This window comes from Enterobacter sp. DC1 (assembly GCF_000568075.1).
In the GTDB taxonomy this organism is placed as follows: Bacteria; Pseudomonadota; Gammaproteobacteria; order Enterobacterales; family Enterobacteriaceae; genus Enterobacter; species Enterobacter asburiae.
The window spans coordinates 57,672-288,357 of record NZ_AZUA01000004.1; the positions used below are offsets into that span (position 1 = coordinate 57,672).

Below are 230,686 nucleotides of genomic sequence, written 5' to 3' on the forward strand. Positions count from 1 at the left end.
GCATCATCGCTGTCCAGCATCGCCCCCATGCCGTTTGCCAGCTGGTAGCGACCGTCCAGCCCTCGCCGACGCGCGATCCTGTCCGGGAAGGCCTGTGCCAGCAGGAAGGCAATCTTATCGCTGTCAGGCGATCCCCCCCGGCTATTCAGGCGTTTGCACAGCTGCTGCGCCCGCTGCTGCCAGTTCCCCTGATTGCGCGAAAACGCCTGCCCCAGATCGCTGCTGCCACCGCGAGGCGGCTCCTCAAGAATAGCCGCCAGTTTTGCCGCCGTGGCAATTTCATCATCCCCTTGCGCGGCCACCAGCATCGCGGCCAGACGCGGATCGTTGCCCAGCGCCGCCATTTTCTGGCCGCGCGCCGTCAGACGCTCGCCTTCCAGCGCGCCGAGCTGCGTCAGCAACGTGCGCGCAGCGGTGAGGTTCACGACAGGGGGAGGATTAAGCCAGGTGAGCTGCTCAGGGTTCGGGCAGCCCCACTGGAGCAGCTCCATCACCAGACCAGACAAATCGCTTTGTAAAATTTCCGGCGTGCTTTGCTGTGCAGCGCGTTCAGCCTGCTCCGCGCTGGTCAAATGCAGGCAGATGCCCGGCTCAAGACGCCCCGCACGGCCCGCGCGCTGCACCATCGATGCCTGGCTAATGCGCTGCGTCAGGAGTTTAGTCAGCCCGGTACGCGGGTCAAAGCTTGCCACCCGCTCCTGCGCGCTATCCACCACCAGGCGAATCCCTTCAATGGTCAAACTGGTCTCAGCAATGTTGGTTGCCAGCACCACCTTGCGCTGCCCCACCGGGGCCGGAAGGATGGCTTTACGCTGATCCTGCAGCGACAACGCGCCGTAGAGCGGGCAAAGCAGCACGTTGCCGCCTACGCGGGTAGAAAGCTGCTCCTGCACGCGCTGAATTTCACCGACGCCCGGCAAAAACAGCAGCAGGGAACCGGCTTCCTGACGCAGCAGCTCAGCGGTGGCAATGGCGACGGCCTCGTCAAAACGCTGATGGGAGGGAAGCGGCTGATAGCGGCGTTCAACCGGAAACGCCCGCCCCTCAGAGCTGATGACCGGCGCATCGGGTAATGCCTGTCGTAGCCGCTCGTTGTCCAGCGTAGCCGACATAATAAGCAGCCGGAGATCGTCGCGTAGCCCCTGCTGCACGTCCAGCAACAGCGCGAGGGCCAGATCCGCCTGCAGGCTGCGCTCGTGGAACTCATCGAGGATCACCAGCCCGACGCCGGTCAGCTCCGGATCGTTTTGCAGCATGCGGGTGAGAATACCCTCGGTGACCACTTCAAGACGCGTGGCCGGGCCAACGCAGGTCTCGGCACGCATCCTGTAACCTACCGTTTCGCCCGGTTTTTCATTCAGCAGTTCCGCCAGACGCTGCGCCACGTTGCGCGCGGCCAGCCTGCGCGGCTCCAGCAGGATAATTTTCCCGCTGATGTTTCCGTCTTTCAGAATCTGCAGCGGCAGCCAGGTTGACTTACCCGCGCCCGTAGGGGCATTCAGCAAAACCTGCGGGGCATGGCGTAAGGCAGCGAGAAGCTCAGGAAGAATGACGGCGACCGGCAATGAGGACACTAACAGCTCCAGAGGGTTAACATTAGTCGGCGTACATTGTAGCATCGGCGCATATCATTACCGAGTCCTCCGTATGCCTGAGTCGAAACGGCTGTTTTTTGCCATTGAATTGCCCACCACAATACAGCGTCAAATTGTTCGCTGGCGCGCCGATTGCTTTCCGCCGGAAGCGGGCCGCCCTGTCGCGGCGGCCAACCTGCACCTGACGCTGGCCTTTTTGGGCGACGTCAGCGCCGAAAAACAGCGGGCGTTAGCCGCAATGGCCGGGCGTATTGCTCAGCCGGAATTTACGCTGCACCTCGACGACGCGGGCCAGTGGCCGCGTTCGCGCGTGGTGTGGCTGGGCACGCGCCAGCCGCCGCGCGGATTGTTACAGCTGGCGAATATGCTGCGCGCCCAGGCGGCGCGCAGCGGCTGTTATCAGAGCCCACAGCCGTTTCATCCACATATCACGCTGCTGCGCGATGCCGGTCAGGCCGTTGCCATCCCGCCGCCGGGTTTTCACTGGGCCTTTCCGGTCAACGCATTCGCGCTTTACGAATCCGTTTTTGCACAGGGACGCACCCGCTATACGCCGCTACAGCGCTGGACGCTGGGCAACACCGAAAGGAATTCTGATGAAGTTTAGTCCTCCCCTGCAGCACGCTACGCTTATCCAACGCTACAAACGCTTCCTCGCCGACGTGATCACCCCCGAAGGGGTTGAGCTCACCCTGCACTGCCCCAATACCGGCGCCATGACGGGGTGTGCGACGCCGGGTGACAGAGTCTGGTATTCCACATCAGAAAATAGTAAACGCAAATATGCCCATACCTGGGAAATGACCGAAACCCAAAATGGGGCATTTATTTGCGTTAACACCCTGCGCGCAAATCAGCTGGTTAAGGAAGCGCTGACCCTTGGCGCCATTCCCGAACTGGTGGGATATGGCACGCATAAAAGTGAAGTGAAATATGGCGATGAAGGCAGCAGAATTGACTTCATGTTACAGGCGGAAGACAGGCCCGAGTGCTATATTGAAGTAAAATCAGTGACGTTAGCGGAACAGGAAAATGGCTACTTCCCGGATGCGGTAACGCTACGTGGCCAGAAGCATCTGCGAGAGCTAATGAGTGTTGCGGCGGCGGGCAAACGCGCCGTATTGCTGTTTGCGGTGTTGCATTCAGCCATTGAACGTTTCTCCCCTGCCCGCCATATTGATCCTAAATACGCGCAATTGTTGAATGAGGCACAAAAGCAGGGGGTAGAGGTTTTCGCTTATAAAGCGGAACTTTCTGCCGATAATATGACTCTGAGATCGTCTCTTCCCATTGTCTTATAAGGGATTAGACGATTGACGAATAAGTGTTCTGGCCGCGTGCGCAAATACGCTTTTCCTCACAGGCTTGTCAAGTGTTACGTTTAGATAATTGCCATACGGAAAAGCATCTGCTATTTATAGCGACCTGATTTTTCCCCCAACACGGGGATCGATAGTGCGTGTTAAGGAGAAGCAACATGCAAGAAGGGCAAAACCGTAAAACATCGTCCCTGAGTATTCTCGCCATCGCTGGGGTGGAGCCGTATCAAGAGAAGCCGGGCGAAGAGTATATGAACGAAGCCCAGCTGTCGCACTTCAAGCGTATTCTTGAAGCATGGCGTAATCAACTCAGGGATGAAGTCGATCGCACCGTTACTCATATGCAGGATGAAGCTGCTAACTTCCCGGATCCGGTAGACCGTGCCGCTCAGGAAGAAGAGTTCAGCCTCGAACTGCGTAACCGTGACCGCGAACGCAAACTGATCAAAAAGATCGAGAAAACGCTGAAAAAAGTCGAAGACGAAGATTTTGGCTACTGCGAATCCTGCGGTGTTGAAATTGGCATTCGTCGCCTGGAAGCGCGCCCAACCGCCGATCTGTGCATCGACTGTAAAACGCTGGCCGAAATCCGCGAAAAACAGATGGCCGGTTAATACCAGCGCTGTTTACACACTCCAAAGGCGGGAGTCTCTCCCGCCTTGTTACTGTTGATATGTCTGAATCACACTATATTGGGCGCTTCGCGCCATCTCCTTCCGGTGAATTACACTTCGGCTCATTAATTGCCGCGCTCGGCAGCTACCTGCAGGCTCGCGCCCGCCGGGGAAAATGGCTTGTCCGCATTGAAGATATTGATCCCCCGCGTGAAGTTCCCGGTGCTGCAGACACTATTCTGCGTCAGCTGGAACATTACGGTCTTCACTGGGATGACGAGGTGCTCTGGCAGTCAAAACGTCACGAGGCCTATCGGGAACGTCTGGCCTGGCTTCGCGATCGGGGGCTTTCCTATAACTGCACCTGCACCCGCGCGCGTATCCAGAGCGTGGGTGGCGTCTATGACGGCCACTGCCGCACGCTTAATCTTCCCCCGGAAAATGCCGCCGTACGTATAAAGCAACGCTCCCCGGTGACGCACTTTACCGATTTACTCTCCGGTGAAATTCATGCCGATGAGCGCCTGGCACGTGAAGATTTTATTATTCACCGCCGTGACGGCCTTTTCGCCTACAACCTGGCGGTGGTTGTCGACGATCGTTTCCAGGGCGTGACGGAAATTGTGCGCGGGGCGGATCTGGTCGAACCGACCGTGCGACAAATATCGCTCTATCACCAGTTTGGCTGGACGGCACCGGACTACATTCATCTGCCGCTGGCGGTCAATGCGCAGGGCTTTAAATTGTCAAAGCAGAACCACGCCCCGGCCCTGCCAGACGGCGATCCGCGTCCTGTTTTGATCGACGCGCTGCGATTTCTCAACCAGAATGTAACCAACGAATGGCAGGATCTGCGTATTGACGAACTGCTGAAAATGGCCGTTGCCAACTGGACGCTCGCGGCAGTGCCAAAAATCCAGCATTCTCAAATGCGTTGCGCTGAGCTATGATTAGCCGCTTTTTTCATAACAAAACACACTACGAGGTGTACCATTTTTACCCGAGTCGCTAATTTTTGCCGTAAAGTGCTAAGCCGCGAAGAGAGCATGGCGAACGATGCTATTGCACAGCCACACATGTCGGTTATTCCGCGTGAGCAGCACACTATTTCCCGCAAAGATATCAGTGAAAATGCCCTCAAGGTGCTCTATCGTCTGAATAAAGCGGGCTACGAGGCCTATCTCGTGGGCGGTGGAGTACGTGATTTACTGCTGGGCAAAAAACCAAAAGATTTCGACGTGACGACCAGCGCCACGCCTGAACAGGTGCGCAAATTATTCCGCAACTGCCGTCTCGTTGGCCGCCGTTTCCGTCTGGCTCACGTGATGTTTGGGCCGGAAATCATCGAAGTGGCGACGTTCCGCGGCCACCACGAAGCGGGCGTATCGGATCGCACGACGTCACAGCAGGGCCAGAACGGCATGCTGCTGCGCGATAACATCTTCGGCTCTATCGAAGAAGATGCTCAGCGCCGCGATTTCACCATCAATAGCCTTTACTACAGCGTGGCGGATTTCACCGTGCGCGATTACGTCGGCGGCATGCAGGACCTGAAAGAAGGTCTGATCCGTCTGATCGGCACGCCGGAAACGCGCTATCGCGAAGATCCCGTGCGTATGCTGCGCGCCGTGCGTTTCGCCGCCAAGCTTAATATGCGCATCAGCCCGGAAACGGCAGAGCCTATTCCGCGTCTGGCGACGTTGATTAACGACGTGCCGCCTGCCCGCCTGTTTGAAGAGGCGCTGAAGCTGCTGCAGGCTGGCCACGGCTTTGAAACCTACAATCTGCTGCGCGAATACAACCTGTTCCAGCCCCTGTTCCCGACCATTACCCGCTACTTTACCGAAAGCGGTGACAGCCCAATGGAGCGGATGATTGCGCAGGTGCTGAAAAATACCGATACCCGTATTCGCAACGACATGCGCGTCAATCCGGCGTTCCTGTTTGCGGCGATGTTCTGGTATCCGCTGCTGGAAACGGCACAGCGAATTACCCAGGAGAGCGGGCTTGCCTACTATGATGCCTTCGCGCTGGCCGCAAACGACGTGCTGGACGAAGGGTGCCGTACGCTCGCTATTCCAAAACGTATTACCACGCTGGTACGCGATATCTGGCAGCTTCAGCTGCGCATGTCCCGTCGTCAGGGCAAACGCGCCTGGAAGCTGATGGAGCATCCAAAATTCCGCGCCGCCTTCGATCTGCTGTCGCTGCGTGCTGAAATTGAACGCAACCAGGAGCTGCAGCGCCTGGCGCAGTGGTGGGCTGAATTCCAGGTTTCCGCCCCGCCGGAGCAAAAAGACATGCTCACCGGGCTGGATGAAGAGCCGGAACCGCGTCGCCGCCATCGTCGTCCGCGTAAGCGCGCGCCGCGTCGTGAAGGGACAGCATGACCCTCGCGTATATCGCCATCGGCAGCAATTTAGCCTCTCCGCTGGAGCAGGTGAACGCTGCCGTACAGGCGCTGGGGGAGATCCCGCAAAGCGAGATCGTGGCGGTCTCCTCTTTCTACCGCACGCCGCCGCTGGGTCCGCAGGATCAGCCTGATTATCTCAATGCCGCCGTGGTGCTGGAAACTGCCCTTGATGCCGACACGCTGCTGGATAACACCCAGCGCATCGAACTGCAGCAGGGCCGCGTACGCAAAGCCGAGCGCTGGGGACCGCGCACGCTGGACCTCGACATTATGCTGTTTGGCCACGAGACCATTAACACTGAACGTCTCACCGTTCCGCATTACGACATGAAAAACCGCGGGTTTATGCTCTGGCCGCTGTTTGAAGTCGCCCCCGATCTCATCTTCCCGGACGGCATCTCGCTCAAGTCCACTCTGGACGGCCTCAACGCGGAAAAACCCGCCCGCTGGTGATCCGGTTCCTCTGCCGATTAACCTCAAAATAATTGTGGCTAATCGGTTACCTAAAATCATTGTTCCCCCGAATGTTACTGTTAGAATGCGCAAAGATTCGCTTTTGGGCTATCAGGAAACAGTATGAAACCAACCACCATCTCCTTACTGCAGAAATGCAAACAGGAAAAAAAACGCTTCGCCACCATCACCGCGTATGACTACAGCTTCGCCAAACTCTTTGCCGAAGAGGGTATCAACGTCATGCTGGTCGGAGATTCGTTAGGGATGACGGTACAAGGACATGATTCCACCCTGCCGGTCACGGTTGAGGATATCGCTTACCACACGCGTGCGGTGCGCCGCGGGGCTCCAGCCTGCCTGCTGCTTTCCGATCTGCCGTTTATGGCCTATGCCACGCCGGAGCAGGCATTCGAAAACGCGGCAGCGGTCATGCGTGCTGGCGCTAACATGGTCAAAATTGAAGGCGGCGCCTGGCTGGTGGATACGGTGAAGATGCTCACCGAGCGCGCCGTGCCGGTATGCGGCCATTTGGGCTTGACGCCGCAGTCCGTCAACATCTTTGGTGGCTATAAGGTGCAGGGCCGCGGTGACGCCGCCCAGACGCTGTTTGATGATGCCCTGGCGCTGGAAGCCGCAGGCGCCCAGCTGCTGGTGCTGGAGTGCGTGCCGGTTGAGCTGGCGAAGCGTATTACTGAAGCCCTGTCGATTCCGGTAATTGGTATTGGCGCAGGCAACGTGACCGACGGTCAGATCCTGGTGATGCACGACGCCTTTGGCATCACCGGCGGGCATATTCCAAAGTTTGCCAAAAATTTCCTCACCGAAGCGGGCGACATGCGCGCTGCGGTCAGGCAGTATATTGCCGACGTTGAATCCGGTGTTTACCCGGGTGAAGAACACAGTTTCCATTAAGGAGTCTCGTTGTGCTAATCATTGAAACCCTGCCGCTGCTGCGCCAGCATATCCGTCGCGCGCGTCAGGAAGGTAAACGTATCGCACTGGTCCCAACCATGGGCAACCTGCATGACGGCCATATGAAGCTGGTTGACGAGGCAAGAGCCCGTGCAGATATCGTGGTGGTCAGTATCTTCGTTAACCCAATGCAGTTTGACCGCGCCGACGATCTGGCACGCTATCCGCGCACCCTGCAGGAAGATTGCGAGAAGCTCAAAAAACGCCATGCGGATATTGTCTTCTCTCCGGCACCGGCGGATGTCTATCCTCAGGGTACCGATGAGGCCACTTACGTTGACGTACCGGGCATTTCCACCATGCTGGAAGGCGCAAGCCGCCCGGGTCATTTCCGCGGCGTCTCGACCATCGTCAGCAAGCTGTTCAACCTGGTGCAGCCGGACGTTGCCTGCTTCGGTGAGAAAGATTTCCAGCAGCTGGCGCTGATCCGCAAGATGGTTGCGGATATGGGCTACGATATCGAGATTGTCGGCGTGCCGATTGTACGCGCCAAAGACGGTCTGGCGCTCAGCTCGCGAAATGGCTACCTGACCGCCGACCAGCGTAAAATCGCGCCGGGCTTAAGCAAGGTCATGAACACCATGGCAGAACAGCTGCTGGCGAAAGAGTTAACTGCCGAAGAGATTATTGCTCTGGCTGAACAGGCGCTGAACGATAAAGGCTTCCGCGCTGATGATATTCAAATTCGCGATGCCGACACGCTTCTGGAGCTTACACAGACCAGCAAACGTGCGGTCATTCTGGTGGCGGCATGGCTAGGTCAGGCCCGCCTAATCGACAACAAAGTGGTTGAACTGGCGTAGGTTTCTCTACCCGGAAGATGAAAGGTAAACGTAATGATTCGCAAAATGCTGCAAGGTAAGCTTCACCGTGTGAAAGTCACCCAGGCCGACCTGCACTATGAAGGCTCCTGCGCCATCGACCAGGATTTCCTTGATGCTGCGGGCATCCTTGAAAACGAAGCGATTGATATCTGGAACGTTAACAACGGCAAACGTTTCTCAACCTACGCCATCGCCGCCGAGCGCGGGTCTAAAATCATCTCCGTTAACGGCGCGGCAGCGCACTGCGCGGACGTGGGCGATATTGTGATTATCGCCAGCTTCGTGATGATGTCTGATGAAGAAGCGCGCCGCTGGCAGCCGAAAGTTGCCTACTTTGAAGGCGACAACGACATGAAACGTACCGCGAAGGCGATTCCGGTTCAGGTTGCTTAAGCACTATCCCTGCGGCTGATTGCTGATCAGCCGCGACATGGTCTCCAGCGAATCCGTTCTTAAGATGTACAGGCGTTTCAGTAAGAACGGATTATCCCCCGGCTTCACCTTCCCTTTCACCGTCGTCACCGCCAGATGGAAACCGGCATCATTCGCCGCCTTTATCGCTTTATTGTCGTAGCCGCCAAACGGATAGGAAAGATAGAGCACGCGTGGATTAAACTGCGCCAGCGCGCGACGCGAGCGTTCAAAATCAAACAAAATCACGTGATAGCTGCGGCTCAGTAAAATCGGGTGTTTATACCCATCCACGCGGTGCAGGAAGTGGGTGTGAGACTGAATATCGAACACATCCTGAATCCCCTTAATCTCCTGTACGCTCATAAACTGCAGCGATTTTGGATCCCACTTCTGCGGATGGCCTTTTATGCGGGAAGAGATAATAAACGCGGTAGCCTTGAAGCCGTACTCTTTCAGCACAGGATAGGCATAGCGGCTTACGGATTTCAGGCCGTCGTCAAAGGTAATCACCACCGATTTTGCAGGCAGGTTCATTTTGTTACGCACGTATCCTTCAAGCTGGTACATCGTCAGGGTGGTATAGCCCTGATCGCGTAGCCAGGCCATCTGGTTGTTGAACGCACGTACGCTGGTGGTCGTGGACGTATGTCGAAAACGGGTGTTCTCTTCATCACGCAGAATATGATGGTAGGTCAGAATCGGAAGCCCATTATCTTCCTGCGCGTCCAGGCTGCTGATCCACGCCAGACGATTGCCGATGCGGATCTGGAACCAGGTCTGATTCAGACGGTCTTTCAGTTTATTCAGTATCGGATAGCGCAGATTGGCGCTTAATGTGCCGAACGGCGCGCTGCCGCTCGACGGCGCGTTATACACCGGCGTGTCTTTCCAGGTAATGAGGTTCTGATTGCTCAGGGGCTTATTGAGATCCCCGAGGCTGTCCTCGACGCGCTGTTTCCCCTGAACCGGCTCCAGGTGCCCCTTGTCGATAAACCCCGAGCCAAAACCGAAGCGAAATTCGTAGTAGTCCGCCGCCGCGGGCACGACGGCCAGGATCTGCCCGGCGCGCACGTTACCGACGTTGATCACGCTGTTCCCCACCTGCGCCCAGATCGCCGCGTCTTCGGTGGTTTGCATGTACTGGGCAGGCAGCGTTTGCTGGCTGAGTAAACTGGCTGAGCTGACGCCGGAAATGAGCATCAATAGCAAGAAAAGAATGCGCGGTAGCATGGTGTCTTAATCGGTGCGGGAAACTGCCGCTATTGTAACAAATGAGACATCAATACCAACGTTTAATTCTTATACAAATCGTGGAGCAGGACGAAAGGAGGATTTTTTTGCTGCTGATGCCACAAGCTGCTGACGCCCGGAACGCCCTGCGCCACGATGGCCTGGCGAAACTCAGCGCTGCTTAAGGATCCACGCTGCGGATACATTAAGGCCAGCAGGGAGAGGTTAATACCCGAGATCACTTCACAGCACGCGTGCTTATGGCTCAGCAACGCGGCTGCGCGGTAAGGCGCCGCGCCCGATTTATCGGTAAGAAAAATCACGCCATCACCGGTGTCCGTTTCATGCAGGGCATCGCACATCATGCGGCTCAGCATGTTGGTGCTCAACCCGCGCCAGTAGTTTACCGCCCGGCATTGCACCAGCGGGCCAAATCTGGCTTCAAGCTTATCCAGCATTTCCTGCGCCTGTTCATCGTGGCAGGTGATAACCCATCCCAGCATAACTCCCTCCTTAGCAGGCAAGTAGTTTAGCGGAGTGAAGGTTAGCTTACGGTGATAACTGTCAAAGAAAGTGCCCGGCAAACAGAACGTCGCCGGGCAAAAGATTAGCTGCGCAGCCCGCGTCCGCGCTGGATCAGCGACCAGCAGAGCAGGTAGAAGGCGATGATAAACACCACCAGCACCGCCACCGTGGTAAACAGCGGCACGTCAGTGATACCGAGGAAGCCAAAGCGGAAGCCGCTGATCATGTAGACAATCGGGTTCAGGTGCGACAGCGCCTGCCAGAACGGTGGCAGCAGCGTCAGGGAGTAGAACACCCCGCCGAGATAGGTCAGCGGCGTCAGCACGAAGGTCGGGATCAGGCTGATGTCGTCAAACGTTTTGGCGAACACGGCGTTCAGCAGACCGGCCAGCGAGAACAGGATCGCCGTCAGAAGCAGCGTCAGCGCGACAAACAGCCACGAGTGGACCTGGAACGGCACGAAGAACAGCGAAATCGCCGTGACCAGGATCCCCACGCACAGCCCGCGCGCCACGCCGCCGCCAACATAGCCCGCGATAATGACGTGCGTCGGCACCGGCGCGACCAGAAGCTCTTCAATATTGCGCTGGAACTTGGCGCTGAAGAACGACGACGCCACGTTGGCATAGGCGTTGGTGATCACCGCCATCATGATCAGGCCCGGCACGATAAACTGCATATAGGTAAAGCCGTGCATCTCACCAATCCGGGAACCAATCAGATTACCGAAGATGATGAAATAGAGCGTCATCGTGATGACCGGCGGCACCAGGGTTTGCACCCAGATACGCATAAAGCGGTTGATCTCTTTCGCCCAGATACTTTTCAGCGCGACCCAGTAAAGATGCGTCATGCCTTGTCTCCTTGTTTGTCATGTACCAGAGAGACAAACAGCTCTTCCAGTCGGTTCGCTTTATTACGCATACTTAAAACCTGAATCCCCTGCGCGCTCAGCTGTGAGAACACGCTGTTAATCCCCTGCTCGCGCAGCACTTCCACTTCCAGCGTCGAGGTATCTACCAGACGATAGTTGTAACCTTCAAGTTTTGGCAGCGCGCTTTTCGCCGCCAGATCGAGAATGAAGGTTTCGGATTTCAGCTTGGAGAGCAGATTCTTCATCGAGGTGTTTTCCACCAGCTCGCCGTTCTGAATGATGCCGATATTGCGGCACAGCATTTCAGCCTCTTCCAGGTAGTGGGTGGTCAGAATAATGGTGGTGCCTTTGTCGTTGAGATCTTTCAGGAAGCCCCACATGGAACGACGAAGTTCGATATCGACACCCGCTGTCGGTTCATCGAGGATCAGCAGCTTTGGCTCGTGCATCAGCGCACGGGCGATCATCAGGCGGCGCTTCATCCCGCCGGACAACATGCGCGCGCGTTCGTTACGCTTTTCCCACAGGTCGAGCTGCTTGAGGTATTTTTCGCTACGCTCCAGGGCCTCTTTGCGCTCAACGCCGTAATAGCCCGCCTGGTTAACGACAATCTGCTGCACCGTCTCGAACGGGTTGAAGTTGAACTCCTGCGGAACCAGCCCCAGCTGGCGCTTGGCGTTCACCACATCTTTTTGCAGGTCGTACCCAAAGACGCTCACCCGGCCGGACGTTTTATTGACCAGCGAGCTGATAATCCCAATGGTGGTCGATTTCCCCGCCCCGTTCGGCCCCAGAAGCGCGTAAAAATCGCCGGCCTCTACTTTAAGATCTATTCCGCGTAGCGCCTGAACGCCACCCGGATAGGTTTTTTTAAGCTGCTCAAGCTCCAGTGCAATTGCCATGAAATTAACTTACCTTCAGTTCTTACACACGTTGTGTGGTTTCATTAAAAGTCGGGTTACCCTATAGTAGCGCAACGCAATAACTCGGTTACAGGTCGCTAACCTCCATGAACAACATAGATACACTCATCAGCAACAATGCACTATGGTCAAAAATGCTGGTGGAGGAAGACCCCGGATTTTTTGGAAAACTCGCGCAGGCTCAGAACCCACGCTTTCTCTGGATTGGATGTTCCGACAGCCGCGTACCGGCGGAGCGCCTGACCGGCCTTGAACCCGGCGAACTGTTTGTCCACCGTAATGTCGCCAATCTCGTGATTCACACCGATCTCAACTGTCTTTCTGTTGTTCAGTATGCCGTGGACGTTCTGCAAGTCGAGCACATCATCATTTGCGGCCATTATGGCTGCGGCGGCGTGCAGGCGGCGGTTGAAAACACGGAGCTGGGGCTCATTGATAACTGGCTACTGCACATCCGCGATATCTGGTTCAAACATAGCTCACTGCTGGGCGAAATGCCGCAGGAGCGTCGCATGGATACCCTTTGCGAACTCAACGTGATGGAGCAGGTGTATAACCTGGGCCACTCAACGATCATGCAATCAGCGTGGAAACGCGGTCAGAAGGTCTCTATCCACGGCTGGGCGTACGGTATTCACGATGGCCTGCTGCGCAATCTTGAAGTGACCGCCACCAACCGCGAAACGCTGGAGCAGCGTTACCGTTCGGGGATTGCCAACCTTCAGCTTAAGCATGTGAACCATAAATAAAGCCGGGGATTTTCTCCCTCTCCCTATGGGAGAGGGCCGGGGTGAGGGCATCAGCCCTCGACTACTCGTCCAGCAATACCACTTTACCCACATACGGCAGATGACGATAACGCTGCGCGTAGTCAATGCCGTAACCGACGACGAATTCGTCCGGAATCGAGAAGCCCACGAACTCTACCGGCACCTGCACTTCACGACGGTCGGGTTTATCCAGCAGCGTACAAATCGCCAGAGATTTTGGCTCGCGCAGGCTCAGGATCTCGCGCACTTTTGACAGCGTGTTGCCGGAGTCGATGATGTCCTCAACGATCAACACATCTTTGCCACGAATATCTTCATCCAGATCTTTCAGGATTTTCACATCACGGGTAGTGGACATGCCGCTGCCGTAGCTGGAGGCGGTCATAAAATCGACCTCATGGGGCACATGCACTTCACGGCACAGGTCTGCCATGAACATGAAAGAGCCGCGCAACAGACCGACCAGCACCATTTCGCTGCCGCTGTCCTTGTATTGTTCGGTGATTTGACGACCCAGTTCGGCGATACGCGCTTTGATCTCGGCTTCCGGGATCATCACTTCAACAGTATGTTTCATATTACTAACCAAATGATTTTAGTGAAAATCTCTCAATACGGATGAGTTAATATCCAGCACTGATACGCAAGCCAGCCATTATATCAGCAAATGGATAACCCTGGCGTATGAGTTATAAAAAGCAAATATTGTGATTCCGATCACACTTGTTAATACCTATAATTAGTTGCTAGCAAATTATTAACAAAAACTGACGAGTACACTTTCTATGGCTGAAACAAACTCTAAACAGCCGCGTCTACTGGTAACATTAACAGCCGCATTCGCAGCCTTCTGCGCGCTGTATCTGTTAATCGGTGGCGTCTGGCTGGTCGCTTTAGGCGGCTCCTGGTACTACCCGATTGCGGGTCTGGTTATGGTTGCCGTAACCGTCCTGCTGTTGCGTAGAAAACAATCTGCACTGTGGCTGTATGCCGCCCTCCTTCTTGCCACCATGATCTGGGGCGTCTGGGAAGTCGGGTTCGACTTCTGGGCACTGACGCCGCGCAGCGATATCCTGGTCTTCTTCGGTATCTGGCTGATCCTGCCGTTCGTGTGGCGTCGCCTGATTGTGCCTTCCAGCGGTGCGGTGGCGGGCCTGGTTGTTGCCCTGCTGATTACCGGCGGCATTCTGACCTGGGCCGGTTTTAACGACCCGCAGGAGATCAACGGTACGCTGAACGCGGAATCCACGCCTGCTGCGGCTATCTCCCAGGTCGCTGACGGCGACTGGCCTGCGTATGGTCGTAATCAGGAAGGTCAACGCTACTCTCCGCTGAAGCAGATCAACGCGGACAACGTTAAAAACCTGAAGGAAGCCTGGGTATTCCGTACCGGCGATGTGAAGATGCCGAACGATCCGGGCGAGCTGACCAACGAAGTCACGCCGATTAAAGTTGGCAACATGCTTTATCTGTGTACGGCGCACCAGCGTCTGTTCGCGCTCGACGCGGCCACCGGTAAAGAGAAATGGCACTTCGATCCGCAGCTGAACTCCAACCCGTCCTTCCAGCACGTCACCTGCCGCGGCGTCTCTTACCACGAAGCGCGCGCCGATAATGCGAGCCCGGAAGTGGTTGCCGACTGTCCTCGCCGCATCATGCTGCCGGTGAACGATGGCCGTCTGTTCGCCATCAACGCCGAAACGGGCAAGCTGTGCGAAACCTTTGCCAACAAAGGTATCCTGAACCTGCAGACCAACATGCCGGACACCACGCCGGGTCTGTATGAGCCAACCTCACCGCCAATCATTACCGATAAAACTATCGTGATTGCCGGTTCGGTAACGGACAACTTCTCCACGCGTGAAACCTCCGGCGTTATCCGTGGTTTCGACGTGAACACCGGTAAACTGCTGTGGGCGTTCGACCCGGGCGCGAAAGATCCAAACGCGATCCCGTCGGACGAGCACACCTTTACCTTTAACTCGCCAAACTCCTGGGCACCGGCGGCGTATGACGCGAAGCTGGACCTGGTCTACCTGCCAATGGGCGTGACCACGCCAGATATCTGGGGCGGTAACCGCACGCCGGAGCAGGAGCGTTACGCGAGCGCTATCGTGGCGCTGAACGCGACCACCGGCAAGCTGGCGTGGAGCTACCAGACCGTTCACCACGATCTGTGGGATATGGATATGCCGTCCCAGCCGACGCTGGCGGACATTACCGTTGACGGCAAAACCGTGCCGGTGATTTACGCTCCGGCCAAGACGGGCAACATCTTCGTGCTGGATCGCAGCAACGGTAAGCTGGTTGTCCCTGCACCGGAAAAACCGGTTCCGCAGGGCGCGGCGAAAGGCGATTACGTCAGCAAAACGCAGCCGTTCTCTGACCTGAGCTTCCGTCCGAAGAAAGACCTCAGCGGTGCAGACATGTGGGGGGCCACCATGTTTGACCAGCTGGTGTGCCGCGTGATGTTCCACCAGCTGCGCTATGAAGGCATCTTCACGCCGCCGTCTGAGCAGGGCACGCTGGTCTTCCCGGGTAACCTGGGGATGTTCGAGTGGGGCGGGATCTCCGTTGACCCTAACCGTCAGGTGGCGATTGCCAACCCGATGGCGCTGCCGTTCGTTTCCCGCCTGATCCCACGCGGTCCGGGCAACCCAATGGAGCAGCCGAAAGACGCGAAAGGCAGCGGTACCGAAGCCGGCATTCAGCCGCAGTACGGCGTGCCGTTTGGCGTAACGCTGAACCCGTTCCTGTCTCCGTTTGGTCTGCCGTGTAAACAGCCGGCCTGGGGTTATATCTCCGGTCTGGATCTGAAAACTAACCAGATCGTATGGAAAAAACGTATTGGTACGCCACAGGACAGCATGCCGTTCCCGATGCCGGTTCCGGTGCCGTTCAATATGGGTATGCCAATGCTGGGTGGCCCAATTTCCACCGCCGGTAACGTGCTGTTCATCGCGGCAACCGCAGATAACTACCTGCGCGCGTACAACATGACCAACGGTGAAAAACTGTGGCAGGGCCGACTGCCGGCTGGTGGACAGGCTACGCCGATGACCTATGAAGTGAATGGCAAGCAGTACGTTGTCATCTCAGCGGGCGGTCACGGTTCGTTTGGCACGAAGATGGGCGACTATATCGTCGCGTATGCGTTGCCTGACGAAAACAAGTAACTGAAAAAGCCGGGTGGCGGCTACGCCTTACCCGGCCTACGGAAAGATGCAAAACGGCAACCTCGGTTGCCGTTTTTGTGTTTGTTCCCTCTCCCCGTGGGAGAGGGCATCAGGCCGCACTGTTTTAAACAGTGAACCCGAGCATCATCCCCGTATCTTCATGCTCCAGCAGGTGGCAGTGCGCCATATAGGCAAACTCCTTCGGCGCGTCGTGGTCAAACTTCACCAGCACCTCGCTGACGCCGCCTTCTACCTTCACCGTATCTTTCCAGCCCGCGCGATGCGCATCCGGCGCTTTACCGTTCTCTGTGAGAATGCGGAACTGGGTGCCGTGGATATGGAACGGATGCAGCATCATGTCCCCTTCGCCTGAAATCACCCAGCGCTCAAGCTGACCTTTTGTCGCTGCAAACATCGGCGTGTTCATATCAAACGCTTTGCCGTTGATCATGTTGGCGTTGTGGAAATCAAAACCATGGTCGCCGTGATTCATATTCCCCATGTCGCCCATTTTGCCGTGGTCCATATTCATGTGGCCCATCATCTGGCCGTGCTGCATCCCCGCCATCGCCTTATCGCCATATTTCGCCATCAGCGCCTGCATGCCCATCATATCGAGCATCGGGTTCATGGAGAGCTGCAGCTTGCGCTGCGTAAACCCCTCCAGCGACGGGAGGGCTGGCAATGTGGTTAACGTATCAGGCAGCGTGCCGGATGCAGCCACCAGCAGCGGCTGAATACGCAGCACCGGATGCGGCTTATCAAACGGTGCGACCGCCATCCCCATCTGGCTCACCGGGAGCGTCACGAGGTCAAACGGCTTGCCGTCGCTGATATCCACCAGCACCTCGAAGCGTTCGCCCATGAGCATCGGCAGCTCGCTCACCTTCACCGGCTCCGGCAGCAGGCCGCCGTCACTGGCTACCACATACAGCGGACGTTTATCGCTGGCGGCGAAATTCAGCGAGCGCGCGTTACAGCCGTTGAGCAGGCGCAGGCGCAGCCAGCCTTTCGGCGCGGCGTGCTGAGGGTAAATGGCGCCGTTGGTCAGCAGCGTGTCGCCAAACCAGCCTACCGCCGCGCTCATCACGTCCAGCTGATAGTCAATTTGCCCGTCAGCGTTGAATTTCTTGTCCTGCACAATCACCGGTACGTCGTCGATGCCCCACTGTTTCGGCAGGCGCAGCAGGCGGCTTTCGTCGTCTTCAATCAGCACCAGCCCCGCCAGCCCCATCGCTACCTGACGGCCCGTCTTGCCGTGCTGATGCGGGTGGAACCAGCAGGTCGCCGCGCACTGATCGGGCGTAAAGGTCACGCTGCGCGTACCGCCCGCTTTGATGATGCCCTGCGGCCCGCCGTCCACCTCGCCCGGCACTTCCAGCCCGTGCCAGTGCAGCGTCGTCTCTTCGGCGAGCGTGTTGTGGATATCCACCGTCACCGCTTTCCCTTTACGTAGCTGAAGCGCCGGACCGAGCAAATTGCCGTTATAACCCCACGTCGTGGCGCTGTGCTCGCCGAACGTCGTTTTACCGGCCTGAACCACAAGCTGGATACGGCTGCGGGCGTCAGCGGTCAGTAAGTCAGGGATGGGTAAGGCAGGCCTGTCGGCCGCTAAAACCGCGCGGCTCCAGAGTGGTAATGCGCTGGCAGCCCCCAGCACAGCGGAATATTTTAAAAAATCACGACGTTGCATGTTCATTTCCTTATTTCCAGCAGGCGATCTTTTGAGCATAAACCCTCCCCTTACCGGAAGGTCAAGTCAAGCGGCAATAATAAAGATCGTCGCACCGGCATCAAGTATGCTAACGTTAATTTTCCGTGAAGAAGTGGTAGAAGCAATGAAGACGTTTTTCAGGACAATTTTGTTCGGAAGCCTGATGGCAATGTGTGCGAACAGCTATGCGCTAAGTGAAAATGAAGCGGAAGATATGGCCGATTTAACGGCGGTTTTTGTATTCCTGAAAAATGATTGTGGCTACCAGAATTTACCCAACGGGCAGATTCGCCGCGCGCTGGTCTTTTTTGCCCAGCAAAACCAGTGGGATCTCAGCAACTACGACAGCTTCGACATGAAGGCGCTCGGCGAAGACAGCTACCGTGACTTGAGCGGTATTGGTATTCCCACTGCCAAAAAATGCAAAGCGCTGGCTCGCGACTCACTCAGCCTGCTCGCCTACGTCAAATAACCTTCCCGACGCCCCCTGTTGAACCTATAGCCGTGCAACCACGGTTATAGTTAGCTATCATGTTTCGCTCATTTTTTGTGAGCGTAACGGATGTTAACAAAGGAGGAGTCCGCGTATGGCCGACCACACGTTGTGGCATGAAACACTGCATGACCAGTTTGGTCAGTACTTTGCCGTTGATAACGTGCTCTATCATGAGAAAACCGATCACCAGGATCTCATCATCTTCGAAAACGCCGCCTTTGGCCGCGTGATGGCGCTGGATGGCGTGGTGCAAACCACCGAGCGCGACGAGTTTATCTATCACGAAATGATGACCCACGTTCCGCTGCTGGCGCACGGACACGCGAAGCATGTCCTGATTATCGGCGGCGGCGACGGCGCAATGCTGCGTGAAGTGTCCCGCCATCGTTCCATTGAAACCATCACCATGGTGGAAATTGATGCGGGCGTCGTCTCTTTCTGCCGCCAGTACCTGCCCAACCACAATGCCGGCAGCTATGACGATCCGCGCTTTAGCCTGGTGATTGACGACGGCGTTAACTTTGTTAACCAGACCTCGCAGACCTTTGACGTTATTATCTCCGACTGCACCGACCCTATCGGCCCCGGCGCGTCGCTGTTTACCTCCTCCTTCTACGAAGGCTGCAAGCGCTGCCTGAACCCAGGCGGGATCTTCGTCGCACAAAATGGCGTCTGCTTCCTGCAGCAGGATGAGGCGCTCGACAGCCATCGTAAGCTCAGCACCTATTTCGATGACGTCAGCTTCTACCAGGCCGCTATTCCGACGTACTACGGCGGGATCATGACCTTTGCCTGGGCGACGGATAACGACGTATTACGCCATCTCTCCACCGAAATTATTCAGGCCCGCTTCCATCAGGCCGGTCTTCAGTGCCGATACTACAATCCGGCAATTCACACCGCAGCGTTTGCCCTGCCGCAGTACCTGCAGGACGCATTATCCACTAAGGGGGTGAGCTAATTGAAAAAGCTTAAACTGCATGGCTTTAACAACCTGACGAAAAGCCTGAGTTTTTGTATTTACGATATCTGCTATGCCAAAACAGCGGAAGAACGCGATGGTTACATCGCCTATATCGACGAACTCTACAACGCCAACCGTCTGACCGAGATCCTGTCAGAAACCTGTTCCATTATCGGCGCAAACATCCTGAACATCGCCCGACAGGATTATGAACCTCAGGGCGCCAGCGTGACCATTCTGGTCAGCGAAGAGCCGGTCGACCCGAAGCTTATCGACAAAACTGAACATCCGGGCCCGCTGCCGGAGGTGGTCGTGGCCCACCTGGATAAAAGCCATATCTGCGTTCACACCTACCCGGAGAGTCACCCGGAAGGCGGGCTATGCACGTTCCGCGCCGATATTGAAGTGTCGACCTGCGGCGTGATTTCCCCGCTGAACGCGCTGAACTATTTAATCCACCAGCTGGAATCGGACATAGTCACCATTGATTATCGCGTGCGTGGTTTTACTCGCGATATCAACGGCATGAAGCATTTCATCGACCACGAGATCAACTCCATCCAGAACTTTATGTCCGAGGACATGAAATCGCTGTACGACATGATGGACGTGAACGTGTACCAGGAAAACATCTTCCATACCAAGATGTTACTTAAGGAATTTGACCTTAAGCACTACATGTTCCACACGAAGCCGGAAGATTTGAGCGAAGAAGAGCGTAAGGCGATTACCGACCTGCTCTGGAAAGAGATGCGCGAGATTTACTACGGCCGCAATATTCCGGCCGTGTAAGAGCAAGCCGGAGCAGGGATGCTCCGGTCTGTTATTTCTGTTTCATAAAGTCACGGTAGGCGTTCACGACCTGAAGGAAGTCTTCCACTCCGCACATCGACAGGCTCTCTTCGTCATAGTAGCTCATCCCCTCTTCCATCTCGTCACCTGAAAACTCGAGCTGGTTGGCACGCACCATGACCTCTTCACCGTCCATCCACAGCGTGTATTCATGCCCGGCGCGCTGCCAGGATCGTTCACTGCCTTTCACCGTATTTGCCGCCTGTTCAACCTCATCAAGAAGTGCGAGATTTTCTTTCACCTCTTCGTTAAACCAGTGTCCAACGGCTTCGTGGCCCATCGACATACGCACTTTCACCACTCCGGTGATGTCGCGCAGAAATTCGTAATCCATAGTGTTTTCCTCTGCAAAGCCATTAAGATAATTATCGCAGCAGCGAGGAAGAAAAAAAGCGTGAGAGGTGGGAGGAATGAAAATAAAAAACCCACCGGCGTTGCGATGGGTTTTGTAGGCCCGGTAAGCGTAGCGCCACCGGGCAATGGGTCAGGTGCGGTCTGGTGCCCTCACCCCCAGCCCCTCTCCTACGGGAGAGGGTAGCATTTATACTGCCGTCTGGAAGATAACCCCGTCGGCCTTCTCGGTGTACTGAGAAAGCTGATCGAAGTTCAGATAGCGATAGGTATCCACCGCAGTCTTATCCACCTGAGCCACAAAGGTCTGGTACTCTTCCGGCGTTGGCAGTTTGCCAATCAGCGCCGCAACCGCCGCCAGCTCCGCAGAAGCCAGGAAGACGTTCGCACCGGTACCTAAACGGTTCGGGAAGTTACGGGTAGAGGTGGAAACCACCGTCGCACCGTCCGCTACGCGCGCCTGGTTGCCCATACACAGGGAACAGCCAGGGATTTCGATACGCGCCCCGCTCTTACCAAACACGCTGTAGTAGCCCTCTTCGGTCAGCTGTGCCGCGTCCATACGGGTTGGCGGCGCCACCCACAGACGGGTTGGCAGCTGGCCTTTGTGGGTATCCAGCAGCTTACCGGCAGCACGGAAGTGACCGATGTTGGTCATACAGGATCCGATGAACACTTCGTCGATCTTCTCGCCCTGAACCTCAGACAGCGGACGCGCGTCGTCAGGATCGTTAGGTGCACACAGGATTGGCTCTTTGATATCCGCCAGATCGATGTCGATCACCGCCGCGTACTCTGCGTCAGCATCGGCTTCCAGCAGCTGCGGATCGGCCAGCCATTTTTCCATGCCCTGGATACGACGCTCCAGCGTACGACGGTCGCCGTAGCCTTCTGCAATCATCCACTTCAGCAGCACGATGTTGGAGGTCAGATACTCAATAATCGGCTCTTTGTTCAGCTTGATCGTACAGCCCGCCGCAGAGCGCTCGGCGGAAGCATCGGTCAGCTCGAACGCCTGCTCTACTTTCAGATCCGGCAGACCTTCGATTTCCAGAATGCGGCCAGAGAAGATGTTTTTCTTCCCTTTCTTCTCAACGGTCAGCAGGCCCTGTTTAATCGCATACAGCGGGATCGCGTGAACCAGGTCGCGCAGGGTGATACCCGGCTGCATTTTACCTTTGAAGCGCACCAGCACCGATTCCGGCATATCCAGCGGCATCACGCCGGTCGCCGCAGCAAACGCCACCAGACCGGAGCCCGCCGGGAAGGAGATACCGATTGGGAAACGGGTATGAGAATCACCGCCGGTACCCACGGTATCCGGCAGCAGCATGCGGTTCAGCCAGGAGTGGATCACGCCGTCACCCGGACGCAGGGAAACGCCGCCGCGGTTCATGATGAAGTCTGGCAGAGTATGGTGCGTGGTCACGTCAACCGGCTTCGGATAGGCCGCCGTGTGGCAGAATGACTGCATCACCAGATCGGAAGAGAAGCCCAGGCACGCCAGGTCTTTCAGTTCGTCACGGGTCATTGGGCCAGTGGTGTCCTGAGAGCCCACGGAGGTCATCTTCGGCTCGCAGTACGCGCCAGGACGAATACCGGCTACGCCGCACGCGCGGCCAACCATTTTCTGCGCCAGCGAGTAGCCGCGGTCGCTTTCCGCCACGTCTTTCGCCTGACGGAAAACGTCAGAGTGCGGCAGACCCAGCGCTTCACGCGCTTTGGTGGTCAGGCCACGACCAATAATCAGCGGGATACGGCCACCGGCGCGCACTTCGTCGATCAGCACGTCGGTTTTCAGCTCGAAGCTTGCCAGCAGCTCGTTGGTCTCGTGGTTGCGCACTTCGCCTTTGTACGGGTAAACGTCAATCACGTCGCCCATGTTCAGGTTAGAAACATCCACTTCGATCGGCAGTGCGCCCGCATCTTCCATGGTGTTGAAGAAGATTGGCGCAATTTTGCCGCCGAGGCACAGGCCGCCGCCGCGCTTGTTTGGCACGTGCGGAATGTCGTCGCCCATGAACCACAGCACGGAGTTGGTTGCGGACTTACGGGAAGAACCGGTACCCACAACATCACCCACATAGGCCAGCGGGAACCCTTTTTTCTGCAGGGCTTCGATCTGTTTGATCGGGCCGACGCTGCCCGGCTGATCCGGCTCAATACCTTCACGGGCGTTTTTCAGCATCGCCAGAGCGTGCAGAGGGATATCCGGGCGAGACCACGCGTCCGGCGCCGGAGAGAGGTCATCGGTGTTGGTTTCACCGGTCACTTTAAAGACGGTAACGGTGATTTTTTCAGCCAGCGCAGGGCGGTTCAGGAACCATTCAGCATCAGCCCAGGACTGCATCACCTGCTTCGCATAGACGTTGCCTGCTTTGGCTTTTTCTTCCACATCGTAGAAGTTATCGAACATCAGCAGCGTGGAAGAGAGCGCTTTAGCGGCAATCGGTGCCAGCTTGTCGTTATCCAGCGCGTCAATCAGCGGATGAATGTTGTAACCACCCTGCATGGTGCCGAGCAGTTCAATGGCTTTTTCAGGAGTAACCAGTGGGGAGGTGGCTTCGCCTTTGGCGATAGCGGCAAGGAATCCGGCTTTTACGTAGGCAGCTTCATCTACGCCAGGCGGTACGCGGTTGATCAGCAGATCTAACAGGAATTCTTCTTCGCCCTTAGGCGGGTTCTTCAGCAGCTCGACGAGCGCGGCCATTTGGGTTGCATCTAAAGGTTTGGGTACAATTCCCTCGGCGGCACGTTCTGCTACGTGCTTACGGTATTCTTCTAGCACGACGGTTCTCCTCGCTCTCATTGTCATATGCGGCGGGCGTTCTCTTCACGCTCCTGTGAGACAGCAGTTTGTAGGGTAAATGCCCGATACCGCGTCGGGCAGCATAGCAGGATTTCTGCACAGTGTTAATCCGTTTACAAAAAAGCAACATTAAAAAATTTGCTGAATCGTTAAGCATGGTGTAGCGGGGATTCAGCGCATCTTTTTGCGTTATCTTCTGCACCGTGACGCTTCAGTTTTTTCTTCATCAGATATAATTGTGTAATAAATACTCACACTCTTTATCCGGACGTATCGGACGCTTCCCAATAAAAGTCAAAACTGTAAAAGACGGGTGAATAATACTCACGCCAACCGTAACGCCTCACGGCACAGCGCTTGTCTCGTTGGAGTCATCTTATGAAGTTGCCCTTTAAGCCACATCTGCTCGTCCTTCTGTGCAGTGCCGGGCTGTTTGCCGCCTCAGGCGTCATGTTTGTCAAAGGCCGCGCCACGGATCCCGCTGCGCCGGCTCCCGTCGCACAACAACCGGCTGCACCTGCGCCTGCCGCAGCCCAGCCCGCCCCTGTTGTCGCGCCAGCCTATACTGCCGCGCAAATCGATCAATGGGTTGCTCCCATCGCGCTCTACCCGGATGCCCTGCTGTCGCAAATTTTAATGGCGTCGACCTATCCGGCCAACGTGATCCAGGCGGCTCAGTGGTCCAAAGACAACCCTAAAATGGAAGGGGACGCCGCGATTCAGGCCGTTGCCAGCCAGCCCTGGGATCCCAGCGTAAAATCGCTGGTCGCGTTTCCTCAGCTTATGTCCCTGATGGGTGAAAACCCGCCGTGGGTGCAAAATCTGGGTGATGCGTTTCTCGCGCAGCCGAAGGACGTGATGGATTCCGTTCAGCGCCTGCGCGCGCTGGCGCAGAAGACCGGCGCTTTACAATCCACGCCCCAGCAGACCGTCACCACCGTGACCAAACCGGCGCCAGCGAAAACCAGCGCCACCGAGACAACGACAGCCACGACGTCCGCCCCCGCTCCAACGGTAATCAAAATTGAATCTGCCGATCCGCAGGTTGTTTACGTCCCTACCTATAACCCCAATACGGTTTACGGGACCTGGCCAAATACCGCCTATCCGCCTACCTATCTTCCGCCGACACCCGGGGAGCAGTTTGGCAACAGCTTCGTAAACGGTTTAGGCTTCAGCCTGGGCGTCGCCACAACCTATGCCATCTTCAGCAGCATCGACTGGGATGATGACGATGACTGGGATCATCACCATGGCGACTGGGATAATCACGGCGGCTATAACCGCAACGGTGATAACAACATCAATATCAACGTTGAGAACTTTAATAAAATCAGCGGACAGCGCCTGACGGACGCCAACCGCACCTGGCAGCACAACCCGGCCTATCGGGAAGGCGTGCCCTACCCGACTAACCAGCTCAACACTCGCTTCCACTCCACCAACGCGGCAACAGGGCTCAGCTCAGCGCAGCAAAAACCGGTTAACCGCGATAGCCAGCGCCAGGCAGCGCTGAGCCAGATGGAGAAATCTACGGGCAAAACCTTCCCCCAAACGGCGCGCACCGGAACGAAAGACGCGCAGCGTCAGGCCTCAGGCGAACAGCTGAAGCAGATTTCGCAGCGCAATAACTACCGCGGCTACGACACCAAACCGCAGACGGCGAAGCGTAGCACAGCGCAGCAGCGAGAAAACCGCCAGACCACCGCGCAGAGACAAGAGAAGCGGGCTTCGCAGCCCGCGCAGCAACGCTCTCTCCAGCAGCGAAGCAGCCAGCCGCGGGCCAATGCGCTGAGCGGTAACGACAGCCGCTCCGCGAACTGGCAGGCGCAGCAGCAGCGCGGCGCGCAAAGCAGACAGCTTGCTGCTCGCCAGCAGCAGCCGCGTCAGGCGTCTGGTGGACGTGCTGAACGCCGTGAAATTCGACATCGCTAAGGGAATCGACATGAAACGTAAACTACTCAGCGGAATGGTGTTATTCATGCTTTCGGCCTCGGTGATGGCGCAGCAGTCCTTTAGCACGCCCGCTCAGGCAACCGATGCGCTGGCCAAAGCCATCAGTGAGCAAAATGAGAGCGCGATGACCAACCTGCTCGGAGAGAACTGGCGCGATTTTCTGCCCCCTGAGGGCGTTGATCCGGATGCTGTCGATCGCTTCCTGCGCGACTGGAACGTCCGTCACAACACGGTTGTCGAAGGGGATACGGCGCATCTGGTTGTCGGAGACAGCGGCTGGCAGCTACCCATCCCGGTGATCAAAACCTCTGCCGGCTGGCAGTTCGACATCAAAGAAGGGGCTGAGGAGATCCTGACCCGCGAAATCGGGCGTAACGAGCTCGCCGCCATTGAAGCCTTACATGCCTATGTTGATGCGCAGCAAAGCTATTTTGCGATGAACCAGAAATACGCGCAGAAGATTGTCAGCTCGAAAGGGAAAAAAGACGGTTTGTACTGGCCAGCCTCGCCTGGCGAAGCGCCCAGCCCGCTCGGCCCGGCATTTAGTCCGAAAGAGCCGGGTACCGGCTATCACGGCTATCGTTTCCGCATTCTGCCGGACAATCACGGTTTCGCGATGGTTGCCTGGCCGGTCAGCTATGGCCAGACGGGCGTCATGAGCTTTGTGATAAATCAGGACGACAAGGTGTACCAGTCCGATCTCGGCAGCGATTCAGAGCAGAAAGCCCGGGCGCTAGCCGCCTATGGCCCTGATAAAACCTGGCAGCCGGTGGCGCCCTAAACGCCGCGCATAAAAAAAGCGGCCATTGGCCGCTTTTTTTTATCTGAAGAAACTTATTTCTTCTTCGCTTTCGCGTTTGGCAGGTCGGTGATGCTGCCTTCAAACACTTCTGCCGCCAGACCCACGGACTCGTGCAGAGTCGGGTGAGCGTGGATGGTCAGCGCGATGTCTTCAGCGTCACAGCCCATTTCGATAGCCAGACCGATTTCACCCAGCAGCTCGCCGCCGTTGGTACCGACAATCGCACCACCGATCACGCGGTGAGTCTCTTTGTCGAAGATCAGTTTGGTCATACCGTCAGCGCAGTCGGAAGCGATAGCACGGCCAGAAGCAGCCCACGGGAAGGTGGCGGTTTCGTAGCTGATGCCTTTCTCTTTCGCTTCTTTCTCGGTCAGACCCACCCATGCCACTTCTGGCTCGGTGTACGCGATAGATGGAATGACTTTCGGATCGAAGTAGTGCTTCATGCCGGCGATAACTTCAGCGGCAACGTGACCTTCGTGAACACCTTTGTGCGCCAGCATTGGCTGACCGACGATATCGCCGATAGCAAAGATGTGCGGCACGTTAGTGCGCAGCTGCTTGTCAACGCGGATAAAGCCACGGTCGTCCACTTCCACGCCAGCTTTGCCCGCGTCGAGGTTTTTACCGTTCGGCACACGGCCGATAGCCACCAGCACGGCGTCGTAACGCTGTGGTTCGGATGGGGCTTTTTTGCCTTCCATGGAAACGTAAATACCGTCTTCTTTCGCTTCAACGGCAGTCACTTTGGTTTCCAGCATCAGGTTGAATTTCTTGCTGATGCGTTTGGTGAAGACTTTAACGATGTCTTTGTCGGCAGCCGGGATAACCTGGTCGAACATTTCAACCACGTCGATCTCTGAACCCAGAGCATGGTACACGGTACCCATTTCCAGACCGATGATACCGCCGCCCATGACCAGCAGACGCTTAGGAACGGTTTTCAGCTCCAGAGCATCGGTGGAATCCCACACGCGTGGATCTTCATGCGGAATGAATGGCAGTTCGATTGGGCGAGAGCCTGCCGCGATGATCGCGTTGTCGAAGTTGATCACGGTTTTGCCGTTTTCGCCTTCCACTTCCAGGGTGTTCGCACCGGTGAATTTACCCAGACCGTTTACCACTTTCACTTTACGGCCTTTGGCCATACCCGCCAGACCGCCGGTCAGCTGAGTGATAACTTTCTCTTTCCAGGTACGAATTTTGTCGATATCGGTTTTCGGCTCGCCGAAGACGATACCGTGTTCAGCCAGCGCTTTGGCTTCTTCGATAACTTTCGCTACGTGCAGCAGCGCTTTAGAAGGGATACAGCCGACGTTCAGACAAACACCGCCGAGGGTGCTGTAACGTTCTACGATGACGGTTTCCAGACCTAAATCCGCTGCACGGAATGCTGCGGAGTAACCTGCCGGGCCTGCCCCAAGTACTACGACCTGAGTTTTGATTTCTGTGCTCATCATGACCTCTTAATTTATACCCGTCGTCCACCGGGTCGTTCTATCCGCCCGCAGTTTACAAAATTGTTAACAATTTTGAAACAACAAACGGCTCACGAATTTTCGCTTTCGCCAATAACCTCACAAACACCATGAGATTATCAGAAAAAAGCCGGCCGACTGGCCGGCTTTTCGATTACATCACCAGGCGGCGAATGTCGCTCAGGGTGTTGTTGATGATGGTGATGAAGCGCGCACCATCAGCACCGTCGATCACGCGGTGGTCGAAGGACAGAGAGATTGGCATCATCAGACGCGGCACGAACTCTTTGCCGTTCCACACCGGCTCCATCGCGGACTTGGACACACCGAGGATAGCCACTTCCGGCGCGTTAACAATCGGTGCGAAGTGGGTGGTACCCAGGCCGCCGATGCTGGAGATAGTGAAGCAGCCACCCTGCATTTCGCCGGCAGTCAGCTTACCATCACGCGCTTTCTTGGAGATCACGGTCAGTTCACGGGACAGCTCAGTGATGCTCTTCTTGTTCACGTCTTTGAAGACCGGAACAACCAGACCATTTGGCGTATCAACCGCAACACCGATGTTGATGTATTTCTTCAGCGTCAGCTTCTGGCCGTCTTCGGACAGGGAGCTGTTGAAGCGTGGCATCTGCTCAAGGGCAGCGGCAACGGCTTTCATGATGAAGACCACTGGGGTGAATTTCACGTCCAGTTTGCGCTTCTCAGCTTCAGCGTTCTGCTGTTTACGGAACGCTTCCAGATCGGTGATATCGGTTTTGTCGAAGTGCGTAACGTGCGGGATCATTACCCAGTTACGGCTCAGGTTCGCACCAGAGATTTTCTGGATGCGGCCCAGCTCCACTTCTTCGATTTCGCCGAACTTGCTGAAGTCCACTTTCGGCCATGGCAGCATGCCCGGGATACCGCCACCGGCGGCTGCAGCTGGTGCAGCTTCGGCGCGTTTCACCGCGTCTTTCACGTAGGTCTGAACGTCTTCACGCAGGATACGACCCTTACGGCCGGTCCCTTTCACTTTCGCCAGGTTCACACCGAATTCGCGCGCCAGGCGACGAATCAGCGGGGTAGCGTGGACGTAAGCGTCGTTTTCAGCGAACTCAGATTTTTCTGCTTTAGCAGCAGGGGCAGCGGCTGGTTTAGCAGCCTGAGCCGGTGCAGCAGCAGGTGCTGGAGCAGCCGCGGCAGCCGGAGCTGCGGCAGGAGCAGCGCCTTCCACTTCGAAGACCATGATCAGAGAGCCGGTAGACACTTTGTCGCCGGTGCTGATTTTGATCTCTTTAACGGTACCCGCGAACGGCGCAGGGACTTCCATAGAAGCCTTGTCGCCTTCAACGGTGATCAGTGACTGTTCAGCGGCAACTTTGTCGCCCACTTTCACCATCACTTCGGTGACTTCAACTTCGTCACCGCCGATGTCCGGTACGTTAACGTCTTTCGCGCCGCCAGCAGCTGCTGGTGCAGCAGCCGGAGCCGGAGCAGCGGCCTGCGCAGGCGCGGCAGCAGGTGCAGCACCCGCCACTTCGAAGATCATGATAAGCGACCCGGTAGACACTTTGTCGCCGGTGTTGATCTTGATCTCTTTAACGGTACCGGCAAAAGGAGCTGGCACTTCCATAGAGGCTTTGTCGCCTTCTACGGTGATCAGTGACTGCTCGGCCGCAACGGTGTCGCCCACTTTCACCAGGATTTCAGTGACTTCAACTTCGTCACCGCCGATGTCAGGCACGTTCACTTCTTTCGCGCTCGCGGCAGCTGCTGGAGCAGCGGCGGCCGGAGCGGCTTTCTTCTCTTCCTGCGCAGGTGCAGCAGCTGCTGCACCGTCGGCGGAATCGAAAATCATGATCAGTTTGCCGGTCTCGGTTTTATCGCCAACAGAGACTTTGATCTCTTTAACGATGCCAGCCTGAGGAGACGGGACTTCCATAGAGGCTTTGTCGCCTTCTACGGTGATCAGCGACTGTTCAGCTTCAACTTTGTCGCCTACTTTGACCAGGATCTCGGTGATTTCAACTTCATCAGCCCCGATGTCCGGTACATTGATTTCGATAGCCATTATTCTTTTACCTCTTACGCCAGACGCGGGTTAACTTTTTCTGCATCGATGTTGAATTTGGTGATTGCGTCCGCAACCACTTTCTTATCGATTTCGCCACGTTTAGCCAGTTCGCCCAGTGCTGCTACAACCACGTAAGAAGCATCCACTTCGAAGTGGTGACGCAGGTTTTCGCGGCTGTCAGAACGACCGAAGCCGTCAGTACCCAGAACGCGATAATCATCAGCTGGAACGTAAGTACGAACCTGCTCAGCGAACAGTTTCATATAGTCAGTAGACGCCACAGCTGGCGCGTCGTTCATCACCTGAGCGATGTACGGAACGCGTGGAGTTTCCAGTGGGTGCAGCATGTTCCAGCGCTCACAATCCTGGCCATCACGCGCCAGTTCGGTGAAGGAGGTCACAGAGTACACGTCGGAACCCACGCCGTAGTCTTTCGCCAGGATCTGCGCTGCTTCACGTACGTGACGCAGGATAGAGCCGGAGCCCAGCAGCTGAACTTTACCTTTGCTACCTTCGAGGGTTTCGAGTTTGTAGATACCTTTACGGATACCTTCCTCGGCACCTGCTGGCATTGCCGGCATGTGGTAGTTTTCGTTCAGGGTGGTGATGTAGTAGTAAATGTTCTCTTGCGCTTCACCGTACATGCGCTGCAGACCGTCATGCATGATGACTGCCACTTCGTACGCGTAAGACGGATCGTAAGAGATACAGTTAGGGATAGTCAGAGACTGAATGTGGCTGTGGCCATCTTCGTGCTGCAGACCTTCACCGTTCAGGGTCGTACGACCGGAGGTACCGCCTACCAGGAAGCCGCGAGCCTGCTGGTCGCCTGCCTGCCAGCACAGGTCACCGATACGCTGGAACCCGAACATGGAGTAGTAGATGTAGAACGGGATCATCGGCAGGTTGTTGGTGCTGTAAGAGGTCGCAGCAGCCAGCCAGGATGCGCCTGCGCCCAGCTCGTTGATACCTTCCTGCAGGATCTGACCTTTCTCGTCTTCTTTGTAGTATGCAACCTGCTCACGGTCCTGCGGGGTGTACTGCTGGCCGTTCGGGCTGTAGATACCGATCTGACGGAACAGACCTTCCATACCGAAAGTACGCGCTTCGTCGGCGATGATTGGAACCAGACGATCTTTGATCGACTTGTTCTTCAGCATCACGTTCAGGGCACGAACGAAAGCGATAGTGGTGGAGATCTCTTTGTTCTGCTCTTCCAGCAGCTGAGAGAAGTCTTCCAGCGCTGGCAGTTCCAGCTTCTCGGTGAAGTTTGGCTGACGAGCTGGCAGGTAGCCTTTCAGCGCCTGACGACGTTCGTGCAGGTACTTGTGCTCTTCAGAACCTTCCGGGAAGGTGATGTAAGACAGGTTTTCTACCTGCTCATCGGTCACTGGAACGTTGAAACGGTCGCGGATATAACGCACGCCGTCCATGTTCATTTTCTTAACCTGGTGAGCGATGTTTTTACCTTCTGCGGTATCACCCATGCCGTAACCTTTGATGGTATGGGCCAGGATTACAGTCGCTTTACCTTTGGTTTCACGCGCTTTTTTCAGTGCAGCGTAGACTTTCTTCGGATCGTGACCACCGCGGTTCAGAGCCCAGATCTGCTCATCAGTCCAGTCTGCAACCAGTGCTGCGGTTTCAGGATATTTGCCGAAGAAGTGCTCACGAACGTAGGCACCGTCTTTGGATTTGAAGGTCTGGTAGTCACCGTCAACGGTTTCGTTCATCAGCTGGATCAGTTTACCGCTGGTGTCTTTACGCAGCAGCTCATCCCAACGACCGCCCCACATGACTTTGATCACGTTCCAGCCAGCACCTGCGAAGATGCCTTCCAGTTCGTTGATGATCTTGCCGTTACCGGTTACCGGACCATCCAGACGCTGCAGGTTACAGTTGATGATGAAGCACAGGTTGTCCAGCTTCTCACGGGTTGCGATGGTGATCGCACCTTTGGATTCTGGCTCATCCATTTCGCCGTCGCCCAGGAAGGCGTAAACGGTCTGCTCAGAGGTGTCTTTCAGACCACGGTGTTCCAGGTATTTCAGGAATTTAGCCTGATAGATCGCACCGATTGGGCCCAGACCCATAGATACGGTCGGGAACTGCCAGAATTCAGGCATCAGTTTAGGGTGCGGGTAAGAAGACAGACCTTTACCGTGTACTTCCTGACGGAAGTTGTTCATCTGCTCTTCAGTCAGACGACCTTCCAGGAATGCACGTGCATAGATGCCCGGAGAGATGTGGCCCTGGAAGTACACCAGATCGCCGCCGTCTTTCTCGTTCGCTGCACGGAAGAAGTGGTTGAAGCACACTTCGTAAACGGTCGCAGAAGACTGGAAGGACGCCATGTGGCCACCCAGTTCCAGGTCTTTCTTGGATGCGCGCAGAACGGTCATGATGGCGTTCCAGCGGATTGCAGAACGGATACGACGTTCCAGATCCAGATTGCCCGGGTATTCCGGTTCGTCTTCGACGGCAATCGTGTTTACGTAGTTGCTAGCCCCTGCACCTGAAGCAACTTTCACACCGCCTTTGCGGGCTTCAGAAAGCAGCTGATCAATCAGATACTGAGCGCGCTCAACACCTTCTTCACGGATGACCGATTCGATCGCCTGTAGCCAGTCGCGAGTTTCGATCGGATCCACGTCATTTTGGAGACGTTCTGACATGGGGGTATTCCTTATCTATCTAATACGTTGATTTGTCTGGAACCTGTCCCATTGTATTTTCGCCAGAAAACACAATAAGACAGGTTCTGCGTTTAGTTGCCGCGCTCTAAAAGTACCTGGCGCTTAATCCTTTCGTTGCTGTATGCGGCGTAATGAACGTTCGCGACGCGATTGTTCACGGCTGCGGTCCAGCAAGATTTCCTCAATGAAAGCCAGATGTCGGTGCGACGCTTCGCGCGCCTGCTCCGGTTCCCCGGCCATTATCGCCTCGAATACTCGGGTGCGATGGTTGCTTACCAGTGGGAGCATGTCCCGACGGGCATACAACAATTCAAAATTCTGACGAACGTTCTGGGCCAGCATGGGCTCCATGCAGCGTAGCAGATGGAGGAGCACCACGTTGTGGGCCGCTTCGGTGACGGCAATTTGATACTGGACGACGGCGCTGGACTCGGCGTCTAAATCGCCGGACTGCTGTGCCCGTTCAATGGCCTGATGCAGTTCGCGTATACGCACGCGATCTTCATCAGTGCTGCGAAGGGCGGCGTAATAGGCCGCAATACCTTCAAGCGCGTGACGGGTCTCAAGCAGGTCAAACTGGGATTCTGGGTGGTCAGAGAGAAGTTCTACCAGCGGATCGCTGAAGCTCTGCCACAGGCTGTTTTGCACAAAGGTTCCGCCGCCCTGGCGACGAAGCAGCAAGCCCTTTGCTTCGAGACGTTGAATCGCCTCACGCAGAGAGGGACGTGAAACGTCGAACTGTTTTGCCAGCTCGCGTTCTGGCGGAAGTTTCTCACCCGGGCGCAGAGTCCCTTCGAGGATTAAAAACTCCAGCTGCTGCTCAATCACATCAGATAGTTTTGGTTGGCGAATTTTGCTGTAGGCCATATTCCCTGTCTTACGCCTTTTTGCCCGGAGTCAATTGGTCTTACCAATTTCTATTTCGTATCGCTAAAGTAACAAAGTATTCACCTTCTGTCCATATTGGTTTTGATTGAAATCAGTAAACCCTGCACATTTTAACAACCTTACAGAAATAACGTTTCAGAAATGTAACTTTGCACAAATGAGTTGATTACTCCCAAAGAGGGAGTTTTAACCATAATGAAACGAGGGTTTTTGCAATCTGAAGCGATTCAACAAGGCAAATAATGAAAATTCGCCCACTTATGGAGCATTTCTATTCTATAGGTTGGGTTAGGAAGAATGAGCGGGCCGATTTACAAATGCTTTCTTTTTATTCAAGTCGTCATCACCCCTTCATAAAGCAGGTGCATTCACAGGCGCTTACCACTATTCTTGCGCTTACGGAAGTCATCTCCGCTTTTTTCGGTCTCGTTAACCGTAAAGAAATAAATACAGATATGGATTTTCATAATTACACACGCACAGCGTGAACATAACAACCACACACGAGGTTTCAAATGGAAGCTCAACAGCACAGCGATCAGCTAAAGCGCGGGCTTAAAAACCGCCATATACAGCTCATCGCATTGGGCGGTGCGATTGGTACCGGCCTGTTTCTGGGCAGCGCGTCCGTTATCCAGTCAGCCGGTCCCGGCATTATTTTGGGTTACGCGATTGCAGGTTTCATTGCTTTTCTGATCATGCGCCAGTTAGGGGAAATGGTCGTTGAAGAGCCGGTCGCAGGCTCCTTTAGCCACTTTGCCTATAAATACTGGGGCAGCTTTGCCGGTTTCGCCTCGGGCTGGAACTACTGGGTGCTGTACGTTCTGGTTGCCATGGCTGAGCTTACCGCCGTCGGGAAATACATTCAGTTCTGGTACCCCGAGATCCCAACCTGGGCCTCCGCAGCGGCTTTCTTCGTCATTATTAACGCCATTAACCTGACCAACGTAAAAGTGTTCGGTGAGATGGAGTTCTGGTTCGCTATCATCAAGGTCATTGCCGTTGTGGCGATGATTATCTTTGGCGGCTGGCTGCTGTTCAGCGGCAACGGCGGCCCGCAGGCAACCGTGCGCAACCTCTGGGAACAGGGCGGATTTCTGCCTCACGGCATGACCGGTCTGGTGATGATGATGGCTATCATTATGTTCTCCTTCGGCGGCCTGGAGCTGGTGGGCATCACCGCTGCTGAAGCCGACAACCCGGAGCAGAGCATTCCAAAAGCCACTAACCAGGTTATCTACCGCATACTGATCTTCTATGTGGGCTCGCTGGCCGTGCTGCTCTCACTGCTGCCGTGGACGCGCGTGACCGCCGACACCAGCCCGTTTGTGCTGATCTTCCACGAGCTGGGCGATACCTTTGTAGCAAACGCACTCAACGTGGTTGTTCTGACCGCAGCGCTCTCCGTTTACAACAGCTGCGTATACTGCAACAGCCGCATGCTGTTCGGCCTGGCCCAGCAGGGCAACGCGCCAAAAGCGCTGCTCAACGTCGATAAGCGCGGCGTGCCGGTAAACACGATACTGGTTTCGGCGGTTGTGACCGCGCTGTGCGTGCTCATTAACTACATGGCTCCGGAATCGGCGTTTGGCCTGCTGATGGCGCTGGTGGTCTCTGCCCTGGTTATCAACTGGGCGATGATCAGCCTGGCGCACATGAAGTTCCGCCGCGCCAAGCAGCAGCAGGGTGTCACCACCCGCTTCCCTGCCCTGCTTTACCCGCTGGGCAACTGGGTGTGCCTGGTGTTCATGGCGGCCGTGCTGGTGATCATGCTGATCACCCCGGGTATGGCGATTTCCGTCTACCTGATCCCGGTCTGGATTGCGATCCTTGGCGTGGGCTATCTCTTCAGTCAGAAAAGCCGTAATGCCATGAAAGCACACTAAGCCTCTCTCCGCGGCGCCTGCTTTTGCGGGCGCCGCGCGTTGTTACCTCCCTCACACTTTCACGTCCACAGCGCATTTATCCATATCACCGCCCTGATACTGCAACGCATATATTCCTTTGCCAGCAAATAATTCTCTCCATACCGTAAACCGGAGAGCTGTCGATGGATAACAACACACTGTCAGTAAAAGAAAAGATCGGCTATGGGATGGGCGACGCGGGATGCAACATCATCTTCGGCGCCATCATGCTGTTTGTTAACTATTTTTATACGGATATTTTTGGCCTCGCCCCTGCGCTGGTCGGCGTGCTGCTGCTTTCCGTGCGCGTGATTGACGCCGTAACGGACCCGATCATGGGCGCGATTGCCGACCGTACCCGCAGTAAATATGGCCGGTTTCGTCCATGGCTGCTGTGGATCGCCTTCCCCTACGCGCTGTTCAGCATCCTGATGTTCACCACGCCGGAGTGGAGCTATAACAGCAAAGTTATCTATGCGTTTGTCACCTACTTCCTGCTCTCTTTGACCTATACGGCCATCAACATTCCCTACTGCTCGCTTGGCGGGGTGATCACCAACGATCCAAAAGAACGCGTGGCCTGCCAGTCGTATCGCTTCGTGCTGGTCGGTATCGCCACGCTGCTGCTCTCATTAACGCTGCTGCCGATGGCCGACTGGTTTGGTGGGGATAACAAAGCCAAAGGCTATCAGATGGCGATGACCGTGCTGGCGCTGATTGGAACCTGCATGTTCCTGTTCTGCTTCGCCACCGTGCGCGAGCGCGTGCGCCCGGCGGTACAGACCAACGACGAGCTGAAAAACGATCTGAAAGACGTGTGGAAGAACGACCAGTGGGTACGCATTCTGCTCCTGACCCTGTGCAACGTCTGCCCGGGCTTTATCCGCATGGCGGCCACCATGTATTACGTCACCTGGGTGATGGGCCAGAGCACCCACTTCGCCACGCTGTTTATCAGTCTGGGCGTGGTCGGCATGATGCTCGGCAGCGTGCTGGCAAAAGTGCTGACCGACCGCTGGTGCAAGCTCAAGGTCTTCTTCTGGACCAATATCGTGCTGGCGATTTTCTCAACCGCCTTTTATTTCTTCGACCCGAAAGCCACCATCACCATCGTGGTGCTCTACTTCCTGCTGAACATCCTGCACCAGATCCCGTCTCCGCTGCACTGGTCGCTGATGGCCGACGTGGACGACTACGGCGAGTGGAAGACCGGTAAGCGCATTACCGGGATCAGCTTCTCCGGCAACATCTTCTTCCTGAAGCTGGGGCTGGCGATTGCCGGGGCGATGGTCGGCTTCCTGCTCTCCTGGTACGGCTATGACGCGGGCGCAAAAGCGCAAAGCGCGGACGCCATTAACGGGATCGTGCTGCTGTTTACCGTCATTCCCGGCGTTGGATACTTAATTACCGCTGGCGTGGTGCGCCTGCTGAAAGTGGACCGCGAAACCATGAAGCAGATCCAGCTCGATCTGGAAAAACGCCGCAGCAACTATCGCGAGCTGAACGATTATCAGGAACTGAAAGCCGCAGAGACAAAATAAGGAAAGCCGAATGCAAACCTGGCCAAACCCGTTTATCGAACAACGCGCCGACCCGTACATTTTACGCCATGAGGGGCAGTACTATTTCATCGCCTCCGTGCCGGAGTACGACAGGCTGGCGATCCGCCGCGCAGAGTCGCTGGAAGGCTTACGTAATGCTGAAGAAGTGGTGGTCTGGCGCAAACCCGAGACCAGCCCGATGAGCCAGCTGATCTGGGCGCCGGAACTGCATCACATTGACGGGAAGTGGTACATCTATTTTGCCGCGACGCACACCCAGGCGCTCGACGCGCTCGGGATGTTCCAGCACCGTATGTTCGCCATTGAATGTGCCGACGGCGATCCGCTCACCGGCGCGTGGGTGGAAAAAGGGCAGATCAAAACGCCTTTCGATACCTTCGCCCTGGACGCCACCACCTTTGTTCATCAGGGGAAACGCTGGTATCTGTGGGCGCAAAAAGCGCCGGACATCACCGGCAACTCCAATCTTTATCTGTGTGAAATGGAGAACCCGTGGACGCTGAAAGGCGAGCCGGTGATGCTCAGCAAGCCGGAGTATGACTGGGAGCGTCGCGGGTTTTGGGTCAACGAAGGCCCGGCGGTGCTGGTTCACGGCGATAAGCTGTTTATCAGCTATTCCGCCAGCGCCACCGACGAGAACTACTGCATGGGGCTACTGTGGATAGACCTGAATGCCAATCCGCAAAACCCGGCAAACTGGCACAAATCCCCGCGTCCGGTGTTCGTTACCAGCTACGAAAATCGTCAGTACGGCCCGGGACACAACAGCTTTACGCAAACGCCCGAAGGGGAAGACGTGCTGGTGTATCACGCGCGGAACTACACCGAAATTGAGGGCGACCCGCTGTACGATCCGAACCGTCATACCCGCCTGAAGCTCGTCCGCTGGAATGAAAACGGGATGCCTGATTTCGGCATCCCGCCCGCGGATACGCTTTAGTTTTTGCGGCGCGCTGGCCTACACCAGCGTGCCGTAAATCGTCAGCAGCGCCACGATCACCACCACCACAAACGACGTTTTCTTCGCCATGGAGACAGCGGCCTTTGGCGTTTCAATCTTGTCGGTATGCGGCTCACGCGCCAGCGAAAACTGCGCCAGACGCGTTAGCACCTGGTACTGCGACGTATGACGATCGGCAAGAGACGCGAACCAAGCGGGCAGCGCTTTTTCACCGTGACCAATTAACGCGTACACCACGCCTACCAGACGCACCGGAAGCCAGTCGAGCACGTGCAGGATGGCGTCAATACCGGACTGCAGGCGTTCATGCGGCGTCAGATAACGGGCAAGCCAGGTCTGCCAGGCGCGCAGGAACGCATACCCCATAAGCAGTACCGGCCCCCACGGACCGCCCACCACGAACCAGAACAGCGGCGCAAGATAGTAACGGAAGTTAATCCACAGCAGCGCGTTTTGCAGCTCGCGCAGGAATTCGCGCTCGTCGCAGTCCGGCGGCACGCCGTGGATCATCGTCAGCTCGCTCGCCATGGCACCGCGCGCATGGGCATCGTCACGGGAGGCGGCTTTCAGGTATGCATGATAGTGTAAACGCACCTTGCCTGCGCCAATGCATAGCACCCCAAGCAGGATCCACACCACCAGCAGCGGCACGTTGAAAAAGAGTCCGTACAGCGAGCGCAGGAGCAGGAACGTAATGACCATCACCCCTGCCATCATCAGCAGCGTGCGCAGCATGGAAAAATGTTTGATACGGCGGAATAACATCTCCAGCCGGTGATCCAGATGCCAGTGCTCACCGAGCTTGAACAGGCGTTCAGCGATGATAACCAGCAGCATGGTAAACAACGTCATGGTATCTCCTTATTCTGACGACGCGGTGAGCACGGCGCGAAACCGGGGCCAGTCAAAGGCCGGGCCGGGATCGGTTTTTCTCTCCGGGGCAATATCACTGTGTCCCGTGATATTGTCGGCGATAGCCGGGTAGAGTCCGATAAGCGTGCGGGTCACTGCCGCTAGCTGTTGATACTGTGAATCGGTGTAGGGCGTCGTATCCGTGCCTTCCAGTTCGATTCCGATAGAAAAATCGTTGCACCGTTCGCGCCCGTGATACATCGACACGCCGGCATGCCAGGCGCGCTTATCAAAGGGAACATACTGAACCACTTCACCATCGCGACGAATCAGACAGTGAGCCGATACGCGCAGATGTGCAATTTCAGCAAAGAAGGGATGAGCATCGGGATCAATCGTTCCCGTGAATAACGCATCGATCCACGGGCCGCCAAATTCACCCGGCGGGAGACTAATATTATGAACCACCAGCAGTGTGGGCTTTTCATCCTCCGGGCGGCAATCGTGGTGCGGCGAGGGCACGTGCCGCGCATCCACCAGCCATCCGTTTTCTAACAACATGCTGGAACTCCTTCTGTATGGTGCAATGACTCGGTTCAGAGTAGCATGTTTCAATATTATGATTCGTTACCAATTTGGAGTTTTATCATGCCGCCTCGCCGCTACAACCCCGACCACCGACGTGAAGCGCTTCTGGAACGTATTAATATGGATATTCCGGCAAGCGTCTCCCATGCTTTGAAAGAAGATCTGGGCGGTGACGTTAACGCTGATAAGGATATTACCGCACAATTATTGCCAAAAGAGACGCGCTCCCACGCGGTCATTATCACCCGTGAAGACGGCGTCTTTTGCGGCAAGCGTTGGGTTGAAGAGGTGTTTACCCAGCTGGCGGGCGATGATGTGCAGGTGACCTGGCATGTTGAAGACGGCGACGCAGTCACGGCCAACCAGCCGCTGTTCGAACTGGACGGTCCTTCCCGCGTTTTGCTGACCGGCGAACGTACCGCGCTCAATTTTGTACAAACGCTCTCAGGCGTGGCCAGCGAAGTGCGTCGCTACGTTGACCTGCTGGCCGGTACCCGCACCCAGCTGCTGGATACCCGCAAAACGCTGCCGGGCCTGCGCACCGCGCTGAAGTATGCGGTGCTCTGCGGCGGCGGCGCAAACCATCGCCTGGGCTTATCCGACGCCTTCCTGATTAAAGAGAACCACATTATTGCCTCTGGCTCCGTGCGTCAGGCGGTTGAGAAAGCCTTCTGGCTGCACCCGGACGTGCCTGTCGAGGTAGAAGTCGAAAGTCTGGAAGAGCTGGAGCAGGCGATTAAGGCCGGGGCCGATATCATCATGCTCGATAACTTCGAAACAGAGCAGATGCGCGAGGCGGTAAAACTGACTAACGGCCGGGCCCAGCTTGAGGTGTCCGGGAACGTCACTTTCGAAACGATCCGTGAATTCGCCGAAACCGGCGTGGATTACATCTCCGTTGGCGCGCTGACCAAACACGTTCGCGCCCTCGACCTCTCAATGCGCTTCAAATAACGCATTCCCCCCCTCTCCACCCGGAGAGGGGAATTTCAGCCCCGCTCGCAGATCCGCTGTTCTGCCCTGCAACACTGAAAAAATTCTCTGAAGCCTCCTTCCCGTTCCCTTTTTTGCCTCTCGTTTCTGATCTTTCCCGCTGACAAAGTAGCGCCACTTTGCATAAGGAGCAGATATGAACAGACAACAAGGATTTACACTCATTGAGCTGATGGTGGTCATTGGCATCATTGCGATTCTGAGCGCCATCGGCGTTCCCGCCTATCAGAACTACCTGCGCAAGGCGGCGCTGACCGATATGCTGCAAACCTTCGTTCCCTACCGTACGGCCATTGAGCTTTGCGCGCTGGATCACGGTGGCGTGGAGAGCTGCGATGCCGGCAGTAACGGTATCCCTTCTCCCGCCACGACACGCTACGTTTCAGAAATGAGCGTGGCAAAAGGGACCGTGACCTTAACAGGACAGGAGAGTCTTAACGGGCTGACGGTAACCATGACGCCACGGTGGAGCGACGGCAACGGTATGACGGGCTGGACGCGTGTCTGCAATATCAGCGCGGACAGCGCCCTGAAACAGGCCTGCGAAGACGTTTTCCGCTTCGACAATAACTGAGGTGCGGATAATGAATACCGATCAACTCGTGGCGCTTTGTCAGCGCCATCACGCTCTGCTGCTCACCAGCGACAGTGACATGGTCAGCATCGCCGTCGTGGGCAGCCCCGCGGCTGAACTCATGGAGGCGCTGCGCTTCGCGACCCAGAAACGGATTGATATTGAGTGCTGGAGCGCTGAGCGCATGGAAAAACACCGGCAGCTAACGTCACAATCGCATCTGCCCGTCGTTTCGCAAACACACTCGACGGTGGATATCCTCAACCACACGCTGCAGCAGGCAATCAGCCAGCGCGCCTCCGACATTCATATCGAACCGATGGAACACGCATGCCAGATCCGTTTACGCATCGACGGGGTTCTTTGCCCCCAGCCTCCGCTTTCCGCCTCGCTGGCCAGCCTGTTCAGCGCACGTTTAAAGGTGCTGGGTAATCTGGATATTGCAGAACGTCGTTTACCTCAGGACGGTCAGTTTACGATTGAGCTGTCAAACGCGCCGGTCTCGTTTCGGATCGCGACGCTTCCCTGCAGCGGTGGCGAGAAAATTGTGCTGCGTCTGCTGCATCAGGTTCAGCAGGCTCTTGAGCCGAAAGCGCTTGGTATGAGCGCAGAACAACTGGCCTGTTTCAATGAGGTTCTCCACCAGCCGCAGGGGCTGATTCTGGTCACCGGCCCCACCGGCAGCGGCAAAACCGTGACGCTGTACAGCGCGCTGCAGGCGCGTAACACCCCTGACGTCAACATCTGTAGCGTAGAGGATCCCATTGAGATCCCCCTTGCGGGATTAAACCAGACGCAGATTAATCCCCGGGCGGGTTTAACATTCCAGAGCGTGCTGCGGGCACTGCTGCGTCAGGATCCAGACATCATTATGGTCGGCGAAATCCGTGACGGCGAAACGGCAGAAATTGCCATTAATGCCGCTCAGACCGGTCATCTGGTGCTGTCAACGCTGCACACCAACTCGACGACGGAAACCCTGGTTCGCCTGGAGCAGATGGGCGTCGCGCGCTGGATGATATCTTCCGCGCTGTCGATGGTAATTGCCCAAAGACTGGTCCGGCGTTTGTGTCCGCACTGTCGCCGGGAAGCCAGCCAGCATGCTGAACTACCGCGCGCCGTATGGTCCAGACCGCTTCCACGCTGGCAGCCCACCGGCTGCGATCGCTGTTATCACGGTTTTTATGGCCGCGTGGCCATTTTTGAAGTGCTGGCGATCGACAATGCCCTGCGTCAGGCCATAGCCAGCGGGGCGGGAATCGAAGGGATAGAGGCGAGTGCCCGGCAGGCGGGAATGATTACTCTTTTTGAGCACGGCTGCATGGCCGTCGAACAAGGGCTGACCACGATCGAAGAGCTGGTGCGCGTGCTGGGAATGCCGGATGGCTGCTAATCAGCTCTGGCGCTGGCGAGCGCTCACCCAGGAAGGAGAACCCCGAAGCGGGACGCTCTGGGCCACAGACCGCACTGCCGCCTTCACCAGGCTGATGCGTAGCGATCTCCATCCTCTGGCGCTGACCCGATGCGCTCAGCGACACCGCTGGCAGCCACATCACTGCTGCGAGATGTTTCGCCAGCTCGCAACGCTTCTGCAGGCGGGGCTGACGTTGTCCCACAGCCTGCAGATGCTGGCAGAACAGCATCCGTTAAAACCGTGGCAGGCGCTGCTGCAAAGCATTGCCGATGAGCTCAGTGAGGGATCCCCCTTTTCTGAGTCGCTAAAAAAGTGGCCAGCGGTGTTTAGCCCACTGCATGTCTCGATGGTGAAAACCGGTGAGCTCACAGGGAAACTGGAGGAGTGCTGCCGCCAGCTCGCGCAGCAGCAAAAAGCGCAGCAGCTGCTCAGAGAGAAGGTGAAAAAGGCCCTGCGCTACCCGGCGATCGTCCTGACGCTGGCCGTACTCGTGGTGCTGGCGATGGTCATTCTGGTCTTGCCCGAGTTTGCCGCGATCTACAAAACGTTTAACACGCCGCTCCCGTTGCTGACACAAATAGTCATGGGGATGGCCGCATTTATCCAGTCCTATGCCCTCGCGTTGTTCGCCGCGTTATTAACGCCCTTAGCCGCCGCATGGGCTCTGCGGCAGAACCCTCGCTGGCAGCGCATGCTGATGCACATGCCCGTGATGGGCGCGCTGGCAAAAGGCCAAAAACTGGGACACATCTTTACCGTGCTGTCACTCACGCAGCAGGCAGGTATCCCCTTTTTACAGGGCCTGGAGAGCGCAGAGGAAACCGTTGAAAGTTGTTACTGGCGGGGGATACTCCGCAGCGTTCGGGAGGACATTGAAAAAGGTCTCCCCGTCTGGTCATCCTTTCAGAAAGCGGCCATCTTTACCCCGCTGTGTATTCAGCTTTTACGAACCGGTGAAATGTCAGGCGCGCTGGACATCATGCTGGCAAACCTCGCCCGGCATCACACGGAACAGACCTTTCAACGGGCAGATAATCTGGCGGCACTTCTCGAGCCGGTGCTTCTGATTGTGACAGGGGTCATCATCGGCACGCTGGTAGTGGCAATGTATCTACCGATTTTCCATCTGGGGGATGCGATGAGCGCGGGTTAGTGAACAGTGCTGGCGCACGGACATGCGCCAGCAGAAGCCATTACAGGCTATTGAATACGCGGTTTTCCTGTTCCTGAACGCGAATAAACGTTGTACGTTTAGTCAGTTCTTTCAGGCGGGATGCCCCAACGTAGGTGCAGGCCGAGCGCAGGCCGCCGAGGATATCGCGCGCGGTGTATTCAACCGGGCCGCGCAGAGGCAGCTTAACGGTTTTGCCTTCTGCCGCACGGTATTTTGCCACGCCACCGACGTGACGGGTCATTGCGGATTCAGAGCTCATGCCGTAGAACAGCATAAATTTCTCGCCGTTCTCTTCAACAACGGTACCACCGCTCTCTTCGTGGCCTGCCAGCATACCGCCGAGCATCACGAAGTCGGCGCCGCCGCCGAAGGCTTTCGCAACGTCGCCCGGCATGGTACAGCCACCATCGCTGATGATCTGACCGCCCAGACCGTGCGCCGCATCGGCGCATTCAATGACGGCGGAAAGCTGCGGATAACCGACGCCGGTTTTGACGCGGGTCGTGCACACGGAGCCCGGGCCAATACCCACTTTCACGATATCTGCGCCGGAGAGGATCAGCTCTTCACACATTTCACCGGTCACCACGTTGCCCGCGATGATGGTTTTCGTCGGCCAGGCCTCGCGCGCCTTGCTGACGAACTGCACGAAGTGCTCGGAGTAACCGTTCGCCACGTCAATACAAACGAAGTTGAGCGCCGGGTTAGCGTTCAGGATCTGTTTGGTCTTCTCGAAATCCGCATCGGAGGTCCCGGTAGAAACCATCACATGCTTCACCACGTCAGCAGAAGCGGACGCAACAAACGCATTCCACTCTTCAGGGCTGTAATGTTTGTGAACGGCGGTAAGAATGTCGAACTGTGCCAGGGCGGTTGCCATCTCAAAGGTTCCCACAGTATCCATGTTGGCGGCGATGATCGGCACGCCAGACCAGGTCTGACCGGAATGCTTAAAGGTGAATTGACGTTCGAGTTCAACGTCTGAGCGACTTTTCAGTGTAGAGCGTTTAGGGCGGATAAGAACGTCTTTGAAACCTAACTTCAGATCTTCTTCGATACGCATGTGCGGATTCCTGGGGTTAGAGGCAAATATGTTAAAAGCACAACTCCAGTGACGTTATCATACGCACTAATACCTGCTCCGCAAGACTGCGAAATTCTCTTTTTTTACGCTACAATCCTATAAATTTACCTGGTAAAAAGCCGGTAAACAGGGCCAAACAGTTACTGGCGCACCTAAGAGTTTTAATCAACTGATTTTAATAATGAATAATTCCCAGGGTTTGAATTAATGGGGTATATCGTCGCATTAACCGGCGGCATCGGTAGTGGCAAAAGTACCGTTGCGGACGCGTTCTCTCGTTTGGGTATCACGATTATTGATGCCGATATCATTGCCCGCCAGGTGGTAGAGCCCAATACACCCGCGCTCAAGGTCATCGCAGAACATTTTGGTCAGACAGTCATCAATGCCGATGGCTCACTGAATCGCCGTCAGCTTCGCGAATGCATTTTTTCTGATTCTGCGGAAAAAGCCTGGCTTAATGCCCTGCTCCACCCCATCATCCACCAGGAAACTCAGCGTCAGATAGCCGCAGCCCGCTCGCCCTATGTCCTGTGGGTGGTTCCGCTACTGATTGAAAATCAGCTGCAGAAGAAAGCCGATCGTGTGCTGGTGATTGATGTCGCACCCGAAACGCAAATCCAGCGAACCATGGCGCGCGATCGCGTCTCGCGGGAGCATGCTGAACAAATTCTTGCCGCTCAGGCTACGCGCGCTCAGCGCCTTGCCGTGGCGGATGATGTTATTGATAATAACGGCGCACCAGATGCCATTGCATCGGATGTTGCCCGTCTGCACGCGCAGTATCTAACGTTCGCCGCGCAGGCCGTTGCACAGGAAAAACCATAATGTCGACACACATCCTTTTTGAGCATCCACTCAACGAAAAAATGCGCACCTGGCTGCGCATCGAATTCCTTATTCAACAGCTTTCACAACATCTGCCTGTTAACGATCATGCCACGGCGCTGCACTTCTTCCGCAACGTAGGCGATCTGCTGGATGTGATTGAGCGCGGCGATGTCCGCACAGAATTACTCAAAGAGCTGGAGCGCCAGCAGCGTAAATTGCAGGCATGGACAGAGGTCCCCGGCGTAGATCAGAGCCGTATCGACGCGCTCCGCCAGCAGTTGAAAAGCAGCAGCGCCGTCCTGATGGCCGCGCCGCGCGTCGGGCAGTTTTTGCGTGAAGACCGCCTGATTGGCCTGGTGCGCCAGCGCCTGAGCATCCCTGGAGGCTGCTGCAGCTTCGATTTGCCGACGCTGCATATGTGGCTACATATGCCACAGGCGCAGCGTGACGCGCAGGTGAACAGCTGGCTGGCAAGCCTGGAGCCAATGCACCAGACGCTGTCGCTGATCCTCGATCTGATCCGTAACTCTGCGCCGTTCCGCAAGCAAACCAGCCTGAATGGTTTCTTCCAGGATAACGGTGATGATGCCGATCTTCTGCGTCTCAATCTGTCTCTCGGCGAACAGCTTTACCCGCAGATTTCCGGGCATAAGAGCCGCTTTGCGATTCGCTTTATGCCGCTGGACAGCGAAAATGGCACCGTGCCGGAACGTCTCGATTTTGAACTGGCCTGTTGTTAAGGAGTGCCGATGTCTGATGTCACCACCGTAAGCTGCCCAACCTGTGGCAAAACCGTTGTCTGGGGCGAAGTGAGTCCGTTCCGCCCATTCTGCTGCAAGCGCTGTCAGCTTATTGACCTGGGCGAATGGGCGGCGGAAGAGAAACGCATTCCAAGCGAAGGCGATCTCTCAGACAGCGATGACTGGAGCGAAACCCAGCAGTAATCTGTAAAGCCTGCTGGCGCTTCGCCCGGCAGGCCTACGGTTGTGCGACTAACCGCAGGATCACGGGCTCATTAGCTGGCGGGAATTTTTCGGCATCGCTTGCCTGAAGTTCAACCCAGTTACCCGGCTGTCCTTCTTTTCCCCAGGGTTCACCTTCCCAGTTTTCCACCAGCCAGAACCACAGCGTGATGTGCCTGTCCGGAAACTGGTATTCAAGCTTATCAAACAGCGTTGCGCCAAGCGGGGTGATCCCCACCTCTTCCTGAAGCTCCCGAACCAGCGCCTCTTCCGGCGTTTCACCTGACTCGATTTTACCGCCCGGGAACTCCCACTTGTTCGCCATATGGGCGTCGGCAGCGCGCTGGGTGATGAAGATTTGGTTTTGCGGGTTGCGAATAATCCCGACGGCAATTTGCAGTATTTTCATATTGTCACTTCCATAAAAAAGGCGCAGAAATCTGCGCCTTTTTGTTTTTTTATGTACTTAGCTCAGACGGCCGTGGCACGCCTTGTACTTTTTACCGGAACCACACGGGCACGGATCGTTACGACCCACTTTACGATCGCCGGTCTGTGCGGCGATCGCCGCTGCGGCTTCGCTGTCGTCGGTCTGATGACTCAGCTGCTGCATCTGTGCCAGACGCTCGGCTTCTTCACGACGCTGCTGCTCCATCGCCTCCACTTCTTCCGGCATACGCACCTGAACCTTGCTCAGGGTGCTGATCACTTCGTACTTCAGTGACTCCAGCATAGAGGCAAACATGGAGAAGGATTCACGCTTGTATTCCTGCTTCGGATCTTTCTGCGCATAGCCACGCAGGTGAATACCCTGACGCAGATAGTCCATCGCCGCCAGGTGCTCTTTCCACAGGGAATCCAGGGTCTGCAGCATCACGCCTTTTTCGAAGTGACGCATCATCTCTTCGCCTACGACTTCTTCCTTACGCTTGTAGACGTCCAGCGCGGTTTCAAAGATACGTTCACGCAGGGTCTCTTCGTGCAGCTCAGGCTCTTTATCCAGCCACTCTTTGATTGGCAGATCGAGGTCAAAGTCATTTTTCAGACGTTCCTGCAGGCCTTCGATATCCCACATCTCTTCCAGAGACTGCGGTGGAATATGCGCGTCGATGGTGGCTTTAAACACATCTTCACGAATGCTGTTGATGGTTTCGCTCACGTCGGACACGTCCAGCAGTTCGTTACGCTGGGTGTAGATCGCACGACGCTGATCGTTAGCCACATCATCATATTCCAGCAGCTGCTTACGAATATCAAAGTTGCGGCTTTCCACTTTACGCTGTGCGTTAGCGATCGCTTTAGTCACCCACGGGTGCTCAATGGCTTCGCCTGGCTTCATCCCCAGCTTACGCATCATGCCGGACACGCGGTCGGAGGCGAAAATACGCATCAGCGCATCTTCCATAGACAGGTAGAAGCGGGATGAACCGGCATCACCCTGACGACCCGCACGGCCACGCAGCTGGTTATCGATACGACGGGATTCATGACGCTCTGTACCGATAATGTGCAGACCGCCGGAAGCCAGAACGGCGTCATGGCGAACCTGCCAGTCGGCTTTGATCTGCGCAATCTGTTCTGGCGTTGGGTTTTCCAGCTCCGCCACTTCAGCCTGCCAGCTACCGCCCAGCATAATATCGGTACCACGACCCGCCATGTTGGTGGCGATGGTCACGGCAGCCGGATAACCCGCCTGCGCAACAATGTCCGCTTCTTTGGCGTGGAATTTGGCGTTAAGAACGTTGTGTTTGATGCCTGCTTTGGTCAGCTCGTGCGAAACCACTTCGGATTTCTCGATGGAGATGGTCCCCACCAGAACCGGCTGGCCATTGGCAGTACGGTCGCGAATATCTTCGATGATCGCCTGAATTTTTTCCGCTTCGGTCATATATACCAGGTCCGGCATATCCTTACGGATCATCGGACGGTTGGTTGGAACGACCACGGTATCCAGCTTGTAGATGGAGCTGAATTCAAACGCTTCGGTATCAGCAGTACCGGTCATCCCCGCCAGCTTCTCGTACAGACGGAAGTAGTTCTGGAAGGTGATAGACGCCAGCGTCTGGTTTTCATTCTGAATATCCACACCTTCTTTGGCTTCCACAGCCTGGTGCAGACCGTCAGACCAGCGACGTCCCTGCATGGTACGGCCGGTGTGTTCATCGACGATGATCACTTCGCCGTCTTTAACGATGTAATCGACGTCGCGGGTGAACAGCGCGTGGGCGCGCAGTGCAGCGGTCACGTGGTGCATCAGCATGATGTTGCTTGGGGAGTACAGGGACTCGCCCTCTTCCATGATGCCTTCAGCGACCAGCAGCTCTTCAATTTTCACCAGACCGCGTTCGGTCAGGTTCACCTGGCGCGCTTTTTCATCAACGGAGAAGTGGCCTTCACCCTGGAAGGTATCCGAGTCCTCTTTCTCCTGGCGCAGCAGGTGTGGAATGATTTTGTCGACCTTACGGTACATCTCGGAGCTGTCTTCAGCCGGGCCGGAGATGATCAGCGGGGTACGCGCTTCATCGATCAGGATGGAGTCAACCTCATCCACCAGCGCATAGTGCAGTTTACGCTGTACGCGCTCTTCCGGGCTGAACGCCATGTTGTCACGCAGATAGTCGAAGCCGTATTCGTTGTTGGTGCCGTAGGTGATGTCCGCGTTATACGCTTCGCGCTTGGCTGGCGCAGGCAGGCCGGACATGTTGATGCCGACGGTCATACCGAGGAATTCGAACAGTGGACGGTTGTTTTCGGCGTCACGCTGCGCCAGATAGTCGTTGACGGTAACGACGTGAACGCCTTTACCGGTCAGCGCGTTCAGGTAAGCCGGCAGCGTTGCGGTCAGGGTTTTACCTTCACCGGTACGCATTTCCGCGATGCAGCGCTCGTTAAGCACCATACCACCCAGCAGCTGAACGTCGAAGTGACGCATGCCGAATACGCGCTTACTTGCTTCACGCACGACAGCAAACGCTTCCGGGATCAGGCTTTCTAAGGTTTCGCCTTTTTCCAGACGCGCGCGGAACTCCGCCGTTTTCGCTTTCAGCTCGTCATCAGAGAGCTTCTCCATCGCCGGTTCCATACCGTTGATGACGGCAACAGCTTTGCGCATACGGCGCAGGGTACGATCGTTACGACTACCAAAAACTTTAGTTAACAATTTGATTAGCATAATAAATTCTCAAACGCCCCAGTGTGGGCAGATAAATTAAGGTATTGAAAAAGTTAATTTAGCTGAGGCGTTGCGGCCCGGCGCGAATGCCGTGAGCCTGGCTAATCCAGGTTGAAACAGAGAATGAAACCGGTGAAACCAACGCACGCTGCGTTGTCTGACGAACCATAACCGGCGGCTGGCTGTCCTGCGTGAGCAGCGCGTTGAGCGTGTCCAGCAGGGCAAGATGCTGAGCCTGCACCGGCAGCGCCTCTTCCGCAACAGGCATGGCCTGCGGTGCCATCGCAAAGGACAGATGGCGGATAACGGTGCGGATAGCGTGCTGGTGCCAGTAATCGACGGTGAAGTTTGGACGGCGACTGGCTTCAAGCCACGCGAGGTTAGTGAAGTTAACCCGCGTGTTGAGATCGTGTTTGGTGGTGGAGGTTTTTGCAGGCGTCGCCGCTTCGGCACTGTTGCTGAGCGCAGGCAAGCCGAAACTCGCCGCGACCATCCCTAATAAGAGATGCGGCCAGAAGTAACGTCTGCCAAATTGTCGCCAGCGCGTCAGTATTCCGCTCACCTGCTCCACCCAATAAGCCAGCCTTGCAGAGGCTGAGTTCAGTTATTCTTTTTAGCGCCCAGATAGTACCACTAAAGCCAATATACATCAGCAGGAATGAGGTGCCGCCGCGGGTAAAAACGGTCAAGAATGCAGCTAACGCACACATTTTCTGCGTAAGACAAACGAGAAGTAACGCTGGGGCAAACGAAGAGGGGTAAAAATAAAAACGACTGGTCTTCCTGGTCGGAGAGAGTACCAGGTTAACCAGTCGATTTTTTTACGAAACGGCGTGAACCGTTACGCCAGAACCATGCTTGGTGCTTTGAAAGCCAGCGGCAGTTCAGCTTCGTCTTCGAAGGTCACATATTCCCAGGCTTCCTGTTTTGCCAGGACGGCCTGCAACAGTTTGTTGTTCAGCGCATGACCGGATTTGAACGCGGTAAATGCACCAATGATGTTGTGACCACACATGAACAGGTCGCCGATAGCATCCAGCATTTTGTGACGAACGAATTCATCTTCGAAACGCAGGCCGTCTTCGTTCAGTACGCGATAATCGTCAACAACGATGGCACAATCGAAGCTGCCGCCCAGGCACAGGCCGCGGGACTGCAGATATTCGATATCACGCATGAAGCCAAATGTACGGGCTCGGCTGATCTGGCGCATAAACGCATCGGCAGAGAAGTTCATCGCATAGCGTTGGGTGCTGGAGTCAATCGCCGGATGGTTAAAGTCGATGGTAAAGTCCAACGAGAAACCATTGTACGGTTTGAATTCAGCCCACTTATCGCCATCTTCGACGCGAACGGTCTCTTTGATGCGTACAAATTTCTTCGCGCAGTTCAGTTCTTCGATGCCGGCATCCAGCAACAGATAGACGAACGGTGCAGCACTGCCATCCATAATCGGGATTTCTGGCGCATCGACTTCAACAATAATGTTGTCGATACCCAGACCCGCCAGGGCGGCGTTCAGGTGCTCTACGGTAGAAATCCGCACGTCATGCTCGTTCACCAGACAAGTACAGAGCATAGTATCACGCACAGATTTGGCATCGGCCGGAAAATCTACCGGTGGATTCAAGTCGGTGCGACGATAGATGACCCCGGTATTGGCCGGCGCAGGGCGTAACGTCAGCGTGACTTTCTTGCCGGTATGCAAACCGACACCAGTCGCCTGAACGATACGTTTAAGTGTCCTTTGTTTGATCATCGTATAATCTCGCCAAATTAACTATCCAACCGAGAGTGTATATCACTAACGGTGGGCCAGTTTAGCACAAAGAGCGCAAATCCCCTAATTCCAGCCAATTCTTAGTCAGCTTGCTTACGCAGGAACGCCGGGATATCCAGATAATCTGGCTCTTTCGCCGTTTGCGGCGTTGGGTCGTTCACCACTTTTGCGGCCGGTTTCTGCTCCTGAGTCAGAGGAGACATACCGTGCTGCTGGTAACGATCCATTACCGGTTGCTGAGTCTGCTTGTTGGTCACTAAGGTGATCTCAGGACGTTTGTCCATACCGATACCGGTCGCAACAACGGTAACACGCAGCTCGTCGTTCATTTCAGGGTCAAGGGAAGTACCGATTACCACGGTAGCGTTGTCAGAGGCGAACGCACGGATAGTGTTACCCACGGTTTCAAACTCATCCAGACGCAGGTCAAAGCCAGCGGTAATGTTGACCAGCACGCCGCGCGCACCAGACAGATCGATATCTTCCAGCAGTGGAGAAGAGATAGCCATTTCAGCCGCTTCTTCTGCACGGTCTTCACCGCTCGCCACGCCAGAGCCCATCATCGCGTAGCCCATTTCGGACATCACGGTGCGAACGTCTGCAAAGTCAACGTTCATCAGGCCAGGACGGGTAATCAGTTCAGCGATACCCTGAACCGCGCCTTTCAGCACGTCGTTTGCTGCACCGAATGCGTCCAACAAGGAGATACCGCGACCCAGAACTTTCAACAGTTTGTCGTTCGGGATGGTGATCAGCGAGTCCACATGCTTGGACAGTTCGGTGATACCCTGCTCCGCGAACGCCATACGCTTCTTGCCTTCAAAGTTGAAAGGCTTGGTCACGACAGCAACGGTCAGGATACCTAAATCTTTTGCCACTTCAGCCACAACAGGTGCTGCGCCGGTACCAGTACCGCCACCCATACCTGCTGCGATGAAGACCATGTCCGCACCTTCCAGCGCAGCGCGCAGGGCTTCACGATCTTCTTCAGCCGCATTGCGACCCACTTCCGGGTTAGCCCCTGCTCCCAGCCCTTTGGTGATACCACCGCCGATCTGGATAGTCTGGCCTACAGCCGTCTTACGCAGTGCCTGCGCATCGGTGTTAACTGCGAAGAATTCAACACCTTCAATGCGTTCACGCACCATATGCTCTACGGCGTTACCGCCGCCGCCACCGACGCCGATGACTTTAATCACCGCGTCGTTGGTCAGTTCCATAGGTTCAAACATAATTTCTCTCTCCGTTGTGCCTGTCGCCCGAGACCGCTAATTCTCTCCGGTCTCTTAAAAAAATTAAAACTCTTTTCGCAACCAGTTGTTCAGTCGTTTGACCCACGACCCCACTGAGACGCGTTTTTCCACTTCCGCTTCACCACTGAGATGAGATTCCTTCCCGTAGTGGAGCAGGCCCACAGCCGTTGAATAATACGGCTCCTGAGCATAATCCGTTAAACCGGTGATATTCAGCGGCGCACCAATACGCACCTGCGTATGGAATACCCGCTGAGCACAGGCCGCAAGACCTTCAATTTGCGCCGCGCCGCCGGTTAATACAATCCCCGCCGCAAGATGATGTTTAACGCCCTGCTGACGAAGCTGTTCCTGTAGCTGTAAAATCTCTTCGTTGACCAGGTTGAGCAGCTCGGTATAGCGCGGCTCAATCACCTCTGCCAACGTCTGGCGCTGCAGGCTACGCGGTGGACGACCACCGACGCTCGGCACTTCAACGCTCTCATCTTTGCCAACGATAGACCCCAGCGCACAGCCGTGGCGCACTTTAATCGCTTCTGCATCGCTCGGCGGCGTACCAAAAGCGTAAGCAATATCGCTGGTCACAACGTTCCCGGCATAAGGGATCACTTTCGTGTGACGCAACGCACCGCCGGTATACACGGCGATATCCATTGTACCACCACCAATATCGACCACACAGACACCCAGTTCACGTTCATCTTCGGTCAGCACGGAATAACTTGCCGCCAGACCCGCGAAAATAAGTTGGTCAACTTTCAGGCCACAACGTTCAACGGCTTTTACAATGTTCTTCGCCATATCGTTGTGACATGTGATCAGGTGCACTTTTGCCTGCATACGTACGCCAGAAAGACCGACCGGGTTCTTGATCCCTTCCTGGTAGTCAATCGCATATTCCTGTGGAATGACATGCAGCACGCGATGCTCGTCGCGGACACGCACGGATTTCGCCGTGTGCACGACGTTTTCAACGTCTTCCTGCGTCACTTCTTCTTCGGAAATCGGCACCATACCGATTTCGTTCTGGCAGCTAATGTGCTTGCCAGAAAGGGCCAGATAGACAGAAGAAATCTGGCAATCTGCCATCAGTTCAGCCTGATCGATGGCGCGCTGAACGCATTTCACCACCGATTCAAGATCGTTTACCCCACCTTTATCCATACCACGGGACGGGCAACTGCCTACGCCAATGATATTGACCATACCGTCGGGCAGAACTTCCCCTACTAAAGCGGCAACCTTCGCGGTGCCAATCTCCAGTCCAACTACCAGTTTTCTGTCCGTCGCCTTGATCATTGTTGTTCTGCCTGTACCTGTGCCTGATTCTGTTGCTGATTAGGTTCCTCGACCGGAGCCGGTACCCAACCGACTGCTGCGCCTGAGTCATAGCGCAAATCAACGTAGCTTATCCGTTTGCCGTCAGTCTGTGCCTGCTGCTGTAAAACCGGGTAAAGTTCGACAAAACGCGCCAGACGCTTCATTGTGTCTCCGCGTCCCAGGTTGAGCTTAATGCCGTTCGTTAACGTCAGTTGCCAGGAACGGCGTGCCGTCATGGCTGCATCTTTTAACGTAAACCTGTCCTTCGCCAGCACCTGACCCATCTCGCGAAAACCCTGTAATACTTCGTTTTCGCTACCTTCGGGGCCATACAACATCGGTAAATTTTGCTTGTTGACACGATCGGCCGGGACGCTGAAGGAATTTCCGTCTGCGTCAACCATGTGCTGATCATTCCAACGCGCAATGGGCACATATTCAACCAGATGAATCTTCAATTCATCAGGCCATTGCTTTCTTACGCTCGCCTGTTTTATCCATGGCAGACGTTCTATCTGGCTCTGGATAATATTGACGTCCTGCGTCATAAAGGTGCCAGGCGAGCCCAGTGCCAGTATTGACTGGCGAATATCGTCGTTACGCGTGTAGTGACGCTCACCGGTGACCACCAGCTTAGAAAGCGGCAACCGCTGCGCATCTTCCATCCAGCCCAGGACCATCCAGCCGCTGATAAACACGGTGCACAGCACCCCCAGCAGGAAAATGATGCCTGCAAGACGCGTTCCATTACTGCGGCGTGAAGAGGCGTATTCGTCCTCGTCATCGCGGTTGCGCGTGTTCAATGCAGCCTGAGACATATCAGCCCGCCTGGTCCAGAATGCGTACGACTAACTGCGAGAAGCTCATCCCCGCCTGACGCGCGGCCATCGGCACAAGGCTGTGGCTGGTCATTCCCGGAGAGGTATTCGCTTCCAGCAGATAAAATTGTCCGTCACTGTCCTGCATCACGTCGATGCGTCCCCAACCCTGACAACCGAGAACATGCCAGGCTTTAAGCACCAGGGACTGTAATTCTGCTTCACGCTCAGCTTCAAGACCACAAGGGCAGAAATATTGCGTCTCATCAGAGAGATACTTCGCCTCATAATCATAGAAGGTTCCGGCCGGTTGGATACGGATTGACGGTAAAATTTCTTCGCCAAGCATCGCGACGGTAAATTCAGGCCCGCTGAGCCATTTTTCAATCAGAACTTCTTCATCATGTTGAAATGCCAGTGCTAAAGCGGACAAAAGATCTTCAGCTTTGTCGACTTTGGACATTCCCACGCTGGAGCCTTCCCGGCTGGGCTTTACAATAACCGGTAAGCCCAGTTCAGCAATGCGTGTATTAACGCTATCCGGCAGGCCCATTTCAAATTCGCGACGCGTCAGCGCAACCCATGGCGCAACGGGTAACCCCGCGCCCTGCCACAGAAGCTTGCTGCGCAGTTTATCCATAGAGATAGCGGAGGCCATCACGCCGCTGCCGGTGTATGGCATGCCGATCAGATCCAGAAGCCCCTGCAGGGTGCCGTCTTCACCGCCGCGACCATGCAAAGCGATAAAGACTTTATCGAAGCCCATGGCTTTTAATTGCGTCACGTCGACCTCTTTTGGGTCAACCAGATGCGCATTGACGCCACCTTCTCGCAGGCCCGCCAGCACGGCCGCGCCGGAATTCAGGGAAACCTCGCGCTCGGCGGAGGTGCCGCCAGACAGGACAGCAATCTTATCAGCCATGATGCTCATCCTCCTGGGATTGCGGCTTCAGTTTGATTTCAGCTAAGGTACGGGCGATTTTGCCGATATTTCCCGCGCCCTGAATCAGAATCAGATCGTTACCTGTCAGGACCGGAGCCAGAATTTCCGCCACCTGTGCAGGGTCAGAAACCAGAATAGGGTCAACTTTTCCGCGCCCACGAATGGTACGGCACAGAGAACGGCTGTCGGCCCCTGGAATCGGCGTCTCGCCTGCGGCGTACACGTCCAGCATTAACAGGGTGTCTACCTGTGACAGGACGCTGGCGAAATCGTCGTACAGATCGCGCGTACGCGTGAAGCGGTGAGGCTGGAAGATCATTACCAGATTCTTGTCAGGCCAGCCTGCACGCGCGGCTTTAATGGTGGCGTCCACTTCGGTCGGATGGTGGCCGTAGTCGTCTACCAGCATCGCTGAGCCGGCTTTACCGTTCACGGCGTCCAGAGGGAATTCACCGAGGAAGTCGAAGCGACGGCCAGTACCCTGGAAGCTTTCCAGCGCGCGCAGAATCGCATCATCATCAATGCCTTCTTCCGTCGCGACGGCCACTGCCGCTGCGGCATTGAGGGCATTATGACGCCCTGGCGCATTCAGCGTGACGTGCAGCAGCTCTTTGTCCTGACGCGCCAGAGTGAAATGCCCCTGCGCACCAATCTGTTTGTACTCTTCCACGCGGACGTCAGCGTCTTCGCTGAAGCCGTAAGTGGTGATTTGACGACCCACGCGCGGCAGCAGTTCGCGGATCACCGGATCGTCTACGCACATCACCGCGCGTCCATAGAACGGCAGGTTGTGCAGGAAGTTGATGAAGGTCTGCTTTAAATTCTCGAAGTCGCCCTGGTAGGTATCCATATGGTCAGCTTCGATATTGGTGACAATCGCCACCATCGGCTGCAGGTGCAGGAACGACGCGTCGCTCTCATCCGCTTCGGCAATCAGATAACGGCTGTGGCCCAGACGCGCATGTACGCCCGCTGCTTTGACCAGACCGCCGTTGACGAACGTCGGATCGAGACCCGCTTCCGCATAAATACTGGAGACCATCGCCGTGGTCGTGGTTTTACCGTGGGTCCCGGCAATGGCGATGCCGTGACGGAAACGCATCAGTTCCGCCAGCATTTCTGCACGGCGGATCACCGGAATGCGCGCTTCGTGCGCGGCAACGATTTCCGGGTTGTCAGAGGAGATGGCGCTTGAGACCACCACCACGCTCGCATCGCGCACGTTTTCCGGGCGATGGTTGAAATAGATAGTCGCCCCAAGCGACGCCAGCTGCTGCGTAACAGGGTTTGGCGCCAGGTCAGACCCGCTGATCTGATAGCCTTCGTTAGCTAACACTTCGGCAATACCGCCCATGCCAGCACCACCGATGCCAACAAAGTGAATGTGCCGGACGCGACGCATCTCGGGCACGATTGAACGCAGTTTTGCCAGTTGTTGTGTATTCATTCTCTAAACGCCATCGACTACTTAAAATTCGTGCAGCGCAACACGCGCTGCGAGGGTTAAGCCTGGGCTGCCAGGCTCACTTCTTTTGCCACCCGTTCCGTCGCATCAGGGATAGCGGCCGCGCGCGCGCGTTGCGCCATATCCAGCAGTGCGTCTCTGTTCCAGCCCGCCAGGGTGGTGGCGACCGCGTCGGCGGTAAATTGTGGCTGCTCAAATATCTTCGCGGCACCGGCTTTCTCAAGCGGCAGCGCATTCCAGTACTGCTGTCTGTCTTTGTGCTGGAACGGCACAAACAGGGCTGGCAGACCGGCGGCGGCGATCTCGCTCACCGTCAGCGCGCCTGAGCGACAGACCACGACATCGGCCCAGGCATACGCTGCCGCCATGTCGTCGATAAACTCTGTGACTTTATGCTGCGGCTGCCCTTCGTCTGCGTAAGCCTGCTCAACGGTCTGCTGAGCGCCTTTTCCGCTCTGGTGCCAGATCGTCACGGTATCCCCCAGCTTTGCGGCAACCTGCGGCATCGTCTGGTTTAAAATGCGTGCGCCCTGAGAGCCGCCGACGACCAGTACACGAACCGGCCCTTCACGGCCCGTCAGGCGAGCGTCCGGCAGCGGCAGAGCCAGCACGTCCACACGCACCGGGTTGCCCACCACGTCCGCTTTCGGGAACGCGCCGGGAAACGCCTGCATAACTTTGGTGGCGATTTTCGCCAGCCATTTGTTGGTCAGACCGGCAATACCGTTCTGTTCATGCAGCACGACGGGAATACCTAACGACCACGCCGCCAGCCCGCCAGGACCCGAGACATAGCCGCCCATGCCCAGCACCACATCGGGCTTAAAGCGCTTCATGATGGTGCGAGCCTGACGCCAGGCGTTAAAAATACGCACCGGTGCCAGCAGCATTGCCTTGAGGCCTTTGCCCCGAAGGCCGGAAATACGAATAAAGTCGATCTCGATACCGTGCTTCGGTACCAGATCGGCTTCCATGCGGTCTGCGGTTCCCAGCCAGCGTACCTGCCAGCCCTGATCCATTAAATGGTGCGCAACCGCCAGTCCCGGGAACACGTGTCCGCCGGTACCGCCTGCCATCACCATTAACCGCTTCGGTTGATTCATCGTGAACCTCGTGTAAACGCCTGGGCTTTTTCCAGACGCGTTTCATAATCTATGCGCAACAAAAACATGATGGCCGTCGACATAATCAACAGACTGGAACCACCATAACTGATCAACGGCAACGTCAGACCTTTGGTCGGCAGCATACCCGCTGCGGCCCCGACGTTAACCAATGCCTGGAAGCTAAACCAGATACCAATTGAGCAGGCTAAGAATCCTGAGAAGCGGTGATCGATCTCCAGCGCTTTCCGGCCGATGGACATGGCGCGGAAAGCGACGAAGAATACCATTAATAGCGCTAATACCACACCGATATAACCCAGTTCTTCCGCAATAATGGAGAAGATGAAGTCAGTGTGCGCTTCCGGTAAATACTCCAGTTTCTGTACCGAGTTACCCAGACCCTGTCCCCAGACTTCACCGCGACCAAAGGCCATCAGCGACTGCGTCAGCTGATAACCGCTGCCGAACGGATCTTCCCACGGGTTCCAGAACGAGGTCACACGGCGAATACGGTAAGGCTCGGCGAGGATCAGCAGCACAACCGCCGAAATCCCCATCCCGATGATAGCGATGAACTGCCACAGCTTCGCGCCCGCGAGGAACAGCATGGCCAGAGTGGTAACGAACAGCACGACAACGGTACCGAGGTCAGGCTGCGCCAGCAGTAATACCGCCAGCACCAGAATCACGCCCATCGGTTTTAAGAAGCCGCGCAGGTTGTTACGCACTTCGTCTACCTTACGCACCAGGTAGTTAGCCAGGTAGCAGAACAGGGAGAGCTTGGTAAATTCCGCAGGCTGAATACGCAGCGGGCCAAAGGCGATCCAGCGCGATGCCCCGTTAACAGAGCTCCCCACCACCAGTACGATCAGCAACATAATAATCGAGGCGATCAGCATCGCCGTACTGTGCCGCTGCCAGAACTCCATCGGCAGACGCAGGGTCACCAGCGCCAGGCAGAACGCCAGGATGATGTAAAGACCATCACGCTTGGCAAACAGGAAAGGATCGTTCGCCAGACGCTGCCCGACAGGCATTGAGGCTGACGTCACCATAATGAAGCCGACCGCCGCCAGCCCCATCGTGAGCCAGAACAGCGTGCGATCGTACATGACCAGGCTGTCGTTATCTTTTTGACGAGAGCCCATCACCCAGCCTTTGAGCGCCGCAAACACCCATGCCAGAATCCCAAATCCTGGCAGGCGCGGCATTTTCAGGCGAGGGAGAGATAAACGCATTAGCCTAACTCCTTCGCCAGGCGGGTAAAGACATCACCACGCTGTTCGAAATTCTTGAATTGATCGAGACTGGCACAGGCAGGAGAGAGCAGCACCATATCGCCTGGCTTCACGCGAGGAGCAATCAGCCGCATCGCCTGTTCCATGGTTTCGGTTTGCTCTGCAACCTCAGGGCGCAGTTCAGCCAGCTCGCTGCCGTCACGGCCAAAGCAGTACAGACGGACGTTATCACCGGAGAGATACGGCTTCAGTGAGGAGAAATCAGCTGATTTACCGTCGCCGCCCAGCAGTAAATGCAGGGTGCCGTCAACGTGAAGGCCGTTCAGCGCGGCCTCGGTGCTGCCCACGTTGGTGGCTTTGGAGTCGTTGATCCAGCGCACGCCGTTGTGCTCCAGCGCCAGCTGGAAACGGTGCGCGAGACCAGAAAACGTGGTTAACGCTTTCAGGCTGGAGGAGCGCGGCAGCCCTACTGCATCCGCCAGCGCCAGCGCCGCCAGAGCATTGGTATAGTTGTGCTGACCAGTGAGCTTCATCTCTTTCACGTTCAGCACTTTCTCACCCTTCACGCGCAGCCAGGTTTCGCCCAATTGGCGGTTCAGGTGGTAATCCCCCATCGTGATACCGAAGCTAATACAGCGATCGTCTGCACCGCGCACCGGCATGGTCAGCGCGTCATCGGCGTTTACAACGCAGACTTTGGCATTTTCATAAACGCGGAGCTTGGCGGCACGATACTGCTGCAGGCCAAATGGATACCTGTCCATATGATCTTCAGTCACGTTGAGGATCGTCGCAGCCGCAGCGTGCAGGCTGGAGGTCGTTTCCAGCTGGAAGCTGGAAAGCTCGAGAACATACAGCTCACAGCCTTTGTCCAGCAGCATCAGAGCAGGTAAACCAATATTACCGCCAACGCCGACGTTCATGCCCGCCGCTTTCGCCATTTCACCCACCAGGGTGGTGACGGTGCTTTTACCGTTAGAACCGGTAATGGCGATAACGGGTGCCTGCGCTTCGCGGCAGAACAGCTCGATATCACCGACAATCTCAACGCCCGCATCCGCGGCAGCGCTCAGCGAAGGGTGCGCCAGTGCCATACCCGGGCTTGCGACAATCAGATCGGCTGCCAGCAGCCAGTCATCATTCAGACCACCAAGGTGGCGTTCAACCTGTTCCGGCAGTTTGTCCAGACCCGGCGGAGAGACACGCGTATCCATCACGCGTGGCGTGACGCCGCGTGCGAGGAAAAAGTCCACGCAGGAGAGCCCCGTGAGGCCCAACCCGATGATAACGACTTTTTTGCCCTGGTAATCTGCCATGATTAACGTACCTTCAGCGTTGCCAGGCCAATCAGCACCAGCATCAGCGAAATAATCCAGAAGCGCACAATCACGCGCGGCTCCGGCCAGCCTTTCAGTTCATAGTGGTGGTGAATCGGCGCCATACGGAAGATGCGCTGACCGCGCAGCTTGAAGGAACCGACCTGCAAAATCACCGACAGGGTTTCAACCACAAACACGCCGCCCATGATCACCAGTAGGAACTCCTGACGCAGCAGTACGGCGATAATGCCGAGCGCACCGCCCAAAGCCAGAGAACCGACGTCACCCATAAAGACCTGCGCCGGATAGGTGTTGAACCACAGGAAGCCCAGCCCCGCGCCGACAATCGCCGTACAGACGATCACCAGCTCACCCGCGTGGCGCAGATAAGGGATGTGCAGGTAGTTCGCAAAGTTCATATTACCGGTCGCCCACGCCACCAGCGCAAAACCGGCGGCCACAAAGACGGTTGGCATAATGGCCAGGCCATCCAGACCGTCGGTCAGGTTAACGGCGTTGCCGGTACCGACAATCACAAAGTAGGCCAGCAGGATGTAGAACAGCCCCAGCTGCGGCATTACGTCCTTAAAGAACGGCACGACCAGCTCGGTGGCTGGCGTGTCTTTCCCGGCCAGATACAGCGCGAAGGCCACGCCCAGCGCGATCACCGACATCCAGAAATATTTCCAGCGCGCGATCAGGCCCTTAGTATCTTTGCGGACGACTTTGCGGTAATCATCAACAAAACCGATGATCCCGTAACCCACCAGTACCGTCAGAACGCACCAGACGTACGGGTTGGAAGGATAGGCCCACAGCAGCACGGAAACGACGATGGCGGTCAGGATCATGATCCCGCCCATGGTCGGCGTGCCGCGCTTGCTGAAGTGCGATTCCGGACCGTCGTTACGTACAACCTGGCCGAAAGAGAGTTTTTGCAGACGGGCAATCATGCGCGGGCCCATCCACAACGAGATGAACAGCGCAGTCAGCAGGCTGACGATGGCGCGAAAAGTCAGATACGAAAAGACGTTAAAGCCTGAATAATATTTGACCAAATGTTCGGCCAGCCAAACTAACATGTCCCGTTCTCCTGTAATGCGTGCACAACCTCTTCCATGGCGGCACTACGTGAACCTTTCACTAACACAGTCACAATTTGTTTTTCTGTAATCAACGCCTTAAGGCGCACTATCAACGCGGTTTTATCAGCAAAATGCTCGCCAACGCCGCTGGCATGGCTAATCGCCTGGCTCAGTTTTCCTGCGCTCAGCACGCAGTCCAGCCCCGCCGCTTTCGCCGCTTCACCGACCTGGGTATGGCAGGCTTCGCTTTCGTCGCCCAGCTCTGCCATATCACCCACCACCATGATGCGGTAGCCCGGCATTTCAGATAACACCTGCACCGCCGCCGTCATTGAGCCAACGTTCGCGTTGTAGGAGTCATCCAGCAGCAGCTTGTTTTCCGAAAGCTGAATCGGGAACAGACGCCCCGGCACGGCTTTCAGGTTCGCCAGCCCGGTTTTAATCGCTTCATGCGACGCGCCCACCGCCGTCGACAGCGCCGCCGCCGCAAGCGCATTGGCGATGTTATGGCGACCCGGCAGCGGCAGCAGCACATCTACGCCACCCGTTGGGGTGGTGAGGGTGAACTCCGTGCCGTGCGACGTCACGTGGATATTGGTCGCGGTAAAATCACTGTTGGCCGCATTCGGCGAGAAGCGCCAGGTTTTACGCGAACCGATGATGCTTTGCCAGTTCAGCCAGTCGTTGTTGTCGGCGTTCAGGATAGCGATACCGTCATCCGGCAGACCGGTGTAAATCTCACCTTTGGCTTTCGCCACGCCTTCCAGCGAGCCAAAGCCCTCCAGATGCGCCGCCGCGAGGTTATTTACCAGCGCGGCTTCCGGGCGAGTCAGGCTCACGGTCCAGGCGATTTCGCCCTGGTGGTTTGCCCCTAACTCGATCACCGCAAATTCATGTTCTTTGGTCAGGCGGAGTAATGTCATCGGCACGCCGATGTCATTATTGAGGTTGCCCGCGGTATAAAGCGTATTGCCGCACTGGCTGAGGATCGCCGCCGTCATCTCTTTCACCGACGTCTTGCCTGATGATCCTGTCAAGGCGACAACGCGCGTAGGGACCTGCTGACGAACCCAGGCGGCCAGCTCACCGAACGCGAGACGCGTATCTTTCACCACAATTTGTGGCAGATCGATATCGAGCCTGCGGCTGACCAGCAGCGCACCGGCACCGTTCTCTTTGGCCTGTTCTGCGAAATCATGCGCGTCAAAACGCTCGCCTTTCAGCGCCACAAACAGACAGCCTGCGGTGATTTTGCGGGTGTCCGTCGTTACGGCATCAATCGTCAGGTCTTGCCCGTGCAGGTCGCCCTGCAGAATAGCAGCGGCCTGGCTTAACGTGATGCTAATCATGCCACGACTCCCAGCAGGCGTGCTGCCGTTACGCGGTCCGAGTAGTCCAGACGGCGATTGCCAACGATCTGATAATCTTCATGGCCTTTACCCGCCAGCAGGACAACATCATTCTCCCGCGCCTGCATGATGGTGTTGGTCACGGCTTCCGCACGCCCTTCCACCACGCGAGCGCGGCCCGCGTCCAGCATGCCCGCCAGAATGTCATTGATGATGGCGCGCGGCTCTTCGGTACGCGGGTTGTCATCGGTCACAACCGGAATATCTGCGAACTGCTCGGCAATAGCCCCCATGAGCGGGCGTTTGCCTTTATCGCGATCGCCGCCGCAGCCAAACACGCACCAGAGCTTACCGGCGCAGTGCAGGCGCGCCGCTTCCAGCGCTTTTTCCAGCGCATCCGGCGTGTGGGCATAATCAACCACAACGGTCGGTTTGCCCGGCGCGCTGAACACTTCCATACGGCCGCAAACCGGCTGCAGACGCGCTGAGGTTTTCAGCAGTTCAGCCATCGGATAACCCAGCGCCAGCAGCGTTGCCAGCGCCAGCAGCAGGTTGCTGACGTTAAACGCGCCCATCAGGCGGCTTTCAATTTCACCTTCACCCCAGGAAGAGGCAAAGCGGATTGTCGCCCCGCTGTCGTGGTAATTCACCTCAACCGCCTTCAGCCAGCGGCCGTGGCAGTTCGGATTGATATGGTCTTCCATCGACACCGCAACCGCATCCGGCAGCTTCGCCAGCCAGCGGCGGCCCACTTCGTCGTCGGCGTTGATGATGGCTTGTCCGTAATGGTGAGTAGAGAACTGCAGCCATTTCGCGGCTTCGTAATGATCCATATCACCATGATAATCAAGATGATCGCGGCTCAGGTTGGTAAACACGGAAGCAGCAAATTTCAGCGCCGCGACGCGGTGCTGAACCAGACCGTGCGAAGAGACTTCCATCGCAGCAAAGGTTGCCCCCTGCCCTGCCAGACCGGCAAGCACATGCTGTACGTCTACCGCCGAGCCGGTAGTGTTTTCCGTCGGGCTCACTTTGCCCAGCAGGCCGTTACCCACGGTACCCATCACCGCACCGGTTTCACCCAGCAGCTGGGCCCACTGCGCCATCAGCTGCGTGGTAGTGGTTTTACCGTTCGTACCCGTGACGCCTACCAGGCGCAGCTGGTCGGAAGGTTCGTGATAAAAACGTCCCGCCAGCGCGGAAAGACGCTCGTTTAACTGACTGAGATAGATGACCGGCACCCCGTGCATTTCACGGATCTCACCGTCGGTTGCCTCATCTTTGGCCTCAGCAATAATGGCAGCCACACCTTGCGCAATCGCCTGCGGGATATAACGACGCCCGTCCGCCTGATGACCGACCACCGCCACAAAAAGATCGCCAGAAGCAGCCACGCGGCTGTCCAGTACCATCTCTCGCAGTGCTCGCTCCGGTGCATTTGGCACCCACGGAGCGAGAAGGTCGCGCAAATTACGATCTGCCACCTGTACCCTCGCCTTGATTAATTACAAATTCACTTTTTTCGCCCGTCGCCAGCGCATCCGGTTCAATGTTCATGGTGCGTAACACGCCGCCCATGATAGCCCCGAACACAGGCGCGGAGACGGCGCCGCCGTAGTATTTACCCGCCTGTGGATCGTTTATCACGACCACCAGCGCAAAACGCGGATTGCTTGCAGGCGCGACGCCTGCGGTATAGGCAATGTATTTGTTGATATAGCGGCCGTCCGGCCCTACTTTTTTCGCCGTACCGGTCTTGATGGCGATGCGATAACCTTTGATTGCCGCCTTCACGCCGCCGCCGCCGGGTAGCGCCACGCTTTCCATCATATGAACAACCGTACGGACGGTTGATTCCGGGAAGATACGCTCGCCGGGAACCGGTGGATCAACTTTGGTAATCGACAGCGGACGATAAACGCCATAGCTGCCGATCGTTGCGTAGACTCGCGCTAACTGTAACGGTGTCACCATTAGCCCGTAGCCGAAAGAGAAGGTGGCCCTCTCTATGTCAGACCACCGTTGTTTTTGAGGATATAAGCCACTGCGTTCTCCGACCAACCCCAAATTGGTCGCCTTTCCAAGCCCAAAACGTGAGTAAGTCTCTACTAACGCTGAGGACGGCATCGCTAACGCCAGCTTTGAAACACCGACATTACTCGACTTCTGTAACACCCCGGTCAGGGTCAATTCGCTGTAGCGCGCCACGTCTTTGATTTCGTGGCCGTTAATTCGGTATGGAATGGTATTCAGTACGGTGTTTTCATTGACGATACCGCGCTGAAGTGCAGTCATGACCACCATCGGCTTAACGGTCGAACCCGGTTCGAACACGTCGGTGATGGTACGGTTACGCATAATATCCTTCTGCGTACCGGTAAGATTGTTAGGGTTGTAGGACGGGCTATTGGCCATCGCCAGCACTTCACCCGTGTTGACATCAACTAACACGGCGCTGCCCGATTCCGCTTTGTTAAAGGCCACGGCGTTGTTCAACTCGCGGTAAACCAGCGCCTGTAAGCGCTCATCGATACTCAGCGCAAGGTTGTGTGCGGCCTGGCTGTCCGTTGAGGAAATATCCTCAATGACGCGACCATAGCGGTCTTTACGCACAATGCGCTCGCCGGGCTGGCCGGTCAGCCATTTATCGAAGCTTTTTTCAACGCCTTCAATCCCCTGGCTATCAACGTTAGTAAAGCCAATGAGGTGAGCGGTTACTTCGCCGGATGGATAGTAACGACGGGATTCTTCACGCAGGTGGATCCCCGGCAGCTTCAATTTTTTGATGTAGTCCGCCATGTCAGGGTTCACCTGACGCGCCAGATAGATAAAACGCCCTCTCGGGTTGCTATTCACGCGTGAAGCTAACTGGTCCAGCGGCATCTTCAGCGCGTCCGCAAGGGCCTTCCAGCGGTTATCAAGCGTGATACCGCCAGCGTCGTGCAGCTCTTTCGGATCGGCCCAGATTGCCTTCACCGGCACGCTCACCGCCAGCGGACGACCCGAGCGGTCGGTGATCATCCCGCGAGATGTCGACACTTCCTGGACGCGCAGAGAGCGCATATCGCCCTGGCGTACCAGCATGTCAGGGGCGATGATTTGCAGCCAGGCCACGCGTCCCAGCAGGAAACCCAGCGCCAGTAAAATGCAGCCGCAAAGCAACGCAAAACGCCAACTGACAAAGTTGGCCTGTTCTTCCTGACGTTTTGGTTTTAGCGTTTTTGCCGCTGCTTTCATGCGTCGCGTTTTCCCTTATTTTTGTACTACGATATTTTCCTGCGAAGGATCAACATGCTGCAGCTGCAGCTTTTCCGTTGCGATCCGTTCAACCCGGCTGTGATCGCCGAGCGCGTTTTCTTCAAGGATCAGATTTCGCCATTCAATATCCAGCGCATCGCGTTCCAGTACCATCTGCTCGCGTTGCGCAGTCAATAAACGTGTATGGTGGGCGGTGGTCACCACCGTAACTGCCGTAACAATGATGCAAATGAACAGACAGAGTGGCAGTTTCCCAAACCGCAAAAGATCGTCGCCGATCACGCCAGGCAAGGCATGGCGCTCGTTGCTTCCTAACGAATCCTTAACTTTGCTTAGGGTCTCTGTCACTCTGCCGATCATGCGTTCGTCCTCTCTGCAACACGCAGCACTGAACTACGGGCGCGTGGATTCTCTGCCACTTCTTCTTCGCCCGGCATCAACTTGCCTAATGCTCGCAACTGACGGCCCCCCAGCTTCCTGAGTTGTTCTTCCGTCATCGGCAGCCCCGCTGGGACCTGTGGACCGCGGCTTTGTTCACGCATAAAGCGTTTCACAATACGGTCTTCCAGCGAATGGAAGCTGATGATGGATAACCGCCCACCCGGGGCCAGCACGTCGAGCGAGCTTTTTAGCGCCAGCTCTATTTCCTCCAGTTCACTGTTTACCCAGATGCGAACCGCCTGGAAGGTACGGGTCGCGGGATGTTTGTGCTTATCCTTCACCGGCGTCGCCGCCGCGATCACTTCAGCCAACTCTTTGGTGCGGGTCATTGGCTCAATGCGATTGCGCTCAACGATGGCGCGCGCAATACGTTTGCCAAAGCGCTCTTCGCCGAACGTTTTGATGACCCATGCAATATCGGCTTCGTCAGCGGTCTGTAACCACTCAGCGGCAGACTGACCGCGCGTCGGGTCCATCCGCATGTCCAGCGGACCATCTCGCATAAAGGAGAAACCACGTTCAGCATCATCAAGTTGAGGTGAAGAGACGCCAAGATCGAGAAGAATCCCGTCGATCTTGCCCGTCAGGCCGCGCTCAGCGACATAATCCGCGAGCGCAGAGAAAGGTCCATGCACGATGGAAAAGCGTGGGTCATTGATGGTCTGTGCAACGGCAATAGCCTGCGGATCGCGATCGATTGCCAGCAGGCGTCCTTCCTCTCCAAGCTGGGAGAGAATCAAACGCGAGTGACCACCGCGACCAAACGTGCCATCAATGTAGATGCCATCCGGACGAATATTCAGGCCGTTAACGGCCTCGTCCAGTAACACCGTTTTATGTTTATAATTTTCCATCATATTTATAGAGACAAGTCCTGCAGCCGTTCCGATAATGTCGCGGAATCAGACTGCTCAGCGTCGATATCTTCCTTGACCTGTTGATACCAGGTCGTTTCATCCCACAGTTCAAACTTGTTGAACTGCCCGACCAGCATCACTTCTTTGGTCAGACCGGCATGTTGCCGCAACACAGGGGCAATCAGTAATCGCCCTGCGTTATCCATCTGACATTCACTGGCATGTCCCAATAACAGCCGCTGCACGCGGCGTTCCTGCGGGTTCATGCTCGACAGTCGCGACAGCTTTTGCTCAATAATTTCCCATTCAGGCAAGGGGTAAAGCAGCAGGCAGGGGGAGTTAATGTCAATGGTGCAAACCATTTGACCCGCAGCGTTCTCAATCAGCTGGTCGCGGTATCGGGTTGGTACCGATAAACGCCCTTTGCTGTCGAGATTGACTAACGTAGCTCCACGGAACATGCCAGTCTCACCCCTCCTCACCACTTTAACCCACAAATTCCCACCTAAAGGAGTTTACGGAGCGAGGGAAAAGCTTGTCAAGCCAGGACTCTCCCTATAAGGACCCGAAAGCCCTCTATTTACAGAGATAAACAGTCCTGGTTAATAACTGCACAACTGGCGAGGCAAAATTAACGTTATGAATATTTGTAAGAAAAAAACCGAATATGCACACTAGCGTTAAAGCTCACTCAATATCATCGCAGATAAATATAAAGTGTCAGTTTGCGACGCGGGCAGCATTTTATGACAGATTCTCAGGGGATAACAGCGCCAGATTCACTCGGGCACCCGGTAAGCGCGGCGGTTGCCACGTAAGCTGGCAAAGGAGGAGGAAAAACGTCTGAATATTCATCGGCCGAAGAGGGTTTGTAACAAATTAATACAAAGATAGCTGTTTAAAATCGCCCAGACGTTCTTTAAAGGACCAATTTAAAAGCCAGAATGAATTAAGAAAATAGGTAATTACGATCTCTCAAGAATTATCCTAATTTCTCTCCGGGAATTATGCGCACGAATTATCGCAACAAAATGGGGCAGATTTCGCCGCCCCGGTCATTTCATTTTTGGCGGCTTAAAATTCCGCGATGGTAGAGATTACGTTTGATCCGCGTCAGGCCCGGCTTCGGCTTGCGCGGCTCATCCAGGCTTGCCAGCACAATCTCCAGCACGCGTTCAGCCACATCGCGGTGACGCTGTGCTACCGCCAGCACCGGGCACTGGAGGAAGTCGAGCAGCTCGTTATCCCCGAACGTGGCAATCGCCAGGTCGGAAGGCAGTTTACCTTCACGGCGTAAGGTCACATCCATGACGCCCTGCAACAGCGCGAACGACGTGGTGAACAGCGCCTGAGGCATCGGGTGCGTTTCCAGCCATTTTTCGAACAGCTGTGCCGCGGCTTCGCGCTCGTAGCTATTGGCATAGAGGTAGTGAACCTCGCGCGGGTCGTCTTTCCAGGCGGTTCTGAATCCCTGCTCGCGCAGGAAGCTCACGGAAAGCTCGGGCAACGCGCCAAGATACAGCACTGTTTCAGCGGGGAATGTTCTCAGCTCTGCGGCCAGCATTTCTGCATCATCCTGATCCGCACCTACGACGCTGGTGAAATGCTCGCGATCGAGCGCGCGATCCAGCGCAACGATTGGGAACGGGTCGTTCGCCCAGCGCTGGTAGAACGGATGCTCTGGCGGCAAGGAGGTCGACACGATGATGGCATCCACCTGGCGCTGGAGCAGATGCTCGATGCAGCGCATCTCGTTGTCGGGCTGGTCTTCCGAGCAGGCAATCAGCAGTTGATAGCCGCGCTGGCGCGCCTGACGTTCAAGATAGTTGGCGATACGGGTATAGCTGGTGTTTTCCAGGTCTGGGATCACCAGACCAATAGAGCGGGTACGCCCGGCACGTAGACCGGCTGCGACAGCATTCGGATGGTAGTTATGCTCACGAACCACCGCCATAACTTTTTCAACGGTCTTGTCGCTGACACGGTACTGCTTTGCTTTACCGTTAATCACATAGCTGGCCGTTGTTCGTGACACGCCGGCTAGCCGGGCGATTTCATCCAGTTTCACAATTGCCCCTTAAAAAAAGAAAAGAGTCCATGGCCCTGTCAAGGTTATGGTTAAATCTTTTAACATCTAAACGCAGAAAAGCCTTCGCGGCAACCGCTTTTATCTGCGTTGTCGGCTGATTACGCAAAAAAAAGCCCGGCTTTGGTGACCGGGCAGAAAGAGGCGAACCTTTTTGACAACTAACGCATGATTTTCTCGCCGCGTGACAGACCTACTACACCCGATCTCGCCACCTCGACAATTTTTGCGACGTCCCGCACGGACGCCAGGAAAGCATCCAGCTTGTCGCTTGTCCCGACCAGCTGAACCGTATAAAGAGAAGGCGTGACGTCGATAATCTGTCCGCGGAAAATATCCGCATTACGTTTGACTTCCTCACGCCCGTAGCCGCTGGCCTGGATTTTCACCAGCATGACCTCACGTTCAACGTAGGCCCCCTGCCCCAGCTCGCTCACGCGCAGTACGTCGACCAGCTTATGCAGCTGTTTTTCAATTTGCTCAAGTACTTTGGCATCGCCGACGGTTTGGATCGTCATGCGCGACAGCGTCGGGTCTTCCGTAGGAGCAACGGTCAGGCTTTCAATGTTATAGCCGCGCTGCGCAAAAAGGCCAATGACGCGCGACAGTGCGCCAGACTCGTTTTCCAGTAAAACAGATAATATCCGGCGCATATCAGGTTCTCTCCGTTTTGCTTAACCACATTTCATCCATACCACCACCACGAATATGCATTGGATAAACGTGCTCGGTTCCATCAACAATCACATCCATAAAGACGAGGCGGTTGTTTTTAACGTGCTCAAGCGCTTCTGCGAGCTTCGTTTCCAGCTCGGCCGGATCGGTCACCCGCATGCCTACATGGCCGTAAGCTTCAGCAAGACGAACAAAATCCGGCAGCGATTTCATGTAGGACTGAGAGTGGCGGCCAGAGTAGATCATATCCTGCCACTGCTTCACCATACCGAGATACCCGTTATTCAGGTTCAGCACCAGTACCGGCAGTTCATATTGCAGCGCGGTAGACAGCTCCTGAATGTTCATCTGAATACTGCCATCTCCCGTCACGCAGACGACGGTTTCATTCGGCAGCGCCAGCTTCACGCCCAGCGCGGCAGGCAGACCAAAGCCCATGGTTCCTAAACCACCTGAGTTGATCCAGTGTCGCGGTTTATCAAACGGGTAATACAGAGCGGCAAACATCTGATGCTGCCCCACGTCTGAGGTTACGTACGCCTCACCTTTCGTCAGTCGCCACACCGCTTCAATGACCGCCTGCGGCTTAATGTTTTCACTTTGCGTGTCATATTTCAGGCACTGACGCGCGCGCCACTGTTCAATCTGCTGCCACCAGTCGCGGATCTCATCCAGCGGCTGGGTTGCACTCTCCTGGGCCAGCAGGTCCAGCATTTGCTCCAGAACCTGACGGGCATCGCCGACGATCGGCACATCAGCCGACACCGTTTTTGAAATTGACGTTGGGTCGATATCAATGTGCAGCACGGTGGCGTTCGGACAATACTTCGCCAGGTTGTTGGTGGTGCGATCGTCAAAGCGCACGCCTACGGCAAAGATCACATCGGAATGATGCATTGTCATGTTGGCTTCATAGGTACCGTGCATACCCAGCATCCCCAGCGCCTGACGATGGGTGGCAGGGAACGCCCCCAGCCCCATCAGCGACGACGCAACGGGAAGGTTAAGCTTTTCAATCAGTTCACGAAGCTGAACTTCGCAGGCAGAGTTGATCGCCCCGCCACCGACATAGACCACCGGTTTTTTGGCGGCCAGAAGCGTTTGCAACGCTCGCTTGATCTGACCTTTATGCCCCTGCGTTGTGGGGTTATAAGAGCGCATGCTGACCGATTCCGGCCAGACATAGGGCAGCTTGTTTGCCGGGTTGAGAATATCTTTAGGCAGATCGACCACCACCGGTCCCGGGCGTCCGCTCGCCGCCAGCCAGAAAGCTTTTTTAAGTATGCCGGGAATGTCTTCTGTCTGCTTGACCAGGAAGCTGTGCTTCACAACGGGACGCGAAATCCCGACCATGTCGCACTCCTGAAACGCATCGTAGCCAATCAGTGAGGTTGCCACCTGCCCGGAGAGGATCACCAGCGGGATAGAGTCCATATAGGCCGTCGCAATGCCGGTAATGGCGTTTGTCGCGCCGGGGCCGGACGTGACTAATACCACGCCCACTTCACCCGTCGCACGTGCCAGGCCGTCAGCCATGTGTACCGCCGCCTGCTCGTGACGTACCAGAACATGGTCAATGCCCCCAACCGTATGCAGCGCATCATAAATATCGAGGACCGCACCGCCAGGGTAGCCGAACACTTGCTTTACGCCCTGATCGATCAGCGACCGAACGACCATTTCCGCGCCAGACAACATCTCCATGCTTTGCCTCCAGGCATTTTGTTACAGACGGACTGCCGAATTCATTTCCGCACCGTCTTACGATTGGGATAAACCAATCTTATATTTTGCAGAGTGTTCTTTACCTTAACCGCTCGTTATAAGGCAGGCAATTAGCAAACCCGGTGAGATAAACGGTGCGTAAAGCAGAAAAAGCAGCCGTTATCAGAAGATATGGTTAATTCCTCTGGGAATAGAGGATGGGGTGATAAATCATCGCTGAAAACCGCGACAATGCAGGAAATCATCTATTTTTGCGCTCCGGAGAGCTGCCCGAAAAAAACCTTCACAGAACAAAATATCAATTATCTAAAAAAACTCAGGATAAATCACATAAACCGATGCGATTTATCCTGATGCGTTTACCGGCGGCAGATGCCAACCAGCAACTCTTCCATCCACTGATGTCCTTTATCCCGACCCGCCGCTTCATGCCAGGAAAGATAACAGGTACGGCTATTTAGCTTAAGCGGCAGAGGCAAAATTTGCAGATTTAAAGGATCAGAAAACTCTTCTGCCAGCCAGCGCGGCGCAATTGCCACCAGCTGAGTCTGGGAAACCACGTTTAATACGCTGACCATGGCCATGCCCTGATAAGCCACGCTCGCCTGTTTATCCGCAGTGTCATACCACGGCAGGCTAAAGGAAGCATATCTGTCGAGCGCAACAACGGCGTGCTGCTCGTTATAAACATCATTTTCTCGCAGCGGAGAATTCAGGCGCGGGTGTTTTTTACTGGCGACCAGAACCATTTCATCTTTAAACAGCGGCACGCAGGAAAATTCCGGACGACGGAACTCTTCATATCCCAGAACGAATTCGATCTCCTGATAGCGTAACTGATGCTCCGTGTTTTGATTCAGGGATGATTTAAAAACAAGATGGATATTTGGTGCTATCTCTTCAACTTTATTATAGATAATCGACGTTAAATAATTATCTAATGGGCTGCAGACACAAAGATGAAATACGCGCTCGCTGCTTAAAGGTTCAAAGCCCGATCCCGGCAGCTCATTTTGGACCAGTTGCAACGCCTGGCGGATGGAGCCGAATAGCTGGAATGCGCGTGCCGTAGGCTGGATCCCCCTCCCGTAGCGAACAAATAATTCGTCGTTAAACATAAGTTTAAGTCTGGCAACGGCATTACTCACCGCAGGTTGTGACATCCCCAACGCTTGAGCCGCGCGGGTGATATTCTGTTCCTGCATGACCGCATCAAACACCGTCAGAAGATTCAGATCCACCGTGCGTAACTGCGGTTTAATCCCATCAAGAGCTTGAGACTGTTTAATATTATTTTCTGGCACTTCTGACTCCACTGTCACGCTACACTCCTTTGCCAACGTACTGTAATAATCTCGAAAAATATGATTTATCATGCAAATACGATCAGCGAAAGAGAATTATTTAAAATTCGGAATATATAAAGACTCTATATTAACGAAAGTTAATGAGCGAAAATGATATGTTTGACTTTAGGATCTGAATGAAACCATAAACCAAACAAATATACAATTGCCATCAGATTAATGATGACTTAAGCATGATTAAACTGTTATTGCTATCCCCCTACAGTTAGTTAACAACCTGTTATCTCTGTTCGTTTTTCAGCACTCAGAAATAGATTCACTGCATTTATAACTTAATGATATCCAAACTCTTTAAGCACAAAGCATCCTCTTCAACACGTTTCACTCATTTTTAAACAATTATATTTAATTGTTTCTGCAACTCTTTTCTTAAGTCCAAAATTAGACAATTACTCGGGTCGGAAAAGCTAAAACCAGCACAATTAGCTAAAGTGAATATCCTGTTGATTCCGTCTGTCGGACCCGTTTTCATCCTCAGGGGTTGACATGAACAGCCGTATCCAGTACCACTAAAAGCATATTGAATTTAACGGAGCACGATTCATGACACGCACCATTCGTTTCACCGGTCTACTACTACTAAACGCATCCACTGTGCGCGGTAGACTGGCGGGCGAAATTCAGCGTTGAATCGTCACCAGTAAGACTAAAAACCCGCGCCACTGCGCGGGTTTTTTTATGCTCGTAGCAAGGCGCCCTAAGACTGACAAGGACCTAACCCATGAGCCAGCAAGTCATTATTTTCGATACTACTTTACGTGACGGTGAACAGGCATTACAGGCAAGCCTGAGTGTAAAAGAGAAACTGCAGATCGCGCTGGCTCTCGAACGTATGGGTGTCGACGTGATGGAGGTCGGTTTCCCTGTCTCTTCCCCGGGTGATTTCGAATCCGTACAGACCATTGCGCGCACCATTAAAAACAGCCGCGTCTGTGCCCTGGCGCGCTGCGTAGAGAAAGACATCGACGTCGCCGCCGAGTCGCTGAAGGTCGCCGAAGCGTTCCGTATCCACACCTTTATTGCCACCTCGCCCATGCACATCGCAACCAAATTGCGCAGCACGCTGGATGAGGTGATTGAGCGCGCGGTTTACATGGTTAAGCGCGCACGCAACTACACCGATGACGTTGAATTCTCCTGTGAAGATGCGGGCCGTACGCCAATCGAAGACCTGGCGCGCGTTGTGGAAGCCGCCATCAACGCGGGCGCGAAAACCATCAACATCCCGGACACCGTCGGCTACACCATGCCGTTTGAGTTCTCCAACATCATCACCGGCCTGTATGACCGCGTGCCAAATATTGATAAAGCAATTATCTCCGTCCACACCCACGATGATTTGGGTCTGGCCGTAGGCAATGCCATCGCCGCCGTCCACGCTGGCGCGCGTCAGGTAGAAGGCGCGATGAACGGTATCGGCGAACGCGCGGGCAACTGTTCGCTGGAAGAAGTGATCATGGCGATCAAAGTGCGCAAAGACATTATGGACGTGCACACCCGCATCAATCACAACGAAATCTGGCGCACCAGCCAGACCGTCAGCCAGATTTGCAACATGCCGATTCCGGCCAACAAAGCGATTGTCGGCACCGGCGCCTTCGCGCACTCCTCCGGTATTCACCAGGATGGCGTCCTGAAGAATCGTGAAAACTACGAAATCATGACCCCGGAATCCATCGGCCTGAATCAGGTACAGCTGAACCTGACCTCCCGTTCCGGCCGCGCGGCGGTTAAGCACCGTATGGAAGAGATGGGTTACAAGGACAGCGATTACAACATGGATCAGCTGTACGACGCCTTCCTGAAGCTGGCCGACAAAAAAGGTCAGGTGTTCGACTATGACCTGGAGGCGCTGGCCTTTATTAACAAGCAGCAGGAAGAGCCGGAGCACTTCCGTCTGGATTACTTCAACGTGCAGTCCGGCTCCAGCGACATCGCCACCGCCTCGGTCAAACTGGCGTGCGGGGATGAAATTAAAGCAGAGGCCGCTAACGGTAACGGCCCTGTCGATGCCATCTACCAGGCGATTAATCGCGTCACCGAGTACGACGTTGAGCTGGTGAAATATGACCTGACGGCCAAGGGCCACGGCAAAGATGCACTGGGTCAGGTCGACATAGTTGTTACCCACAATGGCCGCCGCTTCCATGGCGTGGGCCTGGCGACCGATATCGTTGAGTCCTCCGCGAAAGCGATGGTGCACGTGTTGAACAACATCTGGCGCGCCGCCGAAGTCGAAAAAGAGTTGCAACGCAAAGCTCAGAATAAAGAGAACAACAAGGAAACCGTGTAATGTCGAAGAATTACCATATTGCTGTGTTGCCGGGCGACGGTATTGGTCCGGAAGTGATGGCACAGGCGCTGAAAGTACTGGAAGCCGTTCGCGCGCGTTTTGCGATGAAAATCACCACCAGCCACTACGACGTGGGCGGTATTGCGATTGATAACCACGGTACGCCGCTGCCGAAAGCGACCGTGGAAGGCTGTGAAAATGCCGATGCCGTGCTGTTTGGTTCCGTCGGTGGTCCAAAATGGGAACACCTGCCGCCGGCAGAGCAGCCAGAGCGCGGCGCGCTGCTGCCGCTGCGTAAACATTTCAAGCTGTTCAGCAACCTGCGTCCGGCGAAGCTGTATCAGGGTCTGGAAGAGTTCTGCCCGCTGCGCGCGGATATCGCTGCCAACGGCTTCGACATTCTGTGCGTGCGTGAACTGACCGGCGGGATCTACTTCGGTCAGCCAAAAGGCCGCGAAGGCAGCGGACAACACGAGAAAGCGTTCGACACCGAGGTGTATCACCGTTTCGAAATAGAACGTATCGCCCACATCGCGTTCGAGTCGGCGCGCAAACGCCGCCACAAGGTGACCTCTATTGATAAAGCGAACGTGCTGCAGTCTTCCATTTTGTGGCGCGAGATCGTCAGCGAAGTGGCTAAGCAGTACCCGGACGTCGCGCTGTCGCACATGTACATCGACAACGCCACCATGCAGCTGATTAAGGATCCGTCCCAGTTTGACGTGCTGCTGTGCTCCAACCTGTTCGGCGATATCCTCTCTGACGAGTGCGCGATGATCACCGGCTCCATGGGCATGCTGCCCTCTGCCAGCCTGAATGAAGAAGGCTTTGGCCTGTACGAGCCTGCGGGCGGTTCCGCGCCGGATATCGCAGGCAAAAACATTGCCAACCCGATTGCGCAGATCCTCTCCCTGGCCCTGCTGCTGCGCTACAGCCTGGATGCAGGCGATGCGGCAACCGCAATTGAAAACGCCATTAACCGGGCGTTAGAAGAAGGCGTCCGTACCGGCGATTTAGCGCGCGGCACGGCGGCAGTCAGTACCGATGAAATGGGCGACATTATTGCCCGCTATGTCGCTGAAGGGGTGTAATCATGGCTAAGACTTTATATGAAAAGTTGTTTGATGCGCACGTTGTGTACGAGGCACCAAACGAAACCCCGCTGCTGTACATTGACCGTCATCTGGTACACGAAGTGACCTCTCCTCAGGCATTTGACGGCCTGCGGGCGCACAAGCGTCCGGTACGTCAGCCGGGTAAAACCTTCGCGACGATGGATCACAACGTTTCCACCCAGACCAAAGACATTAATGCCTCGGGTGAGATGGCCCGTATCCAGATGCAGGAGCTGATTAAGAACTGCAGCGAGTTTGGCGTTGAGCTGTACGACCTGAACCATCCGTATCAGGGCATCGTCCACGTGATGGGGCCTGAGCAAGGGATCACCCTGCCGGGCATGACCATCGTCTGCGGGGACTCCCATACCGCGACCCACGGCGCGTTTGGCGCCCTGGCGTTCGGGATTGGCACCTCTGAAGTTGAACACGTTCTGGCGACGCAGACCCTGAAGCAGGGCCGCGCCAAAACGATGAAGATTGAAGTGAAGGGTAAAGCCGCACCGGGTATTACCGCTAAAGACATCGTGCTGGCCATCATCGGTAAAACCGGCAGCGCGGGCGGCACCGGTCACGTCGTTGAGTTCTGCGGGGAAGCCATCCAGGCGCTGAGCATGGAGGGTCGCATGACCCTGTGCAATATGGCCATTGAGATGGGCGCCAAAGCCGGTCTGGTCGCGCCGGACGACACCACCTTCAACTACGTGAAGGGTCGTCTGCACGCGCCGAAAGGTCAGGATTTTGACGACGCGGTAGCGTACTGGAAAACCCTGAAAACCGACGACGGGGCAACGTTTGATACCGTCGTCACGCTGCAGGCAGAAGAGATTGCGCCTCAGGTGACCTGGGGCACCAACCCGGGCCAGGTGATTTCCGTCAATGACGCCATTCCCGATCCGGCCTCCTTCGCCGATCCGGTCGAGCGCGCCAGTGCGGAAAAAGCGCTGGCCTATATGGGGCTGAAGCCCGGCGTGCCGTTGACCGACGTAACCATTGATAAGGTCTTTATCGGTTCCTGCACCAACTCCCGTATCGAAGATTTGCGTGCCGCCGCCGAGATTGCCAAAGGCCGCAAAGTGGCACCGGGCGTGCAGGCGCTGGTGGTTCCTGGCTCCGGTCCGGTGAAAGCCCAGGCGGAAGCCGAAGGTCTGGATAAGATCTTTATCGAAGCGGGCTTCGAGTGGCGCCTGCCCGGCTGCTCCATGTGTCTGGCCATGAACAACGATCGCCTGAATCCGGGTGAGCGCTGCGCCTCTACCAGCAACCGTAACTTTGAAGGTCGTCAGGGCCGCGGTGGGCGCACCCATCTGGTCAGCCCGGCAATGGCCGCCGCTGCGGCAGTCACCGGCCATTTCGCCGATATTCGCAGCCTGAAATAAGGAGACAATCATGGCAGAGAAATTTACCCAACATACGGGCCGTGTTGTCCCGCTGGACGCCGCTAACGTCGATACTGACGCTATTATTCCTAAACAGTTTCTGCAGAAAGTAACGCGTACCGGTTTCGGCGCACATCTGTTTAACGACTGGCGTTTCCTGGACGATAAGGGCGAAGTGCCTAATCCGGAATTCGTTCTGAACTTCCCGGAATACAAAGGTGCCTCCATTTTGCTGGCACGCGAAAACTTTGGCTGCGGCTCATCCCGTGAACACGCGCCGTGGGCGCTCACCGACTACGGCTTTAAAGTGGTCATTGCCCCTAGCTTCGCGGATATCTTCTACGGCAACAGCTTCAACAATCAGCTTCTGCCGGTGACGCTGAGCGATGAACAGGTCGATGAGCTGTTCGCGCTGGTTAAGGCGAATCCGGGCATTTCGTTTGAAGTGGATCTGGAAGCCGAAGTGGTGAAAGCCGGTGATAAGACCTACAGCTTCAGCATTGATGCCTTCCGCCGTCACTGCATGCTGAACGGTCTGGACAGCATTGGTTTAACTCTCCAGCACGAAGCGGCGATTGCCACTTACGAAAACAAACAACCTGCATTTATGAAATAACCCTCCGGCCTGCAGTCCATTCTGCAGGCCGCGTTTTATCCCGATACCTACTTCTTTCTGTAAATACTCCCTAAACCCAGCCAATAATGACGTAATATTTAATGTCAATTTAATGTTCCCTGCGCAGAATAACCGTTCAATCAGCTGGCAGCGGAAATAATCATGGAAAAGAAAAATGGCAATGAGTCTCATATCCGTTCTCGTGAAATACATAAATGCACATTAGTAAGCGTGATAATAAATAGTTTACTCACCGCCTTTCAGATACTTGCAGGAATATTTTCCGGCTCGCAAGGTTTAATTGCTGATGGGATTCATTCTCTTTCCGATTTATCCTCCGACTTTGTCGTTCTGGTTGCGAATAAAAAGAGTCAGAAAGCTTCTGATATCGACCACCATTACGGTCATCTGCGTTTCGAAAACGGCGCAAAGCTTATTATTGGCGCTATTCTGCTGCTTGTGGGGGTCGGGATGCTCTGGTCCGCAGGCAATAAACTGCTTCATCCCGAGACGCATCAGCTGGTGAAAGGGGCCGCGTTGTGGGTGGCGTTACTGGCGCTGGTGGTGAAGGAAAGCCTGTTCCGATACATGTTTGCCACGGGAAAACGTATTCAGTCCTCGCTGCTGATAGCCAATGCATGGCATGCCCGTTCTGACGCAGCGTCGTCAGTGGTTGTCGCCATCGGCATTGCCGGGAATTTAGTGGGTTTTCACGCGATGGACCTGATTGCGGCCCTGATTGTCGGAGTATTCATCGCCCATATGGGCTACAAATTCTCTGCCGATGCCCTGCACGATCTGATGGACCGTTCGCTTGAACCCGAGCTGGAGCACGACATCAAAACCTGTCTTCTCTCAACCGAGGGTGTCACCGGACTCCATGATTTAAAAACCCGCAAGATGGGCGATTTAGCCCTTATCGATGTTCATCTGGAAGTAAACGGCGAATTAAGCGTAAAAGAAGGACATCAGATTGCCGTGAATGCCAGAAATAATGTGATGCAAAAATTCAACGTGCTAAACGTGATGACGCATATTGATCCAGTCCACTAATCGAAACGCATAAATACAGTGTGACGCAACCGATCGTTAAGGTTTCGTTAATTAATCTGCGTCACACTGCATCGTATCAGCACTCTCATTATTGAGGTAAAAAGCGATGAACCCAACATTACGCGATACGCTTCCCCATAAAGAAACGCCTTTTCTTCGAATACTACACATTCTCGTGGCCGTACTGGTCCTGGCCCAGATTATCAATTCTAATTTCACCGAAAGTGAAGCCCTCCACGAATCCGGACTGAACGGAATCGTCACCTGGATCCATGTTATCTCCGGATTTGGTTTAATTTTTTGTGGCATTGCCATGATGGCATGGATGTTAACCCAGCGCGGATTTAAGTATTACTTCGCCTGGCTGGCGCTGGATTTTCGCGGAATCGTTGACGATATTCGCACCCTCACGCAGCGTCAGCTTCCTGACGCGCATGCCGGCGGCATGGCGGCAACGGTGCAAGGCCTGGGCGTGCTGGCGCTGCTGGGCGTTGCACTCTGCGGCGCGGCCTGGTTCGTGCTGAACGCCACGCTCGGGCCGGTTTCGTCCGTCACGGAATCCGCCTTAGATTTGCATAAATTCCTGACGGTCTTTATTGAGACATATTTCTGGGCACACGGCTTCATGGGCCTCGTCCATATGTACCTGACGCTACGCGCGCAGCGTAAATATCAGTATTCAGAGTAAACGGTTCGCAGAGCCCGGCATTTCCGGGCTCCGTTTCATTGAACCAATCACACGTCTTTTACGCGGCAGGTCAGCAGAAGCGTCACGACGGATAGCGCCGCAATCATCCAGTAGACAGACGCATGCCCGTAGCTTTGCGCCAGCGCCCCCTGAATCACGCCCGCCAGAATCACCCCGGTTGAAATGCTGTTGGTAAAAAGCGTGGTCGCCGAGCCTGCACGACCGGGCATGAGATCCTGAAACCAGAGCATGCCGATCCCGGCAACAATCCCGATAAACACGGCGTTAAACAGCTGCAGCGCCAGCAACGCTTCCCGCGAATGGAAAAGGATCAGCCCCGCGTAGAACAGCACCCCGGCCGCCACGGCGACGATCATCATCCGACGCTTTCCAAAGCGCTTAACGTAGTAACCCGCCAGAATCATTGCCGGAATTTCCAGCCCGGCAGCGGTCCCCATTAAGATCCCCGCGAGTTTGTCCGGTAAACCCAGATCGCTGCTGATCCACAGCGGCATATCGATGATATACATGGTGTTGCAGGTCCACATCAGCGTGGAGGCAATAAACAGCATGCGGACGTTTTTGTCCTGCCAGCCGCTCACCTCGGTGACAGGTTTATCCGTCGCCTGTTCGACGCGCGCCACGGACGGCAGCGCGAAGGCAATCAATACCAGGCTGATGACAAAAATCCCGGCGGCGATGGAAAACATGGTGGTAAAGCCGTAGTTCAACGCCAGCATGAAGGCCAGCGGCGGGCCTATGACCCACGCCAGCGAAAGCTGGGCGCGCATCACCGAGCTGAACATCACCACTTCACGCGCCGAGTTATCCGCATATTCACGGGCCAGCGCGAACAGCTGCGGCATGGCGGTGTTCGCCAGCGACGCCAGCAGCACGCCGCAGGTAATGAGCGTCAGATAATGACGGTTAAAGGCAAAGAGCAGCGCGTTGCCAACGGCCATGGCGCAGCAAAAGAGGATCAGCCTGCGGCGATCGCCCTGACTGTCCGATCGCTTCGCCAGCGCGAGGCTGACCAGGATCCCGGCAATGGCGTTGACGGTATAAAACAGGCCGACCCAAAACGGCTGTGCCCCCACCTCGCGGCTGAGAAACAGGCTCAGCGTCGGCGCCTGCAGCGCCCCCGCCACGCCCATCATAAAGGCCACCAGCATAAAAGCGGCATACACGCCGTTCAGGCGTCGCCCCATCGTCATCAACCACAGCATGCGCAAGTCCTTGTGAAAGCGAATCGAAATTGGGTGAATAGTAAACGAAAAAAGCCAGCAAAAACATTTTGCTGGCGGGTGATAAGCACCAATACTCAGTCACACATGATCGAGGCGAGTTAGCGGGAAGAGGTCGGTGTTGTAACGTCCCACTGCATCAATTCTTCTAACGTTTTCAGCCGTTGCTCTGCACACCGGCGGGCCAGCCAGGACGATCCCTTTGTCGCTGAAAAGTACTGCTGATAAAACTGACGTGCGGTAGACCTCTTCATAATTTACCTCCTCGCTTCATCGAGGAGAATTATTGGCCTAATATAGGGATAAATAAATTGCTGGTTTTTTGTCAGGAGTTCCCCTTTTATGCCATCCGGTCGTCTGCAACAACAGTTTATCCGCCTCTGGCAGTGCTGCGAGGGGCAATCGCAGGAGACCACGCTCAACGAGCTGGCTGATCTGCTTAGCTGCTCCCGCCGCCATATGCGCACGCTGCTCAACACCATGCAGCAGCAGGGTTGGTTAAGCTGGGAAGCGGAGGCGGGACGCGGCAAACGCTCGCGGCTGACCTTTCTCTATACCGGGCTGGCGCTGCAGCAGCAGCGCGCGGAAGACCTGCTGGAGCAGGACCGCATCGATCAGCTGGTCCAGCTGGTGGGCGACAAAGCCGCCGTGCGCCAGATGCTGGTTTCCCATCTCGGACGCAGCTTTCGTCAGGGCCGACACATTCTGCGGGTGCTCTACTACCGTCCGATGAAAAATCTGTTGCCCGGCACGGCCTTACGCCGCTCAGAAACCCATATGGCCCGGCAAATCTTCAGCGGCCTGACGCGCATAAATGAGGAAAACGGGGAACTGGAAGCGGATATCGCGCACCACTGGCAGCAGCTTTCCCCGTTTCACTGGCGCTTCTTTTTACGCCCCGGCATCCACTTTCACCACGGCCGCGAGCTGGAAATGCACGACGTCATCGCCTCTCTGGAACGTGCCCGCAAGCTACCGCTCTATTCGCATATCTCCCGCGTCCACTCGCCCACGGCCTGGACGCTGGATATCGAGCTGTCGCAGCAGGATAAGTGGCTTCCCTGGCTGCTGGGCTACGTGCCGTCGATGATTTTGCCCGGCGAGTGGGAATCAATGAACAATTTTGCCAGCCTGCCGATTGGCACCGGGCCTTACTCCGTGTCCCGCAATAACAGCAACCAGCTGAAAATCCGCGCGTTTGATGACTACTTTGGCTATCGGGCGCTCATCGACGAGGTGAACGTCTGGGTATTACCGGATCTCAATGAAGACCTGAGCTGCGGGCTGACGCTTGAAGGGCCCACCACGGGAGAAAAGGCCGTGGAGAGTCGCCTCGAGGAGGGATGCTACTATCTCCTCTTTGACCGCCGCACCCACCGAGGGGCAAACCAGGCTGTCCGCAGGTGGATCAGCCACGTTTTGTCCCCTTCCAATCTGATTTACCATGCGGAAGAGCAGTACCAGACATACTGGTTCCCGGCGTACGGCCTGCTTCCGCGCTGGCACCACGCCCGCCCGGTGCACTGCGACAAACCCGCGGGGCTGGAGTCCATCACCCTGACCTACTACCGCGAGCACGTGGAGCATCGTTTTATCGCCAGAATCATGACCCGGCTGCTGGCAGCCGAGGGGGTCAAGTTAGAGGTCAGGGAAGTGGACTATGACGAATGGCATCAGGGGGAGATAGCCAGCGATATCTGGCTCAACAGCGCCAACTTTACCCTGCCGCTCGATTTTTCCCTTTTCTCGCATTTGTATGAAGTCCCGCTGATCCAGCACTGCATCGACCGTGACTGGCAGCAGGATGCCGCCCTGTGGCGCGCGGGCGAAATGAATCTTGCAGCGTGGTGCCAGCAGCTGCTGGCCGAGCAGGCGATCGTACCGTTGATCCACCACTGGCTAATGATCCAGGGCCAGCGCAGCATGCGCGGCCTGCGGATGAATACCCTGGGCTGGTTTGATTTTAAATCCGCCTGGTTTGCGCCGCCGGAGCCATAACGCTTTCGTAATATTCACCAAATCATTACAATAGCGCCGTTCTCAACGGGGTGCTGCATCACAGATGTGCGCTGAGATAATACCCGTCGAACCTGATCCGGATAACGCCGGCGAAGGGATTTGAGGCTGTTGCTCAAAATCCTTTGCCACTCAACTTTGAGGTGCAAAGTGTTAAAAAAAGTTCTCCCCCTGCTGGCGCTGTTTGCGCTGCCTGCTTTTGCCAAGCCCGTCCTGACGGTCTACACCTATGACTCCTTCTCTGCCGACTGGGGCCCTGGCCCGGTGGTTAAAAAAGCCTTTGAAGCGGACTGCAACTGCGAGCTGAAGTTCGTGGCGCTGGAAGATGGCGTTTCGCTGCTCAACCGTCTGCGCATGGAAGGGAAAAACAGCAAGGCTGACGTGGTGCTCGGGCTAGATAACAACCTGCTGGAAGCCGCCTCGCAAACCAAACTGTTTGCCAAAAGCGGCGTAGCGTCAGAGGCCGTTAACGTGCCGGGCGGCTGGAAAAACGACACCTTTGTGCCGTTCGACTATGGCTACTTTGCTTTTGTTTATGACAAAAATAAGCTGAAAAACCCGCCGAAGAGCCTGAAAGAGCTGGTGGAAAGTGACCAGAAATGGCGCGTGATTTATGGAGATCCGCGCACCAGCACGCCGGGCCTGGGCCTGCTGCTGTGGATGCAAAAAGTCTACGGGGATAAAGCGCCGGAAGCGTGGCAGAAACTGGCCGCCAAAACCGTCACCGTGACCAAGGGCTGGAGCGAAGCCTATGGCCTGTTCCTGAAAGGCGAAAGCGACCTGGTGCTGAGCTACACCACCTCTCCGGCCTATCACATTATCGCCGAGAAGAAAGATAACTATGCTGCCGCTGATTTTGCTGAAGGGCACTATCTGCAGGTGGAAGTCGCCGCGCGTACCGCCGCCAGCAAACAGCCGGAGCTGGCCGAGAAGTTCCTGAAGTTTATGGTTTCACCGGGGTTCCAGAATGCCATCCCGGCTGGTAACTGGATGTATCCGGTCACTAACGTTACCCTGCCCGCAGGTTTCGAGCAGTTGACCAAACCAAACACCTCGCTGGAGTTTACGCCGCAGCAGGTCGCCGCGCAGCGTGCAGCATGGGTAAGTGAATGGCAACGCGCCGTCAGCCGTTGATTCCCGGCTGGTTACTTCCCGGGCTGCTCGCCGCCACAGTGATGGTAGTGGTCAGCCTGGGGGCTTTTCTTGCACTGTGGTTCAACGCGCCAGAGAGCGACCTGCTCGCCCTCTGGCACGACAGCTACCTCTGGCACGTTATCCGGTTCTCCTTCTGGCAGGCGTCTCTTTCAGCCCTGCTGTCGGTGCTCCCGGCTATTTTCCTGGCGCGCGCCCTGTATCGGCGGCGTTTCCCCGGCAGGCTGGCACTGCTGCGCCTGTGCGCCATGACGCTGATCCTGCCCGTGCTGGTGGCGGTGTTTGGTATTCTGAGCGTTTATGGTCGTCAGGGCTGGCTGGCTTCGCTGTTCGGCCAGCTTGGTCTGGAATGGTCATTCTCTCCTTACGGCCTGCAGGGCATTCTGCTGGCGCACGTCTTTTTCAATATGCCGATGGCAACGCGCCTCTTCTTGCAGGCGCTGGAGAATATTCCCGGCGAACAGCGCCAGATTGCTGCCCAGCTCGGCATGCGCGGCGTGTCGTTCTTCCGCTTTGTCGAATGGCCGTGGCTGCGCCGCCAGATCCCGCCCGTCGCGGCGTTAATCTTCATGCTCTGCTTTGCCAGTTTTGCCACCGTGCTGTCGCTCGGCGGCGGGCCGCAGGCCACCACCATTGAGCTGGCGATTTACCAGGCGCTGAGCTACGACTACGATCCCGGTCGCGCCGCGCTGCTGGCGATGGTGCAGATGGCGTGCTGCCTTGTGCTGGTGCTGTTGAGCCAGCGGCTGAGTAAAGCCATTCCCCCTGGCAGTAATCAAATAACCGGCTGGCGCGACCCGCAGGACAGCCTGCACAGCCGCGTCACCGATTTTATCCTGATTGCGCTGGCGCTCCTGCTTCTGCTGCCGCCGCTGATGGCCGTTATCGTTGACGGACTGAACCTCAATCTCATGTCCGTTCTGCAACAGCCCGTCCTCTGGCAGGCAACCTGGACCTCGCTGCGTATTGCGCTGGCGGCAGGGTTACTGTGCGTCATGCTGACCATGATGCTGCTGTGGAGCAGCCGCGAACTCTATGCCCGGCAGGCCCAAAAGGCCGGACAGGCGCTGGAGCTGACGGGCATGCTGATTCTGGCGATGCCGGGCATCGTGCTGGCGACGGGCTTCTTTTTACTGTTCAATAGCACCGTCGGCCTGCCGGAAAGGGCCGATGGCATCGTGATTTTCACCAACGCCCTGATGGCTATCCCTTACGCGCTCAAAGTGCTGGAAAACCCGATGCGCGACGTCAACAGCCGCTACGGTTTGCTGTGCCAGTCGCTGGGCATGCAGGGCTGGCAGCGGCTGAAGGTGGTCGAACTCCGCGCGCTAAAACGCCCGCTGGCGCAGGCGCTGGCGTTTGCCTGCGTGCTGTCGATTGGGGATTTTGGGGTTGTCGCGCTTTTCGGCAATGACGATTTCCGCACGCTGCCATACTGGCTCTATCAGCAGATCGGCTCTTATCGCAGTCAGGACGGCGCGGTCACCGCGCTGTTGCTGCTGCTGCTGTGCTTTGCCTTATTTACCGTTATCGAAAAACTTCCGGGGCGTGATGTTAAAACTGAATGATGTAACCTGGCTTTACCAGCATCTGCCGATGCGCTTCACGCTCTCCGTGCGCCAGGGGGAGATGATCGCCGTGCTTGGTCCAAGCGGCGCGGGAAAAAGCACGCTGCTTAATCTGATTGCGGGTTTTCTGCAGCCGGCAAGCGGTGCGATCGTCATTAATAATCAAGATCATACCCACACGCCGCCCGCAAAACGTCCGGTCTCAATGCTGTTTCAGGAAAACAACCTGTTTACCCACCTGACGGTGCGGCAAAACATCGCGCTGGGAATGCATCCGGGACTCAGGCTGAACGATGCCCAGCGCCAGAAGCTGGAGATCATTGCCGCCCAGATGGGGCTCAACGAGTTCATCGACAGGCTGCCGGGCGAGCTTTCCGGCGGCCAGCGCCAGCGCGTGGCGCTGGCGCGATGCCTGGTGCGCGAGCAACCGATCCTGCTGCTGGATGAGCCGTTCTCGGCGCTCGATCCCGCGCTGCGCCAGGAGATGCTGGCGCTGGTGCAGGATGTCTGTCAGCGCCAGCAGCTGACGATGCTGATGGTTTCACACAGTATTGAGGATGCTGCCCGCATCGCCCCGCGATCGGTGGTGATTGCCGAAGGGCGTATTTTGTGGGATGGAAAAACAGAAGAACTGCTGAGCGGTAAGGCGGGGGCGTCTTCACTGTTGGGCATTCGTGCGGTCTGATGCCCTCACCCTGGCCCTCTCCCACAGGGAGAGGGAATAAACCTTAACGGCTCACCACCTTCAACAGGATCTCACCATACACCGGCATCAGCGGGTGACGAATCAGCGCGACCAGGGCTACCACAGCAACGCCCAGCGTCAGCGGGGCCAGCCAGAGCAGGCGAGTACGCGGAAGATAGCGCGTCAGGCGATCGATATTCGCTTTCCCGCTGCGCCACAGCCGCCAGCAGAGCCATGCCGCCAGCCACAGCAGCACAGCCGTACCCAGCAGCAGCCACTTAAACTCACCGCTTTGCATACCGTCAGGAATATCGATGGCAGCGCCCGCGAGGATCCCCGGCAGGAAGTAGAACGGCGGCCAGAAGACGCAGCCGATGATGTTCGGCACCACGAATTTCGCGACGGGCAGATCCAGCATTCCCGCCACCATCGGCACCAGCGGACGCGTTGGCCCGACAAAGCGGCCAACGAGGATGGTAAACATGCTGTGCTGATGCAGCGCATGCTCGGTTTTATCCAGCAGGGCTTTGTTCTTTTTCATAAACGACCAGCGGTGCAGGGGCTTCTTAAAGCGCCAGCCCAGCCAGAAGGAGATCCAGTCGCCGAGCAGGCAGCCGATAATCCCGGCCAGCCACGCCTGCCAGAAATTAACCTCGCCGCTGCCAATCAGCGCCCCAAGCCCTGCCATCATCACGGTGCCGGGCAGGATCAGCCCAACCAGCGCCAGCGATTCCAGAAACGCCACCAGCGCCACGGCGATGAGCGAGTACATAACGGACTGGGTAATAAAGTGTTCCAGCAATGCCTGCATAACTATTCCGGTCAGAAAACGAATCAGCGATTCTGCTTAGCGCCCCGCACCGCGTCAAGGCAACAATTGTCCGAATAGTTTACAGGTTGCTTTCTGCATTCACCTGTTTGTTTATCTTTTTTTACCGTTTATTCACATCCCGCGCGGAATTCGCTCGGGCTGGCACCGGTGCACTTCTTAAACACGCGAGAAAAATAGAGCTGATCCTCAAAGCCCACGTTGCGTCCGACGGTGGCAATCGGCATCCGGGTGGTGCTGAGCAGCAGCTTTGCCTGGCTGATGCGCTGATCCTCACGCCAGCTCAATACGCTGACGCCAAGCTGCTGGCGGAAAAGATGCGACAGCCGCGACGGCGACAGGCAGACGTGCTGAGCAACGCTCGCGATATCAAACTGGCTATCGGCCAGGTGGTCGCTGATGTACTGGCAGGCGTCGCGCACGCGGTTATCCAGCGGCGGGTTAAGCGACTCGTTAATCGCCTCCATCCGTCGCAGCAGCAGCTGTTCGAGCAGGTTAATCGCCAGCAGTTCAGCGTAACGCCCACCGGCCTGTCCCGCCTCGATAATCTGCGCAAAAAGCTCGCGAAACTGCGCCAGATGAACCTCATCCGGGCGATAAAAACCGGTGTGCGCAAAAATTGCGGGCCAGGAAAGCCACTCCTGCCAGTAGGCGCGCGGACGGAAGTAGACCCACTGGTGATACCACTCTTTGGCATCGGGATGACGGCCATAGTGGTGGATCTCCCCCGGCGGGAACAGCAGGATATCGCCGGGACGGCAGACAAACTGCTGGTCGCCGTTCTTGATGATCCCTTCCCCTCGCACGGTCAGGTTGAGGATATACCCTTTCATGCCGAGCGGTCGGTCGACGTAAAAGTCGAGATATCCCTCAGCCTCGATAGGGGTCAGTCCCGCCACAAGGTGCGCGTTAAACGAGTATCCCGGCAGCAGGGGATCGTTTTGCGTTTCGGCCATAGATTCAGTTCTCCCAAGGGTCCTGAAGGAAACCAATTGTCCATATCATTAAAAGCAGCTTAAAAATGGCCCGCGAAAAGATCCAAAAAGCATCACGCCGCTTTTACGTCCGCCATGTTTCAGCCTTTCCCCCTGATTTCTCCGCCAGAGCAGGCAGATAACCAGTAACAAAAGTGTCTATAAGTGCGGCAGAAATGTCCACATTGAATATTTGCACGGCGTCACACTTTCCGTTGTAACAGCAATTTAGTCCATAAGATTAGCGGATCCTGCCTGACGACTTTTGTCCCCAGTCTCTAATGTTCTTCCATACCTGTTTTTTCGATGGAGCAACACCATGGCAATTGCGATTGGCCTCGATTTTGGCAGCGATTCGGTTCGCGCGCTGGCAGTGGACTGTACGTCCGGCCAGGAGATAGCAACCAGCGTTGAGTGGTACCCGCGCTGGCAAGAGGGGCGCTACTGCGATGCGCCTAACAACCAGTTCCGTCACCACCCGCGTGACTATATCGAGTCGATGGAAGCGGCGATCAAAACCGTCCTGGCTGAACTGACCGACGCCCAGCGGGCTGAGATTGTCGGGATTGGCGTCGACAGCACCGGCTCCACGCCTGCCCCTGTGGATGCCGAAGGCCGCGTGCTGGCGCTGCGCCCGGAATTTGCCGACAACCCGAACGCCATGTTCGTGCTGTGGAAAGACCACACCGCCGTGGAAGAGGCCGAAGCCATCACCCTCCTGTGCCATCAGCCGGGCAAAACAGACTACTCTCGCTACATCGGCGGGATTTATTCCAGCGAATGGTTCTGGGCCAAGATCCTCCACGTCACCCGGGCCGACGCCTCCGTCGCACAGGCTGCGGCGTCATGGGTTGAGCTGTGCGACTGGGTGCCTGCCCTGCTCTCCGGCACCACCCGCCCGCAGGATATCCGCCGCGGCCGCTGCAGCGCCGGGCATAAATCCCTGTGGCACGAAAGCTGGGGCGGCCTGCCTCCGGCCGCGTTCTTCGATGAGCTCGATCCGATCCTCAACAAGAGCCTGACGTACCCGCTGTTTACCGACACCTTCACCGCCGATATTCCCGTCGGCACCCTCTGCGAAGAGTGGGCGACGCGCCTCGGCCTGCCGCAAAACGTGGCGATCTCCGGCGGCGCCTTTGACTGCCATATGGGCGCCGTGGGCGCGGGCGCACAGCCAAACACGCTGGTCAAAGTCATCGGGACCTCCACCTGCGACATCCTGACGGCGGATAAAGCCACCGTCGGCGACCGCGCGGTGAAAGGCATCTGCGGCCAGGTTGACGGCAGCGTGGTGCCGGACTTTATCGGTCTGGAAGCGGGTCAGTCCGCGTTTGGCGATATCTACGCCTGGTTTGGTCGCGTGCTCGGCTGGCCGCTGGACCAGCTGGCGGCGGCGCATCCTGAACTGAAAACCCAGATCGCCGAGAGCAAAAAGCAGCTTCTGCCGCAGCTCACCGAAGCCTGGGCAAAAAATCCTTCTCTCGAACATCTGCCGGTGGTGCTGGACTGGTTTAACGGCCGCCGCACGCCGTTTGCCAACCAGCGTCTGAAAGGGGCGATCGCGGATCTTAACCTGGCGACCGACGCCCCTGCGCTGTTCGGCGGTCTGATTGCCGCAACGGCCTTCGGTGCCCGCGCCATTATGGAGTGCTTCACCGGGCAGGGCATCGACGTGAACAACGTGATGGCGCTGGGCGGCATCGCCCGTAAAAACCCGGTGATCATGCAGGCCTGCTGCGACGTGCTGAACCGTCCGCTGCAGATTGTGGCCTCCGATCAGTGCTGCGCGCTGGGCGCGGCGATTTTCGCCGCCGTGGCCGCAGGCGTTCACGCCGACATTCCGACCGCGCAGCAGCATATGGCGAGCGCCGTCGAAAACACCCTTCAGCCGCGCGCCCTGCAGGCACAACGCTTTGAACAGCTTTATCAGCGCTACCAGCAATGGGCAAAAAGCGCCGAACTTCACTATCTCCCTGTCGCCGCCCCGGCCAAAAGCACCGCGGACACTACGGCAACCCTGACCCATTAAGGACACGATGATGACCATTTTTAATAACTATGAAGTGTGGTTTGTGATTGGCAGCCAGCATCTGTACGGACCGGAAGCGCTGCAGCAGGTGACGAAACACGCGGAGCACGTGGTTAACGCGCTGAACGCGGAAGCCAAACTGCCGTGCAAACTGGTGCTGAAACCGCTGGGCACGACGCCGGACGAAATTACCCACATCTGCCGCGACGCCAACTACGACGATAAATGCGCCGGTCTGGTGGTGTGGCTGCACACCTTCTCACCCGCCAAAATGTGGATCAACGGCCTGTCTATCCTCAACAAACCGCTGCTGCAGTTCCATACCCAGTTCAACGCTTCCCTGCCGTGGGACAGCATTGACATGGACTTTATGAACCTGAACCAGACCGCGCACGGCGGCCGCGAGTTCGGCTTCATCGGCGCGCGTATGCGCCAGCAGCACGCGGTGGTCACCGGCCACTGGCAGGATGGCAAGGCGCAACAGCGCATCGGCTCCTGGATGCGCCAGGCGGTCTCTAAGCAGGACACCCGCCACCTGAAAGTGGTGCGTTTTGGCGACAACATGCGTGAAGTGGCGGTCACCGACGGCGATAAAGTCGCTGCACAGATCAAGTTCGGCTTCTCCGTGAATACCTGGGCCGTGGGCGACCTGGTGCAGGTGGTGAATGAAATCAGCGACGGCGACGTGAGCGCGCTGGTGGACGAGTACGAAAGCAGCTACCGCCTGACGCCTGCGGCACAAATCAACGGCGACAAGCGCCAGAACGTGCTGGACGCGGCGCGCATCGAGCTGGGCATGAAGCGCTTCCTGGAACAGGGCGGCTTCCACGCCTTTACCACCACCTTTGAAGACCTCCACGGCCTGAAACAGCTGCCGGGCCTGGCGGTACAGCGTCTGATGCAGCAGGGCTACGGCTTTGCGGGCGAAGGCGACTGGAAAACTGCCGCTCTGCTTCGCATCATGAAGGTGATGTCGACCGGTCTGCAGGGCGGCACCTCCTTTATGGAGGACTACACCTACCACTTCGAAAACGGCAATGACCTGGTGCTCGGCTCCCACATGCTGGAAGTGTGCCCGACGATCGCCGTCGAAGAGAAACCGATCCTCGACGTGCAGTACCTCGGCATCGGCGGTAAAGCCGATCCGGCGCGTCTGATCTTCAACACCCGTACGGGCCCGGCCATCAACGCCAGCCTGATCGACCTGGGCGATCGTTTCCGCCTGCTGGTGAACTGCGTCGATGCGGTAGAAACGCCGCACTCCCTGCCGAAACTGCCGGTCGCCAACGCCCTGTGGAAAGCACAGCCTGACCTGCCAACCGCCTCAGAGGCCTGGATCCTGGCCGGCGGCGCGCACCACACGGTGTTCAGCCACGCGCTGGATCTGAACGACATGCGTCAGTTCGCCGAGCTGCACGACATCGAGCTGACCGTGATTGATAACGACACCCGCCTGCCCGCCTTTAAAGACGCGCTGCGCTGGAACGAAGTCTATTACGGTTCAAAACGCTAAGCCCTGAATGCCCGGTGACGCTGCGTTTACCGGGCCTACGGTTCCGTAGGCCGGATAAGCGAAGCGCCATCCGGCAGGAGACAACAATGTTAGACGATCTCAAACGTCAGGTGCTCGAAGCCAACCTGGCGCTGCCGAAACATAATCTGGTGACCCTGACCTGGGGCAACGTCAGCGCCGTTGACCGGGAAAAAGGCGTGTTCGTGATTAAGCCTTCCGGCGTGGATTACACGGTGATGACCGCAGACGATATGGTCGTTGTCAGCCTCGAGACCGGCGAAGTGGTCGAAGGTAAGAAAAAACCGTCCTCCGATACGCCGACTCACCGCCTGCTGTATCGGTCATTCCCGACCATCGGCGGCATCGTGCATACCCATTCGCGCCACGCCACCATCTGGGCGCAGGCGGGCCAGTCCATCCCGGCGACCGGCACCACCCACGCGGACTACTTTTACGGCACCATTCCCTGCACGCGTCTGATGACCGATGCGGAGATTGGCGGTGAGTACGAGTGGGAAACGGGGAACGTGATTGTCGAAACCTTCGAAAAACAGGGGATCGACGCGGCGCAAATGCCCGGCGTGCTGGTGCACTCCCACGGCCCGTTTGCCTGGGGTAAAAACGCAGAAGACGCGGTGCATAACGCCATCGTTCTGGAAGAGGTCGCCTATATGGGGATCTTCTGTCGCCAGCTGGCGCCGCAGCTGCCGGATATGCAGCAAACCCTGCTGGATAAGCATTACCTGCGCAAGCACGGCGCGAAGGCGTATTACGGGCAGTAGCCTGTAGGCCGGATAAGCGCAGCGCCATCCGGCAAAACAGACACTGTATAAAACCCCAGCAAACACCCCTTAACCAGGCTATAATCAGGCCTGGTTTTGTTTTATGGGATAACGGCGTGGCGCAGGCGCAAGAAGGCTTTTTACTGACCCGACACTGGCGGGATACCCCTCAGGGCACCGAGGTCGCGTTCTGGCTGGCAACCGATAACGGCCCGCTGCACGTTACGCTGCCCCCGCAGGAATCCGTGGCCTTTATTCCTGAAGCCCACGTCGAGAAGGTGAAGCAACTGCTGCGCGGCGAAAACGGCTGGCGCATCACGCCGCTTGAGCTGAAAGATTTCCACCGCCAGCCGGTTTACGGCCTCTACTGTCGCGCCCATCGACAGCTGATGCGCTATGAAAAACTGCTCCGCGAGGCGGGCGTGACGCTCTACGAAGCGGATATCCGCCCACCGGAACGCTTTCTGATGGAGCGGTTCATTACCGCCCCCGTCTGGGTTGATGGCATAGAACAAAACGGCGGCGTCGTTAACGCGCGCCTGAAGCCTAACCCACACTATCGCCCGCCGCTGAAGTGGGTCTCCCTGGATATCGAAACCACCCGCCACGGCGAGCTGTACTGCATCGGTCTGGAAGGCTGCGGCGATCGGGTTGTCTATATGCTCGGGCCGCCGAATAGCGATGCGTCCGCGCTGGATTTCCGGCTTGAGTACGTCAACAGCCGCCCGCAGCTGCTGGAGAAGCTTAACCAGTGGTTTGCCGACAACGATCCCGATGTTCTGATCGGCTGGAACGTGGTGCAGTTCGACCTGCGCGTGCTGCAAAAGCACGCCGAGCGCTACCGCATCCCGCTGATGCTGGGGCGCGGAAACAGCGAGCTGGAATGGCGCGAACACGGTTTTAAGAACGGTGTTTTCTTCGCGCAGGCTAACGGTCGCCTGATCATCGACGGCATCGAGGCGCTCAAGTCCGCCTTCTGGAACTTCTCCTCTTTCTCCCTGGAAGCGGTCGCGCAGGAGCTGCTTGGCGAGGGTAAATCCATCGATAACCCCTGGGACAGAATGGACGAGATCGACCGGCGCTTTAACGAAGATAAACCCGCGCTCGCCACCTATAACCTGAAAGACTGCGAGCTGGTCACGCAGATATTCCATAAAACCGAGATTATGCCGTTCCTGCTGGAGCGCGCGACGGTAAACGGCCTGGCGGCTGACAGACACGGCGGCTCGGTTGCCGCCTTTAGCCACCTCTATTTTCCGCGCATGCACCGGGCAGGATACGTCGCCCCCAACCTCGGAGACGTGCCGCCGCAGGCCAGCCCCGGCGGATACGTCATGGACTCCCGACCGGGATTGTATGACTCCGTTCTGGTGCTGGACTACAAAAGCCTCTACCCGTCGATTATCCGCACCTTCCTCATCGATCCCGTCGGGCTGGTTGAGGGCATGGCCCAGCCGGATGATGAGCACAGCACCGAAGGTTTCCTCGGCGCACGCTTCTCGCGGGAAAAACACTGCCTGCCTGAAATCGTGGGAAACATCTTGCACGGCCGCGATGAGGCCAAGCGCCACGGCAATAAGCCGCTATCACAGGCGCTGAAAATCATCATGAACGCTTTTTACGGCGTGCTGGGCACCAGCGCCTGCCGCTTCTTTGATCCGCGTCTGGCCTCCTCGATCACCATGCGCGGGCACGAGATCATGCGCCAGACCAAAGCGCTGATTGAGTCCCGGGGCTATGACGTCATCTACGGCGACACGGACTCCACCTTTGTGTGGCTGAAGGGCGCGCACTCTGAAGACGACGCCGCGCAAATCGGCAAAGCGCTGGTCGCCTTCGTGAACGACTGGTGGCAGGAACATTTGCAGAAAGAGCGGTTAACCAGCGCGCTGGAGCTGGAATTTGAAACCCATTTCGCCCGCTTTTTAATGCCCACCATTCGCGGTACCGATCAGGGCAGCAAGAAGCGCTACGCCGGGCTGATTCAGGAAGGCGACGCGCAGCGGATGGTTTTTAAAGGGCTGGAGACGGTACGTACCGACTGGACGCCGCTGGCGCAGCAGTTCCAGCAGACGCTCTATCTGCGGGTGTTTCGCAATGAGCCGTATCAGGACTACGTGCGCGAGACGATAGCCAGCCTGATGGCGGGCGAACTTGACGCGCAGCTGGTATACCGCAAGCGCCTGCGCCGCCCGCTGGCGGAGTACCAGCGCAACGTTCCTCCGCACGTACGCGCCGCGCGTCTGGCGGATGAAGAAAACGTACGCCGCGGCCGCGCGCCGCAGTATCAAAACCGGGGAACCATCAAATACGTCTGGACCACTAGCGGCCCGGAACCCGTGGATTATCAGCATTCTCCTCTGGATTACGAACACTATCTCACGCGTCAGCTTCAGCCGGTTGCCGACGGAATTTTGCCCTTCATCGACGATGATTTTGCTACACTAGTGACAGGGCAACTTGGCCTATTTTGACGCGTGACGAAATGGCTGCCATCCAGTACCATAGCGCCCTTTCCATTCCCGGACCCATTTTTCGATGACCGTCTTTTTTGACGGTAGTCGAACTATTGCCTGCAATTAAAGATTAGAGCCGAACAACTATGCCTTTTACACTTGGTCAACGCTGGATCAGCGATACAGAAAGCGAACTTGGATTAGGAACCGTCGTAGCAATCGATACGCGTATGGTTACCCTCCTCTTCCCTGCCACCGGTGAAAACCGTCTGTACGCTCGCAATGACTCCCCTGTAACCCGCGTGATGTTTAATCCGGGTGACACCGTGACCAGCCATGACGGCTGGCAGCTCAAGATTGAAGACGTAAAAGAAGAGAATGGACTGCTCGCCTACATCGGGACTCGTCTGGACACCGACGAGACCAATGTCGTCCTGCGCGAAGTGCTGCTCGACAGCAAACTGGTGTTCAGCAAGCCGCAGGACCGCCTGTTTGCCGGGCAAATCGACCGTATGGATCGCTTCTCCCTGCGCTATCGTGCGCGTAAGTTCCAGAGTGAACAGTACCGCATGCCGTGGAGCGGCCTGCGCGGCCAGCGCACCAGCCTGATCCCCCACCAGCTGAACATTGCCCACGACGTGGGCCGTCGCCACGCGCCGCGCGTGCTGCTGGCAGATGAAGTGGGCCTGGGTAAAACCATCGAAGCGGGCATGATCCTGCATCAACAGCTGCTTTCCGGCGCTGCAGAACGCGTGCTGATCGTGGTGCCAGAAACCCTGCAGCACCAGTGGCTGGTTGAGATGCTGCGCCGCTTTAACCTGCGTTTCTCTCTGTTCGATGACGAACGCTATGCCGAAGCGCAGCACGACGCCGACAACCCGTTTGAAACCGAACAGCTGGTCATTTGCTCCCTGGACTTCGTGCGCCGCAGCAAGCAGCGTCTTGAGCACCTGTGCGATGCCGAGTGGGACATTATGGTCGTTGACGAGGCGCACCATCTGGTCTGGAGCGAAGACGCGCCGAGCCGCGAATACATGGCTATTGAGCAGCTTGCCGAGCGCGTGCCTGGCGTCCTGCTGCTGACCGCTACGCCGGAGCAGCTGGGTCTGGAAAGCCACTTCGCCCGTCTGCGCCTGCTCGATCCAAACCGTTTCCACGACTTTGCGCAGTTCGTGGAAGAACAGAATAACTACCGTCCGGTCGCGGATGCCGTCGCTATGCTGCTGGCGGGCAAGCGTCTTTCCAATGACGAACTCAATACCCTGAGCGATCTGATTGGCGAGCAGGACATCGAGCCGCTTTTGCAGGCTGCGAACAGCGAGAGCGACAACGCGGAATCCGCGCGTAAAGAGCTGATCGACATGCTGATGGACCGCCACGGCACCAGCCGCGTGCTGTTCCGAAACACCCGTAACGGCGTTAAAGGCTTCCCGAAACGCGAGCTGCATACGATTAAGCTGCCGCTGCCGACGCAGTATCAAACGGCGATTAAAGTCTCCGGCATTATGGGTGCGCGCAAAACCCAGGAAGAGCGCGCCCGCGACATGCTTTATCCGGAACAGATCTACCAGGAGTTCGAAGGCGATACCGGCACCTGGTGGAACTTCGATCCGCGCGTGGAGTGGCTGATGGGCTACCTGACCGCGCACCGCTCCCAGAAAGTGCTGGTGATCTGCGCCAAAGCGGCCACCGCGCTGCAGCTGGAGCAGGTCCTGCGCGAGCGCGAAGGTATTCGTGCCGCCGTGTTCCACGAGGGCATGTCCATCGTCGAGCGCGACCGCGCCGCGGCGTGGTTCGGGGAAGAGGACAGCGGCGCGCAGGTTCTGCTATGCTCGGAAATCGGCTCTGAAGGCCGTAACTTCCAGTTCGCCAGCAACCTGGTGATGTTCGATCTGCCGTTTAACCCGGATCTGCTCGAACAGCGTATCGGCCGTCTGGATCGTATCGGCCAGGCGCATGATATTCAGATCCACGTGCCGTATCTGGAAAAAACTGCCCAGTCCGTGCTGGTACGCTGGTTCCACGAAGGTCTGGACGCGTTTGAACATACCTGCCCGACGGGCCGCACCATTTACGATCAGGTGCATGGCGATCTGATCGGCTACCTGGCCGCGCCGGAAAACACGGAAGGGTTTGATGAGCTGATCAAGTCCTGCCGTGAGAAGCACGACGCACTGAAAGCGCAGCTGGAGCAAGGGCGTGACCGCCTGCTGGAGATCCACTCCAACGGCGGTGAAAAAGCGCAGGCGCTTGCCGAGAGCATTGAAGAGCAAGATGATGACACCAGTCTCATCAGCTTCTCCATGAACCTGTTCGATATCGTCGGCATCAACCAGGACGATCGCGGCGAGAACCTGATTGTCCTGACTCCGTCCGATCACATGCTGGTTCCGGATTTCCCGGGCCTGCCGGAAGATGGCTGTACCATCACCTTTGAGCGTGACGTGGCGCTGTCCCGCGAAGACGCCCAGTTTATCACCTGGGAACACCCGCTCATCCGCAACGGTCTGGACCTGATCCTCTCCGGCGATACCGGCAGCAGCACCATCTCCCTGTTGAAAAACAAGGCGCTGCCGGTGGGCACCCTGCTGGTGGAGCTGATCTACGTTGTGGAAGCGCAGGCGCCGAAACAGCTGCAGCTCACCCGCTTCCTGCCGCCAACGCCCGTCCGCCTGCTGCTGGATAAAAACGGCACGAACCTGGCTGGACAGGTGGAATTCGAGAGTTTCAACCGACAGCTGAGCGCGGTAAACCGCCATACGGGCAGCAAGCTGGTGAACGCGGTACAGCAGGACGTGCACGCTATTCTGCAACTGGGCGAAACCCAGATTGAAAAAGCCGCCAGAGCGCTGATTGACGCCGCGCGCAGTGAAGCCGACGACAAACTGTCTGCGGAGCTGTCCCGTCTGGAAGCGTTAAAAGCCGTCAACCCGAACATCCGCGACGACGAGCTGGCGGCGATTGAAAGCAACCGTCAGCAGGTGCTGGAAAGCCTGAATCAGGCTGGCTGGCGTCTGGATGCCCTGCGTCTTATCGTTGTGACGCATCAGTAAACGGAGCGCAAGATGGTGATGGAGCCTTACAATCCGCCGCAGGATCCCTGGCTGGTCATTCTGTATCAGGATGAACACATTATGGTGGTCAACAAGCCCAGCGGCCTGTTGTCCGTGCCGGGGCGTCTGGACGAGCACAAAGACAGCGTGATGACGCGCATTCAGCGTGATTATCCGCAGGCGGAGTCCGTCCATCGCCTGGATATGGCCACCAGCGGCGTGATTGTGGTGGCGCTGAACAAAGCGGCGGAACGCGAGTTAAAGCGCCAGTTCCGCGAGCGCGAGCCGAAAAAGCAGTATGTCGCCCGCGTCTGGGGCCATCCCGCGCAGGCGGAAGGCCTGGTGGATTTACCGCTGATCTGTGACTGGCCGAACCGGCCTAAGCAGAAGGTGTGTTACGAAACCGGCAAGGCCGCGCAGACCGAGTACGAAGTGCTGGAGTACGCGCCGGATAATACCGCGCGCGTCCTGCTTAAGCCGATTACCGGACGTTCACACCAGCTGCGCGTGCATATGCTCGCCCTGGGTCATCCGATTCTGGGCGACCGCTTCTACGCGCCGCCTGAAGCGCTGGCCTTAGCGCCACGTCTGCAGCTGCACGCGCAGACGCTCACCATTACCCATCCGGCCTTCGGTAACGCGATGACGTTTAAAGCCCCGGTGGACTTCTAAAAAAAAAGCCCGACATCGTCGGGCTTTTTTTTATTTGAAACCTTTCTTCTCTTTAATCAGCTCGTACGCCTTCTGGATTTCCTGCGCTTTTTGCTTCGCCATCTCCATCATTTCTGGCGGCAGGCCTTTCGCGACCAGTTTGTCCGGATGGTGTTCGCTCATGAGCTTACGATAGGCACGTTTAATCGTGGTCTGATCGTCAGAGGGCTTAACGCCAAGCACGTTGCAGGCGTCTTCCAGCGTCGGACCACGCTGCGCCTGCTGCCAGGCACCGCCGGACGACTGCTGATGATAGCCACCGCCAAACTGCGCCCCGCCCTGCATCATGCGCAGGAACTGGTCGAACTGCATGCGGGAGATGCCCAGCTCTTCCGCAATGACGTACAGCACGTCACGTTCATTAGGATGAAGCGAACCGTCTGCGAAGGCCGCCTGGATTTGAATTTCCAGAAACATCCGAATTAAATCAAAACGTCCAAAGCAGATGCTGCGGAACTGACGCATTTTTTCGCGAAGCGGATAATTATCCGACTTACCGATGCGAAACGCATTTTGCGCTGCCAGACGGGAGTCGCCGTGCAGGTTCATGCGATCCATAAAAACGCTGGCAATCTGAATATCGGCTTCTGTGACGCGCCCTTTGGATTTGGTTAAATGCCCCATGACCTCAAAGGTGGTGGAGAAAAAGAGTGACTGACGCTCGCGCTGATTGGCAAACCAGGCCATTTTGCGGCTGCGCGCCTTATCAAACATATGGCCGATAATAAGCCCAAGCACAATCCCCCAGAACCCGGCCCCCATGATGATGGCGAACGCAACGCCGATTATTTTACCCCAATACTGCATATACTCCCCGGATAGTCATATTCCTGGCCGACGCAACGTCATCATCACTGTGTTCAAGTCACGGTCAATTGAAGGACATCGCCTATAATTTGCTTTATCATACTCGTCATTCGATAGCGAGCCTAACACTCTGGCACGCAAACGGGCAGGATTAACGCTGGTACTGCGCAGATGAGTAAGATAGTCTCTGAGCGTTTGTAAGCCGTAGCCACTGATGACGGAACAATAAAATACAACGTATGAAAAAACGTATCCCCACCCTCCTGGCCACAATGATTGGCTCCGCCCTGTATAGTCAACAGGGGCTGGCGGCCGATCTCGCCTCGCAGTGTATGCTTGGCGTCCCAAGTTATAATCGCCCACTGGTGAGTGGCGATGCAAATAGCTTGCCGGTAACCATTACTGCCGACAGTTCGAAAGGGACTTACCCTGACAATGCCACGTTTACGGGCAATGTTGATATTAACCAGGGTAATAGCCGCCTGCAGGCAGATGAAGTGCAGTTGCACCAGAAGCAGCCGGAAGGTGCGGCCGAGCCGGTACGAACGGTGGATGCGCTGGGTAATGTGCACTATGACGACAATCAGGTCATCCTGAAAGGTCCGAAAGCCTGGTCAAACCTGAATACTAAAGATACTAACGTCTGGGAAGGTGATTACCAGATGGTGGGTCGCCAGGGGCGCGGTGACGCGGACCTGATGAAACAGCGCGGTGAAAACCGCTATACGATCCTGGAAAACGGCACGTTCACGTCATGTCTGCCGGGTTCAAATACCTGGAGCGTGGTCGGGAGCGAGGTTATCCATGACCGCGAAGAACAGGTCGCAGAGATCTGGAACGCCCGCTTTAAGCTGGGCCCTGTTCCCATATTCTACAGCCCTTATCTGCAGCTTCCCGTGGGTGACAAACGTCGCTCCGGTTTCCTGATCCCGAATGCCAAATACAGCACGTCGAACTACTTTGAGTTCTATCTGCCGTATTACTGGAACATCGCGCCAAACATGGATGCGACGATCACGCCGCACTATATCCACAAGCGCGGCAACATCATGTGGGAGAACGAGTTCCGCTACCTGACCCACGCCGGTGCGGGTCTGATGGAGCTGGATTATCTGCCGTCGGATAAAGTCTTCCAGGACGAGCATCCGACCGAAGGCGACAAGCACCGCTGGTTATTCTACTGGCAGCATGCCGGGGTGATGGATCAGGTCTGGCGCTTCAACGTCAACTACACCAAGGTCAGTGACCCGTACTACTTCAATGATTTCTCATCCAAATACGGTTCGAGCACCGATGGTTATGCCACGCAGATCTTCAGCGTTGGCTACGCGGTTCAGAACTTCGATGCGACGGTAACCAACAAGCAGTTCCAGGTGTTCTCCAGCCAGACGGCGAGTACCTATGGCGCCGAGCCGCAGCTGGACGTTAACTGGTACCAGAATGACGTGGGTCCGTTCGACACCCGTATTTATGGTCAGGCCGTGCATTTTGTAAATACCAGTTCCAGTATGCCGGAAGCCACCCGAGTTCACCTGGAGCCCGTCATCAACTTGCCATGGTCGAATGACTGGGCAAGCCTGAACACGGAAGCCAAGCTGATGGCGACACACTATCAGCAAAAAAATATTGATGATTACAATACCAGCAACAACGCCCATCTTGAGGAATCCGTAAACCGTACGCTTCCGCAGTTCAAAATGGACGGTAAGCTGATCTTCGAACGCAATATGGGACTTCTGGCGGATGGCTATACCCAGACGCTGGAGCCACGTATGCAGTACCTGTACGTGCCTTATCGCGACCAGAGCAACATCAATAACTACGATTCCTCTTTACTGCAGTCTGACTACAGCGGCCTGTTCCGCGACCGTACTTACGGCGGTCTTGACCGCATCGCGTCTGCTAACCAGTTAACGACCGGCGTCACAACACGTGTTTATGATGATGCTGCCGTTGAACGTTTTAACGTTTCTGTTGGTCAAATCTACTATTTCACCGAGTCTCGCACGGGCGATGACAATATTAAGTGGGAGAAAGATAACAAGACAGGTTCCCTGATTTGGGCTGGTGACACCTACTGGCGTATGACCGATCGTTGGGGTCTTCGCGGTGGCGTGCAATATGACACCCGTCTAGACAATATCGCCAACAGTACGGCGGCCATTGAGTATCGCCGGGATGAAGATCGTATGGTGCAGTTGACCTATCGTTATGCCAGCCCGGAATATATTCAGGCGACGTTACCAAACTACGGTACTGCAGAGCAGTATAAAGACGGTATTTCGCAGGTGGGTGGCGCAGCGAGTTGGCCAATCGCCGACCGCTGGTCAATCGTAGGCGCGTACTACTTTGACACTAACGCCAATAAACCTGCTGACCAGATGGTGGGTCTGCAATATAACTCCTGCTGTTACGCGCTGCGTGTCGGCTACGAACGTAAGCTTAACGGCTGGAACAGTGAAAACAATCAGAGCAAATACGATAACGTGATTGGCTTTAACTTCGAGTTACGCGGCCTGAGTTCCAACTACGGTCTGGGTACGCAGAAAATGCTGCGCTCGAATATTCTGCCGTACAGTAGCGCCTTGTAATGTGCTTGATTTGCAACGTAATCCGCTTTGCGGTTAATTGAAATGGAAAAAGTATGAAGAACTGGAAAACGCTGCTGCTCGGTGTCGCTATGGTTGCGAATACCAGCTTCGCCGCCCCCCAGGTTGTTGATAAAGTCGCTGCTGTGGTTAACAACGGCGTCGTGCTTGAAAGTGACGTTGACGGTCTGATGAAATCGGTGAAGCTCAATTCGGGCGAAGCCGGTCAACAGCTTCCGGATGACGCCACGCTGCGCCACCAGATCCTGGAGCGTCTGATCATGGATCAGATCGTTCTGCAGATGGGGCAGAAAATGGGTGTGAAGGTCACTGACGAGCAGCTCGATCAGGCGATCGCTAACATCGCGAAGCAGAACAATATGTCTTTAGACCAGATGCGCAGCCGTCTGGCCTATGACGGCATCAGCTACGCCACCTACCGTAACCAGATCCGTAAAGAGATGCTGATTTCGGAAGTGCGTAACAACGAAGTGCGTCGCCGCGTTACCATCCTGCCTCAGGAAGTGGACGCGCTGGCAAAACAGGTGGGTAACCAGAACGATGCGAGCACAGAGCTGAACCTGAGCCACATTCTGATCCCACTGCCAGAGAACCCAACGTCCGATCAGGCTGCGGAAGCCGAAAGCCAGGCGCGTTCTATTGTTGAACAGGCGCGTAATGGCGGCGACTTTGGCAAGCTGGCAATCACCTACTCCGCTGATCAACAGGCGCTGAAAGGCGGCCAAATGGGCTGGGGACGTATTCAGGAGCTGCCATCGATCTTTGCCCAGGCGCTGAGCACGGCGAAGAAAGGGGATATCGTCGGTCCTATCCGTTCAGGCGTGGGCTTCCACATTCTGAAGGTGAACGATCTGCGCGGCCAGAGCCAAAATATCTCCGTCACCGAAGTTCACGCTCGCCACATTCTCCTGAAACCGTCACCGATCATGACTGACGATCAGGCGCGTGTGAAGCTGGAACAGATCGCAGCTGACATTAAGAGCGGTAAAACCTCATTTGCGAAAGCAGCAAAAGAGTTCTCTCAGGATCCAGGCTCTGCTAACCAGGGCGGCGATCTGGGTTGGGCGGCTGCGGATATCTACGATCCTGCCTTCCGCGATGCGTTGATGAAGCTGAACAAAGGCCAGATCAGCGCGCCGGTCCACTCTTCATTCGGCTGGCATCTGATCGAGCTGATGGACACCCGTAACGTTGATAAAACGGATGCGGCACAGAAAGACAGAGCCTACCGTATGCTGTTTAACCGTAAGTTCTCTGAAGAAGCAGCAACCTGGATGCAGGAACAACGCGCCAGCGCTTACGTGAAAGTTCTGAGCAACTAATGAAACAGCATCGTGTTGTTATCACGCCCGGCGAACCCGCCGGGATTGGGCCTGACCTCGTTGTCCAGCTCGCCCAGCGCAGCTGGCCGGTAGAACTGGTTGTCTGCGCCGATGCAACACTGTTACAAGACCGTGCAACGCTGCTCGGTCTGCCTTTAACGCTCATCCCTTACGTTGAAGGCCAACAGCCTGCACCCCAGCAAGCCGGTACGCTCACCCTTCTTTCAGTTCCCCTTCGTACGCCGGTCATCCCGGGCCAGCTCAGCACGGAAAACGGTCACTATGTCGTTGAAACCCTTGCGCGCGCCTGCGACGGTTGCCTGAAGGGCGAATTTGCCGCTCTGATCACAGGCCCCGTCCACAAAGGCGTCATCAACGAAGCGGGTATACCCTTTACCGGGCATACGGAGTTCTTCGAAGAGCGCTCGCGCAGCCCGAAAGTGGTTATGATGCTGGCGACGGAGGAGATGCGCGTTGCGCTGGTGACCACCCATCTGCCGATCAAAGCCATTCCTGACGCGATCACCCCTGAACTCCTGCGCGAGATCATCGGGATTTTGCATCACGATCTGCAGACAAAGTTTGGGATCCCGCAGCCGCACGTGCTGGTTTGTGGCCTCAATCCGCACGCCGGTGAAGGCGGGCACATGGGCACCGAAGAGATCGACACCATCATTCCGGTACTCAACGAAATGCGGGCGAAGGGGATGAACCTCAGCGGGCCGCTGCCTGCAGATACCCTTTTCCAGCCGAAATACCTGGATAATGCCGACGCCGTGCTCGCGATGTACCACGATCAGGGCCTGCCCGTGCTAAAATACCAGGGCTTTGGCCGCGGGGTGAATATCACCCTCGGTTTACCCTTTATTCGAACGTCCGTTGACCACGGTACTGCGCTGGATCTGGCAGGCCAGGGGAAAGCGGATGTCGGCAGTTTTATTACGGCGCTTAATCTCGCCATCAAAATGATTGTTAATACTCAATGACTAATCGAGTCCATCAGGGCCACTTAGCCCGTAAACGTTTCGGGCAAAACTTCCTTAACGATCAGTTCGTGATCGAAAGCATTGTCTCGGCTATTAATCCGCAAAAAGGTCAGGCGATGGTCGAAATCGGCCCGGGCCTTGCCGCGCTGACCGAGCCGGTAGGCGAACGCCTCGACGAGCTGACCGTCATCGAACTGGATCGCGATCTGGCCGCACGCCTGCAAACGCACCCTTTCCTCGGGCCGAAGCTGACCATCTATCAGCAGGACGCCATGACCATGAACTTTGGCGAGCTGTCGGAAAAAAAGGGCCAGCCGCTGCGCGTCTTCGGCAACCTGCCGTACAACATCTCCACGCCGCTCATGTTCCACCTCTTTAGCTATACTGATGCCATTGCCGACATGCACTTCATGTTGCAAAAAGAGGTTGTTAACCGTCTGGTTGCAGGCCCGAACAGTAAAGCGTATGGTCGTTTAAGCGTGATGGCACAGTATTACTGCAACGTGATCCCGGTACTCGAAGTACCGCCGTCAGCGTTCACACCACCACCGAAAGTGGATTCAGCGGTTGTGCGCCTCGTGCCGCACAAGACGAAACCGTATCCGGTTAAAGATCTGCGCGTACTGAGCCGCATTACCACAGAAGCCTTTAACCAGCGCCGTAAAACGATCCGTAACAGCCTGAGCAATTCGTTTACCGTTGAGGTGCTAGCCGAGCTGGGGATCGACCCGGCAATGCGTGCGGAGAACATTTCCGTAGAGCAGTACTGCAAGCTGGCTAATTACATCAGTGATAATGCGCCGCCGAAGGAGAGTTAAGCCATGATTGATTCGCCCCGCGTATGTGTCCATGTACAAAGCGTCTATGTTGAATCACAGTCCTCACCGGACGAAGAACGTTTTGTTTTCGCTTACACCGTGACCATTCGCAATCTGGGGCGGATGCCCGTGCAGCTGCGCGGGCGCTACTGGCTTATCACTAACGGCAATGGCCGCGAAATTGAAGTTCAGGGCGAAGGTGTGGTTGGTGAACAGCCCCACATCGCCCCTGGCGAAGAGTACCAGTACACCAGCGGCGCGGTGATTGAAACGCCGATGGGTACTATGCAAGGCCATTATGAAATGGTCGACGTCGATGGCAATGATTTCCGCGTTGCCATTCCTGTGTTCCGTCTCGCCGTAACCACACTCATTCATTAATCTAATGTCTACATATCTGATTGGCGACGTTCACGGTTGCTACGATGAACTGATCGCATTATTAAAACAGGTCGACTTTACGCCAGGACAGGACACGCTCTGGCTGACTGGCGATTTAGTTGCGCGTGGCCCCGGCTCCCTTGAAGTATTACGTTTCGTCAAATCGCTGGGCGACAGCGTCCGCATGGTGCTGGGCAATCACGATCTGCATCTGCTGGCGGTTTTCGCCGGGATCAGCCGCAACAAACCTAAAGATCGCCTCACCCCACTGCTGGATGCGCCGGACGCAGACGATCTGATTAACTGGCTGCGCCGTCAGCCCCTGCTGCAGATCGACGAAGAGAAAAAGCTGGTCATGGCGCATGCCGGGATCACGCCACAATGGGATCTTGAGACGGCGAAAACCTGCGCGCGTGACGTTGAGGCGGTGCTGGCGAGCGACTCGTATCCTTTCTTCCTCGATGCCATGTACGGCGATATGCCGAACCACTGGAGCGAGGATCTCAGCGGTCTGGCCCGTCTGCGCTTTATCACCAACGCGTTCACCCGCATGCGTTTCTGCTTCCCGAACGGACAGCTGGACATGTATTCCAAAGAGACGCCGGAAAGCGCACCTGCTCCGCTGAAACCGTGGTTTGCCATTCCGGGACCGGTGACCAGCGAGTACAGCGTGGTATTTGGCCACTGGGCTGCGCTGGAAGGAAAAGGAACACCGGAAGGGATTTACGGTCTGGATACCGGATGCTGCTGGGGCGGAGAGTTAACCTGCTTACGCTGGGAAGATAAAGCTTACTTTGTGCAGCCGTCCAACCGACAGCTGGACTTAGGGGAAAGTGAGGCCGTTGCCTCCTGATACGTTATTCCCTCTCCCGGCCGGGAGAGGGAAAATCACTTAACGACGTTCCAGAATCTCGAAGCAGTAGCTGTGGGAGTTCTGTGCATCCGCGTCGTGGAATTCGCTGAATACCGATTCCCACTCGTCCGGATCGTAGTCCGGGAAATGGGTATCCCCTTCCACTTCTGCATCAATGTGGGTCAGATACAGCTTCTGCGCTTTTGGCAGGAACTGCTCGTACACGCGCCCACCGCCAATCACCATGATCTCTTCGGCATTGCCGCATGCAGCAATCGCCTCGTCTACTGATTTTACCCATTCGACGCGATCGTCAGTGCCCGGCTGGCTGCTGATAACGATATTCTTACGGCCCGGCAATGGACGACCAATCGACTCCCAGGTCAGGCGGCCCATCACTACCGGCTTGTTTAACGTAGTACGTTTAAACCATGCGAGATCGGCAGGCAGGTTCCACGGCATGGCATTTTCCATACCGATAACGCGGTCCACCGCCAGCGCTGCAATCAGACTGATCATTGAAAATTTCCCGGATGCAAAAAATTGCCGCCACTATACGGAAAGCTTAATCTTTCGTCGACTGGCGGCAGGGTAAAGATAAAGAAATTTTTTAATATTGCTGGCAACTCCACTTCACGCGGAAGGTTTACTCTCGGGCTCGTCAGCCGGATCGCCGGTATGCTTGCCCTCTTCCGTGCCCTGCCAGCCATGGCGCTGGATCAGCGACAGGTGGTTACGGTCCTCGTTAATGATTTCCGTCAGCATCGCGCTGGTGCGTTTGAACACCGCCGCGCGCTCGGTGGCCGTACTGCCGGCCATCGCCGCCATCTCTTCAACCATCTCGGTATTAAAGCGGCGGAACAGGTCTGCACGCTCACGCGCTTCATACGCGCCGAGCCCCAGGTTTTCCAGCGCCACTCGACCAGACTTCAGCGCACCTTCGAAGGTTTCACGTTCAGGCGCCTCTACGCCCGCCTGCCGCAGCCGGATGTAGTGATCCACATCGCGCGCGCGGGAAATAATGGTCAGCGCCGGGAAATGCTCTTTTACCAGCTCCACCATCTGCATGCTGGTTTCCGGATCGTCAATCGCGTTAATCAACACCTCGGCTTTTGCCGCCCCGGCGGATTCCAGCAGATCGACGCGGGTTGCATCCCCGTAAAACACCTTCATATCAAATTTACGCAGGGTATCGACATGGTCGGGATCGTGATCGAGGATGACCATTTTCACTCCGCTCGACAGCAGTAAACGACCCACGATCTGCCCGTAGCGGCCAAATCCGGCGATGATGACGCGCGGCTGCTCCTCGTCGATCTCGTCGGCCTCGCGCTCCTGCCCGCTGCCCGACTTTTCCAGGCGCGTCAGCACCACCAGCAGCACCGGCGTCGCCGCCATCGACAGTGCCACCGCCAGCGTCAGCGCCTTCGCCCACTCGGGATCGAGCACGTTTGCCATCTGCGCGGCGCCAAAGACCACGAACGCAAATTCACTCCCCTGCCCCAGCAGCACGGCGAACCAGCGGCGCTGCCTGCCCGGCACGTTCAGTGGGCGAGCAATCAGCCACAGCATCACCATTTTAATGACCAGGAAGCCGACGAGCAGGATGACGATCCGCAGCGGGTGCGTCACCAGCGTGCCGAAGTCGACGGACATCCCGACGCCGATGAAAAACAGCCCCAGCAGCAGTCCTTTGAACGGCTCGATATCGCTTTCCAGCGCGTGACGGTATTCAGAGCTCGCCAGCAGAACGCCTGCGAGGAACGCCCCCATCGCCATCGACAGCCCGGCCTCCTCCAGCAGCAGACCGAAGCCAAACACCAGGAACAGCGCCACGGCGCTGAACACTTCGCGCAGGCCAGAGCGGGCGACAAACCGCAGCAGCGGGCGGGTCAGATAGCGGCCAAGCAGCACCACCAGCGCCAGCGCGCCCGCCACCTTCAGCGCCGACAGCGCGAAAGCGCCCAGCGTGGTAGAGGAACCGCTGGCCGCCAGCAGCGGGATCATCGCCACCAGCGGGATAGCGGCAATGTCCTGGAACAGCAGCACTGAGAACGCGCTGCGTCCCATCTGGGATACCGTCAGATTTCGCTCGTTCATCGCCTGCATGGCAATGGCCGTGGAGGAGAGCGCCAGCGTCATGCCGATGAGCTCTGCCACTTTCCAGTCCATACCCAACAGGATGCAGAACCCACCCAGCAGCAGGCCGCAGGCCACCATCTGCAGCGCGCCGCCGCCAAATACCGAGGCGCGAAGCTTCCACAGCCGCTGCGGGTCGAGCTCCAGGCCAATCACAAACAGCATCAGCACCACGCCAATTTCAGCGAAATGGAGAATCGCCTCGGCATCCGTGACCAGCCGAAAGCCCCACGGCCCAATGACGCAGCCCGCAATCAGGTAGCCGAGCACCGAGCCCAGCCCCAGGCGTACCGCCACGGGTACAATCAACGCCGCCGCGCCGAGGTAAATTAGCGCCTGTATCAGCGTATGGCTATCCATGGTGCGTCTCCTGCCACTCAAGTAAGCGTTGTTTATAATGGCGAGCCTGCGCCTGCAGCGTTTCATCGTCGCAAACAAACGTGCAGTGCATCGCAAACGGCGGGAGCCAGTTCAGACCGCAATAGAGCGCGGTCGCCTGCAGCGGCTGCGCCAGAACGTCAAAACCCGGGAAGGAACCGATATCAAAATGGCTTTCACCGCCGCCGGTGGTGACCGCCCACATCAGGCTTTTTCCTTTTAGCGCATTGCCGTTGTGGCCATACGCCCAGCCGTGGGAGAAGACTTTATCAATCCACAGCTTCAGAAGCGGGGGCGTGCTGTACCACTGCATCGGATGCTGCCAGATAATCAGATCGGCACGGGAAAGCGCCTCCTGTTCGGCGGCGATATCGATATTAAAATCGGGATAAAGTTGATAGAGGGAACGTATCTCTACGTTATCAAGCGTCCTTACCTGCTCAAGCATCCGCTTATTCGCATGCGAGTGCTGCGGATAAGGATGGGCATAAATTATCAGAATCATTGATTAGCCTGTTGTTACTGCTTTCTTTTAACAAAAGAGTGTAGTCAGTAATTCAACAGGCTAATAGTGAATATTATTGACGGGCTTACGTCAGAATTCTGAATTAGTTATCCAGCTCGCCCATGGATTTCACCTGGTCACGGTTGATCTGCTCGGTTTGACCGGTTTCGGCGTTTTTATACGACACCAGACCGGTATCGTCATCCACCTGCGGTTTGCCGTCGGTGACAATGGTTTTGCCATCGGTGGTTTTTACGGCCTGATTAGACGAACAGCCAGCAACGGTAAACATTGTCGTGGCAGCCAGAACGGAAGCGATCAGTAATTTATTTTGCATGGTGTTTTCCCCTGCTCTCAGTTGAATTTCGTTATCGACCTAACCATTTTAGGCTAACTGACTGAAAGCGGATGAAAAACCAGAAGGTTCTGAAGATGGGAGAATGCCCGGCAACCGAACGGCACCGGGCATTTTTACTTACTTGCTAATCTGCGCGTGCATTTCCTGAACCGAAATCACCTTCTCGGTGGCATCCGCGTTCAGCGCCATGGCCGTCGCGAAACCGCCGTTCAGGGTGGTGTCGTAGTGCACTTTGTACTGCAGCGCGCTGCGGCGAATCAGCTTGGAGTCTTCAATCGCCTGGCGGCCTGCGGTGGTGTTGATGATGTAGGTGTATTCGCCATTCTTGATACGGTCCTGAATGTGCGGACGACCTTCATGCACCTTGTTCACCAGACGCGGGTTGATGCCGGCTTCGCCCAGCACAATCGCGGTACCGTGGGTTGCGTCCAGCTCGAAGCCCTGTTTCAGCAGCTTGGCGGCCAGGTCAACCACGCGCTCTTTGTCGCCTTCGCGAACGGAGAGCAGCGCACGGCCTGATTTTCTCATGGTGGAGCTACTGCCCAGCTGCGCCTTCGCGAACGCTTCTGCGAAGGTGCGGCCCACGCCCATCACTTCCCCGGTAGAGCGCATTTCTGGCCCTAACAGCGGGTCAACGCCTGGGAATTTGTTGAACGGCAGCACCACTTCTTTCACCGAGTAGTACGGTGGAATGATCTCTTTAGTCACGCCCTGCTGCGCCAGCGTCTGGCCCGCCATCACGCGCGCCGCCACTTTCGCCAGCGGAACACCGGTGGCTTTGGAGACGAACGGTACGGTACGTGCCGCGCGAGGGTTAACTTCAATCAGGTAGACTTCGTTGTCTTTCACTGCGAACTGGACGTTCATCAGACCGCGAACCTGCAGTTCAAAGGCCAGCTTCTGCACCTGCTGGCGCATCACGTCCTGAATCTCCTGGCTCAGGGTGTACGCTGGCAGAGAACAGGCGGAGTCGCCGGAGTGTACGCCCGCCTGCTCGATGTGCTCCATGATGCCGCCAATCAGCACCATTTCGCCGTCGCAGATGGCGTCAACGTCCACTTCCACCGCGTCGTCGAGGAAACGGTCGAGCAGCACTGGCGCATCGTTCGACACGCTTACCGCGGTCTGGAAGTAGCGGCGCAGGTCGGCTTCGTCATACACGATTTCCATCGCGCGGCCACCCAGCACGTAGGAAGGACGCACCACCAGCGGGTAGCCAATCTCTTTCGCCTTCTCAACGGCCATTTCGATGGCGGTGACGGTGGCGTTCGCCGGCTGTTTCAGCTTCAGACGGTCAACCGCCTGCTGGAAACGCTCGCGGTCTTCCGCACGGTCAATCGCGTCCGGACTGGTGCCGATAACCGGCACGCCTGCTGCTTCCAGCGCGCGCGCCAGCTTCAGCGGGGTCTGGCCGCCGTACTGCACGATAACGCCTTTTGGCTTCTCGATGCGCACGATTTCCAGCACGTCTTCCAGCGTAACCGGCTCGAAGTAGAGGCGGTCAGAGGTGTCGTAGTCGGTCGATACGGTTTCCGGGTTACAGTTGACCATGATGGTCTCGTAACCGTCTTCACGCAGCGCCAGAGAGGCGTGCACGCAGCAGTAGTCGAACTCGATGCCCTGGCCGATACGGTTTGGACCGCCGCCCAGCACCATAATCTTGTCGCGATCGACGGACGGGTTCGCTTCGCACTCGTCTTCATAGGTGGAGTACATGTAGGCGGTGTCGGTCGAGAATTCAGCCGCACAGGTGTCCACGCGCTTGTAGACAGGGTGCAGGTCGTACTGGTCGCGCAGCTTGCGGATTTCCGCTTCACGCACGCCCGCCAGCTTAGCCAGACGCGCATCGGCGAAGCCTTTACGCTTCAGCACGCGCAGGAAGTCAGCGTCCAGGCCGGTGATGCCCAGCTCCGCCACCTGCTCTTCCAGACGCACCAGCTCTTCAATCTGCACCAGGAACCAGCGGTCGATGTTGGTCAGGTTGAACACGCCGTCGACGGACAGGCCCGCACGGAAGGCATCGGCGATATACCAGATACGCTCTGCGCCCGCGTCTTTCAGCTCGCGGCGGATTTTGGTCAGCGCTTCCGGGTCGTCCAAGCTCACTTTCGGGTCGAAGCCGGTCGCGCCCACTTCGAGGCCGCGCAGCGCTTTCTGCAGAGATTCCTGCTGCGTGCGGCCAATCGCCATCACTTCACCGACAGATTTCATCTGGGTGGTCAGACGGTCGTTCGCGCCTGCGAATTTCTCGAAGTTGAAGCGAGGAATTTTGGTGACAACGTAGTCGATGGACGGCTCGAAGGACGCAGGGGTGCGGCCACCGGTGATGTCGTTCATCAGCTCGTCGAGGGTATAACCCACCGCCAGCTTCGCCGCCACTTTCGCAATCGGGAAGCCGGTCGCTTTAGAGGCCAGCGCGGAGGAACGGGACACGCGCGGGTTCATTTCGATAACAATCAGACGGCCGGTTTTCGGGTTAACGGAGAACTGCACGTTAGAACCGCCGGTTTCCACGCCGATTTCACGCAGTACCGCCATCGAGGCGTTACGCATGATTTGATACTCTTTGTCGGTCAGGGTCTGGGCTGGCGCAACGGTGATGGAGTCGCCGGTGTGGATACCCATCGCATCGAAGTTTTCGATGGAGCAGACGATGATGCAGTTGTCGTTTTTATCACGCACCACTTCCATCTCGTACTCTTTCCAGCCAATCAGCGATTCATCAATCAGCAGCTCTTTGGTTGGAGAGAGATCCAGACCGCGTTCGCAAATCTCTTCGAACTCTTCGCGGTTGTAGGCGATGCCGCCGCCGGTGCCGCCCATGGTGAACGATGGACGGATGATGCACGGATAGCCCACGTCAGCCGCGACGGCCAGCGCTTCTTCCATGTTGTGTGCGATACCGGAACGCGCGGTGTCGAGGCCGATTTTCTTCATCGCCACGTCGAAGCGGCGACGGTCTTCTGCTTTATCAATCGCGTCGGCGGTCGCACCAATCATGGTGACGCCGAACTCTTCCAGCACGCCCTGACGCTCCAGCTCCAGCGCACAGTTCAGCGCCGTCTGGCCGCCCATGGTTGGCAGCACCGCGTCCGGACGCTCTTTCTCGATGATTTTACGCACCACTTCCCAGTGAATCGGCTCGATGTAGGTTGCATCAGCCATTTCCGGGTCGGTCATGATGGTTGCCGGGTTAGAGTTTACCAGGATTACGCGGTAACCCTCTTCACGCAGGGCTTTACACGCCTGCGCGCCGGAGTAGTCGAATTCGCAGGCCTGGCCGATCACGATCGGGCCAGCGCCAAGGATCAGGATGCTTTTTATGTCTGTACGTTTTGGCATTGTCTTCTCGGCTCCTGATTATTTAGCGGTCTTACGGTATTGCTCGATAAGTTCGATGAAGTGATCGAACAGCGGCGCGGCGTCGTGTGGGCCCGGGCTGGCTTCCGGGTGACCCTGGAAGCTGAATGCTGGCTTATCGGTGCGATGAATCCCCTGCAGGGTGCCATCGAACAGCGACTTATGGGTCACGCGCAGGTTAGCGGGCATCGAGGCTTCATCGACGGCAAAGCCGTGGTTCTGCGCGGTGATCATCACCGTGTTGTTGTCGATATCTTTCACCGGATGGTTACCACCGTGGTGGCCGAACTTCATCTTAACGGTGTTCGCACCGCTCGCCAGCGCCAGCAGCTGATGGCCGAGACAGATGCCGAATACCGGGATGTCGGTTTCCAGGAAGGACTTGATGGCGGCGATGGCGTAATCGCACGGCGCCGGGTCGCCAGGACCGTTGGACAGGAAAATACCGTCCGGATTCATCTTCAGCACGTCTTCGGCAGACGTTTGTGCCGGAACCACCGTCAGGCGGCAGCCGCGGTCAACCAGCATGCGCAGGATGTTGCGCTTGGCGCCGAAATCGTAGGCCACCACGTGGAACGGCAGCTCGCTCTCTTTTTTCGCTTCCGGCAGGTCGCCTTCCAGCGTCCAGCTACCCTGAGTCCAGCTGTAGGCTTCAGCGGTCGTTACTTCTTTCGCCAGGTCCATGCCGTTCAGGCCAGGGAAGGCTTTCGCTTTTTCCAGCGCCAGCGTCGCATCGAGGTTATCACCCGCGATGATGCAGCCGTTCTGTGCACCCTTCTCGCGCAGCAGACGCGTTAACTTACGGGTATCGATATCGGCAATCGCCACGATGTTATGGCGCTTCAGGTAAGAAGAGAGGTCTTCGGTATTGCGGAAGTTGCTGGCAATCAGCGGCAGGTCGCGGATGACCAGGCCTTGCGCATGTACCTGAGAAGATTCTTCGTCAGCCGCATTGGTGCCGACATTGCCGATATGAGGATAAGTAAGAGTAACGATTTGGCGAGAATAGGAAGGATCAGTGAGGATTTCTTGATAACCGGTCATTGAAGTATTGAAAACGACTTCCCCAACCGCCGAACCCGTTGCCCCTATGGCCCGACCGATAAACTGGGTTCCGTCTTCCAGAACCAATAGCGCTGACTTAATCAAAACACCCTCCAGAGAATATTCACTCACTTTATTTGCATATTAATTCATAGCATGTCATGGATCAATGCAAATGTGTTGCCAGCGGATTTTTGGCAAACGGCGGCATTCTGGGGATTTGGTGGGTAAAAGTCAACTTAAAACGGATATTTTGTTTACTCTTTTGCAGGCCTGGCGATTGGAATGCGGCTTAAGCGACAAAAAGATCAGGTAAATCACCGCGGAAAACGCTTGCGCGCCTGGTTTAATGAAAAGTGAGCTAGCGCAGCACCATAAAGTGGACCAAATGGTCAAAATTTACATTTCAGTAACGTCAAAACGCCACAAGAGATAGATATTTAGAGACTTAAACAAAAATACGGTATGAAATAGATAAAATAAAAGGGCAATAAAATATTGCCCTATGCAATCAAACAATTACGACTGCAATAACCACATCACGATGGGTAATAATGCTTACAAATTGTTGAGATCGAGCACATCTCGCATATCAAAAAGGCCATCTTTCTTGTTTTTAAGCCACAAAGCGGAACGGACCGCACCGTTGGCGAACGTCATTCGGCTGGAGGCTTTATGCGTAATTTCGACGCGCTCACCAATATCGGCGAACATCGCTGTGTGTTCGCCGACGATGTCACCCGCTCGCACGGTTGCGAAGCCAATGGTACCCGGCACGCGTTCGCCGGTGTAACCTTCGCGGGTATAGACCGCGCAGTCTTTTAAATCTTTATCAAGTGCATGAGCAATCGCTTCGCCCATCGCCAGCGCCGTACCTGATGGCGCATCAACTTTGTAACGGTGGTGAGCTTCTACGATCTCGATATCGGTATAGTTGCCCATCACCTTCGCGGCCTTCTCCAGCAGCTTCAGCATGACGTTAACGCCCACGCTGAAGTTTGCGGCGAAGACAATCGCAATGTCTTTTGATGCATCCTGGATAGCCTGCTTGCCCGCATCGTCAAAACCGGTGGTGCCAATCACCATCCCCTTGCCGTGCTGACGACAAAACGCCAGATGGGCGAGCGTCCCTTCCGGGCGGGTAAAATCGATGAAGACATCGAAGTCCTCTTTTACCGCCTCCAGGCTGCTTTGCACGGTAACGCCCGTGTGGCCTGCGCCCGCCAGCTCACCGGCATCGGTCCCCAGAAGCGAAGAACCTTCACGCTCCAGTGCCGCGCCAAGCGCGACGCCATCCATCTGAAGTGCCGCCTGAATAAGCTGACGGCCCATACGTCCACCCGCGCCCGCAATGGCGACACGGATCTGTGCATCATGCATAGTTATTCTCTTACGTTAAAATGATGTAAACCGTTTTCAGATTAACCAGCCTTGAGAAGCACTGCCAACTGAAAACACCGATAATTAGAATTTAACGTGAAACCGACTTAAATATCAGTAAAAGACATGATTTTGTCGTCACGATAAAGTAACGGGTAAAAAAAAAGGCCAGCACAGGAGGTGCTGGCCTTTCATCAGAAAAAGGTCTATTCGACTTCGCGGGCGTCGATGCGCAGTTCTTTCGGGACTTCGAAAACGATGTTCTCTTCACGTCCTTCCAGCGGCAATGCTTCGCCACCGCCCAGTTCCTGCAGACGGGAAATGACGTTCTGTACCAGAATATCTGGCGCAGACGCCCCGGCCGTCACGCCGACACAGCCCGCGTGTTTAACCCACGCTTCCTGAATATCCGACGCATCATCAATCAGGAAAGCCGCTTTCCCCATACGCTGCGCCAGTTCGGCCAGACGGTTGGAGTTAGACGAGTTTTTGGAGCCGACCACCAGTACCACATCCGCCTGTTCAGCCAGCGCGCGCACCGCTTCCTGACGGTTAGTGGTCGCGTAGCAGATATCATCCTTACGCGGACCGACGATTTTCGGGAAGCGCTGACGCAGCGCGTCAATCACGTCTGAGGTATCGTCTACGGAGAGCGTCGTCTGGGTCATAAACGACAGACGGGATTCATTTTTCACGTTCAGCGTAAAGACATCTTCAGGCGACTCAACCAGATACATCCCCCCTTCCGGGTTGCTGTACTGGCCCATGGTGCCTTCGACTTCCGGATGACCGGCATGGCCAATCAGAATCGACTCTTCACCACGGCGGCTGGCGCGCGCCACTTCCATATGCACTTTTGTCACCAGCGGACAGGTGGCATCGAATACGGTCAGATCGCGGCTTTTCGCCTCGTTGCGTACCGCCTGCGAGACGCCGTGCGCGGAGAAGATCAGGATCGCACCGTCCGGCACTTCGCTGATCTGCTCAATAAAGATGGCGCCGCGCTCGCGCAGGCTGTCGACCACGTAGCGGTTGTGCACCACTTCGTGACGCACATAAATCGGCGCGCCGTAAATCTCCAGCGCGTTTTCAACAATGCTGATAGCGCGGTCTACACCGGCGCAGAAGCCGCGCGGGTTAGCCAACAGGATCTGCATTTCAGGCCTCCAGTGCAGGATCAATTTCCAGCACTTCAACATCAAAATGAACGGTACGCCCGGCAAGCGGATGGTTGAAGTCAACGGTAATAGAGTCGCCGTTGATTTCGCGGATCACGCCAGGCATTTCGCTGCCGTCCATAGCGGTAAAGAGCATAATCGCTCCGATCTCCGGTTCACCCGCGTCCATAAACTCGCGGCGCGAGAAATACTGGATCAGGTCCGGACTCGGCACGCCAAACGCGGCATCCGGCTCCAGCGAAAAGGCTTTTTTCTCACCCTCTTTCAGGCCCAGAAGCTGCTGCTCAAGACCTTCAGACAGGGAGGTATCGCCAAGACGAAACAGGGCCGGTTTGCCGTTGTTGCGGGTGGATTCGGCCGTGGAGCCGTCATCCAGCTTCAGCGTGAAGTGAACGAGAACCGCGCTGTTGCTCTGTACGGATTTAGACATGCAAATTGCTCGCTTGTTTTGGGTCACCTGTTGCCCGGTGGCGCTGCGCTTACCGGGCCTACGGGAGGCCACAAATTCTGTAGGCCGGGATCGCTACGCGTCACCCGGCTGGTTTTGTTACGCCTGCTCTTTCGCTGCCGGTTTAGGCAAGAAGCCTTCCAGCACGATTAACGCCGCGCCGATGCAAATTGCGCTATCGGCGAGGTTAAAGGTCGCGAAGTGCCAGTCACCGACGTAGAAGTCGATCATATCGACCACAAAGCCGTGCCACAGGCGATCAAACAGGTTGCCCAGCGCGCCGCCAATGATCAGCGCGTAGGCAATGTTATTCAGCTTTTGCGTGGCCTTCGAGCGGTACATCAGCACCGCAAGGATCACGCAGATACCGAGAGCGATACCCGCAAAGAACCAGCGCTGCCAGCCACCGCTGTCGGCAAGGAAACTAAACGCTGCGCCGTAGTTACGCGCGTAGTGCAGGTTAAGCGACGGGAACAGCGGAACCGTCTCCCCCAGAGCAAAATTCTGGAGGATCAGGAACTTGCTGCCCAGATCGATAATCAGCACCACCACTACCAGCCACAGCCAGCGCAGTCCTGTTGAACAGAGAGTTTTACTCATCAGGCAAACTTACGTTTTTCGCCGTCACCGGCGACGTTGCTTACACAGCGTCCGCAGATGTCTGCGTGTTCCGCCACCTGGCCAACATCGGTGGTGTAATGCCAGCAACGCGGGCATTTCTCACCGTCGGCTTTGCTCAGCGCGACTTTCAGTCCTTTGAGCAGTTCGCTCTGCTGAGCATCAGCAGAAGCATCGGCATAATCCGCAACTTTCGCACCGGAGGTCAACAGGACAAATCGTAATTCATCGCCCAGCGCCGTCAGCTTCGCCGCCAGCTCCGGTTCGGCATACAGCGTAACTGCCGCTTCCAGAGAGCCGCCGACTTTCTTGTCCGCACGCGCCTGCTCGATAACCTTATTCACTTCGCCACGCACTTTCAGCAGCTCGTCCCAGAAGGCATCGTTCATTGCTTCGGTGCTGGAGAGATCGAACAGGCCTTCGTACCACTCGCCCGTGAACACATACTTCTCACGGTCGCCCGGCAGGTAGCCCCAGATTTCGTCCGCGGTGAAGGACATGATCGGCGCCATCCAGCGCACCAGCGCTTCTGCGATGTGGAACAGCGCGGTCTGGCAGCTACGACGCGCCACACTGTCCGCTTTCGCGGTGTACTGGCGGTCTTTGATGATGTCGAGGTAGAACGAGCCCATCTCGATGGAGCAGAAGCGCATCAGGCGCTGCACCACTTCGTGGAAGTCGTAAGACTCATAGGCTTTCAGGATATCTTCCTGCGCTGCTTTCGCGCAGCCTACCGCCCAGCGATCCAGCACCACCATCTCTTCCGGTTTCACCATGTCTTTTGCCGGATCGAACCCGTTCAGGTTCGCCAGCAGGAAGCGCGCGGTGTTACGGATACGACGATAGCTGTCGGCGGCACGCTTCAGGATCTCGTCAGACACCGCCATTTCGCCGGTGTAATCGGTAGAGGCTACCCACAGACGCAGAATGTCTGCGCCCAGCTTGTTCATCACATCCTGCGGAGAAACGGTGTTACCGATAGATTTGGACATCTTACGGCCCTGACCATCCACGGTGAAGCCGTGAGTCAGTACCTGACGGTAAGGCGCTTTACCCTTCATGGCGGTGGAGATCATCAGAGATGACATGAACCAGCCGCGGTGTTGGTCAGACCCTTCCAGATACATATCGGCAGCGTGACCGGCAAATTCCGGACGCACGTCAACCACGGAGGAGTGGGTAGACCCGGAGTCGAACCACACGTCCAGGGTATCCGGTACTTTCTCGTAGTTGTCTGCGTCAGCGCCCAGGATGTCGCGGGAGTCGAGATCCCACCACGCCTGAATGCCGTCAACTTCGACGCGCTTCGCCACTTCTTCCATCAGTTCCAGAGTGTTCGGGTGCAGCTCCTGCGTCTCTTTATGTACGAACAGAGACATCGGCACGCCCCAGGTACGCTGACGGGAGATACACCAGTCAGGACGGTTAGCCACCATGGATTCGATACGCGCCTGGCCCCAGTCAGGGATCCACTGCACGCCTTTGATCTCTTTCAGAGACTGCTCGCGCAGGCCTTTCTGATCCATGCTGACGAACCACTGCGGGGTCGCACGGAAGATGATCGGGGTCTTGTGACGCCAGCAGCACGGATAGCTGTGCTGCATTTTTTCAACGTGCAGCAGCGCGCCGCTGGTGCGCAGCATGTCGACGATGATGTCGTTCGCTTTGAAGACGTTGATACCGTCCAGCGCCGGGTAGGTGCCAGGCAGGTAAGATCCGTCCGGGCCAACCGGGTTAGCGATTTCCAGACCGTACTTCAGGCTGATGTTGTAGTCGTCAGGACCGTGGCCACCGGCGGTATGCACCGCACCGGTACCCGCTTCCAGCGTCACGTGGTCGCCCAGGATCGCCGGAACGTCGAAGTCCAGGAACGGGTGTTTGAAGCGCATCAGCTCCAGCGCGTCGCCTTTCACGGTGCCCAGCACGGTGTAGTCGCTGATATGCGCGCGCTTCAGCACGCTCTCAACCAGATCTTTCGCCAGGATAACCGCCTGACCGTCAATCTGCACCAGCGCGTATTCGAACTCACCGGACAGGGAGATCGCACGGTTTGCTGGCAGGGTCCACGGGGTGGTGGTCCAGATCACCAGAGAGATCGGGCCGTTTACCGAGGAGACGCCAAATTTAGCCTTCACCGCATCCTGATCGACGGCATGGAACGCCACGTCGATAGACGGAGAGGTTTTGTCGTAATACTCAACTTCCGCTTCTGCCAGCGCAGAGCGGCAGTCCACGCACCAGTGCACCGGCTTAGCGCCTTTGTGCAGGTGGCCGTTACCGATGATTTTACCCAGCGCACGGATGATGTTGGCTTCAGTTTTGAAGTCCATGGTCAGGTACGGGTGCGACCAGTCGCCCAGCACGCCCAGACGGATGAAGTCAGCGCGCTGACCGTCAACCTGCGTGGCTGCGTATTCGCGGCACTTCGCACGGAACTCGGCGGCGGTGAACTTCTCACCCGGTTTGCCAAACTCTTGCTCCACTTTCAGCTCGATTGGCAGACCGTGGCAGTCCCAGCCAGGAACGTAAGGCGAGTCATATCCCGTGAGGCCTTTGGACTTCACGATAATGTCTTTCAGAATCTTGTTAACCGAGTGACCAATATGAATGCTGCCATTCGCATATGGAGGGCCATCATGCAGAATGAAGGTTTTTTTGCCTTTTTTGGCTGCACGAATGATGCCGTACAGGTCATCATCGGTCCAACGCGCCAGCATTCCCGGTTCGCGCTTGGCGAGATCGCCGCGCATCGGGAACCCTGTTTCCGGCAAATTCAGGGTTGATTTATAGTCACTCATCAGATTCTCGGTTCCGTATTTATCACGTAGGCAGTTAAGCCGGGTTCAAAGCCCAAAAAACTCGCGGGCCGTCAATTCATCTCGCGCAATTTGCGCTTTTAGTTCATCCAGCGAACCAAATCGCTGCTCGTTGCGTATTTTTTTACGCAGTATCACATCTATATGGCGACCATAGAGGTCCATTACAACGTCCAGCAGGTGCACTTCTAACTGTTGACGCACACCGGCGACGGTCGGACGCGTGCCAATGTTGGCGACGCCGTAGAACGGCTTATCGCCCAGTCCTGCCACTTCCACCGCATACACCCCTTTAACCGGGGAAACCTGACGACGCAGCGGTATATTCGCCGTCGGGAAGCCTATCGTGCGCCCCAGCGCATCGCCATGGACCACGCGCCCAGAGATGGTGAACGGATGCCCCAGCAGGGTTTCTGCCGTGTCCAGGTCATCATTAGCCAGCGCCTGACGCACCGCCGTGCTGCTGACGCGCACGCCGCCTTCGCAGAAGGTCATCGCGCTGGTGACGTCAAATCCATACTCCAGACCAGCCTTCTGTAATAGCAAGAAATCGCCCTGACGACCAGCGCCAAAGCGGAAATCATCGCCCACGGCGAGAAACTGTACGCCAAGACGCTTAACCAGCAGGTCGCTGACGAAATTTTGTGCTGTCAGCGCGGCAAAGCGACGATCGAAACGTAAACACAATACGTAGTCCACGCCGGACTCCGCCAGATAGCGCAATTTCTCGCGCAGGCGAGTGAGTCGGGCGGGAGATTTATCGCCCGCGAACAGCTCCAGCGGCTGCGGCTCGAAAATCATCACTACAACGGGCAGGCCGCGGGCCTCCCCTTCTTTACGCAATCCCTGCAACAGCGCCTGATGACCACGATGCACGCCGTCGAAATTACCAATAGTCAGCACGCACCCGTGTGGCGCGCTGCTGAGATTATGTATGCCGCGTATCAGCTTCATGTCTGGCTCAAAACAGTGAAAATCGCCAAAGTATACCTTGTACAGCGGTTAAGGTTAACCGGCGATTGTTCGCGCAAAACAGAAAGCCGTAATGATTTCATCAGGCTGACCTTTCGCAGCGAAAAAATCTGCTCCTGAACTGCGATTTTTATGCCGAAAGGCTGTATTCAGGGAAGACAAGCTGGTAGAATCCTGCGCCATCACTACGTAACGTAGCGTCGCTAATTAACGGCGCTTATTTGCACAAATCCATTGACAAAAGAAGGCAAAGAGGGCATATTCCTCGGCCTTTGAATTGTCCACATAGAACATATTTGGGAGTTGGACTTGGCTAATATCAAATCAGCTAAGAAACGTGCCGTTCAGTCTGAAAAGGCTCGTAAGCACAACGCAAGCCGTCGCTCTATGATGCGTACTTTCATCAAGAAAGTATACGCAGCAATCGAAGCAGGCGACAAAGCTGCAGCGCAGAACGCATTTAACGAAATGCAACCAATCGTGGATCGTCAGGCTGCTAAAGGTCTGATCCACAAAAACAAAGCAGCGCGTCATAAAGCAAACCTGACCGCGCAGATCAACAAACTGGCTTAATCGCTACTTGTTGTTGCTTGTTTAAAGAACCCGCTTAACGCGGGTTTTTTTATGCCTTCAGATTGCCGGTGGCGTAAACAGCGCCGAGTAGTCACGATTGCAGATTCGCTGCACCGCCGGGTGCTGAATCATTCTTTCGGCAAATATGGCGTGATACTCCTCCATCACGTTATCCACTCTGCCTATCTCCGTAATCTTGTCGTCTGAATAGAGATCGTGCGCGTACAGCGTCGGCGCAACGAAGATCGCATTATGCGCTTCGCCAAAGGCTTTCATCAGCGCCGCATCGTCGAACTCACCGAGGATTTCTACCTTCAGCCCCTGCGAGTTAAACCAGTTCAGCAGCTTGCGTCCGAGCATGGAACGTCTTCCCGGCACCAGCAGACGGCGCTCTTCAAGGCACGCGGGGAACGGTTTCTCCGGCGGCGGGTTAATGCACCAGAAGCTCACGCCGCATTCGCCAATCTTCACCGAGAACAGCCCTTCCTGCTGGGTGGAGTCAATCGGGCAGTCCGAGATAATCATGTCCAGCTTGTGCTGGCTCAGCTGTTCCAGCAGCATCTCGTGGGTGGATTCAAAGCAGCGCAGGTGGATTTGCTCGTCTTCGACTACCGCCGCATCCAGCACGCCGCTCACCAGCCGCTTGGACAGCGCATCCGCCACGCCCACGTCAAAGAGCAGGTTCGACTCTTTGCGATAGTTGACGATATCCAGCATCTCCTGGCTCAGGGTAAACATTTTGTCCGCATAGCGGAACACCAGTTCACCCAGTTCGCTGGGTTCAATCCCACGCCCTTTACGCTTGAACAGCTTGCCCTGCAGGCGCTCTTCCAGGGCCTTGATTTGCCCGGTGATGGTTTGCGGCGTCAGGTAGAGCGCCTCTGCCGCCCCCACCACCGAGCCCTGTTTGTAAACGTGCCAGAAGTAGTACAGATGGTTGTAATTTAAATGAGACATCGCGTCTTCTCTCCCTGAGTGTGTATCGGGAGGAGGATCGCCTCCTCCCGGTGTTCCGTTATGCCTGGACGGCCTGTCCGGACAACTTCACCTTCAACAAGGTATAACCGATTACCGCGGCCAGTAATGACCCGATGAGAATGCCGAGTTTAGCCCAGACGATAAGCTCAGGCGCATGCGCACCAAACGCCAGCGTCGAGATAAAGATCGACATCGTAAACCCGATTCCACACAGCACGCCGACGGCCATAATTTGACCAAAGGTTGTACCGTGCGGCAATGACGCCAGCTTCAGCTTCGTCGCCAGCCAGCAGAAGAGGCTAATACCCAGCGGCTTACCGATAAATAGCCCGGCAATGATGCCCAGCGGCAGCACGGACGTCAGCCCGTCCAGCGTCACGCCGCCGAGGGAAACGCCCGCGTTGGCAAACGCAAACAGCGGCAGGATCATAAAGGCAACCCAAGGGTGCAGCACATGCTCCAGCTGTTTGGCAGGCGACTTGCCGTCCTGCGGTTTAAGCGGCACGAAGAAGCCCACAATCACGCCTGCCAGCGTGGCGTGCACGCCGGATTTCAGCACCGCCGTCCACAGCACCATCCCCACCAGGATATAGATACCGATGCGGCGAACATTGAAGATGTTCAGCAGCGCCAGCACCGCAATCGCCCCGGCGGCGACGCTCAGGGACAGGATCGACAGATCGCTGGTGTAGAACAGCGCGATAATCACAATGGCACCCAGGTCATCGATGATCGCCAGCGCCATCAGGAAGATTTTCAGGGCCACCGGCACGCGGCTACCGAGCAAGGCTAAGACACCGAGCGCAAAGGCGATATCCGTCGCGGCCGGGATCGCCCAGCCGTCACGCGCAACAGGATCCTGCCAGGTGAACGCCAGGAAGAGCAACGCCGGAACGACCATTCCGCCGATGGCTGCGATCACAGGAAACGCCGCACGCTGGCGGCTGGCAAGCGAGCCCAGAACCAGCTCACGCTTAACCTCAAGACCCACCAGCAGGAAGAATACCGCCATTAGCGCATCGTTGATCCACAGCAGCATGTTCTTGTTAATTTCCAGCGCCCCGACCTTCAGCTCAACGGGCGTTTCCAGAAATGCATGGTAGAGATCCTGCGTGATGCCAAGGTTAGCCAGCACCATCGCGGCCGCTGCGGCAATAATCAGTATCACGCCACCGGACGCCTCACTGCTAAAGAAACGGTGTAGTAATTTCATTTAAGTTCTCTCTTTTACAACAATACCTCGATAAAACCATAATACCAAGCCAAATAGCTCGGCAAAAACAGATTAATGTTGAGTATAGACTCAGTTTAACCGAGCTATACGCGCAAATAAAAAAGCCCGGAATCGCTTCCGGGCTTTTAGAAGATGAAAACCAGCTAACGAATTAGCGGGTCAAATCATCGAAGAATTTTTTGACGCCATCGAAGAAGCTTTTAGAACGCGGGCTGTTTTTCTCACCCGTCGGACCGCCAAAGCTCTCCTGCAGTTCTTTCAGCAGCTGTTTCTGCTTGTCGTTCAGGCCAACCGGCGTTTCCACGACGACGCGGCACAGCAGGTCGCCCTGGGCGCCACCGCGAACGGATTTAACGCCTTTCCCGCGCATGCGGAACAGCTTGCCGGTCTGGGTTTCGCCCGGTACTTTCAGGTTCACGCGACCGTCCAGCGTAGGCACTTCGATTTCACCACCGAGTGCCGCCATCGCGAAGTTGATCGGCACTTCGCAGTACAGGTTATTACCTTCACGCTCGAAAATAGCGTGCTGTTTCACCTGCACCTGAACGTACAGATCGCCCGCCGGTGCGCCGTGCTCCCCTGCTTCGCCCTCACCTGCCAGACGGATGCGGTCGCCCGTATCGACGCCAGCCGGGATCTTAACGGACAGTGTTTTGGTTTTCTCAACGCGACCGTGCCCGTGGCATTTGGTGCATGGATCTTTAATCAGCGTGCCGCGACCGTGACAGTGAGGACAGGCCTGCTGTACCGCGAAGAAGCCCTGGCGCATCTGTACCTGACCAGAGCCGTGACAGGTTGGACAGGTCTGAGGCTGTGTGCCCGCTTTCGCGCCGCTGCCGTGGCAAACGTCACACTCTTCCAGCGTCGGAATACGGATCTCTTTGGTGACACCGCGAACGGCCTCTTCCAGCGTCAGCTCCATGTTGTAGCGCAGGTCCGCGCCGCGCGCCGCGCGCTGACGACCACGGCCGCCGCCGAAGATGTCGCCGAATACATCGCCAAAGATATCGCTGAAGTCAGCTCCGCCGCCAAAGCCGCCTCCGCCGAATCCACCGCCGCCCATGCCGCCCTGTTCAAAGGCTGCGTGACCGTACTGGTCATAGGCCGCACGTTTTTGTGCATCGGTCAGGACTTCGTAGGCTTCTTTGATCTCTTTAAATTTGGCTTCAGCCTCTTTGTCACCCTGGTTACGGTCCGGGTGGAATTTCATGGCCAGGCGCTTGTACGCCTTTTTGATTTCACGCTCTTCCGCAGTTTTCGGAACGCCTAAAATCTCGTAATAGTCTTGCTTTGCCATTGGTTTTTTTAAGCCCCTTAACATGCGAGCACGGGCGTGGAGAGTTCTCCTACGCCCGTGCCGATTAATTACCCTGCATCAGGGCGATTATTTTTTATCTTTAACTTCTTCGAACTCAGCGTCGACAACGTCGTCGTCTTTCGCATTGTTCGCCGAAGCGTCAGCGCCCGCCTGCTGTTGAGCGTGCTGCTGCTGAGCGATTTCCATCAGCTTCTGAGAAGCCTGCGCCAGTTCCTGCATCTTCGCTTCGATGTCCGCTTTGTCTTCACCTTTCAGTGAGGATTCCAGCGCACTCAGTGCAGCTTCGATAGCAGTCTTGTCTTCCGCTGGCAGCTTATCGCCTGCTTCTTCAACCTGCTTACGGGTGCTGTGCAGCAGATGGTCACCCTGGTTGCGAGTCTGAACCAGCTCTTCGAACTTACGGTCGGATTCCGCGTTAGCTTCGGCATCGCGAACCATTTTTTCGATTTCCGCTTCGTTCAGGCCAGAAGATGCCTTGATGGTGATCTTCTGCTCTTTACCGCTGTTTTTGTCTTTCGCAGACACGTGCAGGATACCGTCAGCGTCGATGTCGAAGGTGACTTCGATCTGCGGCATGCCGCGCGGCGCCGGGTTAATACCGTCCAGGTTGAACTGACCCAGAGATTTGTTATCCGCCGCACGCTTACGCTCGCCCTGAATCACATGGATGGTTACCGCAGACTGGTTGTCTTCAGCGGTAGAGAACACCTGGCTGTGTTTCGTTGGGATGGTGGTGTTTTTGTTGATGAGCGCAGTCATCACACCGCCCATGGTTTCGATACCCAGAGACAGCGGGGTAACGTCCAGCAGCAGTACGTCTTTAACTTCACCGGTCAGTACGCCACCCTGAACCGCAGCACCGATTGCGACCGCTTCGTCCGGGTTAACGTCTTTACGTGGCTCTTTACCAAAGAACTCAGCCACTTTCTTCTGAACCATTGGCATACGGGTCTGACCACCCACCAGGATAACGTCCTGGATATCGGATACGGACAGGCCAGCGTCCTGCAGAGCAACTTTCAGCGGCTCGATAGAACGGTTTACCAGGTCTTCTACCAGGCTTTCCAGTTTCGCACGGGTCACTTTGATGTTCATGTGTTTAGGACCGGTCGCGTCTGCGGTGATGTACGGCAGGTTCACGTCGGTCTGCTGAGCGGAAGACAGCTCGATCTTCGCTTTCTCAGCGGCTTCTTTCAGGCGCTGCATCGCCAGCGGGTCATTACGCAGGTCAATGCCCTGATCTTTCTTAAACTCGTCAACGAGGTAGTTGATCAGACGGGTATCGAAGTCTTCACCACCCAGGTGGGTATCACCGTTGGTTGCCAGAACTTCGAAGGTTTTTTCGCCGTCAACTTCGTCGATTTCGATAATAGAGATATCGAAGGTCCCACCACCCAGGTCGTAAACCGCGATAGTACGGTTGCCAACTTCTTTATCCAGACCGTAAGCCAGTGCAGCAGCAGTTGGTTCGTTGATGATACGTTTTACTTCCAGACCTGCGATACGGCCAGCATCTTTGGTTGCCTGACGCTGAGCATCGTTGAAGTAGGCAGGTACGGTGATAACAGCTTCAGTTACCGGCTCACCCAGGTAATCTTCAGCGGTTTTCTTCATTTTCTTCAGCACTTCAGCAGAAATCTGCGGTGGTGCAGTTTTAGCGCCTTTCACATCAAGCCACGCATCGCCGTTATCTGCCGCGATGATTTTGTAAGGCATGATGGAAACGTCACGCTGAACTTCTTCGTCCTGGAAGCGGCGACCGATCAGGCGTTTAATCGCAAACAGGGTGTTTTGCGGGTTTGTCACTGCCTGACGTTTAGCCGGCTGACCAACCAGAGTTTCACCATCCTGGGTATAAGCAATGATAGAAGGCGTGGTGCGATCGCCCTCGGCGTTCTCCAGCACGCGTGCAGTAGTGCCATCCATAATCGCTACACAAGAGTTGGTAGTACCCAGGTCGATACCAATAATTTTACCCATCTAAACGTCTCCACTAAAAATTCAGTCAACATGTGGTTGTGTACCTGTAATAAGGGCAGAACGTGCTTTTTCAACTGCCCAGATTTGATTTTTTTCAGGTCCACACACTGCGGTTGACTACAAGATGGGGTCGCGACGGCATCCATCAAGGGGCAAGCATAAAAAAAATTTTAATTTCACCCTGATGAGATCATAGACGCCATCGATTGCGCCCATTATGATGCCGCGCCCAGTCAGGGAGAACTGACGCGGGTTTAACCATTTCACCATATTAATGATGATTTTTTTGAGGACTTATGGGCAACACTAAGTTGGCTAATCCGGCTCCGCTGGGCCTGATGGGTTTTGGCATGACCACTATCCTGCTGAACCTGCACAATATCGGGATGTTCCCGATGGATGGCATCATCCTGGCGATGGGCATTTTTTACGGCGGTATCGCGCAAATCTTCGCGGGCCTGCTGGAATATAAGAAAGGCAATACCTTCGGCTTAACCGCCTTTACCTCTTACGGTTCTTTCTGGCTGACCCTGGTTGCCATTCTGCTGCTGCCTAAAATGGGCATGGCGGACGCGGCAAACGCCCACTTCCTGGGCGTCTACCTGGGCCTGTGGGGCGTCTTCACCCTGTTCATGTTCTTCGGTACCCTGAAAGGTAACCGCATGCTGCAGTTCGTTTTCCTGAGCCTGACCGTACTGTTCGCCCTGCTGGCGATTGGTCACCTGGTGGATAACGAAGGCATCGTTCATGTTGCAGGCTGGATTGGTCTGGTTTGCGGCGCAAGCGCTATCTACCTCGCAATGGGTGAAGTGCTGAACGAGCAGTTTGACCGCACCATTCTACCGATTGGTGAAAAACACTGATCCCTCTGTCGTGCCCGCCTCGCGGGCACGACATCCCCCCGCCTGACGAAGCCAAAATCCTAATACCAGCCCCATCAGCGAGAGCGCGAGTACATACCAGGCTGGCGCCATCGGCGACACGCCCATCAGTACGGTAACCGCAATAGGCGTCAGCCCGCCGAAAATGGCATATGAGACGTTGTAAGAGAACGAGATCCCGGTGAAACGAACTTCCGGCGGGAAAGCGCGTACCATGACGTAAGGCACAGCACCCACTACGCCCACGCACAGCCCTACCACGCCGTACAGCAGGAACAGCTGTTCAGGATGGCTGCCCGCCAGATGGTAAAACGCCCAGCTTGACGCGGCCAGTAGCAGGCTGCCGACGATAAAGGTCACGCTGGCACCGAAACGATCTGCTGCCAGCCCGGCGGCCAGACAGCCAAAGCAGAGCATAATTGTCGCGATACTGTTCGCCTGAAGCGTCACGGCAGGGGCGAAGCCGTACTGCTTTTGCAGCCACACCGGGGACATCAATATCACCACCACAATGCCCGCCGAAAGCAGCCAGGTGAGCAGCATCGACACCACCACCGCTTTTTTATGGCGAACCACGACCGCCTTCACCGGCAGCTCCTGCGCCAGCGCTTTGCGCTGCTGCATCTCGAGGAAAATTGGCGTCTCCTGCAGCCAGCGGCGCAGGTACATCGCGACCAGACCAAACGCCCCACCCAGCAGGAACGGAATACGCCAGCCCCAGTCGTGCACGGCCTGTTGCGTCATGCTGGTATTCACAATCGTTGCGACCACCGAGCCGAGCAGGATTCCGACGGTCAGCCCCGCCGTTAAGGTTCCGCAGGCGATACCAATGCGGCGGGCCGGAACATGCTCTGCGACAAACACCCACGCGCCCGGCACTTCACCGCCAATCGCCGCGCCCTGAAGTACGCGCATCAGCAACAGCAGCAACGGAGCAAGGATGCCCATCGAGGTATAGGTGGGCAGCAGACCAATGGCCAGCGTCGGCACGGCCATCAGCAGGATGCTGAGGGTAAACATCTTCTTGCGCCCGACCAGATCGCCAAAGTGGGCCATGATAATGCCGCCCAGCGGACGCGCCAGATACCCGGCGGCAAAAATGCCGAAGGTTTGCACCTGACGCAGCCATTCCGGGATATCCGCCGGGAAGAAGAGTTCTCCCACCACGGCGGCGAAGAAGACGAAGATGATAAAGTCGTAAAACTCCAGCGCGCCGCCTAGGGCCGCGAGCGTGAGGGTTTTGTAGTCCTGTCGATTCAGAGGTCGGGTGTTATGTGACATAGCGAACCATTATGCGTGTGTTGTGGATTTATTTTTACAGCAATCGTAAAGAAAAAATTACTATACCGTAAAAGCGTTACCACGCTATCGCCGCTTCAGCTAATGTCACATATTAGTTAATTTCAGGAGATTGTTTCGCGACGTGCGTTTTTCGGACGAAAAGCTGCTACTACTTTCTCATCAGTTTCCACATACGGACCATCAAGCAGCTGTATACAATACGGTACACTTGCAAAGATGCCGTGAACGATGACGCTGCCATCTTCCGTCTTCAGCCCTTCCAGCGTCTCTTTGATCGACTTCGGCTGCCCCGGCAGGTTCAGAATCAACGCCTGCTTGCGGATCACTCCCACCTGGCGGGAGAGAATGGCCGTCGGGACAAAGTGTAGACTTATCTGGCGCATCTGCTCGCCGAAGCCCGGCATTTCACGATCGGCAATCGCCAGCGTTGCGTCCGGCGTCACGTCGCGGCGCGCGGGGCCGGTTCCGCCCGTTGTCAGAACAAGGTGACAGCTCATCTCATCCACCAGCTCACACAGGGTCTGCTCGATGATCGGCTGCTCGTCCGGGATCAGGCGGGTCTGGATCTCGAACGGGGTGATCAGCGCGCTGCCAAGCCACTCTTCCAGAGCGGGGATGCCTTTATCCTGGTAAACGCCGCTGGAGGCGCGGTCAGAAATCGACACTAAGCCGATGCGTAAGGTATTCATATCCATTCCATTCAAAGAGTACTGATTAAAGGGAATGATACACGCAGAGAGGAAATTCAGACAGAGGCAGGGGTAAGACGCGTGACCGGGAGCCCGGTCACGCAGAATGATTACAGCAGGTCGCCGATCATTTTTTCCAGTTTGCCCTGGTCAACAGCAAACTTACGGATACCGTCCGCCAGTTTGTCTACGGCCATTGGATCCTGGTTGTGCTGCCACAGGAACTCGGATTCAGTGATGCGCTCTGGGCGTGCTTTCACTTCACCGGTGTAGGACAGCTTACGCTCGATGGTACCTTCGCTTTCTGCCAGCTCTTTCAGCAGCGCAGGGGCGATGGTCAGGCGGTCACAGCCAGCCAGCTCGATGATTTCACCGACGTTACGGAAGCTTGCGCCCATAACCACGGTCTCATAGCCGTGCTGTTTGTAGTATTCGTAGATTTCAGTAACAGAAACCACGCCTGGATCTTCAGCCGGTGCGTACTCTTTCTTATCGGTGTTGGCTTTGTACCAGTCCAGAATACGGCCCACGAACGGAGAAATCAGGTATACGCCTGCTTCTGCACATGCGCGCGCCTGCGCGAAGGAGAACAGCAGGGTCAGGTTACAGTTGATACCGTCTTTTTCCAGCTGCTCTGCCGCGCGAATACCCTGCCAGGTGGAAGCCAGTTTGATCAGGATACGGTCGTTGCTGATGCCAGCGTCGTTGTACATTTTGATCAGACGTTTCGCTTTGGCGATAGACGCTTCGGTGTCGTAGGAGAGACGTGCATCCACTTCGGTAGAGATACGGCCAGGAACCAGCTTCAGGATTTCCAGACCGATGTTCACTGCCAGTTTGTCGGTGGCATCCACAACCTGCTGCGCGCGGTCGTTGCTCTGTGCTTTCGCCCAGGTCACTGCGTCGTCAATCAGTTTGCGATACTCAGGGATCTGTGCGGCGTTAAGGATCAGAGAAGGGTTAGTTGTGGCATCCTGCGGCTGGTACAGCTTCATTGCCGCGATATCTCCGGTGTCAGCTACGACAGTGGTGAACTGACGAAGGGAGGTCAATTTATCCGTCATGATAGTGTTTCTCTTTTAACGTGCCCTGGATAATTCACGCTACCGACAGCATGCCTGCAGCGGAAAAATGACAGGTTTACTTGTTAGGGGGATGTAACCGGTCTGCCCTGATGATAACACGACGGAGGGGTAGCGCAACCGCAGACAGTGCGCTTAGGCAGAGTATGGTAAACTCGGAAGATTAACAGGCTGCTAAGCAACAGCATGCCCAATCAGTGGTAGCGCTTACATATTCACGTTGGCATCAACAAGAGGGACGTTAATGCCTGATTTCTTTTTCTTTATTAACGAAGTCCTCTGGGGTTCGATAATGATTTACTTGCTTCTGGGAGCAGGTATTTGGTTCACGCTACGCAGTGGGTTTATCCAGTTTCGTTATATTCGCAAGTTTGGCAGAAGTCTTAAAAACAGCGTTACGCCCCAGCCGGGCGGATTAACGTCGTTCCAGGCACTCTGTACCAGCCTGGCGGCACGGCTCGGCAGCGGAAATCTGGCGGGCGTTGCGCTGGCCATCAGCGCGGGCGGGCCAGGCGCGGTCTTCTGGATGTGGGTGACGGCGCTACTCGGGATGGCCACCTCCTTTGCCGAAAGTTCGCTCGCCCAGCTGTATAAAGAGAAAGATAAAAACGGCCAGTTTCGCGGCGGTCCCGCGTGGTACATGGCGCGCGGCCTGGGGATGCGCTGGATGGGCGTCCTGTTCTCGCTTTTTTTACTGCTCGCGTACGGCCTTATTTTTAATACCGTCCAGGCAAATTCTGTCGCCAATGCCCTGAGCTACGCCTTCTCCTGCCCGGAGTGGGTCGCCGGTATTGCTTTAGCCCTCGTCGTTCTGCTCACCATTTCTGCCGGTCTTAAGGGCATCGCCCGCCTGATGCAGTGGCTGGTTCCCATTATGGCGCTGCTCTGGGTTGCCGCGAGCCTGTTCGTTGCCGCGCTGCATATCGACCTGGTGCCGGGCGTAATTGCAACCATCGTCAAAAGCGCCTTTGGCTGGCGCGAGGTGGCCTCAGGGGCGCTGGGCTACACCTTCAGCCAGGCGCTGATGGCGGGTTTTCAGCGGGGAATGTTCTCCAATGAAGCCGGAATGGGGTCAACCCCCAACGCGGCCGCTGCCGCCTCTTCCTGGCCGCCGCACCCTGCCGCACAGGGCATTGTGCAGATGATTGGCGTCTTTACCGATACCATTATCATCTGTTCCGCCAGCGCCATGATTTTGCTGCTGGCGGGCCCCGTACCGCATTCCTCAGGAACCGCCGGGATACAGCTTCTCCAGCAGGCGCTGGTGAACCTGACCGGCGGCTGGGGCGCAGGTTTTGTCTCGCTCATTCTGGTGCTGTTTGCCTTCAGCTCGATTGTGGTGAATTACCTCTACGCCGAAAATAACCTTATTTTCCTGAAACTCGACTCCCGCGCCGCAATCGGAACCCTGCGCCTGGGGGTCATACTGATGGTGATAGCAGGCTCCCTGCTCAGTATGCCGATGGTCTGGCAGCTGGCCGATATCATTATGGCGCTGATGGCGATCACGAACCTCACCGCTATCCTGCTGCTCTCACCCGTTGTGACCCTGATTGCCAGAGACTATCTGCGTCAGCGCAAACTCGGCGTTCCGCCGGTATTTGATCCCGCGCGCTATCCCGATATTAAGGCGCAGCTTGCCCCCGGCACGTGGGATGATTTGCCGCGGCAATAACAGCTATCGATCAATTCAGGGCGATTTTTTGCTAAAGTCGCTCTAAATTTCCTGCAAGGACTGGATATGCTGATTCTGATTTCACCTGCAAAAACGCTCGACTACCAGAGCCCGCTCGCCACCGAGCGCTATACCCAGCCTGAACTGCTGGACTACTCGCAGCAGCTGATCCGCGAAGCGCGTAAGCTCTCTGCGCCGCAAATCGCCTCGCTGATGAGCATCAGCGACAAGCTGGCCGATCTTAACGCGACCCGCTTTCACGAGTGGCACCCGGATTTCACCCCGGCGAACGCTCGCCAGGCGATTCTGGCGTTTAAAGGCGATGTCTATACCGGCCTGCAGGCGGAAGATTTTAGCGAAGCCGATTTCGATTTTGCCCAGCAGCATCTGCGCATGCTGTCGGGTCTGTACGGCGTGCTGCGCCCGCTGGATCTGATGCAGCCCTATCGTCTGGAGATGGGGATTCGCCTGGAAAATGCCAAAGGCAAAGACCTGTACCATTTCTGGGGCGATATCATTACCGACAAGCTGAACGCGGCGCTGCATGCCCAGGGCGATAGCGTGGTGATAAACCTGGCATCCGATGAATACTACAAGTCGGTGAAGCCGAAAAAGCTGGATGCGGAGATTATCAAGCCGGTATTCCTCGACGAGAAAAACGGCAAGTTCAAGGTGATCAGCTTTTACGCCAAGAAAGCGCGCGGCCTGATGAGCCGCTACATCATCCAGAACCGCCTGACGAAGCCGGAGCAGCTGACCGCCTTTAACAGCGAAGGCTATTTCTTTGACGAGGCGTCGTCGGGGAAAGGCGAGCTGGTGTTTAAGCGCCACGAACAGTAAAAACAAACCCCGCCAGCTGGCGGGGTTTTGCATTAACGATGTTTCCAGTCCGGGCCGCGATCGTCGCGGTGGTCATCGTGGTGATGGTCATCGTGACGATCGTCGTGTTTACGATGCTCATCATGTGGACGCCAGTGGTTATCACGCCAGTCATAGTGCGCCTTCCACCAGTCGTGGTCGCGCCAGCGGCCGCCGTCCCAGTAGTGCCCGTTGTTATCCTGGTCGCCAATCTGCAGTTTTACCGCAGGTACGAGGGTAATTTCAGATGCCTGAACCGCCATGGGGGCGGCCAGCAACAGTGAAAGCGCGATGAGTGCAGGTTTCAGTGTAGACACAGGTGACTCCTTATTCTTCTTGCCCAACGTGGGCCGATGTAAGGAGATTACGCGAGGGGAACGGGGGATGTTATTCTCTGCAATCCTAAACGCTAAGTGACCGCATTTATTGGGAATTTCTGCTTTTTTCCTGCTTTTTTCCTCCTTAATTTCTCCATAAAAAAGCCGGGTGGCGGCTTCGCCTTACCCGGCATAGAGATCGGTGTTGCGGTTGCCGGGTGACGCTACGCTTACCCGGCCTACAATTGGTACCGTTATTGCCGGGTGGCGCTGCGCTTACCCGGCGTACAATTGGGGTCGTCGTAGGTCGGGTAAGGCGTAGCCGCCACCCGACAAAAATCACGCTCGAACCATCATCAACTTACGCAGCGCGGCAAAATCTGCCGGCAGTTCATGAGACAGCAGCGGCAGGTCGGCACGCTCGGCCAGCTCTTTCGGCAGCGGCAGCGTTTCGCCCAGGATCGCTTCCACACTCTCTTTGAACTTCGCCGGATGCGCGGTGCCCAGGAAAAGGCCATATTCACCGGGGTTAAGCTGGTCGCGCAGCGCGCGGTAGGCGATCGCCGCATGCGGTTCAGAGGTATACCCCACAGCCTTCAGCTCGCGCATGGTCGCTTTGGTGGTTTCATCCGTCACCGCGGCGTAGCCCAGATCGCCCAGACGCCAGATCTTACGGCGGAACAGCTCTTCCACGCGCGGCCAGTTGTTCGGCTGCGACACGTCCATCGCATTAGAGAGCGTTGCCTGCGTGGCGTTCGGCGCCCACTTCCCGTCTTTCAGGAAGCGCGGCACGGTGTCGTTGGCGTTGGTGGCGGCGATAAAGCGTTTCACCGGCAGACCCAGGGATTTCGCCAGCAGGCCAGCAGTCAGGTCACCGAAGTTACCGCTCGGCACGGAGATCACCAGCTGGTTGCGCGCTTCCTGCGGCAGCTGCGCCACCGCTTCGAAGTAGTAGCAGATCTGCGCCAGCAGACGGCTGATGTTGATTGAGTTGGCGGAGTTCAGCCCCAGAGCCACCTTCAGCTCTTCGTCGTCGAAGGCCTGCTTGACCAGCGCCTGGCAGGCATCGAAGTCGCCGTCAATTGCCACGGTTTCAATGTTGCCGCCGAGCGTACAGAACAGTTTTTCCTGCAGCGGGCTGATTTTGCCTTTCGGATAGAGGATCACCACGCGGACGTTTTTCAGGCCGTAGAACGCGTGGGCCACCGCCGCACCGGTATCGCCGGAGGTCGCGGTCAGGATGGTCACCGGTTTGTCGCCGCTGATGTGGGTCAGCATCTGCGCCATAAAGCGGCCACCGAAGTCTTTAAACGCCAGGGTCGGGCCGTGGAACAGCTCCAGGCAGCCAACGTCAGGCTCAACCTGCTTCACCGGCGCCGGGAAAGCGAACGCCGCACGCACGCGCTCTTCCAGCAGCTCCTGCGGAATTTCGTCGCCGATAAACGCCGAGAGAATTTTGGTGCTGCGGGTGACAAAGTCCTGCTTCAGCAGCTCGTCAATCTCAGTCAGCTGGAATTCCGGCAGGTCATGCGGGAAGAACAGCCCCTGATTTTTGCCCAGCCCCTGAGTTACCGCCTGCGCGAAGCTGACCTGCTCGTTATGATCTTTAAGGTTATAGAGTTTCATTAATTATCCCAGTACTCGTGCGCCAGCCGTGTCCAGACGGCAAATATGAACAAAGCCTTCCTGATTTTGCAGGTAGTGTTTAGAGAGCCAGTCCGCCACGCGCTGCGCGGTGTCCGGCTTGTCGCACAGGGCGAACAGCGTCGGGCCGGAGCCGGAAATGCCGCACGCCTGCGCGCCGATATCCATCGATGCCTGTCGCGCCTCGTTAAAGCCGGGCAGCAGCTTCGTGCGGTACGGCTCGGCAATGACGTCTTTCATCAGCTTCGCCGCCAGCTGCGGCTGACGGGTGTAGCAGGCATGAATAAAGCCTGCCAGATGACGCCCGTGGGCGATACAGTCCTGACGACGATACTGCGCGGGCAGGATCGCACGCGCTTCCGCGGTAGAGACCTTAATGCCCGGATAGGCCAGCACCCACAGCCACTCATCAAACCCTGGCACCTGCTGGCTGATGATGCCATTTTCTTCGATCATCAGCTGCATGCCGCCGAGGAAGCACGGCGCCACGTTGTCATAGTGAATGCTGCCGGAGATGCGCCCTTCCAGCTCGCCCATCAACCCCAGCAGGCGGTTGTTGTTTAGCGGCTTGCCGCAGTGCTCGTTCATCGCCACCAGCGCGGCGACCACCGAGCAGGCGCTGGAACCCAGTCCCGAGCCAATCGGCATGCTTTTTTCCAGCGTCATGGCGACCGGCACGTTTTTACCGATCTCCTGACAGAAGCGTTCCCAGCACTGATAGACGATATTTTCGCGCGGCTCAGACGGCAGTTTGCTGGCGAAGCGGCCCACGTTATTCAGGCTGAAGCTGTCTGCCGCTTCCACCGTGACCGTATCGCCCAGCAGCGAACCATCCACCGGCGTCACCGCCGCACCCAGCACGTCAAATCCGACGCTCATATTCGCGCTGGAAGCCGGGGCATAAACTTTGACCATGTTAAACTCCTAACTTCCATGACAGGGTACGCAGCAGATCGGCAAACACACCCGCCGCCGTAACATCGTTCCCTGCGCCATAGCCGCGAAGCACCAGCGGCAGTGGCTGATAATAGTGGCTGTAAAACGCGAGGGCGTTTTCGCCGTTTTTGACTTTGTACAGCGGGTCGTTGCCATCCACTTCGGCAATCTTCACCCGGCACACGCCATCTTCTTCAATGTTGCCAACATAGCGCAATACCTTACCTTCATCACGGGCTTTCGCAACGCGCGCGGCAAAAGCGTCGTCAAGCTGTGGCAAATTTGCCATGAATGCAGCGACATCACCGCTGCTGTCAAATTCTGCCGGCAGGACCGGCTCAATCACGATATCCGAAAGCTCAAGCTCGCGGCCCGTTTCACGCGCGAGGATCAGCAGCTTGCGCGCCACGTCCATACCGGAAAGGTCGTCACGCGGATCCGGCTCGGTATAGCCCAGCTCGCGCGCGGCGCGGGTGGCTTCCGACAGGCTCATCCCTTCATCCAGCTTGCCGAAGATAAACGACAGCGAGCCGGAGAGAATGCCGGAGAAACGCTGCAGCTCGTCGCCCGCGTTCAGCAGGTTTTGCAGGTTCTCGATAACCGGCAGCCCCGCGCCCACGTTGGTGTCGTACAGGAACTTGCGGCGCGACTTGCTCGCCGCCAGACGCAGCTGGTGATAGTAATCCATCGACGAGGTGTTGGCCTTTTTGTTCGGCGTCACCACGTGGAACCCTTCGCGCAGGAAGTCGGCGTACTGGTCGGCCACCGCCTGGTTAGAGGTACAGTCGACGATCACCGGGTTAAGCAGGTGGTACTCTTTCACCAGACGGATCAGGCGGCCCAGGTTGAAAGGCTCTTTCGCCTCGTTCATCTCGGCCTGCCAGTTCTCCAGGTTCAGACCATGAACGTTGGTGAGCAGCGCTCTGGAGTTGGCAATTCCGCAGACGCGTAGATCGATATGTTTCTTCTTCAGCCATTCCTGCTGACGCTTCACCTGCTCCAGCAGCGCGCTGCCCACCCCGCCGACGCCAATCAGGAACAGCTCGATAACCTGATCGGTGTTGAACAGCATCTGGTGAACCACGCGTACGCCGGTGGTGGCGTCATCGTTGTCCACGACAACAGAAATTGAACGCTCTGACGAGCCCTGGGCAATCGCCACGATATTGATATTGGCGCGCGCCAGCGCGGCAAAGAACCTGGCGGAGATACCGCGCAGCGTGCGCATGCCGTCGCCAACCACGGAGATGATCGCCAGACGCTCCTGAATAGCAAGCGGCTCCAGCAGCTCTTCTTTCAGCTCCAGATAGAACTCTTCCTCCAGCGCGCGGCGGGCGCGCAGGCAGTCGGCCTGCGGCACGCAGAAGCTGATGCTGTATTCGGAAGAGGACTGGGTGATCAACACCACCGAGATACCGTTGCGGGACATAGCAGCAAAGACGCGCGCCGCCATGCCGACCATCCCCTTCATCCCCGGACCGGAGACGCTGAACATCGCCATGTTGTTGAGGTTGGAGATGCCTTTGACCGGCAAACCGTCTTCATCGGTACTCGCGCCAATCAGCGTACCCGGTGCCTGCGGGTTACCGGTATTTTTAATCAGGCAAGGGATCTGGAACTGGGCAATCGGGGAGATGGTACGCGGGTGAAGCACTTTGGCGCCGAAGTAGGAAAGCTCCATCGCCTCCTGGTACGACATCGACTTCAGCAGCCTGGCGTCCGGAACCTGGCGCGGGTCGCAGGTATAAACGCCGTCGACGTCGGTCCAGATTTCACAACAGTCCGCGCGTAAACAGGCGGCCAGCACGGCGGCGGAGTAGTCGGAGCCGTTACGGCCCAGCACCACCAGCTCGCCCTTCTCGTTACCGGCGGTGAAGCCTGCCATCAGGATCATATGGTCAGAAGGAATTTTGCTGGCGGCGATACGGCGGGTTGATTCGGCAATATCAACGGTGGATTCGAGGTAGTGGCCCACCGCCAGCAGTTTTTCAACCGGATCGATTACGGTCACGCTATGGCCGCGCGCTTCCAGCACGCCGGCCATGATGGCGATAGAGAGTTTTTCGCCCCGGCAGATCAGCGCCGCGTTGACGCTGTCCGGGCACTGGCCGAGAAGGCTGATGCCGTGCAGGACGTGTTTGATTTGCGCGAATTCCTGCTCAACGAAGGACTTCAGCTGAGCGTGCGGGAAGCCAGGCAGCGCCTCTGCCAGCCCTTGCAGTAAGTCAGCGAAGATACGTTCTGCGTCGCTGATGTTCGGGAGTGCATCCTGGCCACCGATGGTTTTTTCAATCATCGCCACCAGATGGTTCGTGATTTTTGCCGGGGCAGAGAGCACGGTAGCAACCTGCCCCTGCCTGGCGTTGCTTTCCAGGATATCGGCAACACGCAGAAAACGTTCTGCATTTGCCACTGATGTACCGCCGAACTTCAACACTCGCATGGTTCTACCTCGTTTCCTTTAGCCGAAAAAAAAGCCCGCACTGTCTAGGTGCGGGCTTTTTTTTGTTTTTCCTGTACGCGTCAGCCCGCATCGTTACCTGTGGTAATGATGATGGTTGTAGTAATGGTGGTGATGCTGATGCGTTTCATGGATGTTGTGTACTCTGTCATTATTATCTGTCTGTCCTGTATTCTTTTAGGGTTAAAGGATCGGGCACCTTAAGTCAACGAATTTTTAATTTGATCACAATTTGGGAGACTCTCACGTCCCGCTGTTTGCAGATTTATTTTCATCCGATTCGCCCAATAGCAACCCTTCTGAACAGACTTATTCGCCATAGTAAAAACTTATGGCAGTATTTTACTCTGCCAATTTTTTTTCAATATCGTGCAGCAAACGGTGCAGCATTGCGGTGTCCCGCTGCTCAAGACGGCCCAAACGCTGCTGCAGCCAGTCAGCCATTTTCTGATCGTCCGCCACCCCCAGCTGAGACAGCAGTTGCTCAACGCGAGCGCGCAGCGCAGCCAGCTGATTTTCATTTGCCCCTTCTGCCGGAGGCTGGGGGATTTGTATTAGGGAGGCTAATTGATAGCAGTAGACCATGACCGCCTGACCTAAATTCAGGGAGGGATAATCGGCGACCATCGGCGCACCGGTAAGAACGTCTGCCAGCTCCAGCTCTTCGTTGGTTAATCCGGAATCTTCGCGACCAAACACCAGCGCGGCCTTCTCCAGCCACTGGCTTTTCTCGCTCAGCATCGGCACCAGCTCCGCTGGCGTGGCATAGTAATGGAACTTCGCCCGGCTGCGCGCGGTGGTCGCAACGGTAAACGAAATGTCGTGCAGCGCGTCAGCAAGCGTAGCGTAAGTGGTTATATTATCGAGGATATCGCCCGATCCGTGCGCTACCCAACGAGCCGCAGGCTCCAGGTGGGCAGTGCTGTCCACGATACGTAAATCGGTGAACCCCATGGTCTTCATGGCACGCGCGGCAGCGCCTATATTCTCGGCTCTGGCTGGGGCAACCAGCACAATCGACAGATGCATTTATGCTCTCTTTTTAATCAGTTAGCGGGTAAAAATGTGATGCACTTCAACATATTACGCAGCGCGAATTTACAAAATTGCAACACAAATCACCGAAATAGCGTTTCATAACAAATTAAAAACGCTAAACTATTCCTTGTCTGAACAATCAGTTAGAATGTTAACAGAACACTATTATCCCTATGTTTTATAATGATAATAGCAACATGAATACCCTATTCTGATTGGATTCGCTTCGTTTATAAATCAATGTCCGCAACTAGTTGGTTTATTGAAAAATTGTGACAAAGGCTAGCATTCCGCTACGATGATTTCATCAAACTGTTAACGTGCTACAATTGAACTTGATATATGTCAACGAAGCGTAGTTTTATTGGGTGTCTGGTGTCACTTAGCCTGTTATGTTGCTGTTAAAATGGTTAGGATGACAGCCGTTTTTGACACTGTCGGGTCCAAAGGGAAAGTACCCAAGACCAAGCTAATGATGTTGTTGACGTTGATGGAAAGTGCATCAAGAACGCAATTACGTACTTTAGTCACGTTAAGCCGATCATGTTAATTTGCGACATGCATCAGGCAGGTCAGGGACTTTTGTACTTCCTGTTTCGATTTAGTTGGCAATTTAGGTAGCAAACATGCAGACCCCGCACATTCTTATCGTTGAAGACGAGTTGGTAACACGCAACACGTTAAAGAGCATTTTCGAAGCAGAAGGCTACGATGTCTTTGAAGCGACCGATGGCGCAGAGATGCATCAGATCCTTTCTGAAAATGATATCAACCTGGTGATCATGGATATTAACCTGCCGGGCAAAAACGGTCTTCTTCTGGCGCGCGAACTGCGCGAGCAGGCGAACGTCGCGTTAATGTTCCTGACGGGCCGTGATAACGAAGTTGATAAAATTCTTGGCCTGGAAATCGGTGCGGATGACTACATCACCAAGCCGTTCAACCCTCGCGAGTTAACCATTCGTGCACGCAACCTGCTGTCCCGCACCATGAACCTGGGTACGGTCAGCGAAGAGCGTCGTAGCGTAGACAGCTACAAATTCAACGGCTGGGAACTTGATATCAATAGCCGTTCGCTGATTAGCCCGAACGGTGAGCAGTATAAACTGCCGCGCAGTGAATTCCGCGCGATGCTGCACTTCTGCGAAAACCCGGGCAAAATCCAGTCCCGTGCAGAGCTGCTGAAGAAAATGACCGGCCGTGAGCTGAAACCGCACGACCGTACCGTAGACGTGACCATCCGTCGTATTCGTAAGCATTTCGAATCTACGCCAGATACGCCGGAAATCATCGCCACGATCCACGGCGAAGGGTATCGTTTCTGCGGCGATCTGCAGGAGTAATCCCGCAGTTAACGCATTAAAAAACGGCGCATTTGCGCCGTTTTTTTTTATTCCCGCCACGGCATAATCGGCACCGCGCTGATGGCGTTTTTCGGTGAGCCTTCCACCACTTTGTCAGAATAGGCAAGGTAAGCCAGGGTGTTGCGTTTGGCATCATAGAAACGCACCACCTGCAGCTTTTTAAACACCAGCGAGGTCCGTTTCTGGAATACGACGTCGCCCTGCGCTTTGCCGTTTTTAATTTTATCGCTCAACTCAACCGGCCCCACCTGCTGACAGGAAATCGCCGCATCGGAGGTATCTTCCGCCAGTCCCAGCCCGCCTTTGATACCGCCCGTTTTCGCGCGGCTGACGTAGCAGGTGACGTTTTTCACGTCCGGATCGTCAAACGCCTCCACCACGATTTTGTGGTCAGGGCCAAACATTTTGAACACGGTATCGACGGAGCCAATCTGTTCTGCCTGCGCCACGCGTCCGACCATCAGCATCAACGCGGTGAAGATCAAAGTCTTGTATTTCATATTGTTACCATTCTTTAAAATTACACTGAGCGATTATTCAATACTTTAGACAAAAATGTAGCAAGATCACAGGATTAGAATATATCCGCCTGTTATGTGCTCTAAAAAGCATGAATGCGCAAAAAAAACACTGAATGCTAAAACATCAAAAAATGCTATTATCCGCTAACCTGTTATCAGGCACCTGCTGTTTTAAGGATGAGGATAGTATATGGATCAGGCTGGAATTATTCGCGACCTGCTCACCTGGCTGGAAGGTCATCTCGACCAGCCTTTGTCACTGGATAATGTGGCGGCTAAAGCAGGCTATTCCAAGTGGCATCTGCAAAGGATGTTCAAGGATGTCACCGGTCATGCTATCGGGGCCTATATTCGCGCACGTCGTTTATCAAAATCTGCTGTGGCACTGCGCCTGACCGCGCGGCCGATTCTGGATATTGCCCTGCAATATCGTTTCGATTCGCAGCAGACCTTCACCCGCGCCTTTAAAAAACAGTTCTCGTTGACGCCAGCGCTTTATCGTCGCTCGCCTGACTGGAGCTCGTTTGGCATGCGTCCGCCGCTGCGTCTGGGCGAATTCGCAATGCCGAAGTACGACATTATTACACTGCCGGAAACCCATCTGATCGGCACAACCCAGAGCTACTCCTGTTCACTGGAGCAGATTTCAGAGTTCCGTCATCAGATGCGCGTCCAGTTCTGGCGCGACTTCCTGAGCCACGCACCGGCGATCCCGCCAATCCTGTATGGCCTCAACGAAACGCACCCAAGTCAGGAAAAAGACGACGAACAGGAGGTGTTCTACACCACCGCGCTGACGCCAGAGATGGCCAATGGGTATATTCAGGGTTCGAAGCCTGTCGTGCTGGAAGGCGGCGAATACGTGATGTTCGCCTATGAAGGGCTGGGAACGGGGGTTCAGGAGTTTATCCTGACCGTTTACGGAACCTGCATGCCGATGCTGAATCTGAATCGCCGTAAAGGTCAGGACATTGAGCGCTACTACCCGGCGCAGGATGCAAAACCGGAAGAAGGCCCAATCAATCTGCGTATGGAATTCTTGATTCCAATACGTCGTTAACGCTGCAGTTCGTCAAGCGCAGGGGCATCAAGATGCGAAATGTCCCCTGCCATCTCCACTACCCAGCCCGACGCCAGCCACGCGCTTTCCTGATAATCAATCCGGGAAATGGAGCAGTTGCGCAGACGCAAACGGCGCTCAGCGTAAGCCGGTAGCCCCAGAATAGTGCTCACCAGGCAGCCCAGCGCAATCCCGTGACTCACCAGCAGCGGACGGCTTCCCGCCGGAAGCTTCAGGCATTCCGCCAGGGCGGCATGCATGCGTACGCTTAGCTCCTGCATGGATTCGCCTTCAGGAATACGGCCATCTTCGGTACCGTTCACCAGCGTGCGGCGCCAGCCCTCTTCCGCTTCCGTCAGCGTATCGATATGGCGTTTTTCCAGCACGCCCATATCCAGCTCGCGCAGGCGCGGCTCCAGCATGACGTCACAGCCGCAGGCATCTGCGATGATGCGCGCCGTCTGCTGTGTGCGACCTAAATCGCTGGTAATCACGTGGGTAATGCCCAGCGTTCTGGCGCGTTCCGCCACCTGCCACGCTTGCTGCACGCCCTTCTCGGTGAGAGGACTGTCTGACTGGCCTTGAATACGTCGCTCGGCGTTCCACTGCGTTTCACCGTGGCGAACAAGGTATACCTGTAACATGCTTTTTTTCCGTTATACTGCGATGAGTTTTTTTTGAATCGAGCTTAATTATGCACCATGTTGTCTCTGCTACCACTAATCCAGCCAAAATTCAGGCAATTCTAAGGGCATTTGACGAGATCTTCGGCGCAGGATCCTGCCATATTGAGGCCATCGGCGTCGAGAGTGGCGTTCCTGAACAGCCGTTTGGCAGCGAGGAAACGCGCGCTGGCGCACGAAATCGCGTGGCAAACGCTAAGGCCGCGGCACCGAATGCTGATTTTTGGGTAGCGATTGAAGCAGGTATCGACGAAGGCGCAACCTTTAGCTGGGTTGTCATCGAAAGCCGCGAGCAGCGCGGTGAAGCGCGTTCGGCCACCCTGCCGCTGCCGGAGATCATTCTGGAAAAAGTCCGTGCGGGTGAAGCGCTCGGGCCGGTGATGTCGCAGTACACCGGCATTGATGAGATTGGTCGTAAAGAAGGAGCGATTGGCGTCTTTACCGCAGGCGCGCTGACGCGTTCAGGCGTTTACCACCAGGCGGTGATTCTGGCGTTAAGCCCGTTCCATAACGCGATTTATCGGTAAGTTTCCAGGCCGGATAAGGCGTAGCCGTCATCCGGCGTTTTTCAGCAATACCGCTTCCAGCCACTGGCGCAGCTCAACCGGCGCCGACTTCAGGCTGTTCGAGCCGCGGGTGATCGTTGCAATGCCCGCGCCGAGCTCATTTTTCAGCTCGCGCTGGCTCATCTCGCCGCGCAGCAGCTCTTCAATGATCCGCACGCGGGTGCCCAGCGCCTCACGCTCGTCCGGCGTGAGCATCAGCTGCATCAGGGGTAAGTGCAAATCCTGCTCGTAAGACTGGCGAAGCAGCTCCACAAAACGAAGCCACTCCAGATGACGTTGTTCGGCCATTGCCGAGGAATACGGGGAATGCTGGGTCATGTTATGCTGCCTCTTGTACTCTTTAGCGAGTACAGCATAACACAACCCACGCCGATCAGTAACGTCTCTGCCACTCGGCATCGCTCATCAGGGTATCTTTCTGCCCCATGAAGTAGCGATAGTAGGCGTCATAGGCCAGCACGTTCTTCACGTAGCCGCGCGTTTCGGAGAACGGGATGCTCTCCACAAACGCCACGGCGTCGATGCGTCCGGCGCTGTTGCCGAGCCAGGTACGCACGCGTCCAGGCCCCGCGTTATACGCCGCCGAAGAGAAGATGCGGTTATTGCCGAACTGCTGATACACGTACTGGAGATAGCTGGTACCGATGTTGATGTTGGTATCCGGATCCAGGAGCTGCGACGGACTGCTGTAGCCAGGAATATTAAACATCTTCACCGTGTGCGTCGCCGTGCCTGGCATAATCTGCATCAGGCCGCTGGCACCCACCGGGGAACGGACTTTCGGGTTCCACGCGCTCTCCTGACGGGCGATCGCCATCGCGTAGCTTTGCGGGATATCTTTGCCGCTGGTATAGCGATCGAAAAGATCTTTGTACGCCAGCGGGAAACGCTCTTCCAGATGATCCCAGAGCTTACCGGCGATCGTCGCCTGCACGCTGAGATCCCACCAGTGATTATCAAACGCATAGCGGGCAAGCTGGGCTTTCTCGTCGGTGGTGCGGCTGGTCACCAGATTCGCCCACTCGCTGCGCGCGGTATTATCCATATTCCAGTACATCAGCTCGCGAACGCGCGCCATTTCTGGCCCCTGCGTCAGCGCCGGGTTCGCGTTGGCAGGCGCTTTATCTATACGGAAGGTGTACTCCTCGCCCAGACGCTGCGCGGCAGCCATTGGGTAAAACCCGCGCTGCTGCATCAGCGAATGGAGGATCTCTTTGGCCTCATCATCACGACCGCGCTCCATCAGCAGATCGGCCTGCCAGTAGCGCCATTCGTCTTTCTCTTTGGCTTCCATTGGCAACCGCGCGAGCCAGGTATTCAGCCCACGGCGATCGCCCGTGCCCAGCGCCATGCGCACGCGGCGTTCCACCAGCGACGTGGAGCTCGAACGCATAATGGCATCGTCACGCCAGCGCGCCTGTTCATCGGTCACATCGGTGCCCATCAGTCGCCACGCCACAATGTCGCGCAGCTCCTGGGTTTGCTCCTCATTGAGCTGCTGCGCCTGCACCAGCTGCGGGATCATCAGCCGCGCGTTTTCCACATCGTCACGCGCCACGCTGGCAAAGGCCACCGCCGCCATCTGGCGGGTAAAATCGGTCGCGCCCGTACTGCGGGCAAAGGTCAGCACGCTGTTCGGATCGTTAGCCAGCGAGATAACCGCCGTGGAGATCGTCTGGTAATCGGACGGCATCTGCCCCGCCAGCGTGGTCACCAGACGCGTGTTACCGGCTTTCATCGCCAGACGGATGCGCTCAAGGTAGGACAGCGGATCCTGCTTGCCGGAAGCACGCCACGCGCTAAACAGGGAATCACAGGCGTTCGGCTGGTTTTTCCCGGTAAGCCAGAGCTCTTTCGCTCCGGCCCAGGCCTCTTCCTGCTGGCCGGTCGCCCATTTTGCGTAGTAATAGTTACACTGCGCTTCGGTTGCGTTCGGCTTTTCAGGGCTAAACGCCAGCAGGCCGCGCCAGTCTTCACGACGCGCCAGCTCATTCACAAAGCGAGACTGGAGATTTCGGGCAGGCGGCAGGGTCGGGTTCGCCTGAATGAAGTTATTCACGGTGACGGTAGGCTGGTTCATCAGGTCGTCCGTAATCTGGCGATACTCCAGATACGGATACAGCGGATAATCCTTTAGCGTCGGCATCAGCGCCTGCACGGTATCCATCTGCTTGTTGTCCCACGCCTGTTTAATCTGGGCGTAGCGGTTACGTTGTTCATCCAGTGAATCGGCATGCACCGCCTGGCTTACCGCCATTACGCATACGCTGGCAGCCAGCAGACGCCAGACCACCCGTTTGGCTTTTTCCACAAGCTCTTCCTCATTGTTTTTTCGTCAATTGCAGCGTCTTGCCACGTCAAAGTCTAATTAACTTATGCTAACCAGGCATCCTTCAACGCGCCACGTCATGGACACTTTTTTACCTTTCTTGCGCGTTTTAACACTCCCGACGTTCCTGGCTGGGATTAGGACGTGAAAAAGGCTACACTTCGAGGCTGAAATTCCTTCTCATTACGATAAAAGAGGCGAAGTCCAACGTGGCTCAATTCGTTTATACCATGCATCGTGTCGGCAAAGTTGTCCCGCCGAAACGTCATATTCTTAAAAATATCTCGCTGAGCTTCTTCCCGGGCGCAAAAATTGGTGTTCTGGGTCTCAACGGTGCCGGTAAGTCCACCCTGCTGCGCATCATGGCCGGCATTGATACAGACATCGAAGGTGAAGCCCGTCCGCAGCCTGGCATCAAGATTGGTTACCTGCCGCAGGAACCTCAGCTGAACCCGGAACACACCGTTCGCGAATCCGTTGAAGAAGCGGTATCCGAAGTGGTTAACGCGCTGAAAGGCCTGGATGAAGTGTATGCCAAATACGCTGAGCCGGATGCGGACTTCGACAAGCTGGCCGCGCAGCAGGGCAAGTATGAAGAGATCATCCAGGCGCACGACGGTCACAACCTGAACGTGCAGCTGGAGCGCGCGGCTGATGCCCTGCGTCTGCCGGACTGGGATGCGAAAATCGCTAACCTCTCCGGGGGTGAACGCCGCCGCGTGGCGCTGTGCCGCCTGCTGCTGGAAAAACCAGACATGCTGCTGCTCGACGAACCGACTAACCACCTGGATGCGGAATCCGTGGCGTGGCTGGAGCGCTTCCTGCACGACTTCGAAGGCACCGTTGTGGCGATCACCCACGACCGTTACTTCCTCGACAACGTCGCTGGCTGGATCCTGGAGCTGGACCGCGGTGAAGGTATTCCGTGGGAAGGCAACTACTCTTCCTGGCTGGAGCAGAAAGATCAGCGTCTGGCGCAGGAAGCTTCTCAGGAAGCGGCGCGTCGCAAGTCTATCGAGAAAGAGCTGGAGTGGGTTCGTCAGGGCGCGAAAGGCCGTCAGTCTAAGGGCAAAGCCCGTCTGGCACGCTTCGAAGAGCTGAACAACACCGAATACCAAAAACGTAACGAAACCAACGAACTGTTTATTCCACCTGGAGCACGTCTGGGGGATAAAGTGGTCGAAGTCAGCAACCTGCGTAAGTCCTACGGCGACCGTCTGCTGATTGACGACCTGAGCTTCTCCGTACCGAAAGGCGCTATCGTTGGGATCATCGGTCCGAACGGCGCGGGTAAATCAACCCTGTTCCGCATGATGTCCGGTCAGGAACAGCCTGACAGCGGCTCTATCACCCTGGGTGAAACCGTGAAGCTGGCCTCCGTTGACCAGTTCCGTGACGCGATGGATAACAGCAAAACCGTGTGGGAAGAAGTGTCCGGCGGTCTGGATATCATGCGTATCGGCAACACCGAGATGCCAAGCCGCGCCTACGTTGGCCGCTTTAACTTCAAAGGCACCGACCAGGGCAAACGCGTGGGCGAGCTGTCCGGCGGTGAGCGCGGTCGTCTGCACCTGGCGAAGCTGCTGCAGGTGGGCGGTAACGTTCTGCTGCTCGATGAACCAACCAACGACCTGGATATCGAAACCCTGCGCGCGCTGGAAAACGCCCTGCTGGAGTTCCCGGGCTGCGCGATGGTTATCTCGCACGACCGCTGGTTCCTGGACCGTATCGCGACCCACATCCTGGACTACCAGGACGAAGGTAAAGTGGAGTTCTTCGAAGGTAACTTCACCGAATACGAAGAGTACAAGAAACGCACTCTGGGCGCCGACGCGCTGGAGCCGAAGCGTATTAAGTACAAGCGTATTGCGAAATAAAAGCAAAACGGCAACTTCGGTTGCCGTTTTTTATGTTTGTACCCTCTCCCCGTGGGAGAGGGCCAGGATGAGGGCATCAGGCCGCACAGTTTGTAGGCCGGGTAAGCGTGAGCGCCACCCGGCTTTTTTATTTGCCCACGTAATACCGCTTCACCTCGTCAAACTGCATCGCAAAGTCGATATAGCTCATCAGCGCAGGCGAATTCAGCTTGCGGCTCGGGTACGCCAGCCACAGATCGTTACCTTCAACATTCCACTCCGGCAGCACCTGAACCAGCGCACCTTTTTCAATTTTATCTTCCAGCAGAAATGCGGGTAAGAGCGTGATCCCCGCACCGGCAATCGCACACTCGCGGGCGTAGACCAGATTATCGGTCATGTGCGCGTTATCCGGCAGATAGCGGTAATCCTCGCTCTCGCTTCGCAGAAGCCACTCCGACCACGCCCGGTGCGTAATGCAGCGGTGCTCCACCAGCTGACGGGGATGAATTAACGGCTCCCGGCGCGCCAGATAGTCCGGCGAGGCCAGCATATAGCGCGGGCAGAGCCCGATCATCCGGCCAATCAGGGAGGAGTCCTGCGGCTTACCGGTGCGCAGCGCCACGTCAAAACCGGCCTCGACCAGATCTCCACCACGTCATCAGAGATCGACACATCCAGCGACACGTCAGGATAGCGAAGCTGGAACTCGGCGTTCATGTGCGCCAGCAGCGTCGCCCCAATCCCCGCCGGACAGGTGATCCGCAGCCGCCCGCTCGGGTTTTCGCGCAGCCGCTGAATGGCGTACTCGGCCCGCTCGCTGGCCGCCAGCATTTCGCGACAGTGCACCAGATAGTGCTCGCCCGCAAACGTGAGGCTGATCCTGCGCGTGGTGCGGTTCAGCAGGCGGATCCCCACCTGCTGCTCCAGCTGGCTAATTCGCTGGCTAACGCTCGATTTCGGCAGTTCGGCCTTCTGCGCCGCCGCGGTAAAGCTGCCCATCTCCGCTACCAGCGCGAACAGCGCCATATCCTGCAGCTGTTTAAACATGATTGTTCACCCTATACGAACGCTGAGTTCTTGATTGTCCATCTTATCACGCAGCTGTCCACTTTATAGACTAGCCTCAACAAAACGCATTCCATTGAGGAGCACACCATGTCTGTTAAAGCCATTGCCGTTAACCCAGAAAATTCTTCCACCTTCATTGAAATCACCCCGCCAATGCCGCAGCCCGGCGAGCACGATCTGCTGGTAGAGGTGAAGGCCGTCTCCGTTAACCCGGTCGATACCAAAGTCCACGCGGGCATTGCTAAAAACGGGCTGAGCGAGCCGCGCATTCTCGGGTGGGATGCCAGCGGGATCGTCAAAGCCGTTGGGGCTGGCGTGACCGGATTCAAACCGGGTGACGAGGTGTGGTACGCGGGCGACATCACCCGCCCGGGCAGCAATACCACGCATCAGCTGATCGATGCGCGCATTGTCGGGCACAAGCCTGCCAGCCTCGGCTGGGCGGCTGCCGCTGCTCTGCCCTTAACCGCGCTCACCGCGTGGGAAGGCCTATTTGAACGGCTGAATATTCAGGATGCCGGAGCGGACAAAACGCTGCTGATCATCGGCGGCGCGGGCGGCGTGGGATCGCTGGCGATCCCCTTTGCGAAGCACAACAGCAAGGTGAAGATCGTCGCGACGGCATCTAGAGAAGATTCCGCGCAGTGGTGCCGCGATCGCGGGGCTGACGTGGTCGTCAACTACCGCGATCTGAAAGGCGAGCTGGCGAAACACGGGCTCACCTTTGTGGATTACATCTTCATCCTCAACGACACCGACGGGCACTGGGATGCGGTCAGCGAACTGATTGCGCCGCAGGGGCATATCTGTTCCATCGTTGAGAATGAACGTCCGCTGAACCAGGACAAGCTGAAGTCCAAATCCGCCGCCCTGCACTGGGAATTTATGTACACCCGCAGCATGTACCAGACCGCGGATATGGCGCGTCAGGGAGAGATCCTCAATGAGGTGGCAAAACTGGTGGATAACGGCGTGGTGGAAAGTTCGCTGAGTGAAACGCTGCACGGGCTGAGCGTGGAAAGCATTACCGAGGCGCACCGTAAGGTGCTGGAGGGGCATATGCGGGGGAAAGTGGTGGTTGAGTTCTGAGTGGTTTGATTCCCTCACCCCGACCCTCTCCCAAAGGGAGAGGGAGGTTAAAGTCCCCTCTCTCTTTGCGAGAGGGAGGTTAAAGTCCCCTCGCCCCTCTGGGGCGAGGGTTAGGGTGAGGGGTAAAACTACCCCTGCTCCCCCATCATCTCCTTCACCAACTCGACGCAGCGCAGGAAGCGGGAGTCGTAGTCCGACTCTTCCACATGCACAAACTCAACGTTGTTCTCGTTGAGCATCTCCACCAGCATGGTCTGAAACTCTCGCCTGTCCACGGAGCTGCCGAGGCTGCGCATGCCGTCAGCGACCCACGGGGTATTGTTCTCCAGCAGGATCACCAGGTCAAAGCGGTATTCGTCAATCAGCGCCTGCACGAACGGGTGCTCGCGCCCTTCGTATTTTTTACAGAACGCCTGCGTGGTGACGAAATCGGTATCGATAAACGCCACTTTGTTGGCGTATTTCACCGCAAAATCAATGTACTGGGCGTGCCCGAGCGCGATTTTGTCATAGTCGGAATACTGCAGCGCCATCTCGTCGCCGCCCAGGTGCGAGAAGACATAATCGCGGCCATACTCCCACGCGCTGGTGGTGTTGAAGATGTTCGCCAGCTTGTTGACCAGCGTTGATTTACCGCTCGACTCGCCGCCCAGGATCGCAACGGTACGCACAAAGAACGGCTTCACCTCAGTCGGAATGTAATCCCAGTAGCGGAACGGGTTTTCGCGGATCTGCGCCCCGCTGATGTTCATAAAGGTGCGTTTCGGATCGATCAGCACCGTCTCGATGCCCAGATGCTCGCGGAACTGCGGCGCGTCGGACTCTTCAGAGGTGTAGATCCAGTTCGGCGCAATGCCCTTCTCTTCCATAAACGCTTTGATGCCGTTGCTCCACACGTCCCAGCCGTGCGGGTACGGCTCCATGCCCTCTTCGTTAAAGGCATGAATACGAATATTTTTCTGATACTTAAAGGTCTGGAGCAGCCAGCGCAGGCGGTCCGGCACGGTCGGCTGCTGCGACATGGCGCTGTCTTCAAACAGCTGACGGTCGCGGGTTTCGTCGTAGCCCATGATGATGTGCAGCTCGTCAACCTGGCTACAGGCGCGCTGGATCAGATAGATATGTCCGGTATGCAGCGGGTAAAACTTGCCGAACACCACGCCGATGTTCTTTTGCATACGCGGGAACTCCAGCCCCAGAAAGCGGTGCAGCGCTTCAAGCTTCTGCGCGCTGGGGCTTTTGATTTTGGCGTTCAGCAGCTGGCTCAGGTAGCCTTTGGTCATGCCGCTGGCGTCCGCCACCTGCTGCAGCGTGCAGCCCTTCTGGCGGATTGCGGTCTTGATGTAGTCAAATGATGACATAAATTACGGTGCCTCCTGCAAAATCAAATTTACGTAATTATAAGTCGTCAAAGACATTTAACGCATCTGCGAGTTTCTTCACGCCAAATACCTGCATCCCTTCAGGGATTTTTTTCGGCACGTTGGCGGCGGGAACGATCGCCCGGCGGAAGCCGTGTTTTGCCGCCTCGGAGATACGCTCCTGGCCGCTGGGTACCGGACGGATTTCCCCGGCGAGGCCCACTTCGCCGAAGACCACCAGATCCTGCGGCAGCGGTCTGTCTCGCAGGCTGGAGACCATCGCCAGCAGCAGCGCCAGGTCCGCGCTGGTCTCAGTGACTTTGACGCCGCCGACCACGTTAACGAAGACGTCCTGATCCGCCATCTGCAGCCCGCCGTGACGGTGCAGCACCGCCAGCAGGATCGCCAGACGGTTCTGTTCCAGACCGACCGCCACGCGCCGCGGGTTGCCCATCATCGACACGTCCACCAGCGCCTGAATTTCGACAAGCAGCGGGCGCGTCCCTTCCCATAGCACCATCACCGAGCTGCCGGAGGTGATCTCATCGCCACGGCTCAGGAAGATGGCCGACGGGTTGCTGACTTCGCGTAGCCCCTGTTCGGTCATGGCAAACACGCCCAGTTCGTTCACTGCCCCAAAGCGGTTCTTGTGGCTGCGCAGGGTGCGGAAGCGGGAATCCGCGTCGCCGTCAAGCATCACGGAGCAGTCGATACAGTGTTCAAGCACCTTCGGCCCGGCCAGCGAGCCGTCTTTGGTCACGTGGCCGACCATTACAATCGCCACGCCGCGCGTTTTGGCAAAGCGCGTCAGGTAAGCCGCGGTTTCACGCACCTGCGCGACGCTGCCCGGCGAGGACTGAATGTCCGCCATGTGCATCACCTGGATGGAGTCGATCACCATCAGCTTCGGCTGCTCTTCTTCAGCGATCATGCAGATCTGCTCGATGCTGGTTTCGGAGAGCATGTTCAGGTTGCCGGTCGGCAGGCCCAGGCGGTGCGCGCGCATCGCCACCTGCTGCAGTGATTCTTCGCCCGTGACGTACAGGGTTTTCATCTGTTCGGCAAGCTTGCAGAGCGTTTGCAGCAGCAGGGTCGATTTACCCGCCCCCGGGTTACCGCCGATCAGAATTGCGCTGCCCGGCACCACGCCGCCGCCGAGCACGCGGTCAAACTCTTTGAACCCGGTGGAGAAGCGCGGCAGCTCTTCGAGGCTGATGTCCGAGAGTTTTTGCACCTTCGCCACGCCCGCGTTACCGGCATAGCCGCTCAGTCGCTCGTTGCGGGCCACGCTCGGCGAAGCCGCCACACCACGCACTTCGGTGATGGTGTTCCAGGCATGGCAGGCGCTGCATTGCCCCTGCCAGCGCGGATAATCCGCACCACATTCATTACAGACAAATGCGCGTTTTGGAGCTTTCGCCACGGTTTACCTCGTTATTTCTGTGCGGTCTGCGTGCCGGGTGGCGCTTACGCTTACCCGGCCTACAAAGCGGACCGTTATTTCTGATTAATGCTGCCGGAGAGGATGCAGAACACCCCCATCAGGTCAGCGTGACGGATAGTGACTTCCGTCTTTTCATTCACTTTTGGCTTGGCATGGTAGGCAATGCCCAGCCCGGCGGCTTTGATCATCGGCAGGTCGTTCGCGCCGTCTCCGATGGCGACGGTCTGGACGACCGGAATTTCATATTTTTCCGCCAGACGCGTCAGCGTATTGGCTTTGTACTGGGCATCTACGATATCGCCGATCACCTGGCCGGTCAGCTTGCCGTCCATGATCTCCAGCTCATTGGCCACCACGGTGGTCAGATGCAGTTTTTCCCGCAGGTAATCCGCGAAGAAGGTGAAGCCACCGGAGGCGATCGCCACTTTCCAGCCGAGGGACTGCAGCTTCAGCACCAGCTGCGTCAGCCCTGGCATCAGCGGCAGCACGTCGCGCACCTGGCGCAGAATGTTGGCATCGGCCCCTTTCAGGGTCGCCACGCGCTGGCGCAGGCTGGCGGTAAAGTCCAGCTCGCCGCGCATCGCACGCTCGGTAACTTCCGCAACCAGCTCGCCGCTGCCCGCCAGCTTCGCAATCTCGTCAATACACTCGATCTGAATGGCGGTTGAGTCCATGTCCATCACCAGCAGGCCCGGGGTTTTGAGATGCGGAATTTTGCCCAGCGGCGCGACGTCCAGCCCGGCATCATGCGCCAGACGCGTTGCGCGCTGCGTCAGGGAGCCCGCCAGGCGAATAACCTGGTAGTCTTCCACGCACCAGGCGGCGACGATGACCATCGCCGCACCCAGCTTGCTTTGATACTGGGTCAGGCGTTGCTTATCCAGACCGCGTCCGTAGAGGAGCCAGCCGCTACGACCGGCGTGGTAATCCAGAGGCATCACCTCATCGCCACTTAAAGAGAGCGGCAATCCTGGCCATAAAGAGACATCCGTTGGCAGGTCACACCAGGTAATGTTCGGCATTAAAGCTCCTGTAATTTCGTTCGCGCCGGAAGGTTGCAGAGGGAAAATAACGCATGAGGCTACCCTGTAACCATCACTTCTGGCAACATTAAGCCGTAAATTTTCAGCAGGTGGAATATGGCTCGCGCAAAACTGAAATTCCGGCTTCATCGCGCCGTGATTGTCCTTTCCTGTCTCGCACTATTAGTGGTGCTGATGCAAGGGGCATCGTGGTTTAGCCAGAACCATCAACGGCAACGCAACCCGCAGTTTGAAGAGCTGGCCCGTACGCTGGCGCGCCAGGTGACGCTCAACGTCGCGCCGTCCATGCGTACCGAAACGCCGGACGAGAAGCGGATAGGCCAGGTTTTACGCCTGCTCACGGAGAACAGCCGCATTCTTGATGCCGGCGTCTATGATGAGCAAGGCAACCTGATTGCCCGCGCGGGCGAGCACGTCGACGTGCGCGACAGGCTGGCGCTGGACGGTAAAAAAGCCGGAGGCTATTTTAACCAGCAGATCGTCGAACCTATTCAGGGGAAGAATGGCCCGCTGGGCTATCTGCGCCTGACCCTCGATACCCACACCCTGCCTACTGAAGCCAAACAGGTCGATAATACCACCAATATTCTGCGCCTGATGCTGCTGCTTTCACTCGCCATCGGCGTTGTGCTGGCGCGCACCCTGCTTCGCGGCAAGCGCTCGCGCTGGCAGCAATCCCCGTTCCTGTTGACCGCCAGCAAATCCGTCCCCGAAGACGAAGAGAGCGAGAAGAAAGATTAGTGATAAAGTAGGCGAACGATTCGGAAAAGGAACTTTGCCATGACGACGTTACGCCTGCTTATCTCTGACTCTTACGATCCCTGGTTTAATCTCGCGGTAGAAGAGTGCATCTTCCGCCAGATGCCCGCCACCCAGCGCGTACTGTTTCTCTGGCGTAACGCCGATACGGTGGTCATCGGCCGCGCGCAAAACCCGTGGAAAGAGTGCAACACCCGGCGTATGGAAGAGGACAACGTCCGTCTCGCACGCAGAAGCAGCGGCGGCGGCGCGGTGTTTCACGATCTGGGCAATACCTGCTTTACCTTTATGGCGGGCAAACCGGAATACGACAAAACCATCTCAACGTCCATCGTCCTCAACGCGCTCAATTCACTCGGCGTGACGGCGGAAGCGTCCGGGCGTAACGATCTGGTGGTGAAAACCCCCGAGGGCGACCGGAAGGTCTCCGGCTCCGCCTACCGCGAAACCATGGATCGCGGCTTCCACCACGGCACCCTGCTGCTGAACGCCGATCTGAGCCGTCTGGCTAATTACCTGAATCCTGATAAGAAAAAGCTCCAGGCCAAAGGAATTACCTCCGTGCGCGGACGCGTGGCAAATCTGGTGGAACTGCTGCCGGGCATTACGCACGAGCAGATTTGCGATGCGATCCGTGACGCGTTCTTTGAACATTACGGCGAGCGCGTGAAAGCAGAAGTCATCTCCCCTGACAAAAGCCCTGACCTGCCCAACTTCGCCGAAACCTTCGCCCGCCAGAGCAGCTGGGAGTGGAACTTCGGTCAGGCTCCTGCTTTTTCCCATCTGCTGGACGAGCGTTTTACCTGGGGCGGCGTGGAGCTGCATTTTGACGTGGAGAAAGGCCATATCACCCGCACGCAGGTGTTTACCGATAGCCTGAACCCGGCACCTTTAGAGGCGCTGGCGGCACGTTTGCAGGGCTGTTTGTACAGGGCAGATATGCTGCAGCAGGAATGCGATGCGTTGATCGGAGATTTCCCGGAGCAGGAGAAAGAGTTAAGGGATGTGTCAGCATGGATTGCGCAGGCCGTGCGCTAGTAAAAAAGCCCGCTGGCGCTGCGCTTAGCGGGCCTACAAAACCGTAGGCCGGGTCAGGCGAAGCCGCCACCCGGCACAACAGCTCTTACTCTTTATCGCCCAGCAGAACGGATTCCAGCGCGATTTTGATCATGTCGTTGAAGGTAGTCTGACGCTCGGCAGCAGTGGTCTGCTCGTGGGTACGGATGTGGTCAGACACGGTGCAGATGGTCAGCGCTTTCGCACCAAACTCAGCCGCGACGCCGTAGATACCCGCCGCTTCCATTTCCACGCCCAGAATGCCGTATTTCTCCATCACGTCGAACATCTCGCCGCCGTCCGGTGCATAGAACAGGTCAGCAGAGAAGATGTTACCCACGCGCGCGTCAACGCCCAGCGCTTTTGCCGCGTCAACCGCGTCACGCACCATGCCGAAGTCAGCAATCGCCGCGAAGTCATGGTCTTTGAAACGCATGCGGTTAACTTTGGAATCGGTGCAGGCACCCATACCGATAACGATGTCGCGCAGCTTAACGTCCATACGCACCGCGCCGCAGGAGCCTACGCGGATGATTTTCTTCACGCCGAAGTCGGTGATCAGCTCTTTGGTGTAGATAGAGCAGGATGGGATACCCATACCGTGGCCCATAACGGAGATTTTGCGGCCTTTATAGGTACCGGTGAAGCCCAGCATGCCGCGAACGTTGTTCACTTCACGCACGTCTTCCAGGAAAGTTTCTGCAATGTGCTTCGCACGCAGCGGGTCGCCCGGCATCAATACGACGTCAGCGAAATCACCCATTTCTGCATTAATGTGAGGAGTTGCCATCTTCAGTTCCTTTTACATTGTTGTTTTTGCCGGGTGCCGGCTACCGCCTTACCCGGCCTACATTCTGTTCTCCCTCTCCCTGTGGGAGAGGGCCGGGGTGAGGGCATCAGCCCGCACCCATCATGATTCAGAACATGGCCTTGCCATATTCCATGTCAGACGTACCAAAATATTTCGCGATAGTCTGGCCGATGTCCGCGAAGGTTTCACGGTGACCGAGCGAGCCCGGCTTCACTTTCGGGCCGTACACCAGCACCGGAATGTGCTCACGGGTGTGGTCGGTACCGGTCCAGGTTGGGTCACAGCCGTGGTCCGCGGTCAGGATCAGAATGTCATCTTCACCCACCAGCTCCATCAGCTCCGGCAGACGGCGGTCAAACAGCTCAAGACCGGCCGCATAGCCCGCTACGTCGCGACGGTGGCCCCAGGAGGAGTCGAAGTCCACGAAGTTGGTGAAGACGATGGTCTTGTCGCCCGCTTCTTTCATCTCTTTGATGGTGGCATCGAACAGTGCATCCAGACCGGTGGCTTTCACTTTTTTGGTGATGCCGCAGTTGGCGTAGATATCCGCGATTTTACCCACGGAAACCACGTGACCGTCTTTCTCTTCAACCAGCTTCTGCAGCACGGTCGGTGCCGGTGGCTCAACGGCCAGGTCATGACGGTTACCGGTACGCTGGAAGTTACCCGCTTTGTCGCCGATAAACGGACGCGCGATCACGCGGCCGATGTTGTAGCCGCCTTCGGTCAGCTCTTCACGGGCGATTTCGCACAGCTCGTAGAGTTTATCCAGGCCGTAGGTCTCTTCGTGGCAGGCAATCTGGAACACGGAGTCTGCAGAGGTGTAGAAAATCGGCTTGCCGGTTTTCATGTGCTCTTCGCCGAGCTGATCCAGAATCACGGTACCGGAAGAGTGGCAGTTGCCGAGGTAGCCCGGCAGGTTGGCGCGCTTCACCAGCTTGTCCAGCAGCTCCTGCGGGAAGCTGTTTTCGTGATCGGAGAAATAACCCCAGTCGAACAGCACCGGCACACCGGCGATTTCCCAGTGGCCAGACGGGGTGTCTTTACCAGAGGAGAGCTCGTGAGCCCAGCCGTAGGCGCCCACGACTTCCGCGTTGCCGTCCATACCGGCTGCGATTTTACCGGTAGAGCCTTCATGCGCTTTCACCAGACCAAGGCGGGTCAGGTTGGGTAGAGTCAGAGGGCCTTTACGACCGTTGTCCGCTTCGCCTTTTGCACAGGCTTCCGCGATGTGACCCATGGTATCGGAACCCACGTCACCAAAACGTTCTGCATCTTCGGTTGCGCCGATGCCGAATGAGTCCAGCACCATAATAAATGCACGTTTCATAATTGTTCTCCGTACGTAGTGCTTCAAAAATTATCGATCAGATCAGTATACCGCTATTCGGTGATACGGCGATAGGCAGTCGGTGTGGTTTCCGGTGCTTTATCGTCAAGCGTAATTGCCGCTTTCACCGCTTTAGCTGCTTCCTGCCAGCTGGCTTCGTCTTTGGCGTGGATCACCGCCAGCGGACGTTGACCGTCAACGCTGTCGCCCAGACGGGCCATATCGGTAAAGCCGACGCTGTAATCAATAGTGTCCGATGCCTGACGACGTCCGCCGCCCATCGAGACCACCGCCATGCCCAGCGCACGGGTGTCCATAGCGGAAACGAAGCCTTCGCTATCGGCATACACCGCTTTGCTGAGCGTCGCGGTTGGCAGGTATTTCGCGTAGTTTTCGACGAAATCGGTCGGGCCTTTCTGGGCTGCAACCATGCGGCCGAAAATGTCCGCCGCTTTGCCGTTGTCCAGCACCGCCTGCAGCTTCGCGCGGGCTTCTGCGTCGTCTTTGGCCAGCTTGCCGGAGATTAACATCTCAACGCACAGCGCCATGGTGACGTCGAACAGACGCGGGTTGCGGTATTCACCGGTGAGGAACTGCACCGCTTCACGCACTTCGACGGCGTTACCGGCGCTGGAGGCCAGCACCTGGTTCATGTCGGTGAGCAGCGCGGTGGTGCGCACGCCCGCGCCGTTGGAGACGCCAACGATCGCTTCTGCGAGCGCAGCAGAAAGTTCATAGGTCGGCATAAACGCGCCGCTGCCGACCTTCACGTCCATCACCAGCGCGTCCAGCCCTTCTGCCAGTTTCTTCGCCAGGATAGAGGCGGTGATCAGCGGGATGGAGTCAACGGTCGCGGTGATGTCGCGGGTCGCGTAGAAACGCTTGTCTGCCGGAGCAAGAGAGCTGGTCTGGCCGATAATCGCCACACCAACGTCTTTAATAATGTCGCGGAAGCGGTTGTCGTCCGGGAAGATATCGAAGCCCGGAATGGCTTCCAGTTTGTCGAGCGTACCGCCGGTGTGGCCCAGGCCACGCCCGGAGATCATCGGGATGTAACCGCCACAGGCTGCCACCATTGGGCCGAGCATCAGGGACGTCACGTCGCCCACGCCGCCGGTGGAGTGTTTATCCACGATCGGGCCGTTAAGGTTAAGGCTTTTCCAGTCCAGAACGGTTCCTGAATCTCGCATCGCCATGGTCAGCGACACGCGCTCAGGCATCGACATATCGTGGAAGAAAATGGTCATCGCCAGAGCCGCAATCTGCCCTTCTGAGACGGTGTTATCACGAATGCCGTTGATGAAGAAGCGGATCTCTTCATCGCTTAATGCATGACCATCACGTTTTTTACGAATAATTTCTTGTGCGAGAAACACGGTAACCTCCATGCGGAATCGGGGGAGTTGTGGCGGGTGGCGCTACGCTTACCCGCCCTACGATCCTGTCGGCCGGATAAGCGAAGCGTCATCCGGCATTGTCAGGCAATCAGTAGCTGCTTGCGCTCTTACCGTCGCCGTGACCCAGCGCTTTCAGCAGGCTGGCCAGCAGGCTGGACGCACCGAAGCGGTAGTGACGGGAATCGGCCCAGTCGGCGCCAAACAGCTCGTCGGCAATCGCCAGGAACTGCTGCGCGTCTTCGGCGGTACGCACGCCGCCCGCGGGTTTGAAACCAACGGTTTTGGACACGCCCATGTCGCGGATCACTTCCATCATGATGCGCGCGCTTTCCGGGGTCGCATTCACCGGCACTTTACCGGTAGAGGTTTTAATGAAATCCGCCCCGGCTTTGATGGAGATTTCAGACGCCTTACGAATCAGCGCCTCTTCTTTCAGCTCGCCGGTTTCGATGATCACTTTCAGCAGCACGTTTGCCGCCGCGCACGCGTCTTTACAGGCTTTCACCAGGTCAAAACCGACCTGCTCGTTGCCGGCGATCAGCGCGCGGTACGGGAATACCACGTCCACTTCGTCTGCGCCGTAGGCAATTGCCGCGCGGGTTTCTGCCAGCGCGATCTCGATATCATCGTTGCCATGCGGGAAGTTAGTTACGGTTGCAATGCGCACGTCCGGCGTACCCTGCTCTTTCAGCGTCTTACGGGCAATCGGGATAAAGCGCGGGTAGATACAGATGGCTGCGGTGTTACCCACCGACGTTTTCGCCTGATGGCACAGGGCGATGACTTTTTCATTGGTGTCGTCATCGTTCAGGGTGGTCAGGTCCATCAGTTTCAACGCGCGCAGGCTGCTTGCAGTTAAATCAGTCATAACATTCTCCAACGGCAGTGCCGTATAAATTTTACCTTGCGGGTCTGTGAGTATTCTAACATTCACCCGCATCCACACTTCGACATTCATCACAGTTAATGAAAACTGCATACAAATTTGCATCACTGTAATGAGATCTTATTCAAACTTTAGCGCGTAAATTGCCGACTAAAGCAGCGATACCCCCTGTCGGATCAAAAGCCCCGACAGGCTGGCTTCCTACAATCCGTTCATCATCCGCAGAACACTCAAGGAAGCGAATATGCCCCACTCCAGCCCCGACGCCCTGCAACAACGTTGCCAGCACATTGTGACAAGCCCGGTGTTAACTCCGGAACAAAAACGTCATTTTCTGGCGCTGGAAGCGGAGAACAACCTGCCTTATCCGGCGCTTCCTGAGGTCGCACGAGCCGCGCTGGACGAAGGTTTTATCTGCGACATGTTCGAAGGCCATTCGCCTTACAAACCCCGTTACGTTCTGCCGGATTACGCAAAATTTCTGGCTAACGGTTCAGAATGGCTGGAGCTGGAAGGGGCGAAAGATCTCGACGACGCCCTCTCGCTGTTAACCATCCTCTACCATCATGTTCCGTCCGTCACATCGATGCCGGTCTATCTCGGTCAGCTTGATGCGATATTAACTCCACATGTTAGAATTCTAACACAAGAAGAGATCGATAGCCGAATAAAACGTTTCTGGCGCTATCTCGACCGCACGCTGCCGGATGCGTTTATGCACGCAAACATCGGGCCTGCTGACGGCCCCATCACCCGTGCCATTCTGCGTGCCGACGCAGAGCTGAAGCAGGTCGCACCGAACCTGACCTTTATCTACGATCCCGATATCACCCCGGACAACCTGCTGCTTGAGGTGGCAAAAAACATATGTGAATGCAGCAAACCGCATATTTCTAACGGCCCGATGAATGATAAAATTTTCACAAAAGGCCGTTACGGCGTGGTGAGTTGTTACAACTCCCTGCCGCTTGCAGGCGGTGGCAGCACCCTGGTGCGCCTTAACCTCAAAGCCATTGCTGAACGCAGCGCATCCATTGAGGACTTCTTCACCCGCACGCTCCCGCACTACTGCCAGCAGCAAATGGCCATCATCGATGCGCGCTGCGGTTTTCTGTACGAGCAATCTGGCTTCTTTGAGAATAGCTTCCTGGTCAAAGAGGGGCTGATTGATGCGGATCGGTTTGTGCCGATGTTTGGCATGTACGGCCTGGCGGAAGCGGTGAATACGCTCTGTGAAAAGGAGGGCATTGAAGGCCGTTACGGAAAAGACGAGCAGGCCAACGCGCTCGGCTATCGAATCAGCGAACAGCTTGCGGCGTTTGTGGAAAACACGCCGGTGAAACACGGCTGGAAGCACCGCGCGATGCTGCACGCGCAGTCGGGGATCAGCTCCGACTCGGGCACCACGCCGGGCGCGCGCCTGCCCTACGGCGACGAACCGGATCCCATCAGCCATCTGCTGGCCGTCGCGCCGCACCACAAACATTATCACTCCGGAATCAGCGATATTCTCACCCTGGAGGAGACGGTAAAACGCAACCCGCAGGCGGTGGTTCAGCTTTGCCTGGGCGCGTTCAGGGCGGGAATGCGGGAATTTACCGCCAACGTAGCGGGTAACGATCTGGTCCGCGTGACCGGTTATATGGTGCGATTATCGGATCTGGAGAAATACCGGGAAGCCGGATCGCGCACCAATACCACGTGGCTGGGAGAAGAGGCCGCACGCAATACCCGTATTCTGGAACGTCAGCCGCGCGTGGTTAGCCATGAACAGCAGATGCGCTTTAGTTAGTCAGGTCATTCCTTTTTCCTGCGTGGACGGGCCGGGCAGCCGCCTGGCGCTGTTCCTGCAGGGCTGCAACCTGCGCTGCAAAACCTGCCACAACCCGTGGACGATCGGCCGCTGCAACGACTGCGGGGACTGTGTGCCCCACTGCCCGCACGACGCGCTGACGATTCAGGCCGGACGCGTCTGGTGGCAGGAGAGTGACTGCCACCAGTGCGACACCTGCCTGCACCTGTGCCAGCAGCAGGCAACGCCTATGGCGCACCGCTTCAGCGTGGAAGAAATCCTCACCCAGGTCCGCAAATCCGCACCCTTTATCGAAGGGATCACCGTCAGCGGCGGCGAAGCCACAACGCAACTGCCGTTTGTGATCGCCCTGTTCAACGCGATCAAAGCCGATCCCGCCCTGCATCACCTCACCTGTCTGGTAGACAGCAACGGTCTGTTAAGCGAAACCGGCTGGCAAAAACTGCTGCCGGTACTGGATGGCGCGATGCTGGATCTGAAGGCGTGGGGGAACGAGCATCACCGCTTCCTGACCGGGCGCGAAAACCCGCTGATTAAGCAGAGCATCCGCTGGCTGGCAGATCGTCACCGTTTGACGGAACTCCGCCTGCTGGTTATTCCGGAGCAGTGTGATTACCTGGAACATCTCAAACCGCTAACGACCTTTATCCACGGGCTTGGGAATGTGCCGGTGCGCATCAACGCATTTCATGCGCATGGCGTTTACGGTGAGGCGGCATCATGGCGCAGCGCCACGCCCGAGGACGTTGAACCGCTGGCGCGGGCGCTGGAAAAACAGAAGATAACGGTGATCCGTCCGGCGCTTTACCTATAGCGTGATGCCAAATACCGAACGAGTGTTTTCAAGCAGCGCGTCGGCAATCACCTCTTCAGGCTCTTTTCGCAGTTCACACAGGGTGGTAAACACGCGCGCCGCCTGTTCCGGGCGATTCGGCTGGCCCTGAAAACCATTCAGCGGCATATCCGGCGCGTCGGTTTCCAGCAGAAGCGCCGACAGCGGCAGCTGTGCCATCACGTCCCGGGTTTTACTGGCGCGCGGATAGGTGATGGTGCCACCGACGCCGATTTTATAGCCCAGCTCAATAAAACGCTGCGCCTGCTGCAGGCTGCCGGAGAAACCGTGCACGACGCCCCTGCGTGGCAGATCGATGCGTTTCAGGTGCATCGCCAGCTTATCGTGCGTGCGTCTTGAATGGAGGATCACCGGCAGATCGTGGCGCTTCGCCAGCCTGAGCTGCGCGTCGAGGATCGTCTGCTGGCGCTCAAACTGCGGATCCTCGCGATAAAGATCGAGGCCGATCTCACCGATGGCGACAAGTTTGTCTCCTGCGGTCTGCAGGACCTCATCAAGCCTCTCAATGTGCTCATCAAGATGCCGCTCAATCACAATCGGATGCAGGCCGAGCGCGGCATAGAGCGCGGAGTGCCGCGTGGAAAGATCCAGCACCCGGGAAAAATAGGCCGCTTCCACTGACGGCACAATGATGGCCTGAACGCCTGCCTCGGCCGCTTTCGCAATGCTTTGCGCTTCATCCCCCGTAAACGGCGGGAAATCAAAGTGGCAGTGGGTATCGACAAAGCGGTGCGTCACGCCAGATCCTCGTTATCCAGTAAAGCGTCATTCGCCTGCGGAATATCCACCAGCGGCATCGTCAGAACGTCGTTGGCGACAATCGCAGGCGGCATAATAATGCGTTTATGGCGATGAAGCGGCGGTTGCTCCGCCAGCATTTTCCCTACCGTCGCCAGGAAATAGCGCCCGCACAGCCGCCCCGTTTTGTAATCCATGCGCAGCGCAGGAACGCGGCTGCCCAGGGCCATGCTCAGCAGCGGCTTAGGCGGATAGATTTCAAAAATACGCAGCTTACCCGGCGGTTTTTCAATGAAGCGCTGCATCGCGCCGTAGGTGATTTCATGCTGCTTCGCGATGTTCACCAGCGGCTGCAGGCTGCTGTCGCCCAACCAGCGCTCCATCCGTTTAAACCACTGCGGCGTGTAATACATTTGCGACGGTACGGTACGGATCACCACAATGGTTTTCGCCCCGCGCCGGGCGGCTTCCTGCACCGGCACCGCGTCACTGATCCCACCGTCCAGATAGCTAATGCCGTCCAGCAGGGCGCCAGTTCGATAAAAGCCGGGGATCGCGCTGGAGGCGCGGATGATGTCCAGCCAGTTCTCCTTCTGAGGAGAAAAATAGCCCGGCGAATAGTCATCGCCCCGGCTGGCGCACATCCAGAACTCTTTGCCGCTATCAAACAGACGGGCGGCAGTATCCATGGCCAGCGGCATCTGGCTTGAGGTCGACTCCAGCAGCCAGTCGAGATCGATCAGGTTGCCGCCGCGCACAAAGCGCACCGGGTTAAAAAATTCTTTCGCCGTGGTGTAGCGCATAATGACCTTTCGCGCGTAGCCGGGCTGGTTACAGACATAGGCAGAGAGGTTCTGCGCGCCGGCAGAGGTGCCGAAGTAAAGGTCAAAGGGGTTGAACTGGGCGCGCATAAATTCATCCAGCACGCCGGCGGTGAAAATGCCGCGCTGTCCTCCCCCCTCGCAGACCAGCGCGAGTTGGCCTGCGCGAAACGGCTTTAACGTCAGCGGCGCAATATTGCCGAGCGTAACGGGAATTCGTTGCCCCACCTCTGCTTTCCTGTTTTGATTATTTTATAACACCACAGTAACGCACCCGACCTGTTCCGCAAATAAGAAAAAGCCAGTCACAGTGACTGGCTTTATTTTGTTGAAGGAATATTGCGTTTGCTACGGACGTCTGCGACCCGTAAACAGGCTGACCAGGAACAGAATAATACCCACAACGAAGACAATTTTAGCTGCCCATGCCGCTGTACCTGCCAGTCCACCAAAGCCCAATGCGGCGGCAATTAACGCGATAACCAGAAATATAATGCCCCAACGAAACATAAGCTTCTCCTTTACCATAGTTAATGTCGGCCGCTAAACGTGAGCGCTCAGGTCACTCACCGGCGTTTTTCCAGAGTCGTTCTTATTTCGCCCGCAGGTTTTAACCAGACGGGCGAATGGTCCAGATTTACTTCGTTTTCAGATCGTTTTTAACGCTTTTCACACCATCAATCGCTTTCGCGATGGACTCGGCGCGTTCACTTTGCGCCTGCGAATCTACCGTACCGGAAAGCTGAACCACACCATCGGTGGTTTCCACTTTCACCTTACGGGACGGCACGATGTCATCTGCTAAAAGTTTAGCTTTGATTTCGCTGGTAGTAGCGGCATCACCGGCATAACCTTTCACCGACGCGTTTTTACCGTCACGTACGTGCAGCTTATCGCTGACGGACGCAACACCTTCAACGCCTTTCGCGACTTTCACCGCCTGTTCGGCCTGAGCCTGGCTTTCCACGAAGCCGCTCAGCGTAACCACTTTCTTGTCGGTCTTAACGGAAATATCGGTACTTTTGATGGATTCATCATCCACCAGTGCGGCTTTCACTTTTGCTGTGATTGAGCTGTCATCCATGAAGTTGCCGACTTTATTCATAGAGCTATCGATTTTTTGCCCTGCGGTATCGGCAGTGGACTGTGCTTTATCCATGGTGGTGCTTTCCGCCAGGGCGGAACCGCTCACCAGAACGCTACCCAGGGTTACAGCCAGCAGAGTTTTCGAAATCTTCAGTCTTGTCATATTCATCGATCTATTCCTGTGTTGACCCGTTATTCGGGCTACATACTTCCTTAGTAGTTTTATATATTGCGAATAAACACACGGGCAAAATGGATAACCTAAAGTCATGCATTGAACAGTTAATTTATCCACGCCCGGTGTTAAACACTGAGTTAAATATAGATCACTCTCACAGAGCCGCTTTCAGAATTGGGTAAAAAACGCGCGAATAGCGTGAAATTGCGTTGAATTAAGAACATTCCGCAAGGGATTAATAAGACAGGGATTAAAGAAGAGCACGGCGGCAGCCGTGCTCTGAGAGGGGATTAGTGCTCGCGGGTTTTACGGAACTGAACGTCAGGATAACGTTCCTGGGTCAGGTTCAGGTTCACCATAGTTGGCGCGATATAGGTCAGGTTATCGCCGCCATCCAGCGCCAGCTGAATTTCGTTCTTACGCTTAAATTCTTCGAATTTCTTCACGTCAGAACACTCAACCCAGCGCGCGGTCGCGACGTTTACGGACTCGTAAATCGCTTCCACGTTGTACTCGCTCTTCAGACGTGCAACAACCACGTCGAACTGCAGCACGCCGACCGCGCCCACGATCAGATCGTTGTTCGCGATTGGGCGGAACACCTGCACGGCGCCCTCTTCGGAGAGCTGAACCAGGCCTTTCAGCAGCTGTTTCTGCTTCAGCGGATCGCGCAGACGAATACGGCGGAACAGCTCCGGTGCGAAGTTCGGAATACCGGTGAACTTCATCATTTCACCCTGGGTGAAGGTATCGCCGATCTGAATAGTGCCGTGGTTGTGCAGACCGATGATGTCGCCCGGATACGCCTCTTCAACGTGCGAACGGTCGCCCGCCATAAAGGTCAGCGCGTCGGAGATCACCACGTCTTTCCCGGTACGCACCTGGCGCAGCTTCATGCCCTTTTCATACTTACCGGACACCACGCGCATAAAAGCCACGCGGTCGCGGTGTTTCGGATCCATGTTGGCCTGAATTTTGAAGACGAATCCGGTGAATTTCTCTTCTTTTGCTTCCACTTCGCGGGTGTCGGTTTTACGCGGCATCGGGCGCGGTGCCCACTCCACCAGACCGTCCAGCATGTGGTCAACGCCGAAGTTACCCAGCGCGGTACCGAAGAAGACCGGGGTAATTTCACCGCTCAGGAACAGCTCTTTGTCGAATTCGTGAGACGCGCCTTTGACCAGCTCCAGCTCGTCGCGCAGCTGCGCGGCCAGCTCTTCGCCGACTGCCACGTCCAGCTCAGGGTTATCCAGACCTTTCACCACGCGAACTTCCTGAATGGTGTGGCCTTTACCGGTCTGATACAGGTAGGTTTCGTCTTTATAGAGGTGATACACCCCTTTGAACAGCTTACCGCAGCCAATTGGCCAGGTGATGGGCGCACAGGCGATTTTCAGCTCGCTTTCCACTTCGTCCATCACTTCCATCGGATCGCGGATGTCACGGTCGAGTTTGTTCATGAAGGTGAGGATCGGCGTATCGCGCAGACGGGTGACTTCCATCAGCTTACGGGTCCGGTCTTCTACACCTTTCGCGGCGTCAATCACCATCAGACAGCAGTCCACCGCCGTCAGGGTACGGTAGGTATCTTCAGAGAAGTCTTCGTGGCCCGGGGTGTCCAGCAGGTTCACCAGGCAGTCGTGATACGGGAACTGCATCACGGAGGTGGTAATCGAAATACCACGCTGCTTTTCCATCTCCATCCAGTCAGATTTTGCATGCTGGCTGGAGCCACGGCCTTTAACGGTACCCGCAGTCTGGATCGCCTGTCCGAACAGCAACACCTTCTCGGTGATGGTCGTTTTACCGGCATCCGGGTGCGAGATAATGGCAAAAGTGCGGCGCTTGGCCACCTCTTGCAGATAAGGAGACAACGTCATAATTAAATCTTCTTTTATAAGCGCGGCAGCACGCCACGCATCATGGAATACAAAATTGCGGCTATTTTACCCATCAATGGGGGGCAGGCAATCATTGTTTACACAGGAGTTGCTCCAGTTCGTTCAACGACGTCACGGTCCAGGTCGGCTCGATGCCTTCAGGCTTCACGCGACCATGCGCATTGAGCCAGACGGTCGACAGACCGGCATTCATGCCGCCCAGGATATCTGACTCTGCCGTATCACCCACCATCAGTACGCGATCGCGGTCAGGATTACCGGCCTGCGACAGCGCATAATCGAAAATACGCGGATCCGGTTTAGGTACACCCACCTCTTCGGAGATCACCAGCGCGTCGAAATGATCGCGCAGGCCGGTGCGCTCGAGGCGGATCTGCTGCAGGGCGGTAAAACCGTTGGTGATGATCCCCAGCTTCACCTTGCCTTTCAGCGCATTCAGCAGGGAAACCGCCCCCGGCAGTGGCGCACAGATATCGGCCATCGCGTTCAGGAACGCCTCGTTCAGCGTCCCCGGACTGACCTTTAAGCGTTCCGCCCAGACGTCAAAGCGCTGGTGCTGAAGCTGTAACGCGGTGATGGCACCGTTCTGGTAATCCACCCACAGCGGCTTGTTTACCGCCTGATAGTCCTGAAAATCTTCAGCGGTGAAGGTCACGCTATAGTCGAGAAACATCCGCTGTAGGCCGCCGAACGAATCGAACGTAAACAGCGTTTCGTCGGCATCAAAGAAAATCCAGTCCCATTTCATCGTTACAACCTTATTTTTTATTATCCAATCGGCAGAGCCATTATGATGGCGTCTTCACGTCCCTCTGCGGTGGGGTAGTAGTTACGGCGGATTGTCGCCTCGTTAAAGCCTAAGCTTTCATAGAGCGCGATGGCGGCGACATTCGACGCGCGCACCTCCAGCCACAGGGTGAAAACGTCACGGGTTTCGAGCTCACGGATGAGGTGCTCGAGCAGTTCTCTTCCCAGCCCACGGCGCTGGAACGCGGGATCAACCGCGATATTAAACAGCGTCGCTTCATCAAGAACAACCTGGGTAATCGCGAAGGCGGCCATGGTGCCGTCAACGTCCAGGCGGTAGTTCAGATACCGTTCGCCCTGATTGCTGGCGAAGGTTTTTTCGCTCCACGGAAAGGCGTGGGCGCGTGTTTCAATCGCAAACGCGGTGGTCAGGTCAGGCGTCGTGAGGGAAGAAATCGTGTTCATATTCGCAGATTTGTTGCCATAGCGCGCTGCGCGCTTTTGGGTTGGCTTTCAGTTCGTCCAGCGCGGGCGTGCAGATCTGGCTCCCCTGGAGGGGGATCTCGTTTGTCTCTCCGATACGCCAGCTGTTACAGCGGCTATCAGGAGGAAGCATCGCGACACGCTCTGGCGTCAGCTGTAAAACCTGGTCGGCCGTCATCTTCAGGCTGCGAAGGACATCATCGATCAGGGGTTCATTCAGGGCAGGCAGTTCTTCCGCCACCATCACCAGGCGCACGTGCGCAGGGATGGAAATGGCGATTTCGCCCTGCAACGCCGTCGGGCGACGCAAAGCCCACTGGGTAATGCCCAGCTGCTGCAACTGCCAGTCTCGTCGGGATGTCATAGGGAAAACTCCTGTCTCTCAGGCGCGCAAATATAGCAAATGTGTCGAAAGTGCGCCATCTACCTACTATAATCCCCGCCTGAGTTTATTGAGGAACAATTCATGTCTGCATTTACCCCGGCAAGTGAAGTCTTGCTGCGTCACAGTGATGATTTCGAAGAAAGCCGTATTCTGTTTGCCGGAGATATGCAGGATGACCTGCCTGCGCGTTTCGACTGTGCTGAAAGCCGTGCCCACACCCAATACTACCACCACTGGCAGGTGCTGAGCCGCCAGATGGGCGAGCGCGCGCGCTTTAGCCTGGTGGCGGAGCAGAGCGATATCGCCGACTGCGATACGCTGATTTACTACTGGCCGAAGAATAAACCGGAAGCCCAGTTCCAGCTGATGAACCTGCTCTCCCTGCTGCCGGTCGGCTGCGATATTTTCGTGGTGGGTGAGAACCGCAGCGGCGTGCGTAGCGCTGAACAGATGCTGGAAGGCTACGCGCCGCTGAATAAAGTCGACAGCGCACGCCGCTGTGGTTTGTACCATGGCCGTCTGGAAAAACAGACAACGTTTGATCCACAGGCTTACTGGGACGAGTACCAGCTCGACGGCCTGACCATCAAAACCCTGCCGGGCGTGTTCAGCCGCGACGCGCTGGATACGGGCAGCAAGCTGCTGCTCTCCACCCTGACGCCGCACACCAAAGGCAAAGTGCTGGACGTGGGCTGCGGCGCGGGCGTGCTCTCTACCGTGCTCGCCAGCCATTCACCAAAAGTGCGTTTAACCCTGTGTGACGTGAGCGCCCCGGCGGTAGAAGCCAGCCGCGCAACGCTTGCCGCAAACGGCATTGAAGGCGAGGTGATTGCCAGCAACGTCTTCTCCGACATCACCGGTCGCTTCGACATGATTATCTCCAACCCGCCGTTCCACGACGGCATGGAGACCAGCCTGGAAGCGGCACAAACGCTGATCCGCGGCGCAACCCGTCATCTGAACAGCGGCGGCGAGCTGCGTATTGTCGCGAACGCCTTCCTGGCGTACCCGAAAGTGCTGGACGAAACCTTCGGCTTCCACGAAGTGATAGCCCAGACCGGCCGCTTTAAGGTCTACCGTACCGTGATGACGCGTCAGGCCAAAAAGTAATCTCCACTCCTGCAGGCCGGATAAGCGCAATCACCATCCGGCAAGCAGGCGTCTCCGTTCCGGCCATTTTTGCAGCAATCAATAAAAGGTGAGCACTTTTCAGTTGACGTAAAGCTGAAAACATCTAGAATGCGCCTCCGTGGTTACGATACTTTTACAGTATCGATGGTATGCGAAGGTGGCGGAATTGGTAGACGCGCTAGCTTCAGGTGTTAGTGTCCTTACGGATGTGGGGGTTCGAGTCCCCCCCCTCGCACCATAAATCACAATGATATTGCTCGCACTGGGCGAAGGTGGCGGAATTGGTAGACGCGCTAGCTTCAGGTGTTAGTGTCCTTACGGATGTGGGGGTTCGAGTCCCCCCCCTCGCACCAACGAGGCGATATCAACAATAGTAAGATGACTGTGCGAAGGTGGCGGAATTGGTAGACGCGCTAGCTTCAGGTGTTAGTGTCCTTAGGATGTGGGGGTTCGAGTCCCCCCCCTCGCACCAATTATCTTACATCCCTTCTGAAGTTCCTCTTGTTTTACCTGTTATTTCAAACTCATCAGTATCACCAGAATTCCACTGACCAGCGCTACGCATGATGGCAGTAAAACAAAATGGCGCAGCTGCTTATGCCAGATCATGCCTGACGTGACTAACAGGCCTGACACAATAATCGCTTTCCAGGTATCAAGGGAGAGATCGGCAAACATCAACCCGCCGAGAATGGCTCCCGGTAGCAATACCCCCCAACCACTGCCAAGCGCCCTGTTCAACATGATCTGCCCTCTCACAACGATAATGATAACCAATATCATATGACACAGATTATCATTTGTCAGCTGAATGAATCAAAATCCATCGACCTTTACCTTTCCCGTAATGACAGGAATTGCCTAAGGTGATAAATTGCACACCTGTTAACAACATCTAAAGATTTTCTGATAATTACTCTTTGAGTTTTTTGCATGTTTTATTGCGAAACGGCACCTACTTATTTGTTTTAATTAAATTTTAATAAAAACGCACGACTATGACATCACAATCCTGGCGGTCTTTGGTTCACAGAAAATATCAATTGTCGTTACGTTTATTTTTATTTCTGAACGCAACCTCGGCAGTGTTCTCGGTAACAAATCCGCTCAATTCTGTACGCCTGTTATCTGCCCCACTTATTGCTATTTTCTCCATCAGCACCGGCCTGTTCGTCTGGCACTGGAGAAAGCGCGCGCGGAAGATAAATATTCCCGTTGTTTCAGGGATCTTCGGTATTTTATGGGCCTGGCAAATTGTGTCTAAATTCGCCCTAATTACCCACGACCACGCGACGTATTTGTTAATCGCCCTATTAACGGTACTTTTTATCGGAACGCTGGCATTCGCCAGTAATATCAAAGCATTTACGCTTCATTCATTGCCCACCTTTATTGTCTGCCTGTGGCTAAGCGATCACGATATATGGCTGAGAATGACCTATTCTTTCGCACTTCCTGTGGTGGCAATTGCTATTCATAACATTTTGCAAACGCGTAACGATCGTTTCGCTCAGGAATTGCTCTCTCGCCTGTTGGAAGAGCGAGAAACCCTTACCGATCTCAGCATGATGGACCCGCTTACCGGGCTCTATAATCGTCGCGGTCTGCAAAGCCGTCTGGAGAACCTGCCGACGGTGGAAAATGGCGAGCACTTTGTCCTGCTGATGGATATCGATCACTTCAAAGCCTATAACGATCACTATGGCCATATGATGGGCGATCAGGCACTGAAGCGCGTCTCTGCGGCAATCCGCGACGCCGTGCGCTCTCGCGATATTGTGGCGCGTTTTGGCGGAGAAGAGTTTATGGTGCTGCTGACCAATATTTCTCTCGAACATGCTCGCCAGACGGCCGAGCGGATCCGTCAGAAAGTCTACGATTTGAAAATCCCGCATCTGTTTAATGAGAGTGTCGCGACAAACGTCACCATCAGCATTGGTATTGCTATTTTCGAGGATGAAGACGTGGAAGGCGCGCTGGAAAAAGCGGACAAAGCCCTCTACGAAGCAAAGCATATGGGGCGCAATAACATTCTGTTGAGTGAAGAGCTGCAGACGGCATAAACATCACGGCGGTATCACCCGGACAAAAGTCTTGCCATTGGTATGAGCAATAGTTAGGATTGGCAATCATTATCATTTAGATTTCTATCTACTATGGCTACACATACCGCACACATCGTCGAACCCCTCCTCTGGCGAGCGCCCCTCACCAGCGGGAATGCTTCGCTTGCGGATGCCATACGGGATAAGATTGCGGAGACGCGCGCCCACCTGCTGGACTTTATCCGGCTTGATGAAGCGCACCCGAACCACGCCATGACGCTCTCAGAGTGGCGTCAACCGACAAAACTGCAGTCGCTGCTGGCCACCTATTCCGACCATATCTATCGCAATCAGCCCACCCTTACGCGGGAAAATAAACCGCTGCTCTCACTCTGGGCGCAGTGGTATATCGGGCTGATGGTGCCTCCCCTCATGCTGGCGCTGTTAACCCAGAAGAGCATGCTGGAACTCTCGCCGGATAATTTCCACGTCGAGTTTCACGAAACCGGGCGTGCGGCCTGTTTCTGGATCGATCTGCACGAAGACCAGAACGCTGAACGCCTGACGGCTCAGGAGCGCATGGAGCAGCTTATCACCCAGGCCCTGATCCCGGTGGTGGAAGCGCTTGAAGCGACGGGAGAGATTAACGCGAAGCTTATCTGGAGCAATACGGGCTATTTAATCCACTGGTATTTAACGGAAATGAAGCCTCTGCTTGGTGATGAGAACGTTGATGCCCTGCGTCAGTCCTGTTTCTTTGCAAAACAGCTTTCCGATGGCCGCGACAACCCGTTATTCCGTACCGTTGTGCTCCGTGATGGGCTTCTGGTTCGCCGCACCTGCTGCCAGCGCTACCGCCTGCCGGACGTTAAGCAGTGCGGGGATTGCACGCTGAAATAGTGCAGTGAATTGCCCGGTGGCGCTTCGCTTACCGGGCCTACAAACACAGGCCCGGCCTGATGCCCTCACCCTGTCCCTCTCCCGCTGGGAGAGGGAACAAACACTAAAAACGGCAACCTGAGTTGCCGTTTTGCTTTTACCTAGGCCACCTGCTGATTGTCCTCTTCCGCGTTACGCTGCGCTTCTTCCGCTTCCTGCTCCAGCAGCTGCTTCTCGTACACTTTGAAGAACGGGTAGTAGATGATTGCCGATACGCAGGCCAGAACCACAACCAGAATAGCCGCGCGGAAATCCCAGCCCAGAGCCCACGCTGCGCCTATTGGCGCCGGTGCCGTCCAGGGGACCACTGAGATGACGCGGCCAATCAGGTCAAAGGTCATCGCCGCCCAGGCCAGCACGGCATTTACCATCGGTGCCAGCAGGAACGGAATAAAGAACACCGGGTTCATCACGATTGGCGTACCGAAAATGACGGGTTCGTTGATGTTAAAGAAGCTGGGTACCACGCTCAAACGCCCGATAGAGCGTAAATGCGCTGAACGGCTACGCAGATAGCAAATCACCAGCCCCATCGTTGCGCCCGACCCGCCAATCACGATAAAGAACGTCCAGAACGCCTCCATAAAAATATGTGGCAGAGGCTGGCTGGCGGCCAGCGCGGTCTGGTTCGCACCCAGGTTGGTCAGCCAGAACATCTGCAGCATCCCGGAGACGATGGCGGCGCCGTGGATCCCGGCGAACCACAGCAGATGACCAATCAACACGGCCAGCAGGATCGCAGGCAGCGAATCCGCCGCGGAAACCAGCGGTTTAAAGACCGACATAATGGCCTGCGGGATCAGCATGCCAAACTGAGACTGAATAACCAGGCTCAGAGGATAAAGCGTCAACACCACCACCAGCACCGGGATCAGCAGATCAAAAGAGTTTTTGATCATCGGAGGTACCTGGTCTGGCAGGCGAATACCGATGTTATGCGCCTTGAGGAAACGCATCATCTCAACGCAGTAGATCGCCACCAGAATCGCGGTAAAAATACCCGTTCCACCCAGGCTGTCGACAGGCAGCGTGCCTTTGGTTTTCGGTGCCGCGACCAGCAGAAACGCCATCAGCGACAGCATGGCGCACATAAACGGGTCTAGCTGGTGCGATTTGACATAGTGTTTCCCAAGGTTGTAGGCAATGGCCGCACAAATATAAATGGACATAATGCCCATCGTCATATCAAACGGCGTCAGGATCTGACCTTCAAACTGCTTCGCCATATCCAGCCAGGCTCGGGCGAAACCCCAGGTGGTATCCGGCGAAAACGGCGGGTATGCAAACACTAACAAAAATGAACCCACTATCATAAATGGCATCGCGGAGATGAACCCATCACGGATAGCCATGACATGACGCTGGGAAGAGATCCGCCCGGCAATCGGGCTCACGTAATTTTCAACAAAACGGAATATCAGGTTAAACGCAGCATGGTTGGCAGACATGGCAGATCTCCTGTCAGACGTTTGTTACGGGCACATTTGCGCCGCACGTTGTTCCATAAATCACCTTCACAACCTTGCTGGCTTGTGGACCAGTGGTACTGCTCAGACGGAATGGTTTCATAATTTGCTCTTATTATTGGGTACAGGGGACGTTACGTACTCAGTATTAATCGACGCATCACGCTCTGCAACCGGTTACTGTAACCGGTTTCCGTGATTGTGAAGAGGATCCAGAAATCAGCCGTTCGGGATATTTGTTACTGAAGAGATATTTACAGAGCATAAATTCTTATGACAGATTACGCAGGATATTTGTCAGGAGGAAACAATGAGTTTGCAGTCTGTACAGCAGTTTTTTGCCGACAACGCGCCGGATATAGACGTTATTGAACTTAGCCAGAGTACCGCTACCGTTGCGTTGGCTGCTGCCGCCCATCGTGTTGAACCGGGACAAATCGCCAAAACCTTGTCATTAAAGGTGAAAAATGAGGTGATTTTAGTGGTAGCGAAAGGCGATGCGCGTCTGGATAACAAAAAGCTGAAAGACACGTTTGGTGCGAAAGCGCGCATGCTCAGCAGTGATGAAGTGGTGACCATCACCGGTCACCCCGTTGGCGGCGTGTGCCCGTTCGGCCTGGAAAACCCGCTGGCGGTTTACTGCGATATCTCATTAAAGCAGTACGCCGAAGTCCTGCCCGCAGCAGGCGCAATTCACAGTGCCGTGCGTATTTCACCTGACAGAATGGCAGAGCTGACCTCCGCAAAATGGGTTGATGTTTGCATCTGATTGATGCGCCAGAGCCTGTCTGGCGCGCAACTGGCAGGTTATAAAAAGGTCGGCTTACCGAGTACCGAACTTTGCGGTTCGCTTGCCGGAAGGTGGGTAATAATATCCGCCGCATCGAGCAACCCTACGTCAGAGTTCACCCCCAGCTTCACCATCGCATTAAACTTATGCGCCCGGATGGTCTTAATATTCCGTTCAAGCTGTGCCGCGATTTGAGGAATGGAATAGCCGCAAGACATATACCGCAATATTGCCCGTTCCGTTGGGCTTAACATTCTGCTTTGGCTCTGGTACCAGTGATTCATCTTATTGTCATTGATGCGCAGGGTTTCGCTCAGCAACACCATGAGCTCCTTCTGCAGGTGCTCAAGCTTCAGCGATTTACTGACCACACCGTGAAGGCGTGATGGGGAAAGATGGCTAATTAATCTTGCTTCCATCTCATCAGCGACCAGGATAATGCGCTGGATATGCCCATGCGTAAACGCAAAATCCCGCAGGTGCGCCAGGCAGCTACGACGGTCGTCTCGCGCATCGGAATATGAATAGATCAGCGAGAAAAAGTTGACGTGCTGAAGTGCTTTCTTAAAGCTATCAAATTCACTAAACAGATGCAGCTGATAATGATTCAGGCCGGGCATCGCAAAAAGATGCTGTAGCCCAACAGCACTCATCGTGCAATTTTCGACGACGGCGATATGTCTTGTTGAATCGGTTTTTTCCATTCCTCGAACTCTCCATAGGCTGACATCAAACTCAGCTCTCGCATTCCCTGTGTACTGTTTATCCAGGCGTACATATCGGCATTACTGCGTAATGACAGCCGTCTCATCGCACTGTTTTTCTGCGCACTGACGGTTTTATTGCTCTTCTTGAGCAATGTGGCGATTTGGTTAATCCCCCATCCTTTACCTAACAGCCGCAATACTTTGCGTTCGGAGTGCGTGAGCGCGATAACCTGTTCGTCTTCTTCCCCCGTACTTTGAGGTTCCGGGGTTAACAACGCCTGGCTTACCCGCTCTGCGCGTTCGCTACCTGCCCGAATAGCGTTAACCAGCCCTTCAATGGGTTCAATATCAGAAAGCAACGTACTTTCCGGGCGCACAAGTAACTCAACGGCAATAGGGTTAAGCGGCCGCGAAACTAAAAAGATCCAGTGAATGTTCCGATATTGATTCAATAAACTGAAATACTCTTCGAGCGCGCCCCGAGGATTCCAGTATTCGCCTGAAATATCGGCAATGATGACGTCAGCGCGGCCTAGCTGGAGCAGTGTTAACTCCTGCAATGAACTGCAATAGGTCAATTCAAAATCGGGGAAATGGCGATTCATCACGCCCCCTAACCCGTTTTGCATGACCGGTATCCGGCTAATGATAACGCTATGCTTACCGTGCAAAGACAACATAGACCCTCCGTGTCCATTCTTCATGTGATGAGTAACGTTAAAATGCATCAACGTATGAGTATTTTTCGTCCCTGAGTGTAAAGCAGGTTAATACAAGCAGAAGATGAGATGTATTCTTAGTTTAAGAAATGCCTAAACAGCAGTAATATCTCACAAAGCGAAATTAAATTTAATTGCAGTGTCATTAAAATAACTACAATATAAAATTAGAATAACTAAATATAAATAACTTATATTTTAATATTAATAATTCACCAAAATGATGAATTAATCCCAACCCCTTCCGCGCTTAAGGACAGCAACTGTTTGCATAAACCTTGATCTGACCCACAGCAAGAGGCACTGCACTTTGTGCTAAAAGTAATCGCTATGGGCCAACCGGCAACTTTCCACCTTCTTCAGGACAATACATGCAGGCAGATCGGTCAACGCAGCGTGCTATCACGCGGCTATGTATTCAGTGCGGTCTTTTTCTGCTCCAGCACGGCGCGGAAAGCGCGCTGGTAGAGGAGCTTTCCACCCGGCTGGGACTGGCGCTGGGTATGGATAGCGTTGAAAGCGCTATTTCTTCCAACGCCATCGTGCTGACCACGATCAAAGACGGTCAGTGCCTGACCTCCACCCGCAAAAACCATGACCGCGGCATTAACATGCACGTCGTGACCGAAGTGCAGCACATCGTCATCCTTGCTGAACATAAGCTTCTCGATCTTCGGGAGATTGAAAAACGGTTCAGCCAAATTAAGCCATTACGTTATCCGCGCTGGCTTGTCGTGGTGATGGTAGGGCTGTCGTGCGCCTGCTTTTGTAAGCTCAATAAAGGCGGCTGGGACGGCGCGATCGTCACCTTTTTCGCCAGCAGTATCGCCATGTATGTTCGCCAGCTGCTGACGCACCGGCAGTTGCATCCGCAAATTAACTTCTGCATTACCGCGTTTGTCGCCACAACGGTTTCCGGCCTGCTGCTGCGCCTGCCGCAGTTTGCCACTACCCCGACGATTGCCATGGCCGCCAGCGTGCTTCTGCTTGTTCCGGGCTTTCCATTGATCAACGCCGTTGCCGACATGTTTAAAGGACACATCAATACCGGTCTGGCACGCTGGGCTATTGCCAGCCTGCTGACGCTGGCGACCTGCATCGGCGTAGTAATGGCCATGACACTCTGGGGGTTACGCGGATGGGCGTGATAGATTTTCTGCTGGCGCTGGCGCAGGACATGCTTCTGGCCGCCATTCCTGCCGTCGGCTTTGCGATGGTGTTTAACGTTCCGCAACGCGCTCTGCGGTGGTGTGCGCTGCTGGGCGCAATTGGTCATGGCTCGCGAATGGTGATGATGACCGCAGGATTTAACATCGAATGGTCGACATTTATGGCCTCCATGCTGGTTGGCAGTATCGGCATCCAGTGGTCGCGCTGGTATCTGGCGCATCCCAAGGTGTTCACCGTCGCCGCCGTGATTCCAATGTTCCCGGGCATATCTGCGTATACGGCGATGATATCCGCGGTGAAAATCAGCCATTTTGGCTACACCGAGCCGCAGATGATCCTCCTCCTGAGCAACTTCCTTAAGGCCTCGTCCATCGTCGGCGCGCTCTCCATCGGGCTGTCGATCCCCGGGCTGTGGCTGTACCGCAAACGCCCACGCGTTTGATATTTGTGTTATTTCGCTGCCATGGAGATAATCCTTCTGGTCCGTTTGGTGAAAATAAGGAAAGGATGTGGCTAACCCTGGCAGCGAACACCCCGAGCACAGCGAAGAATCCAGCCTGAAAGAGAAAATTTTTCAGAGCGCCATCGCGCTTTTTGCCGAGTATGGATTGAACGGTGCCCGCATGGAGCAGATCGCGGAAAAAGCGGGCACCACCAAACGCATGGTGGTTTACCATTTTAAGAATAAAGAGAATCTCTATCTCCTGGTTCTGGAACATGTTTACACCCAGATTCGCGCCAGTGAAAAAGCGCTAAGCCTGGCGGGAATGCCCCCCGTCGAAGCGCTGGTCAACCTGGTTGAAGCCACCTTTGACTATCATGCCGACCACCCGGACTACATCCGGATTATCTGCATGGAAAACATGCAGCGGGGCCGCTTTATGCAGCAGTCGAGCTATCTTCGCCAGGTCAACCGCAGCGCGCTCGACCTGCTGGAGGGCATCCTGCACCGGGGCAAAGAAAAACAGCTCTTTAGCCAGACGGTTGACGCCCGCGATCTTCACCGCCTGATAAGCAGCTTCAGCTTTCACTACGTTGCCAACAGTTACACCTTCACGCTCCTGTTTGAAGACGGGGCGGACGAACGGGCTCAGCGCCAGCACTACCGCAAAATGGCCGTTCAGGTGGCGCTCCGCTACACCTGCCCATAAAATTGCTTGCAATTAAATCGCACACTACTTATATTCATCTCATGAACGCGAAAACGAACGACGCAACCGCTGCGCTCAAGCTGAATAACCAGCTCTGCTTTGCCCTCTATTCGGCAAATCTGGCGCTTAACAAGCTGTACCGGCAACTGCTGGCACCGCTGAACCTGACTTACCCGCAATATCTGGTAATGCTGGTGCTGTGGGAGCAGGATGACGTCACGGTGTCGGACATCGGCGAACGCCTGTTTCTGGATTCTGCGACCCTGACGCCGCTGTTAAAACGGCTGGAAAGTGGCGGGTTAATCAACCGTCACCGTTCGCGTAAAGACGAACGTCAGGTCGCCGTTACCCTGAGTGAAGCAGGACGTGAACTACAGCAGCAGGCATTGGGTATTCCCCATGCGGTGGGTTGCGCAGCGCAGTGTGATACAGACACTTTGCTGGCGCTCAAACAGCAGCTCGAACTTTTGCGACAACAGCTACACCGCGCGTAAAGCTATACTTTACGCGTGATTATTACCCATATACATCGCACGCTATTTAATAGCACACGTTAAAGCAAGATGAGGAACCTGCCATGTCTTTAGAAAAAGTTGTTTATACCGCCAAAGCAAAAGCAACCGGTGGCCGTGACGGTCGCGCGACCTCTTCCGATGGCGTACTGGACGTAAAACTGGGCGTGCCGAAAGAGATGGGCGGCATGGGCGGAGAAGTGACGAACCCTGAGCAGCTGTTTGCTGCGGGCTACTCTGCCTGCTTCCTGGGCGCGATGAAGTTCGTGGCCGCACGCGACAAATTTACCCTGCCAAAAGATGCCTTTATTGAAGGCGAAGTGGGTATTGGCCCGCTGCCAACCGGTTTTGGTATCGAAGCAAAACTGAACATCCACGTTGAGGGAATGGATCCCGCGGAAGCCAAAAAGCTGGTCGATGCGGCGCACATTGTTTGCCCGTACTCTAACGCGACCCGCGGCAACATCGACGTGACCCTGAATATCATCGCGTGATAAATGCCTGATGGCGCTGCGCTTATCAGGTCTATGACTGTAGCCCCGGTAAGCGCAGCGCCACCGGGGAAATCCCCTCCTTCCCTTTCCTCTCTCTGTGCTACCATAAGCCCATATCACGCCCGTAGTAATCAGTAGAGTAAGCGTTATGTCCTCCAGAATTCTGACCACCAGCATTGCTGGCATTGATGCCTTTATGCGCGACCCACGCGGTGTGTTGACCCATGCCGAAGGCGGCACGGTTGCGGTTTTTGCCGACAACGCTCCGGCGTTCTACGCAATCACGCCGGAACGCCTGGCGCAGCTTCTGGAGATTGAAGCGCAACTGTCACGCCCGGCGAGCGATGTCGCGCTGGACAACCAGTTCTTTGATGAGCCGGTCAACGTCCCCGTGACCGTTCCGATGGGAAAATTTGCCCTGTACGCGGGCTGGCAGCCGGATGCGGATTTTCAGCGGCAGGCCGCGCTGTGGGGCATCGCGTTAACCCAACCGGCCACCGCCGAAGAGCTCGCCGCGTTTACCTCCTGGTGGCAGGCGGAAGGTAAAGTCTTCACCCATATTCAGTGGCAGCAAAAGCTTGCGCGTCATCTTCAAATTACCCGCGCAGGCAACAACGGCCAGCCCAAACGCGATATCAATATTCTTACCGGACCTGATAAAGAAATACCACGTGGATTCCGAGGTGCTAAATGAAAAATGTCGGCGATTTAATGAAACGTCTACAAAAGATGATGCCTTCACATGTGAAACCCGCTTTTACTACAGGTGAAGAATTACTGGCTTGGCAAAAAGAGCAAGGTCAGCTTCGTTCTGTAGCAATAGCCAGAGAGAACCGAGCGATGAAGATGCAGCGAACCTTCAATCGTTCTGGAATCCGCCCTTTACACCAAAACTGCTCTTTTGAAAATTACAAAGTAGAGTGCGAAGGACAATTAAAAGCTTTAAATGATGCTCGTCGGTATGTAAATGAATTCGACGGTAATATTTCAAGCTTTATCTTTCAAGGGAATCCAGGCACAGGAAAAAACCATTTAGCAGCAGCAATCTGTAATGAATTACTGCTTAGAGGTAAGTCTGTCTTAATCATCACCGTTGCAGACATCATGTCAGCAATGAAAGACACTTTCAGCAATCGCGAAACCAGTGAAGAGCAACTGCTTAACGACCTGAGCAACGTTGATTTACTGGTAATCGACGAAATTGGCGTCCAGACAGAATCACGCTACGAAAAAGTGATCATCAACCAGATAGTCGATCGCCGCTCCTCATCCAAAAGACCAACTGGAATGCTGACTAACCATAAGCTTGAGGAAATGAAGCGTTTGTTAGGTGATAGGGTTATAGATCGAATGATGTTAGGTGACAGTCTTTACGTCATCTTCGACTGGGAAAGTTATCGCAGCCGCGTCACCGGCAAAGAGTATTAAGACAGTTCCAGGAATCGCCGCCAGGGCATAGGTATATACTGGAACCCCTTCGGCCCAAAACGGACCTTTTTGAGAGAGCCATGATGAAAAAACAGATTCTAATCAGCACCTTTTTAGGCGCGTTGCTGGTGACCGGCGCAGCGCAAGCGGCGTCCTGGCAGGAGTCCCTGTCAAGCGCGGCAAATGAGCTGACCAAAGAGAGCAGCAGCTCTCAGGGTGGACTCTCCGCCTCTTCCCTCACCAGCCTGCTGGGCAACAGCTCTCAGAGCCTCAGCGCGGGCACGATGAACAATGCGGCGGGGATTCTGGAATATTGCGCGAAGCAAAAGCTGGCCTCCGTGACCGACGCGCAAAACGTGAAAAACCAGGTGTTGGGTAAACTGGGTCTGGATACCCAGGAGCAGAAAGCGGACACCAACTATATGGACGGCATTCAGGGCCTGCTTAACGCGCAAAACGGGCAGCAGCTAAACCTGAGCACCCTCGGCAACTCTTCTCTGGCAAAACAGGTGAAAACCAAAGCATGCGATCTGGTGCTGAAACAGGGCGTTAATTTCATCTCCTGATCCACCCCATTTTCTGCCACAACACGCCGCGTTTAATGCGATAGTCTTGCAACGCGGCGCTAAACGAGCGTTTTTCCCACCTGCCACCGTCTCAGCGTCCGTTTGTCAGGATGCGACCTTCTTCATAAAAACGATTTTCTAAACCAAATCCTAACAACAGCACACTTTCGTGACACTAAAATTGCAGCTTAACGACATCGCAATTACATTGTATGACCCAAAAAATAAACAGTTAGCCAGCGAAGCACCTGGCGTCATGAGGATATGCTGTTGTCAGAATTCATGTCTCTTATCCTTTTTCTGGCTTCTGTCGGCGTTTACGCCTGGAAAGCCGGCCGTCACACCTGGTGGTTTATCGCCACGCTGGTAGTACTCGGCATTTTTATTATTTTAAACATTACCTTATACGCCAGCGACTACTTTACCGGTGACGGTATTAACGATGCGGTGCTCTACACGCTGACGAACAGCCTGACGGGCGCGGGTGTGGGCAAGTACATACTTCCGGGGCTCGGCATTATCGTCGCGCTGGTGACGATTTTTGGCGCGCTGGCCTGGGTGCTGCGTCGCCGCCGCCATCTTCCGCACCATCATGGCTACAGCCTGCTGGCGTTATTCCTGGCCCTGGCCTCCGTCGACGCCAGCCCGGCGTTCCATCAGATCACCGAGCTGGTGAAATCCCAGTCGCGCGATGGCGATCCTGATTTCGCGGCTTACTATAAAGAACCGTCCAAAACGATCGCCAGCCCGAAGCTCAATCTGGTCTACATCTACGGCGAAAGCCTGGAGCGCACGTACTTTGATAACGATGCCTTCCCGAACCTGACGCCAGATCTGGGGGCGCTGAAAAACGAAGGTCTCGACTTCAGCCACACCATGCAGCTTCCCGGCACAGATTATACGATTGCCGGTATGGTTGCCTCCCAGTGCGGTATCCCGCTGTTCGCGCCTTTTGAAGGTAACGCCTCAGCCTCAATGTCGACGTTCTTCCCACAGAATATTTGCCTCGGCGATATCCTGAAAAACTCCGGCTACGAAAACTATTTTGTGCAGGGGGCAAACCTGCGCTTTGCCGGAAAAGACGTGTTCCTGAAATCCCACGGTTTTGACCACCTGTATGGCTCAGAAGAGTTAAAGACGACGGTTGCCGATCCGAGCTACCGTAACGACTGGGGCTTCTATGACGATACGGTACTCGACGAAACCTGGAAGAAATTCGAGGAGCTTTCCCGCGCGGGCAAGCGTTTCTCCCTCTTTGCGCTGACGGTGGATACCCACCATCCGGACGGGTTCGTCTCGCGCAGCTGCAAACGCAAAAGCTATGACGTTGACGGCAAAAACAACAAGTCGTTCAGCGCCGTCACCTGCAGCCAGGAGCACATTGCCGCGCTGGTCGAGAAAATCAAAGCCTCGCCCTGGTTTAAAAACACCGTCATTGTCGTTTCGTCTGACCATCTGGCGATGAAAAACAGCGCCTGGGACCAGCTCAACAAGCAGGATCGCAGCAACCTGTTCTTCGTCCTGCGCGGCGACCAGCCGCAGCAGGAGGTCATTGCCACCAAACGCAACTCCATGGATAACGGCGCAACCGTGCTGGACATTCTGGGCGGCGACAACTTTATTGGCCTGGGCCGCAGCACGCTGTCGGGGCAATCCCTGTCGGAAGTGTTCCTCAACATGAAGGATAAAATCCTCGCCTGGAAGCCAGACATTATCCGCCTGTGGAACTTCCCGAAAGAGATGAAGGACTTCACCGTCGATCGGGATAAAAACACGATTGCCTTCTCGGGCAGCAGCTTCCGTCTGCCGCTGCTGGTGCGCGTGTCGGAGGGGCGCGTCGAGCCGCTGCCGGAAAGCGAATATTCCGCGCCGCTGCGCTATCAGCTGGCCGATTTTGCCCCACGCGATAATTTCGTCTGGGTCGACCGGTGCTACAAAATGGGCCAGCTCTGGTCGCAGCCGCTGGCGCTTTCTACCGACTGGTGCGTCTCTCAGGGCCAGCTCGGCGGAGAGCAAACCGTGCAGCACGTGGACAAAGCCCAGTGGAAAGGTAAAACCGCGTTCAACGATACGGTGATTGATACCGCGCGCTATCAGCACAACATCGACATGCTTAAAATCAGCGATAACGATATTCGCTACAAAGCGGACAGCTTTATCTTTAACGTGGCTGGCGCGCCCGAGGAAGTGAAGCAGTTTAGCGGCATCTCGCGTCCGGAGTCCTGGGGACGCTGGTCAAACGCGCAGCTGGGCAACGAGGTAAAAATTGAGTACGCCCATCCCCTGCCGGAACAGTTCGACCTGGTGATCACCGCCAGAGCGTATGGCCCCAACGCTAACAAGCCCGTCCCCGTGCGCGTGGGCGATCGGGAGCAGACGCTGACGCTTGGGAACGACGTGAGCACGCAGACGCTGCATTTTGAGAATCCTTCGCGCAGCAATACCCTGGTGATAGTGCCGCCGGACCCGCAGTCCACGAATGAGGGGAATATCCTTGGACACTCACCGCGCGAGCTCGGGATCGGCATGGTTGAAATCAAAATCGTCAGCAAAGCGGGTTAATAGGCGTCGCGCCCGGCGTACTGCCGGGCGCTTATGAAAATAAATAATCCTATACATTGCTTATAAATTAGATAAAAACACTTTATATAAGCCATTTTTATCTATAAATATCCCGCCAAAATACAAATCCATAAAATGTGCGACTCCTGAAATCACAACGGAGCGTTACGCACTTTTATCATGCTAACCGGCTATAAGTTCGAATCCATCCGGGCACTGCGCAGTGAAAATGTGATTGCCTGGGAGGTATTGTCTACGGCAAAGCCCCACGTCAATCTTGAAGATTACTTTGGCTCGATGCCCGCGACGCAGCGTAAAGCGCACTTCTTTGCGCAGCTTCGTCATGCCATGTTTTGCAAGGATGGCGACAAGTATTATCTCAATGCGACATCGGATTTACTGCTGGAAACGGACTTCCTCGACAGGCTAAAAGAAGAGACACCCTGCCCGGAGAGACTTGCTATCGAGGTCACCGACCTCCATACGATGGTCCAGCTCGAGGATACGCAAAGCCAGGCACTGCGGAAATGCATCGCGACGCTCCATCAGTGGGGGATAGAAGTGTGGGCAGACGATGTCTGCGAAGACCTTCTTCCCAATCTTCTGACCAGTCAGATCCGCTTCTGCGGCATCAAAATTGACAAACATACCTTCTGGAACGGGCGGAGCGAGCAGGCAAAGTTTCTGCATCTCACCCGCCAGTGCAAGCGCGTCGCCAGCAAGGTGCTGATCGAAGGCATCGAAACCGCGGGTGATTTCGCGCTGGCCCGCGCCAGCGCGGCCGATTACGGCCAGGGCTATCTGTGGGGTAGAAAATGACCCCTTTCATTCCGAACGCTGGTTATCAGGTTATCGTTCTGAGCGGGAATACGTTTTTATGGCTTGGCCTCACTTCGATTATCTCGACGGCCGTTACCCCTCGCCCGGAGATGTATTGGATCCATGACGTTAATCCTGAAGGGCTTTTGCACCTGCAGGAACGGCTGCTCAATACGCACGCTGGAGAGAACTGGCTGGTATTTACGGATGCCGCGCGGGTCTGCGACGTTCACGCCTGCCTGCGCAACGAGCGGGTCCGAGTGGTCGCGGACAACCTCTCGTATGCGCAGCTCAGCCACTGTTTTAGCGACACGACATTCGCCTTCGAAAACGCCGCCACGCTCTCGCATCAGGAGAGGCGGGTTTGCATGTTGCTCCATAAAGGATTCAGTCCGGTTCGCATCGCAAAAATCATGAATAAGTCCCCTAAAACGATCTACACCCACAAGCGTAACGCGATGAACAAATTTTGCTGTCATAGCCTGGCGGAATTCCATCGAAAACTCTGCCTGCTGGACGCTCAGTCATTCGCTTTGTAATTGCACTGTTACTCACGTCAGGAAATAAGATCATGAAAATTATTCCCACCCTTGTATGTTGTTCCGTTCTCCTGCTTCCTGCTGCTGCGATCGCCGCAGACAGTACCGCAAGCGCGACGATGCACGTATCACTTGAGGTCGTGAAGTCGTGCACCCTTAAAGCCAACGACCTCAACTTCTCGCGTCACGGCTCCGATGAGTCGAGCGAAATCCAGGCCAAAACGCAGGTCGATATCGTCTGTACCAACGGCACGCCTTTCACCCTCACGGCCACCAGCAACGACGGCGAAAACGGTACCTTCTGGCTGAAGCCGGAAAACGGCGAAACGGGCGCGCAGAAGATTGCGTGGAAACTCTTTGCCGACGAAGGCAAACAGACGCAAATCACCGGCACGAATGGCCTGGACGATACCGGCAACGGTGCGGAACAGGAGGAAACGCTGTATGGCGTCATTGACGCCGGGGCGCTGACAACCGCCCAGGCAGGTACCTACAGCGACGATATCACGTTGAAACTGGAGTACTGATCGTGCGTCGCTACCTTCCCTGCTTCATTCTGTGGCTCATGATGCTGGCGCTGCTGTCACGCTACGCGCTGGCCGCCACGCTTCAGGTGGCCCCGGTAACGCTCGACCTGCAGAGCAATCAGCGGGCAGCGGCGGTCTATCTCACTAACAGTGGGAAAGCGGCCATCCATGCGCAGATTCGGGTGTACGAATGGACGCAAAAAAACGGTAAAGATGTTCTGGTGGCCACCGGGGAGGTGGTCAGCAGCCCGGCGATGACATCACTGGCGCCGGGCCAGCAGCAGCTGGTGCGCATTATCGTTATGCAGCCTGGCGCCCGTGCACAGGAGCAAAGTTACCGGCTGGTCATCGACGAGCTGCCGGACGCCACGTCCCGTGCCGCCAATCCCAACGCGGTGCACTTCCTGCTGCGCTACTCGATTCCGGTGTTTATTGCCGGGAACCAGAACGCGCCCGCCAGCCACGATGCACTGAGCTGCGAGCAGGCAGAAATGCCGGCCACCCTCCGCTGCTTTAACGCCGGAAACCGCCACATCCGCCTGAGCCACCTTGAGGCCATGACGGCCGATGGGCAGGTTGTAGGCTCGATTAAAGGCCTGGCGGGCTATGTGCTCCCGGGACAAACCGCCCTTTTACCGCTTAAGCAGGCTTCACGACACGCGCTCAGCACGCTGCGCGTCTATCTCAATGATGACCACCATGCCAGCCAGATACCCCTGCGCCCGCTCGCTTCTCGCGCTCCTGTTTTGGCTACCGCTCATGCTGTCAGCCCGGGCTGAACCCGCCGACACCGTACAATGGCTGGCCATTACCGTGAACCACGCCCCGCGAGGCGAGCTCTGGGCCTGCCGGGTGGTGGATAATGCGCTATGGATAAGCCGCAGCGACATGAAAAAGCTGGGGCTTCACGCCCCGGACGATCGCGCCGGGTGGGTTGAGCTGACGTCCCTGCCGGGCCTGAAGGTCAATGTCGACGTGCTGTCCCAGCAGGTGTCGATTACCGCAGAGGCAGAGGCGTTCGAGGGCCAGCAGCATCTGACCGTCTCAAAGCCCACACCGCTTTACCGCTATCCTGATGCGCAGCCCGTCAGCGCGTATACGCTCGGATACGCGCTCTACGCCAGCGATGCGCAGGGGAAGCGCCAGCTTAACGCCCAGACCATGCTGACCGCGTCCGGAGAGTTACCCGGAACGTTCAGCAGCAGTTTTTCAAGCCATGCCGGGGAGGAAAACAGCGCCGGTCGGCCTACCCACACCCGTCTCGAAACCCGCTGGCAGTGGGATAATACCGACTCGCTGACCACGCTGGCGCTGGGCGACAGCATCACCACCGGCACCCGCTGGAGCCGGCAGGTACGCTTTGGCGGTCTGCACTGGGCACGTAATTTTGAGCTCAATCCCCAGCTCAATACCGAACCGCGCAGCCGCTACAGCGACACGGCCGTGCTGCCCTCCACGGTCGATCTGTATATCGACGGCCTTAAGCAGAGCAGCCAGCGCGTCGCGCCGGGAGACTTTCTGCTGGATACCCTGCCCTCCTTCACCGGCAGCGGGCAGGCGGAGGTGGTCATTACCGATATCAACGGTCAGCGTCGCGCCGTACAGCTCGATCTCTACGGCGCGCCGGGCATGCTGGCGGAAGGGCTCAGCAGCGGCTCGCTGGACATCGGCTGGATGCGGGAAAACTACGCCCAGCACTCCGACGACTATGCCGCCTCGCCTCTGCTGGACGCGGGCTGGCGCTATGGGGTGAATAATCACCTGACGCTGGCACTGCATACGGAACAGCAGCGCAGGCTGCGCAACGTGGGCACGGGCGCTGACTGGCTGATATCTCCCGCCGTAGGGGTGGTCAGCCAGCACGTTGCCGTGAGCGACAGCCCTTACGGTCATGGCGTTCAGTGGGGCTTCGGCTGGCAGTGGAACGGCAGAGGAACGGGAATTTCTGCCAGCACCGTCCGTACCGGGGCGGGATTCGCCGACAACGCCCGTATGAGCGGTGCCGCGCCCGTCAGACGCAGCGACAGCGTTTGGGTAAGCCAGTCCGTCCCCCACTTCGGAACCGTGGGCGCGGGCTGGGTACAGCAGAACATTCAGGGCAATACTCAGCGTTACCTCAACGCCTCCTGGTCGCTGTCGCTGCCAGCACACATCTCCACCACGCTGAGCTATACCCGCTCGTTTACGGATTCGTCGAGTCACGTTCAACTGCTGCTTTCCGTCCCATTGGGTCGCGAAGACACGCTCTCCGTTCAGGCCAGCCGGGATAAACCGCGCATGGATTACCGCCACCAGCCGGACGATGAGGCCGGCGGCTGGTCATGGGAGCTGGGCCAGGGCTTTGGCGAACGGCGTGAAAGATATGCAGACGTAGGCTATCTGGGACAGGCGGGCGAATGGCACGTTGGGCTGCAGCAAGGTGCTCATCAGGGCAACCAGTACGCCTCAGCCGAAGGGAGCCTGACGCTGCTGGACGGCAGCCTGCACGCGCTGCGCTATATCCAGCAGGGCATGGCGCTGGTGTCAACGCACGGCATTGGGCACGTACCGGTGATGCTGGAAAACCGCCCGGCCGGTGAAACGGATGAGGACGGTTATCTCCTGCTGACCGACCTGCCGCGTTACCACAACAGCAAAATCAGCATTAACCCGCTCGATCTGCCCGCCGATGTGATCGCTCCCGTCACCGACATGCATGCCAGACCGGGCAACAGCAGCGCGGTAAAAGTCGATTTTAACGTCCATCACGCCGTCACGGTTCAGGCCCGACTGGTCGACAGCCGCCGCAGACCGCTCCCGCTGGGCAGCGTCGTGTCAACGCCGCAGGGTGCCACCATCGTAGGACGCGACGGCTTTATCTGGCTTGAAGATCCGCCCCTGCCGGGTGAACTGGTGGTGAAGACCGGTGAGGGGGAGTGCCGGGTCACGCTTCCGGCGCCGCGTACCGCGTCATCAATACAGAATATCGGAGAACAACTGTGTCATTAAGAGCGCCGTTATTATTGCTGCTCGTCCTGTCCGTGAAGGCGATGGCGGCAGCCTGCTGGATAACCTCCACGCCCGCCATTAACTTTGGCAACGTCGTGGCGGGCAATACAACCTCCGTCAACACCGAGGTAAAATTTAGCTGCCAGGCCGACAACGAGGGCAGAACGGAATATATCAATGTCTGCCTGAGCAGCGTAGACGCCCCGCCCTTTGAGATGATCTCGCCGGGGGACCAGGAGGGGAAACAGTACACTCTCCTCTTCCGCCTGCTTAACGGCGCAGCGCGCTCTCAGGAGCTGGGGCCTGCCAGCAGCGGGAACCTGATTCAGCAGACCCTGGCCGCGGAAAGCAATGCCAACGTCAGCGGTACCTTTCCGCTTATCGCCACCATTCCGGCAGGGCAAAGCCAGCTTCCGGCCTACCACTATTACAACTACAACATGAATCTGCGCATCGCCTGGCACAGCGCCATGCTTCAGGATGCGCTGCAAAACTGCTCGGACGGTTCAGCAGAGGGGGAGCAGGTGCAGGGCGGCACCAACGCGCAGGCCGAAATCAGCCAGGGATGCTACATCGAGCGAGTAACTCCGCTTAACTTCGGCACCCTGACCAGCACCGCTACCCTGCGCCCGACGCGATCCACCGCCACCGTCACCACGCGCTGTCCGGCCGGAATCGCGTTCACCCTTGCCATGGGCAAAGGCAACCATGCCAGCGGTAATCAGCGGCAGCTCTGCAACAGCGAGGGCCAGTGCCTGCGCTACGGGCTCTGGCAGGATGAGGCGGCCACGCAACGCTGGGGGGATCAAAGCAGCGGCGATGCGCTGCAGGTCACCAACCCTGCAGGCGGCACCCAGAACTACACCGTTTACGGCGAAGTCCCGGCACAGCCGCTAACCGGTACCGGGGAATTTATTGATGACGTGATTATCACGCTGACTTATTAAACCACCCAAAAACCTGTCTGGATCAATGTTATCGGTAACAATGGCGTTAAAATAGCCAGCAGTGCTGCCCGGAAGGCGTAAGCCTTCTCTTTTTATTCGTTATCTCTGTTTTATTACAACAACTTATGAAATACCTGCTTGCTGACGCCATCGTCTATAACGACGAGGACGGTTCTGTTTCTCTTATCAATGCGCCGGATGAAGATGCGCAGCTCCTCACCTGTACGGCCAATACCATCCTGAGGCTGCTGGTTCAGCATCATGGGAACGTGGTCGAACGGGAAACCTTTCTTCAGGAAGTCTGGGATCGGCGAGGGCTCCAGGGGTCTAACAACTCCTTAAACCAGTACATCAGCATTCTGCGCAAGATGCTGGCGACCCTGCTTCCCGACGAGCTGTTTATCGTTACCGTACCGAAAACAGGCTTTATGATCAGCGCAGACGTCACGGTCACCCCGCTTGAGGAGGCCCCACCGACCGCCGAAACGGCGCAACCTGCATGGAGCGTTCGCCCGGAATGGCTGTTCTGCGGCGCGCTCACGCTGGTCGTCATTGCGCTGTGCGTCTGGATCGCGCTCATCAAGCCAGATAAACCGCAGCGGGAGATCCATCTGCTGACGCATATCGGCACCTGTCCGGTCTACACCTTTACGCCGCTGGCGGACGTGTTTCACGGGAAGGCGATTACGCTGGCGCAAACGCTTCAGAAGGACGGCCATCTTCCGTGCCTGAAAAATTCAATTTTCTACATGCACATTCAGAGAACGCTTTTCTACGGCCACGAAGGGCGGCTGGTGCTCTCCCAGTGTTCCCTCACGCGGGGTAAAGCCAGCGCCTGTCGTACGCTTTACTATTACGAGTGGTGATATGAGACACAAAAAAGTTTGGCTAATTCTGATCCTGAACCTGCTGCTGCTGGGCGCCGCGCTGGCCTGGTACTTCCACACGCCCCCGCTCTCGGTAGCCTGCGATGGAAACCTGACCTTCTCCGACCGGCGCGACAGCCACGATTTCACCTTTGACGGCGAGATCATTATGCGTTTTCATCCCGACAAAACGGGGTACATCACGCTAAACGGCAGCGTGGTGAATGCCCCGCGCAGCTGGGAGGTTTCCCGCCAGGAGATGTTTAAATGGCGTCACGTGGAGGGCGAACTGTATGAAATTGTCATTCAAAAAGTGGAGCGTTTTAGCCACGATGCCATGCCGCCAGGCGTCTTTGAAAAGTACGTCGCGGGCCTGACGCTGGGCAATAAAAGGCTTCTGACGATTGAGCGCACGCCGGAAGACGCGCTGGTGATCAGCAATTTTTACTCGCCGGTGCTGGTCTGCTCGGAATAATGTCGACGGCTCAGGCTATACTTGCCGCCATGAATATTCGCATTCGCCCCACCCCCCCTAACGACGTTACTGCCCTGCCCGCCATTGAACGCGCGGCGGGCGAGCGCTTTCGTGAAAGCCCGGATCTCGCCTGGCTTGCCGACGGCGAGGTCATTTCCGCTGAGCAGCACCTTGAGTATGCCGAACGTGGGCTAAGCTGGCTGGCGCTGGCGAACGACCAGCCCGTCGGGTTTATCCTTGCCGAGGCCCATCCTTCATCACTGTTTATCGTGGAGCTCTCGGTCGATCTGGACTGGCAGGGAAAAGGGATCGGCAGGCAGCTCATCGCCTGCGTGGCAGACCATGCCCGTAAAAGGGGGCTGACAGCGCTGACGTTGACGACGTTCAGGAACGTACCGTGGAATGCGCCGTTCTATGCGCGGCTGGGGTTTGAAAAAATGACGACGCTGACGCCTGAGCTGCGTCAGAAAAGGGAAGAAGAGACAGCGCACGGTTTCGCGTATGAAACGCGCTGCGCCATGCGCCTGCCTCTGTAATATCGCCCGGTGGCGCTGCGCTTACCGGGCCTACAAAACCCTGAACCGTATGCCGGGTAAGGCGCAGCCGCCACCCGGCAAAAACCACGAACCGTAGGCCGGGTAAGGCGCAGCCGCCACCCGGCAAAAACCACGAACCGTAGGCCGGGTAAGGTGCAGCCGCCACCCGGCAAAAACCACGAACCGTAGGCCGGGTAAGGCGCAGCCACCACCCGGCAAAAACCACGAACCGTAGGCCGGGTAAGGCGCAGCCGCCACCCGGCACAACGCGCAGAGTTAGAACGTTTCCCAGTTATCGCCTGAATCGGCCGTCACGGTTTTACGCGCCATCACCGGCGTGGAAACCGCTTTAGCCGCAGCGAACTCGCGCGCTTTCATCTGCTCCTGCTGAATGCGGAACACCGCCACGGCCTGAGTCAGACGGCTCGCCTGCTCTTCCAGTGCGGCCGCCGCTGCGGCAGATTCCTCAACCAGCGAGGCGTTCTGCTGGGTCACGCGATCCATCTCAGCGACCGCCAGACCCACCTGGTCGATACCGCGGCTCTGCTCGTCAGACGCAGAGGCGATTTCACCCATGATGTCCGTTACGCGGGTCACCGCGTTCACGATCTCACCCATGGTTTCACCGGCGCTTTCGACAAGCGTTGAGCCTACTTCCACGCGGCCCACGGAGTCTTCAATCAGGCTCTTGATCTCGCGAGCCGCCTGGGCGCTGCGCTGGGCCAGGTTACGCACTTCACCTGCCACCACCGCAAAACCACGACCCTGCTCGCCCGCACGCGCCGCTTCTACCGCCGCGTTCAGTGCCAGAATGTTGGTCTGGAAGGCAATGCCGTCGATCACGCTGATAATATCGGCAATTTTCTGCGAACTGCCCGCGATGTCGCGCATGGTCTGCACCACGTTATCCACCACTTTACCGCCTTTCTGCGCGGTTTCAGAGGCGCTCAGCGCAAGATGGCTCGCCTGACGGGCGTTTTCGGCGTTCTGCTTAACGGTTGCCGTCAACTGCTCCATGCTGGCCGCGGTCTCTTCCAGAGAAGCGGCCTGCTGTTCAGTACGGGAAGAGAGGTCGTTATTGCCCATCGCAATTTCGCTCGCGCCGCTGTAGATAGCGTTCGCGCCGTTACGCACGTCGCCGACGGTACGCACCAGCTCGCCCTGCATATGGCGCAGCGAGTCGGCCAGTTCACCCATCTCGTTGGTGCCCTGAACCTCAATGCGCTTCACCAGGTCGCCGCTGGCGATATGGCGAATGTTGTCGATCAGACGATTCAGCGGAGAGATCAGCGTCTGCTTGATGTTGAGCCAGACGGCCACGATCACCACCAGCACGGCAATCAGGACGCTGATCAGCACCCAGATAGCCTGGCTGTAGGAGCTGTTGCTGTCTTCGACCGCTGTCTGATACAGCTTGTCGTTCTGCTGCAGGTAGCTCACATACTGCTTCTCAAAACCGTCCTGATAGCTCTGGGTCGGCTGGTCGAAGAAGGCGTTGATTTTGCCCGCACCCAGCAGCTGGATCAGCTCCGCCAGCGCGCCGTGGTAAATATCATAGTTACGCTTGATCTCCATGGCATCCGCATCGCTTTGACGCGGATCGCGCGGCAGGGCTTCGTAGGCAGCCCAGTTTTTTTCCGCCTGTTTAAGAGACGTAGACGCGATTTGCATCAAATCGTTAACGGTCGCGCCGCTGCCGATATTGCTCTGATCCATCATGTAGCGGATACCCGCACGGTTCAGGGTATTACGGGTTTGCAGCAACGCTACCCAGCTGGCGTTCAGCGTGGATTGTTGCTGGCGAATGGTTTGCAGGACGGTGAAATTTTCTTTGTCATTCTTAAGGGCATTAAAGAAAAGACCACCGGACGTGAGTTGTAAAAGGCCAAATATCGCTAAAACCAGCATTAAGCTGGTGACAATCTTTATACGGTTTAACATGTTTTCTCTTTCCTCAGACAGATACAGAATTTTCGGCCTGGAAAGGGAAAACTTTACGAAAATCATCCTGGAATTTGTGGTTTTTACTCTTCTTCCCGCGCTGCGTTATGCCGGTTTCCGAGTTCAATAAACTCTTCCAGCAGCGCCGTCAGCTGTTTCATCTTCTCCGGCGTGTATTCCGCCTCGATCTGCTGATACGCCTCTTCGACCTGCGCCTGGGCGTGTTCATACAGCGCATTCCCCTCTTTGGTCAGCGACACGTACAGCTTGCGCTGGTCGTTCACCGGCTTTAGGCGCAGCACCAGGCCGTCACGCTCCATGCGCGTCAGAATGCCGGTCAGGCTCGGGCGCAGGATGCAGGTGCGAAACGCCAGATCGTGAAAATCCATCGACGGATGTTCAGCCAGCACGCGCACAATGCGCCACTGCTGCTCGGTCAGGTTATGGCGCTTCACGATCGGGCGGAAGTACGACATCGCCGCTTCCCGCGCCTGCAGCAGCGCGATGGTTAATGAATCATGCATAGCCTTTCCCCTTAACATCATTAACAAGTAAACAATCACTAAAAGATGTTTTTATAAACAACACGTTTTCCGTCAAAAAGTCTAACAGAAACCCAATAATTTTATTAACTGTTTGATTTTACTATAAACAAATTACAGAATGTAAATTTATTGTTACTCCCATCACAAATCTTTCACTTCTGATTGCGAAATAAACAGCAAAAGCATAAAACCAGATCATTAACATATTAATGAAATCACAACCCGGACCGCCGGGGTGAGGAGTATATGAATGAAAGGTACCGTTTTTGCCGTCGCCCTCAACCATCAAAGCCAGCGTGAAGCCTGGCGTGAGGCCTTTGAAAAAGCGCCCTACAACACGCCGCCGAAAACGGCGGTGTGGTTTATCAAGCCGCATAACACGGTGATTCGCGCGGGCGAGCCGATCCCCTTCCCGCACGGGGAAACGGTGCTGAGCGGCGCGACTGTGGCGCTGGTCGTGGGCAAAACCGCCAGCAAGGTGCGCGCGGAGGACGCCGCGGAGTACATCGCGGGATATGCGCTCGCCAACGAGGTGAGCCTGCCGGAAGAGAGCTTCTACCGTCCGGCCATCAAGGCCAAATGCCGGGACGGATTTTGCCCGCTCGGCGAACTTGTCGCCGTTGATAACGTGGATAACCTGACCATCATCACCGAGATCAACGGCCGCGAAGCGGACCACTGGAGCACGGCCGATCTTCAGCATAACGCCGCCGAACTGCTGAGCGCCCTGAGCGAGTTCGCCACCCTCAATCCCGGCGATGCGATCCTGCTCGGCACCCCGCAAAGCCGCGTTGAGATCCGCCCGGGCGATCGCGTGCGTATTCTGGCGGAAGGCTTTCCGCCGCTGGAAAACCCGGTGGTGGATGAGCGTAGCGTCACTATTGCGCACAGCACGCCGCCGCACGCCACGCTGTTTGCCCTCGGTCTGAACTATGCCGACCACGCCAGCGAGCTGGACTTCAAGCCGCCAGCCGAGCCGCTGGTATTTATCAAAGCGCCAAACACCTTCAACGGCGACGGCCAGACGTCGGTGCGCCCGAACAATATCGAATACATGCATTACGAAGCGGAGCTGGTGGTGGTCATCGGTAAAACCGCGCGTAAGGTCAGCGAAGCCGAGGCGATGGACTACGTGGCGGGCTATACGGTCTGCAACGACTACGCCATCCGCGACTACCTGGAAAACTACTACCGCCCAAACCTGCGGGTAAAAAGCCGCGACGGGCTGACGCCCATTTCCCCCCACATCGTGCCGAAAGCGGCGATTCCCGCCCCGCACAACCTCGCCCTGCGCACCTTCGTCAATGGCGAGCTGCGCCAGGAAGGTACCACGGCGGATCTGATCTTCAGCATTCCGTTCCTGATTGCGTACCTGAGCGATTTTATGACCCTGCAGCCGGGCGACATGATTGCCACCGGCACGCCGAAAGGGCTGTCCGACGTGGTGCCGGGCGATGAGGTGGTGGTGGAAGTGGAGGGCGTGGGACGCCTGGTGAACCGAATTGTCAGCGAGGAGACTGCAAAATGAAAAAGATTAACCACTGGATCAACGGTAAAAACGTTGCCGGAAGCGAGTACTTCCACACCACCAACCCGGCTTCCGGCGAGGTGCTGGCAGAAGTCGCCTCCGGCGGTGAAGCTGAAATTCACCAGGCCGTCGCCGCCGCCAAAGAGGCGTTCCCGAAGTGGGCTAACCTGCCGATGAAGGAGCGCGCGCGCCTGATGCGCCGTCTGGGCGACCTGATCGACCAGAACGTGCCCGAGATTGCCGCCATGGAAACCGCTGACACCGGCCTGCCGATCCACCAGACCAAAAACGTGCTGATCCCGCGCGCCTCGCACAACTTCGAGTTCTTCGCCGAGGTGTGCCAGCAGATGAACGGCAAAACCTACCCGGTCGACGACAAGATGCTCAACTACACCCTGGTGCAGCCGGTGGGCGTCTGCGCGCTGGTATCGCCGTGGAACGTGCCGTTTATGACCGCCACCTGGAAGGTCGCGCCGTGCCTGGCACTCGGAAACACCGCGGTGCTGAAAATGTCTGAACTCTCCCCGCTGACCGCCGACCGTCTGGGCGAGCTGGCGCTGGAGGCGGGCATTCCGGCGGGCGTGCTGAACGTCGTTCAGGGCTACGGCGCGACGGCGGGCGACGCGCTGGTGCGCCATCACGACGTGCGCGCCGTCTCCTTCACCGGCGGCACCGCCACCGGGCGCAACATCATGAAAAACGCCGGGCTGAAGAAATATTCCATGGAGCTGGGCGGCAAATCCCCGGTGCTGATTTTTGAAGATGCCGACATCGAGCGCGCTCTCGACGCCGCCCTGTTCACCATCTTCTCGATCAACGGCGAGCGCTGCACCGCCGGCTCGCGCATCTTTATCCAGCAGAGCATCTACCCGGAATTCGTCAAGCGCTTCGCCGAGCGCGCCAACCGCCTGCGCGTTGGGGATCCAAACGATCCGAATACCCAGATTGGCGCACTCATCAGCAAGCAGCACTGGGAGAAGGTTTCCGGCTATATCCGCCTCGGCATTGAAGAAGGCGCAACCCTGCTGGCGGGCAGCCCGGACAAACCGACCGATCTGCCTGCGCATCTGAAGGGCGGCAACTTCCTGCGCCCAACCGTGCTGGCGGACGTCGATAACCGCATGCGCGTGGCGCAGGAGGAGATCTTCGGGCCGGTGGCCTGCCTGCTGCCGTTTAAGGACGAAGCGGAAGGCCTGCGCCTGGCGAACGACGTGGAGTACGGCCTGGCGTCGTACATCTGGACCCAGGACGTCAGCAAGGTGCTGCGCCTGGCGCGCAATATCGAAGCGGGCATGGTGTTCGTCAACACCCAGAACGTGCGCGACCTGCGCCAGCCGTTTGGCGGCGTGAAGGCCTCCGGCACCGGCCGCGAGGGCGGCGAGTACAGCTTCGAGGTGTTCGCGGAGATGAAGAACGTCTGCATCTCCATGGGCGACCATCCGATTCCAAAGTGGGGGATCTGACCATGGGTAAATTAGCGCTAGCGGCAAAAATCACCCACGTACCGTCGATGTACCTCTCCGAGCTGCCGGGGAAAAACCACGGCTGCCGCCAGTCGGCCATCGACGGGCATAAAGAAATCAGCAAGCGCTGCCGCGAGCTGGGCGTGGACACCATCATCGTGTTCGACACCCACTGGCTGGTGAACAGCGCGTACCACATCAACTGTGCGGACCATTTTGCAGGCGTTTATACCAGCAACGAGCTGCCGCACTTTATCCGCGACATGACCTACGACTACGACGGCAACCCGGAACTCGGCCAGCTGATCGCCGACGAGGCGGTGAAGCTCGGCGTGCGCGCCAAAGCGCACAACATTCCGAGCCTCAAGCTGGAGTACGGCACGCTGGTGCCGATGCGCTACATGAACGCGGATAAGCGCTTCAAAGTGGTCTCCATCTCGGCGTTCTGCACGGTTCACGACTTTGCCGACAGCCGCAGGCTGGGCGAGGCCATCGTCAGCGCCATTGAGAAATACGACGGCACCGTGGCGGTGCTCGCCAGCGGCTCGCTGTCGCACCGCTTTATCGACGACCAGCGCGCCGAGGAAGGAATGAACAGCTACACCCGCGAGTTTGACCGCCAGATGGACGAGCGCGTGGTGAAGCTGTGGCGCGAAGGCCAGTTTAAGGAGTTTTGCAGCATGCTGCCGGAGTACGCCGACTACTGCTACGGCGAGGGCAACATGCACGACACGGTGATGCTGCTGGGAATGCTCGGCTGGGACAGCTACGACGGCAAGGTGGAGTTTCTCACCGAGCTGTTCGCCAGCTCCGGTACCGGCCAGGTTAACGCCGTTTTCCCGCTGCCCGCGTAAGGAGCCAACGTGCCGCACTTTATTGCTGAATGTACCGACAACATCCGCGAGCAGGCCGACCTGCCGGGGCTGTTCGCCAAAGTCAACGAGGCGCTCGCCGCCACGGGCATCTTCCCCATCGGCGGAATCCGCAGCCGCGCCCACTGGCTGGACACCTGGCAGATGGCCGACGGCAGGCACGATTACGCCTTTGTGCATATGACGCTGAAGATTGGTGCCGGGCGCAGCCTGGAGAGCCGCCAGCAGGTGGGCGAGATGCTGTTTGCGTTGATCAAAACGCACTTCGCGGAGCTGATGGCCGCCCGCTATCTGGCGCTGTCGTTCGAGCTCGACGAGCTGCATCCGACGCTCAATTACAAGCAAAACAACGTGCACGCGTTGTTTAAGTAGCTGTTTGCTCGCCCGGTGGCGCTGCGCTTACCGGGCCTACAACAGCCCCAAACCGTAGGCCGGGTAAGCGAAGCGCCACCCGGCAACAGCAGCACCGAACCGTAGGCCGGGTAAGCGCAGCGCCACCCGGCAACAACAGGATATCGCCATGCTCGACAAACATACCCATACCCTGATCGCCCATCGCCTACATCAGGCGGAACAATCCCGGGAGCAGATCCGCGCGATCTCGCTGGACTACCCGGAGATCACTATTGAAGACGCCTACGCCGTCCAGCGCGAATGGGTCAGCCTGAAGATCGCCGAAGGCCGCGTGCTGAAGGGCCACAAGATCGGCCTCACTTCTAAGGCGATGCAGGCCAGCTCCCAGATCAGCGAGCCGGACTACGGCGCGCTGCTGGACGACATGTTCTTCCACGACGGCAGCGACATTCCCGTGGATCGCTTTATCGTCCCGCGCATCGAAGTGGAGCTGGCCTTCGTGCTGGCGAAACCGCTGCGAGGCCCGAACTGCACGATTTTCGACGTCTACAACGCTACGGACTACGTCATCCCCGCGCTGGAGCTGATCGACGCCCGCTGCCACAACGTTGACCCGGAAACCCAGCGCCCGCGCAAGGTGTTCGACACCATCTCCGATAATGCCGCTAACGCGGGGGTGATCCTCGGCGGCCGCCCGATTAAGCCCGACGAGCTGGATCTGCGCTGGATCTCCGCCCTGCTCTACCGCAACGGCGTGATCGAAGAGACCGGCGTTGCCGCAGGCGTGCTTAACCACCCGGCGAACGGCGTGGCGTGGCTGGCGAACAAGCTGGCACCGTACGACGTACAGCTTGAGCCGGGGCAAATCATCCTCGGCGGCTCCTTTACCCGCCCGGTGCCCGCCAGCAGAGGCGACACCTTCCACGTCGACTACGGCAGCATGGGCTCCATCAGCTGCCGCTTTGTGTAAGGAGACAACCATGCAAAACGCATTCAAAGCGGCGCTGAAGGCGGGCCGCCCGCAAATCGGTTTATGGCTGGGGCTGACCAGCAGCTACAGCGCCGAGCTGCTGGCGGGGGCAGGCTTCGACTGGCTGCTGATCGACGGCGAGCACGCGCCGAACAGCGTGCAAACCGTGTTAACCCAATTACAGGCCATCGCGCCCTATCCCAGCCAGCCGGTGGTGCGCCCGTCGTGGAACGACCCGGTGCAGATAAAACAGCTGCTGGACGTGGGCGCGCAAACCCTGCTGGTGCCGATGGTGCAAAACGCCGACGAAGCGCGGCTGGCGGTGCGTTCGACGCGCTACCCGCCTGCGGGCATTCGCGGCGTCGGCAGCGCCCTGGCTCGCGCCTCGCGCTGGAACCGCATCCCGGATTACCTGCAGCAGGCCAACGACGCCATGTGCGTGCTGGTGCAGATTGAAACCCGCGAGGCGCTGAAAAACCTGCCGCAGATCCTGGACGTGGAAGGCGTCGACGGCGTGTTTATCGGCCCGGCGGATCTGAGCGCCGACATGGGCTTTGCCGGCAATCCGCAGCACCCGGAAGTGCAGGCCGCCATCGAGCAGGCGATCGCGCAGATCCTTAGCGCCGGTAAAGCGCCCGGCATCCTGATGGCGAACGAGCAGCTGGCGAAACGCTACCTCGAACTCGGCGCGCTGTTTGTCGCCGTCGGCGTCGACACCACCCTGCTCGCCCGCGGCGCGGAGGCGCTGGCGGCACGCTTTATCGAACAACCGGTTACGTCAGTTAATAACAATAAATCCGTCTACTAAACGTAAGATCTGGAGCGCACCATGACGACCTCTACCCTGCAAACCCATGATAATAAAGCTGTTGAACATCGCGTCATTAACAAGCTGTTCCGACGCCTGATCGTCTTTCTCTTTATCCTGTTTGTCTTTTCGTTTCTCGATCGCATCAACATCGGCTTTGCCGGGCTGACGATGGGCAAAGATCTGGGACTCACGTCAACCATGTTTGGCCTGGCCGCGACGCTGTTTTACGTCACCTACGTGCTGTGCGGGATCCCGAGCAACATCATGCTGGCGAAGATCGGCGCGCGGCGCTGGATCGCCGGGATCATGGTGGTGTGGGGCATCGCCTCCACCTGCACCATGTTCGCCACCAGCCCTGAAACGCTCTACGTCCTGCGCATGCTGGTGGGTATTGCCGAAGCGGGCTTCCTGCCTGGGATCCTGGTCTACCTGACATGGTGGTTCCCGGCGTATCACCGCGCCCGCGCCAACGCGCTGTTTATGATCGCCATGCCGGTGACCATGATGCTCGGCTCGATCCTCTCCGGCTACATTCTGGCGATGGACGGGCTGTGGAACCTGAAGGGCTGGCAGTGGCTGTTCCTGCTGGAGGGGCTGCCGTCGGTGGTGCTCGGCGTAGTGACCTGGTTCTACCTCAACGACACGCCGGATCAGGCCACCTGGCTGGACGACGACGAAAAGCAGGCGCTGAAAACGATGATCGCCCGCGAGCAGGAGGTCGCCATTGCCCGGCCCGTCACGCCGAAATCAACGCTTCGCGAGGTGCTGACCCCGGCGGTGCTGCTCTACACGCTGGCCTACTTCTGCCTGACCAACACGCTCAGCGCCATCAACATCTGGACGCCGCAGATCCTGCAAAGCTTCAACACGGGGAGCAGCAACATCGTCATCGGCCTGCTGGCGGCGATCCCGCAGTTTTGTACCATCCTCGGGATGATCTGGTGGAGCCGACGCTCCGACAGGCTAAAAGAGCGAAAAAAGCACACCATCCTGCCGTACCTGTTCGCCGCGGCGGGATGGATGCTGGCCTCGGCCACCGATCACAGCCTGATCCAGCTGCTTGGCATCATTATGGCCTCAACCGGATCCTTTACCGCCATGGCGATATTCTGGACCACGCCGGATCGGGTTATTAGCCTGCAGTCCCGGGCGGTGGCGCTGGCGGTGATCAACGCCATCGGCAACGTCGGATCCGCCGTTAGCCCGTTGCTGATCGGCATTCTGCGTGATGCAACCGGCAGCTTCAGCTCCGGGCTGTGGTTCGTGGCCGGGCTGCTGGTGGTCGGCGCGCTGGTGTTGACGCGCATCCCGATGACGCAGCGCGAAAGCCTTGAGCGCGAGCCGGGCGTCGCGGCGCAGAAGATCCACTAGGGAGCCGCCATGTGCCAGAGCCCCATTACCAACATCGACATCAGCAAGGAGTACGACGAAAGTCTGGGCACCGACGATGTGCACTACCAGTCGTTCGCGCGCATGGCGGCCTTTTTTGGCCGCGACATGCAGGCGCATCGTCACGACCAGTATTTTCAGATGCACTTTCTCGATACCGGGCAGATTGAGCTCCAGCTCGACGATCACCGCTACTCGGTACAGGCCCCGCTGTTCGTCCTGACGCCGCCGTCGGTGCCGCACGCGTTTATCACCGAATCCGACAGCGACGGGCACGTGCTGACGGTGCGTGAGGATCTGATCTGGCCGCTGCTGGAGGTGCTCTACCCCGGCACGCGGGAAGCGTTTGGCCTGCCGGGGATCTGCCTCTCGCTGGCCGACAGGCCGGACGAGCTGGCGGCGCTGAAGCACTACTGGCAGCTCATTGCCCGGGAATCGACGGAACAGCTGCCGGGGCGCGAACACACGCTGGTCCTGCTGGCGCAGGCGGTGTTTACCCTGCTGCTGCGCAACGCGAAGCTCGACGACCACGCTTCGGGCGGCATGCGCGGCGAGCTGAAGCTGTTCCAGCGCTTTACCCAGCTGATAGATGTCCACTACCACCAGCACTGGACGGTCCCGGAATACGCCAGCGAGCTGCACCTGACCGAATCCCGCCTGACCGACATCTGCCGCCGCTTCGCCAACCGCCCGCCGAAGCGGCTGATCTTCGACCGCCAGCTGCGCGAAGCCAGGCGGCTGCTGCTCTTTTCCGACAGCGCGGTCAGCGAGATTGCCTGGCAGCTGGGGTTTAAGGATCCGGCCTATTTTGCCCGCTTTTTTAACCGCTTAGTGGGATGCTCGCCGAGCGCGTATCGGGCGCAGAAAGTACCGGTGTCGTAATTCCCCGGTGGCGCTACGCTTACCGGGGCTACGGTCCGTAGGGCGGGTAAGCGCAGCGCCACCCGCCGAAAAGCCGCACAGATCACAAAACCACATCCCGCCCGAAAAGTACCCGCCGTTGTCCCAATCGTCCCTTCACGTTACGCCCCTCTCAGGCTTCAATTAAACAACAAAAACAAAACATAAATTTAACAACACTATTCCGATACGAGGTCCCTATGAAGCCTGAAGATTTCCGCGCTGATGCCAAACGTCCGTTAACCGGCGAAGAGTATTTAAGAAGCCTGCAGGATGGCCGTGAAATTTACATCTACGGCGAGCGCGTCAAAGACGTCACCACCCATCCGGCGTTTCGCAACGCGGCGGCCTCTATCGCGCAGATGTACGACGCGCTGCACAAGCCGGACATGCAGGACACCCTCTGCTGGGGCACCGACACCGGCAGCGGCGGCTATACCCACAAGTTCTTCCGCGTGGCGAAAAGCGCCGACGACCTGCGCCAGCAGCGCGACGCTATCGCCGAGTGGTCGCGCCTGAGCTACGGCTGGATGGGCCGCACGCCGGACTACAAGGCCGCGTTCGGCTGCGCGCTCGGCGCCAACCCGGCCTTCTACGGCCAGTTCGAACAGAACGCCCGCAGCTGGTACACGCGCATTCAGGAAACCGGCCTGTACTTCAACCACGCCATCGTTAACCCGCCGATCGACCGCCACAAGCCGGCGGACGAGGTGAAAGACGTCTACATCAAGCTGGAGAAAGAGACCGACGCCGGGATCATCGTCAGCGGTGCGAAGGTGGTGGCAACCAACTCGGCGCTGACCCACTACAACATGATCGGCTTCGGCTCCGCGCAGGTGATGGGCGAAAACCCGGACTTCGCGCTGATGTTCGTCGCGCCGATGGATGCCGAAGGCGTGAAGCTGATCTCCCGCGCCTCTTACGAGATGGTGGCAGGCGCAACCGGATCCCCGTACGACTACCCGCTCTCCAGCCGCTTCGACGAGAACGACGCGATCCTGGTGATGGATCACGTGCTGATCCCGTGGGAAAACGTGCTGATCTACCGCGATTTCGACCGCTGCCGTCGCTGGACGATGGAAGGCGGCTTTGCGCGGATGTACCCGCTGCAGGCCTGCGTTCGCCTGGCGGTGAAGCTCGACTTCATTACCGCCCTGCTGAAGAAATCGCTCGAGTGCACCGGTACCCTGGAGTTCCGCGGCGTGCAGGCGGATCTCGGCGAAGTGGTGGCCTGGCGCAACATGTTCTGGGCGCTGAGCGACTCCATGTGCTCCGAAGCCACCCCGTGGGTCAACGGCGCGTATCTGCCGGATCACGCCGCGCTGCAAACCTACCGCGTGATGGCGCCGATGGCCTACGCCAAGATCAAGAACATCATCGAGCGTAACGTTACGTCCGGTCTGATCTACCTGCCGTCCAGCGCCCGGGATCTGAACAACCCGCAGATCGACCAGTATCTGGCGAAATACGTGCGCGGCTCCAACGGCATGGACCACGTCGAACGTATCAAGATTTTGAAGCTGATGTGGGACGCCATCGGCAGCGAGTTTGGCGGCCGTCACGAGCTGTACGAAATCAATTACTCCGGGAGCCAGGATGAGATCCGCCTGCAGTGTCTGCGCCAGGCGCAGAGCTCCGGCAATATGGACAAGATGATGGCGATGGTCGACCGCTGCATGTCCGAATACGACCAGCACGGCTGGACGGTGCCGCACCTGCACAACAACACCGATATCAACATGCTCGACAAGCTGCTGAAATAGCGCAGCGGGAGGTTGCAATGCATTCAGATGAACAACGCCTGCGTTTTCGCGACGCAATGAGCAGCCTGTCGGCGGCGGTCAATGTGGTCACCACCGAGGGCGAGGCGGGCCGCTGCGGCATTACCGCCACCGCCGTCTGTTCGGTCACGGACACCCCGCCGTCGGTTATGGTGTGCATCAACGCCAACAGCGCCATGAACCCGGTATTTCAGGGCAACGGCAGGCTGTGCGTTAACGTACTGAACCACGAGCAGGAGATCATGGCTCGCCATTTCGCCGGGATGACCGGTATGACGATGGAGGAACGCTTTACCCTCTCCTGCTGGCAGAAAGGGCCGCTGGCGCAGCCGGTGCTCAAGGGCGCGCTCGCCAGCCTTGAGGGCGAGATTAGCCAGGTGCAAACCATCGGCACGCATCTTGTCTACCTTGTTGAAATTAAAAATATCATTCTGAGCGACGCGGGACACGGCCTGATCTACTTCAAGCGCCGTTTCCACCCGGTCATGCTGGAGGCGGAAGCCGCCGTGTGATCCCCCCTCGCGCTGGCCTTTTTTTCCGGCCAGCGCCGCTTTCTACAAAAACTCCTAAGGTTTCCGCTAAATCACGCCGTTATATACCCATAAGAGAAATTTTATGTGACTGAATACTGACACCACCTGTCAGTGCATCCGCATCATTCAGCGCATACCTAAATATACAGGATGACCTTATGGCTAAAACGACGCGGAGCCGCTCGGCTGAACGTCTGGTCGATATTCTGGTTGAGCTACATTTAAACGGTGTGGTAAACCGCAGTGCGCTAATGGAGAAATTTAAAATTACCGAGCGCACCGTCTACCGGGATTTAAATGCCCTCTCTCCCATTGTTGAACATACCGGTAACGGGCTATATCGACTGATTCATTCTGCACAATCGCCCGGCGGACAAGGCTTACACCACACCCTTGCTAACTTCCTGAATGCCGACAGCTTTTTCCCTGAAAGAAATACGGAATTCTGGCAGAATCTTGAAACGCGCGTTGACGAAAACCATATTCTTATTCTTGCGAATGAAGCCGAACACACGGTACAGCGCGATATTCGCCGTCATTTAACGAAAATCGAGAGATCGATTAAAAACCATAATGTTTGTCAGATTGTTTATAAGGGGAAAACCCGTCTGATTAATCCCTATAAACTCATTAACAAAAAAAATATATGGTATTTACAAGCCACCGAAAATAGCCGCCTGAAATCCTTCTCATTGAGCCAGATTAGCTGGTTTGATATTCAGAAGACGACCTTCACCCCGGAAGAAAATGTTCTTGAGCTGCTGGAGAAAAGCCTCGATCCCTGGGTATCTGAAAATACTTTCGCGGTGAAAATATTTATCAAAGATAATATTTCACATTACTTCCTGCGCCGCGATCTTCTGCCGGAACAGGAGCTGCTGGAGGAGCAACAGGGCGGCGTCACGCTGCGCTGCCAGGCGGCGCACGAGAACCAGATCCTGCCGCTGCTGTTCTACTGGCTGCCACATATTCAGATTCTGGAGCCGAGCTGGCTGAAGGAAAAACTGATTAGAACGCTGGAGAACTATCTGGCGGTGGAGCGTAACCCGAATAATCAAGTGATCTCAATCACATAATTTCGACCCCTGGCGGCGAGCCGGAACCGCTCGTCGCCCCCTTTGACCGCTCACCCGGCACTTTCAACCACTCATTCATTTACCGTCCTTTACATGCGCGAGGATCTGGCACGATCGCTCCAGCATTAATCAATACCTCCTCACAACGAACCCTGACCCTTTTTTCTTTACATAAAAAACCAGGTCTTACTATGGATACTAAAAAACTACTGAAGCACGTGCCCTGGGCCTTACTCGGGATCCTCGGCGCTTTCTGTCTGGCGGTTGTCGCATTACGCCGGGGCGAACACGTAAGCGCCCTGTGGATCGTGGTCGCGTCGGTTTCCGTCTATCTTGTTGCTTATCGCTACTACAGCTTGTACATCGCGCAGAAGGTCATGAAGCTCGACCCGACGCGCGCCACCCCGGCGGTCATTAACAATGACGGCCTGAACTACGTGCCAACCAACCGCTACGTGCTGTTTGGTCACCACTTTGCCGCTATCGCCGGTGCAGGCCCGCTGGTGGGCCCGGTGCTGGCCGCGCAGATGGGCTACCTGCCGGGTACCCTGTGGCTGCTCGCCGGCGTGGTGCTGGCGGGTGCGGTGCAGGACTTTATGGTGCTGTTTATCTCTTCTCGCCGTAACGGCGCCTCTCTGGGTGAGATGGTCAAAGAAGAGATGGGCCGCGTGCCGGGGACCATCGCCCTGTTCGGCTGCTTCCTGATTATGATCATCATCCTCGCGGTGCTGGCCCTGATCGTGGTGAAAGCGCTGGCCGAAAGCCCGTGGGGCGTCTTCACCGTCTGCTCAACCGTACCGATTGCGCTGTTCATGGGGATCTACATGCGATTCCTGCGTCCGGGACGCGTGGGTGAAGTGTCGGTGATTGGTATCGTGCTGCTGGTGGCCTCCATCTACTTCGGCGGCGTGATTGCGCACGACCCGTACTGGGGCCCGGCGCTGACCTTCAAAGACACCACCATTACCTTCGCGCTGATTGGCTATGCGTTTATCTCCGCGCTGCTGCCGGTCTGGCTGATTCTGGCCCCGCGTGACTACCTGGCGACCTTCCTGAAAATCGGCGTTATCGTCGGTCTGGCGATCGGCATCCTGGTGATTAACCCGGATCTGAAAATGCCTGCGGTAACCCAGTACATCGACGGCACCGGCCCGCTGTGGAAAGGCGCCCTGTTCCCGTTCCTGTTCATCACCATCGCCTGCGGTGCGGTCTCCGGCTTCCACGCCCTGATTGCGTCCGGCACCACGCCTAAGCTGCTGGCGAACGAGAAAGACGCGCGTCTGATCGGCTACGGCGCGATGCTGATGGAGTCCTTCGTGGCGATCATGGCGCTGGTTGCAGCGTCCATCATCGAACCGGGTCTGTACTTCGCGATGAACACCCCGCCTGCGGGCCTCGGCATTACCATGCCAAACCTGCACGAAATGGGCGGCGATAACGCGGCGCTGATTATGGCGCAGCTGAAGGACGCGAGCGCACACGCGGCGGCGACCGTCAGCTCCTGGGGCTTCGTGATTTCGCCTGAGCAGATCATGCAGACGGCGAAGGACATCGGCGAACCGTCCGTGCTGAACCGCGCAGGTGGTGCACCTACGCTTGCCGTCGGTATCGCACACGTGTTCCACAAAGTGCTGCCGTGGGCGGACATGGGCTTCTGGTACCACTTCGGTATTCTGTTCGAAGCGCTGTTCATCCTGACCGCGCTGGACGCTGGTACCCGTGCGGGCCGCTTCATGCTGCAGGACCTGCTCGGTAACTTCGTGCCGTTCCTGAAGAAAACCGATTCTCTGGTGGCGGGCATTCTGGGTACTGCCGGCTGCGTCGGCCTGTGGGGCTACCTCCTGTATCAGGGCGTTGTCGACCCGCTCGGCGGCGTGAAGAGCCTGTGGCCGCTGTTCGGTATCTCTAACCAGATGCTCGCAGCCGTTGCTCTGGTGCTCGGTACCGTGGTCCTCGTGAAGATGAAACGCACCAAATACATCTGGGTAACGGTTGTTCCTGCGCTGTGGCTGCTGCTCTGCACCACCTGGGCGCTTGGCCTGAAGCTGTTCAGCGCCAACCCGCAGCTGGAAGGCTTCTTCTTCATGGCTAACCAGTACAAAGAGAAGATTGCCGCAGGCGGCGCGGATCTGACCGCGCAGCAGATTGCCAACATGAACCATATCGTGGTGAACAACTACACCAACGCGGGTCTGAGCATTCTGTTCCTGGTGGTGGTGTACAGCATCATCTTCTACGGCATCAAAACCTGGCTTAACGTGCGCAACGCCGACGGCCGTACGGATAAAGAAACCCCGTACGTGCCGGTGCCGGAAGGCGGCGTGAATACCTCTTCACACCATTAATCCGCAATCCTCCCCCTCTCCCTTTGGGAGAGGGCTGGGGTGAGGGGAACATAAGCCCAGCGGACCCACATCGCCGGGCTTTTTCTGTCTGGAACCCACAATGTTTGGTAACTTAGGCGAAGCAAAAAAATACCTCGGTCAGGCGGCGAAAATGCTGATTGGCATTCCGGACTATGACAACTACGTTGAGCATATGAAGACCAACCATCCGGATAAGCCGTACATGACCTACACCGAATTCTTCCGCGAGCGTCAGGAAGCGCGCTACGGCGGAAGTGGAGAAGGCGGCGTCCGCTGCTGCTAAAGGAGAGACCATGACCCCGATTGCCGTTACCCTGCTGACCGGTTTTCTCGGCGCCGGTAAAACCACCCTGCTGCGCCACATCCTGAATGAACAGCACGGCTTCAAAATCGCCGTCATCGAAAACGAATTCGGTGAGGTCTCGGTAGACGATCAGCTGATTGGCGATCGCGCCACCCAGATCAAAACTCTCACCAACGGCTGCATCTGCTGCACCCGCTCTAACGAGCTGGAAGACGCCCTGCTGGACCTGCTCGACAGCCGCGATCGCGGCGAGATCGACTTTGACCGCCTGGTGATCGAGTGCACCGGCATGGCCGACCCCGGCCCGATTATTCAGACCTTTTTCTCTCACGAAATCCTCTGCCAGCGCTACCTGCTGGACGGCGTGATTGCCCTGGTCGATGCGGTTCACGCCGACGAGCAGATGAACCAGTTCACCATCGCCCAGTCTCAGGTGGGCTACGCTGACCGCATCCTGCTGACCAAAACCGACGTGGCGGGCGAAAGCGTTAAGCTGCGCGAGCGCCTGACCCGCATTAACTCCCGCGCGCCGATTTACACGGTGACGCATGGCGACATCGATCTGTCTCAGCTGTTCAACACCAACGGCTTTATGCTGGAAGAGAACGTCACCGCAAAACCGCGCTTCCACTTTATGGGAGATAAGCAAAACGACGTGGCGTCGATAGTGGTCGAGCTGGACTACCCGGTGGACATCAGCGAGGTCTCGCGCGTGATGGAAAACCTGCTGCTGTCGTTTGCCGACAAGCTGCTGCGCTACAAAGGGATGCTGTGGATTGAGGGCGAGCCGAACCGCCTGCTGTTCCAGGGCGTGCAGCGCCTGTACAGCGCAGACTGGGACAGACCGTGGGGCGATGAAGCGCCGCGCAGCGTGATGGTGTTTATAGGCATACAGCTGCCGGAAGAAGAAATTCGGGCGGCGTTTGCGGGTCTGAAAAAATAACCGCCATGCATCCCCTCTCTCCTGTGGGGCTGAGGGATCCTCGGAAATTTTTTAACCGGAAGCGATGAATGTTGCTTCAGAAAAATTAATAGATTACAGCGATGCCCTGGTCCGGCTGTAAATCGCCGAGGCGTTTCCGTAAGGCCGGGGCGAGGCGCAGGGATGCGCCGAGAGGGCGTGGCCTGCAGGGATGCAGGCTCATGCCCGACCCGATAGCCTGAAGGAATAAGCTGAGGGTACCGCGAAGCGGCGATTTACCGCCGGGAGCCCGGGTCGCCAGGGTGGTGGCGATTGAGCCACCCTGGCACGTTCACAGGTCATGCCGTTACAGAGTAGCAAGGAACATTAAGTGAACGGAATAACCCCCACAGCCGTATGTTCCCCCTCACCCCAGCCCTCTCCCTCAAGGGAGAGGGAGCCGTCTGTGCAGGCATTATCTTGTGGGGATCCCCCCAGCCTTTAGCAAGAAGGGTAAACCTATTTCACCGCTTCCGGCAGCGTCACAATCCACAGCTCGCTGTCCGACTCCGGCTTCTTCAGCGGCTTCACGCTGAGCGTGGTTTCAACCGGTTTATCATCCAGCGTCAGCTTGCCTTCCGCGTTAACCCGATAATCCTTAAGCTTCTTGCCCTCGACCGGGTTTTGCATCGCCACCTTCACGCCAAAGTCGTTATCGTTCGCCACCGCAAGCGTTTTGCTGTCGATCAGCGCCAGCCCTTCGGCCTTCTCCTGCTGCCAGCCCAGCGCGCGCAGATCCACGACCTGCGTTTTAGCCGCAAGCGTTATGCCGCGCTGCGCCAGGGTTTTCTCATCATCAAACTCCGGGTACTCACCCGGCTTGTCAAAGGCGGAAAGGTCGCTCGCCTTGCTGAGATCCACCTTGTAAATCAGGTTACGCATGCCGTCGTTTTTATCGCTTCCCTGCTCAATCAGCAGGATGTGCTGGTCATCGAGCGCCACGATGTCGCCGATTTTGGCGTCGCTGTTTTTGCCATAGGCCGCGCTGTCGATAGGGTAACCGTACATCGCCGTTTTCCCGGTTGCCGGGTCGAAGCTCACCAGACGCGTAAACAGCGCCTGCTTTTTGCTCTTGCCGTCGATATCCAGCGTGCTTTGCACGGCGGCGATAATACGTCCGTCCGGCATACGGGTCAGGCCTTCAAAGCCACGGTTCGCCTGGCGCCATTTGATAATGTTTGGCAGGCCGCCCGCGATGGTTTTCTCCCCTTCCGCGGCCTGCGGCCCGTGGATCGCCAGGATCTTCCCTTTGCCGTCGACGTTAATCAGGAACGGGCCATATTCGTCGCACAGCCAGTAGCCGCCTTTCCCGTCCGGCGTGATGCCTTCCGTGTCCAGCCCGCGGTTGTCACCCTTCAGGATCTTGAGGGTGTCGCTGAACGCCACTTCATTGGTGGAACCAATCACGCCGCTTTGCAGCGGCAGACCGTTAATCTCGCCTTTGTCATCATGCAGCGGGCGGGCATCGACAGCCTCCGCTTTGCCGTTCTGAACGCGGATGGTCATCAGCAGCGGCGCGAAATCTGGCGTGACAAATATTTTGGCTTCGTTTTTACCCATTTTTGGCGCATCGGCGTTTGGACCGCGATCGGTCACGGTCGCAAAGGTCAGGGCGTCGCCCTGCTTGCCCGTAAACAGCAGGCCAGAACCGATTCCCACGGGGAGTCCGTTCGGAAAGGCACTGGCAAACGCGCCGCTGTAGCTCACATGGGAGCCTTCAGGGAAGCTGACGACATAGCGCTCAGCAGTAGGCTGCGCCGCCAGGCCAGAGAAAGAGAGCGCACAGCCGATTAGCACAGGAATAATTTTTCTTTTCATATTGTTAGCATCCAGTTAGTGAAGCCAACAACGTAAAGAATAAACGTGTCAGAAAAATGACATGAAAAGGAAACCGACCTGCGCGATTGAACGTATATTCATCGCTCGAAATGTAAGGCTTTGTTGTTTTATGTGACAGGTGAAACATTTTTGGAAATTATTAGAAACCCAATTAATTCATCTCAAATCACTATCCCCGCCTCGTTCAGTTTATGTTTAGTCAAAAAACTAAACGGTTCCTAAACGCTAAAAACATCCCCTGTTGACACCCTGACAATCAAACATCATTGCAACAACTTCAATAAAAAAGTTAACAATATCAGTATAAAGCCGCGATTTATATCACATTTGCAGTCATTAACATCGCTTGTTAAGGTGCGCCCAGATGAATTTAATGACGAGGCATAAAACATGAAAAAACTGAATATCCTTCTTCTTTCTGCTCTGGCTGCCGTATCGGGTTCCGCACTGGCGATGGGCGGCACCGTTGAGCAGGGTAAAAACTTTACCAACCTCAATCTGGAAATGGGGAAATCCTCATCCGGTGTTTATCTCGAAAGCAACTGGCTCAAAAACACCGATGACGGTACCCAGACCGGGGGCGTGGGCGCAGGCTACAACCTGGGTCTTGGCCCGGTGATGCTGAATGCGGGTGCAAAAGCCATCTACCTCGGCCCGAAAAAAGGCGATAACGGCGTGGCGTTCCCGATTGGCGGCGGCGTAAACGTTGCCCTGACCGACAGCATCCACGTGTACGGTGAAGGCTATGTGGCGCCAGAAGGGCTGAACAACAGCGTGAAAAACTACGTCGAAGCCAACGGCGGCGTAAGCTGGACGCCAATTACGCCAGTGACCCTGAAAGTAGGCTACCGCCACGTGAGCGTGGACGGCAAAGACGGCCGTCCTGGCCACACGCTGATTGACGGCGCATATGTAGGCGGTGGAGTCACCTTCTGATGAAACACCGCATGACCGCGCTTTGCGTTCTGAGCCTCACGCTGATGCTCACCGGCTGCGTCCAGTACAAATGGGTGAAACCGGGCGTCAGCGATGCGGAAATGAATAAAAAGCTCACGGAATGCGAAGCGCAGGCGCTGATCGATCTGCCCCCGGATAACGTCGTGACGGGATCCAGCTCGGAAAAAACGGACAAAAAGAACAAGAAAAAGGATATTTCCACGAGCTACACGGTTGAAGACGCGAACGAATATCGCCGGGATACGCTAGTCGACAGCTGCATGTTCAAAAGCGGCTGGGACAAGATCGAAGTGCAATAATCCCTTTAAAAAAACCTGCCGGATGGCAGGTTTTTTATTATCTCTTACTTACGCACCACCACCAGCTTCTGGTTCACAAACTCTTTGATCCCCAGATCCGACAGCTCGCGCCCGTAGCCGGAGCGCTTCACGCCGCCGAACGGCAGCTCTGGCGCGGTATCGGTGAGCCAGTTGATGTACACCATCCCGGTCTCAATCCGCGACGCCATTTTCTTCGCGCGCTCGATGTCCTGGCTGAATACCGCCCCGCCAAGGCCGTAGTAGGAGTCGTTCGCCAGCGCGACCGCCTCGTCGTCGTTTTTCACCACGTACATCTGCGCTACCGGGCCGAAGAACTCCTCGAAGTACGCCGGGTTATCGCGGGAGATATTCGTCAGGATCGTCGGTTCGAAGAAACTCCCGTCGCGCTGCGCCGGTTTGCCGCCATAGTGCAGCGTCGCACCGTTTTTCACCGCCTCGTTAACCTGTTTGGTCAGCGTTTCGAGCGCATCTTTAGACGACAGCGGCCCCAGCGTGGTGCTTTCGTCCAGCGGATCGCCAATCTTCACCTGCTTAAACGCCTCGGTGAATTTGCTCAGGAAGGCATCCGCAATCTTTTCATGCAGGATAAAGCGCTTCGCCGCGGTGCAGACCTGCCCGGCGTTATTGAGTCGCGCATTCACGCCAATTTTCACGGCCTTCTCAAGATCTGCATCATCCAGCACCACGAACACGTCGTTACCGCCCAGCTCCAGCGTGGATTTCTTGATGTGCTTCGCCGCCTGCGCGGCCACCACGCTGCCCGCTTTTTCGGAGCCAGTTAGCGCAGCGCCCTGCACGCGATCGTCAGCGATAATTTTTGCCACCTGCTCGGACGAGATAAACAGGTTAGTCCACGCCCCTTCCGGCGCGCCCGCCTCGCGCACCAGATGCGCAAAGGTCTCAGCGCAGTGCGGCACGATGCTGGCATGCTTAGCGATGACGGGGTTCCCCGCCGCCAGGTTCGGCGCCAGAACGCGCATCAGCTGGTAATACGGGAAGTTCCACGGCTCAACGGCCATCAGCACGCCGATGGGGTGATGCTCCACCCAGGCTTCACCGAGTTCTGAATCATATTTCACCGGCGCCAGGAACTGCTTCGCGTTGTCGGCGTAGTAGCGGGCGATCTGCGCGCACAGCTTCACCTCGCCGCGGCTCTGTTCGATGAGCTTACCCATTTCCTGGCTGGCGATTTTCGCCAGATCCTCCACGCGCTCGTCGATCAGGTCGGCGAGCTTATGCAGCACCGGCAGGCGCTGGCTGATGTCGCCTTTCGCCCACTCCGAATGATAAAGCGCATCGGCCGCCCTGAGCGCCGCTTCGATATCCGCGTCGGTATGCGAGGGGTATTCTTTGATGAGCTGGTTAGTGGCAGGATTTACTGTCTGATAAGCCATGTCGAATCTCCTTGTTTTACCGCTTAGGGTATTAAGGGTAGTCAACATGACTGGCTATGGACGTAAAGTTGGGTATATCCGGAAGGTTCTTAATGAAGCGCTGCCAGACGGTTCGCTGACATGGTATAAAAAACCTTCAGAAGGAGCGCCCATGACCTATACCCGACACGTCCGCCAGACTTTTCACCGCGCCTCAGGCCTTGAGCTACGCAGCACCTGGCAGAGTACGCAGGCGTACAAACGTCATAGTCACCCTCAGCTCTCCATCGGCGCGATTGTGGAGGGCCAGACCTGCTGCGTGTGTTTTGACAGAGAGTACATCCTTAACCCCGGGGACCTCATCGTGATCCCGGCCCGTGCGCCGCACAGCTGTAACCCCGTCGCCGGGCAACCGCGCAGCTACCATATGCTCTATATCGACACCGGGCTTCCGCTGGCGCTACAGGTGATTCGTAGCCCAACCCTGTTTGCCCATTACCTGGACGTTGCCGAGACCCTGTCTCCGGCATCACTGGAGACGCTGCTTTCTGCCCTCCCCCACGGCGCGGATAGCGCAGACGCGCTTCGCGCAACCAGCCAGCAGATTCAGCAAGCATTTCTTTCCGATCTCACCAGCCCGCCTTCCCTCGACGAGCTTGCCCAACGCTTCTCGCTGCGCAAGGAGACGCTGATTCGCACCTTCAGGCAGGACACAGGCCTGACGCCGGGCAGCTTTCTCAACATCTCCCGCGTGGAGTACGCTAAAGCGCGGCTGCGCGCCGGGGATGATATTGCCGACGTCGGCTACCAGAGCGGCTTTGCCGACCAGAGCCATTTTCATAAGACCTTCGTCAGCTATACCGCCGCCACGCCGCGCCAGTACGCCACGGGCCGATCAATATCAGACAATAAATAGGTTTTGCAGCCCCGTACGCTGGCTTCGGATTATTAACCGAGGTCGCTATGGAACTGTTCTTCCCTTCCGCTTTTCTCGCCCTGGCGCTGGCGCACTTTGTCGCCCTGCTAAGCCCGGGCCCGGATTTCTTCCTGCTGGTGGGCTACGCCGCGCGCTATCGGCTACGCGGCAGCGCCGGGTTGTGCATCGGCATTGCCGCGGGCAACGCGCTTTATATTCTTCTGGTGATTATCGGCTGGAGCGCGCTGCGCCAGTTTACGTGGCTGTTTACGCTGATCGAGCTTTGCGGAGCGCTGTACCTGCTGTGGATCGGCTCGCATCTGATTCGCAGCCGCCAGCAGGCGCTGGCGCTGAATGAAACCCACCAGCGCTTCCCTTCGCTGCGCAAGCAGATCCTGCTGGGGTTAGGTTCGGCGCTGTTAAACCCGAAGAACGCGCTGTTCTATCTGGCGCTGATGACGGCGCTGCTGGGGCCGGACGTCACGCTGCTTCAGCAGGCGACCTGCGGCGTCTGGATGGTGTCGGTGGTGCTGGTGTGGGATCTGGCGCTGGTGTCGCTGATGGGGCTATCGGCGGTACAACAGAAGCTCAGCCGTTCGCTGTGCTGGATTGAGCGCACGGCAGGGGTGGTGCTGACGGGGTTTGGGGGATGGGTGCTATGGCGGTTTTTGCACTTTCCCCCCGCTTCCCTCTATCCTTAACCCATGGAAAAAATAGCTGAACTCAAACGCGCCAAGCTGCTGGCGCTGTCGCTGCTGCTGGTTGCCGCCGCGGCGTTTATCACCACCCTGTTCCTGCCGCAGACCTTCTGGGTGCGCGGCGTGAAGGCCATTGCCGAGGCGGCGATGGTCGGCGCGCTGGCAGACTGGTTTGCCGTAGTTGCGCTGTTTCGCCGGGTGCCGATTCCCTTTATCTCGCGCCATACGGCGATTATCCCGCGTAATAAAGACCGGATCGGCGACAATCTCGGCCAGTTTGTGCAGGAGAAGTTTCTCGACACACAATCGCTGGTGGCGTTGATTCGCCGCTATGAACCTGCGCAGATGATCGGCGCCTGGTTCAGCAAACCGGACAACGCCCAGCGCGTCGGGCTGCACTTGATGCAGGTGATGAGCGGTTTTCTCGAACTGACCGACGACGGGCGTATTCAGCGCCTGCTGAAACGGGCGGTGCACAAGGCGATTGATAAGGTCGATTTCACCGAAACCAGCGCCGTGATGCTGGAAAGCATGACCAAAAACAACCGTCACCAGGTGCTGCTGGACGCCATCATCAACCGTCTGATTACCCTGATTCAGCGGGAAAGCACGCGGGACTTTATTGCCGATCAGATTGTCCACTGGCTGAAGACCGAACACCCGCGCAAGGCGATGGTGCTGCCCACCGAGTGGCTGGGCGATCAAAGCGCGGAGATGGTGTCGAACGCGGTGAACACGCTGCTGGACGATATCAGCCACGACCGCACGCACCAGATCCGCCAGGCGTTCGACCGCGCCACGCTGAAGCTTATCGACAACCTGAAAAACGATCCGGAAATGGCGGCGAAAGCCGACAACATCAAGCACTACCTGAAAAACGATGAGGCGTTTAACCGCTATCTGGGTGAGATGTGGGCCGACCTGCGCCAGTGGCTGAAAGCGGATATGCAAAGCGAGGATTCGCGGGTGAAGCAGCGCATCGCCAACGCCGGGCTGTGGTTTGGCGAAACGCTGTCTAACGACGCCAGCCTGCGGGCGTCGCTGAACGAGCATCTGGAGCAGGCCGCGCACCGCCTCGCACCGGATTTCGCGGCGTTTCTGACCCGACACATCAGCGACACGGTCAAAAGCTGGGACGCCAAAGACATGTCCCGCCAGATTGAGCTCAATATCGGTAAAGACCTGCAGTTCATCCGCGTCAACGGCACGCTGGTCGGCGGGACGATAGGCCTGATCCTGTTTTTACTCTCGCAGCTGCCTGCCGTGCTGGGACATTAATCTACTTTGGGTGGCGCGATGACGTAGCGCGTCGCCTCGAAGCGGTTGAGGATCAGGTGCACCAGGAAGACCATCGTCAGCGTTGCGACCAGCGAAAAGGTGACCGAGGTGATGCGATAGAGATCGCTGAACACCAGGTCAGTATCCGGGTGCATGTTCTGCCCGAACATAATGCCGATGGTGGTGATGCTGGAGAACCCCACGCCCGCGCCCACCTTTTCCATCACGTGCAGGCGCGCGCCAAACGCCAGCCCGAGGCCGATCAGGGGCATCATCAGCAGCATATGGCTGCTGTGATCGTAGAGGATCAGCTGCACCACCAGAATATAGAGACAGCCCAGCACCACGCCGACCACGCGCCAGATCGAGCTCATCACCGAACCGCGGTAGTGCATTGGGAACAGAATTAAAATCCCCGCCATCAGCGCCGAAAGCGAATCGCTTAAGTCGCTAATCTGAAATACCACGAATATCAGCGTCGCGACGGTGCCGGAGAGCAGCGACTCGTGGCGCACGCGGGCATCGTCTTTCTCAATCAGCGGCGGCGGCCTGCGGGGCTCCACGTCAGGCAGGAGATAGTTCATCAGCGCGCTCAGGCACACCGCCATCACGCTCGCTTCGATGTTGGAAAACAGCAGCGTGTGCCAGCTGGTCGTGGGGTAGCTCATAAAGTTGAGCATCACGCTTTGGCACACCACGCCCATTGAGCCAAACAGGAACAGCGGCCCCTTGCTCATAAAGCGAAAACGCATCACGTACTGGGCAAACACCACCAGCGTCATGATGACCGGCCATTGCGACAGATAGCCGATAATGAAGATCATTTCGACGCAGTTTAGCGCGGCGCTGAAGATAAACTGCTTCGCCACGTGGCGGTTAAACACCGGCACCAGCGACAGGAGCATGATCGGATAGACCACGAAAAATACGCCGTAGCTGGTGTTGTAGAAGCTGGAGATGCTCAGCGCAATCATCCCGGCAAAGACGATGCGCAGGGTCTGGCGAAAGTCGTTTGCCGTGTAGACGATGTTGCCGTGCGGGGTAAAGACCCGCGCCAGAGTGCTAATAGACATAGTGAAGCAGGCTCACCAGGTGGATCTGCATCCCGGAGAAGAAGCGCGCAAATGGCCCCTCGCTGTTGTAGAGCTGCACGGTGGCGCGCGCGCCGGTCGGCAGATGCTTCGGCAATTCTTCGTCCAGCGCGACGTGAATACGCATGCGTTGGGCATCGCGCACCCAGCGGTTGGAGGTTTCCGGCTCGGACAGCTGGCCGTTAACGGCCTCCTGACCCGCCAGTATCCCCGCGTCGCTGCTGGTCACGTGGGCGCGGAAAACGTGCCCCGGGAAGGCGTCAAACACCACGGCGGCATCGGTGCCCTGATGGGTATGGCGCAGGCTTTTTTCGCGAAAATCGGCGACGATATCGGTCTGGTTGTTCACCAGCGCCAGCGCGGCGGAGCCGGATGAGGCATAGAAACCGGGGCTTAACTGCAGGTTACTGACCGTACCGTCCGCCTGGGCGTAAACCTTCGTCCAGCCGAGGTTAAGCTCAGCGTCATCCAGCGCGTTACGGTATTTTTGCAGCGTCACGTTGCGGTGCTCGTCCCGCTCGCCGCGCTGAATGCGCAGGTTATGGATATTGGCCTGGATGGAGCTGACGGACTGCTCGCTGCTCTGCCAGGTGGTGCGAACTTTGTCCAGATCCGCCTGCGAGACGTTCTGCAGCGTGCTCAGCTTCTGGTAGCGATCGAAGGTCACTTTGTCGTTACGCGCGGTCAGCACGGCGGTTTTCAGGCTGGCCTGCGCGGCAGCGATCTGCGCGTCCAGCTGTTCGTTGGAAAGGCGTGCCTGCTCAAGCGCGATTTGCGCCGCTTCCACTTTATTGCGAAACGGCGTGTCGTCGAGCTCAAACAGCAGATCGCCTTTCTTCACCTGGCTGTTGTTGTGGACATGTACCGCCGCCACGTAGCCGGAGACGCGTGGAGAAACCGGCGTCACCACGCGCATCACGGTGGAGTCCGGCGTCAGCGGGATCCAGATATCCGCGACGATAAAGTAGACAAACATCAGCAGGAAAGAGGCAATACTCACCCTTACCCAGCGGGCAAACTTTTGTTCAGGGGTCATTATTTTTCGGTCTTGTTATCTTCTTCGCGGATTTTCCGCAAATTGCAGGCGAATTGATTCAGGGTGGCGCTGAAAATGTCGATATGTTCCGGCGCGATGTTTTGCGATACACGCGCCTGATAGGTCTCAATCACCCGAGTGAGCCTTTGTAATAGGGCCTTTCCCTCAGGCGTCAGCGTCAGAAGCCGGATGCGCTTGTCATAAGGCGATACGGAGCGCAGCAGGTAACCCTGCTTTTCCAGCTGTGTCAGGGTGCGCATCAGCGGCGGCAGTTCAATGCCCTGCACCTCCGCCAGCTCACTCACGGAGACGTTATCCCCGAGCTGATGAAGCTGCATCATCACCGTCCAGCTCGACTGGGTTAACCCGGTATCGAGAATGGCGTCGTCGATGACGGCACGCCACTGGCGCACGATCATCGCCATCCGCATGCCCATCGGCCTGCGGCTGAACAGTTCTTCTTCACTCATGGGGGAAACCTCTCGTCACACGCGGTCAAGATAATAGTTATCAGGGTAAGTATCAAGAAACGAGAGGTAAAAGCGCAGGAATTGCGAAAACGATGTTCTCCCCCTCACCCCAGCCCTCTCCCTCAAGGGAGAGGGAGCCGTCCGTGCATCCCTCACACAGCGGCGCTTAGCGGCTAAAATGGCGAGTGATAGCACCTTTCCCCGACGCGGTCACTACCACCTCCCTGTACCCCGCCACCCGCTGTATCCAGCCTTTATTTTCCAGATAAATGAGCAGCGCCGCGCCCGCCTCACCGCCAAGATGAAAGCGCCGCTCGCTCCAGTCCAGGCAGGCGCAGCAGGCCTTGCGGCGCGGGTGAGCGCTTAACGAAACGCCGAGCTTCAGGAACTGCTCGCGGCCATACAGCGTGAGCGCTGAACCGTCAGCCTCCAGCCAGCCTTCCGCCTGCATAAAATCGTAGATGTGCACCGCAACCGCTCCGGCAAGATGGTCGTAACAGGTTCGGGCCTCGCGCATGGCTTTCGGCGCGGTCGTTTCCGGCGGGGTGATGCGGCTCCAGGAGAGCCCCATCATCTGCTCGACCAGCGCCGCCACGTCGTGCCCCGCCAGACGATAATAGCGGTGCCGCCCCTGAGACAGGCAGGTAATCAGCTTTCCCTCCACCAGCCTGGCGAGATGCCCGCTGGCGGTCGACGGCGCAACGTCTGCCGCCGCGCTCAGCTCGGTGGCGGTCCACGCCCGCCCGTCCATCAGCGCGCACAGCATTTTTACGCGCGACGGATCGGCCATTGCGGCAGCCACCGCGGCAATGGCCTGTTCCAGCACCGCGCCGTTCTCAGGAGGTAGGCTCGTTTTTAACATGTGTTGCCCAGGGTTCGGTGATCTCTGCGGCCAGCTTATCATCATCCGTCAGCAGAATTAGGTGATTCGCGTGGTCGCTGTACTGGGTAAGGATAGACACGCCGCGTGCCGCCAGCGCCACGCCGTTGCGCCCCAGCAGCTGTCCAAAGCGCGCCAGCTCGTCGGGCCTGTCGCTAAAAATCACATGAACGTCATACATCCGCGTGCCCTCCGGTTTCGGAACTGTACTCCCGCACCAGCTGCGCCACCCGAATGCGGTAGTACGCGAAAATCGACTCCCGCCCTTCGGCCTGCGCGGCCTGATGGAAGACGTTCTGCTTCCAGCGGCGGACGGCCTCTTCATCCCGCCACCAGGAAAGCGACAGGATTTTGCCGTCGGTCGTCAGGCTCTGGAAACGTTCGATATCAATAAAGCCGTCGATGTCCGCCAGCAAAGGTTTGAGTTCGGCAGCGAGCTGAAGATAGCGCGCCTGATGCGCGGGCTCCGCTTGGGCTTCGAAAATGACTGCAATCATGGGTGTCTCTCCGTTGTGAGGATGAGGAGAGAATGCAGGAGGAAAAAGCACAATGCTTCGGTAAGGAGCGAAGCGTTGTGCCGGATGGCGCTGCGCTTATCCGGCCTACGGAATCAGGTTGGTCCGGCAAGCGCAGCAGATGTTATTCCAGGTTAGCCTTATTCAGCCCGTAAGCCGCGTCCAGCGAGCCGGGCGCCATGCGGGAGGTGATCCCCAGACGGTTCCAGGCGTTGATCGCCACGATGGCGAAGTTCAGCTCTGAAATCTCGACGTCCGAGAAGTGCTCCGCCACGCTGCGGTACAGCGCGTCGCTTACCCCGTGAACGCCAATCTGGGTCAGCGATTCGGTGAAGGCCAGCGCGGCTTTCTCGCGGGCGCTGAACAGCGGGGACTCGCGCCAGGCCGCCAGATGGTACAGGCGCAGCTCGCGCTCGCCGGCGATTTTGGCCTCTTTCGAGTGCATATCCAGACAGAAGGTACAGCCGTTCAGCTGCGACACGCGAATGTCGATCAGGTGCTTCAGCGCCGGGTCGATGGAGGTTTTTGCCACCTCCATGCTCAGGGCGGACAGCGCGTTGGCGAGGGCAGGTGTAACTTTATGGTGGTTAACGCGGGTGCTCATTGTCTTTCCTCTTTTTTGTGCGGCATATGTCATGCAATGCAGCAAATCTACGCCGTTCATGACATAGTAAAAAGATACAAAAATCGTGAAACGAGGTAGGACATGAAGCCGGGCTATCATGAGATTTATTCCCGCTATCGCGACAACATCACGCGCGGCGTTCTGAAGCCGGGCGATAAGGTGCCCGCCATCCGCGTGCTGGCGGAAGAGCTGAAGGTGGCGCGTAAAACCGTCGAAACGGCGTATGCCATTCTGACGGGGGAAGGGTATCTGGTGAGCCAGGGCGCGCGCGGCACGCGGGTCAATCCGGATCTACTGTTGCCGGATAAGAGTGCCCCTGCGGAACAGCCCACCGGAGCGCTACCTGCATCGCTCACCAGCCAGCGCGAGCGGGCGGGGTTTCTGCGCCCCGGCATCCCGGCCCTCGACAGCTTTCCGTATAAAAAATGGCTGCTGCTGGCAGGTCAGGCGACGCGTTCCATGCGCCAGGAAGAGATGCTCAACCCGCCCGTTCTGGGCTGGTATCCGCTGCGCCAGGCCATCGCCAGCTATCTCAATATCTCACGCGGGCTGTCCTGCAGCGCCGAACAGGTGCTGATCACCAGCGGCTACAGCGGCAGCCTGCGGCTGATCCTCGACACGCTTGCCAGCCGCAGCGACAAGGTGGTGTTTGAAGATCCGGGTTATTTTATGGGCCAGCAGCTGCTCAAGCGGATCGTGCCGCGCCTGCACACGGTGCCGGTCGACCGTTCAGGTATCGATACGGAATACCTGCTCCGTCACCATCGCGACGCCCGTTTTGCCATCGTCACTCCGTCGCACCAGAGCCCGCTGGCGGTCACCCTCTCGCTGCCGCGCAAGCAGCAGCTGCTCGACTGGGCCAGCCAGAACGAGGCGTGGATCATTGAAGACGATTACGACGGGGAGTTTCACTACACCCGCAAGGTGCTGCCGTCGCTGAAAAGCCTCGATCGGCACGACCGGGTGATTTTTATGGGCACGTTCAGTAAAACCATCATGCCGTCGCTGCGCATGGGCTACGTGGTGATGCCCGCCAGCACCGTCGGGGCATTTACCGACTGCGCGGACATTACCACCAGCGGCCAGCCGGTGCTGACGCAAAAGATCCTCACCGCGTTTCTCAACGAAGGGCATTTTTTCCGTCACCTGAAAAAGATGCGCGCGCTGTATCAGACCCGCCGCGACTGGATGATTGCCGCCCTGCGCGAGGTGTATGGCGATCTGTTTTTCACCGAGCAAAACGACGGCGGGATGCATATTGTGGCGTTTCTGACCAGAGGAAGCGGTGACCGGGAAGTGGCGCGCTGCTGGCAGGAACAGCAGCTGCAGGTGAATGCGCTTTCGGAGTGGTATCGCGGGTCGGGCAAACGCTACGGGCTGGTGATGGGCTATAACAACGTGCGGTCATATGAAGAGGCGGTGGCGTTGCTGGAGAGGCCGAAGCGGGAGACGTTTGAAATATTACACTGAAATCAAATACCTGCCCAATTAGCATCGATTTAAAAAATCGATATAATCTGATGGCTTTTTTACATTTCTAAGGAAAAGAAAATGAAATCAATTTTGGGATTTGATTATTTATTAACACCACGCGTGCTGGTCTTATTTTACTGGATCGCCATGCTGCTTATTTTTGCGGGCGGTGTGTATACCATGTTCAGCGACCACCTCATCACGGGCTTTATCGGTACGATATGCAGCCTGGTCGGATGCCGCGTGATGTTCGAACTGATTATGGTTGCGTTCAAGAACAACGAATATTTGCGCCGCATCGCTGAAAACACGTCGGTAAAATCTGCCGAATAATCCGCTTTTTATATGCCGGGTGGCGGCTACGCCTTACCCGGCCTACAGGATCGAGTAGGCCCGGTAAGCGTAGCGCCACCGGGCAATCCTATGCTCACACATCATACCGCGACAACCCCACATCCTTGAGCTGCTCGTCGCTCATCTGGCTCAGGATGCGGCGGGTGCGGTTGATGCGATACCAGTTGCAGATCGTTTTGCCGATCCAGACAAACACAACGAACGGACGTTTTGAACGGTTCTCATAGAATTCCATGATGCTCTCCTCACTGTACCAGTGGGGTTATCATCCTGGAAATCGACCTGTGCAATACAGACTCAAAAACACCTTTTGTTTAACATACAGATCCGCTAAAACAGTATCTGCATGCCAATTTTTACGGCAATCTGTACTGGTTTTACAATCTGTATGGTGAAAATAAAGGATACAGCATGACGCGCTATCAACATCTGGCCAACCTTCTGGCAGAACGCATTGAACAAGGGCTGTATCGCAGCGGCGAACGTCTGCCGTCGGTGCGCACGCTGAGCCAGGAGCACGGCGTGAGCATCAGCACCATACAGCAGGCCTATCAGATCCTCGAAAACCTCCAGTTGATCACCCCTCAGCCGCGCTCCGGCTATTTTGTCTCTCAGCGCAAAGCCCAGCCGCCGGTTCCGGCCATGACGCGCCCGGTGCAGCGCCCCGTGGACGTCACCCAGTGGGATGAGGTGATGATGCTGCTGGACGCCCGCGCCGACAAAGAGATGATCTCCTTTGGCGGCGGCTCGCCGGATATTAACCAGCCGAGCCTGAAGCCGCTGTGGCGCGAGATGAGCCGCATCGCGCAGCATAATCCGGGTGAGATGCTGAGCTATGACGTGCTCGACGGGCGCCTGGAGCTGCGCGAGCAGATCGCCCGCCTGATGCTGGACGGCGGCTCGACCGTGGCTGCGAACGAGATTGTCATCACCAACGGCTGCCACGGCGCGCTGTCGATTGCCCTGCTCTCGGTGTGCAAGCCGGGAGATATCGTGGCGGTAGAATCGCCGTCGTTTCACGGCACCATGCAGATGCTGCGCGGGTTTGACATCAAAGCGATTGAAATTCCTACCGATCCCGAGACCGGGATCAGCATCGAGGCGTTAGAGCTGGCGCTGGAACAGTGGCCGATCAAGGCGGTGATCCTCGTACCCAACTGCAATAACCCGCTCGGGTTTATCATGCCGGAAGCGCGGAAAAAGCAGGTGTTAGCCCTCGCCCAGCGGCACGATATCGTGATCGTGGAAGATGACATTTACGGCGAGCTGGCGGCGGAGTACCCGCGCCCGCGCACCATTCACTCTATGGATATCGACGGCCGCGTGATCCTCTGCAGCTCGTTTACCAAAACCGTGGCGCCGGGCCTGCGCGTCGGCTGGATTGTGCCGGGGCGCTATTACGACCGGGTGATGCACATGAAATACGCCGCGGGCGGGTTTAACGTGCCGGGTACGCAGATGGCGGTGGCGGCGTTTATTCGCGACGGCCATTATCATCGCCACGTGCGCCGTATGCGCCAGATTTATCAGCAGAATATGGAAACCTACACCTGCTGGGTGCGGCAGTATTTTCCGGCAGAGATTTGCGTCACGCGCCCGCAGGGAAGCTTCCTGCTGTGGATTGAACTGCCGGAGAAGGTCGACATGGTGTGCGTCAGCAAACAGCTGTGTCGTCTGAAGATCCAGGCCGCGGCCGGGTCGCTATTTTCCGCCTCCGGGAAGTACCGCAACTGTCTGCGGATCAACGTGGCGCTGCCGCCGACGGAGAAGAATCGCGAGGCATTGAAGAAGATGGGCGAAGCGATTGTGATTGCGATGGAGGAGTAGTGTTTTGCCGGGTGGCGGCTTCGCCTTACCCGGCCTACGTTCTTGCCGTTGTAGGCCCGGTAAGCGCAGCGCCACCGGGCAACAGACCGCACTACTCGTCGAAGTACCAGTACCCCTGGTTAATCAGCCCGGTAAGCTCTTCAACAAACGCCGGGTTATTCAGCGCATCGCCCAGCTCGGCCTGACCGAGTTCGGTGTAGCGGCACAGGGCATCCGCCGCCTTCGCGTCTACCGTCTCCAGCTGTTCGCTGTTGATGAAGAAGCTGCCGTTGACGTTCAGCACGCGCAGGCCGCTCAGGCGGGACAGCGTTTCGCCGCCCTGCAGCGCGTCCAGCACCTCTTCCGGCGCGTACGGCGGCTCGGCGGTGGCGATATCCAGCTCGTGGCGCGGCGTGGAGACAAAGCTGCCGAACCATTTTGTGAAATCATCCGGCTTGCTAATCATGTCGAAAATCATCTGGCGAATGCGATCGAGTTCGTACTGCTCCACGCGGCCCGGGTGTTCGCGACAGGTCAGATCCGGATCGCTGTAGTGCTCGCCGCCCAGATCGTTTTCCAGCGCATAATCGGCGAAGCTGCTGATCAGATCGCGACCGTTCGGCCCGCGGAAACCGACCGAGTAGTTGAGCGCCGTCTCATGGGTAAAGCCGTCGTGCGGGAATCCAGGCGGGATGTAGAGGATATCGCCCGGGGCCAGATCTTCGTCGATGATCGGCTCAAACGGATCGACATGCAGCAGTGCCGGATGCGGGCAGAACTGACGCATCGGCAGCTTGTCGCCCACGCGCCAGCGGCGGCTGCCCATCCCCTGAATGATAAACACGTCGTACTGATCGATATGCGGACCCACGCCGCCGCCCGGCACGGAGAAGGAGATCATCAGGTCATCCAGACGCCAGTCCGGCAGGACGCGGAACGGACGCACCAGCTCCGCGGCGGGCATATGCCAGTGGTTCACCGCCTGCGCCAGCAGCGACCAGCCGGTTTCGCCCAGATCGTCAAAGTGCTCAAACGGACCATTGCTGGCCTGCCATTTGCCGTTGAAATGGCTCACCAGACGGCTATCGACTTCCGGCTCCATCGCCAGCCCTGCCAGCTCGTCCGGAGTAATCGGGTCGACAAAATTCGGGAAGGCATTTTTCAGCACTACGGGTTGTTTTTGCCAGTATTTCTCAAGAAATTCCGGCCAGTTCAGGTTCAGTTGATACGCCATGGGTAGCACCAGTGAGAGGGGAAACAGGCGCGATTATAGGCAAGAAGGCAGAGGGGGAACTTGTCATGGGTCAAACGAGGGCGTGTAGGTCGGGTAAGGCGAAGCCGCCACCCGACTCAAACACGCCGCGAAAACTTAATCGAGCTTCAGCTCGTCATAATGGGTAATCAGTTTACCCACAATGCCGTAGTCCAGCGCTTCTGCCGGAGACATCCAGAAGTTGCGATCGGTGTCTTTTTTCACTTTTTCCAGCGGCTGGCCGGTGGCGTCGGCGATCAGCTTGTTCACGCGATCCAGCATGCGGATGATCTCGCGCGCTTCGATCTCAATATCCGTCGCCTGACCGCGCACGCCGCCCAGCGGCTGGTGGATCATAAAGCGGGTGTTTGGCAGCGAGTAGCGGTGCTCTTTCTTCGCCGCCAGGAAGATGGTGATCCCGGCGCTCGCCACCCAGCCGGTGCCGATGACGTGGACTTCCGGGCGGATGAACTTGATGAAGTCGTGGATGGTATCGCCCGCTTCCACGTGGCCGCCCTGGCTGTTGATGTACAGCTTGATCGGATCGTTACTGACGCTTTGCAGCAGGATCATCTGGGTGATGACCTTCTGCGCCAGCTCCTGGTTGATCTCACCGGAGATCACAATCGAACGAGACTCCAGCAGTTTTTGCTGCAGAGCGCCCGCGCCGTTTGACCCTTCCGCTTTTTCCTTGTCGCTTTCTTTCAGTGTGTAGTGCATTGTTATTTCCTCAGCTTGTCGCGCTCAAAACCAGAGTGTAGCCTGTTTTACCGGTGAAAGTCCTCACAGACAAATAACGAGGGAGCCTATGAATATTGCCCATGTCGCACTCTGGACCCGCAGCCTGAACGCCCAGGTTCAGTTCTGGGAAACGGTTTTTAATGGCCGCAGTAACGAACGCTACGTCAGTAAAAATCGTCCCGGTTTTGAATCACACTTTATTACGCTGGATGACGGGCCGACCATCGAGCTGATGACGCTGCCGGACCTGCCCGGTGCCCCTGCGCACCCGGAGTTTATCGGCTGGGCGCATATCGCCATCAACGTCGGCAGCAGGGCGCAGGTCGACAGCATGGCCGAGCGGGCGCAGGCACACGGCACGCTGCTCAGCGCCCCGCGCATGACCGGGGACGGCTTCTATGAAGCGGTGATCGCGGATCCGGACGGCAACCGCATTGAGCTTGTGGGTGCATAAAATCAGCGTTTCGTTGCTTAACCGCCCCGGTCACGTATCGCTATACTTCATCTTCATACGGTTATCATATTGTTAAATGATAATGATAGTTAATGTGTTAAGATGAAAGTCAGCATAAACAGTCCCTTACGTGACCGGCGGGATTGTTTGCATCCTCGACATGTAAATCAGCACCGGGGCGGGGAATGGAACACATTGTGTATGTGGTTGATGACGATGACGCGGTCAGGCAGTCCGTGATCGGGCTGCTGGATTCGGCGGACCTGAACGCCGTCGGCTTTTCATCGGCAGAAGCGTTTCTTCAGCACCGCTTTGAAGAGCTCCCGTCGTGCGTGGTCCTCGATATGCAAATGCCCGCCATCTCGGGCTTTGAGGTGGCTGATGCCCTT

Annotated in this window: 216 protein-coding genes, 3 tRNA genes, 2 pseudogenes, 1 riboswitch and 1 other annotated feature (2 of these 223 only partly in view); of the genes and pseudogenes, 112 read left to right on the forward strand and 109 right to left on the reverse strand. The window is 56.6% G+C overall.

The annotated features are described in order from the left end of the window. A protein-coding gene (gene hrpB, locus P346_RS08370) for an ATP-dependent helicase HrpB (protein ID WP_032660617.1) crosses the window boundary here: on the reverse strand, positions 1-1,574 show its 5' portion. The gene continues 856 nt to the left of window position 1, outside the view; the window shows 1,574 of its 2,430 coding nt (coding positions 1-1,574); the start codon lies at positions 1,572-1,574; the stop codon falls past the left edge of the window. A gap of 73 nt (positions 1,575-1,647) precedes the next feature. Here hrpB and thpR point away from each other — a divergent pair, with 73 nt between their 5' ends. The 9 genes from thpR (at position 1,648) to panD (ending at position 8,586) form a co-directional block, all read left to right on the forward strand. Next, positions 1,648-2,202, forward strand: a complete 555-nt coding sequence (gene thpR, locus P346_RS08365; protein ID WP_023310437.1) for an RNA 2',3'-cyclic phosphodiesterase — start codon at positions 1,648-1,650, stop codon at positions 2,200-2,202. After that, positions 2,192-2,896 carry a DNA/RNA nuclease SfsA gene (gene sfsA / locus P346_RS08360; RefSeq protein WP_032660620.1) on the forward strand — a complete coding sequence of 235 codons (705 nt, stop codon included), beginning with the start codon at positions 2,192-2,194 and terminating at the stop codon, positions 2,894-2,896. Before thpR ends, sfsA begins: the two co-directional genes overlap by 11 nt. Positions 2,897-3,072: 176 nt before the next feature. Then, positions 3,073-3,528 (forward strand): RNA polymerase-binding protein DksA, encoded by a 456-nt coding sequence (gene dksA, locus P346_RS08355; protein WP_001155232.1) that lies wholly within the window; start codon positions 3,073-3,075, stop codon positions 3,526-3,528. A gap of 59 nt (positions 3,529-3,587) precedes the next feature. Further along, entirely contained in the window at positions 3,588-4,478 is an 891-nt protein-coding gene (gluQRS, locus tag P346_RS08350) for a tRNA glutamyl-Q(34) synthetase GluQRS (protein WP_032660622.1), read from the forward strand. Positions 4,479-4,520: 42 nt separating this feature from the next. Next, positions 4,521-5,918 carry a polynucleotide adenylyltransferase PcnB gene (gene pcnB / locus P346_RS08345; RefSeq protein WP_084492158.1) on the forward strand — a complete coding sequence of 466 codons (1,398 nt, stop codon included), beginning with the start codon at positions 4,521-4,523 and terminating at the stop codon, positions 5,916-5,918. Further along, positions 5,915-6,394, forward strand: a complete 480-nt coding sequence (folK, locus tag P346_RS08340) for a 2-amino-4-hydroxy-6-hydroxymethyldihydropteridine diphosphokinase (RefSeq protein ID WP_032660628.1) — start codon at positions 5,915-5,917, stop codon at positions 6,392-6,394. Before pcnB ends, folK begins: the two co-directional genes overlap by 4 nt. Before the next feature lie 123 nt (positions 6,395-6,517). Continuing rightward, positions 6,518-7,309 carry a 3-methyl-2-oxobutanoate hydroxymethyltransferase gene (gene panB / locus P346_RS08335; RefSeq protein WP_014882600.1) on the forward strand — a complete coding sequence of 264 codons (792 nt, stop codon included), beginning with the start codon at positions 6,518-6,520 and terminating at the stop codon, positions 7,307-7,309. Positions 7,310-7,320: 11 nt separating this feature from the next. Beyond that, a complete protein-coding gene (panC, locus tag P346_RS08330) occupies positions 7,321-8,172 on the forward strand; it encodes a pantoate--beta-alanine ligase (RefSeq protein ID WP_023310431.1) in 852 nt (283 codons plus the stop codon). Positions 8,173-8,205: 33 nt separating this feature from the next. Then, entirely contained in the window at positions 8,206-8,586 is a 381-nt protein-coding gene (gene panD / locus P346_RS08325; RefSeq protein ID WP_006810068.1) for an aspartate 1-decarboxylase, read from the forward strand. 3 nt (positions 8,587-8,589) lie between these two features. Here panD and P346_RS08320 read toward each other — a convergent pair whose 3' ends face one another. The 4 genes from P346_RS08320 to P346_RS08305 all read right to left on the reverse strand — a co-directional run bounded on the left by P346_RS08320 (position 8,590) and on the right by P346_RS08305 (position 12,138). After that, positions 8,590-9,837, reverse strand: a complete 1,248-nt coding sequence (locus P346_RS08320) for a polysaccharide deacetylase family protein (protein WP_032660631.1) — start codon at positions 9,835-9,837, stop codon at positions 8,590-8,592. A gap of 62 nt (positions 9,838-9,899) precedes the next feature. After that, positions 9,900-10,340 (reverse strand): PTS sugar transporter subunit IIA, encoded by a 441-nt coding sequence (locus P346_RS08315; protein ID WP_023310429.1) that lies wholly within the window; start codon positions 10,338-10,340, stop codon positions 9,900-9,902. A gap of 104 nt (positions 10,341-10,444) precedes the next feature. Then, positions 10,445-11,215, reverse strand: a complete 771-nt coding sequence (locus tag P346_RS08310; protein WP_023310428.1) for an ABC transporter permease — start codon at positions 11,213-11,215, stop codon at positions 10,445-10,447. Beyond that, the gene (locus tag P346_RS08305; protein WP_032660633.1) at positions 11,212-12,138 is read right to left on the reverse strand and encodes an ABC transporter ATP-binding protein; all 927 of its coding nucleotides are present in this window, start codon (positions 12,136-12,138) and stop codon (positions 11,212-11,214) included. Before P346_RS08305 ends, P346_RS08310 begins: the two co-directional genes overlap by 4 nt. Before the next feature lie 107 nt (positions 12,139-12,245). Between P346_RS08305 and can the strand changes: the two genes are divergently transcribed. Continuing rightward, complete coding sequence (can, locus tag P346_RS08300) at positions 12,246-12,908, forward strand: carbonate dehydratase (protein WP_008501947.1); 663 nt, start codon at positions 12,246-12,248, stop codon at positions 12,906-12,908. 61 nt (positions 12,909-12,969) lie between these two features. Here can and hpt read toward each other — a convergent pair whose 3' ends face one another. After that, positions 12,970-13,506, reverse strand: a complete 537-nt coding sequence (gene hpt, locus P346_RS08295; RefSeq protein WP_032660636.1) for a hypoxanthine phosphoribosyltransferase — start codon at positions 13,504-13,506, stop codon at positions 12,970-12,972. Positions 13,507-13,714: 208 nt separating this feature from the next. Between hpt and P346_RS08290 the strand changes: the two genes are divergently transcribed. Then, the gene (locus P346_RS08290) at positions 13,715-16,105 is read left to right on the forward strand and encodes a glucose/quinate/shikimate family membrane-bound PQQ-dependent dehydrogenase (protein ID WP_032660639.1); all 2,391 of its coding nucleotides are present in this window, start codon (positions 13,715-13,717) and stop codon (positions 16,103-16,105) included. A gap of 124 nt (positions 16,106-16,229) precedes the next feature. On the opposite strand, the gene cueO is transcribed toward P346_RS08290, so the two are convergent. Further along, positions 16,230-17,798, reverse strand: coding sequence for a multicopper oxidase CueO (gene cueO, locus P346_RS08285; protein WP_032660641.1), 1,569 nt, complete (start codon positions 17,796-17,798; stop codon positions 16,230-16,232). Between the two features lie 145 nt (positions 17,799-17,943). Here cueO and P346_RS08280 point away from each other — a divergent pair, with 145 nt between their 5' ends. From P346_RS08280 to speD, 3 genes are all read left to right on the forward strand, one after another. Continuing rightward, positions 17,944-18,291 carry a YacC family pilotin-like protein gene (locus tag P346_RS08280; protein WP_014882582.1) on the forward strand — a complete coding sequence of 116 codons (348 nt, stop codon included), beginning with the start codon at positions 17,944-17,946 and terminating at the stop codon, positions 18,289-18,291. 115 nt (positions 18,292-18,406) lie between these two features. After that, positions 18,407-19,276, forward strand: coding sequence for a polyamine aminopropyltransferase (gene speE, locus P346_RS08275; RefSeq protein ID WP_023310424.1), 870 nt, complete (start codon positions 18,407-18,409; stop codon positions 19,274-19,276). After that, positions 19,277-20,071, forward strand: coding sequence for an adenosylmethionine decarboxylase (gene speD / locus P346_RS08270; protein WP_032649781.1), 795 nt, complete (start codon positions 19,277-19,279; stop codon positions 20,069-20,071). Positions 20,072-20,102: 31 nt separating this feature from the next. Here the strand turns inward: speD and yacL are convergent, their stop codons facing one another. After that, a complete protein-coding gene (gene yacL / locus P346_RS08265) occupies positions 20,103-20,465 on the reverse strand; it encodes a protein YacL (RefSeq protein ID WP_023310423.1) in 363 nt (120 codons plus the stop codon). A 207-nt stretch (positions 20,466-20,672) separates the two neighbouring features. After that, entirely contained in the window at positions 20,673-23,270 is a 2,598-nt protein-coding gene (acnB, locus tag P346_RS08260) for a bifunctional aconitate hydratase 2/2-methylisocitrate dehydratase (RefSeq protein ID WP_032660643.1), read from the reverse strand. A gap of 399 nt (positions 23,271-23,669) precedes the next feature. On the opposite strand from acnB, the gene P346_RS08255 reads away from it, so the two are divergent. Both P346_RS08255 and P346_RS08250 read left to right on the forward strand, forming a co-directional pair. Continuing rightward, positions 23,670-25,226, forward strand: a complete 1,557-nt coding sequence (locus tag P346_RS08255; RefSeq protein WP_032660645.1) for a DUF3300 domain-containing protein — start codon at positions 23,670-23,672, stop codon at positions 25,224-25,226. 10 nt (positions 25,227-25,236) lie between these two features. Further along, positions 25,237-26,028 carry a DUF2950 family protein gene (locus P346_RS08250; RefSeq protein WP_032660984.1) on the forward strand — a complete coding sequence of 264 codons (792 nt, stop codon included), beginning with the start codon at positions 25,237-25,239 and terminating at the stop codon, positions 26,026-26,028. A 53-nt stretch (positions 26,029-26,081) separates the two neighbouring features. Here P346_RS08250 and lpdA read toward each other — a convergent pair whose 3' ends face one another. The 4 genes from lpdA to pdhR all read right to left on the reverse strand — a co-directional run bounded on the left by lpdA (position 26,082) and on the right by pdhR (position 33,143). Continuing rightward, the gene (gene lpdA / locus P346_RS08245; RefSeq protein WP_003856313.1) at positions 26,082-27,506 is read right to left on the reverse strand and encodes a dihydrolipoyl dehydrogenase; all 1,425 of its coding nucleotides are present in this window, start codon (positions 27,504-27,506) and stop codon (positions 26,082-26,084) included. A gap of 175 nt (positions 27,507-27,681) precedes the next feature. Next, positions 27,682-29,577, reverse strand: coding sequence for a pyruvate dehydrogenase complex dihydrolipoyllysine-residue acetyltransferase (gene aceF, locus P346_RS08240; protein WP_032660647.1), 1,896 nt, complete (start codon positions 29,575-29,577; stop codon positions 27,682-27,684). A 14-nt stretch (positions 29,578-29,591) separates the two neighbouring features. Further along, positions 29,592-32,255, reverse strand: a complete 2,664-nt coding sequence (aceE, locus tag P346_RS08235; RefSeq protein ID WP_023334524.1) for a pyruvate dehydrogenase (acetyl-transferring), homodimeric type — start codon at positions 32,253-32,255, stop codon at positions 29,592-29,594. 123 nt (positions 32,256-32,378) lie between these two features. Further along, positions 32,379-33,143, reverse strand: coding sequence for a pyruvate dehydrogenase complex transcriptional repressor PdhR (gene pdhR, locus P346_RS08230; protein WP_008501960.1), 765 nt, complete (start codon positions 33,141-33,143; stop codon positions 32,379-32,381). Positions 33,144-33,406: 263 nt separating this feature from the next. Here pdhR and P346_RS0121790 point away from each other — a divergent pair, with 263 nt between their 5' ends. From P346_RS0121790 to P346_RS08215, 4 genes are all read left to right on the forward strand, one after another. Further along, on the forward strand, positions 33,407-33,652 hold the full coding sequence (locus P346_RS0121790) for a hypothetical protein (RefSeq protein ID WP_084492159.1): 246 nt from the start codon (positions 33,407-33,409) through the stop codon (positions 33,650-33,652). A 27-nt stretch (positions 33,653-33,679) separates the two neighbouring features. Continuing rightward, on the forward strand, positions 33,680-35,050 hold the full coding sequence (gene aroP / locus P346_RS08225; protein ID WP_032660649.1) for an aromatic amino acid transporter AroP: 1,371 nt from the start codon (positions 33,680-33,682) through the stop codon (positions 35,048-35,050). A gap of 164 nt (positions 35,051-35,214) precedes the next feature. Then, a complete protein-coding gene (locus tag P346_RS08220; RefSeq protein ID WP_032660652.1) occupies positions 35,215-36,612 on the forward strand; it encodes a glycoside-pentoside-hexuronide (GPH):cation symporter in 1,398 nt (465 codons plus the stop codon). A gap of 10 nt (positions 36,613-36,622) precedes the next feature. Beyond that, complete coding sequence (locus tag P346_RS08215) at positions 36,623-37,573, forward strand: glycoside hydrolase family 43 protein (RefSeq protein WP_032660654.1); 951 nt, start codon at positions 36,623-36,625, stop codon at positions 37,571-37,573. 18 nt (positions 37,574-37,591) lie between these two features. Here P346_RS08215 and ampE read toward each other — a convergent pair whose 3' ends face one another. Further along, positions 37,592-38,446 (reverse strand): beta-lactamase regulator AmpE, encoded by an 855-nt coding sequence (gene ampE, locus P346_RS08210; RefSeq protein WP_032660657.1) that lies wholly within the window; start codon positions 38,444-38,446, stop codon positions 37,592-37,594. A 9-nt stretch (positions 38,447-38,455) separates the two neighbouring features. Further along, complete coding sequence (gene ampD / locus P346_RS08205; protein ID WP_032660658.1) at positions 38,456-39,007, reverse strand: 1,6-anhydro-N-acetylmuramyl-L-alanine amidase AmpD; 552 nt, start codon at positions 39,005-39,007, stop codon at positions 38,456-38,458. An 87-nt stretch (positions 39,008-39,094) separates the two neighbouring features. Between ampD and nadC the strand changes: the two genes are divergently transcribed. The 4 genes from nadC (at position 39,095) to hofC (ending at position 43,168) form a co-directional block, all read left to right on the forward strand. Then, positions 39,095-39,988: a carboxylating nicotinate-nucleotide diphosphorylase gene (gene nadC, locus P346_RS08200; protein WP_032660661.1), complete on the forward strand. Its 894-nt coding sequence runs from the start codon at positions 39,095-39,097 to the stop codon at positions 39,986-39,988. Between the two features lie 175 nt (positions 39,989-40,163). Beyond that, positions 40,164-40,601 (forward strand): prepilin peptidase-dependent pilin, encoded by a 438-nt coding sequence (ppdD, locus tag P346_RS08195; protein WP_032660662.1) that lies wholly within the window; start codon positions 40,164-40,166, stop codon positions 40,599-40,601. A 10-nt stretch (positions 40,602-40,611) separates the two neighbouring features. Continuing rightward, the gene (gene gspE / locus P346_RS08190) at positions 40,612-41,994 is read left to right on the forward strand and encodes a type II secretion system protein GspE (protein ID WP_032660665.1); all 1,383 of its coding nucleotides are present in this window, start codon (positions 40,612-40,614) and stop codon (positions 41,992-41,994) included. After that, positions 41,984-43,168: a protein transport protein HofC gene (gene hofC / locus P346_RS08185; protein WP_032660667.1), complete on the forward strand. Its 1,185-nt coding sequence runs from the start codon at positions 41,984-41,986 to the stop codon at positions 43,166-43,168. The genes gspE and hofC overlap by 11 nt, the downstream gene beginning before the upstream one ends. A gap of 40 nt (positions 43,169-43,208) precedes the next feature. On the opposite strand, the gene P346_RS08180 is transcribed toward hofC, so the two are convergent. Continuing rightward, positions 43,209-44,252, reverse strand: a complete 1,044-nt coding sequence (locus P346_RS08180) for a GMP reductase (RefSeq protein WP_023310407.1) — start codon at positions 44,250-44,252, stop codon at positions 43,209-43,211. 228 nt (positions 44,253-44,480) lie between these two features. Here P346_RS08180 and coaE point away from each other — a divergent pair, with 228 nt between their 5' ends. The 3 genes from coaE to yacG are packed head-to-tail and all read left to right on the forward strand — an operon-like array spanning position 44,481 to position 46,048. Beyond that, on the forward strand, positions 44,481-45,101 hold the full coding sequence (gene coaE, locus P346_RS08175) for a dephospho-CoA kinase (protein ID WP_032660670.1): 621 nt from the start codon (positions 44,481-44,483) through the stop codon (positions 45,099-45,101). Beyond that, the gene (gene zapD, locus P346_RS08170; protein WP_023310405.1) at positions 45,101-45,844 is read left to right on the forward strand and encodes a cell division protein ZapD; all 744 of its coding nucleotides are present in this window, start codon (positions 45,101-45,103) and stop codon (positions 45,842-45,844) included. Before coaE ends, zapD begins: the two co-directional genes overlap by 1 nt. A 9-nt stretch (positions 45,845-45,853) precedes the next feature. Continuing rightward, on the forward strand, positions 45,854-46,048 hold the full coding sequence (gene yacG / locus P346_RS08165) for a DNA gyrase inhibitor YacG (RefSeq protein WP_023310404.1): 195 nt from the start codon (positions 45,854-45,856) through the stop codon (positions 46,046-46,048). A 34-nt stretch (positions 46,049-46,082) separates the two neighbouring features. Here yacG and mutT read toward each other — a convergent pair whose 3' ends face one another. The 23 genes from mutT to leuO all read right to left on the reverse strand — a co-directional run bounded on the left by mutT (position 46,083) and on the right by leuO (position 73,260). Next, on the reverse strand, positions 46,083-46,475 hold the full coding sequence (gene mutT, locus P346_RS08160) for an 8-oxo-dGTP diphosphatase MutT (protein WP_023310403.1): 393 nt from the start codon (positions 46,473-46,475) through the stop codon (positions 46,083-46,085). A 57-nt stretch (positions 46,476-46,532) separates the two neighbouring features. After that, entirely contained in the window at positions 46,533-49,238 is a 2,706-nt protein-coding gene (secA, locus tag P346_RS08155; protein WP_032660674.1) for a preprotein translocase subunit SecA, read from the reverse strand. Between the two features lie 58 nt (positions 49,239-49,296). Further along, positions 49,297-49,800, reverse strand: coding sequence for a secA translation cis-regulator SecM (secM, locus tag P346_RS08150; protein WP_166770549.1), 504 nt, complete (start codon positions 49,798-49,800; stop codon positions 49,297-49,299). Between the two features lie 279 nt (positions 49,801-50,079). Beyond that, a complete protein-coding gene (gene lpxC / locus P346_RS08145; RefSeq protein ID WP_008501977.1) occupies positions 50,080-50,997 on the reverse strand; it encodes a UDP-3-O-acyl-N-acetylglucosamine deacetylase in 918 nt (305 codons plus the stop codon). 101 nt (positions 50,998-51,098) lie between these two features. Beyond that, positions 51,099-52,250 carry a cell division protein FtsZ gene (gene ftsZ / locus P346_RS08140; RefSeq protein ID WP_008501978.1) on the reverse strand — a complete coding sequence of 384 codons (1,152 nt, stop codon included), beginning with the start codon at positions 52,248-52,250 and terminating at the stop codon, positions 51,099-51,101. A 63-nt stretch (positions 52,251-52,313) separates the two neighbouring features. Beyond that, positions 52,314-53,570: a cell division protein FtsA gene (ftsA, locus tag P346_RS08135; RefSeq protein WP_023334508.1), complete on the reverse strand. Its 1,257-nt coding sequence runs from the start codon at positions 53,568-53,570 to the stop codon at positions 52,314-52,316. Next, positions 53,567-54,409, reverse strand: coding sequence for a cell division protein FtsQ (gene ftsQ / locus P346_RS08130; RefSeq protein ID WP_023310399.1), 843 nt, complete (start codon positions 54,407-54,409; stop codon positions 53,567-53,569). The genes ftsA and ftsQ overlap by 4 nt, the downstream gene beginning before the upstream one ends. A gap of 1 nt (position 54,410) precedes the next feature. Continuing rightward, positions 54,411-55,331 (reverse strand): D-alanine--D-alanine ligase, encoded by a 921-nt coding sequence (locus P346_RS08125; RefSeq protein WP_032660679.1) that lies wholly within the window; start codon positions 55,329-55,331, stop codon positions 54,411-54,413. Beyond that, the gene (gene murC / locus P346_RS08120) at positions 55,324-56,799 is read right to left on the reverse strand and encodes a UDP-N-acetylmuramate--L-alanine ligase (RefSeq protein ID WP_032660681.1); all 1,476 of its coding nucleotides are present in this window, start codon (positions 56,797-56,799) and stop codon (positions 55,324-55,326) included. The genes P346_RS08125 and murC overlap by 8 nt, the downstream gene beginning before the upstream one ends. 56 nt (positions 56,800-56,855) lie before the next feature. Continuing rightward, positions 56,856-57,920 carry an undecaprenyldiphospho-muramoylpentapeptide beta-N-acetylglucosaminyltransferase gene (gene murG, locus P346_RS08115; RefSeq protein WP_032660685.1) on the reverse strand — a complete coding sequence of 355 codons (1,065 nt, stop codon included), beginning with the start codon at positions 57,918-57,920 and terminating at the stop codon, positions 56,856-56,858. Then, positions 57,917-59,161 (reverse strand): cell division protein FtsW, encoded by a 1,245-nt coding sequence (gene ftsW / locus P346_RS08110; protein WP_023310395.1) that lies wholly within the window; start codon positions 59,159-59,161, stop codon positions 57,917-57,919. Before ftsW ends, murG begins: the two co-directional genes overlap by 4 nt. Beyond that, a complete protein-coding gene (murD, locus tag P346_RS08105; protein ID WP_032660687.1) occupies positions 59,161-60,477 on the reverse strand; it encodes a UDP-N-acetylmuramoyl-L-alanine--D-glutamate ligase in 1,317 nt (438 codons plus the stop codon). Before murD ends, ftsW begins: the two co-directional genes overlap by 1 nt. Positions 60,478-60,479: 2 nt before the next feature. Next, entirely contained in the window at positions 60,480-61,562 is a 1,083-nt protein-coding gene (gene mraY / locus P346_RS08100; protein WP_008501985.1) for a phospho-N-acetylmuramoyl-pentapeptide-transferase, read from the reverse strand. After that, a complete protein-coding gene (murF, locus tag P346_RS08095; RefSeq protein WP_032660690.1) occupies positions 61,556-62,914 on the reverse strand; it encodes a UDP-N-acetylmuramoyl-tripeptide--D-alanyl-D-alanine ligase in 1,359 nt (452 codons plus the stop codon). The genes mraY and murF overlap by 7 nt, the downstream gene beginning before the upstream one ends. Next, a complete protein-coding gene (gene murE, locus P346_RS08090; RefSeq protein WP_032660693.1) occupies positions 62,911-64,398 on the reverse strand; it encodes a UDP-N-acetylmuramoyl-L-alanyl-D-glutamate--2,6-diaminopimelate ligase in 1,488 nt (495 codons plus the stop codon). The genes murF and murE overlap by 4 nt, the downstream gene beginning before the upstream one ends. After that, positions 64,385-66,151: a peptidoglycan glycosyltransferase FtsI gene (locus tag P346_RS08085; RefSeq protein ID WP_032660695.1), complete on the reverse strand. Its 1,767-nt coding sequence runs from the start codon at positions 66,149-66,151 to the stop codon at positions 64,385-64,387. The genes murE and P346_RS08085 overlap by 14 nt, the downstream gene beginning before the upstream one ends. Positions 66,152-66,166: 15 nt before the next feature. Further along, positions 66,167-66,532, reverse strand: coding sequence for a cell division protein FtsL (ftsL, locus tag P346_RS08080; RefSeq protein WP_008501989.1), 366 nt, complete (start codon positions 66,530-66,532; stop codon positions 66,167-66,169). Beyond that, positions 66,529-67,470: a 16S rRNA (cytosine(1402)-N(4))-methyltransferase RsmH gene (gene rsmH, locus P346_RS08075; protein WP_021240527.1), complete on the reverse strand. Its 942-nt coding sequence runs from the start codon at positions 67,468-67,470 to the stop codon at positions 66,529-66,531. Before rsmH ends, ftsL begins: the two co-directional genes overlap by 4 nt. A gap of 2 nt (positions 67,471-67,472) precedes the next feature. Further along, positions 67,473-67,931 (reverse strand): division/cell wall cluster transcriptional repressor MraZ, encoded by a 459-nt coding sequence (mraZ, locus tag P346_RS08070; protein WP_021240528.1) that lies wholly within the window; start codon positions 67,929-67,931, stop codon positions 67,473-67,475. A 599-nt stretch (positions 67,932-68,530) separates the two neighbouring features. Then, positions 68,531-69,538: a catabolite repressor/activator gene (gene cra / locus P346_RS08065; RefSeq protein WP_008501993.1), complete on the reverse strand. Its 1,008-nt coding sequence runs from the start codon at positions 69,536-69,538 to the stop codon at positions 68,531-68,533. Between the two features lie 179 nt (positions 69,539-69,717). Continuing rightward, positions 69,718-70,209: an acetolactate synthase small subunit gene (gene ilvN, locus P346_RS08060; protein WP_008501994.1), complete on the reverse strand. Its 492-nt coding sequence runs from the start codon at positions 70,207-70,209 to the stop codon at positions 69,718-69,720. Between the two features lies 1 nt (position 70,210). Continuing rightward, the gene (gene ilvI, locus P346_RS08055) at positions 70,211-71,935 is read right to left on the reverse strand and encodes an acetolactate synthase 3 large subunit (protein WP_032660697.1); all 1,725 of its coding nucleotides are present in this window, start codon (positions 71,933-71,935) and stop codon (positions 70,211-70,213) included. A gap of 380 nt (positions 71,936-72,315) precedes the next feature. Next, positions 72,316-73,260 (reverse strand): transcriptional regulator LeuO, encoded by a 945-nt coding sequence (gene leuO, locus P346_RS08050; protein ID WP_032660988.1) that lies wholly within the window; start codon positions 73,258-73,260, stop codon positions 72,316-72,318. 606 nt (positions 73,261-73,866) lie between these two features. Here leuO and leuL point away from each other — a divergent pair. The 7 genes from leuL (at position 73,867) to P346_RS08020 (ending at position 80,467) form a co-directional block, all read left to right on the forward strand. Further along, the gene (leuL, locus tag P346_RS23755; protein WP_071786497.1) at positions 73,867-73,953 is read left to right on the forward strand and encodes a leu operon leader peptide; all 87 of its coding nucleotides are present in this window, start codon (positions 73,867-73,869) and stop codon (positions 73,951-73,953) included. 91 nt (positions 73,954-74,044) lie between these two features. Further along, on the forward strand, positions 74,045-75,616 hold the full coding sequence (leuA, locus tag P346_RS08045; protein WP_029741222.1) for a 2-isopropylmalate synthase: 1,572 nt from the start codon (positions 74,045-74,047) through the stop codon (positions 75,614-75,616). Continuing rightward, complete coding sequence (gene leuB / locus P346_RS08040; protein ID WP_023310385.1) at positions 75,616-76,707, forward strand: 3-isopropylmalate dehydrogenase; 1,092 nt, start codon at positions 75,616-75,618, stop codon at positions 76,705-76,707. Before leuA ends, leuB begins: the two co-directional genes overlap by 1 nt. A gap of 2 nt (positions 76,708-76,709) precedes the next feature. Next, on the forward strand, positions 76,710-78,110 hold the full coding sequence (gene leuC / locus P346_RS08035; RefSeq protein WP_032660700.1) for a 3-isopropylmalate dehydratase large subunit: 1,401 nt from the start codon (positions 76,710-76,712) through the stop codon (positions 78,108-78,110). 10 nt (positions 78,111-78,120) lie between these two features. Further along, positions 78,121-78,726, forward strand: a complete 606-nt coding sequence (leuD, locus tag P346_RS08030; protein WP_029741219.1) for a 3-isopropylmalate dehydratase small subunit — start codon at positions 78,121-78,123, stop codon at positions 78,724-78,726. A gap of 162 nt (positions 78,727-78,888) precedes the next feature. Next, on the forward strand, positions 78,889-79,779 hold the full coding sequence (locus P346_RS08025; RefSeq protein WP_032660703.1) for a cation diffusion facilitator family transporter: 891 nt from the start codon (positions 78,889-78,891) through the stop codon (positions 79,777-79,779). A gap of 106 nt (positions 79,780-79,885) precedes the next feature. Then, entirely contained in the window at positions 79,886-80,467 is a 582-nt protein-coding gene (locus tag P346_RS08020; RefSeq protein WP_032660705.1) for a cytochrome b/b6 domain-containing protein, read from the forward strand. 47 nt (positions 80,468-80,514) lie between these two features. On the opposite strand, the gene P346_RS08015 is transcribed toward P346_RS08020, so the two are convergent. Both P346_RS08015 and sgrT read right to left on the reverse strand, forming a co-directional pair. Further along, positions 80,515-81,693, reverse strand: a complete 1,179-nt coding sequence (locus P346_RS08015; RefSeq protein WP_032660708.1) for a sugar efflux transporter — start codon at positions 81,691-81,693, stop codon at positions 80,515-80,517. 119 nt (positions 81,694-81,812) lie between these two features. Beyond that, positions 81,813-81,965 carry a glucose uptake inhibitor SgrT gene (sgrT, locus tag P346_RS08010; protein ID WP_023334488.1) on the reverse strand — a complete coding sequence of 51 codons (153 nt, stop codon included), beginning with the start codon at positions 81,963-81,965 and terminating at the stop codon, positions 81,813-81,815. Between the two features lie 88 nt (positions 81,966-82,053). Here sgrT and sgrR point away from each other — a divergent pair, with 88 nt between their 5' ends. From sgrR to thiQ, 4 genes are all read left to right on the forward strand, one after another. Then, a complete protein-coding gene (gene sgrR / locus P346_RS08005) occupies positions 82,054-83,709 on the forward strand; it encodes an HTH-type transcriptional regulator SgrR (protein ID WP_032660711.1) in 1,656 nt (551 codons plus the stop codon). Between the two features lie 36 nt (positions 83,710-83,745). After that, positions 83,746-83,846: riboswitch (TPP riboswitch) on the forward strand. A gap of 31 nt (positions 83,847-83,877) precedes the next feature. Beyond that, positions 83,878-84,861 (forward strand): thiamine ABC transporter substrate binding subunit, encoded by a 984-nt coding sequence (gene thiB / locus P346_RS08000; protein WP_032660714.1) that lies wholly within the window; start codon positions 83,878-83,880, stop codon positions 84,859-84,861. Next, entirely contained in the window at positions 84,837-86,447 is a 1,611-nt protein-coding gene (thiP, locus tag P346_RS07995) for a thiamine/thiamine pyrophosphate ABC transporter permease ThiP (RefSeq protein WP_032660717.1), read from the forward strand. Before thiB ends, thiP begins: the two co-directional genes overlap by 25 nt. Beyond that, the gene (gene thiQ, locus P346_RS07990) at positions 86,431-87,132 is read left to right on the forward strand and encodes a thiamine ABC transporter ATP-binding protein ThiQ (RefSeq protein WP_032660720.1); all 702 of its coding nucleotides are present in this window, start codon (positions 86,431-86,433) and stop codon (positions 87,130-87,132) included. Before thiP ends, thiQ begins: the two co-directional genes overlap by 17 nt. Positions 87,133-87,175: 43 nt before the next feature. On the opposite strand, the gene P346_RS07985 is transcribed toward thiQ, so the two are convergent. Both P346_RS07985 and araC read right to left on the reverse strand, forming a co-directional pair. After that, a complete protein-coding gene (locus tag P346_RS07985; protein ID WP_032660723.1) occupies positions 87,176-87,943 on the reverse strand; it encodes a DedA family protein in 768 nt (255 codons plus the stop codon). A gap of 128 nt (positions 87,944-88,071) precedes the next feature. Further along, the gene (gene araC, locus P346_RS07980) at positions 88,072-88,917 is read right to left on the reverse strand and encodes an arabinose operon transcriptional regulator AraC (RefSeq protein ID WP_023310373.1); all 846 of its coding nucleotides are present in this window, start codon (positions 88,915-88,917) and stop codon (positions 88,072-88,074) included. Positions 88,918-89,254: 337 nt separating this feature from the next. On the opposite strand from araC, the gene araB reads away from it, so the two are divergent. The 6 genes from araB to rluA all read left to right on the forward strand — a co-directional run bounded on the left by araB (position 89,255) and on the right by rluA (position 99,440). Further along, positions 89,255-90,964 carry a ribulokinase gene (araB, locus tag P346_RS07975; RefSeq protein WP_032660725.1) on the forward strand — a complete coding sequence of 570 codons (1,710 nt, stop codon included), beginning with the start codon at positions 89,255-89,257 and terminating at the stop codon, positions 90,962-90,964. A 10-nt stretch (positions 90,965-90,974) separates the two neighbouring features. Further along, complete coding sequence (araA, locus tag P346_RS07970; protein ID WP_023310371.1) at positions 90,975-92,477, forward strand: L-arabinose isomerase; 1,503 nt, start codon at positions 90,975-90,977, stop codon at positions 92,475-92,477. An 86-nt stretch (positions 92,478-92,563) separates the two neighbouring features. Further along, a complete protein-coding gene (araD, locus tag P346_RS07965) occupies positions 92,564-93,259 on the forward strand; it encodes an L-ribulose-5-phosphate 4-epimerase (RefSeq protein WP_032660728.1) in 696 nt (231 codons plus the stop codon). Positions 93,260-93,375: 116 nt separating this feature from the next. Next, a complete protein-coding gene (gene polB / locus P346_RS07960; protein ID WP_032660729.1) occupies positions 93,376-95,733 on the forward strand; it encodes a DNA polymerase II in 2,358 nt (785 codons plus the stop codon). Positions 95,734-95,861: 128 nt separating this feature from the next. Further along, a complete protein-coding gene (rapA, locus tag P346_RS07955) occupies positions 95,862-98,768 on the forward strand; it encodes an RNA polymerase-associated protein RapA (protein ID WP_032660732.1) in 2,907 nt (968 codons plus the stop codon). Positions 98,769-98,780: 12 nt separating this feature from the next. Further along, positions 98,781-99,440, forward strand: coding sequence for a bifunctional tRNA pseudouridine(32) synthase/23S rRNA pseudouridine(746) synthase RluA (gene rluA / locus P346_RS07950; protein ID WP_008502014.1), 660 nt, complete (start codon positions 98,781-98,783; stop codon positions 99,438-99,440). Positions 99,441-99,470: 30 nt separating this feature from the next. Here rluA and djlA read toward each other — a convergent pair whose 3' ends face one another. Next, positions 99,471-100,286: a co-chaperone DjlA gene (djlA, locus tag P346_RS07945; RefSeq protein ID WP_023310366.1), complete on the reverse strand. Its 816-nt coding sequence runs from the start codon at positions 100,284-100,286 to the stop codon at positions 99,471-99,473. Between the two features lie 239 nt (positions 100,287-100,525). Between djlA and lptD the strand changes: the two genes are divergently transcribed. From lptD to apaH, 6 genes are read left to right on the forward strand one after another with little or no spacing between them, the layout of a single operon-like run. Next, the gene (gene lptD, locus P346_RS07940) at positions 100,526-102,877 is read left to right on the forward strand and encodes an LPS assembly protein LptD (RefSeq protein ID WP_032660734.1); all 2,352 of its coding nucleotides are present in this window, start codon (positions 100,526-100,528) and stop codon (positions 102,875-102,877) included. A gap of 53 nt (positions 102,878-102,930) precedes the next feature. Further along, positions 102,931-104,217, forward strand: coding sequence for a peptidylprolyl isomerase SurA (surA, locus tag P346_RS07935; protein WP_023310364.1), 1,287 nt, complete (start codon positions 102,931-102,933; stop codon positions 104,215-104,217). Next, on the forward strand, positions 104,217-105,203 hold the full coding sequence (gene pdxA / locus P346_RS07930; protein ID WP_032660737.1) for a 4-hydroxythreonine-4-phosphate dehydrogenase PdxA: 987 nt from the start codon (positions 104,217-104,219) through the stop codon (positions 105,201-105,203). Before surA ends, pdxA begins: the two co-directional genes overlap by 1 nt. Further along, the gene (gene rsmA / locus P346_RS07925; protein ID WP_032660739.1) at positions 105,200-106,021 is read left to right on the forward strand and encodes a 16S rRNA (adenine(1518)-N(6)/adenine(1519)-N(6))-dimethyltransferase RsmA; all 822 of its coding nucleotides are present in this window, start codon (positions 105,200-105,202) and stop codon (positions 106,019-106,021) included. The genes pdxA and rsmA overlap by 4 nt, the downstream gene beginning before the upstream one ends. Before the next feature lie 3 nt (positions 106,022-106,024). After that, on the forward strand, positions 106,025-106,402 hold the full coding sequence (gene apaG, locus P346_RS07920) for a Co2+/Mg2+ efflux protein ApaG (protein WP_023310361.1): 378 nt from the start codon (positions 106,025-106,027) through the stop codon (positions 106,400-106,402). 4 nt (positions 106,403-106,406) lie between these two features. Next, positions 106,407-107,255, forward strand: a complete 849-nt coding sequence (gene apaH / locus P346_RS07915; RefSeq protein ID WP_023310360.1) for a bis(5'-nucleosyl)-tetraphosphatase (symmetrical) ApaH — start codon at positions 106,407-106,409, stop codon at positions 107,253-107,255. A gap of 39 nt (positions 107,256-107,294) precedes the next feature. Here apaH and folA read toward each other — a convergent pair whose 3' ends face one another. From folA to P346_RS23595, 13 genes and pseudogenes are all read right to left on the reverse strand, one after another. After that, a complete protein-coding gene (gene folA, locus P346_RS07910) occupies positions 107,295-107,774 on the reverse strand; it encodes a type 3 dihydrofolate reductase (protein WP_008502023.1) in 480 nt (159 codons plus the stop codon). Between the two features lie 114 nt (positions 107,775-107,888). Beyond that, complete coding sequence (gene kefC, locus P346_RS07905) at positions 107,889-109,754, reverse strand: glutathione-regulated potassium-efflux system protein KefC (RefSeq protein ID WP_032660741.1); 1,866 nt, start codon at positions 109,752-109,754, stop codon at positions 107,889-107,891. Then, positions 109,747-110,277: a glutathione-regulated potassium-efflux system oxidoreductase KefF gene (gene kefF / locus P346_RS07900; RefSeq protein ID WP_023310358.1), complete on the reverse strand. Its 531-nt coding sequence runs from the start codon at positions 110,275-110,277 to the stop codon at positions 109,747-109,749. Before kefF ends, kefC begins: the two co-directional genes overlap by 8 nt. A gap of 103 nt (positions 110,278-110,380) precedes the next feature. Next, a complete protein-coding gene (locus tag P346_RS07895; RefSeq protein ID WP_023310357.1) occupies positions 110,381-110,614 on the reverse strand; it encodes a YgdI/YgdR family lipoprotein in 234 nt (77 codons plus the stop codon). 138 nt (positions 110,615-110,752) lie between these two features. Next, complete coding sequence (gene carB, locus P346_RS07890; RefSeq protein WP_023310356.1) at positions 110,753-113,977, reverse strand: carbamoyl-phosphate synthase large subunit; 3,225 nt, start codon at positions 113,975-113,977, stop codon at positions 110,753-110,755. An 18-nt stretch (positions 113,978-113,995) separates the two neighbouring features. Further along, positions 113,996-115,144: a glutamine-hydrolyzing carbamoyl-phosphate synthase small subunit gene (carA, locus tag P346_RS07885; RefSeq protein WP_010427050.1), complete on the reverse strand. Its 1,149-nt coding sequence runs from the start codon at positions 115,142-115,144 to the stop codon at positions 113,996-113,998. Positions 115,145-115,597: 453 nt separating this feature from the next. After that, the gene (gene dapB / locus P346_RS07880; RefSeq protein ID WP_032660744.1) at positions 115,598-116,419 is read right to left on the reverse strand and encodes a 4-hydroxy-tetrahydrodipicolinate reductase; all 822 of its coding nucleotides are present in this window, start codon (positions 116,417-116,419) and stop codon (positions 115,598-115,600) included. A 206-nt stretch (positions 116,420-116,625) separates the two neighbouring features. Continuing rightward, complete coding sequence (gene ispH, locus P346_RS07875) at positions 116,626-117,576, reverse strand: 4-hydroxy-3-methylbut-2-enyl diphosphate reductase (RefSeq protein WP_032660746.1); 951 nt, start codon at positions 117,574-117,576, stop codon at positions 116,626-116,628. Position 117,577: 1 nt separating this feature from the next. Beyond that, a complete protein-coding gene (gene fkpB / locus P346_RS07870) occupies positions 117,578-118,027 on the reverse strand; it encodes an FKBP-type peptidyl-prolyl cis-trans isomerase (protein WP_003856450.1) in 450 nt (149 codons plus the stop codon). Positions 118,028-118,144: 117 nt separating this feature from the next. Further along, complete coding sequence (lspA, locus tag P346_RS07865) at positions 118,145-118,645, reverse strand: signal peptidase II (protein ID WP_008502034.1); 501 nt, start codon at positions 118,643-118,645, stop codon at positions 118,145-118,147. Then, positions 118,645-121,461 (reverse strand): isoleucine--tRNA ligase, encoded by a 2,817-nt coding sequence (gene ileS, locus P346_RS07860; RefSeq protein WP_032660749.1) that lies wholly within the window; start codon positions 121,459-121,461, stop codon positions 118,645-118,647. The genes lspA and ileS overlap by 1 nt, the downstream gene beginning before the upstream one ends. A 45-nt stretch (positions 121,462-121,506) precedes the next feature. Further along, positions 121,507-122,433, reverse strand: coding sequence for a bifunctional riboflavin kinase/FAD synthetase (ribF, locus tag P346_RS07855; RefSeq protein WP_023310350.1), 927 nt, complete (start codon positions 122,431-122,433; stop codon positions 121,507-121,509). Positions 122,434-122,440: 7 nt separating this feature from the next. Next, positions 122,441-122,659: pseudogene (locus P346_RS23595) on the reverse strand (DUF2575 domain-containing protein). Between the two features lie 101 nt (positions 122,660-122,760). On the opposite strand from P346_RS23595, the gene rpsT reads away from it, so the two are divergent. Next, the gene (gene rpsT, locus P346_RS07850; protein WP_003856458.1) at positions 122,761-123,024 is read left to right on the forward strand and encodes a 30S ribosomal protein S20; all 264 of its coding nucleotides are present in this window, start codon (positions 122,761-122,763) and stop codon (positions 123,022-123,024) included. A gap of 57 nt (positions 123,025-123,081) precedes the next feature. On the opposite strand, the gene nhaR is transcribed toward rpsT, so the two are convergent. The 4 genes from nhaR to dnaK all read right to left on the reverse strand — a co-directional run bounded on the left by nhaR (position 123,082) and on the right by dnaK (position 128,534). Continuing rightward, entirely contained in the window at positions 123,082-123,981 is a 900-nt protein-coding gene (gene nhaR / locus P346_RS07845) for a transcriptional activator NhaR (protein ID WP_032660752.1), read from the reverse strand. Between the two features lie 58 nt (positions 123,982-124,039). Next, entirely contained in the window at positions 124,040-125,215 is a 1,176-nt protein-coding gene (nhaA, locus tag P346_RS07840) for a Na+/H+ antiporter NhaA (RefSeq protein WP_023310348.1), read from the reverse strand. A gap of 172 nt (positions 125,216-125,387) precedes the next feature. After that, positions 125,388-126,533, reverse strand: a complete 1,146-nt coding sequence (gene dnaJ / locus P346_RS07835) for a molecular chaperone DnaJ (protein ID WP_023310347.1) — start codon at positions 126,531-126,533, stop codon at positions 125,388-125,390. A gap of 87 nt (positions 126,534-126,620) precedes the next feature. Beyond that, positions 126,621-128,534 carry a molecular chaperone DnaK gene (gene dnaK / locus P346_RS07830; protein WP_024907421.1) on the reverse strand — a complete coding sequence of 638 codons (1,914 nt, stop codon included), beginning with the start codon at positions 128,532-128,534 and terminating at the stop codon, positions 126,621-126,623. A 296-nt stretch (positions 128,535-128,830) separates the two neighbouring features. On the opposite strand from dnaK, the gene satP reads away from it, so the two are divergent. Beyond that, positions 128,831-129,397: an acetate uptake transporter gene (satP, locus tag P346_RS07825; protein WP_023334461.1), complete on the forward strand. Its 567-nt coding sequence runs from the start codon at positions 128,831-128,833 to the stop codon at positions 129,395-129,397. Here the strand turns inward: satP and P346_RS07820 are convergent. The 3 genes from P346_RS07820 to tal form a co-directional block, all read right to left on the reverse strand. Then, positions 129,374-130,696, reverse strand: a complete 1,323-nt coding sequence (locus tag P346_RS07820; RefSeq protein WP_032660755.1) for an MFS transporter — start codon at positions 130,694-130,696, stop codon at positions 129,374-129,376. The genes satP and P346_RS07820 overlap by 24 nt on opposite strands. Positions 130,697-130,818: 122 nt before the next feature. Next, positions 130,819-131,406 carry a molybdopterin adenylyltransferase gene (mog, locus tag P346_RS07815; RefSeq protein ID WP_032660758.1) on the reverse strand — a complete coding sequence of 196 codons (588 nt, stop codon included), beginning with the start codon at positions 131,404-131,406 and terminating at the stop codon, positions 130,819-130,821. A 110-nt stretch (positions 131,407-131,516) separates the two neighbouring features. Further along, a complete protein-coding gene (gene tal / locus P346_RS07810) occupies positions 131,517-132,470 on the reverse strand; it encodes a transaldolase (RefSeq protein ID WP_023310342.1) in 954 nt (317 codons plus the stop codon). A gap of 262 nt (positions 132,471-132,732) precedes the next feature. Between tal and P346_RS07805 the strand changes: the two genes are divergently transcribed. Both P346_RS07805 and yaaA read left to right on the forward strand, forming a co-directional pair. Beyond that, the gene (locus tag P346_RS07805) at positions 132,733-134,163 is read left to right on the forward strand and encodes an alanine/glycine:cation symporter family protein (protein ID WP_032660761.1); all 1,431 of its coding nucleotides are present in this window, start codon (positions 132,733-132,735) and stop codon (positions 134,161-134,163) included. 66 nt (positions 134,164-134,229) lie between these two features. Next, entirely contained in the window at positions 134,230-135,003 is a 774-nt protein-coding gene (gene yaaA, locus P346_RS07800) for a peroxide stress protein YaaA (RefSeq protein WP_032660763.1), read from the forward strand. Positions 135,004-135,035: 32 nt separating this feature from the next. On the opposite strand, the gene P346_RS07795 is transcribed toward yaaA, so the two are convergent. From P346_RS07795 to yjjY, 7 genes are all read right to left on the reverse strand, one after another. After that, positions 135,036-135,338 (reverse strand): DUF2502 domain-containing protein, encoded by a 303-nt coding sequence (locus P346_RS07795; RefSeq protein ID WP_032660765.1) that lies wholly within the window; start codon positions 135,336-135,338, stop codon positions 135,036-135,038. A 339-nt stretch (positions 135,339-135,677) separates the two neighbouring features. After that, positions 135,678-136,964 carry a threonine synthase gene (gene thrC / locus P346_RS07790; protein ID WP_032660768.1) on the reverse strand — a complete coding sequence of 429 codons (1,287 nt, stop codon included), beginning with the start codon at positions 136,962-136,964 and terminating at the stop codon, positions 135,678-135,680. Between the two features lie 3 nt (positions 136,965-136,967). Next, positions 136,968-137,897: a homoserine kinase gene (gene thrB, locus P346_RS07785; RefSeq protein ID WP_032660770.1), complete on the reverse strand. Its 930-nt coding sequence runs from the start codon at positions 137,895-137,897 to the stop codon at positions 136,968-136,970. 1 nt (position 137,898) lies between these two features. Next, a complete protein-coding gene (thrA, locus tag P346_RS07780; RefSeq protein WP_032660773.1) occupies positions 137,899-140,361 on the reverse strand; it encodes a bifunctional aspartate kinase/homoserine dehydrogenase I in 2,463 nt (820 codons plus the stop codon). Positions 140,362-140,385: 24 nt separating this feature from the next. Further along, positions 140,386-140,503 (reverse strand) — a sequence feature (Thr leader region). Beyond that, positions 140,442-140,510 (reverse strand): thr operon leader peptide, encoded by a 69-nt coding sequence (gene thrL / locus P346_RS22645; RefSeq protein WP_015572623.1) that lies wholly within the window; start codon positions 140,508-140,510, stop codon positions 140,442-140,444. It overlaps the preceding feature by 62 nt. A 211-nt stretch (positions 140,511-140,721) precedes the next feature. After that, a complete protein-coding gene (locus tag P346_RS07775; RefSeq protein ID WP_032660775.1) occupies positions 140,722-141,408 on the reverse strand; it encodes a tRNA/rRNA methyltransferase in 687 nt (228 codons plus the stop codon). A gap of 399 nt (positions 141,409-141,807) precedes the next feature. Continuing rightward, complete coding sequence (gene yjjY, locus P346_RS23295) at positions 141,808-141,948, reverse strand: protein YjjY (protein WP_085928893.1); 141 nt, start codon at positions 141,946-141,948, stop codon at positions 141,808-141,810. A 95-nt stretch (positions 141,949-142,043) separates the two neighbouring features. Between yjjY and arcA the strand changes: the two genes are divergently transcribed. Next, positions 142,044-142,760 (forward strand): two-component system response regulator ArcA, encoded by a 717-nt coding sequence (arcA, locus tag P346_RS07770; RefSeq protein ID WP_003856501.1) that lies wholly within the window; start codon positions 142,044-142,046, stop codon positions 142,758-142,760. 47 nt (positions 142,761-142,807) lie between these two features. On the opposite strand, the gene creA is transcribed toward arcA, so the two are convergent. After that, the gene (creA, locus tag P346_RS07765) at positions 142,808-143,281 is read right to left on the reverse strand and encodes a protein CreA (protein WP_032660778.1); all 474 of its coding nucleotides are present in this window, start codon (positions 143,279-143,281) and stop codon (positions 142,808-142,810) included. A gap of 211 nt (positions 143,282-143,492) precedes the next feature. On the opposite strand from creA, the gene robA reads away from it, so the two are divergent. Next, positions 143,493-144,362, forward strand: a complete 870-nt coding sequence (gene robA / locus P346_RS07760; RefSeq protein ID WP_032660781.1) for an MDR efflux pump AcrAB transcriptional activator RobA — start codon at positions 143,493-143,495, stop codon at positions 144,360-144,362. On the opposite strand, the gene gpmB is transcribed toward robA, so the two are convergent. Next, positions 144,359-145,006 carry a 2,3-diphosphoglycerate-dependent phosphoglycerate mutase GpmB gene (gpmB, locus tag P346_RS07755; protein ID WP_023310332.1) on the reverse strand — a complete coding sequence of 216 codons (648 nt, stop codon included), beginning with the start codon at positions 145,004-145,006 and terminating at the stop codon, positions 144,359-144,361. The genes robA and gpmB overlap by 4 nt on opposite strands. Positions 145,007-145,056: 50 nt before the next feature. Here gpmB and yjjX point away from each other — a divergent pair, with 50 nt between their 5' ends. Continuing rightward, entirely contained in the window at positions 145,057-145,572 is a 516-nt protein-coding gene (gene yjjX, locus P346_RS07750; RefSeq protein ID WP_023334447.1) for an inosine/xanthosine triphosphatase, read from the forward strand. A gap of 27 nt (positions 145,573-145,599) precedes the next feature. On the opposite strand, the gene trpR is transcribed toward yjjX, so the two are convergent. Further along, positions 145,600-145,929 carry a trp operon repressor gene (trpR, locus tag P346_RS07745; RefSeq protein WP_023310330.1) on the reverse strand — a complete coding sequence of 110 codons (330 nt, stop codon included), beginning with the start codon at positions 145,927-145,929 and terminating at the stop codon, positions 145,600-145,602. A 55-nt stretch (positions 145,930-145,984) separates the two neighbouring features. Continuing rightward, entirely contained in the window at positions 145,985-147,922 is a 1,938-nt protein-coding gene (sltY, locus tag P346_RS07740) for a murein transglycosylase (RefSeq protein WP_032660785.1), read from the reverse strand. 227 nt (positions 147,923-148,149) lie between these two features. Here sltY and ettA point away from each other — a divergent pair, with 227 nt between their 5' ends. Next, positions 148,150-149,817, forward strand: coding sequence for an energy-dependent translational throttle protein EttA (gene ettA / locus P346_RS07735; protein WP_032660788.1), 1,668 nt, complete (start codon positions 148,150-148,152; stop codon positions 149,815-149,817). A gap of 127 nt (positions 149,818-149,944) precedes the next feature. Here ettA and P346_RS0121800 read toward each other — a convergent pair. Further along, a pseudogene (locus P346_RS0121800) lies at positions 149,945-150,846 on the reverse strand (LysR family transcriptional regulator). Between the two features lie 108 nt (positions 150,847-150,954). Here P346_RS0121800 and P346_RS07730 point away from each other — a divergent pair. Then, positions 150,955-151,956 (forward strand): zinc-binding alcohol dehydrogenase family protein, encoded by a 1,002-nt coding sequence (locus P346_RS07730; RefSeq protein ID WP_032660791.1) that lies wholly within the window; start codon positions 150,955-150,957, stop codon positions 151,954-151,956. A 128-nt stretch (positions 151,957-152,084) separates the two neighbouring features. Here P346_RS07730 and nadR read toward each other — a convergent pair whose 3' ends face one another. From nadR to serB, 3 genes are all read right to left on the reverse strand, one after another. After that, complete coding sequence (nadR, locus tag P346_RS07725; protein WP_015572616.1) at positions 152,085-153,317, reverse strand: multifunctional transcriptional regulator/nicotinamide-nucleotide adenylyltransferase/ribosylnicotinamide kinase NadR; 1,233 nt, start codon at positions 153,315-153,317, stop codon at positions 152,085-152,087. Between the two features lie 37 nt (positions 153,318-153,354). After that, complete coding sequence (gene radA, locus P346_RS07720; RefSeq protein WP_014068810.1) at positions 153,355-154,740, reverse strand: DNA repair protein RadA; 1,386 nt, start codon at positions 154,738-154,740, stop codon at positions 153,355-153,357. 74 nt (positions 154,741-154,814) lie between these two features. Next, positions 154,815-155,783: a phosphoserine phosphatase gene (gene serB / locus P346_RS07715; RefSeq protein WP_023310325.1), complete on the reverse strand. Its 969-nt coding sequence runs from the start codon at positions 155,781-155,783 to the stop codon at positions 154,815-154,817. A 117-nt stretch (positions 155,784-155,900) separates the two neighbouring features. Here serB and P346_RS07710 point away from each other — a divergent pair, with 117 nt between their 5' ends. Together P346_RS07710 and lplA are read left to right on the forward strand one after the other, a co-directional pair. After that, complete coding sequence (locus P346_RS07710) at positions 155,901-156,545, forward strand: YtjB family periplasmic protein (RefSeq protein ID WP_032660794.1); 645 nt, start codon at positions 155,901-155,903, stop codon at positions 156,543-156,545. A gap of 39 nt (positions 156,546-156,584) precedes the next feature. Continuing rightward, complete coding sequence (lplA, locus tag P346_RS07705) at positions 156,585-157,601, forward strand: lipoate--protein ligase LplA (protein ID WP_032660796.1); 1,017 nt, start codon at positions 156,585-156,587, stop codon at positions 157,599-157,601. Between the two features lie 85 nt (positions 157,602-157,686). Here the strand turns inward: lplA and deoD are convergent, their stop codons facing one another. From deoD to deoC, 4 genes are all read right to left on the reverse strand, one after another. Then, positions 157,687-158,409 carry a purine-nucleoside phosphorylase gene (deoD, locus tag P346_RS07700; protein WP_014068806.1) on the reverse strand — a complete coding sequence of 241 codons (723 nt, stop codon included), beginning with the start codon at positions 158,407-158,409 and terminating at the stop codon, positions 157,687-157,689. 127 nt (positions 158,410-158,536) lie between these two features. After that, positions 158,537-159,760, reverse strand: a complete 1,224-nt coding sequence (gene deoB, locus P346_RS07695) for a phosphopentomutase (RefSeq protein ID WP_032660800.1) — start codon at positions 159,758-159,760, stop codon at positions 158,537-158,539. A 53-nt stretch (positions 159,761-159,813) separates the two neighbouring features. Next, on the reverse strand, positions 159,814-161,136 hold the full coding sequence (gene deoA, locus P346_RS07690; protein ID WP_032660803.1) for a thymidine phosphorylase: 1,323 nt from the start codon (positions 161,134-161,136) through the stop codon (positions 159,814-159,816). 109 nt (positions 161,137-161,245) lie between these two features. After that, positions 161,246-162,025 carry a deoxyribose-phosphate aldolase gene (gene deoC, locus P346_RS07685; protein WP_032660805.1) on the reverse strand — a complete coding sequence of 260 codons (780 nt, stop codon included), beginning with the start codon at positions 162,023-162,025 and terminating at the stop codon, positions 161,246-161,248. A 262-nt stretch (positions 162,026-162,287) separates the two neighbouring features. Here deoC and P346_RS07680 point away from each other — a divergent pair, with 262 nt between their 5' ends. Together P346_RS07680 and P346_RS07675 are read left to right on the forward strand one after the other, a co-directional pair. Beyond that, positions 162,288-163,835, forward strand: coding sequence for a YjjI family glycine radical enzyme (locus tag P346_RS07680; RefSeq protein ID WP_032660808.1), 1,548 nt, complete (start codon positions 162,288-162,290; stop codon positions 163,833-163,835). Beyond that, on the forward strand, positions 163,810-164,670 hold the full coding sequence (locus tag P346_RS07675; RefSeq protein ID WP_032660811.1) for a YjjW family glycine radical enzyme activase: 861 nt from the start codon (positions 163,810-163,812) through the stop codon (positions 164,668-164,670). Before P346_RS07680 ends, P346_RS07675 begins: the two co-directional genes overlap by 26 nt. On the opposite strand, the gene P346_RS07670 is transcribed toward P346_RS07675, so the two are convergent. From P346_RS07670 to P346_RS07635, 8 genes are all read right to left on the reverse strand, one after another. Further along, positions 164,665-165,447, reverse strand: coding sequence for a TatD family hydrolase (locus P346_RS07670; protein ID WP_032660813.1), 783 nt, complete (start codon positions 165,445-165,447; stop codon positions 164,665-164,667). The two genes, P346_RS07675 and P346_RS07670, sit on opposite strands and share 6 nt — an antisense overlap. Next, entirely contained in the window at positions 165,444-166,496 is a 1,053-nt protein-coding gene (locus tag P346_RS07665) for a patatin-like phospholipase family protein (protein ID WP_032660816.1), read from the reverse strand. Before P346_RS07665 ends, P346_RS07670 begins: the two co-directional genes overlap by 4 nt. A gap of 120 nt (positions 166,497-166,616) precedes the next feature. Beyond that, entirely contained in the window at positions 166,617-166,778 is a 162-nt protein-coding gene (locus tag P346_RS07660) for a DUF1328 domain-containing protein (protein ID WP_003856556.1), read from the reverse strand. 127 nt (positions 166,779-166,905) lie between these two features. Then, on the reverse strand, positions 166,906-167,523 hold the full coding sequence (gene osmY, locus P346_RS07655; protein ID WP_032660819.1) for a molecular chaperone OsmY: 618 nt from the start codon (positions 167,521-167,523) through the stop codon (positions 166,906-166,908). 299 nt (positions 167,524-167,822) lie between these two features. Next, positions 167,823-169,412: a peptide chain release factor 3 gene (gene prfC, locus P346_RS07650; RefSeq protein WP_032660822.1), complete on the reverse strand. Its 1,590-nt coding sequence runs from the start codon at positions 169,410-169,412 to the stop codon at positions 167,823-167,825. A 91-nt stretch (positions 169,413-169,503) separates the two neighbouring features. Further along, positions 169,504-170,181: a pyrimidine 5'-nucleotidase gene (yjjG, locus tag P346_RS07645; protein ID WP_032660825.1), complete on the reverse strand. Its 678-nt coding sequence runs from the start codon at positions 170,179-170,181 to the stop codon at positions 169,504-169,506. 20 nt (positions 170,182-170,201) lie between these two features. Then, entirely contained in the window at positions 170,202-170,645 is a 444-nt protein-coding gene (rimI, locus tag P346_RS07640) for a ribosomal protein S18-alanine N-acetyltransferase (RefSeq protein WP_023334424.1), read from the reverse strand. Then, positions 170,614-171,027 (reverse strand): DNA polymerase III subunit psi, encoded by a 414-nt coding sequence (locus P346_RS07635; protein ID WP_029740017.1) that lies wholly within the window; start codon positions 171,025-171,027, stop codon positions 170,614-170,616. Before P346_RS07635 ends, rimI begins: the two co-directional genes overlap by 32 nt. Before the next feature lie 102 nt (positions 171,028-171,129). Between P346_RS07635 and rsmC the strand changes: the two genes are divergently transcribed. From rsmC to P346_RS07615, 4 genes are all read left to right on the forward strand, one after another. Next, the gene (gene rsmC, locus P346_RS07630; RefSeq protein ID WP_032660827.1) at positions 171,130-172,158 is read left to right on the forward strand and encodes a 16S rRNA (guanine(1207)-N(2))-methyltransferase RsmC; all 1,029 of its coding nucleotides are present in this window, start codon (positions 171,130-171,132) and stop codon (positions 172,156-172,158) included. A 172-nt stretch (positions 172,159-172,330) separates the two neighbouring features. Continuing rightward, positions 172,331-172,417: transfer RNA gene (locus P346_RS07625), tRNA-Leu, on the forward strand. Between the two features lie 28 nt (positions 172,418-172,445). Next, a tRNA-Leu gene (locus P346_RS07620) sits at positions 172,446-172,532 on the forward strand. A 33-nt stretch (positions 172,533-172,565) separates the two neighbouring features. Then, positions 172,566-172,651 (forward strand) — tRNA-Leu (locus P346_RS07615). Positions 172,652-172,692: 41 nt separating this feature from the next. Here the strand turns inward: P346_RS07615 and P346_RS07610 are convergent. Continuing rightward, entirely contained in the window at positions 172,693-172,962 is a 270-nt protein-coding gene (locus P346_RS07610) for a DUF1435 domain-containing protein (RefSeq protein ID WP_032660829.1), read from the reverse strand. 215 nt (positions 172,963-173,177) lie between these two features. Here P346_RS07610 and P346_RS07605 point away from each other — a divergent pair, with 215 nt between their 5' ends. Both P346_RS07605 and fhuF read left to right on the forward strand, forming a co-directional pair. Next, a complete protein-coding gene (locus tag P346_RS07605) occupies positions 173,178-174,242 on the forward strand; it encodes a GGDEF domain-containing protein (protein WP_029740020.1) in 1,065 nt (354 codons plus the stop codon). A 93-nt stretch (positions 174,243-174,335) separates the two neighbouring features. Beyond that, positions 174,336-175,124 carry a siderophore-iron reductase FhuF gene (fhuF, locus tag P346_RS07600; RefSeq protein ID WP_032660831.1) on the forward strand — a complete coding sequence of 263 codons (789 nt, stop codon included), beginning with the start codon at positions 174,336-174,338 and terminating at the stop codon, positions 175,122-175,124. A 140-nt stretch (positions 175,125-175,264) separates the two neighbouring features. Here fhuF and P346_RS07595 read toward each other — a convergent pair whose 3' ends face one another. Then, positions 175,265-176,611, reverse strand: coding sequence for a PTS sugar transporter subunit IIC (locus P346_RS07595; RefSeq protein WP_032660833.1), 1,347 nt, complete (start codon positions 176,609-176,611; stop codon positions 175,265-175,267). Positions 176,612-176,939: 328 nt separating this feature from the next. Here P346_RS07595 and P346_RS07590 point away from each other — a divergent pair, with 328 nt between their 5' ends. Then, positions 176,940-177,398: a YbaK/EbsC family protein gene (locus P346_RS07590; protein ID WP_008502085.1), complete on the forward strand. Its 459-nt coding sequence runs from the start codon at positions 176,940-176,942 to the stop codon at positions 177,396-177,398. A 38-nt stretch (positions 177,399-177,436) separates the two neighbouring features. Here P346_RS07590 and bglJ read toward each other — a convergent pair whose 3' ends face one another. Together bglJ and P346_RS07580 are read right to left on the reverse strand one after the other, a co-directional pair. After that, the gene (bglJ, locus tag P346_RS07585; RefSeq protein WP_032660835.1) at positions 177,437-178,072 is read right to left on the reverse strand and encodes a DNA-binding transcriptional activator BglJ; all 636 of its coding nucleotides are present in this window, start codon (positions 178,070-178,072) and stop codon (positions 177,437-177,439) included. Further along, entirely contained in the window at positions 178,069-178,806 is a 738-nt protein-coding gene (locus P346_RS07580; protein ID WP_032660837.1) for a helix-turn-helix transcriptional regulator, read from the reverse strand. Before P346_RS07580 ends, bglJ begins: the two co-directional genes overlap by 4 nt. A 410-nt stretch (positions 178,807-179,216) precedes the next feature. Between P346_RS07580 and P346_RS07575 the strand changes: the two genes are divergently transcribed. From P346_RS07575 to P346_RS07490, 18 genes are all read left to right on the forward strand, one after another. After that, positions 179,217-179,993 (forward strand): threonine/serine ThrE exporter family protein, encoded by a 777-nt coding sequence (locus P346_RS07575; RefSeq protein WP_023310303.1) that lies wholly within the window; start codon positions 179,217-179,219, stop codon positions 179,991-179,993. Beyond that, complete coding sequence (locus tag P346_RS07570; protein WP_023310302.1) at positions 179,984-180,457, forward strand: threonine/serine exporter; 474 nt, start codon at positions 179,984-179,986, stop codon at positions 180,455-180,457. The genes P346_RS07575 and P346_RS07570 overlap by 10 nt, the downstream gene beginning before the upstream one ends. Positions 180,458-180,524: 67 nt before the next feature. Then, positions 180,525-181,166 (forward strand): TetR family transcriptional regulator, encoded by a 642-nt coding sequence (locus P346_RS07565; RefSeq protein WP_032660841.1) that lies wholly within the window; start codon positions 180,525-180,527, stop codon positions 181,164-181,166. Between the two features lie 41 nt (positions 181,167-181,207). Then, positions 181,208-181,660, forward strand: coding sequence for a MarR family winged helix-turn-helix transcriptional regulator (locus P346_RS07560; protein WP_032660990.1), 453 nt, complete (start codon positions 181,208-181,210; stop codon positions 181,658-181,660). 83 nt (positions 181,661-181,743) lie between these two features. After that, a complete protein-coding gene (locus P346_RS07555; protein ID WP_023310299.1) occupies positions 181,744-182,172 on the forward strand; it encodes an organic hydroperoxide resistance protein in 429 nt (142 codons plus the stop codon). Between the two features lie 148 nt (positions 182,173-182,320). Beyond that, entirely contained in the window at positions 182,321-182,866 is a 546-nt protein-coding gene (gene dnaT, locus P346_RS07550) for a primosomal protein DnaT (RefSeq protein WP_032660843.1), read from the forward strand. After that, a complete protein-coding gene (gene dnaC, locus P346_RS07545) occupies positions 182,863-183,600 on the forward strand; it encodes a DNA replication protein DnaC (RefSeq protein ID WP_032660845.1) in 738 nt (245 codons plus the stop codon). Before dnaT ends, dnaC begins: the two co-directional genes overlap by 4 nt. 83 nt (positions 183,601-183,683) lie before the next feature. Further along, on the forward strand, positions 183,684-184,166 hold the full coding sequence (locus tag P346_RS07540) for a DUF2501 domain-containing protein (protein WP_073001066.1): 483 nt from the start codon (positions 183,684-183,686) through the stop codon (positions 184,164-184,166). A 270-nt stretch (positions 184,167-184,436) separates the two neighbouring features. Continuing rightward, positions 184,437-186,728: a phosphatidylglycerol--membrane-oligosaccharide glycerophosphotransferase gene (gene opgB, locus P346_RS07535; RefSeq protein ID WP_032660992.1), complete on the forward strand. Its 2,292-nt coding sequence runs from the start codon at positions 184,437-184,439 to the stop codon at positions 186,726-186,728. Positions 186,729-186,908: 180 nt separating this feature from the next. Continuing rightward, on the forward strand, positions 186,909-187,547 hold the full coding sequence (locus tag P346_RS07530; protein ID WP_032660850.1) for an EAL domain-containing protein: 639 nt from the start codon (positions 186,909-186,911) through the stop codon (positions 187,545-187,547). Further along, positions 187,544-188,086, forward strand: coding sequence for a helix-turn-helix transcriptional regulator (locus P346_RS07525; RefSeq protein WP_032660853.1), 543 nt, complete (start codon positions 187,544-187,546; stop codon positions 188,084-188,086). Before P346_RS07530 ends, P346_RS07525 begins: the two co-directional genes overlap by 4 nt. 32 nt (positions 188,087-188,118) lie before the next feature. Then, positions 188,119-188,613, forward strand: coding sequence for a Csu type fimbrial protein (locus P346_RS07520; protein ID WP_029741339.1), 495 nt, complete (start codon positions 188,119-188,121; stop codon positions 188,611-188,613). A 2-nt stretch (positions 188,614-188,615) separates the two neighbouring features. Then, positions 188,616-189,392, forward strand: coding sequence for a fimbrial biogenesis chaperone (locus tag P346_RS07515; protein WP_032660855.1), 777 nt, complete (start codon positions 188,616-188,618; stop codon positions 189,390-189,392). Next, positions 189,313-191,601, forward strand: a complete 2,289-nt coding sequence (locus tag P346_RS07510; protein WP_233456552.1) for a fimbria/pilus outer membrane usher protein — start codon at positions 189,313-189,315, stop codon at positions 191,599-191,601. The genes P346_RS07515 and P346_RS07510 overlap by 80 nt, the downstream gene beginning before the upstream one ends. After that, positions 191,592-192,548 (forward strand): Csu type fimbrial protein, encoded by a 957-nt coding sequence (locus P346_RS07505; RefSeq protein ID WP_032660861.1) that lies wholly within the window; start codon positions 191,592-191,594, stop codon positions 192,546-192,548. Before P346_RS07510 ends, P346_RS07505 begins: the two co-directional genes overlap by 10 nt. A 125-nt stretch (positions 192,549-192,673) precedes the next feature. Continuing rightward, entirely contained in the window at positions 192,674-193,414 is a 741-nt protein-coding gene (locus P346_RS07500; protein ID WP_032660863.1) for a winged helix-turn-helix domain-containing protein, read from the forward strand. Position 193,415: 1 nt separating this feature from the next. Further along, complete coding sequence (locus P346_RS07495) at positions 193,416-193,889, forward strand: hypothetical protein (protein WP_032660867.1); 474 nt, start codon at positions 193,416-193,418, stop codon at positions 193,887-193,889. Positions 193,890-193,918: 29 nt separating this feature from the next. After that, entirely contained in the window at positions 193,919-194,425 is a 507-nt protein-coding gene (locus tag P346_RS07490) for a GNAT family N-acetyltransferase (RefSeq protein WP_032660869.1), read from the forward strand. A 276-nt stretch (positions 194,426-194,701) separates the two neighbouring features. Here the strand turns inward: P346_RS07490 and tsr are convergent, their stop codons facing one another. Together tsr and hpaR are read right to left on the reverse strand one after the other, a co-directional pair. Next, positions 194,702-196,366, reverse strand: a complete 1,665-nt coding sequence (tsr, locus tag P346_RS07485) for a methyl-accepting chemotaxis protein (protein WP_032660993.1) — start codon at positions 196,364-196,366, stop codon at positions 194,702-194,704. Positions 196,367-196,449: 83 nt separating this feature from the next. Continuing rightward, on the reverse strand, positions 196,450-196,890 hold the full coding sequence (gene hpaR, locus P346_RS07480) for a homoprotocatechuate degradation operon regulator HpaR (protein WP_023334396.1): 441 nt from the start codon (positions 196,888-196,890) through the stop codon (positions 196,450-196,452). Between the two features lie 271 nt (positions 196,891-197,161). Between hpaR and hpaG the strand changes: the two genes are divergently transcribed. The 14 genes from hpaG to yjiA all read left to right on the forward strand — a co-directional run bounded on the left by hpaG (position 197,162) and on the right by yjiA (position 212,201). Continuing rightward, positions 197,162-198,439: a 4-hydroxyphenylacetate degradation bifunctional isomerase/decarboxylase gene (hpaG, locus tag P346_RS07475; RefSeq protein ID WP_032660872.1), complete on the forward strand. Its 1,278-nt coding sequence runs from the start codon at positions 197,162-197,164 to the stop codon at positions 198,437-198,439. Continuing rightward, positions 198,436-199,902: a 5-carboxymethyl-2-hydroxymuconate semialdehyde dehydrogenase gene (hpaE, locus tag P346_RS07470; protein ID WP_032660874.1), complete on the forward strand. Its 1,467-nt coding sequence runs from the start codon at positions 198,436-198,438 to the stop codon at positions 199,900-199,902. Before hpaG ends, hpaE begins: the two co-directional genes overlap by 4 nt. A 2-nt stretch (positions 199,903-199,904) precedes the next feature. Next, the gene (hpaD, locus tag P346_RS07465) at positions 199,905-200,756 is read left to right on the forward strand and encodes a 3,4-dihydroxyphenylacetate 2,3-dioxygenase (protein ID WP_032660877.1); all 852 of its coding nucleotides are present in this window, start codon (positions 199,905-199,907) and stop codon (positions 200,754-200,756) included. 9 nt (positions 200,757-200,765) lie between these two features. Further along, complete coding sequence (locus P346_RS07460) at positions 200,766-201,146, forward strand: 5-carboxymethyl-2-hydroxymuconate Delta-isomerase (protein ID WP_032660880.1); 381 nt, start codon at positions 200,766-200,768, stop codon at positions 201,144-201,146. Positions 201,147-201,294: 148 nt separating this feature from the next. Further along, the gene (hpaH, locus tag P346_RS07455; RefSeq protein ID WP_032660883.1) at positions 201,295-202,098 is read left to right on the forward strand and encodes a 2-oxo-hept-4-ene-1,7-dioate hydratase; all 804 of its coding nucleotides are present in this window, start codon (positions 201,295-201,297) and stop codon (positions 202,096-202,098) included. Between the two features lie 10 nt (positions 202,099-202,108). Continuing rightward, on the forward strand, positions 202,109-202,906 hold the full coding sequence (gene hpaI, locus P346_RS07450; protein WP_032660885.1) for a 4-hydroxy-2-oxoheptanedioate aldolase: 798 nt from the start codon (positions 202,109-202,111) through the stop codon (positions 202,904-202,906). Between the two features lie 21 nt (positions 202,907-202,927). After that, the gene (gene hpaX, locus P346_RS07445; protein ID WP_032660888.1) at positions 202,928-204,280 is read left to right on the forward strand and encodes a 4-hydroxyphenylacetate permease; all 1,353 of its coding nucleotides are present in this window, start codon (positions 202,928-202,930) and stop codon (positions 204,278-204,280) included. A gap of 9 nt (positions 204,281-204,289) precedes the next feature. Beyond that, on the forward strand, positions 204,290-205,180 hold the full coding sequence (hpaA, locus tag P346_RS07440) for a 4-hydroxyphenylacetate catabolism regulatory protein HpaA (RefSeq protein ID WP_032660891.1): 891 nt from the start codon (positions 204,290-204,292) through the stop codon (positions 205,178-205,180). Positions 205,181-205,398: 218 nt separating this feature from the next. After that, entirely contained in the window at positions 205,399-206,961 is a 1,563-nt protein-coding gene (hpaB, locus tag P346_RS07435; RefSeq protein WP_032660893.1) for a 4-hydroxyphenylacetate 3-monooxygenase, oxygenase component, read from the forward strand. A 17-nt stretch (positions 206,962-206,978) separates the two neighbouring features. After that, positions 206,979-207,491 (forward strand): 4-hydroxyphenylacetate 3-monooxygenase reductase subunit, encoded by a 513-nt coding sequence (locus tag P346_RS07430; RefSeq protein WP_032660896.1) that lies wholly within the window; start codon positions 206,979-206,981, stop codon positions 207,489-207,491. Positions 207,492-207,670: 179 nt separating this feature from the next. Further along, positions 207,671-208,588 (forward strand): helix-turn-helix transcriptional regulator, encoded by a 918-nt coding sequence (locus P346_RS07425; RefSeq protein ID WP_032660900.1) that lies wholly within the window; start codon positions 207,671-207,673, stop codon positions 208,586-208,588. A gap of 191 nt (positions 208,589-208,779) precedes the next feature. Further along, positions 208,780-210,933 (forward strand): carbon starvation CstA family protein, encoded by a 2,154-nt coding sequence (locus tag P346_RS07420; RefSeq protein ID WP_032660903.1) that lies wholly within the window; start codon positions 208,780-208,782, stop codon positions 210,931-210,933. Positions 210,934-211,033: 100 nt separating this feature from the next. After that, positions 211,034-211,237, forward strand: coding sequence for a YbdD/YjiX family protein (locus P346_RS07415; protein ID WP_003856610.1), 204 nt, complete (start codon positions 211,034-211,036; stop codon positions 211,235-211,237). 10 nt (positions 211,238-211,247) lie between these two features. After that, positions 211,248-212,201: a GTPase gene (yjiA, locus tag P346_RS07410; protein WP_032660905.1), complete on the forward strand. Its 954-nt coding sequence runs from the start codon at positions 211,248-211,250 to the stop codon at positions 212,199-212,201. A 477-nt stretch (positions 212,202-212,678) separates the two neighbouring features. On the opposite strand, the gene P346_RS07405 is transcribed toward yjiA, so the two are convergent. After that, the gene (locus P346_RS07405; protein WP_032660908.1) at positions 212,679-214,037 is read right to left on the reverse strand and encodes an esterase-like activity of phytase family protein; all 1,359 of its coding nucleotides are present in this window, start codon (positions 214,035-214,037) and stop codon (positions 212,679-212,681) included. A gap of 411 nt (positions 214,038-214,448) precedes the next feature. On the opposite strand from P346_RS07405, the gene P346_RS07400 reads away from it, so the two are divergent. Further along, entirely contained in the window at positions 214,449-214,994 is a 546-nt protein-coding gene (locus P346_RS07400; protein WP_023310269.1) for a YfaZ family outer membrane protein, read from the forward strand. Continuing rightward, positions 214,994-215,314, forward strand: coding sequence for a hypothetical protein (locus tag P346_RS07395; RefSeq protein ID WP_032660910.1), 321 nt, complete (start codon positions 214,994-214,996; stop codon positions 215,312-215,314). Before P346_RS07400 ends, P346_RS07395 begins: the two co-directional genes overlap by 1 nt. 44 nt (positions 215,315-215,358) lie before the next feature. Here P346_RS07395 and P346_RS07390 read toward each other — a convergent pair whose 3' ends face one another. Then, the gene (locus tag P346_RS07390; protein WP_032660912.1) at positions 215,359-216,729 is read right to left on the reverse strand and encodes an NAD-dependent succinate-semialdehyde dehydrogenase; all 1,371 of its coding nucleotides are present in this window, start codon (positions 216,727-216,729) and stop codon (positions 215,359-215,361) included. Between the two features lie 151 nt (positions 216,730-216,880). Here P346_RS07390 and P346_RS07385 point away from each other — a divergent pair, with 151 nt between their 5' ends. From P346_RS07385 to P346_RS07375, 3 genes are read left to right on the forward strand one after another with little or no spacing between them, the layout of a single operon-like run. Then, a complete protein-coding gene (locus P346_RS07385) occupies positions 216,881-217,624 on the forward strand; it encodes a helix-turn-helix transcriptional regulator (RefSeq protein WP_032660915.1) in 744 nt (247 codons plus the stop codon). Between the two features lie 47 nt (positions 217,625-217,671). Next, positions 217,672-218,325, forward strand: a complete 654-nt coding sequence (locus P346_RS07380; RefSeq protein ID WP_032660918.1) for a LysE family translocator — start codon at positions 217,672-217,674, stop codon at positions 218,323-218,325. 3 nt (positions 218,326-218,328) lie between these two features. Continuing rightward, entirely contained in the window at positions 218,329-219,600 is a 1,272-nt protein-coding gene (locus P346_RS07375; RefSeq protein WP_032660921.1) for a DUF445 domain-containing protein, read from the forward strand. Here P346_RS07375 and P346_RS07370 read toward each other — a convergent pair. The 7 genes from P346_RS07370 to P346_RS07340 form a co-directional block, all read right to left on the reverse strand. Further along, positions 219,597-220,673 (reverse strand): DUF2955 domain-containing protein, encoded by a 1,077-nt coding sequence (locus tag P346_RS07370; protein WP_032660923.1) that lies wholly within the window; start codon positions 220,671-220,673, stop codon positions 219,597-219,599. The genes P346_RS07375 and P346_RS07370 overlap by 4 nt on opposite strands. After that, complete coding sequence (locus P346_RS07365; RefSeq protein WP_152537866.1) at positions 220,663-221,730, reverse strand: HlyD family secretion protein; 1,068 nt, start codon at positions 221,728-221,730, stop codon at positions 220,663-220,665. The genes P346_RS07370 and P346_RS07365 overlap by 11 nt, the downstream gene beginning before the upstream one ends. Beyond that, positions 221,727-222,197 (reverse strand): MarR family winged helix-turn-helix transcriptional regulator, encoded by a 471-nt coding sequence (locus tag P346_RS07360; RefSeq protein ID WP_032660928.1) that lies wholly within the window; start codon positions 222,195-222,197, stop codon positions 221,727-221,729. Before P346_RS07360 ends, P346_RS07365 begins: the two co-directional genes overlap by 4 nt. 166 nt (positions 222,198-222,363) lie before the next feature. Then, entirely contained in the window at positions 222,364-223,059 is a 696-nt protein-coding gene (locus P346_RS07355; protein ID WP_032660931.1) for an ArsR/SmtB family transcription factor, read from the reverse strand. After that, positions 223,034-223,258 (reverse strand): hypothetical protein, encoded by a 225-nt coding sequence (locus P346_RS07350; protein ID WP_032660935.1) that lies wholly within the window; start codon positions 223,256-223,258, stop codon positions 223,034-223,036. The genes P346_RS07355 and P346_RS07350 overlap by 26 nt, the downstream gene beginning before the upstream one ends. Further along, the gene (locus P346_RS07345; protein ID WP_032660937.1) at positions 223,251-223,574 is read right to left on the reverse strand and encodes an antibiotic biosynthesis monooxygenase family protein; all 324 of its coding nucleotides are present in this window, start codon (positions 223,572-223,574) and stop codon (positions 223,251-223,253) included. The genes P346_RS07350 and P346_RS07345 overlap by 8 nt, the downstream gene beginning before the upstream one ends. 142 nt (positions 223,575-223,716) lie before the next feature. Then, entirely contained in the window at positions 223,717-224,196 is a 480-nt protein-coding gene (locus P346_RS07340) for a carboxymuconolactone decarboxylase family protein (RefSeq protein ID WP_032660940.1), read from the reverse strand. A 102-nt stretch (positions 224,197-224,298) separates the two neighbouring features. Here P346_RS07340 and pdxR point away from each other — a divergent pair, with 102 nt between their 5' ends. Together pdxR and P346_RS07330 are read left to right on the forward strand one after the other, a co-directional pair. After that, complete coding sequence (gene pdxR / locus P346_RS07335; RefSeq protein ID WP_032660944.1) at positions 224,299-225,687, forward strand: MocR-like pyridoxine biosynthesis transcription factor PdxR; 1,389 nt, start codon at positions 224,299-224,301, stop codon at positions 225,685-225,687. A gap of 81 nt (positions 225,688-225,768) precedes the next feature. Continuing rightward, positions 225,769-226,023: a DUF4282 domain-containing protein gene (locus P346_RS07330; protein WP_032660945.1), complete on the forward strand. Its 255-nt coding sequence runs from the start codon at positions 225,769-225,771 to the stop codon at positions 226,021-226,023. Positions 226,024-226,117: 94 nt separating this feature from the next. Here the strand turns inward: P346_RS07330 and P346_RS07325 are convergent, their stop codons facing one another. Continuing rightward, positions 226,118-226,279, reverse strand: coding sequence for a DUF1127 domain-containing protein (locus tag P346_RS07325; protein WP_023334364.1), 162 nt, complete (start codon positions 226,277-226,279; stop codon positions 226,118-226,120). A 176-nt stretch (positions 226,280-226,455) separates the two neighbouring features. On the opposite strand from P346_RS07325, the gene P346_RS07320 reads away from it, so the two are divergent. Further along, positions 226,456-227,871 (forward strand): aminotransferase-like domain-containing protein, encoded by a 1,416-nt coding sequence (locus tag P346_RS07320; RefSeq protein ID WP_032660947.1) that lies wholly within the window; start codon positions 226,456-226,458, stop codon positions 227,869-227,871. A 91-nt stretch (positions 227,872-227,962) separates the two neighbouring features. Here P346_RS07320 and P346_RS07315 read toward each other — a convergent pair whose 3' ends face one another. Next, entirely contained in the window at positions 227,963-229,084 is a 1,122-nt protein-coding gene (locus P346_RS07315; protein ID WP_032660948.1) for a ribosomal protein uL16 3-hydroxylase, read from the reverse strand. Between the two features lie 135 nt (positions 229,085-229,219). Then, positions 229,220-229,822 (reverse strand): ATP-dependent Clp protease proteolytic subunit, encoded by a 603-nt coding sequence (locus tag P346_RS07310; protein WP_024909504.1) that lies wholly within the window; start codon positions 229,820-229,822, stop codon positions 229,220-229,222. Positions 229,823-229,910: 88 nt separating this feature from the next. Here P346_RS07310 and P346_RS07305 point away from each other — a divergent pair, with 88 nt between their 5' ends. Further along, positions 229,911-230,297, forward strand: coding sequence for a VOC family protein (locus tag P346_RS07305; RefSeq protein ID WP_032660949.1), 387 nt, complete (start codon positions 229,911-229,913; stop codon positions 230,295-230,297). Positions 230,298-230,482: 185 nt separating this feature from the next. Further along, positions 230,483-230,686: the beginning of a response regulator transcription factor gene (locus tag P346_RS07300; protein ID WP_032660951.1), read on the forward strand. It continues 414 nt past the right edge of the window; 204 of the gene's 618 nt are visible here — the first part of the coding sequence; its start codon is at positions 230,483-230,485; its stop codon lies beyond the right edge, outside the window.

Coding starts and splice junctions, on each gene's coding strand:
- thpR (WP_023310437.1), top strand. CDS start 1,648: ATGCCTGAGTCGAAACGGCTGTTTTTTGCCATTGAATTGCCCACCACA.
- sfsA (WP_032660620.1), top strand. CDS start 2,192: ATGAAGTTTAGTCCTCCCCTGCAGCACGCTACGCTTATCCAACGCTAC.
- dksA (WP_001155232.1), top strand. CDS start 3,073: ATGCAAGAAGGGCAAAACCGTAAAACATCGTCCCTGAGTATTCTCGCC.
- gluQRS (WP_032660622.1), top strand. CDS start 3,588: ATGTCTGAATCACACTATATTGGGCGCTTCGCGCCATCTCCTTCCGGT.
- folK (WP_032660628.1), top strand. CDS start 5,915: ATGACCCTCGCGTATATCGCCATCGGCAGCAATTTAGCCTCTCCGCTG.
- panB (WP_014882600.1), top strand. CDS start 6,518: ATGAAACCAACCACCATCTCCTTACTGCAGAAATGCAAACAGGAAAAA.
- panD (WP_006810068.1), top strand. CDS start 8,206: ATGATTCGCAAAATGCTGCAAGGTAAGCTTCACCGTGTGAAAGTCACC.
- P346_RS08320 (WP_032660631.1), bottom strand. CDS start 9,837: ATGCTACCGCGCATTCTTTTCTTGCTATTGATGCTCATTTCCGGCGTC.
- P346_RS08315 (WP_023310429.1), bottom strand. CDS start 10,340: ATGCTGGGATGGGTTATCACCTGCCACGATGAACAGGCGCAGGAAATG.
- P346_RS08310 (WP_023310428.1), bottom strand. CDS start 11,215: ATGACGCATCTTTACTGGGTCGCGCTGAAAAGTATCTGGGCGAAAGAG.
- P346_RS08305 (WP_032660633.1), bottom strand. CDS start 12,138: ATGGCAATTGCACTGGAGCTTGAGCAGCTTAAAAAAACCTATCCGGGT.
- can (WP_008501947.1), top strand. CDS start 12,246: ATGAACAACATAGATACACTCATCAGCAACAATGCACTATGGTCAAAA.
- hpt (WP_032660636.1), bottom strand. CDS start 13,506: ATGAAACATACTGTTGAAGTGATGATCCCGGAAGCCGAGATCAAAGCG.
- P346_RS08290 (WP_032660639.1), top strand. CDS start 13,715: ATGGCTGAAACAAACTCTAAACAGCCGCGTCTACTGGTAACATTAACA.
- cueO (WP_032660641.1), bottom strand. CDS start 17,798: ATGCAACGTCGTGATTTTTTAAAATATTCCGCTGTGCTGGGGGCTGCC.
- P346_RS08280 (WP_014882582.1), top strand. CDS start 17,944: ATGAAGACGTTTTTCAGGACAATTTTGTTCGGAAGCCTGATGGCAATG.
- speE (WP_023310424.1), top strand. CDS start 18,407: ATGGCCGACCACACGTTGTGGCATGAAACACTGCATGACCAGTTTGGT.
- yacL (WP_023310423.1), bottom strand. CDS start 20,465: ATGGATTACGAATTTCTGCGCGACATCACCGGAGTGGTGAAAGTGCGT.
- P346_RS08255 (WP_032660645.1), top strand. CDS start 23,670: ATGAAGTTGCCCTTTAAGCCACATCTGCTCGTCCTTCTGTGCAGTGCC.
- P346_RS08250 (WP_032660984.1), top strand. CDS start 25,237: ATGAAACGTAAACTACTCAGCGGAATGGTGTTATTCATGCTTTCGGCC.
- lpdA (WP_003856313.1), bottom strand. CDS start 27,506: ATGAGCACAGAAATCAAAACTCAGGTCGTAGTACTTGGGGCAGGCCCG.
- aceF (WP_032660647.1), bottom strand. CDS start 29,577: ATGGCTATCGAAATCAATGTACCGGACATCGGGGCTGATGAAGTTGAA.
- aceE (WP_023334524.1), bottom strand. CDS start 32,255: ATGTCAGAACGTCTCCAAAATGACGTGGATCCGATCGAAACTCGCGAC.
- pdhR (WP_008501960.1), bottom strand. CDS start 33,143: ATGGCCTACAGCAAAATTCGCCAACCAAAACTATCTGATGTGATTGAG.
- P346_RS0121790 (WP_084492159.1), top strand. CDS start 33,407: ATGAAAATTCGCCCACTTATGGAGCATTTCTATTCTATAGGTTGGGTT.
- aroP (WP_032660649.1), top strand. CDS start 33,680: ATGGAAGCTCAACAGCACAGCGATCAGCTAAAGCGCGGGCTTAAAAAC.
- P346_RS08220 (WP_032660652.1), top strand. CDS start 35,215: ATGGATAACAACACACTGTCAGTAAAAGAAAAGATCGGCTATGGGATG.
- P346_RS08215 (WP_032660654.1), top strand. CDS start 36,623: ATGCAAACCTGGCCAAACCCGTTTATCGAACAACGCGCCGACCCGTAC.
- ampE (WP_032660657.1), bottom strand. CDS start 38,446: ATGACGTTGTTTACCATGCTGCTGGTTATCATCGCTGAACGCCTGTTC.
- ampD (WP_032660658.1), bottom strand. CDS start 39,007: ATGTTGTTAGAAAACGGATGGCTGGTGGATGCGCGGCACGTGCCCTCG.
- nadC (WP_032660661.1), top strand. CDS start 39,095: ATGCCGCCTCGCCGCTACAACCCCGACCACCGACGTGAAGCGCTTCTG.
- ppdD (WP_032660662.1), top strand. CDS start 40,164: ATGAACAGACAACAAGGATTTACACTCATTGAGCTGATGGTGGTCATT.
- gspE (WP_032660665.1), top strand. CDS start 40,612: ATGAATACCGATCAACTCGTGGCGCTTTGTCAGCGCCATCACGCTCTG.
- hofC (WP_032660667.1), top strand. CDS start 41,984: ATGGCTGCTAATCAGCTCTGGCGCTGGCGAGCGCTCACCCAGGAAGGA.
- P346_RS08180 (WP_023310407.1), bottom strand. CDS start 44,252: ATGCGTATCGAAGAAGATCTGAAGTTAGGTTTCAAAGACGTTCTTATC.
- coaE (WP_032660670.1), top strand. CDS start 44,481: ATGGGGTATATCGTCGCATTAACCGGCGGCATCGGTAGTGGCAAAAGT.
- zapD (WP_023310405.1), top strand. CDS start 45,101: ATGTCGACACACATCCTTTTTGAGCATCCACTCAACGAAAAAATGCGC.
- yacG (WP_023310404.1), top strand. CDS start 45,854: ATGTCTGATGTCACCACCGTAAGCTGCCCAACCTGTGGCAAAACCGTT.
- mutT (WP_023310403.1), bottom strand. CDS start 46,475: ATGAAAATACTGCAAATTGCCGTCGGGATTATTCGCAACCCGCAAAAC.
- secA (WP_032660674.1), bottom strand. CDS start 49,238: ATGCTAATCAAATTGTTAACTAAAGTTTTTGGTAGTCGTAACGATCGT.
- lpxC (WP_008501977.1), bottom strand. CDS start 50,997: ATGATCAAACAAAGGACACTTAAACGTATCGTTCAGGCGACTGGTGTC.
- ftsZ (WP_008501978.1), bottom strand. CDS start 52,250: ATGTTTGAACCTATGGAACTGACCAACGACGCGGTGATTAAAGTCATC.
- ftsA (WP_023334508.1), bottom strand. CDS start 53,570: ATGATCAAGGCGACGGACAGAAAACTGGTAGTTGGACTGGAGATTGGC.
- ftsQ (WP_023310399.1), bottom strand. CDS start 54,409: ATGTCTCAGGCTGCATTGAACACGCGCAACCGCGATGACGAGGACGAA.
- P346_RS08125 (WP_032660679.1), bottom strand. CDS start 55,331: ATGGCTGATAAGATTGCTGTCCTGTCTGGCGGCACCTCCGCCGAGCGC.
- murC (WP_032660681.1), bottom strand. CDS start 56,799: ATGAATACACAACAACTGGCAAAACTGCGTTCAATCGTGCCCGAGATG.
- murG (WP_032660685.1), bottom strand. CDS start 57,920: ATGAATCAACCGAAGCGGTTAATGGTGATGGCAGGCGGTACCGGCGGA.
- ftsW (WP_023310395.1), bottom strand. CDS start 59,161: ATGCGTTTATCTCTCCCTCGCCTGAAAATGCCGCGCCTGCCAGGATTT.
- murD (WP_032660687.1), bottom strand. CDS start 60,477: ATGGCAGATTACCAGGGCAAAAAAGTCGTTATCATCGGGTTGGGCCTC.
- mraY (WP_008501985.1), bottom strand. CDS start 61,562: ATGTTAGTTTGGCTGGCCGAACATTTGGTCAAATATTATTCAGGCTTT.
- murF (WP_032660690.1), bottom strand. CDS start 62,914: ATGATTAGCATCACGTTAAGCCAGGCCGCTGCTATTCTGCAGGGCGAC.
- P346_RS08085 (WP_032660695.1), bottom strand. CDS start 66,151: ATGAAAGCAGCGGCAAAAACGCTAAAACCAAAACGTCAGGAAGAACAG.
- ftsL (WP_008501989.1), bottom strand. CDS start 66,532: ATGATCGGCAGAGTGACAGAGACCCTAAGCAAAGTTAAGGATTCGTTA.
- rsmH (WP_021240527.1), bottom strand. CDS start 67,470: ATGATGGAAAATTATAAACATAAAACGGTGTTACTGGACGAGGCCGTT.
- mraZ (WP_021240528.1), bottom strand. CDS start 67,931: ATGTTCCGTGGAGCTACGTTAGTCAATCTCGACAGCAAAGGGCGTTTA.
- ilvN (WP_008501994.1), bottom strand. CDS start 70,209: ATGCGCCGGATATTATCTGTTTTACTGGAAAACGAGTCTGGCGCACTG.
- ilvI (WP_032660697.1), bottom strand. CDS start 71,935: ATGGAGATGTTGTCTGGCGCGGAAATGGTCGTTCGGTCGCTGATCGAT.
- leuL (WP_071786497.1), top strand. CDS start 73,867: ATGACACGCACCATTCGTTTCACCGGTCTACTACTACTAAACGCATCC.
- leuA (WP_029741222.1), top strand. CDS start 74,045: ATGAGCCAGCAAGTCATTATTTTCGATACTACTTTACGTGACGGTGAA.
- leuB (WP_023310385.1), top strand. CDS start 75,616: ATGTCGAAGAATTACCATATTGCTGTGTTGCCGGGCGACGGTATTGGT.
- leuC (WP_032660700.1), top strand. CDS start 76,710: ATGGCTAAGACTTTATATGAAAAGTTGTTTGATGCGCACGTTGTGTAC.
- leuD (WP_029741219.1), top strand. CDS start 78,121: ATGGCAGAGAAATTTACCCAACATACGGGCCGTGTTGTCCCGCTGGAC.
- P346_RS08025 (WP_032660703.1), top strand. CDS start 78,889: ATGGAAAAGAAAAATGGCAATGAGTCTCATATCCGTTCTCGTGAAATA.
- P346_RS08020 (WP_032660705.1), top strand. CDS start 79,886: ATGAACCCAACATTACGCGATACGCTTCCCCATAAAGAAACGCCTTTT.
- P346_RS08015 (WP_032660708.1), bottom strand. CDS start 81,693: ATGCTGTGGTTGATGACGATGGGGCGACGCCTGAACGGCGTGTATGCC.
- sgrT (WP_023334488.1), bottom strand. CDS start 81,965: ATGAAGAGGTCTACCGCACGTCAGTTTTATCAGCAGTACTTTTCAGCG.
- sgrR (WP_032660711.1), top strand. CDS start 82,054: ATGCCATCCGGTCGTCTGCAACAACAGTTTATCCGCCTCTGGCAGTGC.
- thiP (WP_032660717.1), top strand. CDS start 84,837: ATGGCAACGCGCCGTCAGCCGTTGATTCCCGGCTGGTTACTTCCCGGG.
- thiQ (WP_032660720.1), top strand. CDS start 86,431: ATGTTAAAACTGAATGATGTAACCTGGCTTTACCAGCATCTGCCGATG.
- P346_RS07985 (WP_032660723.1), bottom strand. CDS start 87,943: ATGCAGGCATTGCTGGAACACTTTATTACCCAGTCCGTTATGTACTCG.
- araC (WP_023310373.1), bottom strand. CDS start 88,917: ATGGCCGAAACGCAAAACGATCCCCTGCTGCCGGGATACTCGTTTAAC.
- araB (WP_032660725.1), top strand. CDS start 89,255: ATGGCAATTGCGATTGGCCTCGATTTTGGCAGCGATTCGGTTCGCGCG.
- araA (WP_023310371.1), top strand. CDS start 90,975: ATGACCATTTTTAATAACTATGAAGTGTGGTTTGTGATTGGCAGCCAG.
- araD (WP_032660728.1), top strand. CDS start 92,564: ATGTTAGACGATCTCAAACGTCAGGTGCTCGAAGCCAACCTGGCGCTG.
- rapA (WP_032660732.1), top strand. CDS start 95,862: ATGCCTTTTACACTTGGTCAACGCTGGATCAGCGATACAGAAAGCGAA.
- rluA (WP_008502014.1), top strand. CDS start 98,781: ATGGTGATGGAGCCTTACAATCCGCCGCAGGATCCCTGGCTGGTCATT.
- djlA (WP_023310366.1), bottom strand. CDS start 100,286: ATGCAGTATTGGGGTAAAATAATCGGCGTTGCGTTCGCCATCATCATG.
- lptD (WP_032660734.1), top strand. CDS start 100,526: ATGAAAAAACGTATCCCCACCCTCCTGGCCACAATGATTGGCTCCGCC.
- surA (WP_023310364.1), top strand. CDS start 102,931: ATGAAGAACTGGAAAACGCTGCTGCTCGGTGTCGCTATGGTTGCGAAT.
- pdxA (WP_032660737.1), top strand. CDS start 104,217: ATGAAACAGCATCGTGTTGTTATCACGCCCGGCGAACCCGCCGGGATT.
- rsmA (WP_032660739.1), top strand. CDS start 105,200: ATGACTAATCGAGTCCATCAGGGCCACTTAGCCCGTAAACGTTTCGGG.
- apaG (WP_023310361.1), top strand. CDS start 106,025: ATGATTGATTCGCCCCGCGTATGTGTCCATGTACAAAGCGTCTATGTT.
- apaH (WP_023310360.1), top strand. CDS start 106,407: ATGTCTACATATCTGATTGGCGACGTTCACGGTTGCTACGATGAACTG.
- folA (WP_008502023.1), bottom strand. CDS start 107,774: ATGATCAGTCTGATTGCAGCGCTGGCGGTGGACCGCGTTATCGGTATG.
- kefC (WP_032660741.1), bottom strand. CDS start 109,754: ATGGATAGCCATACGCTGATACAGGCGCTAATTTACCTCGGCGCGGCG.
- kefF (WP_023310358.1), bottom strand. CDS start 110,277: ATGATTCTGATAATTTATGCCCATCCTTATCCGCAGCACTCGCATGCG.
- P346_RS07895 (WP_023310357.1), bottom strand. CDS start 110,614: ATGCAAAATAAATTACTGATCGCTTCCGTTCTGGCTGCCACGACAATG.
- carB (WP_023310356.1), bottom strand. CDS start 113,977: ATGCCAAAACGTACAGACATAAAAAGCATCCTGATCCTTGGCGCTGGC.
- dapB (WP_032660744.1), bottom strand. CDS start 116,419: ATGCATGATGCACAGATCCGTGTCGCCATTGCGGGCGCGGGTGGACGT.
- ispH (WP_032660746.1), bottom strand. CDS start 117,576: ATGCAGATCCTGTTGGCTAACCCGCGCGGCTTCTGCGCCGGTGTAGAC.
- fkpB (WP_003856450.1), bottom strand. CDS start 118,027: ATGTCTAAATCCGTACAGAGCAACAGCGCGGTTCTCGTTCACTTCACG.
- lspA (WP_008502034.1), bottom strand. CDS start 118,645: ATGAGTAAAACTCTCTGTTCAACAGGACTGCGCTGGCTGTGGCTGGTA.
- ileS (WP_032660749.1), bottom strand. CDS start 121,461: ATGAGTGACTATAAATCAACCCTGAATTTGCCGGAAACAGGGTTCCCG.
- ribF (WP_023310350.1), bottom strand. CDS start 122,433: ATGAAGCTGATACGCGGCATACATAATCTCAGCAGCGCGCCACACGGG.
- nhaR (WP_032660752.1), bottom strand. CDS start 123,981: ATGTCTCATTTAAATTACAACCATCTGTACTACTTCTGGCACGTTTAC.
- nhaA (WP_023310348.1), bottom strand. CDS start 125,215: ATGAAATTACTACACCGTTTCTTTAGCAGTGAGGCGTCCGGTGGCGTG.
- dnaJ (WP_023310347.1), bottom strand. CDS start 126,533: ATGGCAAAGCAAGACTATTACGAGATTTTAGGCGTTCCGAAAACTGCG.
- dnaK (WP_024907421.1), bottom strand. CDS start 128,534: ATGGGTAAAATTATTGGTATCGACCTGGGTACTACCAACTCTTGTGTA.
- satP (WP_023334461.1), top strand. CDS start 128,831: ATGGGCAACACTAAGTTGGCTAATCCGGCTCCGCTGGGCCTGATGGGT.
- P346_RS07820 (WP_032660755.1), bottom strand. CDS start 130,696: ATGTCACATAACACCCGACCTCTGAATCGACAGGACTACAAAACCCTC.
- mog (WP_032660758.1), bottom strand. CDS start 131,406: ATGAATACCTTACGCATCGGCTTAGTGTCGATTTCTGACCGCGCCTCC.
- tal (WP_023310342.1), bottom strand. CDS start 132,470: ATGACGGATAAATTGACCTCCCTTCGTCAGTTCACCACTGTCGTAGCT.
- P346_RS07805 (WP_032660761.1), top strand. CDS start 132,733: ATGCCTGATTTCTTTTTCTTTATTAACGAAGTCCTCTGGGGTTCGATA.
- yaaA (WP_032660763.1), top strand. CDS start 134,230: ATGCTGATTCTGATTTCACCTGCAAAAACGCTCGACTACCAGAGCCCG.
- thrC (WP_032660768.1), bottom strand. CDS start 136,964: ATGAAACTCTATAACCTTAAAGATCATAACGAGCAGGTCAGCTTCGCG.
- thrB (WP_032660770.1), bottom strand. CDS start 137,897: ATGGTCAAAGTTTATGCCCCGGCTTCCAGCGCGAATATGAGCGTCGGA.
- thrA (WP_032660773.1), bottom strand. CDS start 140,361: ATGCGAGTGTTGAAGTTCGGCGGTACATCAGTGGCAAATGCAGAACGT.
- P346_RS07775 (WP_032660775.1), bottom strand. CDS start 141,408: ATGCATCTGTCGATTGTGCTGGTTGCCCCAGCCAGAGCCGAGAATATA.
- arcA (WP_003856501.1), top strand. CDS start 142,044: ATGCAGACCCCGCACATTCTTATCGTTGAAGACGAGTTGGTAACACGC.
- creA (WP_032660778.1), bottom strand. CDS start 143,281: ATGAAATACAAGACTTTGATCTTCACCGCGTTGATGCTGATGGTCGGA.
- robA (WP_032660781.1), top strand. CDS start 143,493: ATGGATCAGGCTGGAATTATTCGCGACCTGCTCACCTGGCTGGAAGGT.
- gpmB (WP_023310332.1), bottom strand. CDS start 145,006: ATGTTACAGGTATACCTTGTTCGCCACGGTGAAACGCAGTGGAACGCC.
- yjjX (WP_023334447.1), top strand. CDS start 145,057: ATGCACCATGTTGTCTCTGCTACCACTAATCCAGCCAAAATTCAGGCA.
- trpR (WP_023310330.1), bottom strand. CDS start 145,929: ATGACCCAGCATTCCCCGTATTCCTCGGCAATGGCCGAACAACGTCAT.
- P346_RS07730 (WP_032660791.1), top strand. CDS start 150,955: ATGTCTGTTAAAGCCATTGCCGTTAACCCAGAAAATTCTTCCACCTTC.
- nadR (WP_015572616.1), bottom strand. CDS start 153,317: ATGTCATCATTTGACTACATCAAGACCGCAATCCGCCAGAAGGGCTGC.
- serB (WP_023310325.1), bottom strand. CDS start 155,783: ATGCCGAACATTACCTGGTGTGACCTGCCAACGGATGTCTCTTTATGG.
- P346_RS07710 (WP_032660794.1), top strand. CDS start 155,901: ATGGCTCGCGCAAAACTGAAATTCCGGCTTCATCGCGCCGTGATTGTC.
- lplA (WP_032660796.1), top strand. CDS start 156,585: ATGACGACGTTACGCCTGCTTATCTCTGACTCTTACGATCCCTGGTTT.
- deoD (WP_014068806.1), bottom strand. CDS start 158,409: ATGGCAACTCCTCACATTAATGCAGAAATGGGTGATTTCGCTGACGTC.
- deoB (WP_032660800.1), bottom strand. CDS start 159,760: ATGAAACGTGCATTTATTATGGTGCTGGACTCATTCGGCATCGGCGCA.
- deoC (WP_032660805.1), bottom strand. CDS start 162,025: ATGACTGATTTAACTGCAAGCAGCCTGCGCGCGTTGAAACTGATGGAC.
- P346_RS07680 (WP_032660808.1), top strand. CDS start 162,288: ATGCCCCACTCCAGCCCCGACGCCCTGCAACAACGTTGCCAGCACATT.
- P346_RS07675 (WP_032660811.1), top strand. CDS start 163,810: ATGAACAGCAGATGCGCTTTAGTTAGTCAGGTCATTCCTTTTTCCTGC.
- P346_RS07660 (WP_003856556.1), bottom strand. CDS start 166,778: ATGTTTCGTTGGGGCATTATATTTCTGGTTATCGCGTTAATTGCCGCC.
- osmY (WP_032660819.1), bottom strand. CDS start 167,523: ATGAATATGACAAGACTGAAGATTTCGAAAACTCTGCTGGCTGTAACC.
- prfC (WP_032660822.1), bottom strand. CDS start 169,412: ATGACGTTGTCTCCTTATCTGCAAGAGGTGGCCAAGCGCCGCACTTTT.
- yjjG (WP_032660825.1), bottom strand. CDS start 170,181: ATGAAATGGGACTGGATTTTCTTTGATGCCGACGAAACGCTGTTTACG.
- rimI (WP_023334424.1), bottom strand. CDS start 170,645: ATGAACACGATTTCTTCCCTCACGACGCCTGACCTGACCACCGCGTTT.
- P346_RS07635 (WP_029740017.1), bottom strand. CDS start 171,027: ATGACATCCCGACGAGACTGGCAGTTGCAGCAGCTGGGCATTACCCAG.
- rsmC (WP_032660827.1), top strand. CDS start 171,130: ATGTCTGCATTTACCCCGGCAAGTGAAGTCTTGCTGCGTCACAGTGAT.
- P346_RS07610 (WP_032660829.1), bottom strand. CDS start 172,962: ATGATATTGGTTATCATTATCGTTGTGAGAGGGCAGATCATGTTGAAC.
- P346_RS07605 (WP_029740020.1), top strand. CDS start 173,178: ATGACATCACAATCCTGGCGGTCTTTGGTTCACAGAAAATATCAATTG.
- fhuF (WP_032660831.1), top strand. CDS start 174,336: ATGGCTACACATACCGCACACATCGTCGAACCCCTCCTCTGGCGAGCG.
- P346_RS07595 (WP_032660833.1), bottom strand. CDS start 176,611: ATGTCTGCCAACCATGCTGCGTTTAACCTGATATTCCGTTTTGTTGAA.
- P346_RS07590 (WP_008502085.1), top strand. CDS start 176,940: ATGAGTTTGCAGTCTGTACAGCAGTTTTTTGCCGACAACGCGCCGGAT.
- bglJ (WP_032660835.1), bottom strand. CDS start 178,072: ATGAGTGCTGTTGGGCTACAGCATCTTTTTGCGATGCCCGGCCTGAAT.
- P346_RS07580 (WP_032660837.1), bottom strand. CDS start 178,806: ATGTTGTCTTTGCACGGTAAGCATAGCGTTATCATTAGCCGGATACCG.
- P346_RS07575 (WP_023310303.1), top strand. CDS start 179,217: ATGCAGGCAGATCGGTCAACGCAGCGTGCTATCACGCGGCTATGTATT.
- P346_RS07570 (WP_023310302.1), top strand. CDS start 179,984: ATGGGCGTGATAGATTTTCTGCTGGCGCTGGCGCAGGACATGCTTCTG.
- P346_RS07560 (WP_032660990.1), top strand. CDS start 181,208: ATGAACGCGAAAACGAACGACGCAACCGCTGCGCTCAAGCTGAATAAC.
- P346_RS07555 (WP_023310299.1), top strand. CDS start 181,744: ATGTCTTTAGAAAAAGTTGTTTATACCGCCAAAGCAAAAGCAACCGGT.
- dnaT (WP_032660843.1), top strand. CDS start 182,321: ATGTCCTCCAGAATTCTGACCACCAGCATTGCTGGCATTGATGCCTTT.
- dnaC (WP_032660845.1), top strand. CDS start 182,863: ATGAAAAATGTCGGCGATTTAATGAAACGTCTACAAAAGATGATGCCT.
- P346_RS07540 (WP_073001066.1), top strand. CDS start 183,684: ATGAAAAAACAGATTCTAATCAGCACCTTTTTAGGCGCGTTGCTGGTG.
- P346_RS07530 (WP_032660850.1), top strand. CDS start 186,909: ATGCTAACCGGCTATAAGTTCGAATCCATCCGGGCACTGCGCAGTGAA.
- P346_RS07525 (WP_032660853.1), top strand. CDS start 187,544: ATGACCCCTTTCATTCCGAACGCTGGTTATCAGGTTATCGTTCTGAGC.
- P346_RS07520 (WP_029741339.1), top strand. CDS start 188,119: ATGAAAATTATTCCCACCCTTGTATGTTGTTCCGTTCTCCTGCTTCCT.
- P346_RS07510 (WP_233456552.1), top strand. CDS start 189,313: ATGCCAGCCAGATACCCCTGCGCCCGCTCGCTTCTCGCGCTCCTGTTT.
- P346_RS07500 (WP_032660863.1), top strand. CDS start 192,674: ATGAAATACCTGCTTGCTGACGCCATCGTCTATAACGACGAGGACGGT.
- P346_RS07495 (WP_032660867.1), top strand. CDS start 193,416: ATGAGACACAAAAAAGTTTGGCTAATTCTGATCCTGAACCTGCTGCTG.
- P346_RS07490 (WP_032660869.1), top strand. CDS start 193,919: ATGAATATTCGCATTCGCCCCACCCCCCCTAACGACGTTACTGCCCTG.
- tsr (WP_032660993.1), bottom strand. CDS start 196,366: ATGTTAAACCGTATAAAGATTGTCACCAGCTTAATGCTGGTTTTAGCG.
- hpaR (WP_023334396.1), bottom strand. CDS start 196,890: ATGCATGATTCATTAACCATCGCGCTGCTGCAGGCGCGGGAAGCGGCG.
- hpaG (WP_032660872.1), top strand. CDS start 197,162: ATGAAAGGTACCGTTTTTGCCGTCGCCCTCAACCATCAAAGCCAGCGT.
- hpaE (WP_032660874.1), top strand. CDS start 198,436: ATGAAAAAGATTAACCACTGGATCAACGGTAAAAACGTTGCCGGAAGC.
- hpaD (WP_032660877.1), top strand. CDS start 199,905: ATGGGTAAATTAGCGCTAGCGGCAAAAATCACCCACGTACCGTCGATG.
- hpaH (WP_032660883.1), top strand. CDS start 201,295: ATGCTCGACAAACATACCCATACCCTGATCGCCCATCGCCTACATCAG.
- hpaI (WP_032660885.1), top strand. CDS start 202,109: ATGCAAAACGCATTCAAAGCGGCGCTGAAGGCGGGCCGCCCGCAAATC.
- hpaX (WP_032660888.1), top strand. CDS start 202,928: ATGACGACCTCTACCCTGCAAACCCATGATAATAAAGCTGTTGAACAT.
- hpaA (WP_032660891.1), top strand. CDS start 204,290: ATGTGCCAGAGCCCCATTACCAACATCGACATCAGCAAGGAGTACGAC.
- hpaB (WP_032660893.1), top strand. CDS start 205,399: ATGAAGCCTGAAGATTTCCGCGCTGATGCCAAACGTCCGTTAACCGGC.
- P346_RS07430 (WP_032660896.1), top strand. CDS start 206,979: ATGCATTCAGATGAACAACGCCTGCGTTTTCGCGACGCAATGAGCAGC.
- P346_RS07425 (WP_032660900.1), top strand. CDS start 207,671: ATGGCTAAAACGACGCGGAGCCGCTCGGCTGAACGTCTGGTCGATATT.
- P346_RS07420 (WP_032660903.1), top strand. CDS start 208,780: ATGGATACTAAAAAACTACTGAAGCACGTGCCCTGGGCCTTACTCGGG.
- P346_RS07415 (WP_003856610.1), top strand. CDS start 211,034: ATGTTTGGTAACTTAGGCGAAGCAAAAAAATACCTCGGTCAGGCGGCG.
- yjiA (WP_032660905.1), top strand. CDS start 211,248: ATGACCCCGATTGCCGTTACCCTGCTGACCGGTTTTCTCGGCGCCGGT.
- P346_RS07405 (WP_032660908.1), bottom strand. CDS start 214,037: ATGAAAAGAAAAATTATTCCTGTGCTAATCGGCTGTGCGCTCTCTTTC.
- P346_RS07400 (WP_023310269.1), top strand. CDS start 214,449: ATGAAAAAACTGAATATCCTTCTTCTTTCTGCTCTGGCTGCCGTATCG.
- P346_RS07395 (WP_032660910.1), top strand. CDS start 214,994: ATGAAACACCGCATGACCGCGCTTTGCGTTCTGAGCCTCACGCTGATG.
- P346_RS07390 (WP_032660912.1), bottom strand. CDS start 216,729: ATGGCTTATCAGACAGTAAATCCTGCCACTAACCAGCTCATCAAAGAA.
- P346_RS07385 (WP_032660915.1), top strand. CDS start 216,881: ATGACCTATACCCGACACGTCCGCCAGACTTTTCACCGCGCCTCAGGC.
- P346_RS07380 (WP_032660918.1), top strand. CDS start 217,672: ATGGAACTGTTCTTCCCTTCCGCTTTTCTCGCCCTGGCGCTGGCGCAC.
- P346_RS07375 (WP_032660921.1), top strand. CDS start 218,329: ATGGAAAAAATAGCTGAACTCAAACGCGCCAAGCTGCTGGCGCTGTCG.
- P346_RS07370 (WP_032660923.1), bottom strand. CDS start 220,673: ATGTCTATTAGCACTCTGGCGCGGGTCTTTACCCCGCACGGCAACATC.
- P346_RS07360 (WP_032660928.1), bottom strand. CDS start 222,197: ATGAGTGAAGAAGAACTGTTCAGCCGCAGGCCGATGGGCATGCGGATG.
- P346_RS07355 (WP_032660931.1), bottom strand. CDS start 223,059: ATGTTAAAAACGAGCCTACCTCCTGAGAACGGCGCGGTGCTGGAACAG.
- P346_RS07350 (WP_032660935.1), bottom strand. CDS start 223,258: ATGTATGACGTTCATGTGATTTTTAGCGACAGGCCCGACGAGCTGGCG.
- P346_RS07345 (WP_032660937.1), bottom strand. CDS start 223,574: ATGATTGCAGTCATTTTCGAAGCCCAAGCGGAGCCCGCGCATCAGGCG.
- P346_RS07340 (WP_032660940.1), bottom strand. CDS start 224,196: ATGAGCACCCGCGTTAACCACCATAAAGTTACACCTGCCCTCGCCAAC.
- pdxR (WP_032660944.1), top strand. CDS start 224,299: ATGAAGCCGGGCTATCATGAGATTTATTCCCGCTATCGCGACAACATC.
- P346_RS07330 (WP_032660945.1), top strand. CDS start 225,769: ATGAAATCAATTTTGGGATTTGATTATTTATTAACACCACGCGTGCTG.
- P346_RS07325 (WP_023334364.1), bottom strand. CDS start 226,279: ATGGAATTCTATGAGAACCGTTCAAAACGTCCGTTCGTTGTGTTTGTC.
- P346_RS07320 (WP_032660947.1), top strand. CDS start 226,456: ATGACGCGCTATCAACATCTGGCCAACCTTCTGGCAGAACGCATTGAA.
- P346_RS07315 (WP_032660948.1), bottom strand. CDS start 229,084: ATGGCGTATCAACTGAACCTGAACTGGCCGGAATTTCTTGAGAAATAC.
- P346_RS07310 (WP_024909504.1), bottom strand. CDS start 229,822: ATGCACTACACACTGAAAGAAAGCGACAAGGAAAAAGCGGAAGGGTCA.
- P346_RS07305 (WP_032660949.1), top strand. CDS start 229,911: ATGAATATTGCCCATGTCGCACTCTGGACCCGCAGCCTGAACGCCCAG.